This is a genomic window from Bacillus sp. AC266 (assembly GCF_979253805.1).
Genome location: NZ_CEEDEC010000006.1, coordinates 180257 through 397165, shown reverse-complemented (window position 1 = coordinate 397165; position 216909 = coordinate 180257). Strand labels below are relative to the sequence as shown.

Genomic DNA, 216909 nt, shown 5'->3' with positions numbered 1-216909 from the left:
TTACTTATTTCAGCATCTGATAACTTTCTATGAATGATTTTGCTGATTTCATTTAAGCTAAACCCTGCTTGTTTTAACAAATTTATTCGTTTAGCAGTTAGTAACTGATTCTTATCATAATATCTATAATCATTATTCGGATGAATAAACACAGGTTTCAAAATATTATGCTCATCATACAGATACAAAGCTTTTCGTGATAAGCCAGTTAACTTACTAAAGTCTTTTATCAGAAGTAAATTATTATTCACTTTTGAATCACCTACTATCAATTTTATTTAAATTTATAATATACATTATAAGATTTAAGTCCAATTTATTAAAACGTGAATCTTCCACTTGAAGAGACGTTCTGAATAAATACAATACGAAAAATAAAACCCATTCATATACAAATAGGTTTCAGTTCACCCTTTTTAAAATTGTTTTAAATCTGTATTTAGAAAGAACAACGTTTTTCTTTGGGGTAGTTGATATTCTTAAGTTGACGGGCATGAGGTACCCCATAAACAATAAAAAACGAACAAATGCCAAACCATTAATCCATAGGGGTTTGGCATTTTTAGTAACTTCATATAGTTTTCGATTTGTTTACTTGCTGAATAAGTAATTTTTAATAATTGTCTTTGAAATTATAAGTGGGAACCATTAGGTGAAATTTAGGTTTAATTATGATCACAATGAATTTGTTGATCTTTATCTATGCCTTTTATACTTGCATACTTATTACCCCATTCACACATTGTGTTTAATACTGGTACAAATGATCTTCCTAGATCAGTTAAGCTGTATTCTACTTTTGGTGGTACTTCTTTAAATATTTCTCTTCGTACAAGTCCATCTCTTTCTAACTGTTTCAATTGATCTGTTAAGACTTTTTGTGTAATTCCAGGTATTAATTCGTAAAATTCTTTTGTCCTTACTGATTTTTGACTCAAGAAAAAGAGTATTAAACATTTCCATTTTCCACCTGCAATGTTCATAAAAATGTTGATTCCAGTATTATAGTTAACCATGTGCTTTCTCTCCTAAATAGGCACTTAAAAGTGGCTATACCACATTTTTGTGCGTTATTTTCTTATTTATTATTGCTTACTATAATTAAAAGTGCAATAAATAAAAATTTCGGAGTGGATATAATGAGTGTAAAAAATATTTTGGAAAAAAGACGTTCAGTTAGACATTATGATTCAAGTTATAAAATAAGTTCAGAAATTCTAACCTCATTAGTTGAAAGTGCAAGTAAGTCACCTAATGGAAATAATATTCAAGCTACTCGATACTTAATTATTGAGGATTCGGACTTAAGAAATTTATTATTGCCTATAACTTTTAATCAACAACAAGTGATAGAAGCTTCAACTTTAATTGTTATGTTGGGTGATTATCAGGCATTTGACAAAGGTAATATTATTAAGATACATGAAGAAGGCTTTCAAGCAGGTTATTTTGATGAATCGCTAAGAGATTATCTAGCGAATGCTGCAATAAATTATTATGAAAATAAATCGAATGAAGATCTAAAGCTAGAATTAACTAGAGATGTAAGTCTTGCTTCAATGTCATTAATTTTATTAGCAAATGAAGCAGGTTTTGAAACAATTACTATGTCAGGCTATGATTCTAAGAAATTAAAAGCAATCTTAAATATTTCTGAAAGGTATTTAGATGTTATGCTTATAGCTATTGGTAAAGGTACTAAAGCTGGTCATAATACAGTAAGGCATAATGTAAATAAGGTAATGTATAGAAACTTAATAATTTAGTGTTCTTAAAATTGCTATTATATTAACTAGATTTGTATAAAGCTTGCATACTCCTTTAATCTGATATTAGGACATAAAATCAAGATAAAACTCGATAAGTCTTCCTCTAAGTTGTTGTTTATGAAGAGATAATCAATATCTATTTTTAAAGAGAAGAGGATGATGAATGACTTAAAAATAGGTGATCTATTAGTGAATAAGAATTTGCTCCTGATAAAAAAAATTGGCCAGTTAACCGGCTTATCACGGAAAGTTTTATATTTATATGAGCAAAATAATATTTTGAACCCGGCATTTATTCATCCGGATAAGGGGCTTGTGAAGAGTTCTTTGATGATCCACGATAGACATGCAAATTTGAAATATAATCATGGAAATCTTACATTTGGACAAAAGGATATTATGTAAGTACGGTAGGCATAAATGAAAAAACTATCGCCAAATATATTCGAGAGCAAGAAATGGAGGATCGTCTACGAGACAACATGAGTAAACGAGAATACGTGGATCCATTCAAAGACAAATAGAGAGTAAACGGTTGGCGGTCACTTAAGGGGCCAATTTAGTGGCAGTGTTGGTTTTTAGGGCGAAATTAAAACCGCCGGTTCTACCGGCGGATACTTACTTTATAGTTCATTCTTATTAATTTTTTGAATAAAGGAGGATAAAACCTTATTAGTTGTTAAATCCTTGCGTCTAACAAGATGTGTTTCCATAAGTCGGTAATCTTCTGGCAGAGGGGTTGAGTTGTATTCTATTTCTTGGGTTTTATTAATTACTGATAAAGGAAGAACTGCTGAAGCCAACCCTAACTTCACACAATTTAACAAAGTGTCTAAGGTATTAACTTCTATAAAGTTAGTTGGTTTTTCCCCGTTACTGTCTAACCATTCAACTAAAACCTTTCTAAATGGGCATCCTTCAGGAAATACTGCCCAAGTCTTTGATGTCTGTTCAGCTTTAACTCCTCTTTTAGTGATTAGACTAACTACATCTTGAATCGTATATTCGACTTCGATTAAATTAGATTTTGTTTGGCCAGTTATAAATGCAGCATCAAGCTTGTATTTCTGAATCATCTCTAATAATTTAGGTGATGTTCCTGTTATTAACGAAATCGATACATTAGGATGCTGTTTTTGGAAATCAGAAAGTATATTCATAAATTTATTTGAGGCAAGAGTCTCAACAACTCCAATAGCCAACTTCCCCCCAAAGTTTTCTGCTTCTCGAACAGCAGAAATTGCTTCTTCAGCCCGTTTATTTATGGAAGCTGCATGTTCATAAAAAATCAAGCCTCTTTCAGTTAAACTAACTCCTTTAGGGTGTCTATTAAATAGAGTAACCTCTAGTTCAGATTCCAGTTTTTTAATTCGATTGGTGATATTAGACTGTACATAGCCTAGTTTGTCTGCTCCCTTAGAAAAATTCCCCTCATCAGCTACAGTTAGGAAAACTTTTAAATCAGTTAACTCCATAATATCCTCCTCATCACTTTTATTGATGGATATATCATTTTTAATCATTTTACTAAATACCAACCCCAATGTAAACTTTTAATTGCAAGCAAATAAAAAAACAGGAGTGTTTAGATTATGTCAAAGTATCCTAATTTATTTTCCGAATTTAAGATTGGTTCATTGGAGCTATCAAATAGATTGGTAGTATCTCCAATGACTAGAACAAGTGCTCAACCGAACGGGTTAGCTAATGAAAGAATGGCCCAATATTATTCGCGTTTTGCAAGAGGTGGATTTTCTTTAATAATTACAGAAGGTACTTATCCTGATTTGACACATGGGCAAGCGTATGAAAATCAACCTGGAATAGCAACTGAAGAACAAGCTGCTGCTTGGAAACCCGTGGTAGATGCTGTTCATAAAGAAGGAGGAAAAATATTTTTACAAATTCAACACGCAGGAGCACTTGTTCAATACAATCGCTATACGGACTTTTCATTAGCACCATCTGCTGTAAGGCCAAAAGGAGAAAAACTTAAAGGCCATGGGGGAAGTGGCGAATATTCACTGCCAAAAGAAATAAGTAAAAAAGAAATAGAGGCGGTTATTGAGAGTTTTGCCAATGCTGCATTAAGAGCTAAAAATGTTGGGTTTGATGGTATTGAAGTACATGGAGCCAATGGATATTTATTAGATCAATTTCATACGGACTATACAAATCTTCGTGAAGACGAATTTGGTGGGACACCCGAAAATCGTGTTCGGTTAAGTGTTTTAGTGTTAAAAGCTATTCGAAATAAAGTGGGCAACAATTTTGTTGTGGGTATCCGTGTCTCTCAAGGTAAAGTAAATGATTTCTATCATAAATGGAAAGGAAAAGAGGATGAAGCAAAAATAATCTTTGAGAATCTAGCCTCAGCTAGCCCAGATTATATACACACAACAGAGTTTCAAGCAGATAAACCAGCGTTTGGAAAGAATAGTCATACACTTGCTAGCCTTGCAAAAAAATACGGGAATATACCTGTAATTGCAAACGGGCAGTTAGGAGAACCCGAAACAGCAGAAAAAATGATAGGTAACAGAGAAACTGATTTTGTTGCATTAGGGACTAGTGCTCTAGCCAACCCTGATTGGCCAAAAAAAGTAAGAGATAATCAAACATTATCTAAGTTTGATCATCGTGTATTTGATCCTATTGCGGTAATAAGAGATGAAGAAACTTATTAATAGGCTAATGTAATATTCAAACTTAATTAAGGATACTCCAATAGGGGTATCCTTCTATTTAAAACAAGAGGTGGATAAAAATGAGTTGGATATTTTTAATTATTGTAGCAATCCTAGAAGTTGTTTGGATAGCTGGCCTAAAAATGTCAAAGGGTTTTACAATTTTTACTCCTAGTATTATAACGATTACTCTGATTATAATTACATTTTATTTCTTTTCAAAATCGGTTATTAGATTACCAATTGGAACAGCATATGCAATTTTTGCTGGGATAGGGGCAGTAGGTTCAGCCTTATTAGGATTTTTTATGTTCGGTGAAATTTTTAATTTACTTAAACTGCTTTTCTTATCCCTTTTAATTTTGGGCATAATCGGATTAAAAATGTCTGTTACTAATGAAGAAGGGTAGGAGGGAGTATATGACTTGGCTTTATTTGATAGTTGCTGGCTTAGGAGAAATCGGACTTGTTAGTTTTATGAAATTGTCTGATGGATTTATAAATAGAACATACAGTTTATTAACTGGTATCTCAGGTATAATTAGTTTTTCTTTTTTGGCAAAAGCAGTTGAATTACTCCCTATCTGGGCAGCTTATGGAATATGGACGGGTATTGGTTCAATAGGTAGTGTAATTATTGGTATGTATTTTTTTAATGAAAATAAAAGTGTATCAAAGGTGGTTTATATATCCTTCATAATTATAGGTGTAACGGGACTTGAAACTATTTCATAACAAATTAAGTCTAGAAACCATTAATATCCTTCATTAAGAAAATAGTAAATTCAGACGAGTATTCAGGAGTGGCAGATTTTTTCATGGAAGGCTTTTAATCTATAGTTTAGTATTTGCTGTGAAAATTGGGTATGAAGAGGTGTTACTACATAACCCACAGGTTAAGATTCTACAACAACTTCAAACTTCACAGACTGAGCTAGATATTTCAGTTGATAATTATAAGCACTCTAAATTAAAGTTGAAGTATTTAAAAACAATAAAACACGACTTTGAAAATGTTATTTATGGACAATCTAATGTTAAAAACGAACTTTTACAGCATTATATAGTTTAACAAACAAAAGGGTACACAAGCCAACAGTAATTATGCTTTTCGGTCCTACCAGTGTAGGGAAAACAAAGACAGCTAAATTTGTAAATAAGGTAGTTAATTCAAAGAAAAAGTTGTTTCGAAAACAGCTATTAATGTTTCATGATGAAAACTTTATGAATTATATATTTGGCGATAAGAGCAAGGGATTATTTGACGCTTACTTATAAAATGATCAAGTTTTTTTATAAAAACTAAAATGTTTTTGAACCATAACCGACGCATTTTGATCAATCTTTTCTCAAAATACATGGGTTTCTTCTATTATAATAGCAACATTCATGACATAATTTTGCTCAAACTTTATTCTAAATCGCAAGACATTTCCCGGGTATTCGGAATATCAGAGTGGATGCAATTTTATGTTGCCAGATAGCCAGATTAAGAAGCTATTAAATAACAATGTAACAGACTTTATAAATGAATTTCATGGAGAGAAGGGGAAATTCACAGTTGCAATTCGATTAAAGTCGGACCTTAGCATTTGTTTTGAATTTCCAACCACAGATGATCGTACGGTAGGTAAATGTCCCTTATGCCAGGGCAGAGTTATAATAGGTAAAACTAACTATTTGTGTGAGCAATACAAGAGGGGTTGTGATTTTATCGTTTCAGGAATGATACTTGAAAAAAGAATCACAACAAGCCAAATCAAAAAGTTATTAGATAAGAATATGACGGATACAATCCAAGGATTTGTGTCGAGGAAAACGGGAAAACCGTTTGGCGCGAAATTAACCTATGACTCAGTACAGAAAAGGATCGCTTTTGTGTATGAGAAAAAGAAATAATATTATAAAATCTTAAATTCCGTATATAAAATTAATAAGAATTATGATATGATGAAATAAAGTTAATATTTCTAAATCTATCTTGCAAGAGGACACACCTACGCATACATATGCCATAGGTGTGTCCTTTTTCGTTGTCTATAAATTCCTAAAATAAAGAGAGGGGGAAGGTATATTGTGTACGAGCGAAATACCAACTGCAAATGTATCTTTTGAGAATGTGGAGAGTCAGAAGCGGAATAAGGGGAATGTAATATCAGCATGCCCCAAATGTAAAAAGCAATCATTCAGGGCTACGTTTAACGAACATCCAAAGTGGATTCGATTTTGCTTGTGTTGTGATTATAGAGAAGTTAATTCAGCATATAATCCATTTGTATATTAAGTAGAGCGATACTAATAGGAAAGGATACTACGGTATGAAACCATGGATTAAGATTACTTGTATAACAACATTAGTCTTTCAAATTACAGCATGTAGCAGTTCAACACAAACAAATGATTCGAGACCAGTACAAACCACCCAAAAAGTAATTGAGCGGAATTCAGAATTCAAGAGCACTATTGATATTCCGGAAACGTATGAGGGCAAATTAAAAGGTTTAGAGACGGTCAAAGGGAAAGTAATACATGTAAAAGACGGAGATACAGTAGATGTGAAAGTAAACGGGAAGAAGCAGACGGTAAGGTTACTTTTATTAGACACCCCTGAATCTGTTTCTCGAAAGATTCCGCCACAGAAGATGGGTAAAGAAGCATCTTCTTTTCTAAAGAAACAAATAGAAGGAAAAGATGTAACCCTGGTATATGATCATGGACAAAAAGAAGACAAATACGGTAGGAAATTAGCCTATATATTTTGCGAGGGAATACATGTAAATGAATTAATGGTCCAATTAGGATACGGGATTGTAGCGTATATCACTAAACCAAACACTACGCTGCTTCCGCAAATGATAGATGCAGAAAAAGAAGCTAAATCATCTATAAGTGGAGTGTGGAGTATAAAAGGTTTTGTAGATGAAAAGAAACGTCATTATAACCGAAATGATGCCGCTTAATGCATATTACTCAAGCATAGTAAGAATACTAATACCTTGAAATTAAAATACGGAGGTTTTAGGTGTGAAAGAGAATAAAAGGAACATGATCTTATCGTTTGTTATTTCGATTGTCTTTATATTTTCGAGCGTGATGCCTTTTAGTAGTAACGAGTACATCTATGTGATTTCAAAAATCGGGGCTGCAGCTGGTGTGTTAAATATTGTATTGATGAGTATTTTTTTGTATTTTCAAAGCAAAAAAATGAGATATTCATTGAACTAAACTGTAAAAGAGAAAGTTTTCCTTACTCACACAAAAAAGAGAGTGGTAAGGAAAACTGCGAAGGAGATGGAATAGATGAGTCAGGTAGCGGGATTCTTGAAATTCGTTTTAGCGAAAGAAAAACGATACGTATATTTGGCTGTATCAGAAAAGAGAAACAAACGTGTAAACACGCACATTTTATATAAATTCGGTCCAATGGAAAAAGCATTGGAAAGTATGTACGAAATGCGGGATGATTTCGAGAATAAGTTCCCGATAGAACTAAAAGAAAAAAGATATGACTGGGAAGATATCAATGATTGGATACTTTCCATTGAGACAGGATTCTCAAAGCATGGAAATAAGCTAATAACATACGGACGCTAAGTAGAGCAGACAATTAAGTGAGGTGAATGAAGAATGGCATTAATTAGAAAGTATCATATTGCAATTGCTTGGATGATAGCTACAAGCGCAATGCTTATAAGCTTAGTTTTTAGTGAATGGATGAAACTTCCCCCATGTGATTTGTGCTGGTATCAAAGGATGGCCATGTATCCCTTAGTGTTGATATTAGGTGTTGGTATGTATAGAAAAGACCCACTGGTAAGTACATATGCATTCCCATTTGCACTTTGTGGTTTATTGCTAGCTGTTTATCAAATAACGATTCAAACCTTTCCTGCAGGCGAGATGAAGATATGTTCTGTAGGAGTTTCTTGTACGGAAGATTACTTGAATTTATTTGGTTTTATCACGATTCCTATGCTATCTTTTGTTGGATTTTTAGCTATTATTATACTTTTATATAAATAGACATGAACATGTATAACGGCAGTTAATTCGAAAAAAATAAGAATGGAATATAGAAATGGAGAAATTAAAAATGACAACATTACAAAACCAAAAAGAAATGAACCAAATTTCAGAGGCAGACGTAGAATTATTAAAAATCATGGCTCATCCAGTTAGACTACAAATTGTGAAGGAATTGAATCACCGTAAAATCTGTAATGTAACGCAATTAACAGATCTACTAAAGATACCACAATCTACTGTTTCTCAGCATCTATCAAAAATGAGAGGAAAGATCCTACGTTCGGAAAGAAGAGGATTAGAGATGTACTATCATATTGAGAATTTCAAAGCTTGCCAGATTGTTAGTGTACTAGGTTTATAAATAACTTAAACTAAATAGCAGATTACGAGAATAAACATGAAATAAGGGCAGCTATGCCAGGCTGCCCTTATTTCATTTGTGATTTTGCATATATTTGTGCGCATTTAGTATAGCAAACATTTTTCTTCCATATCAAATAAAAAAAGCCTGTATGCACAGGCAAAAAATTAGGTAGATAAATATAGAAACAAAAATAGTATCGAGTACATTATATAAAAATACAATTGTTATAACGAAAATAATCTATCCATAGTAAAGTAAAAGAATCCCCCACATGATAAAGGATTCTTTTAATAGGTATTCGTTGGCAAATGACTTCACCGTAGGAATTGAGTATGGCTCACTCAATTCTCTTTTATATGTTATAAAAGGTGAGTTCATTTGTCAAAAGGCATCTGCTATAGAATAACAAACGCCTTTTCAGAACTTACATAGAACACTTTCAGAACATATTTCAGTTGTTGGACCTTTACCTCTTAGCAAAATGGAACCCTAAGATAATTATAGTACTATAAAATAATAGGTTTGTTTCTTATAAAATCTATTGGTATTATATAGGAGTGCCGCCACATGCCCATCAAGCTAAGATTTTGAAATATCCCCAAAATGAAAGTTCGCTCTATGTTAGGATTCAAGTCTTTTTGCACAGCTACATTCATTCTTGCAGGAGTGGAAGCTATGCATATTATTAAAAAAGAACGGTTTGATTTACGGCATCAGTCTGTTCAAAATCAGAAAGAATTCATCCATCAATTGTTAGGGCTTACAGCATAAAAAAAGAACTCCGCTAGAAATATATAAGCTATATTCTCTTTTATTTTATCTTTGCACCAGAATCGGAATTTATAAACAAATTTTAAAAACGAAATAGGCCTCGCGGCAACTGGTAATACATTAGTACTTACAGTTCGATAGTGTATAGTCATCTATCTTTCGGAAAATAGGCACAATAAAAGTAAGATTTTAGACAGATAGCTATTAAAATACAACTGTAAACAAAAGTTGAAAGGTTGAAGAAAAATAAACGTAAATATTAAAAAAGTTGAAACAACGAAACCATTAAATAAAAAGAAATATATTATTGGGGCATTAACAGTAGTTGGAATTGCTAGGTCAGTAATAGAGCCAAAGACAAAAGAGTCTTGAATATGGAAAACGGAAGCCCGGTGGATATGCCGATTTATGAAAAGTACGGTTTTAAAACAAAATCACGAGATAAGATTTAGACAACATGGAAATGGCTGAAAAAAAAGCAAAGAAAAATAATGTTAGTTTTCAATACTATAAAGAACACGAAGCCGAATTCATAAAAGCAGAAAAGGAAGCAAAATTAAAAGTGGAGCAAGAGAACCAAGCTGAAAGAGAGCGACAAGAAGCACCAAAACAAGAAAAAGTTAAAATAGATTCTTAGAAAGACAAAGTAAAAGAGTTATCGTTAAGTGATAAAAGTAAAAGTGAAAATTTTAATGAAATTGATAGATTTGCACATGATTATAAAACAACGGAAGACGAAACCGCGCAATTTTTCATTAACATCTATAACGAATATAAAAACAAAAACTATCTTAAAGACTTATCAAATGATCAGTATATGATTACAAATATCTTTAAGTCAGAATTTGTTGAAAAAAATTCAACTTGGAAAGAAAGAAAAGATTTCGCTTTCGATTTTTGGCAAAACTCAAAGTATAACTATCGCGGTGTAGATACACCAAGCAGTCAAGGAACAAAAGCAAATGAAGACCAAATGAATAAAGTATTAAGCAAAATTGGAATGTAAAAAACAACTTGGAGGGAATACATATGTCAACATTTTTAGATTTAATTGCTTTAATATCATTAATTGCTTCAATCGTATTTTTCGTGAAAGGGTTCAAGAATAAACCGAAATTTAAGAAAGCCGCTTTATTCTTTTGTGCAACATGGGTTTTATGGTTCGTATCAGCTATGATTTCCCCGGAACCAACAAGGGTAAATGGTAAACAGGAAGCAAAGGAAAAAACAGAAACTAAAAAAGAAGAAAAAGCGAAACAAGAAGAGGCTAAGAAAAAGCAAGAAGCAGAAGAAAAAGCGAAACAAGAAGAGGCTAAGAAAAAGCAAGAAGCAGAAGAAAAAGCGAAACAAGAAGAGGCTAAGAAAAAGCAAGAAGCAGAAGAAAAAGCGAAACAGGAAGAGGCTAAGAAAAAGCAAGAAGCAGAAGAAAAGGTGAAACAGGAAGAGGCTAAGAAAAAGCAAGAAGCAGAAGAAAAAGCAAAACAAGAAGCAGAACAAACGAAAGATAGCGGGTTAAATGAAGCGCAAGCACAAGAAAAAGCGGAACAAATGAAGACGGCGCAAGGTCAGGGCGCGCGTAATAAAGATGTCAAGTTATCACAATTAGGTATCCAAACAATAAAAGATGGAATCAAATATACAACACCAGCGCAAGATATTCACATTGAAGCAGAAGACAGTTTAACAAGAATTGTTGCTATTATGCCAGTGGGAACAACGAAAGAACAAGCAAAAGAAGTAGGAGATTCATTGGCACGACAAGTAGCAAGTTTTGGAACGATGGGATTATATGTTGATTTAAACTCACCTAGCAAAGACTATTTAGGGGAATATTGGGAGAATTTTAGCGGTGATATTGGTATCTTTGACAGTAACCAAAAACAGTTAGCGCGTGGATACATTAACAAATTGAATCCAGCTAAAATAAAGTGGTAACTTTGACAGAAAACGGCTTATTTTTTGTTAGGGGAGTATTTGCTTTTCTTAGTTTGATGGTGATACCCTTATATATAATATTTTGAATGTAAAAAGTAAGCTTCCGGCTATAATTAAGCGGTACTTTCTTTCTAATTAGCATTAATCTATTATATGTATGAATGTAAATAACTCATCACGTTTCTTTTAATGGGTAGATTATTTCCGTATGAAAAAGAGATCGGATATCCCGATCTCTTTTTCATACAAGGGTTAAAGATTAGTTGCCAATCCAACTCATATTTAATAATGAGAAAATTGAATCCTGCTATTAATTTCTCAACACGTTCCTTGTGTCTTTAACGTATAGTATACTTAATTCTTTTTATTTATGTATATTTCCTGGGGTGAATCCTTAGTATGGGCAAAAACACCCATACTAAGGATTCCTTTTTTATTTTTCACCACTTCATAAATTAAATTTTAAACTGGTATATATTTATAAAGAAACTGTTGAAATAGCCTGTTTATAAATAAATTGTTGATTTCCATTACTGGATACTAGAATTGAAAATTTATCAACAGCGATAATGATTCCAGGTACTCTTACTCCGTTTATTAAAAATATCGTTACTAATCTTTGTTCCTCTATTAATTTTTTATAAAAATCTTCTTGTGTATGCATTAATTGTTTCTTCCTCTCTTTAAATGTTCTAATCTTTTTAAATCATTCTTATGGGTGTAAAAGGAATGGTGTAACTATAGCACTTTTATAATATAGTTTGATTTTAATATTCTTTTATCTTTTAATTTTCACAAGGGAGACCCTTATATAAAAATAAAAGCCCTCACAATAAAGTGAAGACTTTTGTTTATTTATCAACCACCAGTGTGACCGTGAGCATACTGTACAACTTTATCCTCACTAAGCGCTTTCTGCGTATCATTTACATTTCCAGAGTTAAACATAAATGTGAATGCAGCTGTAATTCCAATTAAGCTGAAAATTAACTTCTTCATTTTAAAGCCTCCTTCTCAAAGTTTTGTTCTTCTGCTTGATGGCTGAGATAAAAATAATTACTTGCTTTTGAACGATTATTTTCTTGATGGAATAAAACCGCTAATTTCTTAGCATACTCTTGTACATATTCGTGTAAGTCTTCTCTATCAAAATACGAGATTCCTGTTTCAATCGTTTTTTCTAATTCGTCGGCAGTTACTTTTTGGTTTAATTTTTCTAAAATTAGAAAGTGATGTTCATACTCTTCATTTTTTAGTTCTCTACAAATTTCCAATCCTCTATCTATAAGGTTAGAAGTTTCTTCGTATTCACCAATTTTCATATGCTCCCTAGCTTTGATAAAGATCGCTTTATAATCTTTAGGGAGTTCTTGTGTCACTTCAGAGAGATAGCGTATTGCTAATTCCGATAAATTTTGGCCAGAATACATTAAACCTAAGTTGTGACGTACAAACGTAATGTATTTTTCTTCGCCAGATTTTTTAAATGTATTAATCGCTGTAATAAAGTGTTCTTCAGCTTCCTCAAATTGTTTTAAATGCGTACAAGCCAATCCAATTAAATTATCACATAATCCAATAGTAGTCTCATATCCTGCATGCTTTTTGAAAATCTCCTTTGCTTTGGTAGCTTCTTTAATTGCTGAAAGAGGCTTATAGATATGGTAATGGAAAGTTGATAGTTTGAAATAAAATTCAGCGTGTTCAATTTCATCCGGAATATGGTTTAATAGTACTTCGGCCTTGTTATAATGTTCCCTTGCACTTGTGAAATTACCTGTAATATTCGAATGAATAGCTTTAAAGAAATAGTAGTAGTATTGTAAAAACTGATCTGCAGGTACATCCAATGAATCCACTTTGTCAAAGCTGTCTTTCCCGATACTTAAACTATCAATCATATATTGATGACGAAAATCTAGTAGAGAATAGTATAAAAGTAGATTTTGGTCTTCCTCAATGCTATGTATTTTTTGATCAATCTCAAGTTTTAATTTATGCGCCTCTCCTATGTGTCTGGCACGAATCTCTATATACCAGTCATTTAACATTTTGGTAACTTGCTCATTCCCCTTTACTGAAACAATCATTATATATTCCCCCATCCTATAGAAGTATCTTAATGCTATTTAATACCATCATAGCAAACTAGCAACATTATTTGAGTGATTTCGATTTATTTTTCAACAAAATTCAGAAAAAACAGTTAACTTATATCAATTTTCTTTATATTAATACTTTAATCTGTACCAATTCACGCAAACGTGATAAGATTAATTTAATTAATTCACGTTTGCGTGAAAGGAGAGTGCTTAGAAATGAAAGCAGAACGAATTTTTGAGGGTACTAGTGAAGATGGTGTATGGAATAAGGCAATATTCAAGACGAAAGAAGGTATCTATTATTATGTGTCAGAGAATAGTACGATTGAGATAACTGGCCATGAGTATATAGATCTAGACATATTAGAAGAAGTACACCAGGGAGATGATCATAATTTATTTGCTGTAAAAGGGGATGAAAGAGACATTTTACAGCAGTTAGAGATGGATGGTTTTGATTATGAAGATGTTGATTGGGATGCCCTTAATCTGCTGGATAATGAAATTCTTAGTAGTACGGATGCAATAGAAGAATGGGGAATTGACGCATCAACTTTACGTAAAAGAATAAATGATTTTCCAAAAGGTTCAATCCGTAAAATTGGCACCACGTATGCTGTGACTCGATTTGGAATGCGCTGCGTCTTCGGAACAAATGAGAAATAAGTAAAAATACGCTAAGGGAGTGGAGGTCAATGAAGAATCACATCAGGAGTTCTAATGGGCAATTACTACAAACCAATAAGAAATGGTCTCACCTAAAGCAAAAACAGCGTGAAACCATATCAAATTGGCTGAGAGAGGCTTATATAGAGAAGATTAAGGTTCATAACCGTAGATTGAAACCGAGAGAACATGAGGATGTTTTAGAGAAGGTAATGAGTAAAATCTATGGTCTTGAAATTTGGATTCCAGATTACGAAGTAGAAAAATACTACAAAGGGAAAATAAATAAATGGTATAACAAACACATTTCATTGGAAGAAAAAAATGATAAGGAGGAGAAAATATGAAACATAGTATCGGAAATGTCAGTACTTCATATATAATCCGTCTAATTTTAAATACATATTAAAGTTAATTATTTTTTGTTTATAATAATATTAGTGAATAAAAGATAGTAATGTCTCAAGTGCACAATTATGGTAGAGAGCCTTTCAGAACCATACGAACACTCATTACGGGATGGAGAAATGTATATGAAAACACCGGATTACACACAAACCAGGCTAATTAGTAACATTGCCACTGATCTATTAAGTCATAATACAACATTTTTTATTGGTGCCGGCTTCTCAAGAGACCTTGGATATCCAAGTTGGGGTGGTCTACTTAAAGAAATTATCGAAAAGTACGACTTAATGGACAACATAAAGACTTCGAATCTATTTTATTTTCTATCTGAGAACGAAGACTCTATCAATAAAAAGATTAATGAAAAAATCGTAGAAAACTTAATAGGTGTTGATTTTTTACGGCTTGCTGGTTACGTAGACCTATTGTTAAAAGAGGAAAAAAATAGAGATATTAGAATCGAAATCAACAATATAATTCAAACCTATGAGGACGATAGAAAATACAAAAAGGAAGAATTCGATAAGTATCGTGTTGTTTTTTCATTTATTAGCGACTATATAACTGAATTAATAACTACAAATTACGACACAAACCTTGAATACTGTATCGATAAACATATTGTTATTCATAGAAATCTTTCAAGCGTTAACAAATCACCTCGCACAGTAAGTAAAGACAACATTAAAATATATAAGATTCACGGCTGCATTAAAGATAATGACAACGGTATTATTATTACAGAGAAAGATTATCAAGATTTTTCTAGCAGCAATAAATACATTTTTCATAAAATCTATTCAACATTTATGGAAAAAAATATAGTTTTTATTGGATATAGCTTATATGACCCTAATATCCGTGGATTACTAAGCGAAGTAATTGAGGAAATAAAACAGAATGAAGATGTAAAAAAGAAAATCTATTGGATTAACAGAGATACTATTAACGAAATTGATAAAAGATTTTACGAAAATATGTATTCAATACAAATTATAGATCAAATAGAAATCTTAGATTTCTTTAAAATCCTTATGGAACTTACTACAGCAAAGTGGAATGACGTTAAATTAATCGAAGAACAATGGATGGAATCTACAAAGGAACTGTTAATGTTACCTGAAATATCTCAAATTCATTTTAACAACATCATCAGTCATACTATCGATGCGAAGAAATATTCAGAAGTACTAAATCAAATATATCAAGCCTTTATTACAAATAGTTATGTACGAGCTACAGCTTGTAAAGCATTCTTCACTATTTTATCAAAAATGCCAGTTTCGGAAGTGGAAGCATTTGAGAGTAGAATAACCGATATCCTACAAACTGAAGATGAACATCTATTTCGCATTGTAGCTCTCATTTTAGAAGATTCTGAAGTGAAAAATATATTCATAGTAAAAGGTTATGAAAAAATATTATTAGATACACTGATTTCAACAGCACGAACAAATACCGCCTTTTATCAATATGAATATAATGCAAAAGGTTTGCTGGATTACTACGGAGCATTCAATGGTTTACTAGGTGATTTGGAAGACTCTTTCATAGATGCATTTTATTATAACTATAGTTACTTAACTTATTCTAGAACAATTGGTTATGCTTTTGAGAGTTTAAGATCTGTCCATGCGGGGTTAAGAAACCTTGATGAGGACATAGTAGTAAAAATACTACAACGATATCCAAATACTAGAAAATCAGATATTCAAGTCGAACAGATTGAAGAACTTATTTCAACCATTCCGGATCCTGAAAGACAAAACGAAATAAGATTCGAATATATTCATAAGAAACCTATTTTCGAATCTCTCCATCGTACAATATTAATGAGATTAACTAGAATACTGACTAAGGATAAGGGCTTTGAACCACGATTTGATGATGATTTCAAATTAAATGGTAGTTATGTATCCTCAACCAATAAAGGGGATGTTACAGTTAATGAGAACAATGAAGGATTTCTCATTTCGTATAACAGTGATAATTTAACTATTAAAGTTTCACCTAATTTTAAAACTGGAGAAACGCATTTAGTAATTAACAATACTGTTTTTAATGAAACTGATCCGTTAGAGATACGAGAACTTATCATTCCAATCATTAAAGAAACATTTGTAAATTGGGGATTACTATCAGAAGAAACAGTACAATAGTGATCTATCAAATGAGCTGTCCATATGGACGGCTCATTGTATTTTTTTTCTTAGCGTGAGGTTTTTCTAATTATCTTAACTAGTCATACGTTTTTTTATTTCTTTAAAGATTATTTAACCATACTAATCTTTTATAGTATGTGGGGTACCGCCACATGCCCATCAAGCTAAGCTTATATAAGTTTAATTTCATGTGAGATTTTTTCTTTTTTCTAAAGAGCAAGTGTAGGTGATCGAAAGATTTGCATACGAAATAAACCCTAACGGGTTTCACTTTTTTGAATTAAGCGGCTTGATTATCAGACATGGTACAATTGTAAACGACACCTAATATATCAAAGACCGTTTTTTTCTCATATCGATGAGATTTCCGCCCGTTTTGCTGTAGGAGATTGAACAGGCGAAGTAACACCTTTGATAGCTCTTGGGTGTTTTTTTGTATAGTTTGGAATAGAAGAAGAAAATAGTCTTTAATCATATATATGGCTTTATACTCACTAAGCTCTCGTTTTTTCTTCATGAGGAGCAATTGGCGCATTTGAAACATGATAGAAGAACAGAGGAGAATGGCAATCAATTGACCATATAAATGGCACTCCAATCGTTCTGGTTTTATCTTTTTACAATGATGGATTTGAAAGAATGACTTCCACGTTTTAAATAAAATTTCGATTTGCCAACGCAAAGAATACCAGTCATGTACCTGTCCCATCGGGACAATATCTGTAGGGGTGTTTGTCATATATACATTGATACCACTGAGCCGTTTACTACGAGGAGAATACTTCATTCCTTTCTTTTTTTCTCTTACAGCTTGATCTTGTAATCGTTTTTGTTGCTGTTGTTTTGTTAATCGGTGAACAATTACACGAGCTGGCACTTTATCAATCATTCCTACATAAGCATCAGCTATTTCACATGTTTGTCCTGGTTGAAGGGAGCCCATTAACGTCTCCATATCTATCTGTATATACTCTGTACCTTTCTTAATTCTTCCGTTTTGAAAATAATCAGGGTTAGGATTTTTTTGATACATACGTGTATTCGACTTGATACGAGAGATATAGTAGGCCTCTTTATCTTGTATATATTGAAGGTCTTTTAAATGAAAATAACCTAAATCTCGGATACATAAATCATTCGCTGTCACAGTTGGGGCACACAGAGAGCCGTAAGTGCGATCATGTTGTTTACCTGGACCTGTATGAATATGTAGGAACTGCCCACTTAACAAATCATACTCAAGTTGAATTTTTATCCCAGCCGTATGGCTGCATCCTCCTGCACCTGGATAAACCGATGAAAATACATCCGGGAGTTGAAATGCAGTTGAATCTAAAATACGAATACGCTTGAAGACAGAAGTGTATGGAGAAGAAATCGGCATAGATGCAGCCAATTTTTTCCTTAGTAGTTCGGCAAGTAGGTGTTGTAAAAGTTGGACGGCCGCCTTATTAAACCGTTGATTCAGTCCCTCAGGACTGATGAGTACTTCTGTTGATGCTTCTAAACAGCTAGATAACTGAGTTAAAGAAGTCATAGCTACATTTTGGCTCAACCATACACATAAAGCTACTAAATCTTTTGCTTGGTACTTACTGGTTCGTTGTACAAAGCCAACATCTCTAGCAAGATCCCGTAAGGTATTTGGAGATAAAAAGCTTTGAATCTCTTGAGCAAATAGTTGTAATTCGTCATACACAGAAACAGACATAAAAAACGCCATCCTTTCCTATGATTCTACAGAAAGAATAGCGTATTTTTTCATTTGAGGGGGAGAACTTTGTTTTATTAGTTTGATAGCGATTGAGTAGCACCAAAGCGTTTAAGAATAAAACTGTACAACAGTTATTTGTTAGGTATTCTATATTTCAGTTAAAAAGAATTTTTAAAAATCAGTACGTTTATAAATTCTCACCGTTAAGAAGTAAGAACCGATAAATATAAGCATGGTAACGATTGAAGCAAGTGTAATTAGTTGATTAATAGTAAATTGTGTAGTAACGCTATATACAAGGTCGGTAATATTTACATATGCCTCAATTGGTCTCCATAAAACAACACATACAGGGAAAATAATGCTGACAGCAGCCATCAAATATTTATTGGTGAAGCGATAGAAAAATGGTAAGTAGATAGACGTAAACAACATGACAGTAAGAACACTAACCACAATTGTCTGTGGAGTTTCAATTTCAACTCCATAAGTCGGGGATGCAACTTGAATTACTGCTTGTATCAATAATGAGAATAGAACTACTAGAATTGTAAACAACACTGTACCAATATATTTTGACATAATAATTTTATTTCTACTATAAGGCAGGCTATTAATAAATTTGTGACTATTATTCTTTTCGTCGTAATAATGTAGATTTATCATATAAGAACCAGCCACCAAAACGACTATGAACCCAAAACTTCCAAACGTCCCTATAAAAAAGCATATACCAAGTAGATAGAGTAAGATCAATAATTTTTGCAATCTAAAATCCTTTAATATTAAATTATACATATTGAACATTCCCCTTTTTTGTATAGTACATAATATCTTCTAATGTCGCTTCTTCAATTAATACATCATTCCCTAATTGCGTACGTGAACGGCTGGCGTTATTTGTGAGTGCTTCAAACCCCATGTTTGTTTCACGAATCCCGATTAATTGTTCTCTAATTTTAGGCGTAAGCAAGGATTTATCCCCTTTTACAGTTGCATATTCTTCAGAAATACTATGTATATCTTTTTCAAACACAATCTCACCATTATGAATAAATACAATATAATCAGCAATACGATCTAAATCAGTGGTAATATGTGTGGAGAAAAAAATTGTTTTATCTTGATCGACCATTAAATCATAAAGGATGTCTAAAAGTTCTCTTCGAAATACAGGATCGAGTCCAGATGTCGGTTCATCCATAAGTATAAATTCGGCATGGTGTGAAAGTGCAAACGCTAGGGAAGTCTTCATTTTCATCCCTGTAGACATCTCTTTCATTTTTATGTTAGTCGGTAACTCAAAGCGCTGTAAGTAGGATTGGAACTGATTTTCATCCCATTTTTTATACGCTGGAGCAATGAATTTTTTCAGTTGATGAATTGTCATATCTTCATAATAGATATTGTCATCGTATACGAATCCTATACGCTCTTTAATAGAAACTTGGTCCTTTTGATGATCTTTACCGAAAACTGTGATATCTCCGCTATCCTTGCTAATAAGATCCATAATAAGTTTAATTGTCGTACTTTTCCCAGCACCATTTGCGCCAATAAATCCCGTTACAAACCCCTTTTTGATGTTGAACGATGCATTTTTTAAAGAAAATCCCTTATATGTTTTTGAAACATTTTTCACTTCTACAATGTTCTCCATTTTTATTCCTCCTCATAAATATGATTAATAATTTGTATTAACTCATCCCTTAATAAATGATTAGCCTTACTTTCTCGAACGATTGTACTGAACTTTTCACGTATTGGATCACTTGGTTCATCCGCTCGTTGTTTCTTTGTTTGTTTTGCAACAAACGAGCCTTTCCCTACTATAGAGTAGATGTAACCCGCCTTTTCAAGTTCTTCGTACGCTCTTTTTGAAGTAATAACACTTACCTTCAAGTCTCTTGCTAATGAACGCATAGAAGGTAACGAATCATCTACTTTCAATGTTTCATTTGATATTTGTAATATAATCTGATCAATGATTTGTTGATAAATAGGAGACTTAGACTTATTAGATAGTAAGATTTTCATGATTCAACTCCTTGCCTTTTAAATGCTTATGAACACATTATATACAATGTGCACAATATATACAATATATACATTTGGAACGATGTTAATTTTTCATATAGGATACCGTCATATTGATATAAAGGCGTTATCCTTTCCTATGATTTCTCAGAAAGAATAACGCCTTTTTCATTTTAGGGGGTATTTTGTCTTGTTAGCTTGATAGCGATGGGGTCCCGCCACATTGCCATCAAGTTAAGAAATTCATTGTTCCCCAAAACGAAAAAATGAGCTTTTTTGTTACAAGTTAGCAGAAAATCCCGTTCTGGGGGCGCTATAAAATTTCAACTTTTTAGCAATGGGGTCTCACCAATATTACACGATTACCATAACTTCGATGTGAGAACTATTGGAGTATCGATGTTTCTCACATCATTTTCATATACTCAATGTAAATTCTATTAAATCATTTTTGATAAAAAATTTGATTACTTTTACTATTCTTATTGTATTAAAGCACTCCATAAGTATAACAACTAAACTTAATGCTATTTCTCTTTTGTAAAAAAGAACCCTGTTCCTTCTTCTTGTGGTACAAATCCTTCTTTAACTGACATATTTTCTACCATTTTTTGTTCCTCTTTTGTTATAACTGTAACTTGGTCCTTTTCATTTAACATAATTTCTCTGTGTTCTTGTTCCTCTTTTGTTACAACTCTTGAATAGTTCCTTTCATTAGTATTTACCATTTCTGTGTTTTGTTCTTTCTGCTGTTCATTTGATCCATCTGCACGTGCATTTAGTAAGGATAGAGATGAAACAGCAAGAATCGCAACAACTCCAATGGCAGACCAACGATAAGAGGCCTTTTTAAACTTTTTAATCATAAGAATTCTCCTTTTCAATGTTCTTTTATTTCTACTTAAGTTTGCTAAAGCTGGCACTTGATAATAACTTGAGTGGTGTTCTAAAAGGCTGATAATTGTATGACCATATGCAAGTTGTTCCTCTGAGTCTATATATGTAAGGGCGAACGCATCGCATGCCAGTTCCTGATCTTCCCTCATGCATGAGTAGGCATACCAAAGAATCGGGTTAAACCAATTTAGAATGAGTAAGCCATGCATAAGCCAATTCACACCAACATCTCTTCGTTTGATGTGAGCCAATTCATGATGAAAAATATATCGTAATTGTTGTTCATCTAATACTTTCATATGTACACTTGACAATAACACCCTTGGTCGAAAGAAGCCGAAAACAGTTGGGCTTGAAATTTTTCCAGCTAGGAGTAGTGAAATATCCTGTTGAACAGACATAGATTTCTTACAACTTTCGAAGATCTTGACAATCCTTCCATCTGTAATAACAGGTTGTTTTTTTATGTAGAGAAGTAAACGCCTATTCATAATTACGGTTGCAAGACTTAGGATGATAACCCCGGCAAGCCAAATATATAAAACGATTGTATAAAATGAAGACGTATCATCCTGTGGCTTTTTATTACTGTGCGTTTGTTTCTTACTTTCGGCTGGTTGTGTTAAATCAGATGCATAGTTATCTTCTTTTGTGACTATCTTTGTATCGCTTATATTAGTCCGCTCTTTTGAAGAAGAAACCACTACAGACTCTTGGTAAAAGGTATCAGAAGTTCCATTACTGTACGAAAGAATAGAATAGATACTGTAGGAACTATCTGGTGACCATGGTAATAGAAGTCTTACAATTAATATCATCCATAATAGATATTGCCATCGCGGGGGTAACTTGTTTCTAAGCAAGATTTTGACACATAAGATTAAACCAACTAATATACTTGCCATAATGGATGTTTCTATCACCCAATCAAAAAATCGAGGTAGATAGACGTTTACAAACATATCTATCATCATTATCTATCCTTCCGCTGATTTTCCTCAGTCTTCTCATCCAGAATACGTTTGAGTTCATTAATATCTTCTGAAGAAAGTTTTTCTTCTTTTAAAAAATTCACAAGTAAAGGTTTAAATGCTACACCACAGAAACGTTTGAGGAGCGATTTTGTTTCTACTTGTAGATAACTATCTTGCGATACTAAAGGATAATATGCATACATACGCCCTTTATCCTTATGGTAAGAAACAGCCTCTTTTTGGACTAATCGATTAATAAGCGTTCGAATCGTTTTCGGTTTCCAATCCATCGTTACCTCTAGTGCTTCAATCACTTCATTTGCTGTTTGAGGCGATTTTGACCAAAGAACTTTCATAATTTCTAATTCAGCTTCCGAAATTTTAGGTAATTCTTTCATTTTATAAAATTCCACCCCTTGTATTACGTTTGTAATCTGTAAACTAATATTACGAATGTAATCTTTAATTGTCAACCATATTTTGGGTTTGTAAATATATTCTCATAAAAATTAGGAAATTAATCCCAAAAACAATGAAAATACGCTATTCTTTCTGTAGAATCATAGGAAAGGATGGCGTTTTTTATGTCTGTTTCTGTGTCTGACGAATTACAACTATTTGCTCAAGAGATTCAAAGTGCCCTATCTCCAAATGCCTTACAGGATCTTGCTAGAGATGTTGGTTTTGTTCAGCGACTGAGTAAGTACCAAGCAAAGGATTTAATCGCTTTATGTGTGTGGATGAGCCAAAAGGTTGCTACGACTTCTTTAACTCAGCTATCTAGCTGTTTAGAAGCATCAACTAAAGTGCTTATCAGTCCTGAGGGACTGAATCAACGATTTAATCAGGAAGCTGTTCACTTTTTACAACAGATATTAGCCAAACTACTAAACAAAAAATTAGCTTCATCTGTATCGTTTTTTTCTCCCTATACTTCTGCTTTCAAACGTATTCGTATTCTAGATTCAACTGCATTTCAACTACCTAATTCTTTTTCAAGCGTTTATCCAGGTGCTGGAGGATGCAGCCATACAGCGGGATTAAAAATTCAATTGGAGTATGATCTATTAAGTGGACAGTTTTTACATATTCATACAGGTCCAGGAAAACAACATGATCGAACCTATGGTTCTCTGTGTGTTCCAACCTTGAAAGAAAATGATTTGTGTATTCGGGATTTAGGCTATTTTCATCTGAAAGATCTTCAACATATACAAGATAAAAAGGCTTACTATATCTCTCGTATTAAATCAAATACACGTATTTATCAAAAAAATCCTAATCCTGATTATTATCAAAATGGAAAACTAAAGAAGAAAACAGAATATAAACAGATAGATATAGAGGCATTAATGATTTCTCTTCAACCAGGGCAAACATACGAAATATCTGATGCTTATGTAGGAATGATTGATAAAGTGCCAGCTCGTGTAATTGTTCATCGACTTACAGAAGAACAGCAACAAAAACGATTACAAGATCAGGCTGTAAGAGAAAAAAAGAAGGGAACAAAGTATTCTGCTCGTAGTAAACGACTAAGCGGTATCAATATATATATGACAAATACCCCTACAAATATTGTCCCGATGGGACAAGTACATGATTGGTATTCTTTACGTTGGCAAATTGGTGTGTCCAGATAAGGACACATTATCTAGTTGGTGAAAGTCCAATCGGGAGAATAGACTCCACTCCCGTAGCCTGAGAGGCGCCATGAAGTGAAAACGACATGGCGAAGCCCTCTGACATCACATGCAAAAGGCATGTGGGCAAATCTCCAGGTTGTAACGTACAGTGAACGTAGACGTAGCCTCGTTACACGCAATTCCGGTGGCTGAGACGGTCGATAACGTGCGAAAGCAGCAAGAACTGACCGAAACGAGTCTGGAACGGCAGTTCTCACCGGCGGGGTATCAGCGGCGACATGGAGAGAAAGATAATGTGGAAACTGGAGAAGCCCTCGACACCCGATGAAGAAACCTCATCGAGGAGACCGTCTCTATAACCGCGATCGGGAAGTGAGAATGGTAGGTGTCAGGGTGGCGGAACGGATCGTAGTACCAGAGATCTGCGTGCAGCAAAACGCGCGGGGAGGGAAGGGTCCGAACCTGTAAATATTTCGTACGACCAAAGGAGGCAAGGGTGCCATGACAAAAACACCTATTACTTTGCAGGAACTAAGGCGACGAATCTATCAAAAGGCGAAGTCTGAACCTACGCATCGGTTTTGGGGACTATTTTCCCACATTACCAAACTAACAACCCTCCATGAAGCATATCAGCATGCGAGGAAACCCCAGGTATCGACCGTCAAAGTTTCGCTGATATAGAACTAGAGGGAGTTATACCGTTTTTAAAGAACATCCAAGCAGAACTGCAGGCTGGAACATATCAACCACAAGCTAATCGTAAAGTAGAAATCCCAAAAGCAAACGGCAAAATGCGGACACTGCAAATCCCGTGTATACGGGACCGTGTGGTCCAAGGAGCGCTAAAACTCATATTGGAAGCTATCTTTGAGGCTGATTTCTGCCAAAATTCCTACGGATTCCGACCAAAACGCTCCCCGCATCAAGCGCTGGCAGAAGTACGACGTAGTGTGCTGCGTCGTATGACCACAGTCATTGATGTTGATTTGTCACGTTACTTTGATACAATCCGGCATAACATCCTACTGAGGAAAATCGCAAATCGTGTCCAAGACCACCAAGTTATGCACCTAGTAAAACAGGTGGTAAAAGCCGCAGGAAAGATTGGAGTCCCGCAAGGGGGACCGTTCTCACCACTCGCGGCAAACATCTACTTGAATGAGATAGATTGGACATTTGATGCCATTCGGCGTAAAACGACCAATGGCAACTATGAAGCTGTGAACTATCACCGATTTGCCGATGATATGGTTATCACCGTAAGTGGGCACTCCAGTAAACGGGGGTGGGCTGAACTGGCACTGCGACGACTGCAGGAACAATTGGAGCCTTTGGGGGTTGAACTGAATCTTGAGAAAACTCGGATGGTCGATGTCTTACAGGGAGAGTCTTTTGCCTTTCTCGGATTTGATTTCAGGCGAATACTGAACCGAAATAAGACCCGATACTTCATATGCATGACCCCAAAGAAGAAAGCCCGTACGGCAGTGAAAGCAAGAATCCGCGAACTCATTCAAAACGCAGGAGCTAAACCCGCACAAGATTTAGTAAAGCAAATCAATGCCGTACTAAGAGGATGGGTAAACTACTTTCGGGTTGGAAATTCCAGCGGAGCATTTAGCGAAGTGCGTGACTATACGGAGATGAAAATCCGTACACTGCTGACGAGAAGGAAACGGCGACGAAAGCGTAGCATCGGATGGCAGAGATGGAGTAATGAATATCTCTATGGTGTACTGGGGCTCTACTGGGACTGGAAAGTCCATTCCCTCAAAAGTGCAGAGGGATACCGATGAAAGTGCCTGCCATTTGATAGGTCTCATAACCCTTTTGATGAAGTTTATGGGGTGAGCTGCTTGAGGGAAAACCTCACGAGCAGTTCTTATGGGGAGGGGCTGGAAACGGGTCATAACTGATACCGCGCCAGTTCTTTACCCGACAGATTCTATTTAAAACGTGGAAATCATTCTTTCATATTCATCATTGTAAGAAGATAAAACGGGAACGGTTGGAATGCCATTTGTATGGACAATTGATTGCCATTCTACTCTGTTCTTCTACCATGTTTCAAATGCGGCAATTGCTTCTTATAAAAAAGAAGCGAGAACTGAGTGAATATAAGGCCATATATATGATTAAAGATTACTTTTTTCTTTTTTTCCAAGCTATACAGAAAGACACCCAAGAGCTATCAAAGATTCTAATTCGCCTGTTCAACCTCCTACAGCGAAATGGGCGAAAATCTCATCGATATGAGAAGAAAACAGCCTTTGATATATTACGTGTCGTTTATAGTTGTACCATGTCTGATAATCAAGCGGCTTAATTCAAAAAAAATAAACCCAATAGGGTTTATTTCGTATGCAAATCTTTAAATTCCCTACACGTAGCCTTTAGAAAAAAGAAGCAACCCCTACTATGATTGACGTTGTATGAGCTTAGCTTGATAGCGATGTGACACTACCCCTTTAATAAAGAAAAGACACCATAAGGTGCCTTCCTCTGACTTGAACCACTTTAATTTTAATAACATCATTTTACAATCACGAATATATCTTTAATCTTTCATATGATATTTTATCATATTTTTCAGTTAATGGCATCTAACTAGTAAAAATAGGTTACCACTTGTAAATTCCTTTTCTCCATACCCATTCAATAGGACCATAACGGAAGTGTTTACTCCAAATCCTGCTAAATATAATTTGTACGAAGATAATTAAAAAGCCGAAGATACATAGTTGCCAGTAATATACGTGTGAGATGTCTTTAAAGTACAACGAAAGAAAGACAAGAGTTAGTATACTTTGGGTAATGTAATTCGTTAAAGCATACTTGCCTACTTTCATAAAAGGGTGCAGCGACTCTATGTATTTTTTATTCTCACAAGCTCTAAGTAGAGTACAAATATAGAATATAGCGAGCGTCTTCCCTCCAAACAGAATCCATAATTGTACATTTTGAGAGTAATAGACATCTGTTTTTATAAAATAGCAGATAATAGGACAGGAGAGAAGAAATGAAATGCATAACGAACTCCACTGTAAAAATCTAATTTCCTTTATTAATTCCGGTACCCTTTTAAAAATATCTTTCTTACCCGCCCATAATCCAATTAAAAATAAGCCTATATACTCCGGAATTCCTATTAGTAGTTGCTGGAATTCCTGGGTCATTAGAAAGAACAGACGAGCTTTGACTTGATGTGAATAATGTGTAAATAGATTCACCGTGTGATTAGTAGTATTGCCTGTAAACATATATTGATAGTAATTTGGTACTGCAGGAATAGAAGAACTTGCTTGTATAAATAAAATAGCATGTAGTGTATAACTAACAAGCAGAGAGATGCAGCCGACTATAAAAATCAGCTTTGTAGATCGCTTATAAAAGAACAATAGGATAAAACCAGCTATGGCATACGCATGTAGAATATCTCCATACCATAGAAAGAGGAAGTGGAGTAAACCGAAGAGTAGTAAGATACACAGTCTGCGGCTAAATAGCCTATACATAGGATACCCTTTTGCTTCTGTATTTTTCATAAAGATGTAAAATCCTACTCCAAATAAGAATGCAAAAATAGTATAGAACTTGGATTGAATAAACAAATCTACTAAAAGGCGAATCACTTTATCTGTACCGGAGTAACCTGCTTGATTAAAGGGATCTAGTCCCGTCATAGTAGGTAGATTAGCAAATAGGATACATAGTATGGCTATACCTCTTATTATGTCTAAAGAATGAATACGAGCGTTTTGTTGCATGTAAATTCCCCTTTCTTACAAAGAAAAACGAGCACTATATTAACTAGCGCTCGAATTACGTCTCGCAAAGAATCCGTCATATGTAGCAGCTGACACTGCCCCTTCTAGGCGTTCAATTTCTTCGCCTCTATTATAAGCTACAACAACTGGAGTACCAGGAATGTCGAACTCTTGAAAGGCACTTTGATTTTCTGGCGTAGAGATATCAATACGATAGATGGTTCTATCATGCTTTTTTGACATACTATCGATATCTGGTGCAGCCTTTTTACAATAATGACAGGTTGGTTGATAGTAATACGCAATAAACTCTTCCTGGGATTGTATTTTTTGCTTTAATTCTTCTTTTGAAATATCTTTAATATTTTTGAGTGATCCTTTTGTGTCTGCAGCTGACACCATTGTTTTGTTTGGTGTTACAGTCTCTGGGTTAACAGATTCATTTTTAGTTAAAGTAAAGATAACGATACAAGCAACGCATAATGTAGTAACAATTGCCCCAATTTTGTAGACTTTTTTCATAGTAAATTCCTCCTTAAAGTAAAAAAAAGGACAAACCTCGCCCGAGTTAACTGGGCGTAAGGTTTGTCCTTCACGCTACGTACAATAGAGTATAAACAATGGTAACAAATTTTCTATCTATATAATAACATAAGATTTATATAGAATGCTATAAGAATTTTAAAAGCAAAGAAAAGAAACAACCTAGTTTATATAATTTCATGTACCAGATTAAAATTAAAACATTCACAACCCTATTAACAAGGGATTCTATGCAGTGCTATATCTGTTTAATCTAACTTACAGGGGCAATATACTTCGCTATTAAACGTGAAATTATTCAACACACAATGCTTCAAAAAGTCCATTTATTTATGAAGTATGGCTTAAGTACATTTTGATACCTTTTGAAGTGGTTTACGCCACAATAAATATACTGTATCTAAAGGTGTACCTTTTGGTATTGTTAAACTACTTCATCTTTTATATAAAGTTAAAATTGTAGTATATAAAGTTTTTTGATAATTATATATATAGATTTATAAGATGAAGTGTTTTGGGATGCTAGAGATACAGCTTATCGAAGTTAATTAATGGCGATGTGTACTTTACGTGGTCCTTTGAAGCTTTTGTACTATACAGAGAATTAATAAAAGTAGGTCTATTTAAAAAGGAAACTAGAAAAATGAAGAAAGAATTATACGAAGGACTAAAAAAGGCTGGGGAACAAGCTACAGATTATGCAGATACAATGACCTTATTCTGGGGATATGAAGAAAGCTCTGGAGATAGTGATTTAAGAGAATTTAAAAACAAAACAATTCAAATTAATAGCGCATTGCTGGCAAAAAAAGAATCTAAAGGTTTTAATAAGTTAATTGAAAATCTGAATACGAACTTCCAGCAATTCGTAATAGATTTAAACGGTGCATATTATTTTTCACCTGTATTTTCTCATTGTAATATAGATGAGCTATACTCTAAGATAATTGAACTTTCGAATCGGAATATTGGAATTATGATTGATATATTTAAAAAGAGGTATAACGATTTAGATAACAATCCAGAGTGTAGATTGGATTTAGATAATCTGAAAATCTTAGAGTTTAAATTTAATGAATATATAAATTTAAAGGGAACAACACCGAAAACGGTCCTCTTAACGGAATTTTCAAATGTAATAAAAGATATAAAATAATATATGTAAGTGATGGAAGATTTTTGTTCATATTTGATTAGAAGAAAAAAGAGCCTGTAGGCTTCCTACAAGTTCTTTTATTTCAGGTGAATCTACAGGAGTAATGCTTTGACAGATATATTATATAATATATCTTGATATGTGAAATTATAACATTTGAATATTATGCAAATCCAGGGAGGCGAACAATTGTCTTGAATCCATAAAAACCCCAATTAAACATTTAGGAATAGATGAACTTGACTGGGCCGTTACTGTTGAATAAAACTTAGATTTTCAAACGACTTTATTGTTATATTTTTTAGTGTGTAAAGTATTTTACATCAAAAATTAACTAACTTTATTAGCATTTTACAATTTAACTTTATTCCAAACCAACACTTAGATATACGGCGAATTTCATTATTTTCATAGGTAATTAAACTTGTACTCTTTCATAATAAAATACACAATTCCATTGTTCATCTGAGATTTTTTTTAAATCTGGAATTGACCAAGCTGCAATTCCTAAGGCTGTTAATATTCCTAGTGTTACTGTCCAAGGAGTGGGAGTTTCTATAGCTGCAAGTGCCATAGCTGCAGTTTCCCCACCAACTTTACCTATATAAGACATTTCAGCCTGATCTAAACTAATTATGCTACTACGAAAGCCAGTGAGGTCTTTACTATTTTTATCATTCTCTTTTACATTTTTCGCATTTCGTTCTGGAATTTGAATAACCCAAATGTTATTTGTATAAAAATAATATGCATATCCACCAAAAGTATTTGATTTAGATGAAATCAATTTTAAAGGTTGCATATATTGAACATCTGATTTTAATTTCCTTGATATTTTTTGACTCTCTAAATCAATCGTTTGATGTGATGTTGTATTTTCTTTAATGTTTTTAACAGTAACATCAACTTGATTAGTTTTTTTGTCAAATCTAGCAGTGGAAATTAAATTTTCATCTGAGGATTGTATTATACGTTCCTCTTCATTATTGTTGATAGTCTTCAATAAAATATTCTCTGTAGCTTTTGTGTTATTAACTATACTAGTAGTTTCACTTGGTGAATCAGTCTTAGCAGCGAAAGATAATGTCGGCATCATTGTTGCTAAAAGACTTAACGATGCAATTGAAGTAATTACTTTTTTATTAAATTTATTCATTTATATTCCCCTCATCTGTTTTATCTGACTATTTTAAAGTAACAGAAAAATATAGCGTACACAACAATAATTTAAATTATTTTCCAAAAAAGTATATTTAAGTTAATGTAATCCTATTTTAAAATTGTTCTTATATAAATTTTTAACTTCGTTCTTTTCTTAAAGTATTGTGCTATAAAGCTATATTTATCTAAAGTATGCTAATTTAAATTAATTTAAATATTAGGTATAGGCTTGGGAAGTGTTTTATTATCCCACATTTGAGCCCCTTTCATGATCCAAACCCTATCTTTAACTTCATCAAAATAACCTTTTGCCCAATCCTTTATGTGTGGTGGATTCCATATTTTGTTCATTTCCTCAAAGTTTAATAATTGTGCGGTTGAAAAACCAGCAGCCCTCCCTATATATCCAAAATGCATATCCCCTAAGTCTTCACCTGTCATAGCACGATTATCAAAAATATACATGTTTTTACTACCATAAATAAATTTGTAATCCCATTTTCCTCCATTCTGTAATTGATTCCCAAAGAAATTATTACTACCTTGCGGATATTGATTCTCCTGAGCTCTTTCAACTTCATATGCCATAAGTAAAGCATTCCTTTTCATAGTATAGGAAAAGGTTGTTGTAATATCATTCGGTGGTATTGATCCAGTATTGATTGCAAATGTAGGACTACAAAAGACAAAACTCATAATTATGGTAAAAACAGATAGATAGAAAGACCTTTTTTTCATAGTTTCCACTCCTTTTTTGTAAATGTTAAAACATGAAAAGTGTACACCTTTTAGCGCTAAAAATAAACAAAAAATTCTTAAAAATGTATAATTTTATAAATAAAAGGAATTTTTTGTTTATTATCTTGTGAAAATGTTATATTATTTTTATGAATCCCGATATTTTAATTTAAAGGAGGATATATATGTTTAGTTTTTTTCGAGGAAAATCTTTTATTTTATTATTTTTTTTGTTTATGTTAGTTTCTACAAATGTAGAAGCAGAATCTCAAAATTCTAATTTGATTTCTTTTGAGAAAGCATCGATACAGGCTCAAACCTATTTTAATAATGTAACCCAAAATTCTGATTCTGGCTGGAATAATGGAAAATTACAGTTTGATAGAAAATTATACGACTATAACGGAAATGTAACTGCATATTTATTTGTAGTGCATAAGGGCAATATAGAGACAGGATTTTTGATAGTAAGTGGGAATGAAAACATACCTGGAGTGTTAGAATCTGCTAGGGAAGGGAATTCCCCTTATTATAAAGTGGACAAAGAGAACAGTGTTTACCTAGGGCCACTATCTCATTATAAAAAAGTATCAAATAATGATTTTATAGATATTCATTCTAACAAAAAGGTAGAAAAACCAAAGTTAGTGCCTTCTAATATATTTGAAAATAAGAAGATAATTGAGGGATTCAAAAAAAGAGATGATTCAAAAAAAATCCGCAGTTTTACTAATTCAGGGGAAGGAGAAATGCCACAATATACTTATAAATTCATCGAAGGTGTTCCAGATTTAACATGGACTTATGGCTGTACCCCAACAGCAGTGGCTAATATTGTAATGTATTGGTCAGAAAATGGATATCCACGCCTTAAAAGCAATCAGATGATTTATGATTTAGCAAAGGCTATGGAAACTACTGCTGATGGTTGGACAATTACTGATAAGGGATTAACAGGGTTGAAAAATTATTTTAATAAAAAAGGTGAGTATTCTGTAAATATAACTAATCATAGTGTATATAATGGTGCTCGACAAGATACTTTTTTTGATACATATAAAGAAGAAATTAATGCTCAAAGACCAGTATGGTTAAGTACTGGTAACCATCCTACTTTTGGTAATCATTCCATGGCAGGAATAGGTTATGAAGAATTTTTTGATTCTACAGAAAAACAATGGTACCGTTCAGCAATTGTACACGATACCTGGGAGAGCACGATAAGGGATTACTACATCGTTTGGGTGCCAGAGATTGATGAGGTCATCTCTATAAAACCAGGCTCCGATATTAATTCAGAAAATAATAAAATTTATAGTGAAAAAGGATCTGCTATTCATTATAATTGGGGAACAGGATCTCCCGCTGGGCAACCGAATGATAATTTCCAAGCCAAATTTGACCAATCTCAACATCTAAATCATGGAGATTATTTTGTACAAACATTAGCGGATGACCGTGTTCGTGTAACATTTGATAATAAGAAAATAATAGATCGGTGGACCGATTCAGCGGGACAAATTGATAGGGCGTTACTTACTGGAGTAAACTATGGCAACCATGCTATGACCACTGATTTTTATGAGAATTCTGGAAATGCGGTGATTTTTTCTGACATTGTCCCTTTTAATTCATGGTTAGCTTATTATTATCCAAATAAAAATTTAGAAGGACTTCCTGTTGATGCTAAGGTGCTTCCTCCAACGGGAATAAATTATATACTTTCAGAAAATCACGGTGCAGGTTCTCCAACATCAAAGGTTCCGGCTGATGGTTTTTCTGCTCGATACACAACTGTTAAACGTTTAAAGCAGGGGGATTATACAATAAGGGCTAGAGCTGATGATGGAATACGGGTATTGATTGATGGGAAAGTTGTTTTAGATCGATGGACTCCTAGTGGATTTAGAGAAGATGCACGGAAAATAACAATTAAAGATGGAACTGCGAGTTGGGCTGCTGGAAATTCAGACCAAAAAGATATACATCTCATTGAGGTACAGTATTTTGAGGACACTGGAGTAAGTCAAATGGAGTTTGAAATGGAAGAGTTTTGGATGACCTTTGATTCCAAAGTAAATCCTAATAAAAACTGGTTAGCAGTATTCTACAACAATAAAGATTTAAAAGGGGATGCAATTCTTAGGGGAGGTAATTCTTTAGATATAATTAATAAACTTGAATTTGATTGGGGAAGTGGTTCGCCAGATTCCAATATACAATCTGATAATTTTTCAGCGTTCTTTTCAAAGTGGGAAAGCTTTGAACCTGGTGAATATGAATTTGAAGTGAAAGCTGACGATGGAGTAATAGTATCTGTAGGAGAGCATAAAATTATTGACTCATGGGTATCTAGTGCAGGTGGGGTTCGAAAAGAGACAACTTATTTGTCGGGCCTAAATAGAATTGAAGTGAAGTACTTAGAGCTAACTGGAAATGCATATTTGCAGTTTAATTATAGGAAAATAAAGTGAATATAAATTTTGGTATTTATTAATTCATTATGGAGAATAAGTTATGAAGAAAAAATTTGTTGTTATTTTACTTTTATTTGGGATAGTAGTTTCTACTTCTAGAGCTTTTGCCGATGGAGAAATTATTATCCAAAATGAAGTTCATGGTTCATTTTATAGTGTACAAAAAGATAATGATAACTATGTATGGAAACTTGGTTATAAAAATTCTAATTCAATAATAATGGAAAATAATCAAAATGCATCGAGCTTAGAAGAGTTTCGAAATGTTATTGATAAAATAAGCCAAATTAATTTAGAGTTCTATGTTTCAATAGCCTATTTGATTATAGTATCTTTATTTCTTTTAGTATGTTTGATAATAAAGAGAAGGAGTATTCCAAAATGGTTTTTATTAATCATGATGATTTTATTAATAATATCCACAAATGCTGTTGTACACAAAGCAATTGATTTATCCGTTACACAAGAAAAGGCGAAATTTATATATTTTAAACTCTCTCGATAAATGGAACGGTTGTAGTATTCACTTGCTACAACCGTTTTTCTCTTTTTATTGTATTAATAATTTTACATACCATATTTAAAATGAATTGTAGTGATTTACACAATAATCTTCTAGAGTGTTTCGTTTTTAAAGGTAAAGTAATTAAAGGTTTATTGTGTGGATAATAAATAATGAGAAAAGATGCCATTAGAATGCTGGTAGAGAAAGAAAGCTCTTTTCTTTTAATCCTTAAAATTTAATGTGTAGATTATATAATTGAAAAAACTATACATCTATAGAGGAAAAAAGATAAAGAAAATTTATATAACAAATTATTATATTGTGTACTTTTTGGGACATTTTTATAAAACAACTATTCAATTATTTATCCAGGGTTAACATTTAAACCAATAGCAATTTTGAAACAATAAAAAAGCTATCTAATTTTTAGATAGCTTTTGATTTAATAACTATGTAGAATGCCTAGATGGTTATATAATATCCAGGATTAACTTACGTGATTTGAATAATTCCTCCTTAGGACGATGAATTACCGTATACACAATACAACTTTAAACTTTTTTATTCACTAAAGAATTGAGTACGAATGTTACCTTTTTCAAAGGTATCTAGGAGCTTTTGATTTGCCTCATGTTGTAATCTTCCTAGAATATTAGAATCCGTAGTATCTAGTTTATAATTTACCCCTGTATCAAAATCTATACGGGATAATCGATCACCAATTAAGTAACAAGCTGTATAAAATGCACCCTTGGATTGTGCTTGCATTGTAAAATCAACTAAGTGTGTTTTCCATGATAAAATACCGCCTCTTATGGCGTTTTTGTTATCAATCTCATATAAACTTGTCCCAGTTCCAATAGAGAGAACTTTAATTTGTTCCAATGAATAGCCCAATTTAACAGCTTCAGCGATAGCAACCAATATAGGATTATTTGCCCATAGACCGCCATCGATTTTACATTCATTATCATCTATAACTGCTGCAGGTAGATAAGTAGGTGCGGCAGATGTTGCTAAAGCTATTTTCCACATTTCAATATTACCATCTTTAATAAAATTTGGATGATGTGGTGTTTTATATACTTTTGGACTAGCCTTTTGATGTTCTATTGATGGCACACAAACCATTGTTTTAGCCTCTTTTAGCAGTGTGTTTCCAAAAGTTTCTTTTAACACTTGGATTAATCCATCATTTTTGTATTTTGAATGAAAGAAAGCTCGGGATTTAATTCTTTTTTTTCCAAATATATTTTTCCCATTATTAATATACAATTCTAATATGTTTTTAGCTGGAATGCCGTTTGCTAATCCTAATGCAATTATTCCTCCTGTAGAAGTTCCAGCAATCAGATCAAAGTATTCATGAATTGGTTTTGAAATTTGTTCTTCAACATCAGATAAATACTTTGCTGGGAATACACCCTTCATACCACCACCATCAATAGCAAGTATTTTAAATTCATTCTCTTTACGTGGTGTCCATTTATTATTTTTTACGCTTTCCCAGTCAATCAATCTATTAATTCCTCCTTAATTGTCATTTCTTATAAGAGTATGAGTGAGGTGCTTCTGGTCCCCACCAAATACCATCTTCTAACCATTTTTCATAATAATAAAGCCATTCCGCTGTCCAAGGAATTATCGTATCCGCGATAAATAGGGAATCGTTATAGCTATTATCATCGGGATAATAAAGGCAAAGTGATCCGTCGCCATAAAGGTGAGGGACTTCTCTATGAATACAAGGTTCTATAATAAAAACTTTTGGGCTAAATCTTTTATAAATAATCTTAACAGTATAAAAAGATGATGAAGAGGTAGGTCGTAACCTACCTATCCAATATCCTTCCTTAAAGTATTTAAAGGACGGAAAACACTGCTGGATTTTTAGACACTGTTTGGGAATAGATAAGTATCGCTTTCTAAATTTTTTCATGAGCCGCATTTACACCAAAGAAACGATGCTCTTTGATTACTGCTCCTTGGTTGTTTTGATTCAGTATACCATCACTATTAACAAACACAGAGCCTGCCGCTACTGCAGATGCCATTTTCGCAGCTTCTGGAAGTTCTGAAGGGAATTTTTTAGCACCGAAAATCTCTTGCCATTTTATAATACTAGCTTCCTTATTTGACTCTTCAAGGGCCTCAAGACTTTGTTGGTGTAATTTGTCTAATTTATTCTTAAAAATGCGACATTTATTAACAGTCCAATCCCTAGCCAGATTCTCGTCTTCTAAAGAAGGATTGCATATTTGAATTACTTCATCGTCTTCTTTATCTTCAATTAATGTATTTAACTTAATCACCATATTTTTCGTTGTTTCTACAAGTGTTTCAGCATAAGAGCTTTTTGCGATCATATAATGTCCAATTAATGTTGTAAGTAAAATGGATTTTGGTGCTGCACTACTACTGACATTTTGGTCACGCCAATACTTTAGTATTTTGACTGTAGAGCGGAATTTTTCATCATGTTTGATATGTTTTTTGTCACACCATTTTTTAAAGCCTGCTGGATTAGTTTTTACCCAGTCATCTTCTTTTTTAGAAGGAATTAGAATGGAATCACCATAAGTTGTTCGAGCGGGAACAATATCAACATGAAAATCTCCAGCATAATTAATTTGAATGCACCGATCTTTTGTTTTGATTTTGTCTTCATATGCTTTTTTAGTTTTTACACGTTCAACAACCCAGTTGAAAAATTCTTTTGAATCATCCTTTTTCACATCTAATAGAAGAATAACATCTACATCAAATTCACCATCATCAGATGGACGAATGGCTGTCTTGGTAGCATAGGAACCCTGTGAATAAAAATCTTTGAATTTTTCACTAAGTTCTTCATCTGTACTTAAAAGTTCTTCCCATGTTACTAAAGCGCTATTTATTCTTTCTTTTCGGCCTTTGTTTAAACTTAAATTACTAATAAATAGTTTGAAATATGATGTTAATTTCAAATGTTAGTCCTCCTTTTTTATATTATATTTCAGCAATATTTTGTTCTTTACGTAATACCAGTCCATCTTGATAAGGATTTAGACTTTTTAGTGTGCAAATTCATAAAATTTCATAATTGCGCTCTAAAAAGTCTAAAACACGTTCTGGTACATTGCCAAAATCTGTTGTATACGTAATAAGAATAAAGTCTTCATCTATTACTAGATCTTCATCAATTTGAACGGCCGGCATATTTAATTTGTGGATGAAACGCTTCACGTTTCCTGTCATAGAATCATATGCAACTAACATTTCCGACCCTACCTCTCCAATCTATACTCTATGTATGTCGTTCTCGATTTCTCTATATATTGTATTATGTTTCAAAATAAGGCACAAGATATATGTATGAATTCTTTCTTTTTTTAACTTTTACTTTTCGACATGATAGCCGTTTTTTTTCAATACAATGACTATGAAACAACATTCTAAAACTCATGTCAATAAAGTGCTTTTCAAAAAAGTTGTCATCGAATTTAACCTTATTTTAAAAAAAGTTAACAATATTTTTTGTCATAAAACGGTAAATACTGGAGGGATATATTTTTCCAGCATCACGCAAAAAAGAACAGACATGAAACGATAATCTGTTCTAACAAACGATTACATTTATCAATTTTACTTTATTAAATATTATACATATACTTTCGTTTCTCGTTACGTACTAAAAGATAACTATTATAGAAAAAGATTATTATTATGGAGTTTCAATTTATGTATGAAAAATTTATTCAGAGTACTCGATTCTTAAAGTTTCAAAATAAGACACAAGATATAAATAAAAAATTTTTCTTTTTTTCAGCTTTTACTTTTCGATATGATAACCGTTTTTTCAATACAATGACTATGAATCAAGCATTGTACATACAGGAGCTTCTTCATCAAAGTATACGATTATTCCTTCTACGTACTCATAAAACTCGGTAGTAAACGTAAAAGAACCGCCCCTAAAAATGCCTGCAAGCGAAAGGGCGGTTCTAAAAAAAGATAATTTAATTTTAGCAACCGACCACCTTGCGGTAGCAGTTACTTGGACAGGATGTTGATGCATCCTGTCTTTATTGGTGTATACACACTGTTAAAAAAAATACTAGCTACTATCAATTATTATAGCAACTAGTATAGAAATTGTTAAACTATTTGTTTGAAAATTAAGTATTAACGCTTGTTATTTTAATAGGTTGTATAGAAATTTGTTTTAAGAGCGTTATCAATCTATTTATTAAGTTATAGTTATCTCTAATGTAAATGCACTATTATAGCGTGAAAAGGCTGTTAGAACCGAATCTGAGAAGTGTTTTTTTAATTAACTTTATATCAAAATTTCGCGAAATTATAAATTGAAGTTAGACAACTTTGTGGTATGATAAATATAGTAACTTGAAACGTGGGTGGGCGGTTGCAGCCTTTCGTCATTTGATGATGAAGGGAGGTGTAACCGTATGGATATTTTACAACAATTATTACTAGCTGCTGTAGGACTATTTTTGAATACGATTGCAGTTGAGTCCGCAAAAGCATTAGTAGCAAGGCGTAATAATAAACGTAAAAGAACCACCCCGACGTCGACCAAACGTAAAAGAGGTGGTTCTAAGAAGAACAAATAACTTTTTCTTTGCAACCAGCCACCTTGCGGCGATAGTTACAAATTGGACGGGATGTTGACGCATCTCGTCTTTTATATTATGCACTTACCATAGTAAGTTAAAACCATTAATTTAATATATATCTTGTCCGATGTACAATTGTGTACTGACCTTAATGAAAAACAAGCTTGATTTAAACTAGTAAGCTGTCCCCATATAAGTGTGGCCGCCATCCACAATGTGCTCGACATCGTCCAGGCTGTACAGCTTGTCCATCTACATCCATTATACCGTTTACGTCTGAACTTGACAACTACAAACAATTCAATTATAAGAAGTTATGTTGCATAAAAATAGCCCCCAGGATCGTTTCATTCTAAATTAAATACCTCGTTTATGTGTTAAACTTATCAAAATTGTTATAATGAATAATACAGAAATAGTTTATTCAAGGGGGATTTTTAATGCCAATGGAACGAGTATCAGTAACCGGAAATACACTAGAAGAAGCAGAAGGTAAATTTGAGTGGGAAATGACAAAAAAAAATTTAATTTATGGTCCAAAGGAAAAAGAAGTCATAGACTGTACAGATGCTGATACAGATTATAATTGGATGATTGTATATAAACCGTATGGTTTCTAATACGTAAAATGTTAAAAATAACGCCCCTCTATACGTTGGGGCGTTTCGTTCGTTATTCTACTTTTTGTAGTAGGGGTACCGCCACATCACTATGTACTGGATTTTCTTCCTTATTATTTTAAGATTGCTATAATTATTTTATTTTATCGCAAGTGTAAAATTTATTATGAAACCATAGTGTACTTTCACCCGCCCATTGGAAGAAAGGATGGTCGGAAGAACTACCTATATACAAAGGTGTATCATGTAAATAAAGTTGTTCAACAGATGACCCCCTAACAAAACAATTATTTGTTAAATGCAATGCATCGAAATCCATACTAAGTTTTTCGAAATCTATATATGAAATATATTCTTTAAAATTTATGCGACCATAATTGGTTAATAAATGATTAATGTCGTTAGCATCGTTCACAACATATATATTAGCTTCCATGGGACTCAATGTATACCAATTAGCATCATACATCGGAATCTCTTTTAAAAATTTTGATCCGTGTTTTTTATTGGTGAAACTAGAAGTCCAGAATCCATAATTAGGTTTTGCTGCGTTTTTTACGTTTTTCACACTATGAATTGGGGATAATTGGTGTAATTTTAAAATTTCTTTACTTGCATGTAGTTGTAAGCCTAATGTCATGTTCTGTTTCATTTAAAGTTTCCTCTCTATTTTGATTTCCCTAAGACTAAAGAACTAAGCTCATTTATTATACATTAAGTTTTAGAAATTAATTTAAGTGGTTCAGCCGAGATAAGTATAGAACTAAGTCACATAAATACAAATATTACTAATTGTTATTTTTCATTATTTCTATAACCTTAGGTAAGCATGATAATATATTAATACGTACCAAATATAATAGCTTTAAGTTCTTTATAAATTTATGGGATAGGGGAACGAGAACAACTATGAAAAAATTCTCTCTAGAAAGAAATTCACAATGTCTTTGTGGTTCAGGAAGAAAATTTAAAAATTGTTGCGGGGATATTTTAGCTAACATTACTAAAGAAATGGATGTACAAAAGGAAATTAATGAGAAAAACTTTGATAAAGCTCTTAAACTCTCTCTAGCAGACTTAACTAGATATATGATTCATGTTAAAAGAGATACAGAACCAATGCTTTTAAACAATCCAACTTTAGGAGAAGATTTATTAAATCTAGATTTAATGGCACTAGAAGAAATTCTTGATAAAATACTTTTCGTTATAAAGACTGGAAATTTAGATATAGATTTCATAGCCATGCTTAATAATTTAAAGAAAGTTTTTTATAATTTATATTGGCATCAATTGCTAATCTATCATAAGGCTGTTTGGTACTATTTATATCAGAATGATATAAATAAAGCAGCAGTGATACTTTCTGAAGTTTCATATAAGGAGATTCATGACGTAAAATTCCTTCAACTATATTTAGATGTGAGGAACAAGTACCTTTCGTTTACAGATAAAATGGAAATAATTGACATATTAATAAAAAGAGCAAATAATTCAACGGGAAAAATACAATATATGGCGAGTAAAGGGGTTGAATTCCTCCATATTGAAGATATAGAGAAGAGTAAAGAGCTGTTTAATGAAGCGGTAATATTTGCTGAGAAAAATATAAATCATTTTAAAACCACATACGATTATTTTCATTTGGGAAATCTCTATAACCACGCTGGTAAAATGTTCGATAATAGAGGATACGTAGAAAATGCTGTTACTTACTATACTAAGATATTTGAAGATAAAAATGTGACTCAAAAAGGTATTTCAGATGCTTATGCAAGGTTAGGGGATGCATATTTACATTTAGATAATCATGAAGAAGCCCTTAAATGCTATGAGAAAAGTGTGGATATTGATGGAAATGTATTGGCGACAACTTTCATTGCACGTATGTTTATTGCTATTGAAGAGTTTGAAAAAGCTTCATCCATTTTAAATGGTATCAATATGGATGAATTAGAGGATGAGGGGAAAATTGAATTTGCATTTATCTATGCAGAGTTAATGCTACATACAAAAAAGAAGAATGGAATAGAATTTATATTAGTTAAGTTAAAGGGATTAGATATTTCTTCTAAATATTTTAATGACAAGAAAAATAAATTCATAATTGAACTTCAAGACTTGTTGCATTCTTGTAAGGATGATAATGAAAATTCTGGTATAAGGACAATTTTAGAAAAGATAAATGATTATTTAATTCTACAACCTAACATAGCGGGAGTAGGTATAAATTTTAATGAAATATTTAAAAGTATATTGAAAAGAAAGTCGAAATAAAATAATCATGTATATTTTATAAACGGTAGAAAAAAGCTGAAACAAATGTTTCAGCTTTTTTAGGTTACAATTTATTTAACGTACAAAATTTGCGTTTTGATGGTGCTACCCTGTTATTAACTTACAGGATTTTCTTTTTTATCTTTTTTCTTTTGCAACAATTCGATAGCACCTACTGATCCTAAGAAAATCATCATACTAATAAATGCAGCAATTGTAAATTCTTCTCGCCTCAATATAGTTGAAATAAAACCAACTAAAGTAAAAGCGACTGCAAATACTATTGTTTGATATTCTTTTCGTTTTTTTCTCATTGTTCCATTTACAATGCTGCCACCTATAATTCTTCCAGAAATATTAACTTGTTCGAATTCAGTTGATATAAGTTTTAAAGTAACATAGTCCTTTGGATTAAATAGTATTGGCTTTATTGATAATGTGCCTTCCAAATCAGTGTAATCAAATTCAACATCAAAATCTAAAGGACTAGACTTATATATTTCCACATCAAATATCTTAACTGGTACACCATCACTTTTTATGAAATTGATTTTTAAAGGCTTAATTTTCTCAAATTCATCTTCTTTGATCGGTTCATTTCCGATATTCCCCAGAGTGAGAATAGATAAACAGGCACCTTCTTTAATCTCCTGATTATCAAAATATATCTTCACTTTGCTATGTAATTGATTAAATAATGGCGTCTTATTAGAGATGACGTATTCTAACTTTTTTTGTTTTCTGTTTTTTAAAAAGTAAAACAACCCCAGACCAATTCCTGTTATACCTATAATTATAGAAAAAATAGTCCCATAATTCTTAAAAAAATCTAATGCTTCTTTCATATATATCCCCCTAACTTTATATATATTTTAATTTAAAAATGTTAAGTTAACCAGAACTCTTATCTTAAAGTCTATTCTTGGTTACTACTTCGTTAAAAAAGTTTATATAGGGGTACAGCCATATGCCCATCAACTTAAGAAAAGTAAACACCCCCAAAACAAAAAAATGAGCTGACTTCTCAAAATAACTAACTGTAGAGAAAGAAAACTTTCATTTAGGGGGTACTTCAAAACCTTAGCTTGATGGCGATGTGGCGGTACCCCATTTATAAATCCATTTTCTCCATAGCCATTCGATAGGTCCATATCGGAAATACTTACTCCATAGTGTACTGAATATACATTGTACGATACAAATAAGAATCCCAAAGATACATAGCTGCCAGTATGTTAATTGTGAAATATCCTGGAAGCACGCTGAGAGAATCATTAGCGTGAGTATACTTTGGCTAATATAGTTAGTTAAGGCAAAGTTACCAACAGACATAAAAGGTTGTAGCCACCCTACATATTTTTCATTCTCGCATATTAAAAGAAGAAAACATATGTAGAATATACCGAGGGATTTTCCTCCGAATAGAATCCATAACTGGATATGGCTAGAGTAATAGATATCTGTTTCTATAAAATAATAGATGATAGGGAGGGAGAGCAGACATGATAGGAATAGCGAACACCACTGTAAAATTTGAATTTTCCCTCTGAGTTCCGATACGCGTCTAAAAATATTCTTCTTTCCAGCCCATAAACCTATTAAAAATAACCCAATATATTCCGGGATCCCTATTAGAAGTTGCTGAAATTCTTGTGTCATAAGAAAGAACAAACGAGCTTTTACTTGATGTAAATAATTTAAAAATAGATTCACTGTGTGATTAGTAGTGTTGCCTGTAAACATATATTGATAGTATTTTGGTATCTCTTCAGGAATAGAAGGGCTTGCATGTAAAAATAAAATAACATGTAGAGTATAACTAACTAGTAAAAAACTAAAACCTGTTATAAAAATAAGCTTAGTAGACCGCTTATAAAAGAACAATAGAACAAAACCCGCTATAGCATATGCATGTAAAATATCTCCATACCACAGAAAGATAAAGTGGAGTAAACCGAAGAGTAGCAAGATACACAATCTGCGGCTAAACAGCTTATACATAGAATAGCCTCTTGCTTCCGTATTTTTTATAAAGATATAAAATCCTACTCCAAATAAGAACGCAAAAATAGTATAGAATTTTGCTTGTATAAACAAATCTATTAAAAAACGAATCACTTTATCTGTACCGGAGTAACCCGCTTGATTAAAGGGATCTAGTCCCGTCATAGCAGGTAGATTAGCAAATAGGATACATAGTATGGCCATACCTCTTATTATGTCTAAAGAATAAATACGGGCGTTTTGTTGCATGTAAATTCCCCTTTCTTACAAAGAAAAACGAGCACTATATTAACTAGCGCTCGAATTACGTCTCGCAAAGAATCCGTCATATGTAGCAGCTGACACTGCCCCTTCTAGGCGTTCAATTTCTTCGCCTCTATTATAAGCTACAACAACTGGAGTACCAGGAATGTCGAACTCTTGAAAGGCACTTTGATTTTCTGGCGTAGAGATATCAATACGATAGATGGTTCTATCATGCTTTTTTGACATACTATCGATATCTGGTGCAGCCTTTTTACAATAATGACAGGTTGGTTGATAGTAATACGCAATAAACTCTTCGTGGGATTGTATTTTTTGCTTTAATTCTTCTTTTGAAATATCTTTAATATTTTTGGGTGATCCTTTTGTGTCTGCAGCTGACACCATTGTTTTGTTTGGTGTTACAGTCTCTGGGTTAACAGATTCATTTTTAGTTAAAGTAAAGATAACGATACAAGCAACGCATAATGTAGTAACAATTGCTCCAATTTTGTAGACTTTTTTCATAGTAAATTCCTCCTTAAAGTAAAAAAAAGGACAAACCTCGCCCGAGTTAACTGGGCGTAAGGTTTGTCCTTCACGCTACGTACAATAGAGTATAAACAATGGTAACAAATTTTCTATCTACATAATAACATAAGATTTATATAGAATGCTATAATAATTTTTAAAAGAAAAACAAAGAAACTACTTAGTTTGTATAATTTCATGTACCAGATTATATATATAAAAATTAATAAAAACCACAATAAGGGGATTCTCTCTATTGCCTCCAACTGTTAGGGACAATATCACCTCTCCATTAAGCATAAAAATATGCAACAAACAACGTCTCAAAAGCCTAAATGATATAATAATATTACTAATTATCTTAGATGAATGGAGTAATTTAATGGAGCCAATTATTGTTAAACTTTCAACAGAATTTAATACCACGGCAAAAGATTTAAAAGATAAATTTAATGAGTATCAAGGAAATCATCAAACTGAAACTACTTTTCATAATTCAGAAGCTCCTCTAGTTTGGATTATTCGAGGGTGTATTGAATATTTCGACCAATTAGACAATAGGTTTTTAGGTATAGGAAATGAATCAGGCATTCCAGACATGCAAGCGGATCATTTTGTTAACAATCTGTATCGACTAAATAATGCAATGAAATATCTAAAAAGATTATGGGATCTAAAAGAATATAAAATTCTTGATGAATTTAATATTCTTTTAGATATCAGAACACTTATTGTTCATTCAGGAGAGCAGCTTACAAAAATTGAATCTCTAGAGTTAAAGGGTTATAAAGATAGTCAACTCTGGAGAATTTTTAGCAACAAAGAAAATGATTCATTTACTCGACTTAGTTATTTCAACAATGAAAGCTTAGCTGAAATGGATTATTGTTTGGAAATAGCGAGTGATAAACACGACAAATCTAAAAAGGATAATTTATCGACAGTTGATCATCACATACAAAATGAAAGCTATCGTGACCAAAGAATATATTTAAAAGCAGAACAAATCCGAAATATTGTGATGACACAAGTTGAGTATTTTATAAATAGTGCTGACCAAGTAACATCAGTTAAAAGCTCTCGTAAATTTCCTCCTATCGAAGTAATAATAGACAAAGAAAATAATAAAATTAACTTCGATAAGATAGCTGAGTTAGTATCTAAAGATTTAAGAGGTGGGTATATTATTGAGGGTGGAATTGAGCATTGGAATGGGTTTGGCTTAAAAAGATTAATGGAATATACAAAAAAAAGGTCAGATATCTCTTTAAAAGTACGAAATCTTATTTATAAACGCATAGTTAACGTTATGACAAACTATTGGGAGAACTATCTAGATGCAAATATCCCTGGTGAGGAGTTACCTGACTTGGACATAATGCAAATTTTTTCAGATTACACTCCAAATTTTGATAAAAAGCATTATCTAGAAGGCGAAAAATTATTCACTAATATCGCTCCATATTTTAATACAAAAGACAGGAATGATTCTACGGATATCGGCTATTTAGCAATGTTCATTGATGAAATCAGCAGAGCTTTAAATATGAAATTTAATTTAGAGCAAAGCGTGGATGGGTTTGTGTGCGATTATATTGTTCAATCTATTGAAAAAACAGTTTAGTAATCTTTTGCTTAGCGTGGGGGTTCAAAGTGTTGGCAGTACCCCATGTAGTCAATGTATTCATCTCGAAACGTAAAAAAGACACTATAGAAAGTGTCTTTTTTTACGTTGACATACTATGAAAGAAAATGTAGCGATTAATCATAATTTGTTGGATACTTCTTGATTAATCCTAGTATAACATTAATATAGGTATTTATAAATATGATTTTATATATATTCAGATTTAATTAAATTAGTGGATTCGTCTCAAATATTATTAGGAAAATCAAATTTTTCTATATTTAAAACTAAGCTAGTATAATTGTTAACAAAAAGACTACTATGTATACATAGTAGTCTTTTTTATAGTTATATATCGAAATTCAAATGATTGTAATAGATGAATTAATTGTAAAATATATACATTTATAGTTGATTATAATACTATTATTATAAATATTGGAAATAGAGGGTGGTATATGTAAATGATTTAGATAAAATTTGAAACTTTTTATAGTGAGTTTATAGTTTTGGGAGAAGCAGAAAAAATTAAATTTTGGGGGTTAATTCACTATGTTAAAGAAAATGATGTTTATGTTAATGGCTCTAACTCTAGTTTTTGTCCCAACTCTCGCTTCAGCTGCAACTATTGAAGATGGAAAACAAAAGGCTACACCTGAGGAGTTAGAAGCTCAAGTTAAAGAACTAGAATATATTTTTTCAGTACTTATGGTAAAAAATGATGAAACAGGTAAGTACGTTCTTAATAAAGAAGAACTAGCGAAATCTTCATATAATAATGAAGAAAAAGCAGCAATTATTGCTGGTGTTTATGTAATGAATGATGAAGAAATGCCATCTAATGTTTATTCAAGTAATGTTTGGGAAAGATGTTGGCAGGATGCATTAGGTATTGGCAAGTCATATTTTAATCAAATAAAATCGTATCTCAAAAAGGAAGATTACTGGGGAGCATTGGGAGTGCTTTCATTGCTTGGATTGTCCGTAAACCCAGTGGTACTATTTGGTTTTGCAGTAACTTGCGGACCAGCTCCGGCATCTATTTCACCTAATCCTCATGAATAATTAACCTGGTATCTTATAAGTAAATTTACTAAAATAAGAATCTCTTTTGTGAATCTATTCATGCAAAAGAGATTCTTTTATCTTTTTAACCAAGTATAGTTGTTAAATATGAAAATATTAAGTATATTTTGTTGAAAAAAAGTGGATTTGAAGTAAGTTAAACTTACATATGATATGCTTATTCTATACTAATTAATTTACAGTTGAGGAGTTGATCAGTTATTACTATTATAGAAAATATATATAATGCTTCTATATTATTAATGTTTTTATCTACTTTTAGTTTTTATCTGTATTTGCGAAAAATAAAAAGAGAAAGAAAGCTCACTGGTTTCGAACTTACAATGTTTATAATAACACAAGTTGGTTACATTCTTTGGGGAATCTATATTATTTATATAAATTTTGCATGATGTGTACTTAGAAATAATATGTTTAAAAATGAAGGGGTATCATCCGATATATATTTTGGATGATACTTTTTTGTTTTATGAACAAAAAGGCTATTGAAAAAGGGTCTGATATGAATATCAAACCCTTTTCACTATATGTAATTATTTCACTGCCTCTTTTAATTCTTTTCCAGCCTTAAAAGCAGGTGCTTTTGAAGCAGCGATTTGCATTTCTTCACCTGTTTGTGGGTTACGTCCTGTACGTGCAGATCTTTCACGTACTTCAAATGTACCAAATCCAAGAATCTGTACTTTCTCTTCATTTGCAAGCGCAGTTGTTATTGTATCTAATACAGCTTGTGTTGCTGCAGCTGCATCTTTTTGTGTAAGTTCTGCTTTTTCTGCTACTACTTTTGTTAATTCTGTCTTATTCATTTTCTACACCTCGTTATATGTAATCAGGTGACTATTATAACGTGCTTATACTTTTGATGCAATTAGTAACATACACATAAATTGTTTCCTAGCTGTCTAGCTAAAACAATGTTTTAGACTTATTAGGGGTCACACGACCGAAAAAAGAAAATTGTACGTTAAGGGATATTTCTTCTTTATTCTATTTTTTCGTAATGGACGTAAGTTTTCAAAATTCACTTTTTGATTTAAATTCCAAATATAATCACCGGGAGCGTAAAACAATATGAAAGTATACTTACCCGTTTTTATTTATGGCTATCAAAGAAAAGAGTTATTACTGATATATCGCCTCATGAAATTGTCAAAGTGCGAGGAACATATTGTACATATTATAAGTCCCCTTTTGAAGGCATACACTTTCCTTCTAACCACCCTGCTAAAACTGAATCTTAATTGGAAGAACAGGTATTATTTATAAAACATGGTATAAAAACTAATACAGGATTTTATATAACCGATGGCGAAAGGTTTTGAAGATAGGAAATCATACTCAAGTCATTGTTAAAATGCACAAAGCTTACAAATTTATTTTCTATCCATGTAACATCGTTTTGTAAATTGAAGTCTATAGAAAGTTTATTTCTATTAATACTTTGCTAATTCTAGTGTATGAAATATATATTTTATAGGAGGTATTTATGGAATATGTTTATCATATAGTACCAGATGAGTTAAAGGGAGAATATTTAATGCCCTTAAATGATTTAAAAATGATATACCCTAGTTTATATGATGATTATATACAGAAATATAAAGATCATCCTCAGAGAGAGAAATTATTAACACGTAAAATACCAAAACTAGAATGTTTATGGAACGATGTTTTGCATTTCTCATCATTGCATCCTCATCATATCTATCAAGTGATGAATGAAATCGGAGTAAAAATCAATACAAATAAACGGTTTTATCAGATTCCTATTAGCTCACTGAATAGTCAGCCCATAGCAATATACAAGTACTCGAAGGAAAATTGGGGTGGCCCAGGTAAAGAATTGAAAGACTGTGAAATAGTGCTCATTAACTTTAATGAATATAGAGAATTAAAACAATTAAACTTCTCTACAATAGAATATTATAAAGTTGAACACAAAAACGGCAGACGATTCGGGATATTCCATTTTATTCCCCATGTTCTTGTCAAAGGTAAAGTGGAGGTAAAAGATATTGAAATAATTAATTGGAGTAAACCTCCTGTTAATTACTAATTTTACAAACATAACCTTTAATACGATAAGACGTCATTTAATTAAAAAATATTAACGGTATGATATTATCAGGATATGAATTTGAAAACTTGTTAAATAAAAAGAAGTTCACTCAAAAAGTCGGTGAATCTCAAGAATTTAAAAATACCCTGGTATTTCCATATTGAATTAGGATTTTATTCATAATTTTATAAGTAAAAAATGTTTATGTAAAAAAGAGTCTGTCCCAAAGTATTACTTTGGGACAGACTCTTTTTTTATTTAACATAGTTACAATTAATAGTCTCTTTTGTTCATTCTTTTTAGGTTATATTTTTATGTTGTTGTGGTATTCAATGCATTTATTCTTATGAAAATCCATTTTATTCTAGTTATGAAGAACAACATACCGTATTTTTATTTTGTAATTATAGTATGTAGAGTATTTTTTAAAGTTTAGTATCTTAATCTCTATAACTACTAAATTATAGAGATTGTTATGGTTATAAATAACTTAAATAAATTTAAATAAAAAAAGTAATATTATGGAATCTGGTGGATTATATATTAATCGAGTAAGGGGTAGTTAAATTGAAGGTTCTGGTGCAAAAATTCCAAGACTCTTGCAAGTAATCTCCTAATCTTGGACATACTGATAGTATGACTCTAAAAAAGGTGTGTGATCAGTATGGAAAAGGAAAATTTGTTTAAATGGAAGCATTATCAGCCTGAACTAATCTTATTAACAGTAAGGTGGTACCTACGGTACAATTTGAGCTTCCGTAACCTGGTGGAAATGATGGAGGAAAGAGGATTATCAATTGCTCACACAACGATTATGCGCTGGGTTCATCAATATGGATCTCAATTAGAAGAGAAAGTACGACATCATCTTAAATCAACAAATGACTCATGGAGAGTCGATGAAACATATATCAAAGTAAAAGGTCAATGGATGTACTTATACCGTGCAGTCGATTCAGAAGGGTATACAATTGATTTTTATCTAAGTAAATCAAGAGATAAACAAGCAGCCAAGCGCTTTTTCAAAAAAGCCTTGGCTTTTTCGTATGTGTCTAAACCTCGCGTGATAACAGTAGATAAGAACCCTGCCTATCCTGTAGCGATTGAAGAGTTAAAAGAAGAGAAACATATGCCTGAAGGCATACAATTAAGGCAAGTTAAATATCTCAATAATATAGTGGAACAAGACCACCGGTTTATTAAAAGGCGAGTTCGTTCTATGTTAGGATTAAAGTCGTTTAAAACAGCAATCTCTATATTGAGTGGTGTTGAAGCCATGCATATGATGAAAAAAGGGCAACTTGTTTTACCGGATAAGTCTGTCCAAAACCAGAAACAATTTATTCATAAATTGTTTGGCTTAGCTTCATAAGATAGAAATGAAGAGGAAATTGCTACTCTATGTTTCTAACTAACATTTTCGCACCAGAACCGCCTGTGTTGTCGAAATCAAATCCTTAATTGGTTCGTCTTCAAAATCTGTTTGATAACCAATTAACATATTTACCGATACATTAAAATAAGACGCTAAAAGAATTAGTGTATTAATATCAGGCTCGTATCGATTGGTTTCCCAATTTTTAATCTGGCTTCGAGTTAAATTCAATTGTTCAGCTAGCTGTTCTTGCGTAAGATCTCTAGATTTTCTTAGTCTTTTTAATACTTCACCAAAATTTATCATAACTTTAGTATAAAATTTAAGAATTTCAACTACTACAAACAGTCGCTTTACTACCGTATAATACATAAGGTGTTATTTGCATTTGGTTAATTTCATTTGGTAAAGTGTTTTTTAATGAAATATGTATAATCGATAAGAATATCTAACGCTTCTTGTTGTTTTTCAGCAGGTAAATCTGCAAGTGCTACTTTAATGGATTCTAATTTACTTTCTAGAGGATTATTTCTTCCAAACAATTCATCAATGGAGATATTGTGCAGCTCTGCAATCCGCATTATCGAATCTGCATCAGGATCAGCTTTCCCATATTCCCAATTGGCATAAGTAGTGCGGGCAATATTTAGGCGATGTGATATATCGGATTGGGTGTATCCTTGTTTTTTTCGCAATTCAGCAAGTCGTTTGCTTAGATGAGACATATCATCACCTTTTCCTTTCTGATTTATAAGGTTAGTGTAAAACAGAAAAGGTAAAATGTACCCTTATGACTTATAATAAGTCATTTTTTTAATTTACTCGTAATAACTAGTCAAAATGTTATGATGAAAGAGAAAGATTTAGAGTTCTATGAACAAAAAAATAGGAAGAAATCGATACGTCAAATCGAGAATCTTCCTATTATATATGTTTACTAAAATAAAGAATTTCCTATATCTATTGTTGCCAAGTTTTGACGTCTTGTACGTTCCCTTAAATAACGTTCCGTCGTCATAATAGATTCATGTCCTAAATAGTCACGTATTTTCTTAAGCTCGACACCTTTTCCCATCAAATGATTTGCAAAGAAGTGCCTGCAGGTATGGGGAGTAATTCTATCTTTTCGATAACGTAGAAATGGTAAGTTTATTTCTACAATTTTTTCTGCTACATATTTTGATAAGTAGTCGGCCCTATAGTGAGAGCCATCCGCTTTAGGTAGAAAAGCAGATATGCTAGAGGCGTCCAATTCACTTGTTTGTTTACGCAATTGGCGAAGATGACAAATATCATCGAGTACATCCTCAAATATACGGACTTCTCTAGTTTTATTTCCTTTTCCAACTACACGTAGGAGATAGACATTTAAAGAAGGATGAAATGCAAGGTCAGCCCATTTTGAGTTTGCAACTTCCTCAATCCGGAGTCCAGTAGTCGTAAGGAGGAAAAACAAGGAATACATAAAGAAATTTGTTTTCTTCAGTGTATCTAGAATTTCATTCACTTCTTCCGGAAACAGGTCACGGTTGACTAGCTCTTCTTTTTTTACAGATACTTTTTTGAGACGACTACTAAAGTCGTCTGAGAGTCCATCGTTATCATAAACATATTTTAAAAACTGCTGAACCACTGTTTTCTTTCGACGTAATGTAGTGGCAGCATACTTCTTACTTAGCTCATAGAAATAGATTTCCATCTCATTATGGGATAACTCATGAATGGTTCCTATTTTTTCTTTTATGTACCGAAGCAAATGAGACAGATCATGCAGATATATCTTTTTTGTACGTTCACTTCTTTTTTTCGTTAAAGAAGGCTCATCATGTAAAAATAAGTAAACCAATGATTCTTCACTTAATTTGGAGTAATCAATGTTTCGAATACCCATACCCATAATTTTTTCAAAATGACTGCTATCAAAAAAATCTGATTTTGATTTAACAAGTTGGTCATTACTTTTGTAATTTATAATATTCAAATTTACACACAACCTTTAATAGAATGAAATAGTAAACATATATTTTTTATATAAATTTTATGATTCTAATTATACCACAATAAACAGGTTATTTATTGTGGTATAGATTGAAATGATAAAATATATACTTTTACCTTAATATTTAACGTTTCTGTTTAGATGATGTATAATGGAAATGTTTAATTCTTTTTTTTGTACATTTCAATCCAAATACGGTAGGAGGAGATTTTTTTGACTAGTCTTCGTCTGAAAATTTTACATGAAATCCATAATTTAGAAGATACCCATTGTTCAATTTGCCCTCTGAACAACCTATCAGTGAATTGTACAGATGAGCAAGAACAGGCAAAACAGAGAAACTACAAACATTGTAAAGGTTGTCCCATTTTCGATTCCATCCGAGAGAAAGGAGAGCAATTGAATTCTTTATCGAAAAAGAGTACATTTAATAAGGTACGAGAACGTTATATGGAGAATCCATTTAAGTATCTGCAGTATAAGGAGTACTCAATCACAGATGTAGTAAAAGAAACAGGTTTAACAAAGTATCAACTAAGAAAATTTAAACAACAGCTAGAATGAAAGTTTCGGATGAGGTGAGAAATGGATTATTTATCTTTAGAAGAGGTATGCGATAGGGTAGGTTTAACAAAAAATCAATTAGGCTATTTAATTAAGTATAAACAGATCGAACCTATCAATCTGTCTACCTGGAAAGCAGATGGCGGATATCGCTTTGAGCAAGAAGATGTAGAAAAGTTAGAGGAATTATACAAAGACTCTTTAACATTAAAAGAAGCAGCTGAATTTCTAAATAAGTCTAAGACTTACGTTCATAATGCAGCTAAAGACGGGATATTGCCCTTTAAAGAGATTGCTAAAGGGAAATCTACTGAACGATTGTACTTAAAAAAGGATTTGGAAATTTTCAAAGAAAGAATTGAAAACAGATCAAAAGAGGAATTGAAAGAAAAAAAGCAGCATTTAAGTCTCTATCTTGATGAAAAGGTAGTAGAAGCAATAAAGAAAAAGGCTGCAAAGAAAGGGTATAATGGCTACAAGAAGTTTGCTGAAGACATTTTATCTGCAGAAGTAAAAGAAGACATAGAAGAATAGAAATTCTAGAGAGAATAGATCCCCGAAAAAACAAAAAATGTTATAAGGGGTCTATTTTTGTTTTTAATAAACTTTGCATCTATCAAGTCTAATTGTATTACCCTAAGTGCTAATGTCGTTTACGAACGAATTTGAGAGGTCGATTTTCGGGTGCGCACCAAAAAAAATTCGCCGTAATTACAAAAAAAGGGTTGATATACAAAATACAGAAAATAGACGAAAGGATAACGAATAATTTTAAGGGCATTTTATTTAAGAGGAAAAAGTTTAAAGAAAGATATGAGAGGTAATGATACAAGGATTATAAATACAAAGACTTCATTTGGAACTTGGTAGACCTATGAGTATGCTAAAGAGTTTGGGTAATCATGCATCGCGTAATACATCAAAAAAAGTACAAACTTTATTTCAAATTTATATTATCAAAAAATAGAGCATAAAACTAAGGTTAATTATGAAGAAATCAAGAAATACAGTATACATATTTAAATTATAGTAAACTAAAATCTTATAAGACTCCTAAACTAAAAAATTATGGACAGACTGACATTGGACAAATTTTCTATTTTAGAGTGTAGAAGTATGGTAAAATAGAAGTATAACTGTATATCGTGTGAAGGTGGGCTTGTTATTATCCCTTCTTTCCATTCGGAAGGAAAGGGGGTGATATAACATGGAATTTTTGTTTGAACTTTTAAAAGAAATTGCAAGAGCAGTTGTGCGTGAGCTTTCAGCATACGCACTGAGAAAGCAATTCGAAAAAAAAGACAACAAAAAACCCGCGCTTCACCGACCAAAGTACAAGCGTGGGCCTAAAAGAAAAAGATAATGCATAATAACAACCACCTTGACAGTAGCAGTTATGAGACGGGATGTTGACAGCATCTCGTCTTTTTTAGTTTATGCAATTCAGTTAAGTACTATACTTAATATATATTGTATATGCATTCAATATATATCTAATCTACAGTAAACATACCATATTTTTATTTTTCGGTCAACAAATGAAGAAAATAGAACTGATAGAGGAATGAGAGGTTTCTATATTCTTTCATTAAGTGCATGTTATTTTTAAAAATTTATTGGGGGACTACGTGATGAGCGAATTAGTACAGTTCGTAATGATTAATCTAAAGAATTCAGGATCAGATTTTGATTTCGAAATTTATACGAAAAAACTTTTAGAAAACATCAAAAAAGATTTGAGGACAAATGATTTTAATTTTTATTCGGGCAATACTAAAACTAGAAAATGTGCAATTGTGATAGATAATATAAATGAATTTATTATCTCATTCACCTATATCAGATCAAATACAATTTCACAATTAAAGGTAGAAATATCTGGAGATTATTGGACTCATCTAGATCCGAATCTACATAATTTGAAAATCCAGTTAAAAGATTTAATGCTAGTTGAATGGGAAGAATGTCTGTGGCTACAAGATATACAAGCTGAAAGGTTTTCAGATATATTATACGGCGAGGTTCATAAAGTAGAAAACGCATTAAGAAGATTAATTAATACAATTCTATTCTATAATTTAGGTGGAAATTGGTGGGAAACATATATGCCTACCAAGCTAGTACAAGGATATAAAGAAAGAGATGAACAATTTAAAAGGCGTTCACATAGTTTCAAAAATATACATACAAGTTTAATGTCTATAGATACCGGAGATTTAATAAGTATTTTGACCTTTAAAACACATAAAGTAAAAGAAGTTAATTTATTCGCTTCTCCAAATACAGACAACCTGGACATTCGAAAATTCCAATATATTATGAGCGATTTATTAAATGGGCAAAAATTTGATATGCATAAAAAAAATTTAACAGGTATTTTAGAGGATACACTGGAAGTAGATAAGGACTTTGGTAAAGAATTCTTTGAACCATGGTTTCCTTGTGATTTAGATAGATTTATAGGCAAGTGGAAAGGGTTTTGTGAGAATAGAAATCACGTAGCTCATAACAAATTAATAGATATAAAGCTGTTTAAAAAATACAAAAAAATCATGGAAGAGTTATTAGAAATTATTACAGAAGCCGAAAAAAAATTCAATAACCATTTAGATTCGGAAATGGAACAATATCTTGAAAGACTAGAAGAACAAGAGGTTATGCAAATGATTAGCGATAATGAAGCAGAACTTCATTATCGTAGAATAATACGTGAAGAAGCAGCAGTAGAAATCCTAGAAGAAGATGAAATCCTAGAAAAGTTTAAAGTGATAGTCTCTGAAACGTTTGGCAATTTACAAGAAATGTTATATTACCGTAGTGATATCGAGGTAGAATGTAAAGAACAAAGTTTATTAAATAATGAAAAATCGTTCGAAATCACCAATAATTACTTTAATTGTACACTACACATGGCAACAGAAGTAGCAATTGATAGTTCTGAATGTGGTGTAAGTACAGTGAACTTTATATTATTTTATAACAACACTCCGCAAACCACCTTTAAAATCACGTTTACAAACGGGAGTTCATACTTTGATGATGATCAAGGAACATATATGCCAGACAATGAGGCAGAGCTTGATATTGACGACCTCGAAGAAATTGAAACTGAGATTTGCTATTTTATGGAGAATTATATGCCTGAAATAGAAGAAGACGACATAGCATCTTTTCCTTGTGAACAATGTAATAAATACAGCATCAATCTATCAGAAGATAACGGATTTGAAATAGGTACTTGCCTATATTGCGAGCATCCTAATCATGTAGGGAAATGTATGAAATGTGGAAAAACATTGAATTCCCCTACGGATAAAGTATGTGATGAGTGTTGGGAAGAGATCAAGGAAGATTAATATTTCAGATAAAAGTTGCAACTATTGTTGTAACTTTTATCTTTTCTAATGAAGTTACTCAAATAATTAATAGCCCTTATCCAAAAAAATATTTACACATTTACATAAATACAAGAGCTTTGCTACATTTTATTGTAGTAAGGCTCTTTAAAATTGTTTAATTTCTATTCATTAAACTCAAAGTTCAATAATATAGTTGTTTAATCTTGTTCAACTAAAGCACCTGTTTGTTAAACAAGTGGCGCTTTAATTATAGAGCCGTTGACTTTTTAAACAAAGTTATGTAACCTCCACTAGGTCCATATACAACTCCAATCTTTTTCTATCCGAATTTTTCGCAATATTCTTTAAGATCTGAAGTAAGATAAAGAAATTTGTATCCTCGACAACTTTATTGTTATTAAACAGGTTTTATGATGGGACATACTTTCACTTTTAGGAAGGGATATTTTTAAATGATAACCATTAATGAAATAATGATATGGTATAATTTTCATAATATATATGCAAAGAAGGGATGGAATGAGCACACAAATAAAGGTAACACCGGAACAATTAGAACAAGCTGCTAAAAACGTAAAAAATACGAGATCATCATTAGAATATATACATAAAGATTTATACTCTCAAACTGAATATATAGCTTCTCAGTGGAGCGGAGCAAGCAGTGATCGTTTCTATCAGATGTTTAATGAAGCAAAGCCAATGATGTTTAACATTTTGCAAGAATTAGAGAAAATTGCAGTAGAATTAGAACGTGCAGCTGTTAAGTTCAGAGAAGCCGATGAGTTATATGGTAAAAATCTAGTTGACTCTGATATTCAAGAAGGAGCCATGTGTGGAAAACTTCCTCCAAAATCAGAAGAGTCATTTTTGAATGCAAAGGATTTAAATGCTGCATGGACTGGTATTTCTACTGGTTTTATAGATGGTGTTGTAGATGCATGGGAAGGATTCGTAGCTTTAGGAGATAAAGAAACCTGGTTAAATATGCGAGATGCGATTGTAAACTATAGGGAGACTATTCCTGCTGCATGGAACACTGTATCAGATACATTTATGAATAATTTTTGGAATGGAGATCTAGAAAACAGAGAACATTATGCAGCTTACGCAGTCACTACGCTACTCACAGGCTTTGTTGGTAGCAAAGGTCTAGATAAAGTAGGACAAGCTGGAAAGGTAGCTGCTATTACAGGGTTTACTAAAGGGAAATCACTTGTGATTAATTCTCCGGCATACAGAAATGCATTACACATATTAAATAACTATGAATTTAAAGCTGGTAATCATCTTTCATATGCAGGTGTCGGTAGTACACAACAATATTTACAGAAAGCAGCTACGTATACTTATGAGGGTGCGAATGGACCAAAAACGATTCGTTTGCGGAAAGGAGACTTAGCAGGAGATAAGCACCCTATTACAGGTATTCCGTATGATGCTGAAGGATTTCCTATTTTTGAATCAAAAGGCGAGGTAATATTAAAAGAGGCAGATTTCAAAAAGTCTAGAACTACACAGTCTAGAAAGTGTAGTAAGGCATTATATGAACAAATAATGGAAAATCCTGAATTAGCTTTAAAATTTACGGATGAAGAAATTCAATTATTTAAAATAGGAAAAACTCCAGAGCATTATACATGGCATCATCATCAAGACACTGGAAGGATGCAACTTGTAGATTATCAGACTCATCATGATACTGGTCATACAGGTGGATATAAAATTTGGGGAAAAGATAGCGATAAATAGGGAGGTACTTAGCCATGAGTCACATTACATGGATTAATGTAAATGAAAAAAGAGTAACAGATGACCAAATTAAACAATTAGAACAATACTTAAATATTAAATTTCCTAATGATTTTATTGAGTGTGTACAAAAATATGATGGTGGATATCCAACGCCAGATACATTTAATATTCCAAATCAAGATGAAAATTCACTTAATAATCTTTTAACCTTAGATTCTGATAGAAAATATTCAATTCTAGAAACATATAATAATACGAAAGATAGATTACCTGACAAAATATATCCTTTTGCTAGAGATTCATTCGGCAATCTTCTATGCTTTGATTATCGAAACAACACTGATTCACCAAGAATCGTATTCTGGGATCATGAGGAAGAAGACATAGAGGAAGCGATATATCCTGTTTGCTCAACATTTACAGAATTGCTTGCTAGTCTACGTGATTTCGAAGAAGAAGATTGAGGGTACTAAAAAACGGCCTAGAATTCTAGACCGTTTTTTTATGATTTACTAATTTTCCAACCATCATCCGTTTTCTCTAGTTCAATTACGATTACTTTTTTAGGATTACCTTTATATACAGCATCAACAGTTACTGTAGCAATTTCATTTTTCTCTTCAACTTTTCTAATTTTATAACTTTTAAGATCTTTGCTAACTGATTTCATTAGTTCTGTATTTCCGCCCACAAAAGCAACGATTTTCTTTGCTTCAGGAGTGAATAACTCTCCAAAATCTTATACATTTCCTTCTTTTGCATCTTCAAAATATGCTGTAGCAACTTCTTTAGGATCACGATTATCTCCACATGTTGCGAGTGCTGTAACTGATAAAGCCATTACCACTATTAACATGATCATACGCGTAAATTTATTCTTCATTTAAACCACTCCTTATATAAAAAGTAATTTCAACTCTTAAAAAGGGCTAAATCACTTGTATAAGTATATGTTAATTAAAATATAAAACTATATATTTTTAGATATTATTTTTATGATATTAAAGGTATTAAAAGCGAAGGGGGAGCAGGGTAAATCTGCCTATTACCATAATATTGATTGCCGTTATATACGTTAGTATAATAATAAAGTCAGAGCATGCTCTGATCAGTCAATGTTATAGGGGTATAACAGACGACAGTCATTTTTAAAAACATAAAATCGTATTCACTTATATGCAAGATAAAAGTCCTCCTATTTATAGGGGGGCTTTTATTTTTAAACTTAAACAAATTCCCATACGAGTAATGAAGGAGACAGACAATCCTTTATTATTATATGACAGCGTAAAAGTAATATATCTTTTTAATTTTGTAATAATTTTACTTAAAGCTCTTAATAATAAGATATAATAGATAGAAATATCGTGATTTTTTAGGAGGATATATATGAGCGAATACAATAGACCTTTAAGTACACTCCTTATAAGGGACCTAATGCTTGAGGCACTAGCTTACGAAAAAACTGACCTGCCTGTAGAGAAAGACTTATTTTATAACTATAGATATAGTGGCAGCCAATCTGATTTATTTAGAATCACTGAACTTCTAGCAATTAAACACCAACTTATTGAAAGAAAAGTAAATGTACCTATGCAGGCGTGGGGAGCAACAGGGAGAAGATTACATACAAATAGTAATACAAACTTTTTACCAGATGAAATTGAAGCCCTTTATGAAACGTTTTGGCTCCTTTTAAATCAAAATATAATTTCACCAGGGGCATATGGAGAAAGCGAATCCCTACCTTATTTCCATATAACATCTCATGGTCTGGAATGTATAGCAGAAAAAGAAATATTACCTTATGATATAGATGGTTATTTAGAAGGGATTCGTAAAATTCCTAATATCGATTACTGGGTAAAATCATACATAACAGAGGCAGTAAGATGCTTTAATGCTAATTGTCATCATGCAGCAACAATTATGATAGGATTAACAGCTGAAAAATTAGTAATAGATTTAATAGATAGTTTTAAAACATATTTAAAGAATAAACTAGCAACTCTACAGCCTAACGGTACATTGTCAATCACAAGTTCCTTAGATATTGAGTTTAGTACAAAAGTAGACTCAGATTGGAAAATTTCACATAAATATACTACATTCCAAACATTCTACGATGGAATAAAAAATCATGATTCAGATGTAAAAAAATGTATGGAACAATCTTCAAGAAGAGTCTTTTATGATTACATACGCTTAATCCGTAATGAGGTAAGTCATCCAAATGACTTGAAAAAGGGACCTACAGAAACACTCTTGTTACTTGTAAGTTTTACAAAATATATAGAAATGATTACTATACTAACATACACACTTCGGACGGTATAGATTCTAAGAGTATTATAAGTAAAATTTATTTGTAGGATGTGTTAATAATGTATAATGAAGCAATTTATATTTCACCGAAGTATATATTAAGTGATTATCAAGAACTGTTTAAAAGGCTAAAACCAAACAGTAATTCCTCTGATTGGGAACAAGCTATTAAGATTTTTCAAGATAGAATTCATGGAAGGTTTCTAGATACAATAATGCAATTAAAACAAGAATGTGAAGGTGATAGTAGCTTAAGTAAAGCATTTAGTATTATGGCATTAAATTGTCTATTAATAGAAACTTTACAACAATTCTATGACGGATTGGATAATTTTGAAGGAGAAAGTCGGAAGAAGTTCAAAGAGTTTTTAGCAAATAGCCAATATTTTAATGGAAATGATAGTGGACAGTTCAGACAATCATTTAATAAAACTAAGGCAGGCACATTTTATAGCAATGTAAGATGTGGAATATTACATCAAGCACAAACTAAGGGGAATACTGTACTTACCTATTATAACAATTGCTTAATTGATGATGTAAGTACTCCTGGAGTAATAAAATATGATGTTAAACTGTTTACTGAAGCACTTATAGCAGAGTATGAGCAATATATTTTAGTTTTAGGTAGTAATAAGGACATAAGAGCTAGAGAGAACTTTTGTAAGAAGTGGGGATATATAATTGATAGAAATCTAAATAAGAACAATAGTGCTAAATAAGTATTGAACTTTTTATTTATCATTTCTATCTTTCCTAATTTAAATTAATTTAATAGCTATTTTCATCTCTTTCTGCAACATCTGATACTATTAACATAAGTTTCAACTGATACCACGATATTGTAATATAATTAGACAACTCAGCACCAATAATAATAAATTATTGGTGCTGACAGCTACATACTACTAATGTTATTCAATAATGGTAGGAAACACTATTTGTTTCCTACTATTTATTTTACATAAATTTCCTTTCCATTCAGCGAAAACAACAAATGGCTTTTGTTTATCACAATATATTTTGTCTCTTATCGATTTAAAAGTTTCTTCATCTTCAAAATACAAATCAAATTTTAGTTTTGGATTGAACTGCGGATTCACTACGATGAGTTTCTTTATGGTGTCATATCTATGAAATGTAACTTCCGCCATAACATTACTATAAAATCTATTATGTCCAGAAAAGAAATTTACAGATTTTGTCCGTCTGTCCGATAAAATTTTAAATAAGGGTACACCATCCAATCTATAATCAGGATTGTGCTGTTTCACAAAATAATACAATTGGCTTAAAGTCCTTATTGGTTTCTCTGAAGAGGAATTTTTATTATTTACTGAAGAGCTATTTGCTTTAGTATTAGATGACTTAACGTTTTCTTTCGCAAAAAGGGTATCCATAAATCTATCTAAATTAAAATTAGATTCATCGTAACGTGCATTAATACTATCTTTAGAGTTTCCATATAAACATCCAGGTATGTGAGGATTTTTAGTCCCGTTAGTTGTAAAGTAAGGGCGTCTAGATTCGCTATCAATAGCTGCTATTTTCATATCAGCTGAGCAGTCTGAATTTTTGCAAGTATAAATTTTGTTCTGATTTGGAAGTTTTGCAATTTCGTCCGCGTAAACAGTGTTTTCGCCATCAATTGCTACAAAAGCCATTCAACAACACCTCTTCATTTATTATTAACCTTGTTTATATAATTATACCAACTTAGACTACAAATATCATATAAAGCTGTAGAAAGACATAAAAGTCTAAACTAAAATCTCATGAACAATCGTTGATAAATAGCTATTATCATAAATTTTGTAGGTACTTTCTTGTCTTAATAACGGGACATGAAACTCTAAACTTTTTGAACATAGGACGTGAAACTCTAAACTACTTAGCCAGTAATCATACAATAAGATGATAGTTTACTTTCATCTTATTAGGTTTCCTGAGTATAATTGTTAGATTTTTTATTCGAAAATATGATAAATCTCTAAAATGTTGGTGATACCTCTAATGTAAAAATATTTATTTAAAAAGCCATAGGCTCTTTACCTTTATTTGTCCAAACTGTACCTCTACGTTCAAATTCAATCATTTTCTCGACAGCGTGTGCAATTTTTGGTCCTAGTTTTTGTTCAATTGTATAAATAGCAAGATCTATCCCTGAAGTAACACCACCGCTAGATACTAAATCTCCATCATCTACGATACGAGCATGCACTGGTGTAGCTCCCATTTTAGGTAAAGCACCCATCCCCATAAAATGTGTACTAGCATATCGAACATTTAGTAGTCCAATAATGCCTAAAAGGTTAGCACCTACACATACTGTATTTAAAGTAATATTAGGGTTGTGTGCTGCTTGGTGTAGCAAGGTTTTCAACTCCGTCTCAGAAGCTTTTTTTAACCTATTTACAACTGAATTTGGTCCATCATCGTAGGAATCGCCAGCACTACCTGGAATTAAAATTACACCTTCAGCGGTTGGATCGAGTATGCCTGTGGCTTCGATTCTTACGCCATTTACTCCACTTTTAACTAATCTTTTCCCTTCGACAGTTACTAACTCCACTGTTACTTCTTCTGGAGAAAGAGCTGCTGCAACGTGAAAGACATCATAAGGAGCCAGTGCATCCATTAAATCAAACCCATCAAATAAAACAACTTGAAATTTCATATTTTATACACATCCTATAATTATTTCAGACCGAACAGTTCGGTCTGATGAAAGTGCTATATACAGATTAATGAACAATCTTCCAGTTACAAGGAATATGATAATAGGTATGTATATATAAGAGTCAATAGTTGCTTATAACACCTGGATTTTAATATCATAAAAATTCTGTAATATATGGCGGAAAAGTAAATAAAAAGAGAGAGTTTGAAATCTGAAAATTTAAATTTATAGATGTAATTATTTTTCATGCTTCAAAGCCCCGTGTGATTACAGTAGACAAAAAACTATCCTATAGCGATTGAAGAGTTGAAGAAAGAGAAAAAGATGCCTGTAGGCATCCAAATAAGGCAGGTAAAATACCTGAATAACATTGTAGAGCAAGATCATCGTTTTATTAAAAAGAGAGTATGTTCAATGTTAGGATTGAAGTCTTTTCGTACAGCTACATCTATTCTTTCAGGAATAGAAGCGATGCATATCATTAAAAAAGGCCAACTTAAGTTACGGGACAAGTCTGTCCAAAATGAAATGAAGTTTATTCATCAACTATTCGGAATGGCTGCATAAGAATAGATTCCATTAGGAATCTATATACCTCTTTCAAATAAATGCAATCTTTGCACCAGAATCCTTTCTTGTATCGAAAACCTAGTAGTGAACTATGGGTTCCAGTTGTTCAAAAATAAAAATGATAGCATTTCATTTTATACTATCATCGGGTCGTAAAACTTATACAAATTAGAAAATGATTATAAAATTACAGAAGGGGTTTTATCTTTTTTAAAGCTATAAGCATAATCATAAAAATTAGAGTTAAGGCATTCTTTATATAGATTACTTTTGTGAAAACTTCCCAAAAAATTTACAGTAACTCCATACAGAACACATATATCGCATATATAATATATTTATAGATACTAACATTAAGAAAATACGTTAAATAGTACTTTTAGTGTACACTATTTATCCATTCACAATGCATTAGAGAAGAAGTAAAAATTAACTGGCCAAAGTAGAAGAGAGGATGATTAACAATGGGACAAGTCTTTATTGATGAAAAAGGACCACAAGAAACAATCAGAATTCCAAATACATACCGTGACGATAGAAGAATAAATCTCGGTGATGATTTAATGCGTTCTTATGTAGCTGATGTACTTTATATTCCGGAAGATTCCCTAGAAAATGTTAACAAAAAATATCTGGAACTAGTTGAAAACTATAGAAAAGGACAAAAGAATAAGGTTGAGAAAGAGCTAAAAGGAATTGATATTCTAAAAGGAAACTTCAATTTTGGTGTTGCAAGTATGAAAGAAGTAAATAGTAGTTTTTATCTAAATTTATTTAACATGCTGCTAGATGTGAATATCTCTAACTTACTATTTTCAGTAAATAAAATGTCAATGGTCATTGATGGTAGACTTACACAATGGATTCTCCAACTAGAAGCTAAAAGATTTATCGATTCTGCTATTTTGTTTAAATACAGTCTCACAAAATATTGTGAATTAGAAGCATCTGAAGAGGTTATTAGAAATCTTTTTGATCCAGAAAAAACAATCAATGAAATACTATACTCTATTCAAAAAGATTTGAAAGAGTTTGTGGCAAAACATAAAAATATCTCTAGAATGAGGAACCAAATAGCATATTACAAAAAAATGATAAAGGACATTGGGAATGGAAAAAAATTAGCTAATGATTTAGTATTTGAAAAAGTATCATTTGACTGGGAAAAGGTAAGCTCTGATGTTGATTTATGGTTAAGCGAGAATAAGTTAAACGGTATATGGCAACCTGAGCAATCCACACTAATTCTTGATCAGGGAATACCTTCTAAGCCATTTGAAAGTATTGGATTTGGCGATATAATGGTAGACCAGGATTCTAAGGAGTTTGTTGGATTACAATTAGCAGATATGCTAGTGGTGATAACAGGGAGCTACATTTCTAAACTTGCATCTGCATTTCGTTATGATAAATCGGAACCAGAAAAACCTAAGCACCTTGATGCAGAATGGTTTGAACTAAAGAGGCATCAGTTTGACCTAATATCGAAAATGACAGAGTTCCTTTTTGGAAATGATCATATTTACAGTGTCATAGGAGATACTTATTTTGATGAAACTCACTTGTTTGAAATATATTGTAGGTATATAAGTTCCTTTAGTAATTATGAAAATTATGATAAAAAGATTAGTGAATTACATGTTAAAGATATGTTTAGTTATCTTGCAGCTGCTACAACCGAAAAATGGGAATTAGGAGTACAAAACGAGCTTTTTGCAAGGAATATGTATGGAGATTATATGACTGGAATTAAAGAGGGAGTAATACGGAAATTGTAATTTGTACACTTCCTAAAATCGGTAATAAACTACTAGTAACTTGATGTTTACTATAACAAAAAATAAGAGCTTAGAACCCTTATAGATTATGGTTTCTAAGCTCTTTTTTATTGTTCCCATTCAACTAAAATTCATTAGTATCAAATCTTATTTATAAACTTCTTAATAAAATCTATAACTCTTAAACTTGTTGTAACAAACTACTTTTCCCTAATTACAAGAACGCTGGTGCTGATCCTATTGGTATTCAAATTGACAGTGGGTTGTACATTCAACTTATAATCATCATATATTAACTTTATTTCTATAACTTGCTTCAATCTAATCTCCAATATCGTACTTTAATGTCCAATCGTTTTTGAGGAGAGTTCTTTTCTCCAATTTCATCCTCAGTATAACAGTAGGTGTACAAAGACATAAAAGTCTAAACTTTTTGAACATAGGACAAGAAACCCAAAACTACATAGCCAGTAATAATAAATACAATAATTTATCAGATCGAAAAGGAAAGTGGAACACATGAAAAAAATTCAACGTTGGTAAATTGAAAGTTAATTTCGAGATTAGCAAAGGTATATTTAAAGTAATTGACGAGCTAATAATCAAAATGTTTTTATGATAGATAAGAGGGGATTAGTTTCCTTTCTTTATTCTTTAAATATCTTAATAGCTAATCGATAGGCCCTTTTATGTTAAAATAAAAATTAATTGTAACCATAAAATTTACCAGTATTCACCGAAAGGAGATTTCAGATGAAGTATAGATTTATAGCACCACTTTTCAATTTAAAATTAGATACCATATTTAATAGGGGTATAGAACTATTTCCAGGAGCAAGGATTTCTAATGGCCCAGAAGAGAGAAAAAAAATACTAGATACTAAGTTAATGTTGGATACTGCTGGGATTATTTCATTAATGGAATATGATAACAAAACATACTTATACATAGATAGAGAATTTGAACAAATCCGTACTAAAGATGAGATGGATGAAATTGGAGTGATGTACACATTTCATTATCTAAGACTCGCTCAAAGTTTTATTTATGATTTATGGAAAATAAAAGATAACAATATCTATGTAAGAGACGGTTTTTTACTTGCATATTATAATAATTACGAAGATGGCTTTGTTTATAAAGCCTCGTTGTCAGAGATGATGAGCTTTTCTACGTGTGAAAGAAAAGTATCTAATTTTTCGAAAGATGAAATCCTATCAGCAGCTCGTGATTTTACACCTTATTCTATCGATGAAAATGGAGAGAAGAGTTTTGGAGGAAAGCATCCTGATGCAGATATACTATTCAGAAATAAAGGATCAAAACGATTAGATAGAGCACATTATTTTACGCTTGGTGCAAGATTAAGTGCAATATTACCAATGAAAATTGCTTCTTATTGTAATGCTTTAGAATGCCTATTTACTACCGATAAATCTGAGGTTAGCCATAAAATTGCAGAACGTGTTGCATTGATGTTAGGTACTTCAGATGAATCAAAGAAAGCGTATTTCGATCTTATTAAAAAGGCTTATGGATGCCGTTCCACTGTGGTACATGGTCAACATGTTAAAGGAGAAGAAAGTGATTTTATTGAGATTTCAGAAAAATTGGATGGTATTCTAAGACTGCTACTTGTGGAAAAACATGAGATATTTTCAAAAAAGGATACAGAGATAGAGGCATTCTTTACTGATTTGCTTTTTACTACTAACTAATAAATCTATTTAATATACTCGAGATACCACCAAAATTTCAAATTTTCATGCTAGGTATATGGTGTTTACTATTACTAGGTATTACATACTAGGTTTACGTGAACATTTTAATATAAACTGTAATTGTCACAAATTCATGATCCACCTAAGGGTTCAGTACCAGCAACTTCTAAAGAAAATGTAAAATAAGATAATCAAGTTGAGAAATCTAACTCAAAAAGAACGGGGCAATTTATGCGCGGTTCTTTTTGTATATCCAGGAATTATAGTTAGCAATAACATGAAATTCATTTTCTCATAGTTAATTAACCCTAAATATAAATCTTTCTAAAAGAATCCTACATTCTTACACAAAATTAATTGGATTTCAATCTGTAAATCTATAAAATTTAAGTTTAGACTTTCTTGTCTAAATAGTTTGGAATTTCATGTCCTTGTACAGTTCTACAATAGGGGAAGAGGATAACTCTGATTTCCTCAAGTGTTCGTTAAATTCCCATTTAACGAACAGATAGATAGAAGGGGGATATAATACTAATATGATATACGTACACATGTTTACAAATTGGCAAGTGATTTGGATAGAGACTCCAAGACTTATGAAATCGCATTTATGCAATAATTATATATTATAATTATCAAACTTAATTTTATTGAAAATTGATATATTAAGCAATATTCCTATTGCTATTAAATTGACCATTAAAGAACTTCCACCAAAACTAACAAATGGAAATGGGGTACCAGTAAGAGGAAATAGTCCCGTAATACCACCTAAATTTACAATGGATTGCATACCAATCATACATCCTATACCAATTGCTATAAAACTTCCGAATGGATCTACACATAGTTGTGCAATTTTTAAGGAACGAAGAACGATAGTCAAAACCCCTGCCAATATAATAAATACACCAATAAACCCTAGTTCTTCAGAAACTATTGCCATTATAAAATCAGTATGTGGTTCTGGAAGATAACCGGTTTTTTGAATGCTATTTCCGAATCCACGTCCAGTAATTCCTCCAGAGCCAATGGCAATAAAAGAATTTACAAGCTGATATCCTTTTCCTTGCGCATCAACAAAGGGATTGAGAATTGTAGTAATACGTGTCTTTTGAACTTCTGACAAACTAAATTGAATTAAAAAGTATAAAAAAGGTAACCAAAAAATAGAACCGATTATAATTCTTTTAATTAATAGATTTACATTTATTCCAGAGCAAAGAAATATGCTAAAACCTAAACCTAATATTAAAAGTGCAGATCCTAAGTTTGGCTGTTTATAGATTAGGAAAAAAATTGCAGCTAAAAAAAATAAAAGTTTTCCGCTACCACTCCAAATATTTTTAGCTTGTTCTAGTCGTAATGCAAAAAAACGGGCTGTTACAAGTATTGTTCCTAATTTAAGAAATTCAGCTGGCTGTATTCCAAAGATCCATGATTGAGCATTATTTACCACTTTTCCTTTCCACAAAACCATAATTAATAAAAAAATTCCCCCAACCATAATACAGATAGAGACTATTCGTTTTTTCCATATTTCATATGGGAGAATAGCACAAACTATTAACCCTATTGTTCCTAAAAATAGCTTTGTTAATTGAGAATCAACAAAATGCCTACTGTTATAACCGTAATGTTGAACAGCAACAATGGAGCTCGCGCTATACATCATGATAATACCTAAAGTACATGTTATGAATAGAGGGAGGAGCAATAGATAATCGAGTTTTAATATTTTTTTCATTTTAATATCCTCCTGATTACATTTGCTAATGATTAGAATCTTGTTCTCATCAACTACTAAATAGTATTCTTGTTTTGAAAGATTCTATAGCTTACACCCTGTTTTCTTACGCAAAAATCCCCCCTAGTTACATACTAGGGGGGATTTAAATTGGCATGACTAAATAAAGCTTTCCTCCCCCTAGTAGAGCTTTGGCACTATACAACGTAAAGTAATGGAAATTGATTACTTAGCTATCTTAAGAAGGGCCTTAATCCGACAATTCCTGTTCTACCCATTGGCGTCTTTCGACATTTTTGGGCAATAGCCTGTGTTTGTATAGGAGCCTCACCTAACAGGTTTAGCAATATAAATTTTATGTATTTGTTTCGTGTAGCCAGCATAAATATTTTTTTTTTGCTTGTCAAGTAAGCATATTGCTAATTTTATATTCTTTATTGTTTTATGAATTTTGAGAAATAATGCAAGAAAATGTATTTAATCATCTCGTATAGATACTTATTTTCGGCCTGTAGTGGATAATTTGATTAAGTAGTTTAACCATATAAATTTGATAAACAGTAAAGAAGATTTTAATCATAAAATAAGATTTTTGAAGAATGTTCTTTTGAAGTACGGTATGACTAATAATTCAACTCCTGCTATAAAGTTACAAATTAATCATAAACAATAAGTTTCCTATACGAAATTTCATATATTTTATAACGTTTCTTCGAACTAATTGTATATAAATTTTATATCTTTTAAGTTGAATTTTAAATTTACAATAGAATCGAATTACATTTCTCTAAAAAAGAATTTATTATGAATCGAATTGAAAGTCAGTTGACAAATATTAAATTCTGGTTTAAATTTTGAAGTAATTCAATAATCTTTGTTAGGTGAGGCTCCTGTATAGAGAAACGCTGCTGCCCAAAAATGTCGAGAGACGCCAATGGGTCAACAGGAACGGTCGGATTAAGGCCCTTTTTAATGTAGCTGGTTATAAAAACCTATGCTATACAGTGCTAAAACTCAACGAGGGAGTGGTATACGATTTGATAGAAAGGCACCTCTGGGATTTTTGCAGAGCTGTCTTAATAATCATTTATTTGTATTGTAAAAAACCTTTACTCCTTTTTGAGTAAAGGTTTTTTGTTTAATGTTATTTATTTTTATCTTGTCTATATTCAAAAAGGAGGTAGTTCTAAATAATAAATTGATTGCAATGTAACTATTAATGCTCTAATGAAAATTTTAGACAGATAAAATAACACAAAACCACTCATGAAACTCTAGAGTCTCCCTTAGCAATATAAGGAGGAGTTAACATGAAGAAATTATTAAATGAATTACTTGTAACCCAAAATAATTTGGATGCAGAGAAAGTTTTACGTCATCCGTCGTATGATATTGCGCAAGAAGTAAAACGGTTTTCAATTGCAGATCAAGTCATATTACTAGATAAGATTCCTGTATTAAAAAGCTCAAAAATTCTTCAACATTTGAATACAGAAGAAAAATATAATATCTTAATTCAATTATCTGAAAACAAAGCTAAAAAGTTACTAGATTTACAACCGATTGATGAAACAGTAGATCTACTTCTAGCGGTTCATCCGGAAAAACAAGCTAAATTAATGGCGTATTTAAATAAAATTACAAAACATAATGTAAAAAAATTAATGGCTTTCAAACCTGAAACGGCAGGAAGTCTTGTCACAAGTGATTTTGTTGCAGTTAGAGGGAATTGGTCAGTAAAAATGACATTGAAGTACATTAGGGAGCATTCTGAAAATGTAGAATCAATATCTTATATCTATGTTCTTGATAGTCATGGTTATCTTAAGGGAATCGTTTCCATACATGAGTTATTACTAGCAGCAGATGAAGAGATATTATCTACTATCATGATTCAAGAGGTAATTTCAGTACACCCTGAAGTTGATCAGCAAGAAGTTGTAAAAAAGCTACTGAATTATAATTTAGCAGCATTACCCGTAACAACAGCAAATAATGAAATGATTGGTATTATAACATTTGATGACGTAATGAATGTTATGGAAGCAGAAGCTACAGAAGATATCCAAAAGTTAGGCGGAAGTGAACCGTTAAATCAATCTTACTTTGAATCTAGTATTTGGAGCATTTTCTTAAAACGTCTACCATGGTTATTGCTTCTTTTTGTTGCTGAAGCATATACAGGTACAGTACTAAAGTATTTTGAAGACGAAATTGAAACAGTAGTTGCCCTTGCTTTCTTTGTTCCATTATTAGTAGGTACTGGAGGGAATACAGGAACACAGGTTGTAGCAACAATTACTCGTGCAATTGGTATTGGAGAGGTGAAATTTAAAGACATTTTCCGTGTAATGAAAAAGGAGTTTGCAATTGGCATGCTTCTCGGACTTGCACTTGGGGTAGCTGGGCTCACTCGTGCTTATATGTTAGGGGTTGGAACAGAAGTTGCACAAGTTGTAGCAATCACTTTATTATTTATTGTTATTTGGGCTTCGCTTGTCGCAGCTGTTTTACCTTTGATTTTGAGAAAATTTAAATTAGATCCTGCAGTCGTTTCTGGTCCATTTATTACAACATTTGTTGACGGAACAGGATTAGTAATATATTTCTTGGTTGCAAAAACGTTATTAAATTTGTAAATATAAACTGAAATAAATAAGAAATATAGAATAAGTATTTTGCCTTGCTTGCTAAGACATAGTGGGGAACTCGGGAATGAGGAAAACAAACATTTTTGTCTTTAGGTAAATAATATTTTAAAGGATTCATTGAATGTAATTAATGCCGGAGGATAAAACTATGAAACATCTAAGAAAAATCTTCAAACGAATTTTGCTTCTTTTTTCTATTTTCATGCTTATTGGCATAGGAATATTATTTGGTACTAACTATGGCCGAGATCTTCGTGTAACAATCGCTGGGAGTATACTAACTTCTCAGCATCCACAATATGCGAAATATACATTCCTGTCCCAAAAAGAACTAGATAAACTGCAAGATAGAATTAATCATCCGAAATGGTCAAACAGTGATGAGGCTATTTATAAAAAAATAGCAGGAAAAAGATTAGATGAACTAAAAAATCAGCCATTAAAAATTGATGTAGAAACGATTAAAAGTAACAAAGATAGTCGTTTTCTTTTCGAAGGAAAATTAGTCACTATTAGTAACCCTTTCAATGTTAAACTTGTTAGCCATCAAGGGACACAGGGCGATAAAAGGGGAGAAAAAATTAGCGTAATGGCAAAACGTAATAATTCACTTGTTGCTGTGAATGCAAGTGGATTTGCTGATGAAACAGGAAGGGGTGGAGGAAATGTTGCAACTGGAATAGTAATAGAAAATGGGAAAGCAATTGATACAAATATAGATAAAAATACCCCTACAATTATTACGGGCTTAACAAATTTTGGACAAATGATAACAGGGAATTATTCTACCCAACAACTTTTGGATAAACAAGTCGTTTCCGCAGCAGGATTTATGCCACAGTTAATTGTAAATGGAGAAAAAATGATAACAGAAGGGGATGGTGGTTGGGGCTCTGCTCCACGAAGTATTATGGCCCAAAAAGAAGATGGTACACTAATGTTTCTAGTGATAGACGGTAGGCAAACACATAGCATAGGTGCCACGTTAAAAGAGTGTCAAGATATTCTATATGAAAAAGGAGCAATAAATGCAATGGCTATGGATGGAGGATCTTCTGCTACGCTATATTTAGGGGGAAAGGTTATAAATTCACCATCCACATTATCTCATGAAGATCGTTATTTACCGAATGCTTGGGTGGTAACAGCAAATTCGAAGCAAAAAATAAAGATGACAATAGATGGAGAAAAAGTAAATCCCAAAACATTAGATAAATTTGATACAAACTTTACTTCACAATAGGTATAAATAATGGAAAGCAAAAATAGGGGATATTGTTCAAAAAGAAAGCAAAAAAATACGCACCCGTGGCGGCGCGAGTAGGAATTATGATTGGCAGTATAATTATATTCAATAATTTTATAGATATTCCTCATGTTTTGTATCAGGGTCTGAACCAGATGTGAATGTTGTATTTAAAGTTGTGCAATTAGATGATGAAAAGTTCAAGAATTATATAGAAGGGGAACTTTACACTCGTATTGTAAATGCTTTTGAACCGATTATCTTTCTGATTAAGGCCGTGCCCTATCCGATAACATCTGTTGTAGCGTAATGCAGTGGACTTATTCATTATGATTGGTAGCCAGGATCGGTGATTCTCACAAATATCTTGCTCTGGACATGGTTATATAGTAGTTAAAATAATCCCATTATTTATGAGACTACTTGTTGAGATTAGTAGTCCAATAAATATAGGGCTTTTCTTTTGGGAAAATAGGCTTATATAACATAGTCATGTGCGGATACATAATCCTTGGGGTGATGATGATAACCAAGAAACTGATTCGAATCAAAACTTCCGTAATTCATCTTTTGATGGAAAACGTGGAAAACAAGGTGATACAGTTTATCGAGAGTTTATTCCTGCATTAGATCAGAATACTCTGTTTGATTTGGCGAATAAAATGAACAACGCCCTTAACGCTGTAAGAGGCACCTCTTATACCGTTCAACAGGCAGTAGGACTCTATCCGACATCAGCGACTTCAGATGATTATGCCTATAGTCGGCATATTGTCGATTCAAGTAAGAATAAAATTTATGCTTTTACAATAGAATTTGGGCAAGAGTTTGTCCCACCATATGAAGAAATGCGTCTTATAATAAAAGAGGTTAATGCAGCGATGACAGAGTTTTGTCACTGCATCCAAAATAATAAATAATTGAGGAATACTTGAAGGATCGTTATTCCTACCATATGTACCTGGAGATAGGCTGATTCAGAAGAAAATGCAATTGATTTTTATCTAAGTAAATCAAGAGTTAAACAAGCAACTTTACATTTCTTAATCGTTGCATATTCTATAGCAATCCAAGCGTTGTAAGAAGCAAAACATATTCCCTGAAGATATAGAACTGAGAGAAGTTAGATATCTTAATTATGTAGTGGAACAAAATCATTATTTTATTTAGAAACGTGTACGTATAATACATTGAGAGAACAAGGATTTTATAAGTGTTCAAGATTTTAGATATTTCAAGCGGCGTTTCCCTAATTTTGCAAGATTTCAAAGCCTTCGCCATGCTTCAAGTACAATGCAAAGAATTTAAACAATCCATGCTTTTTATAAGAAAAAACGCAGTTTGCAACCAAACTGCGTTTTTTCTATATTTTGAATTGTACGCTATATAACTTTTCCTTGTTTAGAAACTTTACACCAGAACCTAAAATAGAATAAGTATTATTTTATTACAACTTATACATTATTCACATACTTCCATGTCCGAACTAATGCTTCTACGATTGGATTGATTACATCTTTGTCTATAAAATATGCATTATGAGCTAATGGATTCCAGCCTGTAAATAAATTTCCTACATTAATTTCTTTGTCTTCATTAACAGCTTTTGCATAAGTTTCATCAATATCTCTTAATGGATACCCCAATATGTCATCCTTATCATAAAAATTAATCCATTCACCCTGTAAACCTGGATAAAAATCCTTAAGCTTTGCTGAAGGAATATTTATAGGGCGATTAAAATTATAATATCTTAAGCTCCAAAGTGGTAGTGTCGTTCCTAACGTATAAAATAATGTTAGGGTTTCCCCCTTCTCTAAAGGTGATAAATTATTAGTTTCTGCATCTCTATCATTTAATTTGAACTGTAAATCATAGAAGTAGTTGCTTGTAATAACAGAACCTAAACTATGCGAGATTACACAAAGTGGGGCACTTTCTCCGGCTATGTTAACAAGTTCATTTAGATTCTGTTTAATTTTCTCATGGACCCTTTCATAGTTCTGCTTGGCGGTCTCTACAGGTTGATATGCAATTACATCACCCAAATAATGAATAACAAAATTTCTTAAATCATTGAAATGTAAATTCTTATTCAACACAATTGTTTGAAATAGTTTATTTTCTCTTTCAGCAAAGAGTTCTGCCCAATGGATAGGTTTAAACACTAATTGTGACGTTGGATTATCAACTATATCATTAAGTTGACTCGCAAATAGTTTTTTAATTTCTTCAATCATTTTATCTGCAAATTCAGCTCTTTGTTCACCTATACCATGGATTATTGCAACAGCTATTTTTTGCAATATATTACCCTCCTTAGTTATTATAAACTAATAAATTTTCTAAAATCATGAATATTTTTTGCAACTATTTTTGCGTTTATGCATAAAACAAAAGTTGCTGGAAATACAGAGTTCTTTAGTGATATTATTCTAAAGTTTTTATTTCTGGTGTTGATATAAAGTTGGATGTCTAATGTGTAACTTTCTTTATCAATTACAAGAAAGAAATAACACCATTTTTCTATAGATTTCACATAAGTATCATCCGATTTTTAAGCCTATTGTACGTGTTTCTTTTTCCTTTTCAAAATTTAATAAATCAAACTATGATATCCATTAACCCAGTGTATAGTATTTGTTGGATGAACGGACACCCCATGTTCTTTCAATAGTTCATAGACTCCACGATAACTTTAAGAAAAATAACATATGCAGACAACAGATAAAAAATTTTTGAATAGATAATAGAGTTAAAGTCCAAATTAGTAGCAAAAGAATAAATAATTTGGGTGATGTGTACCTCAATTCATTCATAGCAGTGCAGCATTGTCTCTTAGCAAAGGGATTTAAGGGCATTTAGACGCTACAAATAATGAGTAGTTTTGGAAAGTAGGGATAATAAGTATTCATAAGAATAATGGAAGTATTGTACCTTGATATAGAAGAAACAGAAGCTTTTTGACTTACTAAGGAAAGCAAAAGAATTTCATGAAATAGGAGCTGGGACTATAGGTGCCATCATCCAATTTAATTCAAGCGGAAAATTTAAATAACTGCTTGTTTTATTTCAAACATGATATAGCAATTCTTGTTACCTTAAAAATTATAAATTATATTGAATTTTACGAATGCCAGAATCGAATATTTATACATTGAGTTGTTTTATATTCTGAATCTTTATTAAACCCATCCTAAAGGAGGGAGAGTTTATGGGGGAGAAGCTAGATAAATCAGATTTAAAGGATATTCAAGCAATTGTATTGAATGATCGTCCAAGCCCATATGTTGGAGCTTATATAATAATTAGAATTGAAGAAAAAAAAGATGCTATCAAAATGCTGAAAACTATAGCAACTGATATAACAGCCGCAGATTATGAAAAATCTACATCCAAGGATTTATGGGTTAATATTGCTTTTACTTATGAAGGATTAAAAAAAATCGGGATTTCAGAGGAATCTTTAAATAGTTTTTCGCCCGAGTTTAAAGAAGGTATGGCATCAAGAGCAAATATATTAAATGATGTAGCTAATAGCGCACCAAATACATGGGAAATTCCATTTGGGACAAAAGATATTCATATTGCATTAGTATTATTTGCTGCAAATAATACACTATTTCAAGAATTAATGAAAAAAACACGTGCAAAATATGAACACTTACCAGGTGTTTCATTATTATACGAACAAAAAGTGGAGTCACTGCCAAATGGCCGTACACATATGGGATTTGTAGATGGTATTAGCAATCCAACTATTGAGGGTCTTGCATCCGATTCTGAAAAACCTATAAAAGCTGGAGAGTTTCTTCTTGGGAAATTAGATGAAAAAGGACATATTAATCCTGGACCACAACTTGAATCTTTTCATAATAATGGTAGCTACCTAGTAATAAGAAAACTACATATGAATGTAGCTGCATTTAGAAAATATATAAAGACAAACTCTACCAATAAAATGCATAAAGAACTTTTAATAGCTAAGATGGTAGGTCGTTGGTCCAGTGGGGTACCATTGTCACTTTCGCCAGACAAAGATAATGTAAAATTAAATGGAAATGTTAAACTCCAAAATGCATTTTCATATGGGAATGATCCAAATGGATTAAAATGTCCACTTAGCGCACATATTCGCCGGGCGAATCCTCGAGACGGATTAAAAGATTCCACTGTTGATATTAATATCCATAGAATTTTGAGACGTTCTACTGTATATGGCCCCCCTCTGGAAGAAGAAGTACTTGAAGATGATGGACAAGATAGAGGAATTATTTTTACAGGTATTTGTGCTTCAATCTCCCGACAATATGAATTTATTAAGTCAAATTGGTTAAACACGGGGAACTTTATCGAGTTATCAACCGAGGAAGATCCTGTTGTTGGAAATAAAATAGGGATAGGACAATATACTATTCCTAATAAACCAATCAGAAAACGTTTATATAATTTACCTAATTTCACTATAACAAGAGGTGGTGAGTATTTCTTTATACCTAGTATTTCTGCACTTAATTGGCTTTTGCAATTAAATAAGTAATTAATTTATATAGTATCTTTTAAAAGGAGGATTATTATGAGCGAGGAAAATCTGAATCAATTTGAAGTTATAAGCGCAGGTCGTGCTGGTTTACGTCTGGGGCAAGTCTCAGAATTAACCATAATTATCCCTCTAAAGCCAGGTGGAGCAGATAATTTGAGAAAAAAATTAAGAGAAAACCCTAATCAAGCGGAGGTTATGGCACGTATAGGAACAGTGCATGATATGCGTTGGGTAATATTCGACGAGGATAAACGCCTACTTTTTGCCACCGCTTATGATGGTGACTGGGATGGGTATATAGATGATTTTGGAACTCAAATACCAAAAGTACTAGATTATTTTTTTATGGAGACTGAGGGTTATCCAGGTATTAATTCTCCAACAATAAAGGATTTTATAGCTAACCATCAGATAACTTCTTCTGGATGGTATTGCGCATATCCTGAAAATACGGTGAAAGATATATGGAAGGCAGGTCGTATTGTAAAAGCATTTAACAACTTGCTTGATGAGGCGCAAAAATAGACTTTTAGGTTCCCTTAAGATACTCCCATATTTTTTGTAATACATTAAAATAATAACAAATATTATTGTGTTAAATTATGTATTATTAAAAAAGAAATTCGTATATTATCTAATTTTTTGTGTCTATATACTGATATGAAAGTGGAGACTTCTTAGAATAAAACAACAGTTTGGATAAATTACAATAAAAATTGTAATTTATATTAATAAGCAATCAAAGAAATGTCAAATAATTAGAATTATTTATAGATAAATAGCGTAATGTTATGCTTCCAGTCTTAATAAAGACAAATTTAGATCTAAGATAGGTATGATAATGGCATCATATATTTGTTGATGGGATTACAATTATGTAGAAATCTAAAAAAGTCCTTTTATAATCTCTAAAGAGACGTTGCTCACACGAATAATCTGTAAATATAAGAATTTACTTTGTTATTTTAGAAATAGTCAAAGTTAACTCGAATTTTACAGGAGGAACATTATCATGGGCAAGCGCAACAACTTAAGAATCCTTACAGTAACGAATCTATCATAAGTCTTTACTTCACTGGGTCTCCTAGTCATGTGCATTTCATGTTATGGGCCAAACGACATTGAAGACCTTCTTCTAAGATCTACTAAGTATAAGTACCGATAACAGACATTCAAACGGATTATGAATATTCAAAGGCTAGAATTTTATATTTAACATAATTTAGAGAGGGTGGATTAATATTTCTATTCGAATTTCTGGGAAAGTTCAAGGGTATGATGGACAAGCTATTGAAGGAATCAAGGTTTCGGCATATCATGATACGGAACTTGTATCATCCGGCTATGCATATAAGGATAGTCAGGAGAGTGAAGAGAGCATATACAAGCTCGATATCTCCTTACCAGCTGGGACACCGGTTACTTTACGTTTCGATACAAATTGGTCGCTCACAACTGCTACAGAATGGCATCCATCTGTAGTTGCAAATATAGACACGAATCAAAACATAGTACTTAATCGATTCCTGATGCGAGTTGGCCATATCAATAATCAAATGGCTGCTATTGATGTACTCACCGCGTACCAGTTTTGTGCTCAATGGACTTCTACAGAATCCGATAAAGAACATGCTCAACAATATGCGAAGAATGCCTGGTCCCGATTATCAAGTACCAAATTTACTTTGCCCGTACTTCAAGAAATACAATATAAGCTAATAGAATTCTTCCGGAATTTTTCCTAATATGTTGTAACTTTGGATAATTTGGATTCATAATAAGAATATTGTTTAGATGACGTACCTTGTATAGGCTTGATGTCCTCTTCAAGATTATTACTTTTAATGTTGAAATTGTACCTAGTGGTATTAAGCTGTTCTTATTCACATCACCGACTAATGCTAGTATTGTACAAGTGGATTTAATCCCATTCTGATACAAATAACTGATGGTTAAAAAATTCTTTTATATATTAACTGTCATAGAATCATTCTCCTATTATCATTTTTGTTTAAGCATAGTCTGATTCCTTAAATCCATTCATTTTTCCTTCCAAATATCTAGAATAAATATAATTTAAATGAGCATCCTAATCGATGAATGTTAAAAAAGGAGGTATTTACAATGACTACTTATCGATTATCACCTTATACAATTGATTCAGCAGACGACATAGCAGAAAAAACACCACCAGGAGTGAATATGATTAAAGCTCCTGAAGTTTGGAATGATAGTGATCAAGGTAAAGGTGTCGTAGTTGCTATTTTAGACACAGGATGTGACAAAGATCATCCCGATTTAAAAGATCGTATTCTTTTTGGGAAAAACACTACAGAACACGGGGGGGAGTCTGTTTTTTCTGACATTGCAGGGCATGGTACCCATGTAGCAGGAACAATCGCAGCAAATGGTACAGGGATTTCTGGTGTAGCTCCTCAAGCAAGGCTTGCTATCTATAGAGTGTTCACTCCAACTGCAGATCCTAATCAACCGACAGCGTTTAATCAACATATAATAGCAGCTATAAAAGACTGCATTAAATGGAATCAAGAACATAATAAAAAAGATCATATTCGTATTATAAATATGTCATTTGGAAGTCCAGACAATGATATAAATCTTCATAAAGCTATACAAGAAGCGGTTAAGAATGAAATTTTAGTTATTTGTGCTGCTGGGAACGAAGGAGATGTCCTTGGTGGTGGAGATTCTAGCGCTGATAAAGATGAGTATAGTTATCCAGCTCAGTATCCGGAGGTTATATCTGTAGCTGCAATTAAATTAGATCGTACATTCGTGGATTTCTCAAACACAAACCTAGATAATGATTTGACAGCTCCTGGATTCGGTATTTTATCGACTGTTCCTAAAAATAAGGATAATGAAGATGGAATTAAAGATGGTTATGCCACATTTAACGGAACTTCTATGGCAGCGCCGCACGTATCAGGCGCTTCAGCGCTTATTATTAAACAGTGTGAAAATGATTTCGGACGTACTCTGACGGAAACAGAAATTTATGCTCAACTTATAAAACGTACAGTCTCATTAGGATTCGATCGTAGAATCGAAGGTAATGGATTGTTAGATTTAACAGAGGGTTATAAAACTTTCCCAAATAGAAATCAAGGATAAAGTTAAAATTTGGTGAAAAAGCAACTTCACAATAATGTCAAGTTGCTTTTTTGAACACATATATCTTTTTTATAGCATTCACTAGGTTAAAAATAAACTAGTATTCTCACAATCCCCCCCTATAATGTGTCTAAACATAATATATTTATTCTTAGTATAGTGGCCACCAATTACAAGAATTGTATGCTCTGAACAAAGAAAAATTATAACTCTAGTTCGCAGTAAGCTTTAGAGTATACCATCTGGTTAGCAGTATCGTAACATTATTACTTTTCCCCTGAATAACTAATGATGAAAAAATGATACAAATCATGACCCTATATCAATGTGTTCAAGGAATAACAACTCACCTTTGGGTACAACATTAGATTAAATGGGGTTAGATCTTTAACAATTAGTATTTAGTAGTGTATTGATAAGGGATGAAAACATATAGAAATAGAAGCGAATATTAGTAGCAAGTATTTTTATACTAGGTTGACTTTCTAAAGTTGATGTAAAAGTATAACATATTGAAAATCTAGACTTTGTTATAATTTATACCATTTCCAGGAGGTTGACTGAAATATTTTCAAACTACATTATTGTTATAGCTGTAAGTGAAAATATTGGTTGGAAATAGTTCTTTTTGAGGGACATAATACCTTATGTTAAATCTAATTTGGAGGTTGCGTAATGAAAAACATAGGTATTATGAAGAAAAATTTAGAAATAAATATACCTGGCATAAGTAATCTTAAGAAATGTAGGGTTCTTTTTTAACTTAACAGAAAATATTTCATTAACGTAATTAGCATTTTGGTTTAACAAGGGTCATTTTTCTATCAGTTCCTCAGAATATGCTTCAGAACCTTCAGGTCCTAAACCTCATTCAGAATATATCCGTACAATTGAAGCGCCAAACTATGGTGTAAAAGTAATTAGAGGTGTACAAATCTTTGCGGGAACTACAGCAAAACAAAGAGTAGAAATGCTTCCTATTAATCGAAAGGAGAGCTGCAATCAATTTAAATTATTGATGTACCTCAGCATAAATTAACTAAACCGCATTTAGAAAGACAATTTCAGCCATACTCTATGTATTCTTCGGATCTTCCGTCACTTGTGTATAATTTACAAATACCGCACATTGAAGTAGCCCCAAGATACAAAGTCGTTTTTAAAGAATATATAAAAAATGATAGCGCTTCAGAATTATACCCAAACTGGCTGAAAGAAGCTTTAAAGTCTAATATTGTTTGTATGACGTCGCTTGTATTGAATTGTATATATAAAGTATTATTTTGATAGAGGGTTTACAATCAGTAGCTTGTCACTATTGGATCAATCTTTAATTATGGCAGAAATACTTTTTTGAAATAGATGAGGTTATTGATGCGATATTTAATCAATACATTGCAAAACTGTATAGTGTTGAACCAGTGTTAATCGTATTTAGTAGTGGGATACGAAATTATTCAAATGAATACTTCTGTAGATGGGGAAGCATGTACCTTGTTGATCAAGGTATTGATTATCTAAGTATTTTAAAGAGCTATTATCCATTAGCTGGAGTTCGATTTAAAAATATAGATAAATAAAAACCGTAGAAATAATTAAGTACTATGTTTTTCTGTATATAATTATTAAAAAGTTTATGTTTAGTTTGTTTTTAAAACAAAAAAGCTCCCACCTTAAAAAGGAAAGGGAGCAAGTATTAAGATTTTTCAGCCGAGATTTATCCGGTATATAAAAAAATTTAAATAGAAATTAATGAAAAATCAATTTTATGAGTATAATTGGGAAAATCAATAAGGGGGTTTCTATTCCCTTGAGTGTCTTGAATACTTTGATTTCGATGCCTTTCATAAATACTTACTGGATATTGTTCATGCCATTTAAGTAATAATTCAATGTCTATGTTTTTTTCTTTGTCATTTGTAATTTTATCTGGATATCTTAGTAAAAAGTATAAAGTAGCTCGAGCTACTATACCTTTAGCGTATTCAGGTTCGAACAAACTTTCCTCTAATTTTCCACACTTTTGTCTAATTAATTTCAGCTCAATACCCCTTTCAAAATCTGGGAAATCATGATAAGGATAATTACTTCTCATCGAGTTACATTGTGGATCACATGCGAATAAATGATGTAAATCACCTCTCATTGGCTCCTGTTTATGAAACCACGATTGTGGTACTACATGTTCACAGTTCAATTTATTATTTTCTTCAATTCGCTTTTTTTGGGTTTCTAACTCATTTTCAGTTAATGATTGATTAGTAAGAAGTGAATCTAATTCATTTTTTCGTTTGGTGATTATTTCAAAGTCTTCAGCAATAACTTCTTCTGGGTTTCTTATGTTTCCAGAGTAGATACTTTTCAATTTTCCGTCTTCTTGTAAATCGACCCAATTATATAAATATTGTGCGGGATTATATTTGACGGGTTTATGTGTACTTTCTATTAAGGATTGCAGAGCCTTAAATAATTCATTTGGTTTTAATTGCTCGAAATTAATCGTTTTATAATAAGTTGCTAAAATGCTTTTCTCCGCATCTTCATCAAAGTATTTTTTTGTATCTTTTTCAATCATACCTCTATTTTTATTAAGTTTATTAAGAAGTCCAACTTGTTCATTTTCACTCATTAATAAGGTTGAAAATTCATTTTCTGGAATACTTGAATTATTTTTTGTCATAAGATTTTAGTCCTTTCTTTATAATTGGATGCTCATGCTTATATAACTTATTGATTAATTTTATTTCTTCTTCAAATTTAGATTGAAAATATTACTTTATATGTGTAATCCGACACATATAAAACATAAAATTTCATAGGACTACTTAAGAATATCCTTGGTTTCAGTGAAGGAACTGGAATAATAATATTTTTTTGTGTCCATCAGTACTAAAGTGAAGTTTACTTTTAATAGTAAGAACCTTGGTAACCAAAAGCTTTGGTGCTTATAACCGAGAAAATATAATATTAATTGTACATTCTTTTAATATATTGTTAATAATTTAATAATAAGATTTAGGTATTTGAACCATAAATAAATTGGATTCCTGCCAAATCATCCTGATGCAATTTGATGGATATGATTTCAATATTCATGAACCTGGATGCTATGTTACTTCTGAACAGCAGATGCATAACGATAAGCCTAATTATTTGGATTGTAGAAAAGAGAAAGTGTAAGTTTACACCACCTCTTAATTTTAAATAGGAATTTATTTATATAATATTTTTTTCATTATCCTCGAGATAAACATTTTTACTAACTTGAAATTTAAATCTGAATAATAATAGGATCTTTAACAAGATTTCTATTTATAAACTTTAATACTAACAATCGCTTTTGTAATTACAGTCTTCAACAGGTTTAATTGCATGGCCTGAGTCATCTGTACACCATGATTGTGACTGGAACGCTAAAAAGACAGCTTCCCATTTATCAGTATCTTTATAATGGAAAAGCACTCCACCATCTTGCCAAATGCCGTCATCTTTTCTGAAACTTCCTACATTTCCTTGGTTCATGTGGACATCATGAATTCCAGGAGGGATTTCTTCACCGTATGCATAAATATCAACTTTTGGATTATTTTCAGATGTTTTCATGTAATTTAAAAATTTATCTTGTAAATCGTTATCCTCTCCAGGTGCAGTTACTGGAAGTGGGACTAGTTTACAGCGGTCAAGTAAATTACCTCTAATATAATCAAGTGCAATTTCTCTATTATTACTAGTAATGTTTGTGAAGCCATAATTTAAGTTAGGTAGGTTTGTAATTTGCTCAGAATGAAAATTTTTGCCTGCATAATACAATAACTCAGATGGTCGTTTTTTTGATTTGACATTAATAATAATTTCGTATTCACGGTTATTATTATCTGAGATATTAACTGTAAAATGAGGTGTGCTATCCTGATTGTCAGGAGGGGTATACCCTACTACTTGACCTTTTAAAACTCCATAATTTTTTAACGGCATTACTATCAGCTCCTAAAAATTTATTTAAACAGAATATAGTATTATCTGTAATCTGTTTTTTATTCTAAAGTTATATACGTAAAAATGTGAGGAAAAATATTTTTTCTATTAAGAATTTATAATCAAAAAGTTTATGAATAATAGGTGGTAAACACATTATATTATTTTATATATATATTAATAAAAATGTATTACATCTATGAAAAGTGTTTATAACAGTGAAAAATAGCTTTTATTTAACAATATTAAATAATTTAAAGAGAATATTTAATTAATTATTTTTAATAAGATAATATTTTTTATTGATATAACTCGGTATCTATTTTAGAAATTTAATAAATTACTACGAGTGATGAGGTTTATCGGTGAGTTTTATATTTAGGTGCATACAGATTTTTTATCAAATAAAGTGACACAAAGTTAAATTATAAACTAAGAGAATGTCTTTTAAATGCTATCGCTTTGAAGGTTTTTAGGGCAATCTGTATATAAGTTGCATATTTAGTGAGATATATGTAGAGAATAGATTTTGATTGTTTAAAAACAATTAAAATTTATTACATGAGGTGAAGATATGAGTCAAAATAATTCAAATGATGTAAAGAAAAACGAGATAGGGTTAATTCCTTTTGAAGTGGTGGAAGTAGTTAATGAAGTTCGTGAAATACCTGAAGGTGTACAACTTATAAATGCTCCGGCAGCATGGGGAAAAAGTGAAAAAGGAAAAGATATTGTGGTTGCGGTCCTAGATACTGGATGCCAACTTGACCATGTAGATTTAAAAGATCGTATTATTGGAGGGAAAAATTTTACTACTGATAATAATAGTGATCCAAATAATTATTCTGATATGAATGGTCATGGAACACATGTGGCAGGAACGATTGCTGCTACAGAAAATAACCAAGGTGTTTTAGGAGTAGCGCCACAAGCTAAGCTACTTATCGTAAAAGTATTAGGTGGACCTAATGGATCGGGCGCCTATGAATGGATAATAAATGGGATTAATTACGCGGTAAACTGGAGAGGTCCTAATGGAGAAAAAGTAAGAGTTATTTCTATGTCTTTGTCAGGACCAGAAGATAATCCAGATTTACATCAAGCTGTAAGAAATGCAGTGAATAACGATGTATTAGTTGTTTGTGCAGCAGGTAATAGGGGGCATCATACTGATTTGCTTGGCTACCCTGGGGCGTATCAGGAGGTTGTAGAAGTTGGTGCTGTTGATTTAAATAAAAAAATAGCCACTTTTAGTGAATCAAACAAAAATGTAGATTTAGTTGGGCCTGGAGTAGGAATTTTATCAACTTACAAAGGTGGAGGCTATGCAACATTAAGTGGAACTTCAATGGCAACTCCGCATATTTCAGGTGGTGCAGCATTAATTATTAAACTTTGTGAAAGTAAAAAGGAATTCGATAGAACGTTATCTGAGGATGAAATTTATGCTCAATTGATTAAAAGAACAACAGCTCTTGCTGATTCCAAGCGTTTAGTAGGTAATGGATTGTTAGATTTGTCAAAAGAATAAAATAGAAGTTATAGGGTTACTAGTATTAACATCAGTATACTGTATTATTCCAGCAAAATTCCTAAAAGATAAGTTTGAAATTTTATTAAGTATTTGGTGTCATGTACATTTGAAGATATGGTGTATTACAAATACGATAAATATATGAAGGTTTATATCGGGACTAACAATCGTTACATCATAATGTTAAATTCGAATAATATAAAATAGAATAACTAGAGCAGTTCCTTTTAACCGAAAAATTCATAGAAACTCATGTGGATTTTTCGGCTGTTAATTATAAACAAATTCTAGAACTAGTTTCTTTTTAAGCTTAAAGTATTCGTTTAAAAGTAATACATTTATATCTTAAAATAATACAGATTTTTAAATAAAATCAACTATACAAAAATTTATTAAGTATTCTTTAGCTCATTACACTTTAATATCAACAGCTCATATCCCTGATACGGTTTAATAATACCTTTAATAAACATAATATAAGAAGGATGATATAATGTCAGAAGATTTAATTCAATTTAAGTATGAAGTTAAATTTTTTCTTCAAAGTAATCAAATTTTAAATGAAAAGTATGAATTACAAGAAAGTATAAAAAGTGAACTTAAAATTACAAAAGCTGAGCAACGGTATATTCAATTTATAGATACTGTAAATAAAGAAATGTATCAAGTGGGTTGGATTTTACGAAACCGAAAAGTTGAAGACGGTCAAGAATTAACATATAAAAAAAGATACCCGATTACCAATGATGATATAGACATAATTCTAGGACAAGCAAAAGAAGAAGGGTTTGATTTAAATAATACAAAATTTGAAGTGGAAATTGATTGGGGATTTACAAAAAGGACATTAAGCCTATCTTGTGATGTTATCGACACAACACCTGATTCTTCAAATCCAATGCCAATTCAAGAGTTACGTGAAAAATTCCTTCAAAATGCTCCCGAAGAATTTCGGAATTGGAAGCAGGATGATTGGACCGAAGATAAAATAATTAAAGCAATTGAATATGGCCCTGTATATGAAAGGAAATATACAGGAGAATGGCAAGGGCATAAAGTGAAAATAGAAGTATGGTCAAGAGATAAATGTTCAGAAGTAATTGTGGAAATATCTTTAAAAAAATTCAACGATAAGGATAGTGCAAGTCAACAACATCAACAATTAAAACAATATCTTAGCGAGAAAAAATGGTTATTAGAGCAAGACATACTAAAAACAGAATGGGTTTTGAATCCATGTAAATAATCATTATTCATACTAAATATTTATAAATGCGCTTAAACGGAAGGGTGTTTACACTAGTACTCAGTAAACAGATGATTTTTGTGCAAAATATAAATATACTTCTTATAGACGTTCGATTGATATAAAACGAATATAGTTGAAGCAACTTACTAAATAAGAAAGAAGGATGAGGAAAATGGATAATACAGAATTGAAAAACACAGAGACATTAGATTTTTCATTGTTAAAAGCCTTTAAAGCTGGCGGATATAATTTATACCTAAGGCATGGAGAAAAGGAAAGAGAACCAGGAGGAGTACTAGATCTAGAAGATTGCAAAACACAAAGCAACTTAACCGATAATGGAAAAAAACAATCAGAAAAACTAGGAGAGATCTTTAGAACACAAAAAGTACCCGTTCAATACCCCGTATTTACAAGCCCTTATTGTCGAACTAAAGACACAGGCAAACTGGCTTTTGGAGAACAAAATATAGAAGTGATGGATGAATTAGCTGAGATTAACAACTTGAATATTGAAAATCCAAATGAACAACAGAGACTAGTAAAAGAAAAACTAATTAGAATATTTGAAACAGAACCTAACTCGCAAGTAAATAGGATATTCATCGCTCATGATTATTCTTTTGATGAATCTATACGATCGCTTGATTTTTTAGATACAGTTATTTTAAAGCCAAAAGGCTCGGGATTAGGATATGAATTTGTTGGTTTAATAAGTTTAAATCAATTTATAAGCTGGGCAAGTGAACATCCATCTGATTAAAAGAGAAAGTTATTTGTTTAAAATCCACAAAAAGATTAGTGTTATTTTAAATACCGTTACACTTTCCAATTATTAAACAGATGTAAGTATAACAAAGAGATGGAGAGAACAACTTTGAGTGAGCATTTACAACGACATCCGCATTTTGGTAATACGTTAGCAGATTATTTTATGGATCATCATCGAAATCCACTTTCATTTCACGGTCCAATTGTCCATGTAAAAGCAACAATAAAATTAGTTGAAGAAGATGATTCTAATTCAGAAGGCGGAACACATCAGCATTTTTTAATTAATAATATTCAAGTTATTGATATAAAAGGTGTACCAAAATCTTTAGTAGAAGATGAAGCCTTCTGTGCAATTCGTTTTGGAGATAAATTAGGATTGAAAAATCCAATTCCAGACTTAAGAGAAGGAGCAGAAATCGAACTGCAAGGGGAATATGTTGATAAAACACATGTAAAAGTAGGAATAGGTAATCCAGGAGATCCAGTCATACATTTCACGCACCACCCAGTAGGTTTTGTAAATTATAATGGTGTACATTACGAATAAAAATTTGTAGAGAACTAGTAATATTTATTATTAGTGTAGTTATTTTCCTATCAATCAATCCATAGATATGTTTTTAATTCCATACGGATAAGAATATGGGAAAGAGATTAACAAATAATGAGTTCTTTTGGATATAAAATACCAATTATTATAGAAAAGGAAAGATTACTATGAGAAAAATTGAAAGTATTGTTCCAGAATACTTATTGGAAAAGTTTGCAGAAAAAGGGAGCGAAAAAGCCCAAAAAAGCTTAGAACATACTAGAAAAATTCATGAAAAAAGAAAGAGTATAACCAAAAATCAAGAAACAATGGAATCTTCACTAGAGAAAAATAGAGAACATAAAGCCACTAGGCATGTTTATGATTGTCAACATACGGAACAACCTCAGCATAAATTAGTTCGAGATGAGGGAGATTCACCTACTGAGGATGAGGACGTAAATCAAGCATATGATGCTGGAAAAATCATTTTAGAATATTATAAAAAGGTATTACATCGTAATTCTATTGATAATCTAGGGTTGGATCTTATTTTTAACGTTCACTATAGTAAGCAGTTTATGAATGCATTCTGGGATGGAGAACAAATGATCTTCGGGGATGGTGATGGTGAAATCTTCGTGGATTTTACAGCAGGAATTGATGTTATAGCCCATGAGATGAGTCATGGTGTAACACAGTATACATCTCAACTCGAATATCATGATCAACCTGGTTCCCTTAACGAAAGCTTTTCTGATTGTATTGGTAGTGCAGTAAAACAATATCATTTGGGTCAAAATGCTCAGAGTGCCGATTGGTTAATTGGTGACAAAATTATTGGTCCAAAATTTCCTGGAAAAGCCCTTCGCTCAATGAAAGAACCAGGAACCGCAAATGATCATGATTCTCAACCGAATCACATGGATAAATATGATGATGGTAGTAATCGTGTTTTTAAGAATGAGAAAAAAAGACAAAGTTATATTGTGCATACGAACAGTGGTATTCCAAACAAAGCATTCTTTCTAGTGTCTATGGAAATAGGAACAAATAATGCTGCTATCTTATGGTATAATGCATGGCCGCATCTTCGTCCAAATTCTAGTTTCCAGGATGCTTTTGAAGAAATTCTAAAAGCCGCGAAAATACTAATAACCGAAGGGGAAATGCCCCAAAACACAGAACAAGTTGTTAAAAAAGCATTTAGTAATGTTGGTATCACAAAATCTGAAATTATTTAAACTAAGATTGAAGAGACGTTTTTGCAAAAAGACACCTTACTTAGGTGCCTTTTTGCTTTGCACTTTTTGATAAGGACAAGCATACATTTACGAATCGAAGTTTAAAATGAAAAAAGACGATTTTTTTTCATTTTAAACTAACAAATGGCATGCAAAACTTTCATATGAAGCAAGGAAATGGAGATGAACCAGAATATTTCTCAAGAGAGAATGGAATATGTCATGGTGTACAGATAACCATGGTTATCCAATAGAAATTCGCAAACGTACACAAGCTAACGTATACTACTAATGTAATGAGCAGATTTATATATCTACATACAAATAGAGGATTGTTTTTCAAATGTATATTTCTATCAAATATTTTATTAATACTTTCATCATTCATATACCAATCAAAGTGAAAGATAAACTATATATTTTTTACATAATAAAATTAAAAATTACATCAAATAATAAAAGGTTCAGCAATACATATTTGCTGAACCTTTTATTATTTATTTTTCCCTAATCTGCCTAAACTATCCTTAATAGTTGTTTCCCCAAGTTGAGTGTATAACAATGCTGTATCTTGACTAGTATGCCCAAGTTGCTGCATGACTTGTAACGAGTCTTTTTCTTCCATATATAATTTATTTGCCAATGTATGTCTTAATTTATGAGGAGACATTCTTTTGCCATAGGCCTTAGTATATTTTTCTACTATATCTTGGATAGCCCTAACCGAAAGAGGCTGTGCAGTATGTTTATACTTTGATAAAAACACATTTTTTAATTCTTTTCCTGAGGCATATTTGTTATCTCTAATTTCCATATACTTTTCAAGGTCATTCAATGCAATTGGTGTAATCCATACAGAGTCTTCTTTGTTTCCTTTTCGAATTACATCAATTAATCTTTCTTTTAAGTTTATATCTTCCATACGAAGATCCGCTAATTCACTTACACGAATACCACTACCAAGAAAGAGGGAGAGAATAGCTACATCACGATCTTTATCTCTTAGGAAATAGAACAACTGATGTTTTGTTAAAGATTTTTCATGTTCGTACTTAATGTAATTCAAAAACTCTTGATCGTCATCATTATGAAATATTTTAGATCTCATACGTTTTGCACGGGCATTTAATGTTTCCTTATCTTTATGTATTTCAATTTTAGCCATTACATTTCTATAAAAATAACATTCTCCATCATCATTCTCTGATAGGGAGGTAAGGTACTTAAATAAAGACTTTAAGGCTGAAATTTTTCTGTTAACAGAGGAATTCTGCATATTTTGTTGTAGTTTTAAAAACCTCATAAAGTTCTCAACATCTTTTTTCTTTAAATTCTCCAAATCAGAGAAGGATATGTCTTTAATGGGCTTAAATTCAATAATTTGTTCAGATAATAGCCAATTAAAGAAAACTCTAAAATCATATACATAATTCAGTAGGGTGGAGGGAGAGGCATCATGCAATTCTTTGTACTCCACAAATTCTTCTATGTAAAAGGGCATTTCATTTAAATTCTCGTATAATTTCTTACGATGTACTAATTTTTGACGTTGCTTGCTGTAATCCATAAAAATCACCTCATATATACTATAACAGAAAAAATACACGAACACAAGTTCGCATTAAATTCAATTTTTACACGAACTTATTTACATAATTAAATTATGAAATACTAAAATATACTCAAAACTGAATGGTATAGTGTAGTTGGTCAAATGAAAATTACAGCTAGCTAAGTGATAAACTTGTATAACACCATAAAAACCAGTGCAAAAACTACATATAAATGTATGTAAAATAAAACAATTTTTATATATAAATTCATACAAAAATCAATATATAAAGACAGTTTAAAATTCGTTATCTAACATGACTTGGTTAATTTAATCATGATTATGAGGAGCAAATTAGATGAACATAAGAAAAAATCCTATATATTAAAAGGTAATTTACTATGAATATTTTCAATGAATAGTTCAGCATTTAATGATTCCTATATAAAATATGAATTATATATACACATGCCAATATACTGAGATTCATGCAATTGAGATCGAAATCCTTAAATACTGTATTAGATTTTTATTTATCTATATTATTGTTCGTAAAATTGGTATTTCGTGCGAAGTTATGCAGTGTATGCTTTTGCACCCCTCTTTCAATTCTTTTATGTTCAATCCAACAGAATGCATTGTTCACTTTTCATCAGTTAGTAATATTTTTTAGTCCCAGATCCATCTGCTTTTATATATCATTTTTGATTGTGCGGTTACTAATAGAGTCCGATCAGCATAAAAAACACATTAAGATAAATTTATGACAAAACAGCTAAGTTAATCCTTTAGGGCTAACTCGGCTGTATTATACTCAAAACTAAGCCGTTTGTAATATCAAAAGAGATTGTTTCTTTTAGTGCTTTTTACGTCAAAAGTGTTCTTTATTGCTCTTATTTTATGTAAAAGTTGAGCCTAATTTAATTCTAATACAGAATTGAAAATATAACTTTGAAATTCTCTTATATGTCTCAATAAGATAAGAATTCTTTTCATTTTGAGACGGAATCCCCTCTAATTTTTACAACTTCTGATAAGATTTCTTATGTAAACAAGGTTTTTGGGAAATATGCCGTCATATCAACGTTTTCGGCACTTTCGAATACTTCCATTTCCAATACCTTTTATACATCGTTGATTTTACGCTATTTCCACCATTAAACTCTCGTTATTTCCTGCATAAACTTCACTTTGTTAACTATCGATATTTTTGTGCGCTTTTTATGTGGAGACTGGTATTTCTTTTTGTATATAGCCCCGTAAGGGAAAAACAAAAAGGGCGATTGCTATATGCATTTTAAGTTTGAATTTAACATTTCACCAGAGTTCATTGTAGCTATTGAACAATTAATCGTATCTCTCCACCTAGCAGGGCTCATTTGAATCTTGCTTTTTTTCGTTCGTTGTGTTCGTTTGTTTTGTTAGCACATGGTAAATCTATCAATTCTATTAAATCCATCAATTTAACTATTACATATTATTATTTGATTCATATACTGTAGTAGATTACCAGAAAGGAGGCGTAGTCATGACAAGTTGCGTTCTATTCATAAATGGCCAACCTTTTTTAGTTGTCTCAGTTGCTGGGATTGAAATTGCTAGATTAGAGATTTCTCTTCAAGTAGCATTAACTTTAATAGCGTTAGGAATTCCGATTTGTGCGTAATTAATCGAGTTCGGTTCCAAAAGAGGGCTTCGGCTCTCTTTTTTATTTATCCTTATCTTCCCTTAACAACAAATAAGACGCTAAATCGATCACGGCAGCGCCTACGATAATTGCTATTGGTTTAATCACTATTCCACCAGCAATTCTAATCCACGTAGAATTCCTGAGAACGAATAACCATACGCAAAACCTGCAATACGAATTCCTGGAGCGTATCTATGCTCTAAATCTTCATTGTACGTTTTCTTATAATACGCTAGTTTAGAATCAATATTATATTTGTCGTTAATAATTACTTCATCGCTAGGAAATCCATCCATTTCAATCTGAACAGCTACATACTCTGCTCCTTCATTTACGGATTCATTAAAACACTTTTCTAATTCTTCTAATGTTATACCCATCATTAACCTCCATTTTATACAAAATAAAAGAGCACCCATAATCGATAGGTGCTCAAATATATGAAGTGGGGCTACCCCATACTCTAATATATGCTTGTCCTTTTCAAAAAGTGCAAGCGAAAAAGAGCAATTCCCAGTTCAAGTGCTCTCTCGTAAAATGTATAGGTTAACACATATTGGAAAGACCTTACTATGCCATTATATGATGTTCAATTCCAAATAATACCTAAGGACACCTTTAAAAATATTTATTGTGTAATCTCTATATAACAAAGAAAAAAGCACCCATTTTGGATGCTTTTTTTGTATTTAATCCTTCTTCTCTTTTACCACTAAAGAGAATACATTGTCCAAATTAACCATACGATCTCCAAATCTGAAGAATCTAGCTTCTCTTGCTTGTATAGAATTTTCTATAGCAGCAACTGTTACTGTCTTTTTATACTCAATTTCAAATTGGTGTTGTTTACCATCGACTGCTTCTATGCTTATTATAAATTTTTTCATTTACTTATTCCCCACCTCTCCCAATCTATCTATTCGACAGAAAAGAAGAATATCCTACAAAACAAAAAGCCACCACCGAAGTGACAGCTCCTGAAGGGGGAAGAGAGCGAACAAATGGCAATAAGTATCTCTTCAAGCCTCTGGTATTCTAGATACTCTCAGGCTTCTCCCAGTCACCGCATCAACTAATATGGCTACACGCCCTGTGTCGGTGACTGGGAGAAGACTAAGAATCTTCTCGTTTATACTCCGTAGAGTCGGTATTTTAGGTTAGGTACACGATGTACCTGACCTAAAACTCTCTTTCAACATACAGTTTCCTATATGCTCAAAGAGAGCTATGGGGTAACTCTCTCATTTACACAAAGGGTATCTTTTAATTTATAAGACGCATATATTTATTCCGGCGCCTTATTTGAACTAACGTATTTTCAAAGGGACGGATGGGAGAATCTGCTGCGTTAGCTCAAAAAAAGAGCGGAAGCTCTTTGCCCTCGTTTGGTCATTAATAAAGATCGTGAGTAATTACTAATGAGCAATTGAAGCAATGTAATGATAAAGATCTAATTTATTCGTATTTCTTTTTAGAAACGCGATGTTCATTCAATCATGAACAACCACACCATTTCCATTTTCAAGAACGACATTAACAAAGAATAGAAAGGCATTATATTCACTATCAACCCAGAGGACGCATTCCGAGTTGAATGATAAATATAATAGAAACAGTATGACGAATGCAAGTATATTACACCCGCCACACTGGAATATGTCATAGTTATACATTCATTGGTCTTTTCGTCCGTCAGAGTGCTCTTACCTCATCGCCCCACATTAGACATCCATCGTAACAGAGTGCACTGCATTAATGCCTACTTACATTTCAGCAATTAATACTTGCGGATATATCCTTGGGAGCATTCTTCCGCAGGATGCCAGCACCGGAAGGGATTGTGTTCCCCTTGTGATACTAACTTTACCGTTTATCCCAACCTCAAAAACCACTCAAAAAATACGCAAAAACCATGCATTTTTTCTGCCATTTTTAAATAATCCCAAGTGCTGTAGCAACCAGTTTAATTGCACTTTTCTTCTTCGTATAAAAATACGAGTTACTTATCATCAGTTCATTCTGTACAAACGAATCCTTTACAGATTTATTAGTTAAGAACTTCATTGAAATGATACTTCTTTCATCATCATCTAAAATATCATCTGGTACTTTCTCAATCTGTCTTACTTTAAATTGGCTCATAGTCTTCGAATTACGCAACTCCGGAAACAGACTGATTCCTTCCTGTTCCACTTCATTATTGAATCGCATCTTTAATGTACCGTATTCCTTTAATATGCTGACTACTTCCTTTTGCACTTTATTGTCATCGATTGCTGGTAATAAAGATAATTGTTCCATGAAGGAATTCCCCTATTTCGAATTTGTAATTTTAACATCACATAAGGTACGTGAAATTTTAATATCTCATTGTTGAATAAGGGAACGACGGTTAGTAAGTAGCCCCCACCATCTACTCGCCGTCGTTCCGCTATCCATTAAGCCTTTAATAACTTTCGTTTCTTGTTGTTCATCTTCTCTTTCGCTGCTTCAATGTTATTTGTAATCCTTGCATGGTCCTGATCTAACTGAATCATTCCCTCTAACACCCCTGGAATTAATCCTGTCTCATCGATGTATTGTAAGTAATCAACTGGTGCTCTTTCTGTTCGTTCCACTAAGTATCCATAAATATCAAAGTCTGCTCTTGATATAGACTTCTTACCATCCGGTTGATGAGACATCCTTACATAAGATTGAACAACTGATGCTGGTACCAAGAATACTGTTTGGTCCTTACTAAACTCTATAAGGAAGAAACACACTGCTCCCATCTTCTCTGCTTTCTCCAAGTAATCTAATTGGTGCTGTGCAATGTTACTTAAATCGAATCGCGTAAGACTCTGTGTTGATTTCGCTTCAAATGCTACAGCCTGTCCTTTATACACACCGTCATAGTTCACTGTACTTTTAGCTTCATAGAAACCATTTAATACACGGTCACCTGTGCTTTTTAACACCTTCACAGGAATCGGACGCTTGTTTATAAGCGCCACTCCCTCGCGTTGATACATTTCATTCGATAGATTGATAAATTACTCATTACTTATTTTATTCTTACTTTACACACACGAGGCTTAAACATTAGTTATAGAAGTAATTCGCAAAAATAGCTCTTACAATTTTAATTAAGACCAGATCCATCTATCATCATTATTTTCAACTGTATTTTTTACTACCTGAACTTTCTCAATATTATCAGTTGTATTCCAGTTAATAGATGTTCCTCCCCAACCAACATATTTCATATCAATTTTTACAGTATCATCTGTTTTAAATGTTTGTCCTTTTGTTAAGTAAACTTCAATGCTAGCTTTTTTTCCATTTACCGAAGGATATTGAACAATCACATAGTCTGTAGGATCTTCTATCTCATCTTCCATCTTTCCTACTTTAGATACTTCACCAATTACATAATCAGGTGAACCGTCTTCTTTCATGTGCATGCCTAACTTGAATGATGTATTTTCAACTGAATTTGCAATCATATATTCAGTGAAATTACGCATCATAGCTCCAGTAGCTTTTACTTCATTTCCTACTTTAACATTCGAAAGTGATTCTAGATAAATACTAATAGGTTCTTCAAATTGATTAGATTTCACAACAATCACACCACTATTAACATCTACTACACGCCCTTCAATCGTTGATAAATTCGATTCAACAGAAGCAGCACTCGCTTTTGTTGCTTCTAATCCTGGTAAATTCATTCCTGACAATGCTGCGATACCTAAAGCACCTGCTAAGATTATTTTTTTCATACCCATTTTATAACATCTCCATTCTTGATGAATTCATTTTATAGATTGAATGCAACCAACCTGTAACTATTATAGTTACAACTTAATTGCATATCAACTATATTTCTCATGCAATCTTGCATACTATATTTTTAACACTTTAATATCTATTCCATTCCTTATTCCAATGTCCCGCTACAATTAGCGATGAAAAGACAAAATTGTATTTATAAGTGGTTGGAAGCATATCTCCTTCTATGTATTAGTAGTAAAACGAGCACTCTTTCACTATGAATAAGAGTGCTCGTTTTTTCTTTTATGGATAATTCTCGAATCGATATAATCTCTCCTAGTAAGCGAAAATTAAATCAACTTCTTTGAAATGTCCATTTTATTCAATAAAAAGTAGGCTTACCCACTTAATATCAAACGATTAAATCCACCCCCAACGGTTAGATGTGCCCTAAAAATTAGAGGTGGATGTAGTTTATTTTATAAAACAGCTTTTAAAAATCTAATTCAAAGAGTTTACCGCAACTTGGAATTGTCCTGTAGATCCATCATCATTTGAAACGTAAATTTTATATGTTCCCACCGGTAATGGAGATAACGCATTCCGCACATTTGTAACATTAACTTTTTGTTCTCCCGGTTTTATATAACCACCAATGATTGGTTCTTTATTTGGACCTTTTACGCTATATCCCATTTTATTTTGACCATTATTTTTTATAAAAAAGCTTAAATCTGTACTCCCCGTATATACAAAAGAGGTTACAGCCTCTCCAGTATAATCCATTGTTTGAGTTAATAATAAGTCTGTAGGAACATGTTTAATGACATTGATTGCATCATTTGATTTCTGTACTTCTTCAGCATATGCACTATTCCCTAACATGCCAAATGTTAATGCTGAAATTACTCCACAACTAACTATTAATTTATTTAACTTCATTTTAAGTTCCCCCTTGATGTTTGTATTACACTACCATCATACATTCTTTTTAACTGGAGATTTTATGTAATGATTCATATCTTTTAAATTATATATATTAACGTTTTATTTTGGTCATTATTGAGAAGGATTATTAGGTTAGTACTTTCTTATAAATGATATAAACATTCTTATTTTGATAAAGGACATTCCTGTTTCTCATTCCATATAGATATGATTTATCAAGTTATTTTAGATAAACCATGTACTTAATAATCGTATGGATAGCAAATCGTACTTTCAAAAAGAAATATTTAACTGTTTTCGGCGCATCTTCTCGAAAATTTCTCAACTAATACATTCACATAGGTAAAAATCACAGGGGTATTTTTACAAAAATAAAAAGACCTTGTAAATCACAAAGTCTTTTTTCTTACACAAAATTTATAACTTGTATATTAGTATTACTTAAATTCCTTCACCAGGCTCTGTATTAGCAGGCGCTCCTCCATTATGTCTATGCTTCTTCTAGTTTTGGAGTAGGTGTGTCTTCTACGTTATAAAATAGTCCAAACATTCCATATTGTTACTACATATACTATAAAATGTTTGGACTATTTTATATAAATTAAAACTTACAGTTAGGAAGGTTTAATATGGCAGAATGTACAGGTTTAGCTTGTTTTTTATTCTCTTCGTGGCCATTAGGAACAGTTGTTACAATTACCACTAAATCAGGACAAATTATTGGACCGGCCACTTTTTCACTTTTCTTCCCGAATATTTGTGCGGTTGTATTAGTTGAAGAAGATGTGATAACCCCCTCTACTACCAATACTATATTCATAAGTTGTGAAGATATTGAAAGTGTTACTTTAACCACCCCTTAAGATGATTCGCATTCGATCCATAGTAAAGACATTCTAATGAATGTCTTTTTTCATGAAAAAATCTAATCAATATACCCCCAAAAGTATTATTCTATTGTATCTATCATTCCAATAACTGGCTTTAATTTACTTTTTATTTTCCTTCTAAAGGTTACTTGTCTACACAACATTCTACATACTTTCATATGATATAGTATATTGTTCAAAGGAGGGATAAATTTGTTCTTATGCAATTTATTTCGTTGTTCAGGTGGAGCATGTCATATTTTTAAACATTTACCACCTGGTGAAGTTGTTACTGTGACTGGTAAATCTGGAAATATAATTGGACCCGCTATTTTTACAAATTTTGATCCTAATAATTGTATAGTCACATTAGAAGAGGAAAATTCAGTTACTCCTCCTACTACAAGTATCACTAAAATCAGTTGTAAAGAAATAGAAAGTGTTACGTTTATCATATAAAATATTTTAAACCTAAAGCAGGGATTGAAATATGAAACTATTATACATTACTTCTGGTTACTCAAAAATTTACCATTATCTTGATCAAAGCATACAGAGTACACTTATCGATCAAAATTTTGAATGGTTAGCAGTACAGCCATGGGAATTGATAGAGAAATTGGATTTCATTACGGCAACGTTTCATCCTGATATTGTTTTCACCTTACTAGGTAATCATATACCACAAAAAGCAATTCAATATTTAAAAAATAGGAACATTAAATTAGCTGTATGGTTAACTGAGGACCCATTTTATATAGATACTTCTCTTCTTCAATTAAATAACTTTGATTTTATATTTACTATTGATAGCGAAGCACTTAAATATTATACAAGTTTAGGATATACCAATGTATATCACTTACCATTAGCAACTAATATAGATATATTTAAACCTGGTCTAAAAAATTCAACATATAAAAGCGAAGTATTGTTCATTGGATATCCTTATCCAACCCGAGTAAAATTGATACAGTTTCTATTGGAAAAAACCTCTTATCACTATACAATAATTGGTCAACATTGGAGAAATAAGTTATTTAAAAAATGGCGGAATCACCGAAGAATTAAGATTATAGAAGAATGGATTCCACCTCAAGAAGTTGCATTCTATTATAATAACGCTAGTCTTATATTAAATCCTCATCGTAGTTATCTATTTCCACAGAATAAAAATAAAAATAGAGTAAAAAGTAATACCATTAATAATCGTACGTTTGATATCGCAGCTTGCCAAGGCTTTCAAATTATTGAAGAAAAATCTGACCTTTCATCTTTCTTCAATAAAGATGAAATTATATCCTATAACAGCTTTGATGACTGTTTAAATAAAATATCTTTTCATTTAAATGATACGATTCTCAAGGGATTAATGGTCGAAAAAATTCATACAAAAGTAATTACACAGCATACTTTTCATGAGAGAATCAATTTTATAACGGCTATTTTACAATCACAACTTCATTAAGTTAGTGAACTACTCACCACTTAGCAGACGCTTGAAGTGGGAGCTTCTTGGGAAATAAGTGCTTTTTACTAGCCATTTATGTTTACCAAGCTAATAGGGTAGTCCCTCCCCTTAAAAATAGTATTTGTACGTTGGGCACATCTAGGCTACTTACTCTGCTTGATTTTCGCATATTTCAGTAGCGTAGGACGATAGAACGTTGAAGACTTTACGTTGTAGACGAATTTCCTACAACAACCTTATATCTTCAGTTCTAAAAGAGCAATCTGTACAAGTATATGATAGCAAATATGTTGCTTACGCCAACCGAAATGCATCTCCCGCCTGCCGTTGGGCTATCGCCTTGCACACGCTTGAGGAAGGAAAATTCTATCGGGAAGAGCGGTTAAATTAAAAATATCTTTTCTTCTATAATCATTCTGAATAAATTAAAATGCCTTTTCAATTTCTTGAATAGGCATTTTAATTTATTCAACGAATCCCTAGTAGTATCTAATTGTACTCTATCAAATAAGATCCCACGAAACAGGCGTTCCTTTTTCAATATCCTTATTCGCTTTCTTTCCGATAATTTTGGATAGGTGTTTTGGTAATAAGCCATTACCTGGTCTAATAGCTTTAATATTTTCAATCGTGAAAACTTCTCCCGCTTTTATGTTTTCTACAACATATAATGACCTTCTAAATTTCAAAGAATCTTTTTCTAAATCAGTAGGTCCATAATATACATTCCCTAAAGATTCCCATGCTTTTTCAGTTTCCCTTACTAATAATTTAAATTCAGCAGGTTCCATTGAAAATTCAGCGTCAACTCCTCCGTCAGACCTCGAAAGCGTTAAATGTTTCTCAATTACTGTTGCTCCCAAAGCAACACTTGCTACAGATACTCCTACCCCAAGTGTATGATCAGACAAACCTACTTCACATTTAAATAACTCCTTCATATGAGGTATGGTAGCTATATTTGTAGATTTTGGAGATGCAGGATACGTACTTGTACATTTTAATAGAATTAATTCTTTACATCCCTCTTCTCTCGCAGCTCTTACTGTTTCATCTAATTCAGCAATCGAGGCCATACCTGTCGAAATGATTATTGGTTTTCCTGTCGCTGCTACTTTACGTATGAGGGGAATATCAGTATTTTCAAAAGATGCGATTTTATAACAAGAAACATTCAATGATTCTAGAAAATCTACAGCAGTTTCATCAAATGGCGTACTAAATGGTATCATTCCTAATTCTGTACAGCGATCAAAAATTGGTTTATGCCACTCCCATGGTGTATATGCTTCTTTATATAAATGATAAAGTGATTTACCTTTCCATAAGCTTTTCGTATCCTGAATTAAAAAGTCACCAGTTTCTATATTTAAAGTCATTGTATCAGGTGTATATGTTTGAATTTTGAATCCTTGTGCTCTAGCCTCTGCAGCTGCCTCTACAATTTGTAGTGCTCTATCTAATGATTGATTATGATTGCCCGACATTTCTGCGATAATAAATGGCGGCGAGTTATGGCCAATCTCTCTATCGCTAATATATATATTACTCATATTTTTCACCTTCAAGTTCTTTTTTTATTGCTTCTTTCCTTTCCATCCATTGTTCATGCAACAGGGTCATTGTAATGACGTCGATATATTTATTATCCCTGAAAATATGGTTCACATATCTTCCATCTTCTTGGAAGCCGAGTTTCTGATGAAAGTTTAAACTAATACGATTTGATTCTAATATTTCTGCACATACCTTTTGTATGCCATTTGTTTCAAAAATAAAGTCTAATGCTACTATACCTAATACAGTTCCAGCACGCCTTACGCTTTGTTTGTCACCTATATAAAATCCCCAATAACAAGTTCGATTCATTTTATTTATCTTTGTAAAATTAATAAACCCAATAGGTTTTTCTTTATATATCAATATTCTTGCAATCTTTGTGTCATCAAACTTTAGTCTTTCAAACCAGTTAAAGTGTTCGTCTATTGTTATTTTATGATTTTCGTACATAATAGAACGAATTTCTTCTGTATTCCTCCACTTTAAAATAAGATTTAAATCTTTCTTTTCTATACATTCCAAATGGAAATCTTCAATATTTAACATACTATCCTCCTAAAATAATTTTTGCTATTTCATCCGAATTACTGGCACACTTTATGGCAAGAGCTTTATTAGACATTTCTCTCACTTTATCTGAATCTGTTAAAAGTTTGTTTAGACATTTCGTGATGGTTTCATCTGAAACACTTTCAGCTGTACCGATATTCCATGTAGCTCCAGCCTCTGCCACAGCTTTGGTTACTTCTATTTGATTTTGTGCAGTTGTAATTGTTATAGAAGGTAATCCAAGAAAACAGCGCTCCCATGTTGTTGTGCCCCCAGCTCCTATCCCTAAATCCGCTCGTATCATAAACTCTTCCATATTCTCTATTTGACAATAAAATGAAACGTTTGAAATGCTCCTGCAATAAGATTGAATATCTTTTTTATGAGGATTTTGGCTTCCTACAACCACATCTATTTTTAAAGTACCACTATTTATATTTTGTATAGCCCTTAACGTTTTTAATGTCTCATTTGTTACATCGTGTCCACCAAAAAATATAAAAATATGTTCAATCGTACCCGTTCTTTTTCGCAAAAATTTCTTAGCAGAATGGAACTCTGGCCGTAATATGGCATATTTAGGTCCTAATTTTACTAAAGAGTGCTCTGGTATTAATTCTTTATAGCGTTCATTAAGGCTTTCGTATAGATTTTGATCTAGTAACAATTCACAATCATGTACTCGATCTGCAAGATCATCAATTACCATAATCTTTTTTACAGTTTTTCTTAAAACAGTCTCCCACTTTTTATCTAAACCATAATGATCAATTATTAGCCAATCAAATTGGGGGAGTTGAGACAAAATGTCATTGGTTTGTTGTGCATCAACAAACCAATGACATTTTAGCCAATTCAAATAACTCCCATATACTGTACTTGAGAATTCAGTATTTTCATCATTTCTATCTAATAAAAATACGTGGAATCCCTTACTTAAAATATATTGCTGAAGATCACCTTGAAGCCTACGACAAATGAAATAAATTTGAGCACCTTTATTCTGTAACTCCTGAGCCAGTGTTAAACAACGCATAATATGGCCGGTACCTATTTCAATAGATGCATCCGCGCGAAAGACAATTTTTTTCTCAAGCAAGTTACTCCCTCCTCGTTAAAAGTACTACAATTTATTGATTGATTGATAATTTTGTTTCTCTATTTAGCTCATCTACTAATGATTGTTGATTTGCCCATTTTAATTTCACATGACTATTGATTTGAATGAGTTCAGGGTTTCGAAGGATGTAATCTTTTATTTGGTGAAAATATATAGGTTTGGTTTTTACATTAAGATTTTTATAAAGTTCATTGAACAAATCTAAATCTGGTTGTTCATCTAATGTTAACCTCCAAGAAGGATAACAAAATGGAGGGGGGAGTTTTACTATATTGACCCGGAATAAATGAGGATTATTTATAAAATAAAATGGAAGGTATTCTGTATAGGTTAAGGTTTTCGGGGTTTGTAGCAATCGTTCGATTGCTTCTAATGTGAAAATATCGCCTGCTGTTCCGACAGGTAACGTACTTAACTGTGCTTGTGTATAATCTGTTCCACTTTTCAAATGTTGATCCAGTAAATAACTATTGATTTCTGGTGATACAACAGGGCAATCTCCTGTAATCCGTATAACAATGTTTGCATTTTCTTGTTTTGCAGCTTTGAGTATGCGATCTGCGGTATTTTCCGGATCACCTCTGAAAATTTTAATCTTCCCATCTAAATCAAAATTATCTAAAGGATCATCTTGTGTTACATCTGAAGTAGCAAGTATGACTGGGTGTCCTCCTGGGATAGCTAATGCATTTATAAGACATCGTTCTATAGAGGGCACTCCATGTATTGGCAATATTGCTTTTAAAGGCAACCTTGTAGATTTTAATCGGCAAAGTACGATAATTGCTACTTTCGGAGGTTCAATACTCTCTTTTGTTAATGGAGTTCCTGCTTGCAAATTATATAACGCTACTTGAGGTAATAATTTCTCGGACTCAAGCAGGGTAAGTGCATTTTCAACGATACCTAGTTTCATATCTATTTTATCAGTTGTAAGGATTTCCCCTTTTCTAATATCCACTTTTGTTACTGCTCTTAGCAACTTTTTATTTGACAATTTTCATAACACCCCTTTCATTTAATATTTAGCTACTCTATAAAAAGAAAGAACTTTTCTCACTGCTTTTATTACATCCCATACATCAGCTTCAGTCATTTTAGGAAATAGAGGAAGCGTAATAATTTCCTCATATAAATCTTCTGCTTGTGGACAAAGGTTCTTTTCATAACCTAACTTTTGATAAAACGGTTGTAAATGTACCGGTATATAGTGCACATTCACACCAATATTTTCTTTTTGTAAAGCATCATAAATTTCTTTCCGATCACACTTCAATAATTTAGTATTTAACCGAATAATATAAAGGTGCCAACTTGAGAGAGTATGAGGTAATTGCTTTGGTATGATGATTTCAGATAGACTACTAAATTCTTTATTATATATGTCTACATATTTCTTTCGAATTTTAATGAATGAATCTAATTTACTTAACTGTGATAAGCCAAGAGCAGCCTGTATATCAGTCATCCTGTAGTTGTAACCCAAAAATTGCATTTCATAATACCAAGGCCCATGATTATCAAGAAGTTTTTGAGGATTCCTTTCAATTCCATGTGTACGAAATTGAACAAGCTTTTCATAAAGCAAAGTATTATTTGTAGTAATTATTCCACCCTCTCCTGTTGTAATATGTTTCACAGGATGAAAGCTAAACATTGTCATATCACCAATTGAACCAATCTTTTGGTTTTTATAAGTGGCTCCTAATGCATGCGCTGCATCTTCAATGATAATCAAGTTATTTTCATTTGCTATTTTTTTTATTGTATCTAATTCTACAGGCTGCCCAGTAAAGTGTACGGGAATAATAGCCTTTGTTTTGTTTGTAATCTTTTCCTCTATAGACTTAGTACTGATATTGTATGTTTCATAGTCTATATCAGCGAAAACTGGCTTTCCACCCTGGTATAAAATACAATTTGCACTTGCTACAAATGTCATTGAAGTTGTAATTACCTCGTCTCCCTCTGTGATGCCAGCTGCATAGCAGGCAGCATGCAAAGCCGCTGTACCATTTGAAAAAGAAACTGCGTATTTTGCCCCAACGTATTTCGCTATAGCCTTCTCAAACTGTTGAATCGTTGGTCCTGTCGTTAAAAAATCTCCTTTTAATACATCTACGACTGCCTGAATATCATGTTCATCAATTTGTTGTTGACCATATGGCAAATATATTTCTCTTACAGGCTTTCCCCCATGTATACCGAGAATTTCCCTGACCATCATTCTTTCTCCTTAGGGTTAATTTTTAAAGATTTAATCCACTCTTCCGTTTTAATAATTCCTTCTTCTAAAGAAACTTTCGGTTCCCAATTTAATATTGTTTTTGCTTTTTTATAGTTACATAATAATTTTTGAATTTCACTTTGTGGATGAATATGAGTTACATGTTTAATACTTAATTTATTTCCCGAAATCAATTCTGCTAATTTATTAATTGATATATCTTGTCCTGTTCCTGCGTTAATAATATGACCATTTGCTTTTGAAGAATAGCCTGCTATCACAACGAAATCTGCACAATCTTCAACGTATAAAAGGTCTCTCGTTTGTTTCCCATCTCCATAAATATTTAGTGGTACATTATCTAACTTATTATTTATAAAAATGGCAACAACCCCACCTTCACCTCCGGTTTTCTGGAATGGTCCGTACGTATTAAACGGACGAATAACCACAACTGGTAGTTTATAAGCATAATAGTAAGATAAAACCATGTTTTCAGCAGCAATTTTTGATCCAGCATATGGAGACGCTGGTTTAATCGGGTCCAATTCTGATATTCCTTGTATTTTAGTAGCTTTATCATAGACCATACAAGTACTCATAAAGACCATTTTTGCATTATGCTTATGACATTGTTCTAACAAATTAAAAGTACCTATTGTATCGTTTTCAAAAGTCGTTCTAGCATCATCTATACTATCTTGAACATTAATACTTGCTGCTAAGTGATAACAAAGATCAAATGAATGATTTTTAAATAATTGGTCAACCAATTTTTTATCTTTAATATCTCCTTGTATACATTGCTTCAAGTTTAAATCATGAACGAACTCGATAATATTTGCTGTAGTTGAATTCGCTAAATTGTCTAATATCCATACTTCATGCTTATCTTGCAATAATCGATTTACAACCCACCTACCAATAAATCCTGCACCACCAGTTACTAATATTTTCATAGTTTCTCCCCTCCTGTTAGTAATTGCTGTTTTATAATTAAATTTCTCAGCTCTTCTTTTGAAATCGCATCTTGATAATCTGAGCGGTAAAATCCTGGCTTCGCTCTTTTAGCATTTTCATATTGAGCACCCTTTTTTAATGGACTTGGAATAATAAACATATCTGGTAATTCAAAAGCCTGTAACGATTCATCATGTGTCATAAGTTCTTCATACATTTTTTCACCAGGTTTTAATCCAATCTCTTCAACCGTAATGCTATCCTTGGACAAACTATACAACTTTGTAACTTCTTCTATCATCACTTCACTTAAATCCTTTAATGAGATAACTGGCATTTTTAATATAAAGGTTTCACCGCCCTTTGCTATTTTCATTGCTTCAATTGTTAACATTGTTGCCTGTTTCAGTGTCATCATAAATCTGCTCATACTTAGATCTGTTACAGTTATTTTTTTATTTTCTTTGATTTGATTTTGAAATAAAGGAATGACAGAACCTCTGGATCCCATAACATTTCCGAAACGGACACTTGCAAATATTGTTTCACTAGATCCTTTTGAATATTCCGCTGATGTTATCAATCTTTCAGCTGTTAGTTTTGTTGCACCGTAATTATTTGTTGGTGAAATTGCTTTATCAGAGCTTGTGAAAATTACCTTTTTTACTTTCTGGGCAATTGCTGCTTTTATTACATTTTGAGTTCCAAAAATGTTGGTCAATACCGCTTCAAACGGATTATATTCACAAAATGAAACATGCTTCATCGCCGCAACATGGAACACATAATCAATATTTTCCATTGCACTATATAGTCGATCATAATTTCGAATATCCCCAATTAAATAGCGAATATTTTTATTTTCACTCCTGAACTCTTCTTGTAATAAAAATTGATTATATTCACTTCTACTAAAAACTCTTATAACTTTTGGCTGTCCCTCTAAAACATTAGAAAGAATGCTTTTTCCAATTGTTCCTGTTCCACCAATAATTAAAACGGCTTTATTTTTAAAAAACATAGATATAAATACCTCCTTTTTTAAAATACTGTTTATCCTTGTGCGCTTTGAATTAAGCCTTGCAACCTTTTGGTGCTTACTTCTTGTGGATAATTTTCACTAATAAATTGTTGTCTTAATTCTTTTGCTAGACTTGACTGCAAAGAATCGTTTAAGACTTTTTCAATCGTGCACACCATATCTTCAATAGAGTGATTTACAAGCCAATCTAATTTATCATAATATTTATAATCTCTATCCTCTAATAACGATTTATAAACAACTACAGGTATATCTAATAACATTGCCTCTAACCCTACTGTTGAATTAGAAATAACCACAAGATTCGCATGTAAAATAACATCATACATGTTCACTTCATTTGTTATATATTTAACATTAGGATATACGTTACTTAACCGAACATATTCTCCCACTAGGTTACGCCCTTTTTCCCAAGGATGAGGCTTTATAATAACTGTGATATTTTTGTCTTTCACTAATTTTTCTGTCAATTCGATATAGAATGAAGTTTTAAATGGCTGTGTTGCAATAAAAACCACTTTTGTAGAGGGGTCTATTTTTAATTGTTTACAAAGATTCTTTTTATCCATATATGCCCTATCGAAGATGTCATCATATCTGGGATGTCCTATAATCTCAATTTGAGATTCACTGACCCCTTTTTGAAGGTACCAACCTCGTTCATATCTTCCATATACGACCTGTTTTGTAGCGAAAACTGGAAAGTATGCTTCTTCACCCATTATCGCACCATGCTGAAGACAATAACTCGGTATCCCTTCGCTTTTAGAGAGAAAAGTAAGAGCTCTGCTTGCTATATCCTCCGTTGTACCAACAATCACATCAGAAATAACTTGTTCTTTAAAAATGAAATATGCCATATTAAGTTTCTCTATCATAATAGGGAGGTCACTGAGTAATTTTTTTTGAAAAAACATGTTTGAAAATAGTGGATGTTTATTAAACTGTGAATAGATTTTTTTAGCCTTTTCGATGAAAACATGTGCAGTATTAGGGGCTTTATTTATATAATCTGGTGCACAAATTGTAGGAAGACCATAAAGTTCTGTCTTTTTTGATCTAGTTAATATCTTTGTATGATTTGGATTAAAGTGAGTAAAATTACTTAATGAAAAACGGAGATAATCTGAATTCAGGAGAATCGCTCCATTTTGATTTATTCTTTTTATCTTCGATTGAAATGAAGACATTCTTTTTTCAAACTCTAACTGCAACTTTGTTTCCTCTATAGGTTCAATTGACAGTTGTTTATAAAAATCTTTTTCTTTCATTTTATTTTTTACATCTTCCTCTAAATATTGATAGAAATTACTCAGTAATGGTAAAGGAACATTATAATGCTTTAATTCAGAAAAAATATCTATATATTCTAGATTTAATAACCAATAATTTTTCAAATAGATGTCACTCAACATTTCACCCTCTTTTTTTTCTTAAGTCTTCTCTTAATTCTTTACACGTTCTTTGTGGTGGTAATAATTGTACAAATTCATTTTTTTCTTCCGCAAATAACTGCGCATGTATTGAAAGTGAAGTAATATAATTGATATCTAAAATTTCATCTAAAGGATAAAAATCCCAATAATGATTTAATCTCCAAAAAAAGCGTGCATCTCCTATACGATAAAACTGAGGATCTTCATCCCAGTAAGAACTCCACCTTTTTTCAAGAATCGGCAAAACAGAGGCTCTATGCATAATAGAACAATGATCAATTGTACATGGAGCATTATTAGTAACTTTTTTGGCAGGTCTTTTAACAGTTTTAATAGGTAAATCTGCCTCATCTAGATGAATCGTTTTTGATGCAGAATAAGTAATTTGAACATCTTTATTCTCATCAAGATAACTAGACATCTTTCTAAGTCGCTCTTTTTCGTATTGATTATCATCTGTAATATAAGTAATATACTCCCCTTTTGCATGTTTAAGTGCCTCATTAATTAAAGCAGCATATCTGACTTTTTTTGTTCGTTCAGAAATATGGGCTACATTACTTTTATAAAAGTGTACATTTTTCTTGTTTATGAATGGTTGAATCACTTTCTGAGTCATTTCGTTAGAATCATCATCCATAATAAAAAGTTCAAAATCTTGGAAAGTTTGGTTTAATACACTTAATATCGATTTTTCTACAAATGTGGGCTTATTATAACTTGTCATAATAACTGTAATTTTAGGCAAATATTACTCTCCTCCTTATCATTAAATACAAAACAGTTACGTTATTATATAAGCAGAAAGGACGAACCGTTCCTATAATTTTAAAAAAGATTTATATATATATGAAAAGATAAAGTAGTAATCTTATTTGCCCTTGCATCTTTCGTATAATCCGCTATAGTCCATACCATATCTATGAAAAGGTAATAAACTATTCAAGCGCAAAAATGGAAGGTATCAATGAAAGATTATAATCATTTATTAGGTTTCACTTCAAAAAGCGCATTAACTTTTTATAAATAAGAACAGCTAACTCAAAAGATTCGATTAATAAAAGCATTTATTACAATCCAGCCATTGTATTTTATTAAATTCAATAGCTATTCAATGATAATTAATAAATGATTCAGATTATTAGGAAGAGGTGACGACTTTGAAACCCCTAATTTCAATTATCCTTACTAGCTATAATAAGCCTTCTTTAATTAATCAAGTTATTGAAAGTGTTCAAATGCAAACTTTGAATGAATGGGAACTTTTTATTATGGATGATAACTCATGTCCAGATACTATAAATATCATAAAAAAGTATTTAGATGACCCTAGAATTTATTATAAGAATAGTTTTATTCAAGATAATGAGAGATACAAAACCACAAGATATGCAACGCTCATCAATGAGGCACTTCCATTAACACGCGGAGATTATATTTGCTATTTAACTGACGATACTTTGTACGTTCCAAATAGATTAGCTGAAATGTTATCTTTCTTACAAAATAGTCCTGAAATAGATGTGGTGTATTCTTCTCAGCACGTAAAATGTGTTGATTATAATCTACAACCTACTCATGAATATGTAAGGAAGGCCTCGGAAATTTTATATACAGCTGCAAATGTTGTGGATCACTGTTCAGTTATGCATACAAGAAGAATTTTATTAAAGGTTTATCAAAAATACAGTAATTATTGGGAGACCGATCCTCTATATTGGTTTAATGGAGATGCAATGTTTTGGAAACGTCTAAATACATTCCAACCTTTCTATCCTATTAACAAAGTGCTCGATATTACCTTCAAAACACCTTTTTCCTTCCAAAATCTATATGCCAACCTCCCATCTAAAGATTTAAATGGTATATTGCTTAGAAATTCACAAGGTGACGTATTTTTAGTTGATAATTATAAACGTAGGCCCCTATCAAAAGAAATGCTTTCTTACTTCAAATATAATCAAAATCAAATTGTCCCAATTCCTGAACCATTTATTTACAAATATACAGAAGGACCACCTATAACTCTTACAGAACCCATACCAAATTTACGTGTTGTAAAAAATGAAAAAGGAGAATTATTCTATATAGAAAATAATCAAAAACGTCCATTTATTAACACGATAGCATTTCGCAAATTTAAATTTTCAGTTCAAGAAATTATTAAAGTTTCGCAACGTATTTTAGCTGAATTTTCAGACGGACCACCTATTTATCCGAATTTATCTAATTACACGATTCTACCTGAAGGGAAAGTATTTATCTATCATCACAATTATTTCATTATGACAGATCGCATGCTTCACCCAATAGATAAAGACATGTTACAAAAACTATATCTATTAAAGAACTGTATACCGATTTCAAAAACCAGCTTATCCTACTTTAAAATTGGTCCTCCTATTTCATCATATCCATCTCACTTAGCTGAAGAGTACCAAAAAGACTGACAAACGAGAATTGTGCCAAGAAGAACTATCCTACAAAAAAACAAAAGACAATAAATCATCCTATCAAATAATTAACCAAAATAAAAAAGAAAACTTCACCCCCTGGTGAAGTCCACCTAAAATAAAGCTAGGTACCTAAGTTATTTGGAATGTCATCATAATCTGTTATTGAGAGTTCGTGAAAATTCCTATAGCTCTATTCAATTATTATATTCAACATAAATTGAAGATCTTTGAGAATCGAACTTTCTTGTAATTATGCTTACTATTTCTTCTATATTTTCATGTAGAAAGAAATGCTGACCTTCAAAGGAATGGAATGTACACATTTTATTTGTGTATTGCTCCCATTTTTTCACCTCTTCATATATAGTAAATTCATCGTCTTTTCCATTTAAAATCAGAAAATCAACATCACATGCTTTCATGTTGTAGTCATGTATATATGTCTCCACGATTTTAAAATCAGCTCTTAGAATAGGGAGAAAAATCCCCAATAATTCTTCTGATTGAAACACCTTTGACGATGTACCACCCATAACAATAACTTCATTTTTGAATTGTTCATCGGGTAGGTTATGTCGAATATTTTTCATCTTACTATTAGGATGATTTCTACCGGACAAAACAAGAAATTCAGGCAATACATTATTAGAATCCTGTATTTTTCTAGCTAATTCATAGGCGATCAAACTTCCCATGCTATGCCCATATAAAATATAGGGCGAATTATCTAGTTGCTTAACTATACTATTGTAGACATCATTTACAGCCTCTTCCATACTCTGGTACAGGCTTTCTTCAATTCTATATCCTCTACCAGCTAACTCTATTGGGATTACTTCAATATGTGGATTAAAGTGATTTTTCCATTTCGAGTAACTAAACGCAGAGCCCCCAGCATGTGGAAAGCAAAAAAGTTTAATCTTTTTCATAGATTTTCTCCTTATTTTAAAATTTGTTTATATTTTGGCCAATTGTATAAATGTCTTTAATTATTATCCCATTCGGTAATTCATCACGTGTTGCACAAGCAGATATCTTATAATTTGGCTCAATATTATATTGTCTAAAGTAAAAGTTTTGGGTTATATTCTTGTATGAAATTAAGGTTCGTGACTCTTTTTTTACAGTGAATGAATTTAACGGGATATAAAGTCCTTTACCAATCGTTTTTATATAGCTTTCTTTTAATGTCCATAAATCAAAAAAATAATTGATTTGTTCATCAGAATTCATATTAGATAAATCATAAAATTCTTCCTCTGAAAAAAATTCATTTGCTAATTTAAGAGCCTCTATGTCTGAAACTCTTTCAATATCAATACCTACATTAGAATTAGCAGTGGCACAGACCACCCATTCTCCTGAATGCGAAATATTAAAGTGAAAGTCAGAAAAATTTTGAACAAAAGGTTTTCCGTACTCATTATATATAAATTTAATTTCTTCATTATTAATTTTATATTTTTGGCAAATTAGGGAACGGATTAATAAATCTCCTATCAAAGTCCTATTAATATCACATAAATTTAATAAACGCTTCATTCGTTCTCTCTTCTCATTTGAAATCAAGTTACTAAATTGATTAAACAAATGATTTTCAATATTCTTTGGTATTTTCACAGCATGAATTTGTATGATAAATCACTTCCTTTTTAAAAGGATGGCTTCCTATGTATACGTTATAGAAATTCAATTTCATTTTCTAACTTGCATTTATTCAAGTGCAAATATAATAGAAAAGGTGCATATTTACATATCAATGAAAATATACACCTTTTCTCAGCAATATCATCAAAGCATTCGCTTCTGGTACAAAAACTTCAGAGAATTTACAGCATACTATGAACAACTCATATATGTTTCTATGTCCCTATCAAGCAATTTTTCATTAGCCCCTTAAAAAGTAATGCTCTTGATATATACATAATCTCCTACACTTGATGTGCAGTTATTGGACTGCTCTCTTCATTTACACTACTACTCACAAATAACAACTTTACTAATAACAATGTTCGTTTATAAAGTTGCCTATTTTGTGCTCTCTACTTTTCCATTAGTGAAAGGGACGTCTCTTTTATTCTTTCTAATTCATTTAGTAGATACTTAGCTAACTTTTCAACTGCGGGGGAAGCTACTATTTCTTCGTGTGATCCAGGGACCGAATACATATTCACTCTTCCTTTTAATAAAGGCTTCCAATCCGTAAACAATTCTTTACCTTCCTCAGCACTAAAGTAAATGACTTCCCCAAAATATGGTGTTAAATCATGCTCTGCCATTAAATTCAGACATTTCCTGTGAGCATTGATAATTTGCTTCAAATTCGTAAGATTTGCATCAGGCGGGAGCACTCCTTCCACAATTAATTGCTCAACAAGCATGTCCTGTTGATGAACAAGCTCTTCTTCCTGCTCCACTAACTCTATATTGATGAAATGCTCCAATATATAAGATAGCATTTCATCCTCTGTCTTGTAATCCCGTTCTGAAGGCACCTTGGTATCCAATAGTACCAACACCTCAACTTCTTCTCCCTGGTTCCGTAGCATAGTTGCGATTTCATAGGCGATGGCACCGCCCAGAGACCATCCTCCCAGACGATACGGCCCCTCTGGCTGAGCCCGCTTCATTTCCTCGATGTAGAGTTGAACTACTTCCGATAAAATCAACCCGTTCATTCCTTCTTTCTCTACGAGAGGATTCTGTAGACCATAAAATGAGCAGTGATCCTTGAGTAACCTTGCTAGCTGAATGTAACAGAGTACATTACCCATAAACGGGTGAACACAGAAGAAAGGTCTTTTCTCTGATTCTTGTAATGGAACCAGAACCGATAATGATTCTTCCATACGATGATTCTCACGGATGAGACAAGCGATTCCTTCCACTGTCGGGTTCTTAATTAGTGCGGGCACCTTAATCTCTTTTCCAAATTTCTCTCTGACCTTTGAAATCAATTTGATTACAAGGAGAGAGTGACCTCCTATATTGAAGAAATCATCGTTTACATGGATATCTTCTAACTGTAGCAAATCCTGCCAGATTGTAATCAGCTGATACTCGATTTCATCCCGTGGGATGATTGGTGTAGAAAAGGTACTTTCTCTTTGAATCGTTAAGCTGTTCAGTGCCTTTCGATCAACCTTCCCATTTGTTGTAAGCGGAATCGCATCCACCTCAATAAAGTGTGCAGGAATCATATAATTCGGTACTTGCCTCTTGAGATGCTCACGCCATTCATGCATACTTCCTTCACCCACCACATAGGCAACCAATCTCTGATCTCCTGGTTGGTCCTCTCTTATCAAGACTACCGCCTCTTTCACCGATGGATGACTTTCTAAATTCGCTTCAATCTCTCCAAGCTCAATCCGGAATCCTCGAATTTTCACTTGATTATCGATTCTTCCCAAATAATCCAAATGGCCATCAGCTAAATAGCGGACTAGATCTCCCGTCCGGTATAACCGTTCCCCTTCATTAAATGGATGAGGAATAAAACGTTCTGACGTTAACTCTGGACGATTCAAGTATCCTCTCGCTAGGCCTGCTCCACCGATATAAAGTTCACCCGTTACACCAACTGGAACAGGTAACAAATTCTCATCCAATACATAGGCTTGAACGTTTGGCAACGGACGCCCAATGGTTACTCTCTTACTATCTTTTTTGATACGATAGCATGTCGCATCAACCGTACATTCCGTAGGACCATATACATTATAAAAATGGATATGGTCATTTTCTACTAGTTGTTCCCACAGTGATGGCATAATCGCTTCTCCACCGACCAGTACCTTGCTTGGAACATGAACACTATCGTTTGTTTCTAACAACCCCTCATCTATGAGTAATTGGAGTAGTGAAGGTGTTATATCGAACATTTCCAACTTATTCTCCCGAATATAAGATACAAACTGTTGAGGATCACTGCGAACTTCTTTTGAAATAATATATAAACTAGAACCATACAAAAGCATTTGTAATTGTTTAACGGATGAATCAAAGGCGATTGAGGCATTTAGACCAACGCGCATGTTAACATGTGTCCGATGTGAAAAAACCTCTTTCTGTAAACCATAGGATAGATTTAATACCGAATGGTGCTGCACCATAACCCCTTTTGGATTCCCGGTCGAACCTGAAGTGTAGATAACATACGCCAAGTTTTCTCCTGTCACTTTACATATTGGTGAAAGGGTGTTTTCTTGCGAAATCATTGCTTGATCTCGGTCCAAACAAACTGTTTCAACTTCTTCAGGTATCCAACCTTGTGATACTTCGTTCGTAACCAATATTTGAATTCCTGTGTCCTCCAGAATATATCGTAGGTGACTTTCTGGATACGATGGATCCAACGGAACGTAGGCTGATCCAGCTTTCAAGATCCCCATGAGACCGACAATCATCTCAACTGAACGTTGGAAACAAAGCCCGACCAATGACTCCGTCCCAATCCCACATTTCTGAAGATAATGGGCCAATTGGTTCGCTTTCTCATTCAGCTCTCGATACGTCAACTGCTGATTTTCATCCACCACTGCCACCGCATCAGGTGTACGATCCACTTGATCTTCAAACAGTTTGTGGATTACACTCTCACGTGGATACGCTGCTGCATTATCATTCCATTCTTCCAGTAGTTGTTTCTGTTCTATTTCCGTAACATACACCAGCTCCGACAGAGTTTGATCAACGTTCTCGATCATTTGCTTTAACACCTGGCTTAAATGCCCCAGCATCCGTTCAATAGTGAGACCATTAAACTTGCTACGATCATACTTCAACTTTAACAACAACTGGCTTTCTGGAACAACTGTCAATCCTAATGGATAATGAGTTTGCTCTACTCCTTCCAACTCACCAATTTCTAGATTTCCTGAGGAATCCTCTTTCACTGGGTAGTTTTCAAACACATACAAGCTATGGAACAGCGGGGTTCCTCTAGGAACTTCACTCCATCCTTGAATCTCTGTCAAAGAAGCATATTCATATTGTCTTCTTTCTATCTCTTCCTCTTGTATCTTCTGCAACCAATCCATTACTTTTATATCATCTATTAACTGAATTCGCGTCGGTGATGTGGTAATAAAAGGACCTACAATGTTTTCAACATCAATAATCTCCGTAGGGCGTCCTGAGCTAGTTACACCATAGACAATGTCACCTTCTCCACTATACCGGCTCATGAGATACGCCCACGCACCTTGAATTACCGTATTCAAAGTGAGCCTATTTCGCTTCGCCCAGTTTTGTAACGCATGGGTTTGCTCTTTTGATAAATAAGTTACCTTCTCTGTGTAACCTTGTTCTTTCTCTTTACTTTCTAAGCCCAACGGGGTTGGAGCTGTAAAACCTTTAAGTTTCTCTCTCCAGAATTGCTCCGCCTGCTCCTGATTCTGCTCTCTTAGCCATTGAATATATTTCTTGTATGGCGATGACTTAGGTAAATGCACGGCTTCTCCATTCATTCTCTTCTGGTACACTGTAAGCAATTCGTTAAAGACCAGTGGTAGGCTCCATCCATCCAACAGAATATGGTGATGTGTCCAAACAATCCGATATTCTTCCTCACCTTCTTGAATGACAGTCACCCGCATCAATGGCGCTTCATCAAAAAGAAAGGCTTGTTTTCGATCCAATGCCAAAAAGGCTTTTCTTTTCTCCTCTTTTTCTTCAGCAGTCAGCGTACGCCAATCTTCTACATTCACTTTAAATGGAATACTCTCATACACCACTTGTAAAGGCTCTTCAACTTCATCCCAAACGAAAGCTGAGCGGAAAATTTCATGCCGCTGAATTACGGATTTCCACGCCTGCTCGAAAGTAGGAATATCCATTTTCCCTTTAATCATAAAACTTAATTGCACTATATACGGCGCTACATGTTCATCCCCTTGGTCATGCAATGTATGGAAAATCATACCTTCTTGCAAAGGCGATAATGGATATAAATCAGTAATTGGATAGTTCTTTCCACGATTCATCTTGGTTAGTACTTTTGTCAAACCTACTTGGTTAAGATTAGCCATCGCAAAATCCGAAACGGTCAGTGCAGATTCTCCATCTGATGAAGATTGAATCAATCTACTCAGTTGATGGAGCATATTCTCTGCAATACTTTGAATCGTTGATTTCGCGAATTGTCCCACATTGTATACCCAAGTGAACTGAAGTTTCCCATCCGTTACCATTCCAATTATATCGATTAAATGCGATCGCTTGGAACCAGAAGCATGATCTAAGCGCTTAAATCCGTTCTCCGGAATAAGCATTGCATCGTCAGAAAACATTTGGTCAAATTGTCCAAGATAGTTAAAACTAATAGACGGTGTATGTTGAGACCCCCATTGCTCACACATTGCTGCGTTCAGGTACCGCAAAATCCCATAGTCAACACCCTTATTAGGAATTTTACGTACTTGTTCTTTAACTGCTTTTAATGCTGCAATTGGCGTGTCGGCACCGGTAATATTTAAGTGAACAGGATAAATACTTGTAAACCACCCCACGGTTCTCGATAGGTCAACGTCTTCGATAATCTCTTCCCGACCATGCCCCTCCAAATCCACGGTCAGCGCCGGATGACCTGTCCATGCTGCCATAGCCTGTACCAATGCTGTCAATAGTACTTCATTGATTTGGACACGATGAGTGCTTGAAATCTCTTGCAATACAGCATGGGTCTCTTTCTCATCCAGCACCACCGTAATCTCCTCGGTTCCTGTATTTGCTGGAACTTCGAAGGTGGTATCCACTGGTAGCATAGCCACTTCTTGTTCGGATTGCTGCTCCCAGTAATCACGCACTTCTTGCACAATCCCAGCTTCAGCGTAATGATGCAATTTCTCCGACCACACTTTAAAGGATGTACTCTTTGTAGGTAATTGGATCATCTGATCCTGGCTCGCTTGATTATACGCCGTTTGCAGATCCTCCAGTAAAATCCGCCACGAAACACCATCCACTGCTAAGTGATGAATCACCCAGAATAATCGGCCGGCTCTTTTCTCACCTTCATCAAAATACACCATTCTCATTAGCGGTCCTGCGTGTAAGTGCAAGCTTGCTTGTGCAGTGTCAATCTCCGTTTGAATCACTTGATGCCATTCTGCTTGCGGCACTTCGTCTAATGAAATAACGATCAGCGTCGATTGTTCTTCGATCCCTTCGTTCCGCTGTTTCCAAGCTCCATCCGGTAAACGTTCATATCTTAAACGCAAGGCATCATGATGGATTAGAAGGGTACGCACAGCTTTCTCCAGTAATACTATATCCAATCGCTCTTTTGTTCTAAAAAACATGGATTGATTCCAATGGTGTGGGTTAGGATGATCTTGTGCTAAAAACCATTGCTGGATTGGTGTAAGGATCAGTTCTCCAGTTACAACACCCTGATCTGCTTGTACACCCCGTTCTTCTTTGACTACTTGCGGCCAACTCGGCAATCGTTTGGTGTTCAAACATTTGCTTTGGTGTCAATTGCAAACCTGCTTGCTTCGCACGAGAGACAATCTGAATGCTGAGAATCGAGTCTCCACCAATTTCAAAGAAGTTATCATGGATTCCCACCTTTTTAATCCCTAATACTTGCTTCCAAATGGTAGCCAGTGTTTCTTCGTTACCATTCCGCGTGGCAACACATTCACTTTCGATTTTCCTCTCCTCTGGTACAGGTAAGGCCTCACGATCAACTTTACCATTAGCAGTTAGTGGAATGGCTTCCATCATCACAAATCCTGAAGGAACCATATGGCTTGGTAGTTCCGCCTTGAGATAATCTCTCCACTCACCTACATTCCCATCACCCACGACATATGCCACCAACCGTTTATCACCCGGCTGATCTTCTCGAACAATTACGACAGCCTCTTTTATGGATGCATATGCGTTTAAAGCAGATTCAATTTCTCCGAGCTCAATTCGGAAACCACGGATTTTCACCTGGTGATCAATCCGCCCAAGATAATCCAGATTTCCATCCGGTAAGTATCTCGCTAAGTCTCCTGTCCGATATAATCGCGATCCTGGGTCACTACTGAATGGATGAGGAATGAAACGTTCTGCAGTCAATTCGGGTCTGTTTAAATACCCACGTGCGAGTCCTGCTCCACCAATATATAGTTCGCCAGCTACACCAATAGGCACAGGTTGTTGACAAGCGTCTAGTACATACGCTTCTAAATCTGGAATCCGTTTTCCGATATTACTTCTTGAAGCATACTGCACATCATCTTGAGTAATTGGATAATAAGTAACATGAACGGTAGTTTCTGTAATTCCATACATATTAATTAACTGTGGGTCCTGCTCTCCATACCTTTGAAACCATGGTAACAAGCTGGTAGGATCGAGTGCTTCCCCACCAAATATGACATAGCGCAGATACAAGTCTTTCATCTCATCTTCTTGTTCACACACTTGTATCAATTGTCGAAATGCGGATGGTGTCTGATTAAGAACCGTAACCTTCTCCTTTACTAACAGTTGATAGAAATCCTTGGGCGATCGACTAATCCAGTAAGGAACAACAATCAATCTTCCGCCATGGAGTAATGCCCCCCAAATCTCCCATACCGAGAAGTCAAACGCATAAGAATGGAAAAGCGTCCAAGTATCTTTTTCATCAAACTGATACCAACATTCCGTTGATTTAAATAAACGAATCACATTGTGATGCTCTACCATAACTCCCTTCGGATTCCCTGTTGATCCCGAAGTATAGATTACATACGCCAAGTTTTCTCCTGTCACTTCACATATTGGTGAAAGGGTGCTTTCTCGCGAGACCATCGCTTTATCCCGATCCAAACAAACTGCTTTGATTTCTTCAGGTATCCAACCTTTTAATGCTTCGTTCGTGACCAATACTTGAATCTCTGTGTCCTCCAGAATATATCGTAGGCGACTTTCTGGATACGATGGATCCAATGGGACATAGGCTGCCCCAGCTTTCAAGATCCCCATGAGACCGACAATCATCTCAACTGAACGCTGGAAGCAGAGACCAACCAATGACTCGTTCCCAATCCCACATTTCTGGAGATAGTGGGCCAATTGGTTTGCTTTCTCATTCAGCTCTCGATACGTCAACTGCTGATTTTCATCCACCACCGCTACCGTGTCAGGTGTACGACCCACTTGATCTTCAAAAAGTGTATGGATCGCACTCTCACGTGGATACGCTACAGCATTATTATTCCACTCTTCCAGCAATTGCTTCTCCAATTCCGATAGCATCTTCAACTTCATCAATGATTTATCAGGATGTTCCACGATTTCATTCAACCAGTTTTCAAAATGCTCAGCCATACGTCTGATCGTTACAATGTCAAATAAATCAGTCTTATAGTCAAAACAAAGGAATAAACCCTCTTCCACCTCTGCGGCGCTTAAACTCAAATCAAACTTGGCGATCGAAGCATGACTTTCCATCGGTTCTAAACTTCTTCCATGAAGTTCTGGAAGCTCTCGTTTCGCGTTTTGTAAGGTAAACATGGTTTGGAAGATCGGAGAATGACTTGTAATTCGCTCGGGTTGTATGACTTCTACAATCTTTTCAAACGGAACATCTTGGTATTCATACGCCTTCAATGCTTTTGTCCGTACCTGAGACAACAACTCTTGGAATGTCGGTGCGCCACTTAAATCAGCCCGATAGACTAACGTATTGACAAAGAAACCAATCAATCCTTCAATCTCTCGATAATTTCGATTCGCAATTGGGCTTCCAACAAGAATATCTGATTGTCCTGTATAACGGGCAAGGAAACTTTGATAAGATGCCAATAAGGTCATGAAAAGCGTTGCCCCTTCTTGACGACTAAGTTCGTTTAATTTATCCAGTAATGAGCGTGACAACAACACATTATGAGTTAATCCATGGTGGGTTTGCACCGGAGGACGGGGACGATCCATCGGCAACATTAAGACTGGTAACTCACCAGACAGTTCTTCCTTCCAATATGCAAGCTGTTGATTTAGTACTTCCTCTTTTAACCAATCCCTTTGCCATTGAGCAAAATCGGCATATTGAACTGGTAATGGTGCGAGCTCTGCTGGTTTTTCGCCAATCGCCTCCTCATAAAATACCATCCATTCTTGGAGCAAGATTTCCATCGACCATCCATCCGAGATAATATGATGCATATTACACAGAAGAACCCATTCTTCTTCTGAAATTTTCACGATTTGTCCACGAAACAATGGCCCTTGCTCTAAGTCAAATGGGGATTCGACTTCTGTTTGAATCCATTGCTCCACTTCTCTTTCTCTCTCTTCTGGAGAAATCTTAGTTAAATCAATTTGTGGAAGGGAACGGAAAGTATACGGTTGAATCTTCTGCACAGGATGACCGTCCACTTCATGAAATACTGTCCGCAATGATTCATGACGCTCTATCAACTGATTCCATCCCAACTCCAATGCTTCTAGTAACCAATTTCCTGTAAGACGGCATACCATCGGCATATTATAAAGTGCACTATTAGGTGTAAATTGATCGATAAACCATAAGCGCTGTTGAGCATAAGAAAGTGGAATCGCATTTCCTCGTTCCATCGGCATCAATGGCGGAATTTCTCGTTTTTTGCCTCCCTTACGTAACTGATCTAATCGCTTCGCCAGTGCCTCCACCGTTGAATACTCGAACAGTTCACGCACCGGTAGTTTTATTTGAAAGACTTCTTGTAAGCGTGAAACCACTTGAGTAGCAAGTAGAGAATGACCACCAAGTTCGAAGAAAGAATCCTGAACACCAATATTTCCTATCTCTAGTACTTGACTCCATATTGAAGCGATAAGCTCTTCCAGCGGAGTTCGTGGGTATATAGTATTTTCAGTAGATGGTTCACCAGGTATAGGCAATGCCTTCAAATCAAGTTTCCCATTCGGTGTAAGTGGTAAAAATGCCACCTCAACAAAGTTTGTTGGAACCATGTAATTTGGTAAATGTGTTTGTAGATGCTCTCGCCATTCATGAACGTTTCCTTCACCAACTATATAAGCCACTAATCGCTTGTCACCTGGATTATCCTCTCGTACCAATACAACAGCTTCTTTCACAGAAGAATGCGCCTGCAAAATTGCTTCAATTTCTCCCAATTCAATCCGGAAACCACGAATTTTTACTTGGTCATCTACTCGACCATGGAACTGAAGAGCACCATCAGAAAGATAACTTGCTTTGTCTCCGGTGTAATAGAGACGTTCTCCTGACTTGAATGGATGCGAAATAAATTTTTCCTTTGTGAGATCCCGACGATTAGCATATCCACGAGCAAGACTCTTTCCTCCAATATAAAGATCTCCAATCACACCAATTGGTACTAGCTGAAGATGAGAATCTAACACATAAACTTCTGTATTCGCAATCGGTCGACCAATAGATGGCGTACCTGTTGTCACTCCTACAGGTACATAACAATCCGTGGTAACAACGGTATTTTCCGATGGACCATACTGATTGATTACCGTAAAAGGAATATCGTTAGATGGATACTGCGTTAATTGATCCCCGCCCGTAATGATAAAACGAAGATCCGTCTTCTCTGGCCAAGATAATTTCAAGAGTCTTTCCAGAATAGGCGTAGGTGCAAAACTAGCTGTTATTCGCGAATCAATGAGCCAGTCTCTTAGTGCTCCTGAATTAATTCTCAGTTCCTCTGTTGACAAGTAGAGTGCTGCACCAGCAGTTAGATACGGCCAAATCTCCTGAACAGCCGAATCAAAAGCAATCCCCGCAATCTGAGTCGCACGATCCTGTGCTGTGATACGATAAACTTCTTGATGCCAAGTGACCATATTCATTAATGAGCGATATTCAACCATGACACCCTTTGGTTTTCCTGTAGAACCAGAAGTATAGACGATATAAGCTAAGTTATCTGGATTTATCTGCCGTGTAGGTGCAATTATACTTTCCTCCGTTAATTCTTCTAACTTCACTATTTCGACGTGTTCAAAACGATTTTCTTGTCCTTCAGCTGTCACTACAAATTGAATTCCTGCATCTTCAATCATGTATTCTAACCTTGATTTTGGATACAACGGATCTAAAACAACATAAGCTCCACCAGCTTTTAAAATGCCTAGTAAACTTGCCATGAGCTCAGCTGATCTCGGAAGATAAACTCCCACGACTGACTCTGGAGCGACTCCTTTTCGCTTTAAAACATTTGCCAACTGATTTGCTTGTGCATCCAGTTCACCATAAGTCCATTTTTTTGTTTGATCAACTACCGCAATTGCATCAGGACACCTTGCTACCTGTTCCTCAAATCGGTCGCAAATAAGACCTTGCAGGGACATTTCCATTACAGTGTCATTCCATGTTTCTAATAACAAAGTACACTCAGATTCCGATAGCATGCTCAGACTATGCAACGGATTTTGCGGGTGATGTGAAACTTCGTGTAGCCATTTCTCAAAGTGCCCTGCCATCCGTTCAATAGTTGTAGCATTGAATAAATCCTTATTGTATTCAAAAGTAAAAAGTAATCCCTCTTCCGTCTCAGCTGCCATTACACTTAAATCAAACTTTGCGATTGGACTATGGCTTTCTATCATTTCAATACTTCTACCAGATAACACCGGGAACTCTTGTTTCATATTTTGCAAAATGAACATAGTCTGGAAGATTGGCGAATGACTTGTACTCCGCTCTGGTTGTACAACTTCTACAATTTTTTCAAAAGGGATATCTTGATATTCATAGGCCTTCAATGCCTTTTGACGAACCTGAGACAGAACATCCTGAAATGTCGGTCTACCACTCAGATTAGCTCGATAAACCAGCGTATTGACGAAGAAACCAATTAGTCCTTCAATTTCTCTGTAATTTCGATTAGCAATTGGACTTCCGACCAGAATATCTTCTTGTCCCGTATAACGTGATAGAAAACTTTGATATGCAGCTAACAGGGTCATGAAGAGTGTGGCCCCTTCTTGACGACTAAATTCGTTCAATTTGTCGTGTAGCGTGCTTGGCAGAACCAGAGTATATGTCGACCCATGATGAGTTTGTATTGCGGGACGCGGGCAATCCATAGGAAGTTGGAGTACAGGAAGCTCCCCAGACAATTCTTCCCTCCAATATTGGAGTTGTTGATCAAGCACTTCCTCCTTCAACCATCCTTTTTGCCACTGAGCAAAGTCGGCATATTGAACCGGTAATGGTTCAAGTTCTGCTACCTTTCCATCTGTGGCTTTCTCATAGAATGCCATCCACTCTTCAAGTAGGACTCCCATTGACCATCCATCTGAAATGATATGATGGAGAGTACAAAGGAGAATCCATTCTTCTTCTCCCACTTGCAAAATACTTGTCCTGATTAGTGGACCCTCTGTTAAATCAAATGGCACTTCTGTTTCGTGTTTAATTAAACGTTTAACTTCTTCTTCTCGGTCTTCTGGAGAAAACATAGTTAAATCCGTTTTCTGAATTGATCGAAAAGCATACGGTTCAATTTGCTGCACGGGTTGGCCGTTAACTTCATGAAAGACCGTCCGCAATGATTCATGACGCTCTATTAACTGATTCCATCCCGTTTCCAATGCCTCAGGTAGCCAATTCCCTGTAAGGCGGCATACCATTGGCATATTGTAAAGAGCACTATTAGGTGTAAATTGATCAATAAACCATAAGCGCTGTTGGGCGTAAGATAGCGGGATAGTTTCCCCTCGTTTCATCGGCATTAGTGGAGGAATCTCTCGTTTTCTATCTCCTTTACGTAATTGCTCTAATCGCTTTGCCAGTGACTCCACTGTTGCATACTCAAATAGTTCACGTACCGGTAATTCGATTTGAAAGATTTCTTGTAAGCGTGAAACTACTTGGGTAGCTAGCAGCGAGTGACCACCGATTTCAAAAAAAGAATCTTGGACACTAATATTTCTTATACCTAACACTTGACTCCATACGGAAACGATGAGCTCCTCTACTGGTGTTCGTGATGAACTAATATCTTCACTTATGAACTGTGCTTCCAATTCCAGTAAGGCTTTCCGATTAACCTTACCATTTGGAGTGAGTGGCATCGCTTCAACTTGGAAAAAGTATGCCGGAACCATATAATGCGGCAGTTGCTTCTTGAGATATTCACGCCACTCTCCAGTATCCCCTTCACCCACTACATAAGCTACTAACTGCTTATCTCCTGGACGACCTTCCTTCACCAACACGACAGCCTCTTTTACAGATGGGTAATCATGTAAAGATGCTTCGATCTCTCCCAGTTCAATTCGGAATCCTCTGATTTTTACTTGGTTATCTATTCTTCCAATATACTCCAAGTTACGATCACTCATATATCTCACCAGGTCACCCGTTCGATATAATCGTTCCCCTTCCTTAAAAGGATGCGGAATAAAACGTTCAGTAGTTAACTCTGGTCGATTGAAGTAGCCACGTGCCAAGCCTACTCCACCAAGGTAAAGTTCCCCCGCCACACCAATCGGTACCACCTGTTGATGTTGATCCAACACATACAACTCTGTATTATCAATTGGACGCCCAATTGGAATAGTCATTGGTTCTTTTTCTAAATCACAATCATAATAAGTCACATCCACAGTCGCTTCGGTAGGGCCATACAAGTTAATTAACTTTGTTTGCTGAACATCGTAAAATACCCCCTTAAACCTGCGAACTTGTTCAGTGTTTAATGCTTCTCCACTAGTAAAAACCTGACTTAAAGACGAAACATTCCTTTTCGAGTTATATTGTTCCATGTAATCTAAGAAAGTAGATAACATCGACGGAACAAAGTGCATGGTGGTCACACGATATCGTTCGATATACTCCTCAATCACCCCAGGATCTTTCTCACCTCCGGGTAGAAGTAAACAAACACGTGCTCCTACAAATGACCACCAAAATAATTCCCAGACAGAAACATCAAACGAAAACGGTGTCTTTTGTAGGATTGTATCCTCCTCAGATAATGGATATTTTTTCTGCATCCACTGTAGGCGGTTGATAACCGAATGATGTTCAATCATTACTCCCTTCGGATTTCCCGTCGAACCCGAAGTGTATATGATATACGCTAAGTTATTTGCTGTTACTCCACTCACCGGAGCCGAATTACTCTCTTTAGAAATCATTACTTGATCCCGATCTAAACAAATTGCTTGAATATCTTTAGGTAACCAGTCCTGTAGTGCCTCTTTTGTTAACAGCACTTGAATTTGTGAATTCTCTAAAATGTATCTCAGGCGGTTTTCGGGATAACTTGGGTCCAGTGGGACATAAGCCCCACCTGCTTTCAAAATCCCAAAGAGACCAATAATCATTTCAGGAGAACGTTCAACACATATACCGACCAATGATTCAGGTCCTATACCTCGTTTTTGTAGATAATGTGCCAATTGGTTCGATTTTTCATTGAGTTCTTGATACGTTAGCTTTCCACCCTCATAAACTACCGCCACTGCATCAGGTGTACGTGCAACTTGCTGCTCAAATAGCTCATGAATCATACACTCATGACCATAGACCACGTCAGTATCATTCCATTCTTCTAGGAGTTGTTTCTGCTCTGTGTCCGATAACATTGACAGCTTTGTATATGATTCATCTGGATGATACGCGATTTCATTTAACCAGTTCTCAAAATGTCCTGCCATACGTACAACGGTACTACTATCAAATAAATCCGTGTTGTATTCAAAAGAGACAAATAGACCTTCTTCCACTTCGTAGGCAGTTAAACTCAGATCAAATTTTGCTATAGACATATTACTTTCTACCATTTCGATACTTCTACCAGGCAGTTCTAGTCGTTCTTGTTTTATATTCTGTAGTGTAAACATGGTCTGAAAGATAGGAGAATGACTCATACTTCGTTCAGGTTGCACAGCTTCTACCACTTTTTCAAACGGTATATCTTGGTATTCGTAAGCTTTTAACGCCTTTTTCTTTGTTTGAAGCAAAATCTCCCGAAAAGTAGGGGTTCCACTCAAATCTGATCGGTAAACCAGCGTATTAACAAAGAAACCAATTAATCCTTCTACTCCCTTATGGTTCCGATTTGCGATCGGACTTCCAACGAGAATATCTTTTTGCCCCGTATAACGAGCAAGAAAGCTCTGGTATGCAGCCATTAAAGTCATAAATAAGGTAGATCCTTCTTGTCGACTTATATCCTTCAATTGACTGAGTAATTTATAAGGAAAAATCACGTGATGCGTATCCCCAGCATAAGTTTGCGTAACCGGTCGAGCTCGATCCACTGGCAGTTGTAATATAGGAAGATCCCCAGACAATTCTTCCTGCCAATACGTAAGTTGACGATTTAGCACATCACCTTGCAACCACTCCTTTTGCCACTTCGCAAAGTCTGCATATTGAATGGATAGTGAACTTAATTTAGCAGGATTCCCGCCAGTTTCCTCTTCATAGAAAGCAATTAATTCATTCATGAATATACCGATGGACCAAGCATCAGATATAATATGATGCATCGTACACAGTAATAACCATTCATCCTTTCCTAATTGAACAAGCTGATAACGAATTAAAGGGCCATTCATTAAATCAAATGCTTCTTGCGCTTCTCTCGCAATTAAACTATCTACCTCTTTTCCTTTTGCTTCTAGAGGAAGTTGAGAGTAATCCCTTACAGGTAATGTTCTAGGAAGGAATTCGACAATATGTTGTACAGGTTGCTCTCCTACTTCTTTAAAAACGGTACGTAATGATTCATGACGTTCAATGAGTCGATTGAATCCCTTTTCTAATGCTTTAGGAATCCAATTTCCTTTTAGACGCCATACTGTTGGAATATTATATAATGAACTGTTTGGGTTAAATCTATCCATAAACCACAAACGTTGTTGTGCATAAGACAACGGAAGTGCTTCTTTATTCTCCTTTTTTTGCATTTGCTCCTGAAGCCAAGCTCTCTTCTCAGGAGAAAGTGAACTCAGTTTTGCAAGTAAATCACTTCTCATTTTTTTACCCCTTCCTCAACCAAATTACTCTTGAATATCCCTTGTGCTTCTTCCTCTGATAACTCTTCCAATTGCTTAAGAAGTTCAAGTAATTCTTCATCATTACTCACTTCTGCTTCTTTTTGAATATAGTCTTGAAGACTTACATTCTCCTTACTATCATTCTGCATTTCTTTATTTTCGCTATAGAGCAATTGATTAATTCGTTCTGCCAATTCCTGCACCGTATGAAACGTAAATAAATCATGCAATGGTAACTCAATTCCAAAAGCCTCTTTAAGATCGGAGACAGCTTGTGTAGCAAGTAATGAATGGCCACCTATTTCAAAAAACGAATCTTGGATTCCAATATTTTCTACACCTAAAACTTGATGCCATATTGAAACGATTGTTTTTTCCGTAGGTGTACGAGGAGAAATATAACCACTCGCTCTCTCCTGTCTCTCTGGTGATGGTAAGGCCTTCCTATCAATTTTCCCATTTGGGGTGAGTGGAAATGCGTTCAATCCGACAAAATAGGCTGGAACCATGTAATTTGGCAACTGGACCTTGAGATAATCACGCCACTTATGAGCATCCCCATCTCCCACAACATAGGCAACCAAACGTGGATTACCAGGATAATCTTCCCGCACCATCACAATGACTTCGTTAACTAATGTATGCTTTTGTAATGTCGCTTCAATTTCTCCTAGTTCAATCCGGAACCCACGAATTTTTACCTGATGATCGATTCGGCCAAGATACTCCAAATTCCCATCCGGCAGATATCTTACTAGATCTCCAGTCCGGTATACTCGCTCTCCTTCTTTAAACGGATGCGGTATAAAACGCTCTTTTGTTAAGTCAGGGCGATTTAAGTATCCACGTGCTAATCCTGATCCACTAATGTAAAGCTCACCAACTACACCAATTGGAACCATTTTTTGTTCCGCGCTCAGTACATATACTTCTGTATTGAAGACTGGTTTACCAATTGGTGGTACCCTATACATGGCACCCTTTTCTAATTCCATATATGTGGAATACGTAGTATCTTCGGACGGTCCATATAGGTTGTACACCTTCTCAATCGTACTTCTCTCGTATAAGTCTTGAACAAGTGAATATGACAATGGTTCTCCAGCCAAATTCATCACCTTTACCGAAGAAGGGATGGTTTTTGCTCGAACCAGTTCCTTCGCTGCCGATGGCACAGTATTGACCAAAGTCACACCCTTGGTAGACAACTTGTCTAGATGTAGAGCATTTTCAGCGACAATCACCTTACCACCCATCGTCAAGGGAACAAACAATTCAAAAACGGATAAATCAAAGGATAGCGAAGTTGAAGCCAACACTCCTGCTAAATCCTTTCGGGAATATGTGTGATGCGCCCAATGAATCATTGTTACTGTATTCCTGTGCTCAATCATTACTCCCTTTGGATTTCCTGTGGAACCTGAAGTATAGATGATATAGGCTAAGTTATTGCTCGTCACTTCACTCGTACACACCGTAGTTACTTCTTCTTCTATTTCTGCTCGATCACAATCAATAGAAATCACGTCAACGGATTTAGGTAAAACCATTTTTTGCTGTAACTTTTCCTGTGTCACCAGTACCTTTATATGAGCATCCTCTAAAATATATTGCAGTCGACTTTCCGGATACGCTGGATCAATTGGGACATACGCTCCTCCTGCCTTCATGATTCCTAAGAGGCCGACAATCATCTCGGATGAACGTGTAACGCAAATCCCAACCATTGATTCGCATCCTACACCATGCTTCTGTAGATAATGTGCCAGTTGATTCGAGCGTTCGTCCAACTCTCGATATGTTAGTTCTTCATCTTCGCACACTACTGCAATTGCTTCTGGTGTTTTTTCCACTTGTTCTTCAAATAATGTATGAATTGTGCTTTCTCGTATATCTACAACACCTGTTTCATTCCATTCCTCTAGTAGTTGCTTATATTCCACTTTCGATAACATATTCATTTCCGATAATAAATCTTTTGGATGAGATACTATTTGATATAACCAATGTTCAAAATGACTTGCCATACGTTCAATGGTTGTATCATTAAACAAATCAGTATTATATTCAAAGGTTAGCGATAATCCTTCTTCCGTCTCAGAAGCAAATAAACTCAAATCAAATTTCGCCACAGAAGTATGACTTTCCATGAGTTCCATGTGTCTTTCAGATAGCTGAGGAAACTCTTGTTTCGTATTCTGTAAAGTAAACATGGTTTGAAATATCGGTGAATGACTTGTATTCCGTTCCGGTTTTACGGATTCTACCACTTTCTCAAATGGAATGTCCTGATACTCGTATGCTTTTAGTGCTTTTTTTCGTATCTGCGACAAAAGTTCTTGGAACGTCGGATTTCCACTGAAATCAGCTCGATAAACCAACGTATTTGCAAAGAAACCTATTAATCCTTCAATCTCTTTAACATTTCGATTTGCAATTGGGCTCCCAACCAAGATGTCGTCTTGTCCTGAATAACGAGAAAGGAAGCTTTGATACGCTGCCATCAATGTCATAAATAAAGTGGATCCTTCTTGCAGACTTAAACCTTTGAGCTTTTCCTGTAGGGAATTCGTCACCATTAAGGACTGACTCGCACCACGGTGGGTTTGAACCGCGGGTCGAGGACGATCCATCGGTAATTGTAAAACCGGTAGCTCTCCAGACAATTCTTCCTTCCAATATTGGAGGTGCTGATCCAAATTCTCTTCTTTTTGCCATTCCTTCTGCCACATGACAAAGTCTGCATATTGAATGGATAACTCCTTTAATTCCGCCGTTTTTCCGCTTAGTGCTCCTTCATAAAAAGCCATCCATTCTTCAAGTAAAATTCCCATTGACCACCCATCTGAAATAATATGATGCATCGTACAAAGGAGAACCCATTCTTCCCTGTCCACTTTCAATATTCGTGTTCGAATCAGAGGACCTTGCCCAAAATGAAATGTTTCCTCCGCTTCGTTTTGAATGAGCCGTTTCATTTCCCTTTTCCTATCTTCCAAAGAAAGGTCTGTTAGATCTGTTTGAGGGATATGTCTGAATACATGAGATTGAACCTGTTGAAAAGGTTCACCCTCTTGTTCTAGAATTATCGTCCGTAATGATTCATGACGTTCCAACAACTGATTCCATCCGGCCTCCAATGCTTCAATTGACCACTTTCCTGTTAAGCGACACGCTGCATGAATATTGTACATCGCACTATTTGGCATTAATTGATCAATAAACCATAGGCGTTTCTGTGCATAGGAAAGTGGAATAGATCCTTCCCGCTTCATAGGTACAAGGGGTGGAACTTCTCGTTTTTTATCTTCTTTGCGCAACTGATCTACTCGTTTCGCTAATGCTTCCACTGTATCGTGCTTGAAAAGTTCACGTAGCGGGATTTTAACCTGGAACAACTCTTGTAATCGAGAGACGATTTGAGTAGCGAGTAGTGAGTGTCCACCCCGTTCAAAGAAGGAATCCTGAATACCGATATTTTCTGTTCCTAACACTTGACTCCAAACTGAGGCAATAAGCTCTTCCGATGGCGTCCGAGGTAGAACATTTAATTCTCCAATAAGTTGCTCATCAGGTGCTGGCAAGGCCTTTCGGTCGATTTTCCCATTCGGAGTAAGCGGGAACTGTTCTAACTCTACAAGGTGCGCTGGAATCATGTGATTCGGCAATTGGTTTTGTAAATACTCTCTCCACTTTCGGGTATTTCCATCGCTTATTACATATGCAACCAATCGCTGATCACCCGGGCGATCTTCTCTAACTAATACGACAGCCTCTTTAATAAACGAACATTTTTCTAAAGTCGCTTCAATTTCTCCAAGTTCAATCCGAAAACCACGCATTTTCACTTGATGGTCCATTCTCCCTATAAATTCTAAATTTCCATCAGTTAGATATCTTACTGAATCTCCTGTTCGATATAGTCGTTCTCCCAATCGAAATGGATGCGAAACGAATTTTTCGGCAGTGAGATTCGGACGATTTAAGTATCCACGAGCTAAACCGGCACCACCAATATATAACTCACCCTCTATCCCTATTGATTGCAAGCGTTGATTTTGGTCTAATACATATAATTGCGTGTTCTGTATCGGCTGCCCAATAGAAACAAATTCTTGATTAGGTTGAATGTCAAATGCATTTACGTAAATAGTTGCTTCAGTTGGTCCATAAAAGTTGGTTAATTTTACTTGCCCGCTCTGATTCCATTGCTGTTGAAACCGTCTAACCAATCCTGAACTTAGCTCTTCCCCACCAGAAAACACATGACGCACGGACGCACATTTTATTTTCAACTCAATATGAGTGAAATGATCTAAGAAAACAGATAACATCGAAGGAACAAATTGAGTAATAGTAACCTGATGTTTTTCTATCACTTCAGCTATAATGGTAGGATCTTTCTCTCCACCTGGAGGTAAGAAAGATACACAAGCGCCTACGCTAATACCCCAAAATAACTCCCAAACAGATACATCAAATGAAAATGGTGTTTTCTGCAAGATAACATCCTTTTCAGAAAGTGGATATTGATGTTGCATCCATTCAAGATAATTAATCACTGAATGATGCTCAATCATCACTCCCTTTGGATTCCCTGTAGATCCTGAAGTATACATAACATACGCTAAACCTCTTCCTGTTACACCACTTATACATGGGGTTGATTCTTCTTCTTCAATTGCAGTATAATCTTGATTCATATAAATCGTTTCAATCTGTTCAGATATATATAAATTTTTAGAATTCCCCCCCGTCACTAGTACTTCAATTCCAGCATCCTCTAATATATAACGAAGCCGACTCTCTGGATAAGTAGGGTCAAGTGAAACATACGCTCCTCCTGATTTTAGAATCCCTAATAACGCTATCATCATTTGTAATGAGCGTTCCATATATACCCCGACTAGAGACTCTGGACCTACACCACGCTTTTGTAAATAATGAGCTAGCTGATTAGCGCGTTCATCCAACTCTTTATAGGTAATTTGTTCATTTTCGTAAATAGCCGCGATTGCTTCTGGCGTTTTCTTAACTTGCTCCTCAAATATCGTATGAATCATGCCTTCAGCTGAATATTTTACTTTAGTATTATTCCATTCCTCTAGTAACTGTGTCTGCTCTTCCATTTTTAAATGAGTAATTTCGGAGAGCTTTGAATCTAGGCTCTTCGTCATCTGAATTAATGTTTGCAATAAGTGACCCTGAATACGATTTATTGTTTCTTCATTGAAATAGCTTCGGTCATACATCAACTTTAAAGTAATTTCCTTACCAGGCATTACAATGAGTGTTAAAGGATAATTTGTTTGTTCTACGCTTTGAACCTCTAGTAATCTTAAATCATCATTTCTCTCACCTTGAATTGGATAATTTTCAAATACATACAAGGTATGAAATAGGGAACTATTCCGCGGAACCTCACTCCACCCTTGAATATCAACCAACGAATTATACTCATATTGTCTTCGTTCCATTTCTTTCATCTGTATTTTACGAAGCCAATCTACTACTGATGTATCATCCGTTAATCGAATTCTAGTAGGTAATGTGTTAATAAATAGACCCACCATATTCTCTGCTCCTATCAAATCAGTAGGACGTCCAGAGCTAGTTATGCCAAACACGATGTCACTTTCACCGCTATACCTACTCATCAAGTAAGCCCATGCGCCTTGTACTAATGTATTCAATGTTAATCGACTATTTCGTACCCACTCTTGTAAATTCTTAGTAAGTTCCTCAGATATTTGATAAGTACACTCTCCATAGCCCTTATCCTCTCCTTGATCCTTTCTTTCCATTTCTAATGGTGTAGGTGCATAAAATCCCTTTAATTCTTCTTTCCAAAATTCCTCTGCTTTACTTTGATCTTGCTTATTTATCCACTGGATATATTTTTTGTAAGGAAGAGGTTTAGGAAGATTAAACAATTCTCCCTTTATCATCTTGAGATAAACTTCCATTACCTCACTAAAGACTAGGGAAACACTCCATCCATCCAACAAAATATGATGATGTGTCCAAATGATTCTCATTTTCTCTTCTGCTTCTTTAATCGCAGTGATTCTCATCAACGGTGCTTCGTCCAATAAAAATCCTTTTCTACGATCTGCAGTCAAAAACTGGTGTAATTTCTGCTCCCTCTCCTCATGTGGCTGGGCGCTCCAATCTTCTTGATGAATAGTAAAAGGAAGACGTTGGTAAACTGCTTGCAGAGGTTTTTCTACTTCCTCCCACACAAATACTGAACGTAGAACTTCATGTTGATGAATAACATATTCCCAAGCCTTTTCAAAAGTAGCAACATCCAATCGGCCACCGAGCAAGAAGCCTACTTGTACAATGTAGGAAAAAGAATGATCATCATCTTGATCGTATAAAGTATGAAACAGTATTCCTTTTTGCAAAGGTGATAATCCATATATATCAATAACGTCCCCCATCTTTACACCCTCTTCTTTTTTAATTTAAGTAATACTTTACTCAAGCTTTCTTCCGTAAGGTCCTCTGCATCAGCAAAATCTGATACTGTAAAAGCAGACTCAGTTGTTGGTTTATTTATAAGTTGACGAAGATGCCTCAACATACCATCTGCTATCACTTGAATTGTTAATCTAGAAAACTGTTCTCTACTATACATCCAAACAAAATGTAACTTCTCATCTTTTACCATACCGATAACATCAATTAGATGAGATGGTTTGGAATCTGGAGCATGATCTAAAAATGTAAACCCTGTCTCTTGCATAAACAAAGATTCTTTGGAAAACACTTGATCAAATTGGCCCAAATAGTTAAAGCTTATTGAAGGTTTTTGCTGATAAAACGGAAGTAATTCTCTATTCAAGTAACGTAAAATACCATAATCAACGCCACGATTCGGAATTCGACGCAATTGATCTTTTACAGCCTTTAATCCTTCAATAGGTGTTGTAGATCCTTGAAAATTAAGATGAACAGGATAAATACTCGTGAACCAGCCAACTGTCCGTGATAGATCCATACCTTCAATCATCTCTTCTCTCCCGTGTCCTTCTAGATGGATAGAAACCGTTTGCTGATTTGTACGATCGACGATAGCTTGTCCTAACGCCGTCAATAGTACCTCGTTAATCCTTGTCTTATGAGTCACCGGAACTTCTTGTAAAAGCGCATGGGTTTCTTCTACTCCTAAAGTCCTTGTCACTTTATTAATGGATTCTTCTGTTGTTTCTTGTATTGGGTAGTCCATCGGAATCTTCATCACTTCTTCTTCCTGTTTATTCCAATAATCTTTTGCTTCTTTTAAAATACCAGAATCACTGTATGTCTGTAGTCGTTCCGACCACTCTTTAAAAGATGTACTTTTCGCAGGTAAACGAACTCTCTGACCTTGTTTCAACTGGTTGTATACAGCCTGTAAATCTTCCAATAGAATTCTCCATGATACTCCATCTACTACTAAATGATGAATCACCCAGAATAATCGATCGTTCCCATTCAACATATCCTCGAAATAAACTACTCTCATTAACGGACCTGTAACTAAATTGAAACTAGATTGTGCGATATTCATCTCTTCTTGTATCACTTGATTCCACGCTTGTTCATTAGCATTGTGCCGTTTTACCACACGAATTACAGACTGCTCATCAATCCCCTCATTTCTCTGCCTCCATGTTCCATTTGGTAACTGTTCGTACCGGAAACGTAAAGCATCATGGTGTTTGAGTAAGTTTAATATAGCTCCCTCTAGTAACTCCATGTCCAATCTCTCTCTTACTCTTAAAAGCATCGATTGATTCCAATACTCCGGACGTGGGTGTTCTTGCTCGCAGAACCAGTACTGAATTGGAGTAAGAGGTACATCTCCTGTCACAACTCCCTGCTCCGCTTGTACGCCCTGATTTTCTGTGACCACTTGTGCCAACTCAGCAATAGTTGGGCATTCAAACATTTGCTTTGGAGTAAGTTTTAATCCCGATTGACTCGTTTGTGATATGATCTGAATGCTGAGAATCGAGTCGCCACCAATTTCAAAGAAATTATCATAGATTCCTACCTTTTTAACACCTAATACTTGCTTCCAGATGGTAGCCAGTATCTTTTCGTTACTATTCCGAGGAGCAACAGCTTCACTGTTAGTCTGCTCTTCCTCCGGCATAGGTAAGACCTCACGATCAACTTTACCGTTAGCTGTTAGTGGAATGGCTTCCATCGTCACAAATCTCGAAGGGACCATATAGCTCGGTAGTTTTGCTTTAAGATACTCTCGCCACGCACCTACATTTCCATCTCCTACAACATATGCTACTAATCGTTTGTCACCCGGTTGATCTTCTCTAACAATTACAACAGCCTCTTTTATAGATGCATATGCATTTAAAGTAGACTCAATCTCCCCAATCTCAATTCGGAAACCACGTATTTTGACCTGATGATCAATTCTTCCACGATAATCCAGATTCCCATCTGGCAAATACCTTGCTAAGTCTCCTGTCCGATATAATCTTGCTTTCGGATCACTACTAAATGGATGAGGTATAAAGCGCTCTGCAGTTAATTCAGGTCGATTTAAATACCCACGTGCAAGCCCTGCCCCGCCAATATAAAGCTCACCATCTACACCTATAGGTACAGGTTGTTGATAAGTGTCTAGTATATACACTTCTAAATCTGGAATCCGCTTTCCGATATTACTTCTTGAAGCATGCTGCACATCATCTTGAGTAATTGGATAATATGTAACATGAACGGTAGTTTCTGTAATTCCATACATATTAATTAGCTGCGGTTTTTTCTCCCCATACCTTTGAAACCACGGTAACAAGCTAATAGGTTCTAATACTTCTCCACCAAATATCACATAACGCAGCTGCAAGTTTTTATTCTCATCTTCTTGTTCACACACCTGTATTAACTGTCGAAATGCGGAAGGTGTTTGATTTAGAACTGTGACTTCTTCATCTACCAACAATTGATAAAAATCTTTGGGCGATCGACTAATCCAGTACGGAACAACAACTAATTTCCCACCATATAATAACGCTCCCCAAATTTCCCATACTGAGAAATCAAATGCATAAGAATGAAAAAGCGTCCAAGTATCATTGTCATTAAACTGATACCAACAATCCGTCGATTTAAATAAACGAATGACATTGTGATGCTCTATCATAACGCCCTTTGGATTCCCTGTTGATCCCGAAGTATAGATTACGTAAGCTAGATTTTGAGCATTTACATCAGAAACCGGCAATGTCTTACTTTCTTGCTCGATCTCATCTCGTTCACGATCCAGGCAAATTGATTTAATATTTTCTGGTAACCATTTCAATTCTTTTAAACTTTCTTGTGTTATGAATAACTGAATGCTAGCATCCTCTAAAATATATTGAAGTCGCTGCTCTGGATATGTTGGATCAAGTGGAACATAAGCTCCACCAGCCTTCAAAATCCCTAAAATACCTACAATCATTTCGAGAGAACGTTCAACGCACAGTCCAACTAAAGTATCAGGTCCTACTCCTTTTTTCTGCAGATAATGAGCTAACTGATTTGCACGTTCATTAAGCCCCCTATAAGTAACTTTTTCTTTTTCATACGTAACTGCAATAGCGTTTGGATAAATCATCGCTTGCTGTTCGAACAATGTATGAATAGTTACTTGAGGTGGAAAATCAAGATTAGGATTGTTGAATTCTACTAAACTTCTTCTTTTATCCTCATCAGAAATGATTTCGATTTCAGCTACCTTCTGCTTTGGGTTTTCAAAAGTGTTTTCTATTATCGCTAACATAACGTTAAAAAAACGTTTTATCTCTTCTCTAGAAAATAGCTCCTCACGATAATCAATATGTACATGTAAAGAGTCTATATCAATTAAATTTTCAATATGCACTGCAAAATCTTGTACCTCTTCATGGTTTGGAATCCATAGTGAGTCACCACTTTCATCACGATCTCTATAATCAATCGTAGTTCCGAAAAGTCTCACATTGTTGTTATTCTCTTTATTAATTTGCTTTAATAACAAATCAAATGGAAATTTCTGATGTCGTAATGATTTACTTTGTTTTCTGGACACTCGACCAATAAATGAAAGTACTTCTTCTTCAGGGTCGATATCCATTCTTAGAGGAACTGTACTCACCATCATTCCAATTAATTCCCGCTCCATTTTTGTCATACGATTGCCATAAGCCATTCCTAATGCAATATCAAGCGACGAGGTCCACCGATAAATCGACAACGAAAACGCAGCTACAAAAAGAGTATATACACTAATTTTAAAATTTTCAGAAAATTTCTCTATCTTTCTCTTCAAATACTCTGATAATATAAACGTCTCGCGTGATGCTCTCGTACTAACTTGGTACGCATTATAGGACTTCAACCCCGTCACAGATGGCAGTGTTTTGAATTCTTCTAACCAGAATTTTCGATCTTTTTGAAAGCGACTACCATTCAAGTATGTTTGTTCATTGATCAGAAATTTAACATATGAATTTCTAAGTACGGCTTCGTCAGTCTCGCTATGAATCTCATAATAATATTTAGCAATCTGACTAGTAAAAATTTGGATTGATAAACCATCCATGATAATGTGATGAACATTCCCAAAGACTGCACACTCATTATCGTTTAATTTTATTAAAGCAAAATAGTATAAATCAGAATTAAATAATGTAAACGTTTCTTGTGTTTTCTGCTCAATCCATTTCTCCAGCAAATCTGGATCTTCCACGGAACTAAAATCGAAAAACTCAAATTCTTGTTCTTCATGTTTAACAAAATATTGTTCAGGTTCCTGATGCCCATTTTCTTTTAGTCTGATGCAAAGACCATCATTTTCACTAATAACACGATTCACAACTCGGTTTAATTTTGAATAATCCATTTTTCTATGAAGTTTAAACAAAAATCTTAAATTACATATCCCTTTACCGGAATGAATAACTTCTGTATACCATATTCTCCTTTGTGGATGACTTAACGGATAACATTCCTCAATGGCCATAAAAAATCTTCCCTTCAAAAATTATTTACTCTTATAGGTTCTTGTTTATGTGTAACCCATAAATATTTCTGTAGTGAAACCCCAATTACTCCAATGATGATGAGCCCAATACCCACATAAAAATAGAGTTCAATTACTCCGAAAAAGTGAACCAGTGGACCGCTCATAGCAGGAGAAATAATGAGGACTGCATTTGCTAAACTGCTTTGAATCCCAAATACTCTTCCGACCTGTTCTTGATGAGATTCTATTTGTAGAATGACTTGATTGGATACAAACATAAGTCCACTTCCAATACCAGCTATAAAACTGATCAGATAGGCAAAAATGAGGGATCCATCAGGACTTATCAGAGTTATCAGACTAATTCCCCCGAAGCCAATTCCCATTAAAGCAATACCTCCACATATTACCCAACCATATTGAAAATGTTTTAATTTCTGAGTTAAGAATGCGCCAATTATTCCCCCAAGACCAATAATAGAAATGATGTATCCCATTTTACTCTTATCATTTGGGAACAAGCTCTTAAATAAAGTAGGGAACTGTGAGTCTACTAATTGTAATACTGCCATAGCTATTGTAAAGAAAATCATGGTTGATAATATCATCCGATTGGATAATACATAACCCCAACCTTGTAACCAAGCAGTCCAAGTACTTTGCTTTTTCTTTTCTATACGTTCTCTTGACAGAGATTCCTGTAACCTTATTGTGGGCAACAGAACCAGAGCAGCTAGTAAACAGCATATTGCCCTTATAATCAGACAAAACTCTGGCTGAAACCAGCTCAGTAACATTCCCCCTATAAGTGGCCCCAGTATCTTGGTTCCTTGCTCAACTATCCCATTGATACTTACCGCTTTGGTAAGTAGATTAGGAGAAACAATCTGTCGTGTTAGTGTTTGCTGTGCAGGATAATAAAAAACGGTGAAAATGGACCGAACCATTAATGCTAACAAAAGCCAATGAATATTTTGGACAAATAAAAGAACAATTGTTAATAAACCAACCATTAGGTTACAAAACATCATAATTGGAATTTTTCTATAGCGATCAGCAATCACGCCTGCCCATGAACTAAATATAATTCCAGGAAGTGCATACGCAACGGGAATTAATCCAATCATGGTGGGGTCTACTTCCCATTCAAAACTAACAATGGTCATAATGGCTAACATGTCAATAAATACTCCGAGCATAAGCAGTGAATATGCAGAGAAAACTTGTAAATAAATTGTATTTCTCCATAGACTTTTTGATTCGGTAGTTTTCATAAAAACGAGCTCCTTAAGTTTACTAAATAGGGACGATAGAAGCTAATTGAGTGGGATACGAGACTTCTCCCGCCTCTTCAATCCTATTCTTTTTTTGCAGTTCGTTTGTGATGGTAATGAAATCAATGGCTTGCTTAGACTCTCTCAAAGACACTAACGTTCTAAAAATGAGATATTGACTAACAATTAAATCATAACACTCCTATTAATGGGATTATTTTCTAAAAATAATATAGAAAACAATGAATATTCCGATTATTATTTCTGAAAACCGGAAATATCTCTGTAAAACAACTAAATTAAGATTGAATCGTATCGCAGATTTTAATTAATATTAATAAATAGAATCTACTTTGAGCGTAAGGAATTTGTAAGGAATGGATAAGGAAAAAGAGAGTTTCATTGTATAGGATAAAAATATAACGAGGCGTGAAAGGTGGAACAGATATGGGTTCTGGTGCAAAAACTTAAGGACAATTGTAATGAATCTATAAATCTTGGACATACTGTTACTATTACTTTAGAAAGGGTGCGTGATTGGTATGGAAAAGGAAAATGTATTCAAATGGAAGCATTATCAGCCTGATATTATTTTGTTAACGGTAAGATGGTACCTACGGTACAACCTCAGTTTTCGTGATTTGGTGAAAATGCTAGAAGAACGGGGTTTATCCATTTCTCATACAACGATTATGCGTTGGGTTCATCAGTATGGTCCTGAATTGGACAAACGAATCCGTCGTCACCTCAAACAAACAAATGACTCTTGGAGAGTCGATGAAACATATATCAAAGTAAAAGGTCAATGGATGTATTTGTATCGTGCTGTTGATTCGAAAGGAAACACAATTGATTTTTTCCTAAACAAAACAAGAGACCAGAAGGCTGCAAAGCGCTTTTTCAAGAAAGCTTTGCGGTCTTTTCATGTTTCAAAGCCACGTGTTATAACAGTCGATAAGAACCCAGCTTATCCTATAGCAATTGAACAGTTGAAAATAGAAAAAAGCATACCTGATGGTATGCAACTTAGACAACAAAAGTACTTGAATAACATAGTAGAACAAGATCATCGCTTTATAAAGAAGCGAATCCGTTCTATGCTAGGGTTCAAATGTTTTGACACAGCTACATCCATTCTTTCTGGAGTAGAAGCCATGCATATGATTAAAAAAGAACAGCTTGATTTACGGGACCAGTCTGTCCAAAATCAGAAAGAATTCATCCATCAATTGTTTGGACTTGCAGCATAAGATACGATTCCATTAGGAATATATGCGCTTTATTCTCTTTTATTTTTGCACCAGAACCCTCCACATTGTCTCGTCCACCATTCATCCTCCTATCCAAATATCCATTTTGTTCAATAAAAAAAGAACACTATAAAGTGCCCTAAGCTTCTGAGTATTAAATATACGACAATGCCCTGACCGTTCTAATGGCGCAACATAAAAGAGCTTTATAGCGGAATATATATAGCTCTCGGAAAAGGAATAAGTTGGTTGGCATTGACTCGATATTGTATGTTTTGGAATTCCTTATGTGCAATAAAAAAAGAGCCCTATAAGGTGCTCGTCCCATACGATTATAAAGAATGAATACGTCGTGTTCAGTTATTAGTATATGCTTGTCTCATTCAAAGTTTTACTGGTTTAATGTGTAATTTCTATATAACAAAGAAAAAAGCACCCGTTATGGATGCTTAATCTAATTACCTATATAACTCGTCAAGTCCTTCATCAAATGCCTTATCCAGAGCTTCAGCTTCTTCAACGGGCATTCCTTCTTCTACAACCATAGCCAAAACCTCTGTCATGTTAACTACACAATCTCCGAAAGCTTTAAAGTCACCAGGATATGAAGTCACTTCATTAATAACTTCTTCTTTGTTTCCGTTCATAGTTGCATGAACGCTACGACCATTTTTCATTTCAAATGTAATTTCTAGTACTCTCATTTATCTCACCACCCCTCTCTATTATTATATCAAATAAAAAGCCATCACCGAAGTGACAGCTCAAGGGGATGGGAGAAACATTCACGAAAGGGGAATTTCGCAATCACTCCAAGGCTGAGTGTTCTCAACCTTCTCCAAGCCACCGCATCATATAATTTTCTAGCTCTTATTAGCTACGCGCTTTACGTTCGGTGACTGGGAGAAGACTAAGAATCTTCTCTTTTATACTCCGTGGAGTCGGCTCAATACTTCGGCTACTTAATGTCATTTTCACCTTTGCAGACCAATATCGAATTATAAAGGTTTATATCAAGACGCGTACGTTTCTTCCTGCATCTTGTTTGAACCAATACACAAGACTGAGGGGAAGATTCAGCTGTATTGGCTCAAACAAAGAGCGGAAGCTCTCTGCTCGTTTAGACCTATATTTTTTAGAACGCTACAGTTCATCTAATCGAACGAACCATCACCACATTTGTAAAACAATCCATCTCGAAATCAAGACCTTGAAAGTAGTTTCCGCTACCTCTCAGTAATAATAGTGTATCACCTAAATATCAAGAACAGTGTGTCATCGTTGTGGCATGATTGTGGCTTCTTTTCATTCTGCTGCTCACTCTTCTAATATGGCCATAGCTGTACCCTAGTTCACTAGCAACCTGTTTTAAATTGAATCCCATCACATCACGTAAATAAATAATTTGTTGTTCTAGGCGTTTCTTTTTGCTCATAACAAACTGCGCTTCCCCCATTAATACTTTCTTATCAGCAATACGTTGTTTTAATCGTTCTGACTTCTCCATAATACGATCATGACGACCTGCGATTTCATCTAACGCTAATGGAATTTGTCCACCTGTTACACGATCCTTGCTGTAGTCTGTTACTCCATTAAACTTAGGAGCGTTCATATGCATGTTTTTTATCAGGTATTTATGTTCTAACTTCAAGTCCTTTAGTTCAATTTCCATTAATTCAATTTCTTCTCCTAAATTCTGATAAATGTTTGTCATGGTAAATCCCCCTATTTCGAATTTGTCATTTTAACATCACATAAGGTACGTGAAATTTTACTATCTCATTGTTGAATAAGGGAACATCGCGCATTAACATAGCCCCCACCACACTATTGCGCGTTGTTCCGTTATCCATTAAGCCTTTAATAACTTTCGTTTCTTGGTACTCATCTTCTCTTTCGCTGCTTCTATATTATTAGCAATCCTTACATGATCCTGATCTAACTGAATCATTCCATCTAACACCCCTGGAATCAATCCTGATTCATCGATGTATTGTAAGTAATCAACTGGTGCTCGTTCTGTTTGTTCCACTAAGTATCCATAAATATCAAAGTCTGCTCTTGGTATCGACTTCTTACCTTTTGGTTGATGAGACATTCTTACATAAGTCGGACGCTTGTTTATAAGCGCCACTCCCTCACGTTGATACATTTCAATAGATTGATTGATAAGTTTCTCAAAATGCATTCCTCTGTTCCCTAAACCCATTGTTATTTCCTCACTTTCTTCTAAAAGGATTATTTTGTTATGTTTTCTAACAAACTTCATTTCAAAATTTTCAGATCCAGATGAACCTCTAGACGCATACACCATATACTAATTTAAATACTCCCTAAAAAAGTAGGTGAAAACAATGCCGTCTGTTGTTGGAAATCTGGTTGTACAAAATAGTAACGGTTCTTTCAATTTAGGTGATTTTTATAACGTTTCTCCAAAGGAAAATACAAAAGCTTATAATGGTTCAGGATCATCCACTGTTGCTTTTGTTGCCAATACTTTTAGCGGTGTTAGTGCAACAAACACATACGATTCTGATATTGCAGATCAAAACCAAGTTGGAACAGTCTAAAAGTATTTATTTCCCTCTACCCCCCTGAATAAAACTCAAAATTCTGTCAATAATATGGATAGGCTGTTAAACAGCCAGAAATCTCTTATGTGTAACCGTGCTAATCGAGACTTCCTTCAAGACTGAGCAGTTAGCTTTTGCTAGCTGCTCTTTTTGAGTTTGTCCGAATAAAATTCTAAATTCTGTCCAATACTATAAATGGGCTGATACAGCTTGAATTCACAGTGACCTCTGTAATTTTCTTTTTCCCTTTCTCTGAGGGCTAAGCAGTTAGCTTTTGCTAGCTGTTCTTTTGTTTTCACCATTTAAGCAGGGTTAGAATATATTAAATTCTACCTTTCTTTATAACGTGAGCTGGCCACTTACGCTATTTTTACAAAGGGCACTAATTGATAGTGCTCTTTTTAGTTTTTTTTACAAAATGAAATTTTTATTAAGTTCACTTCCGTATAACTTTTCCAATATTGTTTACACTACAACTGTAACTTAAAGTTACACATCATTACTTGTAGGGCCTAATTTCTTTTGTACAACAAGTAGTTAGTTAATTGAGCTAGCTGCTTTGTTGTGCTAAATCTAGTTTTTATTAGGTATTTGCACCTCAATGAATAACTCACATATATTATCATGTGTGCCACACTACTCTCTGAGGGCCCAACTTACTGAGAGCACTACTTGAAGGTGCTCTTTTTAGTTTCTTCTGAATAAATCCCCAATTTCTGTACATACTTTGAATACGCCAATCTGTAACAATTGATTTTCCTCCAAAATGGGGCAGTTAGCTTTTGCTGACTGTTCTTTTGTTTGAAATTAAAATAGCGTTTTTGTTTAAAACCATCCTTATTTTTAGCTATAGTCTTACTAACACTTTTGTGTTAAAATCCTCTAGAATATTAATCTTTATATTATTTTTTGGAGGATTTATGAATAATCAAAACAACAATGAAACAAACAACATCAGTAGACTATTGGCAATTTTTCTAATAGTATCACCACTGTTAATACCTATTGTGCTCCCTACAGCTATAATTGTAGGAATGAAACAATGGATGCCTGATGACGTTGAATATCCAAGTATAATATCACTATTGACATTATGTATTGGATTTTTCATAGTAGGAATCATCTTCTCTTTAGTATTACGAGTATTCAAATTATCTGAGGAAAAGCTAAAAGAATTAGGTTTCTTAGGGTTTACAATTTCAATTGTTAGTACCTTCCTGACGATGTATGTCGGATATTTTTGGCTAGCTAATCTTAATTTTACAACTGTGAAATTAACACCTCATGCTGTATTGATTTTTGCTATTTTATCTACGGTTCTTCTAGAGGCTATCTTTAAATTAATCGATAAATTTGATACCTCCGATGAAAGAGAATCAATAAATTAAAATTCAGCACCCCTTATCCAAGAGCACATACTCAAATGTGCTCTCTTTTATTTACTTATTAAAATAGCGTTTTTGTTCAAAATGACACCCCATTCATTTGGACACATTTACCAGTATTTTTACCAAAAAATTCATGATATCGTTAATTAGTCGAGTACGTCATTACTTGACGATTACCCTTAGGAGCCCCGCAGACAATCGGGGTTTCTTTTATTTAAATAAGGATTTTGTTTAGTTTTTCTTATGCCTAAGAATCTCTTTGACATGACATACTAACTGCTCACGATCCATCTTTGTATAACCTTTTATTTTGTTATGTCTACAAACTGATTTGAGTTGTTTCATTGGCCATTATTCTACTGGTGAAATACTAACGATTACAGTTTGGTCATTCATATCCATTCCCCTTTCTTAATCCAGATCCATGATCTCCGCTAACGTCCTTGTACTTACAACCGTTTTAATAATTTGAATTCTCCCATGTCTTGCTATGGCATCATTCTTTGCATCTTCTTCATTTTCCGCTTCAAACCAATCTATTTTTTGCTTTTCATCTTGGTCAAAGAAGTGAACTTCAAATGTAGGCGTTATAGCGTTATGGCTATTACTACGCAGAAATTGTTCGGAAGTACTGGTTGCTGTATAGTCAAAGCTTCCTATAACATCCTCAAAAGAGAGTTGACCGCTTCTCATGCCACAACGCCTTGTTTCTCTTCCTGCTGCATACGATGAATTTCCATTAACCTCGCTATAACGGCATGACGCTTTCTATCGACTTCTTCAGGTGTTTGATTCCCTGCCGCGCAAATACATGGTGCGATTTGATAACAGCCATTCCCCATATCGTTTCTAATTACTCCCGTTCCTTCACATGCACACATTAAGAAGCACCTCCGAATTTTTGTAGTCGCTGTTTAGCAATCTCTCTTCTATAACTCGTTGCTTTGTTTTCAACTGTTAAACTTGTTTCTACCATCCGATCATAGGAACGTTTTCCTACCTGTTCTTGAAGTTCCTTCGGTTTCAAGTTACCTGTATAAAGTGTCGGTAGTTCTTTTCTATATCGACCATCTATAATATCGAAAATCTTTTCTTCTACCCATTCCGTCGCTTTCTCCGCTCCGATATCATCTAGAATGAGTAAGTCGCATTCCAGAAGCGCTCGCATGATTTGTGATTCACTTTCCTTGTTATCGTTATTGAACGTGCTACGAATACGTTGTAATAGCTCTGGTACGCTTTGGAATACAGTGATAAACCCTTTGTTTGTTAACTCATTCGCAATAGCTGCTGCTAAGTGAGTCTTGCCATTACCAGGATCTCCCCAAATCATTAGTGATTCGCCATTCCATTCTTCAAATGTCTTTACATAGTGAGTAGCAATCTTATGAGCCGTTTCGGATCCATTTCTTTCTAAAAATGATTCAAATGTACTCTTAGCAAAGCGATCACCTAAATTATTAATACTGAACAACTTTTCGATTTCTCTTTTCTTAGCGAAGTTTTGATATTCTCGTACTTTCGCTTCTTCTCGCTCGACCACACATTCACAAGTAGGAAGGACCTTGTTTTTTGATTCGTAACGTTGGTACCTCAACTACAATTGCTTTAATGAAGGTATTGCAGTGTTTACATGTATACCCTTCTGTTTCCTCATCACAAGCCGATGTATTCAAAATCTGAGTCATCACTCTTCCTACTGCTTCCATTTGGCTTCGCCCCTTTTTTACGTTGGTATTCTGATTCTAAAGCTTCTACCTCACTTAAAGTCTTCACATTGCTGTTAGTCCATTGTTTTAAAATCCCCTCAGCATAGTTCCATTTCTTCTGCTGTTTTAATGCTCGTTCCATAGCTGCTTTCACAACTTCTTCACTAGTATCGCTTGACCATTGGGTAATGCTATCTGCTACAAATGGATTTAGAATCCCAAAGTTATTTTCATAGAATGAGAAGACGTTACTACTACTTTATTTATCAGTATTTAGTTTATTAGTACTTAGTTCTTTAGTACTTAGTAGCGTTGGATTTTCCATAAATGGATTTCCCACTTGTGGAATTTCCATATGTGGTTTTTCCATAAGTGGATTTTCCGTTTGTGGTACTTCATATATGATTGTTTCCCAATTAGTTATCTTTCCTTTTTCGTTTTTTACAGGAAACCGTTTAACATACCCATGTTCTTTTAATTCTTTCATTCCAGCTCTTAAACTATCAATTCCGTCCTTAGCGTGATTCGCGACTTCCTCCATATAGAAAACCCAGTCATCTGGCAAAGAAAGTATGTAGGCTAAAATTCCTTTTGCTTTCCAAGTTAAACGTTCATCTTTAAGTCCTGTGTTATTAATTGTTGTGTAGTTTTTATCTTTGCTTACTCTAAAAGTTGCCAATTAGTTCACCTTCTTCATTTCCGTTTCATAGAAGCAATCTGTTTCATCGATTTCACCAGTTTTATAAATGCTATCTGTATTGACGACTCTGCGTACTGGATAAACACACTCGTATCCGTCTTTCGCCATTTTGTATACTCTTATTCCAATTGTCGTTTTATCTGGATCGCATAAATACTTGTTTTTATTTTTCTTGCTTGGAATTAAAAACTTATATCGTTTTGGTCTGTATACCGTTTCCATTTACATCTCCCTTTCGCATATCGCAATATCGCCTTTAACACTTAATATTCTGTAACCTAGATAGCGATCAGGAGTGATGTACTCAATCGCCTTTACTTTCGCTTCTTTTTCATTTCGCGCGCCCTTCCATACCCATGAAGGAAGGACGACTTTTGATTGATTTTTATCTAACATAGGCTTTCACTCCTTAATTTGTTTGCTCTACCTCTTCAACCGTTTCCTTTGCTTTGGCTTCAGCTACTTCTTTTTCAGCTTGTTTAACCCACTTTGTTGATTTCTTAAGTATTTCCTCGGCTTGCTTCAACGTTAATTCAGCAACTTCGTTGATGCTTAAGTGTCCTTTAATCGCGTCTTCGTCCACTTTCCGAAGAGTAGCTAATTTTTTTATGTTTAATTTGATTGCACCGACCTGTTGAGCGGTAATCATTGGCTCTTGAACCTCTGGTAAGTCTTCGCCTGCATAGATATATAATCCCAATCCGTGAAGCGCTATAGCCTTTACTAAGCAACGTTGAATACTCGTGTTGATATCGAAACTATTTGGTTCTGCGATCGGTTTATTTTGATTGTTAAGTATTGGGTGAATCTGACTTAGTGGTAATCCCTGTAAAGTTACTTCAACTTCTACAAAGTAACCGCAATCCGTTTTAAGGTAAGGTACTCCATCGAATCGCTTTACTTCCCACGTTGCTGTTAGATCTACTTCACGAAGCTTTTTAACTGCCCACGCCCATGATAAGTAGTTAAAGCGCCCTTTCTTTTCAACATGTTCCGTGCAATCTATCTGAGCTAATTTAGAAAAGTAATTTTCAGTTGTCATATGAATCTCCCTCTCTTTTAAAATGGTGATATTTCCGTTTGTTTACTAGCTTCATGCACTTCCGTAAGCGCCTGTAATCCATATTCATAAGCTACAACCATCGATGCAGCGTTAGGTTCATTACTTTGCTTGTATCGTTCAACCAAGCTCTTCATAATTTGAATTTCAGCTTCAATTTTGTTTTGTAGGCCCATATCATTCACCTGCCACTTTCGCTATCGAGCTTTCTTTTACGAATTGTTTAATACAATCAGCTTCTGCATGGATTGGATCTCCATTGCAATCAAGATAACTCTCACCGTAATAAATCTCTCCGCCACAGCCTTGGCAATAATCCATACAATCATTTGTTGCTGAATTATGAGCGTTTCCAATCAACATTCCGTTTTCTAACATTTCTCATTCCTCCTTGTTTTTAGGAGAAAACATTTGATATAATGTAAGTGAGTCATTACAAATGTGTTTTCTCCAAACCGTCCTAGGCATAGGGCGGTTTTTTATTTTCTCAATGGAAATTAATGAATAATTCTGTTAATATTTAATTACCGATATGTGTAACAACCTGCCTGTACTTCTGTACGGGCTTTTTATTATGCTAGTTTTTAACTAGCGGATACATTTTTCCCACCCTTTCTCGATGCTTTCACGCATCGGAATATCCAGGAACCTATTTACTAGGTGGGGAATACCATTATACCCCTGAATATTCTGACAAACGAAAGCTTGTCCATTGTTCATAATTCCGTAACACATATACACGAGTTCCTGTGTTAGACTAAGGTCATTCGAAGAAGTCATTCGTTATTAATAGAATCAACAATTCTTAATACCCCATCCCCTGCCCTAGCTCCCCTGCTAGGGCTTTTTGTTTTCTCTCGACTCTTTTTGGATTTCTAAAAGAGCATGGAACGTATTTCTTTTAATCGTTTCCAACAATCGAAAAGCTTCATGAGCTGTATAACCTTCTTCTTCAACTAATCTTGTAAGACCAGTGATTATTAGTTGTTGACCGAAACTATCTAGATTTAATTCATCTTTACTCATTTTTCACTCCCCTTTGTTCATAATTTCGTAACATCTATATATAAAGTTTTTATAAATTATGTGTTACACTTTGTACATTCCAAGAAGTCCTTATGGAATCGACAACTCAATACCCTTAGTTATTACCCTGCATCCCCTGTAGGGTTTTTTCTTATTTAGCTAGAGTGATATACTTGTATGTTTCCTCAACCTTATCTGCGCTGTTATGTACTCCTCTAGCTCTTAAATCCTTTATGATCCACAAGATTTTCTTTCGTTCGTATTCATCACGCTGCTGTTTATTCATCATCTTCCATCCATCCTGCTTTCTTTGCTGCAGCATCTATTCGATGCACTAAGTATGCCGATAAACATATAGCTATCGCGACAATTATCAAAGATAGTGAGCTTTCCATCCTAAACCGCCTCCTGTTCCAGTTCTTTCTTCAGTCGGTCTATGATGTAAGCTTGTCCTTTTGGCGTTACGTATGTTGTTGTCCATGTGAAAAAAGGATTTATGAGCTTATTAATAGCTACTACGTGTCTTATATTTACTGGTTGTTCAGCAGATATGAAAGTTGTAGAAGAAGATGCTACGGAGAAATTACAAGATAGCAAGTTGTCGCCGTATATTGAAGAGACTATTTACAAGGCCGGTAATAGGAATAAAGATGAAACCTCAGTAAACATTAAAATAAATGTAGATGAAGGATTCTCTGACTTAGAAAAAGTAGAGAAATACGAGGTAATGAGTGACGCTATTGCGAAATTGGTGGGGTCCTCTAATCTAATCAAATGTGGAGATGACAACTATTGTATTTACGACAATATACAGATTTCTTATGATAATAACAACTACAAAATGAGTGTTATTGATAAAGAATTAGTTATTAATGATAACGAAAGGTACACAAAGTCAGATTACAAGTCTGATATGGATCAAGTAAACAAAATAGATCCGTCTGAAAAATATAAGGGGAATTACAACTCAGTTCCTTCTTCTTCAACAGGGCAAGGACAATCATCCACAAATGCCCCTAAAAAGGACTCAGCTAACTATGATGCTAATGGTAATTATAAACCCGTTGACCAGATGAAACCTGAGGAAATCAAAAAAGAGTTAGAAGGAATGCTGGAGGAATCTTTAAAAAGGTAGTTTGAACAAAATATAGATTTGAATCATATTTCTCAATGAATACAATAACTTAACGTGGTAAAATATTATTGGGATGGAAGTCCAATACATATTATTAAAATTGAAGTGGTTCAAGTCGGAGGAAGGCACCTTAGGGTGTCTTTTTTGTGTTTATGGATTTTTTAGAAAATATTTGAAATATAATACAATCAATTATATTATTATATTTGTATGACTTCTGTTTTTGGATAATTATGAAAATTAATAGAGGGAAACAATAATGAAATTAGGAAAATTAGCATTAATTGGGGCGTTAACATTTAGCGGGTTTACTGCAATAGAAATGATTAAGCCTACCTCACAAGTTGCTGCAGCTTACTCAGATCCATTTAATGATGATTGGGGATTTAAAACCATTGTGGATCTGGAAAGTTCCGTGGAAAGTACATATCAACCTGATTGGAAGATTGGGGATTTAATAACTGGTGATACATTTTACTTAACGCAGCACTTTGGTAGAGAACATTTTGGTGCGCAAATGAAAATTTTTAAAGTCCACACAAATGGTACCCTAGAACGATTCCAAACAATAGAACCAGAATTTCTTCCTGGAACAGAAATTTGGCAAACTTCTATCACAGATAGCTATACAAGTGGTACTTATGTAGCTGCAATTAAATATCGTGGTGAATTCACGTATTCAAATCAATTTACAATCAATTAAGGATGTAATAAATTAGAAATAGGCACTCAAAAGAGTGCTTTTACTATTTCTCAATACTCGAAATTATTTAACGTGGTAAAATAATAATTGGATTGGCATCCAATACCATATTACGATGGTTCAAATCGCAGGAAGGCACCTTAGGGTGTCTTTTCTTTATGTTATTTTTTTATTTATAAAGTGTTTGAATTCAAAAAATACATAGATTAGAACTTAATATAATAATCCTAATAAATCGATAATCTCAATAATTTTCTTATCTTCTACTCTACAATAAAGCCTTGTACCCTTGCGCTCACTAATTACCATATTACCTTTAGTTAGTTTGCGTACATGTTGTAAAGTCATAGGTTCCGAAATATGCGTCGCAGCACTCAACTGAGAAACTGTCAAAGTCCCACTTACAATCAATTCACGTACAATTAATAAACGACTTAAACTGCCTAATAACTCTAAGATTTCAGCACCACTTTCATAATTACTAGGATCCATATTGAAATCGCCCGACATACTATTCATCTCCCTAATATCAATACAAATATTAAATAGGGTTCTGGTGCAAAAATAAAATAAAAGAGAATAAAGCGCATATATTCCTAACGGAATCGTATCTTATACTGCAAGTCCAAACAATTGATGGATGAATTCTTTCTGATTTTGGACAGATTGGTCCCGTAAATCAAGCTGTTCTTTTTTAATCATATGCATGGCTTCTACTCCAGAAAGAATGGATGTAGCTGTTTCAAAACATTTGAACCCTAGCATAGAACGGATTCGCTTCTTTATAAAGCGATGATCTTGTTCTACTATGTTATTCAAGTACTTTTGTTGTCTAAGTTGCATACCATCAGGTATGCTTTTTTCTTTTTTTAACTGTTCAATTGCTATAGGATAAGCCGGGTTCTTATCGACTGTTATAACACGTGGCTTTGAAACATGAAAAGACCGCAAAGCTTTCTTGAAAAAGCGCTTTGCAGCCTTTTGGTCTCTTGTTTTGTTTAGGAAAAAATCAATTGTGTTTCCTTTCGAATCAACAGCACGATACAGATACATCCATTGACCTTTTACTTTGATATATGTTTCATCGACTCTCCAAGAGTCATTTGTTTGTTTGAGGTGACGGCGGATTCGTTTTTCCAATTCAGGACCATACTGATGAACCCAACGCATAATCGTTGTATGAGAAATGGATAAACCCCGTTCTTCTAGCATTTCCACCAAATCACGAAAACTGAGGTTGTACCGTAGGTACCATCTTACCGTTAACAAAATAATATCAGGCTGATAATGCTTCCATTTGAATACATTTTCCTTTTCCATACCAATCACGCACCCTTTTTAAAGTAATAGTAACAGTATGTCCAAGATTTATAGATTCATTGCAATTGTCCTTAAGTTTTTGCACCAAAACCTCCAATCCTTTAATTAAGGAAGCATTACTTATAAACTTGGTTTTATTTTGTTTTATTTTCAATAATCCTGTATTCATTGTTTTTTTTTCATTATTTTCCATAGTAGATAATTTAATAATTATTCCTCGCTTCTTTAATTGGTATAAATAAACAATAATCCTAAAATGAGGATAATTCAATATTTTCTTTGTAAAGTAATGTGTTATGTATAATAGTGTTCTATACATAACATTAGGGTTTCAAGCGCAAAATTCTTAAAGTAACTGTAGGGTACAGGGGGTATCGCCAGCATTTTTGAAAAACCCCCACGCTAAGAATGGTTCTGTTGCAAGGTTTTTAAAATTGAGCTTAAATTTTGCAACAAAACCTACAAGTTCCCCCCTCAGCCTCCCGAAAAAAGGGAGGAAATGATTTGTAAAATACGGATTCATGATGTACCATACTAGATATTTGGTAGGTGACGTGCCTCTTCTGTCTATATTCTCGTCACCAATCTTCTATATTGCTTGTTGGCATCGTATTATAAAAGATCCTTAATCCTTTGAACTGTACCCATGAATCATGGACACTTAAAAAAAGCCCCATGATTCGGGGGTTTTGTGTATTTTTATCAAAAAACCCTCGTTATAATGGAACCAACGATTGAAATGAGGTACGGAGAATGAGTAAAATTATTTTTAATGAAATTCAATGGAGAAGTCATTATGGGAGCGAATATGATATTTGTAATTGTCTTCCAAGTTGTACAGGTGCATATTATAACTAACCTCAAAAGAGGATTGTATATCATAATACAATCCTCTTTTAGTCCACACCCACATCTTAGTTAAATCCGGAATGTATCTAGTACATTATCTTTTTCTTCTTTATTAATACCGATGTATCGTAGTGTAATTTGTGGTGTACTATGATTCAATATTTCTTGTAACATAGCAATATCCTTTGTTTGCTTGTAAAACCAATATCCAAACGTTTTACGCATGGTATGGGTACCTAAAGATTCGACTCCGGCAAAATCCCCGGCTTTTTGTAACTGTCGATAGGCTTGAATTTTACTAATGGCTTTATCCCCTTTTCGAGAAGGAAATAACCAGGTACTTTTTAGATCTTCAGCGTATGGAAGTACTTCCTCAAAAATGGATGTAATATTTATGATACGCTCCTTTTTTGTCTTTCCTTCTTTCACTTTAAATTCTTTCCGTTTTTTTCGCTTCAGTTTTAAAATTTCACTCGTTTCCATTTTAAGTAAATCACTTACACGTAACCCCGTATTAATACCAATTAAAAATAAAATGTAATCACGATCTGAACAATGACGTTTAAGAGACCATTTCATGTCTTCGAGCTGTTCTTTGCTTCGAATTGGCTGTACATCAATTAAATGTTGCTTTTTATCCATCTGTTTTTCAATCCCTTTGTTTTCAGTGATTTGAATGTATACTTTTTTTGTTTTTATAATATCAATGAAATCAGATGGAAGTCAATGTTTAAGGGGAAATGAAAGTAAACTTTTGGTTTTCAAAACATTTATAGCTAATTTTGTAATAAATTTCTCAATATTGATATAGATATTAAATATGGGTTTTATATCTAAAATTAACAAAAAATATAATATCATAAAAATTAAGATAGTTTGTGTCACTTGTTTTTCCCTTATCTTTTTTTATTTGTAAATTTTTGATATAAAAAAGGAATCCTTATAAGAGGTATCTCCAGCATTTTGGAAAAACCCCACGCTAAGTGTTGGTTTGTAATAAAGTTTGATCAAAAGCATGCTACAAAAATTGATTTTTCAACAGAAGAAACCCAAACATTTTGAAAAAAGTTTAATCAAAATGCTTGGGTTATTTGTTGCTAGTGAATAATTTTTTATAAAAAGTTTAATCATTTTTCTACCTGTGTTTACTCCACAATCGCGCCCGATTCTGGAAGATTTTAAAAACGTTTATTTTTCTTTTAACATTGAATACTTTCGATAAGTTTTATAGAAATTGATACCCAAAAAAACAAACAGAAGTGTGGAAGACAATTTCAAAAGGACAAATGGAGTTTCAAATAAAAATGCCTTCCAAAATAATGAACCTTTCATACTCCAAAGACCTTCATGATATAATCCCGAATCCTTGTAAAACATATAAGAATAAGCTAAACACAGCATAACCAACCAAAATGAATAATTCATTAATTTTTTATAATGATTATCCTTTGATTGGCGATCCGAGAAGATTTCATTTTGATCATCATCTTCTTTTTGCCAATACCGTATTCCACTAAGCCAGGGCCCTTTTATATAGTTCCAACCGAAATCCTCATATATCCCTTTGTATTCAACCAACTTTTTCTTAGGTAAATAATCTTGATAATCAAGTCGTATAACATATCTCTTGTCAGTTTTTTCGAAAGTGTATATTCCTAATCCACTAATATTTGTACAACGATAGCCTTTTTGTAATTGCTCGTTCAGCCATTGCTCCTCTTTTTCAATATCAAAAAACATCTTACTAAATTTCTTCATTCGATTCACTTCCTTCGTACAGGGATAAAATATGCAATAACCTGTTTTGTTCCATTTTCAAAATGTCGCTTCCTTCTGCAGTTATCATATAAACTTTTCTTCGACCTAACTCTCCAACAGGTTCAATCCAACCATGCTTATTCAAGTTTTCAATCGCACCGTATAATGTACCAGCTGCTAAAATAACAGTACCGTTACTTATCTTTTCTATCTTCTGCATTACGGCATAGCCATGGAGTGGCTCACGCATAGCTAGTAAAATATAATGCATGGTTTCAGACAACGGTAATAATTTATGTTTCATATCCTCATCCTTTACTCAGTTCGACTATATAGTTCAACTTAATAACAATTTAATACAGTTCAACTGAATAGTCAACAACTTTTTCAAAATTAGTCAAATGAACTTAAAGTAAATAGCTTGATAACAAGGAGAAAATCAATCTAAAAAGTTACTTTCCTTACGTAAGGTAAAGTGACTTTTTTGTAGTCTTATTCAATTAAATGGCCTTTTAGTGGAGTAACTTTATTGCCGCCCAACAGTTCCTTAATCCGCCTTTCAGTTCAGATTTTCTTTTCACTATAAAAACATCCCTTTAGATAAACAGATCCAAAGGGACAAAACATCGCGTCTTTTTTATAAACACCGTGACTTTATTTAAAAGCGACACTAAGCAAAAAATACAATAAGCTGTCCATATGGACAGCTTATTTACATAATTACCGAAAGTGGAAGTTTAAAAGTTTTTAGTTTCTTTCTCAATTAAAGCGTCCGTTAGTTAAAGATTATGGATAATTAATTTGAAGGTGTTTTTATTTAAATACACCTTTTCTTTTGGAAAGCCAATCTTCTAAGGCATCTTCGTGTAGTTTTGTGAATAATTTCGGTATTTGGTCTATTGGGAAGTATTTTAAATCTAAAGTTTCAATACCATCTACAGTAAGTTCCCCATCAATTGGTTTGCATTGAAAACAATGAACGATAGTCTGAGCTTTATCTCCGTTCGGAAACTCACCAAAATATTTAGAGTAGACACCTATAAGATGTTCAACTTCAAGGGGTACGGAAACGATTCGAGGTATGAGGGGCCACTCTGGAAAAGTATTTAATAATAAAAATCGTAGGAAATGATAATTCCTACGATTTTTTGATTAGAATTCTCTAATATTAATTGCAAAATGTGGTTTGAATCTCACTTCAATTGCTTTTTTCTCTTCATAGCACTGAATATGGAGTATTTCATTGCGAGTATAGACTCTTTCTACAACTTCCATATTAACGTCAAATACACATCCTTCATTATAAGAAAGACTTAATTTAATTGTATTTTCATAAACTGACATAATCATTATTAATTTAAATCCTAAGTGATCCATTTTACGATACAGATATACACCTGCACCTTCAATTAAAAAGTCTTCTGGTTCACTCTCAAATAGCTCTAATAACTCATACTTATCATATTTTATGTTCAATTTTTAACCTACTTTCTGCAATTAATGGTACTAATCTCCATATTTTCATGTCCCATTTTTTATAGAATGTGAATATGTATGGTGTTTTAAATTTTAAACATAAAATAAAAAGGATCAAGAAAATGACCCTTTTTATTATTTTAAAATTTAGTTTGTAATGAAAAATTTGGTTTAAAAGAAATTTGTAATAGTTGTTTTTCGCTTTCATCGTAAACTTTCAAAGTATTTTCCGAAGTTTTTATTCTATTTACATTAACCACTACAATATCGTAAATAAGTGATTTTAAGTTCTCATGCGTCAATTCAAGGCTTACATAGTTTTCATAAACAGATATAAATAATTCCAAGGTATATCCTGACGTATCTGTTGAGTTGTAACTATATATACTTGCATCAGCATCTATCACCGTATGTTCATTACAGAAAATCTCTAATAATTCCAATTCATCATAAATAATTCCCATTGCGATGGCTCCTTTTATCCTTAATAAGGGACAACGGTTACTACATCACCTTTACCATTAGTAATGACTCTAGCGTCGCGTCCAGTATGTTCCCATGAATCAGGTTTATTTCCAGGTTTTTTTGTCCCATTTTTAATTATATCCTCTACTACAGAAGGTGTAATACCTCTAGGATCCACAAATTCTTTAAATTTCTGTGTACCAGGTACAAGCCCTCTAATTCAGCGCGTACTTGTATTGTATCGGGAGCCATTCTTTCTAAAGCATGCTCAGAATATTTACAATCATTGATTTTAAGTTTTTAAAACTCATTTATTGTAACTGTAAAATATGGTTTGAATTTTACTTTGATTTTTTTCTTTTCTTCTGTACCTAGAATGTATAGTGAATCATTACGAGTATATATCTCTTTCACCGATTCCATCTTGGTTTCTATGATACGTTTGTCTTCGTATAGCATTATCAATTCAACTGTTGCATCATAATAGAACATATTCATAACCAGTTCAAATCCTAGTTTATCGATTTTACTATATCTATACGCACCCGCACCTGGAATATAATAATCTTCTGGTTCACTCTCGAAAATTTCTAATAACTCGTACTTATCATGTTTAATATCCAATATTCCTCAACCCTTTTTATCATAGATTATTTACTATACTATTCATTCTATTCTTTTGTATTTGCGGGAACAGCTGTGATAACATCACCTTTATCATTTATAACTACGTAGCCATCTTCTCTAACATATTTCCAAGTACCAGGATTTTCTCCTGGTTTACGAGTACCAGTTTTTATAATATCTTCAACTACATTTGGAGTCATTCCCCGAGGATCAACTTTTTTTAATTCCTCCATGTATTTATCTGATCCGAATGTATACCCTTTTCTTTCAGCTCTCTCACGTGCACGTTTTGTAAGTTCCGCTCGAACTTGAACTGTGTCAGGTGCCATTCTTTCAAGCGCATGTTCAGTATACTTACGCCCATTAATGACTCCGCCGCCTCTTGGCATGCTCCAACCAATCTCTTCCGTTACCTTTGATACTTTTCCTAATTCCTTCGCTTTTTGTTCTAACTCACCATATTTACCGAATACACGTCCAATAACTTTAGGAGCCCCACCAAAAACAGTAGAAACGGTTCCCCATACATAGTCATTTTTGTCATACTCTCTATCAGTGAAATATTCTTTGCCGTTAATGAGTTGTAGCCCTTGTTTGATTTGCCCAATAACTGGCATGAAATCAAGTGACATCGATCCAAGTTCATTTGTACGCTTCTGTTCTGCCAAAAACTCTTCCATTTTTTCAGGTGGTACACCAAAATCTTTGAGGCGAGTAGATAAACCATCCATGTTTCCAACATTTTTAGCTATATTAGACGTATCTATTTTATAGCCTGAAATCTTATTAGCAGAGTCCATAATGTTATTGGCAGCATCTAATCCAGACATCATATCTGTATGTAGTGTTGGAAATGCTTGTTGGGCTTCTGCAACATGCGTTGAGACACTATTAATTAGTCCATCAGCCATTACTGCTTGTTTATGAAGTGATGCCCCAGCTTTTTGTACAGAATCTCCAAACTTATGGAAACTTTGATTTACTACGCGTAAATCACTGGCCATTTGTTTATATTCAGGTAGTCTGTTTTTGAATCCTTCCTGCATGGCAGTAAGTTGCTGTCCATAGTCGCGAACACCGTCTGCAAATTTTTCTATTTCACCTTTTGGTAATGTGCCAACCCATTTTTCTGCTGGTTCGATAAACACCTTATTAATTGAGAGCGAGTAAGCTGTTGTCATGTCCATAAACATTATCATGGCATCTGTTCCTGCATCTACAGTATCTACAAACCAATCCAACATTTGCTTTTTATAGGCTGTCATACTATTTTTATAATCCGTTAAACCATTCACATAGTTTTGAAGGTTAGCTTTATCCTGCTGTACTAAATATTTACCTTCTTGAATTTGTTGAATAATATTACCTGAATCCTGATTCGCTTTATCGATAATCATAACACTATCTTTTAGTAGCATTAATTTATGGATTTTCCCAAAATCCTCATTCATCATCTCTAAAGTTGCGATAGTAGAATTGTATTTTTCTCTTACAGCTGGATCAGCTTCTTTTTCATAAATCTTATCTACAGTATTCTTCAATTCAGATTTTTTTAGTGTCGTTAGTAATTGAGAGACACTTTGTGCGAATTCACTTGATTCAACTAAAGCCGCATCATAATTTTTAGTTTCTTTTGCTTTTTTATAGCGTTCGGAATATTTTTTTACTAACTCAGTACTCGTTTTTAAATCATCAATATCTTGACGAATCGTATCTATTTTATTAGACAAGGATTGATCAAACACGACTGCAAATAATTTTTGCACAACGTATGTTTGACCATTGTAGTTCACCTTAAACCATAGAGGACCGTCTTCCCCTACTACTTCAAGAATTTCATCGTTTCTAACTTTTATTGGGTCAAATCCCCTTACAACTGTTCTGGATTTGTAGATATTTTGATCGAGGGATTGGATTGTTATCCACCCTTTTACCATTTTACCTGTTCTATCAAATTGGAATTGTTTTCCTTTGTAGGTTACATCGCCTTTTTGAATAACACCGTTATCGTCTGCATAATACCAATGGGTAGTTTGAGAGAACCATCCTTTTTGTGCAGCTCCACTTACCTTATCAAAATAGTAGTCTTTTCCGTCTACAGTATTCCATCCCGAAGCTAGATTACCATTTTTATCGAAGAGATATGTATCATCCCCTGAACGCAACAATCCAGTATGTTTCACGCCTGGTTTGTCATAATAGTATTTCTTTTCTCCATCTACAACCCAGCCAACCGCGTCATTATTTTTTATACCTGATGTTGCCATAATTGTCCTATATAAGAACATAGAAAATTGCTCTCTTGTGACAATTCCATTTGGATTAAAATTGCCGTCCCCAGTGCCATTTGTTATTTTGTTCCCAGCTAATATTTTGACATATTCGTTGGCCCAGTGACCTTTCATATCCGTAAATTCAAAATTCCCTTGCGGTTTTAAATCGAATGTTCTGACGAGCACAGTAGCCATTTCAGCACGCGTCATATTATTTTTCGGATTGAATTGTTTCTCTACATTTACGCTAAATATGCCTCGTGCAGTAAGTGCCAAAATTTCTCTTTTAAAATTACTGTCACCAATATCAACGAATGGATTATTTGTACTATCTTGCGGTTTTAAATATCGATACAGAAAAGCAGCAAGATGTTCGCGAGTAATAGGATCCGTAGCACCGAAATATCCATTTCCGTATCCTGTTATAATCTTATTCTCAGCCATATACATCATTTCTTTATATGCCCAGTGGGTTTTAGGAACGTCAATAAAAGATGATGAATTCGCTTGACCATTTTGTTCTGCATACGCTGTTCCTACTGTACTGAATAATAAAATACATACCACAGAACTTAAAAATAATTTCTTAATTGTATTCATAATAGATCTCCTATTCAATTTTATAAAAATATAATTGCAAAATCAGCACTTATTTTATCCTTCATTTACGGCGTTTTATATAATTATCAAATTTCTATTCATACTGATATTTCGCATAAGGACAACCTAAGTCATTCTGTCTAAACAATAATTAATTTATAAGATGTTTCATTTTTTAAATGTAGTAGCCCGTTTATGGAACCTTCTTAATATACAGTAAAACCAAGTTTTTTAATTTGAAAATCCCTTAGTGTAAAATTCGCATTATGTTGACGAGATCCATAATAATACCAATCTCCTTTCTCTTTGACGCGGCCTATTTGATTTAAAACTTCGACTTCCTCTGTAAACATTGGTGCATAGGTAGAAAATAATTAAAATAATGATAATATAAGTCCTATGATTTTCTTCATACTCGCATCTCCTTATCAATTCGTAAAAAACTTTTTAATTATATATTAGATTTCATTACTATTAAAATAAAAAAATATAAATATGCACAATTGCATATTTACCTTCTCGATAGAGTGTACCCTATTGAGAAGAAATCCTTTCCTTGATATTATTAGTTGTCACTTTAGGAGGTAAATTGCGCTTATTTTAAGTGTTATTTTGCACTATAAGTAAATATAAAAAACCCCAATTTTTCGCATTAAAATTGAGATAATTGGGATTTTATTATTACTCCGGAAAAGCGCCCTATTCCTGAATAAGCTACAATCCCTATACAGAATTGTGCCCAATTATAGAATAACAACCTACAATGTTTTCGAATTGCTCATTAGTATTCCATTAGTTGTTAATGCCACTCAAACATAATTAAAAACTAAAAAGAGCCAGCACAATAATTAACAAAGATCCTATTATAAGAAACTTTCCCAAACCATTTTTTCCTTTCATTTTATATTCTTCAATTCCCATAATTGCAAAGAGAATTCCAAGCAATAAAGATGATATTGGACCATATGAAAAATCCTTTGTCATTAATCCGTACATTGAAATCGCTACTATAATTAAAGCAAGCATTACTTTAATAATTTTCAACTTAGTTCTCCCTCAATTGAAGACAGACTTTAGTTTATTATTTCATAATTTTTTATATTTTAATATTAATCCCTAATTATAATGTGTATTGTTATACCACAATCTGGCCTATAAAAAAAAAGACACCCATTTTCTACATGAGTGTCTTAATTGAAATTAAAGTTTAATTTCAAAAGTATTATGCAGTACCTAAAATCCTTTTAACGATTCCTTCGTTATCTATCTTTCCTTATTTTGTAATATTTCTATTGTTTTTTTGCAATATTGGAATTTTTAGCCCTTCTTCAGATAAAGCGACCAATATTCCAAGCCTTCTTAATCGTGTTTCTTCTTTCTTGGCGCTCATTACCCACCAGATAGAATCTCTTTTATAGGATGGTGATAAATTAGTGAAGAATAGCCAGGCTGTTTGATTTGCCTTGATTTGTTCTTCATATTCTTTGGCAAGTTCCACGTTTCTTTGTTCAGAGGAATAGCCTTGTGCATCGGTTCTGTTGTTAAAGACGTGCATTCCTTCTGGTCTCATCTTTCCAAGCTGTATTAGTGCTTGTACCTTCTTTACGTTCACAGCACTCCATACACTATTTACTTTGCGCGGAGTAAAGAGAATCTTATAGCTTTGTTTATCCATGGTTTTTCGTATACCGTCAATCCACCCAAAACAAAGAGCGGCATCTACTGATGAAGACCAAGTAAGGCTTGCACGCCCTGTACTTATCCCGAAAAAGCCCACCCAAATTTCACTAGCTTCAGCATGGTGTTCTTCTAACCAATCGTTAAACTCTTCTTGGTTGTTGAAAAAAATTACATCTCCCATTGTTCCAGCCATTTTAAAATCGCTTGGTTTGTTTCTTCCGGCTTTTCTTCCTGGATCCAATGACCGCAATCCAGATTGACCACTTCCACATTGGGCACGAACTCCGTTAGTTTTTCAAACTTCGGGATCACATCCCGGTCGCCATAGATCATAAGTGCAGGCTGTTTGATGATTGGGTTCACGTCCGCCAATAAGCGCCAGTTGCGGTCAAGGTTCCTGTACCAATTTATACTTGCCGTGAAGCCTGATGATTTGAAGGCGGAGACGAAAACGGCCAGTTCGCTGTCGCTCATTATGGGTTCACCGAGTGGTGTTTCTGCTCTGGCAAGATTAATCATCGCCATACCTGGCTGAGGCGCTCTGGGTGGCTCGTTCTTCCGGTAAATGTTACGAAGGAACTGGAAGGTATTTTCTTCTAATACGGCGTCTGCGATACCCGGCTGTCGATTGAAGTGGACAAAATAGTAGTCGCCGCCAAGTATTTCTTCCATGAACTCGATCCAGGGTCTTCCTCCGCGCTCTTGGTAAGGCATGCTCAGATTTATCACTTTATTTACACGGTTTGGATGCAATAAGGTCAGCCACCAAACGACCATTGCACCCCAATCATGACCGACAAAGGTGGCATCTTCGTATTCGTAGTGATCAAGAAGTGCGATGAGATCACCCGACAAGTGTTCAATGTCATAGTCTGTTACTTCGCTCGGACGGGATGAGTTGCCATAACCCCGTTGGTTTGGGACGATGACATGGTAGCCCGCTGCGACAAGGGCGGGCACCTGATGGCGCCAAGAAAAGGCATGCTCTGGCCAGCCATGACAGAGTACAATAGGTTTCCCTAAATTTTGTCGGCCTGCTTCAAAGACTTCGAGTTCCACACCGTTGACTGAAATAAGGGTAGGATTGGGAAAATCAGTTTTATTAATCATCATATTACCTCCTATTACTAACTGTACTAAAAGACTGTTACAGTTAGCATAGTAGCATCGTGGTGTGACACTAGCATGTCAGGTTTGAAAAAAAAATTTTATTGATATTTTTCATGCATCGATTTTATTCTAGATGCAACAGCTTGGCGTACCCTTTCAGGACCTAACACTTCGACGTGTTCGCCAAAACTGAATATCAATGCGAAATACAATTCCTTCTCTGGAAATTGTGCAGTCACAATCAGTTCACCTGTGTTCAGAATTTCAATATTTTCTTTGTCAAAAATATCTTCAACTCGGGACCTCACCTGAGGTACGAATTTTAATGTAATGCTGGTTAAAGAGACCTGCTTCTTTGATGCCTCTTCAATTTCTTGATATGACTTTTCCCTACGCTTGAATAGTACATCTTCAATCTGCAAGTCAATAATGCGTGAAATCCTGAATACCCTGAAATTTGTTTTTAAGTGACAATAGCCAAACAGGTACCATGTATAACCTTTGAAGATTAATGACATCGGTTCTATCTGCCTTGTACTTGTTTCGTTTGCATAGTTTCTATATATAATTGTAATCAATTGTGATTGAGTGATAGCATTCCGGATGTTTTTGACCAGCTCTTTTTGTTTTGAGGTGTATGCCCAGGGCTGCATACCAATTATGATTTGCTCCATATGCAGGTCAAGATGATGAGTTTTATCCTGTGGAATAATATTTCGCAGTTTTTCTATGGATGATTCAAGCTCAACATCCTCAAATGTTGAGTTAACACCTTCAAGTGCTGAAAGTATGGAACACAAATTGTTTAGTGTCAGCAACTGATGGTTTAATTTATAATTCTCCCTAATACCAAAACCGCCATTATTCCCAGGGTATGATATAACTGGAATACCAGTCATATTAATAGCTTCAATGTCTCTGTAAATCGTTCGAACTGAAACTTCAAACTTTTCCGCAAGTTCTTTTGCCGATATTCGACTTCTATTAAGTAATATAACAATGATTGTCAGCATACGTTCTATTTTCATATTCATCTCCTTAATATATGTTTGGCATATTCTAGAGTATAATGTATATTTATCAAAGCACTTTTTAACATATCATGCTTATGATCGCTGAATGTCTTGATGTCACGGTAATATTTATAGTTTATTTATTATATTGCTACTATCTTTTTTATCCATTACATCCAAATAAAATTTAGCTAGTTCCATCTAAAATAGCATCTAAATAATGAATGTCAAGAAGAGTTTAGAAGAAATTTATTTGAACAATAAATTATACACTACAGTTTACTGTAGTGTTAGATAGAGTAAAAATATTATAACTAATCTTCCGCAATCTGGCCCGATTGCTGAACAAAGTTAAAAGAGCGCACATATTATTATTTGTTCCAAAACTCGTAGAGAAGATGGATATGATGATCAGTTTAGTTACTACTTACATGGCTATTGAATCAGAATCTATGAAAGAATTAAAAGAGCTTCAGGAAGAAATTATTCATGCGCAAGCATATATTCAAAAACGAAAATTTGAAGAAACACAGAGATAAAACCCTGTGTTTTTATTTGGTCGTCTATGACGCTAATCTGTTATAAATCTAATTAGATGTAATTTGATTATTGTTTTGGCATAATCCATACAATTTGTTGAATGCGTACAATATACGGTACCGTATCTTCAATGAGTAAATGATCGGGTTTCACATCCTTTAACTTTCCTCTTACATTACCTCTTACAGTTTCAATAACCACATGTTTACCAATTACCGATTGTAATGTCTCATATACGTAGGGATTAGGTACACTTACCATATTTTGTTCACTAAAGTCATTTCCCTCCAAATAACTCATTCTATAAGACTCCTTTCTAACTTACATTCTTTCTCTTAATATATGATATAAATCTTATAAATATGCTAGAAGGATAAATCATTATGTGAACGAAAATAACATTTTAATAAGGTACGTTTTCTATTTCTAAATTGCTAAAAAATTATTTATATAAGGTCACTTTTACTAGTTAATAGGTGATGATATCGGGATACTTTGCATGTACATCCAGGTTGTTCCTTTCAAGATATGTATCATTTTAAATACGCCCTTTATTAGAATACTGCTCATACTTTTTTTGAGATTCTTTAGTAATACGTGCGTTAAGTAAAATTGCTAACAACAAAAACACTCCATATGTTCCCCCTGTAGCTCCTATGATAATTACACTACTACAAACAAGTACAATTAATAGGAGAAACGAAACTAAATAAATACGTTCATAGTTCTTTGACATCTTCTCGTATTTTATGCGTTCTTTCCTTGCATCCATCTAAATTCCTCCTTTACACTATCCATTTCACTATCAAATAAATCTCGCCCTTAAAAAGGAAACAATATCTCGTTTTAAATAATTAGTTTGTTTTTTTATCAACTAATTCATATAACGTAAAAAGAAATCCTACCAATATTAAGCTTTCCACCATGATAATCCCGCCCCTCTCCTTTCTTTTAACCCCAACACATCAGATAAAAATTATGTATATCCCATATTAGCTGCAGCAAACAAAAAGGATCCTCCCTTCTTTTAAAGGCTGATCCTTTTCTTCGTGCATTCAACTATTCTTGATTAATTAGAATAACAGCTGGTCCCTCTACACGAATTCCACCAACTTCGATTTTTTCATAAGGCTCAACTGTAATAGAAATGACCCCTTCCCGCTTCTTTAATTCATTACTTAATTCTTTTGTTAACGTTTTTTTCATGTGTGCACTCCTTCTTACTGCTTAATTTATTATTGTTATGTAAATGAAATTTAAAATGGTTTCCTGGTCCGGAAACCATTTTTTGTAGTTGACCATATGGTGTTACCAGTTTGCTTATCAATTTTACGTAAAGAAGATAAACAATTACTATTCACTGTCTCAGTAGATGTAAGAAATTCTTAAAGATAGCGGTGAGATTGATTGTTTTTTCTTCTAGAAATAATGACTTAGATAGTATATTACCTAAAACAATGAAAGCCCTACCTCTCTTTCATCCTTACGGCTCCTTGTCCGTGCCAGTGTGAATCAGGATTGCAAAAATCAAGTTACTATTTAATCGAGTTATTTGATGAAACTTCGAACGTTCGTAAAAGAAATTTAAAAATAAAAATGGATTAGATTGAAGTAATAACAAAAGAGGTTCCTACTCTAAAAGTGAGTTAAAGAAGTTGAATGTCTTTGAAATGATTTACTTTTAATAATCATCATATTCCCGAAAAATTCAGGATATTTTCGGGGGATGTAATACATTATCTATAATGAATCTTAACAGAAACTTTTTATTTGATTTTCAGTGATTCCTTTAATTAATCCTAGTTCACTAATCAAAAATTCATGTGCGTTATCCAACATTTTTTTTTCGCTTGTATTAAGTGCCTTTTCTTTCTTCATACGCATTAAATCACGTACAACTTCAGCACCTTCTTGTATTTCACCCGTTTTTATTTTGTCCGTGTTCACTTTATACCTTTGTTTCCACGGCAATAATTTATCTGATTCTCCATGCTGAAAAATTTGTATAATGTGTTTTAATGCAAGTATATCAGTAACTGGGCGTATACTCGAACTTAATATTTTCCCCATAGGAATCATGACTTGCATATTACTGATCGACATTTTTATAACATAATACTGTTGTTTTTTTCCTGAGAATTCTTTTTCTTCTATGGCTTCAATTATACCTGCTCCGTGCATTGGATAAACAATGTTATCGCCAATTTGAAACATATAATCCACCTCCATATATGGTAACCTTCTCAACTTTAACATATATGTTATTTTTTATCAAATATTTTATAATATCATAAAATTGTTTTTATCGTCAACTACTTTTTTGACAAAAATTAAATTAAGTAAAAAACACCCCAAAAACAATAGGGAGTGTGTCAGATTCCCCCGCTTATATTCAGAAATCTCTACTCATTAACGTAGATCAGTTTTCCCTTGAAAACGACCAAATCGATCCCGTATTTTTTTCAATCTTGTGTGGTATTCCAAAATCTCAATTCTTGCTTTTTCAGCTAAAGGTGCAATTGGTCGTAAGTCTTTTAACCCCCAATAATCAACCACTACATCAAGTACTTGATCAAAATATTGTAGTGGTCCATAATTCGCTTCTTTTGCAATCACAGCCATTCTATTTTCAAAATCAGACATGACGGCACCTGGCATTTTAAAATTCTTAATCACATTGGCAATATGATAGCAATAATTAGGTTCCAATTCCAAATGTGTTCGAATGACGTCTCGATAAAACGCATAATGAAGAGTTTCATCTTTTGCAAGACGGCGTAATAATGTAGCAAGATCTGGATCGTGCTTACTTGCAACCTTAGCTACATTATTGTAAAACACCATCGTTGCAAGTTCTTGTAGCGTCGTATACGTCATTGCTTCGATTGGTGTATGAAAATCAGGCTCAAATCCACCCTCAACGACTGACTTTCTTAATTCATGTATTCGTTTAGGGTTCACACTTCGTGTGAGTAGTAAATATGTCTCCAATAAATTCGAATGTTGATCCTCTTCTGAGGTCCAAGTATGAATAAAGTCTGTAATAACAGAAAGGGATCCTTTAAAAGTCGCAGATAAATACGTTGTAAACCATGGTAAATTCACTTCTGTTAATAAAGCTGTTTCGATGGCCGTAATTACACCAGAAGGAAGAGTAACTTGACTTTCATCCCAAGGAACTCTTTTAAAGTCCATTCCCTTATCCCACGGTAAAAACTCATGATAACCCCAGTCTATCTTCTGCGCTCTTATTTTATGTTGTTCATACAGTTCTTTTAAACGTGGTTCTAATCGGAAATCTAAATCATTTGTTAGCATCTATAAGTGCCCCCTTTTCTTATCATATAAATAGTCATTCTATTTTTACTCTTAAAATTTTCTACAAATAAATAGTACGTTCCTTTTTTAAAGTCAAACATAATAAATTTGTAACAAAATTCTTTAAGAGCGCTGTGTTTTTATATGATTTTTTCATATAAAAAGGGATACTGAGGATAACATTCATGGATGAAGATACTCGTCATGTTGTAAATCTTGGTGAGTGTAAAAAGGTGCATGCCTATAAAGAATCGTTTTATAATAAAGATTGATAGTGTTTTATACACACTAACAACTTATTTAGACGTAAGATCCAATATATTAGATTAAGCGCTTGAAAAACAAATACAGTTGATGAGATAGCCTTAAACGACAATTCCCAACAAGAACAATGTACATTGGCTATGATGAGTTAGACCGATTTTGTGAAACAGTATACAACACAAAGGGAAGAGGCGATAAACATGCAGTCAACGGAAGCGCATATGAAGGAAAAACAACGTAGAGAAAAAATAGAAATAATATTCAGTCACACGGTAAAAGGAGAGAGTTATTTTCACGGTTCTTCTTATAAATGGAAAAACATTGTATATCAAAATTATAATAGAATACAACAAAAAGAGTTGAAAATTGAACAAATCATTTCGGAAATGGAAAAAGAAGGGGTTCGTTTTGCGCAGCATCGTTCCCTCATACACTATCCCGTCATTGATTTTGTAAAATATATAGCTAAGATATCTAAAGAAACCCTCGAAATAAAATAATCATATTTAAAGGAAACCTTTATAAAATGTTTATTTTCGAAGCTTTGTTAACTAAAAGCCCAAAACTCATTCTATTATTCTTTTTATTCACAATACTATTCGTTTTGGTTATAATAACAACCATAACGTATTCTAGTCGTTTGTATATCTTCAGATTTTGTGAATTTTATTACACAAAAAGACAACCCTTAATTGGAGTTGTCTTTTATTTTTTCTTGATATACATAATACTGTTCTGATGCAAAAACTCCAAGAGTCTTACAACCAGAGAAAAAGTAGGATTTCTCATAGGAGAGATGCTACTTTTTTCTCTCATAGTCCTTCATTATTTTATAAAACGTATTTTTCTGTAGCTCTAACATTTTCGTAAATATAATAGCTGTTATTTCCCCCCTTTTCCATTTAGAATAAGTTTCTTCTATATTAATTATGATAATAGGTGGTTTTAATGCTACTGTTGGTTCAACCTTACTTATTTTGCGGTCTATGACAACTACCCTGTCACTATCCCATTTAGTAAGAAAGAAGATTTAGAGAAAGCTAAGAAGTACTATGATGAGCTAGGAAAATCAGCTCCAATACTATTCTTTCATGTATACGCTAAAGGTGATTTCCTTTCACAGATAAATGGTGATATAAAAAATAAAGAGTTTAATAAAAATAAAGAAGTTATGGATAAAACAATTAATCAGGTTAATGAATCTGCTTTTATTTTTTGGAAAATATGATGAAATTGTATTTGAATAGAAGTCCAATACATATTATTAAAAGTAAAGTGGTTCAAGTCGGAGGAAGGCACCTTAGGGTGTCTTTTCTTTATAAAAAAATCCCCACACAAGGTGCAGGGATTTTTATGCTACAAATATATAAAACTGACTATTTAATATATAGCGAAGTACGCCACGTATCTCTTGGATAATTTATTGAAGTCTTTTGATATTCAAAAGTCCCTTCTTGATGCTGGGATGCATCCCATTTATATTCCCAACCTACAATAGGATTACCACCAATTATTTGTGAACCAATACTTTTCACATCAAATCCATTCATTTTCGCAAAAGGAAACTGGCCATACCCTATTTCTTTTGTGTAAACATATAAGTAACTTCCCCCATGATCTTTAGTTGTACTAAAACTATTAGGGTTAATGTATTCAACCCCACCCAATTGTGACTCTACTTTCACTACACTTCAAAGTATAGACTTGTAACAAGCATCTCCTTTGAAATTTATGAAGAATTTGGATTTGAGCCTTATGATTTTAGTTCTAAACAAGCTACTCTACAAAGGGCAATTGATATGGCAAGTGCAATTGCAAAGAAATATTGTGAAAATCCAGTTAATCAATAATAAGTAAAGACCGGATATTAATATCCGGTCTTTTTTTGTATTTGCTGTATGTTAAGGTGACTTTTTATGTTAAATTATTACAATTATTAATACGTATTTTAAATTTGAGGTTAAGGACTCAAATTTAAAAGAAAAAGAGAACCCAAATGGATTCTCTTTTCTTGGCATTCTTAGTTCTTTAGCAATCGCATCATAACTCCGTCCAACATTTTTATACAAATGTACAGCTTTCAATTTAAATGTCTCTGCATATTTTTGAAATGTTGTTCTTTTTTTGCAATTAAAATATCCCTTCAAGTATAGTGTAACATTCCACATTAAGAATGTAGTCTTTTTACAATGTCTACTTAAAAGGGATAATACCAACTAATATTACCTTACTTGCATCAGCTTTAAGCAATAAATTTCTCGCGGTTTCAAATGATAACTTTTAGTATGTACATTAGAATTATTTTTTATGAAAACCTTGTGTAATTCGATCTAATATAATTGCAATTACTACAATAGCAAGGCCTGCTTCAAAGCCCATACCTATATTAACTTGTGTAACCGACCGATAAACGTCTACGCCAAGACCTGGTGCACCGACAAGAGATGCAGTGACAACCATTGATAGAGAAAGCATAATACTCTGATTTACACCAGCCATGATTGTTCCAGTTGCAAGTGGAAGCTGTACTTTGAATAGTTTCTGTGACGATGTTGAACCAAAGGCATTAGCTGCTTCAATTAAATCTTCTGGTACTTGCCTAATCCCTAACTCAGTAAAGCGAATAGTAGGTGGCATTGCAAAAATAACAGATGCAATAATACCTGGTACTACTCCAACACCAAAGAATGTAATTGCCGGAATAAGATAAACGAATGCAGGCATTGTTTGCATAAAATCAAGAGTTGGTTTTAAAAATTTGGAAAACCTTCCGTTCTGAGATGCCAAAATCCCAATTGGTATACCGATAATGATAGAGATAATAACAGACGTCAAGACAAGCGCTAGTGTTTGCATGGTCTGTTCCCAATAGTTAATGTTAAGGATAAACAGAAATCCAATTAAAGAAAATACCATAAGTGAAACTTTACGGGAGGTGTACCAAACTAATAAGCATGTGATTGCAATAAAAATAATGGCTGGGATAAATATTAATAGATTTGTTAATAAATCAACAAATCCCCCGATAATAAAAGAAAATCCTTTGAAAAACCCTTCGAAATGCTGATACAAACTTGTAACAAGTGTGTCAACCCATTCTCCTAAAGGAATACGTGGAATACTATTCATTATCATTCACCTCTTCCTCTACATTTCCTGCTAAAGCTTGAATAATACTTTCACGCTTTATTATCCCTCGTAATCTATGTTTATCATCTATAACAGGAAGAGGTAACTTTGTCTTAACCATTTTTATATACATTTCTTCTAATAGAGTATCTAAATAAACAGGAGGAATGTCTGTTACTAATAAATCCGCTATCGGAACCTGTCTTTTAATAGCTTTACTAGCATCATCAGCAGTTAAGACACCTAAAAACTCATGTTTCTTATTCACTACATATACGCTAGAAACACTAGCATTTTTCATGATTTGGAGTGCAACACGTGGACCGCGATCAATTAATAAGGTTTCCGGTCTTTTCATAATGGATTCAGAGGTTAAAACTTTTCCTAAATTTACATCAGCAACAAATTGCTCTACAAATTCATTTGCAGGGCTCACCATAATTTCTTCTGGTGTTCCAATTTGAACAATTTCTCCGTCTTTCATTAAAGCAATACGATCACCAATTCGGAGTGCTTCATCTAGATCGTGTGTAATAAAAATAATCGTTTTTTTCATTTTATCTTGCAGTTCTAATAATTCATTTTGCATTTCTTTTCGAATAATCGGATCTAACGCACTAAATGATTCATCCATCAGTAGGACATCTGGATTATTTGTTAGTGCTCTTGCGATACCAACACGCTGCTGCATACCACCGCTAAGTTGTTCCGGATAACTGTCTTTATTGTTTTCTAGACCTACTAATTTTAGAGATTCTAACGCTTTTGTTTCTCGTTCTTCTTTTGATACTTTTTGTATTTCTAAACCATATGCAACATTTTGTAAAACCGTTCGATGAGGGAATAAGGCGAATTTTTGAAATACCATACTCATTTTGTTTCTTCTTACTTTTCGAAGAGATTCTTTTCCCATTGTTGCAATATCTTCACCATCAATATATATATGGCCAGAAGTCGGTTTGATTAACTGATTTAACATACGAACAAGTGTAGATTTCCCACTACCGGATAATCCCATAATCACAAATATTTCACCAGCATAAACATCAAATTTTGCCTGGTTCACGCCAATATTCATACCAGTTTCCTTTAATATAGCAGCTTTGCTTTTTCCTTCTTCTAGTAAAGCGATTCCTTTAGAAGGATTTTTTCCAAATACTTTTGTAACGTTTTCAACACGTAATTTCGTTTCTTTCATTCTTTCACTCCTTTTCTTTGATTCTATACAAATACTGTAACGATTTCTAAACCAAATAGTACATTCCAATAGTTCATCAAAGACTTTTTTTTGTTTTTTTGTTAAGCTATTAATAGTTAGTTTATATTATTCATAGTTATAATTATAAAATATTTATTTATAAAAATAAAATATTTAGCTTTACTGAAATGATTTTCCGCGTTAGTTAAAGAAGAAATATCTAATCATAGAGACTAGGAGGAGCTTGATGAAGAAAAAAATATGGCTTCTGTGCATACTATTATTAATTAGTATAATTACTACTTCTTGTAGTGGTTTGAACAGTAATGCAAAGGGCAAAATCAAAATTGGTGTAACGAGTTGGAAAGAAAACATAGCTACCGCAAATATGTGGAAAGTATTACTTGAGCAAAAGGGTTATAAAGTTGAATTGTTATATTTAGAAAAGGCAGCCGTTTGGACCGGAGTAGCACGAGGAGATGTGGATGCCAACTTAGAGGTCTGGTTACCAATTACTGATAAGCCATTATATGAAAAATATAAGGATGATGTTGAAATAAAATCAGCGTGGTATAAAGGCACTGGTCTTGGTTTAGTTGTTCCTTCATACATGACAGATATCAATAGTATTGAGGATTTGAATATAAATAAGGATAAATTCAACAATAAAATCATTGGTATTGAACCTGGCAGCAGTTTAATGGGCTTAACAGATAAAGCGATAAACAAATATGGGATAGAGCTAAATCTTGTTCAATCTTCAGAAGCCGCTATGATGAGTGAATTAAAAAAAGCATATAATCAAAAGAAACCCATTGCAGTAACATTATGGAATCCACATTGGGCTTTTTCAGAGTTTGATCTTAAATATTTAAAAGATCCTAAAAAGGTGTATGGAGAAAAAGATAATATTTATTACTCTGTTCGTAAAGGATTTGAAAAAGATTATCCAGAGCTTATAAAGTATTTTGATAACTGGAACATGACCGATGAGCAACTAGGAACGTTGATGACCATGATTAATGAATCAAATGACCCTGAACAGGCCGCTGAAAAATGGATAAAAAAGAATGAAAAATTAGTAGATGCATGGATGAAAAAGTAATCATTTATGGGGTACGGCAACATCGCCATCAAGCTAAGAAAAACATAATACAGAAATATATAAAATTTTCTTTGTAAAACTTCAAGAAAAAGGGATATATAGAAAAAATGGCACGCTAAATAACCCTTACGGGCTAAGTTTTTTTAAACTATTTCATTTTTATTTTGATAGATGTTGTACGTATGCAATACCTAAGAGAGGTGTCACCTTACATGCCCATCAACTTAAGAGTGAAAGGAACCTGAGCTTTTGTCTCATTGGATCAAACCATACCTAAAATAGAAGCATACTCTTAAAAATATGTATTCCAAATAAACTCTTACGGGTTTCATTTTTTAAATTATGCAACTTTCTTTTGTTTTTTCAATCCATTATACTCATAGACAGCACCCATGATATCAAAGACAGTCTTCTTCTCATATCTGTGAGATTTGCGCCCATTCTTCTCTAGAAGGTGGAACAGGCGGATTAAGATCTTTGTTATTTCGTGGGTGTTTCTCTGTATGGGGTTCAGCTTTTTTAAAAATTATTATGTAAATTAAAGAGGCTATATACATAATAACGATAAAAATCGCTTTGTTTTTGTTGTTATGTATATAAAGGAAAAATAAAAGAAAACAAAATACAGTAAATTCAAGAAAGACAAGAATGGCTAATTTGTTTTGAAGTATGATTACAAATTTATTAATAATAGCTGTAATTACTGTGATGACTGCAAATATTTTACTCCATAACTGCAACTTTTTTTCATTAAACATATGCTGTCCTCCTCTATACACTTTCTGTTTTCCTTATTGTAACTTGTATGAATAGCTTTTCATTATAAAACAAACAAAATATTCAGAATAATAATAGTATCCGATTTAATATTTGTTAATGAGAAAAATGAATTGTTTTAGGGTATTTTTGCCCATCACCCTTTTCGGGGGATGGGCAAAAATATCCATCTCGGATTCAGAAACACGTCAAAATGCCTCCAGAATCTTTTTTGTTCTTTTAATACAAATATATTAGAAAGATACTTAAAAATGAAAAAACGCCCAGTTGGGAGACAAGGCGTTTCTCGAAAAGTCGAAAGATTATGAGCTGTTATTATATCATATCAACTTTTACTAGTAAAGGGAGGAATGTGGAAATGAAAGGCAGCGTAGTTCTAATGTATTGCAAGGATGGAGTGCTATATCCAGTAGCATTAACAAATGAACAAAACGAGATGCTACAAATGTCATCAATGTTATTTCAAGCATTAAAAGTGGTTTTTGATAAACCGCAAGGACAAGCTATCAACTTAATGGAGGGACGCAAAAATAATGGTTCTGGTGCAAAAATGATTACTTAGATAATCCAACATGAATGTTATATTCTCATGAGAATGAGTTGTTCGGAAATCAGTATAAAAATCCGTATTTTTATACTTTGTAAAGATTGAATGTTCGTAATTACTCTCGTATTTTTGTGTATATTTTGACAGCATTCGAGGTTTTCACCAGAACCTGAAAAAACAGGGAAGGTAATTTGGGAATTAAATACAAAGGGGAAAATAGTTGCAATAACATTTGATGATGGGCCTCATCCTGTCTTCACCCCTCAAATACTTGATATTTTAGCTAAATACAATGCGAAAGCAACCTTTTTCGTAGCGGGTAATAAAGTTAAAAGATTTCCTGCGATTTAAAAAAGGCAAGTAAAAGAAGGACACGAAATTGCTAATCATACTTATAATCATATTTATGATAAAAATATTACCGCCGCTAAATTAACTGCAGAATTAGATCAAGCGGATGAAATTATCAAATAAATTACTGGCTATAAACCCACTCTCTATCGTCCAGTCGGAGGCCTTTACAATGATTTAATTATTAATACAGCTATAAAAAATGGGAAGCTTATTATTCTATGGTCATGGCATCAGGATCCTCAAGATTGGAGAAATCCAGCAGCTAGCAAAATTTCTAGATATATAACCAAAGGTGTTAAACCTGGTAATATCATTCTACTCCATGATTGGAATGGTAGTGAATTTTCTCAGACAGTTAAAGCATTAGAAAGGATTATGAGATATTTATACAGAAGCGATTACGAATGTGTAACAGTATCTGAAATGCTCTATCTTTCCAAAAAAATAATCCCCTCCCCTTTTGATACTTTTTATCAGTGAATCTAGGCTTATTTACTATCTGTTTTTTTAAGTCTATCTTACTAACGGAAATTTATGAGAATTATCTAGAGGATAATATTTTTTAGTAACTCTATATACTAAAGATCATAATGTAAAAAGGAGCTTGCCCTTATAGATAAAAACTGAATGAAGAATTGAAAAGTAATTTATTCCTTAATAAATTACAATTTTAAAAAAGGAGAGACGATGTGTCTCTCCTTTTTATCCATGCATATTTAAAGTTAACGATTAACTCCACCGCCAAGTTGTTGTTCAGCCATTGCTACTAGACGTTTTGTGATTTCACCACCAACAGAACCGTTTGCACGAGCTGTTGCGTCTGCACCAAGTTGTACACCAAATTCTTGAGCAATTTCATATTTCATTTGATCAAGAGCTTGTTCAGCGCCATGTACTAATAATTGATTGCTGCTTCCACTATTATTGTTTGACATGTTATGTCACCTCCTTTACTTTTTAATATGTTTAAAAGTAATCGAAAATATATAATCCATTTTTTGTATTTCATTTTTTCAGTTTTTTAAAGTATAAATTATACATATATTTCACAAAATAGTAATGTGTAGGAGAGCGAAATAAAAAATGCTTGCCATAGAGTATCATGTATTAAACAGACCTCCAGAACACGATGAAACGGGTTGTGCTTTATGAAGGCACAGCCCGTTTTTATTGAAGGGGTTTCTCTTACATACCGATTAAAGAATTGGAGGAATACATATGAAACATATTGTTGCCTTATTAATTAAATATACCGCTATTAGCGCTGTATTATTGATGATACTAGGTATTTTTCAGGGTATTTCGATTCCAAGAATATTGTTTATTTCATTAATAATTACTGCAGTCGCCTATTTAATAGGAGATTTATTTATTTTGCCTAAGTATGGAAACATGGCGGCTACCATTGCTGATTTGGGCGTGAGCTTTGTAGGAGTTTGGGCATTAACGTATCTTTTAGCAGATATAGACTTGACTCGTAATATTGGAGCATCTGCTTTTTTTGCAACTTTGCTTATTAGTGTGGCAGAAATATTCTTTCATATCTATATGAAGAAAGTTGTTTTACACGAGGATGAAGATTCACGAGAATCCACTACTATTGGTCATGATAAATATGCTATGGAGATTTTTGACGAGTATGTAAATTATTCCAAAATAAAAAGAGTTCATCCATCTAAAAAAGTGAAAGATAGGACTGATAAATTGAAATAAAAAAGTGGCCGAGAGCCACTTTTTTATTTTTATCGTCAAGCTTGTTCAGAATTTCGAACATGTAATGGTGGAGGGACTACCCAGCCCTTCTTCTTACTTAAACGTAATAAAGTTACTCCAGCTTGCGCTTTTTTCATGTGAAATTGTCCAAAGAGCATGCCTACATCTTCTCGAAGGCATTTCCCCATAACTTGACTACAAGTTACTAATCCTGCTGCAAGACTTGCTGCAACGGCTGCTGCAATTTCAGCATCATTGATGCGTGCGCCAGGGGGAATATCTTCAATAGAGGCAACCGGTCTTTCTGGAGGTGCTGGTGGTAAAGCAACTCCATTCACCTTTAAAAGAACTTTTAACTCTTCTATTTCAGAAGTCATATCATTCTCAATTAAGTTTTGTAAAAACTTCTTTAAATCTTCATCACCTGTGTGATTCATAAATACTTGATGTCCAGCAACAGCTCCTTGTGCCGCAAGAAGATAACTCCAAATATCAAATACTTCTCCGTAATGTAAAGGCTCATTTTGAGGATTTCCACTTAATACACCCATTTTAAAATTCCTCCCTTTCGAAAATATCATAATAAGTATAGTTTTCAATATTGAAAAGATATTTTTAAGTATGTTTTTTCCTACAAAAGACTTTCTATCATGCATTGGAAACACCTTCCCAACAATGTATGTTTGTAGTCTAGTAAAGAAATTTGCAAACAAAATACTGAAAGATTATCAATAATCTTTCAGTGAAAAATCGTTTGCTATAAGGGTTTATTTTTAAATTAATTAAACAACAGAAATTGGTTTGAATATCTGCTACGACCTATACCAATTAACTCTTATTTATAGTTAAAATTAGCGGTTAATTCCACCGCCAAGCTGTTGTTCAGCCATTGCAACTAAACGTTTTGTGATTTCGCCACCAACAGAACCGTTTGCACGAGCTGTTGTGTCTGCACCAAGTTGTACACCAAACTCTTGTGCAATCTCATACTTCATTTGATCAATTGCATTCTCAGCGCCTCGAACTAATAATTCATTACGACTTCCACTATTATTGTTTGCCATATTGTATCACCTCCTATGTTTTTAACATGCTACGAATCACGGAAAAATATTAATTCCTTTTTATGGAAAATGAATCCCTTTAATTATGGGGTAGTACTAGCGTTCTTATAACTAGGGGCAAAGTAGCATTTCTATAGGAGAGATGCTATTTTTGCACCAGAACCGCAATTAGTGCTGTTGGCTATTTAATTAAAGAATTTCAAAAAACTAGGAAAAGAACACTTGGAATTTCAATAGAATTTTTGGTTCTTTTCTGGTCAATATGGAGTATATCGACTATCATAATCTAATTTGTAAAATATAATGTCTCTTGGATAAAACTTAATATTCCGTCAATACTACGGATAGGCTGTTAAACAGCCGGAAATCTCTTGTGTGTAACCTTACTAATCGAGACTTCCTTCAAGACTGAGCAGTTAGCTTTTGCTAGCTGTTTTTCATTTGAAATCAAATAGTGTTTTTGTTCAAAATGATGCCCCATTCATTTGGACACATTTACCAGTGTTTTTACCAAAAAATTCATGATATGGTTAATTAGTCGAGTACGTCATTACTTGACGATTACCCTTAGAATCCCCGCAGACAAACGGGGTTTCTTTTATTTAAATAGCTTTTTGGTTAAAAGCCTTTCACACTTAAACTAGACAAGCATATGTTATTGTATGGAGACCTTCCAAGCATAGCAATCTACCTTTCAAGGAGCATACTTATTAGTGTGCTCTTTTCATTTGCTACTAAATAACGATTTTGTTAAATTTTTTCGCCTTTTAACTGGACAAGCATATGTTATTGTATGGAGACTTTCCACTCATAGAAATCTACCTTTCTTGTCAAAGAGCATACTTATATGTGTGCTCTTTTTCGCTTGTTATGAAATAAAGATTTTGTTCATTTTTTTGATACATTTATGAAACATTCATGTGTTATCTTCAGTAAGTCCTTTTAAAAACAGAAAGATTTATTATGTAAAAGACCCTAGTCCCCTCTAGGGCTTTTTACGTTCAAATAAGGATTTCATTAAAAAACTGCACATACATTAATCATGGTAGGCTTTTCGATATGAGTCTTGGTCATAGGGCGCCTTAAAAAGCGCTCTTTATTTTTATAGTGACAGGCTCAATAACTCCAAGTAACAAATACAATATAAAAAATTCACTCATGAAAATCTGATTACGATTTTTTGAATTTTTTATATCTCATGAGACATTCACCTATCTTACTAAGAGTGCATATAAAAATGTGCTCTTTTTATTTGTTGTTAAATAAGAATTTTGTTTAATTTCCATTAACCGTTTTATCCACTTTACATATAGTAATATCACATGGAATTTCATAGGTTTCTCTGGACCAGTTACCTTGTATTCCTTGTGAATCTTGTGGAAAGAATCCGTTTATGACTAACGGGTTCTTTTATTTATTTTTCATACAACGATTATGCGTTGGGTTCATCAGTATGGTCCTGAATTGGACAAACGAATCCGTCGTCACCTCAAACAAACAAATGACTCTTGGAGAGTCGATGAAACCTATATCAAAGTAAAAGGTCAATGGATAACTTATTCCTTACAATGGTAAAAGTGCTATAGGAATCTCGCTAATCCAAAAGTTATATGAATCATATTTTGAAGTTTTACGATATGAAATAAATGTCCTTGGATGGAAAGCAACCGAATTAAGACATCTTATAGGTCGTCTAGGTGAATTCTTTTGTGTTCTTTATACGAATGACGAGCTATCCAAAGTGACTAATCAGCATGGATATGATGTCATCAAAGATGGGAGAAGAATAAGTGTTAAAACAACTGCCCAAGGAAAAGGTTTTATCACGATCAATCAAAATACATTCTACCAATTCGATGATTTCTTCGTAGTTCAGTACAAAGATGATGATTTGAAACTATTATTTTACGGGCCAAAGGAAGAAATTCCATCGCTTAGACCATATGGGAATAATTATGAGGTCAATATAAGTTCTTTAAAGAGAGTAGAAAAGACACTCCTTTAAGAGTGTCTTTTCCTATATTTTTTTAGCAGAAGCAACTGCATCCGATAATGATTAATAGTATAAAGAGTACAACGAGTAAAGCAAATCCGCCACCAAAACCGCAGCCTTCGCCGCAACTACCACCATAGCCCATAACAATAGTTCCTCCTTTAGATAAGAGAGTGAAACTAGGATTCATTCCATGTATTTTAACGGGTTCACTTTACCTTATGTTTTTATGCCTGAATTGAGCAGGTCCTAAAAAAAAGACGCCATAAGGCGTCCCCCACAATTGGGTAGATAAGGTTTAGTTTTCTAATTTAAAGAAATTATGTATCACACCTTGAGAGTATATCATAATATCTATTAAATTTAATATTCTATGCATTATTACATAAAAGAAAAGAGACCCTAATGTGCCTTTCTACTCTGTAACAAATTTAAATACATAGTACATAAAAAATAAACAAGATAGATATGCTAGTCTGCCAGCAATCAATTCTTTCATAAATTTCATAAGTATCACTTTGACAAGCAATGCTAAAAATAACGGTATAAACAGTACCATAGCAAGTTTGATCGCTATGTCATTTATAGTTGGGTTAAACGGTTCAAAATTAATTATGATATTCACTTACCTTTCTCTTAATCCTTTTATTTTTATAATACAATTTATATTGTTTTGTCCACTAAAAAATGACACTTTAAGTTGCCTTCCTCTCACTTAAACCACCCAAACTTGAAATTTCTACATTTTAATAGGAAATATTAGGAGGTTAATTTTCACTTTCATGTTAAAATATTCAATATTCGTATTGATATTAGGGAGATGAATAGTATGTCTGGTGATTTCAACATGGATTCTAATTATTATGTAAGTGGTGCTGAAATCTTAGAGTTATTAGGTAGTTTAAGTCGTTTATTAATCGTACGTGAATTGGTTGTAAGTGGGACTTTAACAGTTTCTCAGTTGAGTGCTGCGACGCATATTTCGGAACCTATGATTTTACAACACTTACGCAAACTAACTATAGGTAATATTGTAATTAGCGAGCGCAAGGGTACAAGGCTTTATTGTAGAATAGAAGATAAGAAAGTTATTGATATTATCGATTTATTAGGATTATTATATTAAGTTTTATTTGATGTCTTTTTTGAATTTAAGCACTTTATAATTGAAACAATAACAAATAAAAAAGACACCCTAAGGTGCCTTCCTGCGACTTGAACCATCGTATTGTAATATGGTATCGGATGCCAATCCAATTATTATTTTACCACGTTAAATAATTTCGGTTATTGAGAAATAATAAAAGCCCTCTTTTGAGTGCCTGTTTCTAATTTATTACATCCTTAATTGATTGTAAATTGATTTGAATACGTGAATTCACCACGATATTTAATTGCAGCTACATAAGTACCACTTGTATAGCTATCTGTGATAGGAGTTTGCCAAATTTCTGTTCCAGGAAGAAATTCTGGTTCTATTGTTTGGAATCGTTCTAGGGTACCATTTGTGTGGACTTTAAAAATTTTCATTTGCGCACCAAAATGTTCTCTACCAAAGTGCTGTGTTAAGTAAAATGTATCACCAGTTATTAAATCCCCAATTTTCCAATCAGGTTGATATGTACTTTCCACGGAACTTTCCAGATCCACAATGGTTTTAAATCCCCAATCATCATTAAATGAATCTGAGTAAGCTGCAGTAACTTGTGAGGTAGGCTTAATCATTTCTATTGCAGTAAACCCGCTAAATGTTAACGCCCCAATTAATACTAATTTTCCTAATTTCATTATTGTTTCCCCCTATTAATTTTCAGAAATATTAAAAATCAAAAGTCATACACACATAATAATATAATTGATTGTATTATATTTCAAATATTTTCTAAAAAAATCCATAAACACAAAAAAGACACCCTAAGGTGCCTTCCTCCGACTTGAACCATCTGAATTTTAATAATATGTATTGTACCCCATGCCCATCAAGCTAAGATTTTTAATTCTCCCCATAACAAAAATTTTATGCATCGTTGACTGCTGATAATGAGACATTATGTTAACTAGACGTGTATGAGATATACAATCAAACAAAATTTTTTCCATTTTTATTCTTATTTTAAAATAGATGCACAATCAAAATTCCACCAACAAATAAGATTGAAAATCCTACGACTATATATAATCCGTTTTTTGGTATTCCTAATATAATTGCAAGATAACTAAAAGAAAAAGCCCATTATGCTAAAACTATGATTTCTAACATCTTCTTTTTCATTAAAAGTTAAGCACCCCAAATCCCCTTAAAAAAGTTGTATTCGTAATATTGTGAAAAAATAAAAAAAGACCCTACAAGAGGGTCTTTCATCAGCTAATATTAAGCTTTTTGAACATTAGTAGCTTGTAGGCCACGTTGTCCTTTTTCTACTTCAAATGTTACACTTTGTCCTTCGTCTAAAGATTTGAAACCGTCGATTTGGATAGCTGAGAAATGTACGAATACGTCTTCTCCACCTTCACGCTCGATGAATCCAAAACCTTTTTCTGCATTAAACCATTTTACTTTACCTTGTTCCATAATTGTTGCCTCCTAGTGTGGATACCCACACATATGTTACTACCCTTGCTCAAATACCTTAGACAAAAAACAAAATTTATTCTTAATCTCAAACCGAACAAAAATAGGTCTTTCTTAAATTAACATACTTTCTGAAAAATAGCAAATTTCAAAAATAAGTCCTTATGGTAATTAGCTACTAATAGTTGTTGCTGGAGAAAAAGTCACTATGATAGTCATCACAGCAAGAAATTGCCAAAGGATCTCAACAATATCATTGGTTTGATTTTTTTCAGACATTCAACAACTGATAAAATTAGCTATTTTCGAGTTAAATTTTACTTCTGATAACGGTAATTATGTAAATGAGCTGTCCATTTGGACAGCTTATTGTATTTTTGCTTAGCGTGGTTTTTTTGATGCATGTTGATCGTTTTTATCGTTTTGGAGTAACTCGTCCTTGTTAGCTTGATGGATATGTGGTGCGACCCCAATAAAGTCGCTTTAAAAATAATAAAGTTGTTTAAAAATCTAAGTTTTATTCAACAATCGGGCCATTTTGTGGAAGATCAGCAGAAACTTTTGAGATCTTAATCAAAATAGTAATTAATCTATCGAAGTTGTAAAATAAGGGTAAGAATAGTTCTGGGGGGATTTATATCAATTATAATGCTATTAATCTAAGCGAGAAACTGTCCAAATTCAGTGAACACTGGTCGCCCAAAGTCATTGGTGAAATGAATGACTATCAGTTTAAGTTAGTGAAGATTCTGGGGGATTTTGTATGGCACGATCATAAAGACACCGATGAGGTATTCATCGTGATAGACGGCGAGATGTCCATCACATTCCGCGATGGACAGGTCAAACTTTCCAAAGGAGAAATGTATGTGATACCAAAAGGTGTGGAGCATAAGCCTTATGCTGAAAAGGAATGCCATATAATGCTGGTAGAGCCTAAAGGTGTAGTCAACACTGGTGAAACTAATTCCAAACTAACTGCTGAAAATAATATATGGATTTAAATCAATAATTCAGTTACTTTCTTTGGATCAACATATAAAAGGAAGTTACATATTTTCCACAATCGGGCGCTATTGTTGAATAAAACTTAGATTTTTAAACAACAGGTATTCCTTGGGATTCTGTTTATGACAAAAGAACAAAAAATGTCAACTCGGAGAAGTTTTATCAAGAAGCATTAAAGCTTGCCGGGGATTCAACATCTGACGATGTTGAATTAATTGAAACAGAGGAAGAATAAGAGTGTCAGTTTATTTCTTATTAAGAGGGTGATTATTATGACTTGCGTACACGAATTTGGGATACTTGATGATTTTGACATTCAAAAAAAATACAATGATTATATCCCTCAGAAATACAATTGTATTTCTGTTGATGATGATATTATCAATAGTTTAATTGATAATTTATCTATAATGAAAACATACTTTCATTCATTTAATCGCCCTGAATATGGATTAGCCTATTACGGAATAACAATTATCCTACCCGAATCATTATCATTGTTTTATGATGTAGTCACATCATCAGGGTATTTTAAAAATTCTACCGAACTTAGTGAGCTGGCTTCAAAAATTATACAAGCAACAGAAGAAAAGAAATATATGATACATTATGGGGTTTGAACCTAACTAAGTTCGTTTTTTAGGTTGTGCCATAAAGATTTAACAGCTCCTATTTTTTAACAGCATTATTATTTAAACAGTAAGTGTTTTAAAAGATAAAAAAACAGCTGTTTTCAGCACAAAAATAGTACTATTTCCAAGAGGGATTTTTCACTTCTCCTTAGGATAGCACTACACTACATTAAATAACTTTATTATCATTTTACAACTGTAACTTCATTCACCTTTATTAATATTATTATATATACATTCATTAATTAATATATCGATGTCTTGACTTAAATACAAAACTTGCTTATGGGTAAACCCATACTTCTCTACAAGTTTAATTAGTTCTTGTTTCTTTGATTCAATTAGTTTTTGTAAATCTCTCATCTCCATATCTTTAAAAGCTCCTTTAATACTATTTAGCAGTTAAATTATAGTATAAATATAAAAATAAGGGAACTGGTAATTTTGGCAATTGAGATTTAAGGTAGAATTATATATGCAGGAATCTATATATACAGAATTGCATTTAAAATCTTCTATATTGATGTTATACTAAGATTAATCGAGAAGCATCTAATTAATCACTACATTTTCTTAAATAGCATGTCAACGTATAAAAAGACACTTTAAGTAGTGTCTTTTTATACGTTTTGACCCCTAATACTAGGGTAGAACTAACACATAGTTATAAACTGTATAGAATCCCCTATTGTATGTTGTTTGCTTTTTTTATTATTATTCTGGTACGTGAAATTATAGTAATTTTGTTTGTTCTTTGTGTCACTTGTTAAAATTAATATAGCATTCTATATGGATTATGTGGTAATATATAAGTAGAAAATTTGTTATCCATTGTTTATACTCTATTGTACGTAGCGTGAAGGACAAACCTTACGCCCTGTTAACTCGGGCGAGGTTTGTCCTTTTTTTATTTAAAGGAGGAATTTACTATGAAAAAAATCTACAAAATCGGAGCACTTGTAACCACCCTATTCGTTGTTTGTATCACGATCTTCACTTTAACAAAATAATGAATCCGTCAAAACAGAAACTGTAACACCAGAAAAAGCAATTGTATCTGCTGTAGATGCAGAAAGAGCAACAAAAAATATAAAAGATATTTCAAAAGAAGAATTAAAGCAAAAAATAGAGTCTCAAGACGAGTTCATTGCCTATTACTATCAACCAGCGTGTCAATATTGTAAAAAAGCTGCCCCAGATATCAATAGCATGTCGCAGAAACATGATAGGACCATTTACCGTATTGATATCTCTACACCAGAAAATCAAAGTGCCTTTCAAGAGTTCGACATTCCTGGTACTCCAGTTGTTGTAGCTTATAACAGAGGCGAAGAAATTGAACGCCTTGAAGGAGCAGTGTCAGCTGCGACATACGATGGATTCTTTGCAAGACGTAATTCGAGCGCTAGCTAATATAGTGCTCGTTTTTCTTTTTTGAGAAAGGAGAATTTAGATGCAACAAAACGTTCGTATTCATTCGTTAGACATGATAAGAGGTATAGCCATACTATGTATCCTATTTGCTAATCTACCTACTATGACAGGACTAGATTCCTTTAATCAAGCAGGTTACTCCGGTATAGATAAAGTAGTTCGTTTTCTGGTAGATTTACTGATATCATCAAAGTTTTATACCATTTTTGCATTCTTATTCGGCATGGGATTTTATATCTTTATGAGAAATACAGAAAAAAAGGGGTATCCCATATATAAGCTATTTAGTCGTAGGTTATGTATTCTATTACTATTTGGTGTAATTCACTTTATCTTTCTTTGGTATGGAGATATTTTACATGCATATGCTATAGCAGGTTTTGTTCTATTGTTCTTTTATAAGCGGTCTACTAAGCTTATTTTTATAACAGGTTGTAGTTTTTTACTTGCTAGTTATACTCTACATGTTATTTTATTTTTATATGCAAGCCCTTCTATTCCTGAAGAGATACCAAAATACTATCAATATATGTTTACAGGCAACACTACTAATCACACAGTGAATCTATTTTCGAATTATTTACATCAAGTAAAAGCTCGTTTGTTCTTTCTTATGACACAGGAATTTCAGCAACTTCTAATAGGGATCCCGGAATATATTGGGTTATTTTTAATAGGTTTATGGGCTGGAAAGAAGAATATTTTTAGACGCGTATCGGAACTCAGAGGGAAATTTCAAATTTTACAGTGGAGTTCGCTATTCCTATCATGTCTGCTCTCCCTCCCTATCATCTATTATTTTATAGAAACAGATGTCTATTACTCTATCCATATCCAGTTATGGATTCTATTCGGAGGAAAATCCCTCGCTATATTCTACATATGTTTTCTCCTTTTAATATGCGAGAATGAAAAATATGTAGGGTGGTTACAACCTTTTATGGCTATTGGTAAATTTGCCTTAACTAACTATATTAGCCAAAGTATACTCACGCTAGTGATTCTCTCAGCGTGCTTCCAGGACATTTCACAAGTAACATACTGGCAACTATGTATCTTTGGGATTCTTATTTGTATCGTACAATGTATATTCAGTACACTATGGAGTAAGTATTTCCGATATGGACCTATCGAATGGCTATGGAGAAAATGGACTTATAAATAAAAAGACGTGCTGTTTTATCAAGCATGTCTTTTTATTTACTCATATTTAGATTATTTGTAACATCAGTACAATGAAGTTCATCGCTGCATGAACAATATAAGAAACTAATAATTGATTTGAACGTTTATATACGAAGGCTAATACAACCCCAATACAGAAATACCCAAAGATAAATGGAAAATCAAAATGCATAATTGCAAAGAACAATGCACTGATTACGATACTCCCTGTTTCTTTAAACTTCTTCATTAAAATATTCATGGTTGCATATCGAAATACCAGTTCCTCTACTAATGGGGCAAGAATTACAATGGATACAATCGCAATTGGTGATATCACTGCAGCTGCGACTGTACTAGATGTATTTTCTGATTGCGTAGATAACTGGAATAAACTTTTATCTAAAAAGCTACCAATCATCTGTGCAAAAAAAACGAATACGATTCCTGCAAGAATCCACCCCCATGTGGCTTTCGATAATTTGATTGATAGCCTAGGTTCTTTAATCCATTCTTTCTTATATAAAAGAAATATGATTCCTAGTGTAAGCAGAAACCCTATTAACTCCCAATGTACAAGGATCTCTTGAATCGCTTGTTGCTGATTCCTCTGAATACCATACCAACCTGTCTTAGCCAGTAATTGTACTCCTATAATTCCGACAAATTGAGTCATAACAAAATAAATAAGAATGACATAACCTGATTTGTATATATTACTATTATTCATATTCTTGGATTCATCCTTTACCTTTTTCTCTAGTTGCGATAGGTAAAACTTTGAAGTTATCTCCATCTTTTCCCCCGCTTAGCACTGTACGTGCGACTTTCATCGCATACAGCGCCCCATCTTATTCTTCTATACTAAAGCAACCAGATTACAAATAATGTTGTACTCACCAACGTATTAATTCCCCTTTCTTACGAAAGGTCACATCATCTTACTCGATCCTGTGAGTTACATCTAATTGATTTAGTTTTCAAAGAATAAGACTAAGGACTATCCCTCCACATTTATTACATGCTTCGTCGGTACTATGTCCCCACCTTCACAAGAATGAAGCAATTTTGGTTCATTAGAACCTTATATGCATCTGTCCGCTAGTAGGCGTTGGTGACAGTTTCTTGCTTACCACGTTCCGATTGACTTAGCTATACATATATCCTTAGGCGCTTGCTTTAAGCCTGTTATCTTTACACCCTCATCGTTGGATGTTCCGAATTTCATACTATTTACTCTTACTTTTCGGTAGATAACGTCGTCGTTGACGACATACACATTTCTGATGTATTAAACGTTTAGACCCGTACATTCACAAGTTCGCCAGTCCTTTGTCGGACATTCTCACCATAGATATTTTGTAGCATCCCGACTTATCCATCACCATATGATTTCTCACTTAGGTTTTGTTCAGCCGACTTCACCTAGCTTCATACAATTTGTGACTACTATCATGCCTTGCATGTAGGAGTATCAGATAAGTAGTTTCAGCTCAACCTGACGGCTTTCATTTCTACTTTCAGTCAATCAGTTGTTGTTATCGAATTGATAACCCTCCTATTTCGTGTTTGCACACTTATAAGGAAACGTGTCGCGCAAATAGCGTTTTTGTTAGAAACTCATCTTTTTCGTTTCCTTACATTTAAACTCTTATATATGGTAAAATATAGTAGATATATATTTTAAGGAGGTTTTAATATGCCACACGCAGTTTGGCTGCCTATTCTCCTAGCAATATTCGTCGTATTTTTCCTTGATAAAGAGGAAAAACACAAACAATAGCTTTATTTCTTTTTCCCAGCTTAGATATTGCGTACATATATTTAAGCTGGGATTTTTTTAAATAATGATTTTGTTAAAAACTTCTCACATTTAAACCGGACAAGCATATGTTATTGTATGGAAGCTTTCCATTCATAACATTCTACCTTTCTTATTTGAGAGCACACTTATATGTGTGCTCTATTTTTTTTAAGATAAAATAACGATTTTGTATTAAATCCGCACACCCCTGAGAACCTTACATACGATAGCATGTGGTATTCTTTTTCAATTTTAGTTTTAATCAGAGAGTGCCTTGGAAAGCACTCTTTAGTTTTCAAGTAAAAATTCTGGTCAAATGATTCACATTCTTAGAAAAAGTCACATATATTATCCTGTACTCTTTTACAGTAAGAGTCTTGGTCCTAAGAGCACTGTCAAAAGTGCTCTTTTAATTTATTGCAATGGATCACGTTTTACATACAATGCAATGAGCAGACAAGACATAGTTTCTATATAATCGTGTACATTTTTTGTACGCGATTTTTTTATTAAATAAGGATTTTGTTTAATTTCCATTAACCTTTTTGATCCCTTTGAATACATTATTATTGCAAGGAATTCCACAGAGTACTCTCGTCCAGTCACCTCGAATTTCTTGCATACCTTGTGTAAATAACCCGTTATAACTAGCGGGTTATTTTATTTTTGATTACAAGATAACTATTTTGTTTAGTTTCCTTGGTATTCAAGTTTGCTAGCATCGATTGATTCAATGTTTTCAATTGAACCAAATCCAGGATACTCATTTATCCCTTTTAGCCATTCTGTTGTTACTTTATTTATTTGTTCTTGAAGCTTTTCTCCCTCATCTGCTGGTATACCTGAAAGCCAAGATTCTGCAACCTCTCCACATTCATCGGTTGCTCGTTCATATAATTCATCTAACAATACATCCGCATTTATCCATGGTACATACTGTTTGAATTGTCCAATTTGGAATTCATTATCAACTGACGCTCTATCTGCAACCATTCTATCTGTCCAATCCTTTAAAGCCGCTTGAATAGCTTCTTCTTTAGTTTCGTATTTATCGCTTGTCCAAATATCGCTATTACTATTAAGGTTGTACATCCATTTCATATCTCTCATTCCCCTTTACGAATAATCATTTTTGTTTTGTGCATACTACATCTGAGCCGACTTCCCACCGGCTGTACTCTTTCAAAACGGAGCTCTCTCCTCCGTGTCGCTTAAGAACAGGCGGGTAACTTAATTAGTTGCCTGCCGTTTTTACGTATAATCGTAAAATTTCTTGTCCATACTATTTAGAGAAAACATCTTATGCCATTTGGAGCGACCTCCAGCACATGATATTTGTACGGCCGTTCCTATAAAAGGAACGGTCTTATTTTATCTTCACGTTCCCCTTTTCGATTAAAATAACGCTTTTATATGAAAAACGTGCACAGTTTTGACACATCAACCATCACAATTACTTGAAAATTCGTGATAATATTAATTTGTTGAATTCGCCAAATTTCGACATTGTACGACAACAATATCTCTCCTAAAAAGTCCCTGTCCCCGCAGGGATTTTCTCTTTTATTTATTACTTTTGGTTATACTGAATCCCCATCCCGAATGAAATTTAAATTGTATATTATTAAAATCTTTCGAATTATTATCTTTATATAAAAATTATATGATTTATAATCCAAAATATTCTTTTCCTACTAATCTCACGCTGCCTGCAGGTGTTTTAAACCTATTTCTAACGCACCCGTTCCACCAAACCCTTGATTAAATAAAAGCGGAACATCATACTTCTTCGCGTATTCCTTTGCTACATCAATAGATACATGGCCACATGCACCTTTCTGCACAACAATGACATCACATTTTTTAATGACACTACGAAAAGTCTTCTTTACGCCACCATGATTCTTTCCGTCATGAAAAATTACCTGACAATCTCTTTTTTTCGCTAGTTTTTCTAACGTCCTACCATTTGATCCACCTAATACTAGAATTGTATTCATTCCCACTCACTCTCCTTATTTTTCTTTTTTGTGTATGTACTTGGCGATGTTAGCAGTACAAGGTTACAAACTACAATATTCATTAACACTACGGCTACTACTATTAATATGGCAAAGACCGGCAACAAAAGCATAAAGATAAAAGCACTTACGACCAAGCATACAAAGATGAACCCGTTGCTCATGTCTTCATAACCGTCTAATCCTCGCACTATATTTAGACTATGCATCCAAACCGTGATAGCATCCCAATGTTCTACTAATAGATATCCTCCACCCAAAAACAAAGCCCATCCGAATAATGTCCCTAAAAATCCTGATCCCCTTCCAGAAGAATATCCCGCAAAAAAGTTTGCTGCTGTTCCAAATAACATTCTCATTTTTTCTTTCCTCCATATCTATTTCAAATCAGTTATATATATAGATTTCATTTAGCTATGGTTTTATTATATCAGAAAATTATGAATATTCAATAAATGTTTTTAGGGTACTCTTTATTTTTTTTAGAAAGGGTTGTGTTTTTTCTTCCACAACCCTCATTTTCCACTTAATCCACTGGTACTTCTTCTTGCCCGTGCGGAATTTGTTCAATTGGTGTTACAATTTGTGCATATTGATTGACTTGCACTTTAAATTGACGTGGTTCAAGGAAATTCACTTGTTGAATTTGAACTTCAATGTGGTACGTATCTACTTTTTTTCCGCGTTCTATTTTTGTAATACGAGCATTATAGAATTTATCTCCATGCAGGAAATATCGTTGTACAGCTTCTGTTGCAAGCATGCGCTCATTACTTGTCATTTTCATTGGCTCAATACCAAATCCAGCCTTTGTAAACAAATATGGCACATCATAACTGCTGGAAGATATTTTTCGTAGTAAGTCTTCTACTGTTTTTGTTTTCGCGATATATTCCTCTTCTTTTGTATCAAATCCCTTTGGCTTATCTCCAAGCATTTCTATTTCATCTTGATTTACTTGTTCTTCCTCTTGTACTTGTGATTTCATCATGTAACGATGAATGGTATTATAGGTAGCTACACCTAGCACTAAAACTATGACCCCCAATACCACCAAGTACTTACGAGGCATATTGGACAAAATATTGATTACTTTCTTCATCTTCTCTCATCCCTTATCAGTCTATAACATTACGGATTTGAGTCATATGTTGTCCTCTTGCCGTATAGTTTAGACCTGTAATTTGTACACCCTTATCATCACCAATATGAATCATTTTCTGATTCCCCATATAAATTGCAACGTGTCCTGGGTTTTCATAGAAGATGAGGTCTCCTGGTTGTGCATGATTGATGTCTGGTACTTGTTTACCTTGTCCAACTTGAGCACCTGTCCACTCTCCAAGTTGTACACCTATACTTGTTCTAAAGACATACTGCGTAAATCCTGAGCAATCTGAAGTGCCACCTGGTGGATTACGATCCCCTAATACATATCTAACTTTTCCTTGCCCAAGCCATTTTTTCGCTTCTGCTAGTACCTTTTGTCTTTTGTCATTCGTCATAACAGGAGAACCGCCTGATGATAATCCCGGATCATCATTTTTCTTAAAGAATTTCATTGGATCTGTTGGTTGGTCGTTAATACGAATCTGGAAGTCTAAATGGACAGCGTATCCATTCATATTAAGTAAACCAGTATCTTTATTATAGTTAGAACCGCCCATCTCCCCAATGATTTGTCCTTTTGTTACCATGGTTCCTGGTGCAACTGATATTTTACTCAAGTGTAAGTAGCGAGATACAATGCCATTTCCATGGTCTACATAAACACCTAAACCACCACCATTTACATTTCCTGTTTGGTTCGTTACAATACCAACTTCCATCGACCACACAGGGTCTCCAGCTTTTCCGGCGGTCATGGCCCCAATATCTACAGCGTTATGTTGTTTTCCACCACGAACCGCATCAAACGTATCTGTAATACGCCCTGATTTCGTTGGCCATTTCCAACCTTTATCAGACACCCATTCTCCATCTCCAGACGCTACGCAACCTAAATCTTTGTAAAATTCCAAAACTTTGGTAACGTACGTATAATCCCCATAACACGCTCCAACTTTGGTTCGGAAGTTATTAGGGTCAGAACAACCACCCGGATTTAAATGTGCCTTACTTCTTGAGAATTCAATGGCTGTTTCCTCTGAATAACCACCTTTTGCTAATGCATAGCTAATAAAACCACTCCCAAAATTATATGACTGTAAGGCGAGAGCGACGTCACCATTCGCTTGTCCTAGCACATCTTTAAATTCCTGTACTCCTGCTTCAATAGAAATATTCGGATCTGTAATACACCCCATTCGAGCATTTCCTTTTACACCTATACAAGATGGACTCAAGTCTCCATAATGTCCCTCTGATGCTTGCATCGGGTCATTTCCTGCTCCAGCTGATTCCTGCATCATTTGAGCTGCCAGAATACCAACATATTGAGCAACACCATGTTTTTCTGCCATCTCTTTAATTTTGGGAAGATAGCCTGTTACTTTTTCATTGATATTAACAGGCTCTCCACCAGGACTAACAGAACCTACGCACATGCCCCCGATAAATCCACCAGTTGGGGCTAGATGTCCATACATTCCCTCTAACATCCCTGCAGCTAATATCTCACGCGCACGATCTTTTTGACTCTCACTAAATTTTGCAAGTTCCATCGCTTTCTCTAGCCCATGAGAAGAGGTTGTCACCTTTTTACTACCACTAGCATTAATCTCATCTATTTTTTTCTTAAAATCTGTATCTCCTAAAATCTTTTTTACATCTGGTCCGGAGTAACTCTCAGATTTTGTTTTTTGCATCTCCTTTTTCTTTTTTTCACAAGGACCGTTTGGTCCTGCCTCACATACCTCTTTTTCCGTATATTCTTCATATTGGATATCCAAAAAATATGAAATCGCATCATGTGGATCTTTACCGGTGAGATCATTATCATACCGTGCCATGTCAAAAGCAACAATCTCTTTCCAATCCACATTTAGAGCCATTGAAACTTCCATATACTTTTTTACTTGTTCTTCTGTTTTACTTTCATCTTTTGTAAACGGTACAAATGATGCTAAAATGACACACACCACAATAATCAGCGACATAATGATAGCTGCAGGTAATCCAACCGCGGCTAATATTGACCCTACAATTTTAAGCGTTGCCTTTTTTAGCAGTTTGGCAGCAGCTTTCGCTGCCGCCCTTCCTGCTTTTCCTGCCAATTTTGCCATTTTCCCGCCAGCTTGCATCCCTTTTTTCTTGATAAAGTGAGACGCTACATCTTTTAAGGGATTGCTTTTTTTCTGTTCATTTGGATCGTTTGGATTCTGACTCATAGACTTGTCACACCATACTTTCCATGCTCATCATTTCGTCTTTTTCGCTGTGCTAAACGCGGGTTTGGTGCAAATGGAATCAGATTTTGCGGGTCATGTTCTGATAAATTCAGTTGTGTCTCTGCACGTACTACTTCGTCCTGTGTATGTGTAACCAAAATTTCTTCTTTTGGTTTAATACTGCTATCTTTTACTTCACAGATTCTTTCAATTCTTTGGTTTGTTTGTAAACGTGTATCTCCTTTTCCGAATGGTGAGATACGTGAAACTGTACCTTCTGTTGTGGTAGCTACCATATAACTACGGTCTCTTTCTACGACCATTTGTACATTCTTATATCCACCCTGGTCTAAATCGGACATGTAGAAATTCCCATTGTCTACTTTATGATTCACAGTGATTGGCGGTTCGCTCATTACTGGTTTTTGTTGTATTGGTCTTGGATTTTGATTTCCTACCAATTGATTTGGATTTGCATTAATCGAGCGATTTATACTAATTTTCCCACCACTTGAATCTTGTATATATGCTGGGGATGCTTTCATACCATTTCGGTACTGTGTCAACTGCCCGTCTGCAATATTTAAATCTTGATATACCATTTGTCCGGAACGAATGCTACTATCTCCACTACCATAACGAGATACAACTTGTGTCATCCCACTGGAATCTTTTGCTTCAATCCATGACTTGTTATTCGTCGTAACTAAACGTACAGCCCCTTTGGCAACAGATTGTGTTCCTGTATGGTCTGTTGTTGTTGGTACCATTCTCTGAATCTCTTGAATTTCTTTTGCTTCAGTTTGAACTGCTTTATTGTACGGGTTATATTTACTTACCGTACGTGCAGCTGCTTGGTAAGCACCTGCGCCACCAATCACACCAGCAGCATAGCTTAATCCTTTTGTAACATTGTAATGGCGTTCTGCCGCGTTACCTCCTAATGAAGTATGAACAGCGGCTGCACTTCCACTTATCGCTTTTTGTACTGCATTCCCTCCTGCCTGCTGAACAGCACTTGACGCATTAAAGTATGCTTTTGAAACATTCTCTAGTGCATTTGTAGGCATAAAATGTTTGACACCTTCCATCACACTCATGCCAATCTTCGTACTTTGCTGTGTCATACGTCCCACAGCTGAAGTGGGGATAGACATTTTACCAGCACTTTGTGCAATACTTGCTACACCTGCAGACGCATCTGCATACGAACGTTGAATTTCAGAAACGGAAAGATTTCCTGCACGCGCCATACTTGCTTGCGTTTGTGTAGCTGCATACACAGCTTTATTAATTGCACCACCTGCAGCAACACCGTGTGATCTAACTCCTTGAATAGAACTTGTAATCCCAGAGCTTACTTGTTGGCTCACTGTCCCAAGGGTTGCATGACTCTGTAAGCCTTTCGTTAATTGCGAAGCAAAAGCATCTTTATTGATATACGACTGGGCATGTAGACTCTTACCACTCGTATCTTTTGCTTGTACTGGCATCGCTCCAGTTTGTACTGCTGCTTGCTGAGCTACTGCTTTAAATTCATTTCCTTTTTGGTTTAAATGTGTCTGCCAAGCCTGCTCTTTTTGCGGTTGAGACATGGTTGGGGACAAGTTTTTCATAAAGGTTGCTTGTTGTTCTGCCGCATATCCCTGTTTAAAGGATTCCGTAGAAGCTTGGACCAGGTTCCCAACATTACTTACTTGTTTGGCATTCTGGCTTCCATATCCACTTGTCAAACCATGTGTTTTCACGCCATTGACTGCCTTTTGAATGCCTGCAGTACTGGATACACCCATTGCATTTAAGTTTGGATTATTTTGTAACTGTTGTGATAAATGAGAAGCGAAAGCTTTCTTATTCGCATAGCTTGTTCCATCTTTTTGCTGAACAATATCTGCTTGCTCCGCAGCTTTTTGGGCATGATTTTCGAAACCTTGTACTTTGTGGCCTACATGCTTGTTCCATGCCGCTTCTTTTTCTTGTTGTGGTAAATCCGCAGGCAATTGCTTCATAAATCCAGCCTTATGATCTGCAGTATATGCTTTCTTAAACGCAGCGGTTGAAGCTCCTACAAGAGCACCAACCTGTCCCATGTTTTGATGGCCACTCTCTAACGTTTCTCCTTTTACATCCTCCACTGCTTTTCCGACTTTTCCTAATGCAAGTTGAGAAGCAAAAGCATCTTTATTCACATAGGACTTATCAAACAAGTTATTTCCTTGCTTATCTTTTGCATCAACTGGCATTGCTCCAGCTTTTGTTGCCGCCTGTTCTGCATGATTTCTAAATCCTTGTACTTTTGAGTCTAAATGGTCACTCCATTTTTGCTCTTTCTCTTCAGCTGGCATACCTTCTGGCAGTTGACTCATAAACGTATCTTTATGGTCTGCCTCATATCCTTTTTGGAATGCATTTGTTGCTGCATTTACTAAATCTTTAGCGTTTCCATATGGTGTAGCGTTTTTCTTCATATTCTGAAAATCTTGTTTACGCTGATTTTTAAAGTGAGACATTTGATCACTATTGCTTTTCGCTACTTTCTTAGCAATTTCTGCATCGGATGCACCAGGAAATGCTTGTTTTAATCGACTCGTAACTGCTGAATCAGGATTATCCGCTTTCCAAGATTCAAAATCTTTTGTAGCTAAATCCTGTGCAATATCTTCATCGGTTAATTCTGGATAGGATTCTCCATTTAAATTTGAATACGTGTCCGCACCCTTCTTCACACTTGAACCAATATGTTTCCCTAACGCTACAGCTCCTTCGCCGACTGTAGCAGCAGTTCTACCAGCCACTGCACCAGTAATTCCACCCACTTTACTACCAACCATTGTCCCTATTGCCATTCCTTCTGGTCCAAGCCCAGCTCCTGCGGCCATACCCGCAAGTCCCGTTGCCGCTTTACCAATTGAACTTCCAATTTGCCCTGCTTTTAACATACGAGCTGCACGAGATGTTGTACCAATATCTGTTCCTAAATTCGCTCCTAATGCATTTTTGGGATTATCAGCATCTTCTTTTGTCTCTTCTTTATTCCCTTTATCATTAGGTTTCGCTTTCGAATTACGGTAGTCATCACGAACACCTTTAACCAGCCCAGCCACACTTGCTAAGGCCCCCATACCCATCATCGTACCCGCTTTATGAATACCACCTGATGCATTGGTGCTAAGACCAATAAAACTTTTCACAATCTCACCTATTGGGATAAACATAGCAAGTAACATTAATTTGAGTAACGGACTATTTGCTGCTCCAATTAAAGAAATAATGAGCCATAAGGTAATCGCATGAATCGCTTGTATGAACACTGCCCCCATAAATTCACGTATCCAATATAATGTCTGTTGTTTCTTTTGTGGGAATAGCCACATACCTACCATTAAAGGACCCATTAACATTAAGACATATAGTGACACCGCACGCATTAAATAGTAAAAGTTTGCCCAGACGATGAGACCAGCTTCTATAAACAAACCAAATATAATAAACATATAGTCATTTTCATGACCTTTCAGACTCAGCTCAGTAATTGTAAGTCCAGCCCCACCAAATCCAGGCTGTAGAAATTTAGTACCCTTATCCGGGTCAAAATTCCCTCCACTTACTCCATTGATAGCGTCTCTGAACTCTACTATTACCCACGAATTGATATCAAATATAAGAGTATAGAAGTAATCCAAATGCCAAAGACAAATCGAGATAATCATTAAATCTTTCGCATACTCTATTAATGCCGTTCGATTATTCGGATTAATAGCTGTCGCTGAATATTTTGCTGCCGTAATCACTACACTGATGAGGACACAAAAAGCAACAAACTTAAACATGACAGGCATACCTGTGTCTAATACTTTGGTTAGAGAATCTCCCGAAAATAAGAAATCTAAATTTGTCCCTTTTCCTTCTGTCCCATTCCCCCCAAACACTAAGACTGGAAGAGGATCTAAAGTCGCATAAACCGGACCAAGAAAAGCCTTCACTAAAACAATAATTAGGCCTCCGACCCACTCTACTATTTTCTCTAGCATAATTTCACCTTCCTTTTCAAAGGTACGCTATTACCCTGCGTACCCTTGTACTTGCTTCATATTATTTAAAAGCTCTTGTAGTACTGCTTCATTCGATTCAATGAACATCATTTCTTTGTCTGATGGATCTGTTTGAATCCAAACCGAACTATCTCCTACACGGAAAATTCCTTCTCCTTTTCCTGGGTTGTTGAGAATAATATCAAGCTCCCCAGCAGTTAAGTTAAAGTTTTCTTGGATCTTTTTCTTATCGATCTTATTTTGTTCTAAGAAGAAATAAGAGAAAGTAGATTGCAAGATACCACGTGCTTTTACATTTTCTAAAATACGAACAAAGTCCTGACTTGCCCAACACATACCTGCATTTCTCTTACGAGAGCGGCGTGCTACTTTTTCTAAGAAGTTAACTGTTTGTTCATAGTCGATAAACTGCCACATTTCATCCACATATAACACTTTTCGTTTGATAGCGTGTTCTGGGCTCTTAATCCAATGCTCCCAGATATAGTTCAGGATAACGTGGAAGGCGATTGGTTTTAAGAATCCTTCTTCTAAATGACTAATATTAAAGTTAACAACACGTGATTCATTTAACTGTGTTTCCACACCACGGCCAAAATGACTTTGTCCATCAAATAATGGTTTTGAACCATCACGTAAGAACGGACGAATCGCGGCAATTAACTCTTCTGCTTTCACATCGTCCCCATGATGTTCTACTATTACATCGTAGATTTCTTTTAACTCTGGCTCAGGCTTTCTCACTTGAGACTGAATTAATTGTCCATCCATTTTTTTCACTTCATCTGTATATAAAGATGAAGGGTGGGAAGTAATGCCATGTTTATCAAACACTTCGCGAATCGCATCTTCCAGCATCGTACGTTGGAATACATTTAATCCTGGTTGATCAAAATCTTGTCCGCGAATAATAATGTCAAAGAATCCTAGTATTTCATTAATTTTCTCTAAAATTGGTACGAATCTTACATACTTCACGCCATCACGTTCTATGAGTTCTTTCTTATCATATTGTTCAAGTGCTTCTAATTCTTCATCTTTATCTGTAATCTGAAGTTCTGTTACCGCGATTGCACAAGGGTTAATAATGATATTACTTTCTGGTGAAATATTTAAGTTAATACCGCCTAGACGTTTTGTAATCTTTACGAATTCTCCCTCTGGGTCGATAATCATTGCATGTGTATCTGCAAGTGACGTTTCACGAGCTAATTTCATTTTTAAAAGTAAACTTTTTCCCGAACCCGAAATCCCGGTCACACCAATGTTATAATTTGGTGGGCGATAATCTGCATTCCCGAACGAATTTAAAAATTCTATTTGCCCAGTAATTTTGTTCTTTCCTATTGGTATACCACCATTAAATCTTCCGGATCCTGACACAAACGGTGCAAATGTACATAAGGCTCGTCTATCGATATTTCGATATGTATCTTGCAAAGTGTTTGGTGCACCTAGTGGCATAACCGCTTTCAAACCACTTTTCACACGATTCCAAGTACTTGCTATCTTAAAGTGTGATGCTTGCATTTCATCCTCAAGATACTCACATAAAACGTCTAATTCTTTCTTTGATTCTGCATACGCAACAGCCATCGTACTCACCATATAGGAGTCATTCTCATTAAACTGAATTTCATCCATTAAATTGTTTGTATCTTGAATTTTTGCATCTAAGTCTTTTTCTTGGTCAATGTTTCCTCTTGTGCGTTGGAAAGAAAGGTTTGAACGTAACATCGTTAGCTGCATATCTAACGATCGCATCGCTTTCGCTTTTGGCTCTTTATGAATATCAATCATGACATCGACTTCCCCAGCTGAAGTTAACATGTTCAACCAATTGGTTTGCATCATACGAGGGTATCCATCACGTGGAATATAAAACGGACGGAAGAAGGTATTACTTCCTAAAGACTGCTTAATCACCCCATAGTCTTCTGCATCAATTTTCATGCCTTCTGGGGCAATGACATCAAACACGGTTGTTTGATTATCTAATTGAGTGGGTACCTCTTCTTGCTCCTGCTCTTCCTCCTCTAGTTCCAATTCATCCTTCTCTTCTGCTTCTAATTTCTTTTTTTCTTTTTTCTTCTTTCCAAACAACTTCATATTCACGCCACCCCATTATTTGATTTTTCAGCTTTTTCTTCTGCTAGAACTTTCTTTATTAACTCTAGTTTTCTCTCATTTGTTTCACCTGTTGAATACAGAGAGAAGTTTTCATTTTCAATTAAATCTTGGAAACGCGCTTTCACAGCTTTACGGCGATTAAACGATACGTATAAGAGTTCTATCAATTTATCTTTCGTTAACATTTCTACATTAATTTTTGCTTTTGATAATAAATTTCGCGAAGCATTATAACGACGATATAATTCGTTAAACGCTTTATCTACAATCTTTTCTTCCAATTCTTCCTCTGTATCAGCTGTAATCGTACTAATATCCACCTTGTATGGGTAAATTAAATAACGTTTTTGCTCATATCGGGGCTGTGAACATTGCCAGTACTCTAAGTTATCGATAACTTCTTGACCATATAGTATTGTCTCTGGTGTAAGGTCCTTCGCACCTTTCATCGTTTCTGTCATTTTTCGTACAGGATCTGTTAAATCTACAAATTTACTTTGGATATATACTTTTGTATTAAACTCTAATGTTGTTAACCATGATTCAATTTTGATATCAATTGCTTCTTGTTCCATGTTGGAAAGTAAGTAATAGTTTACTGGATGTGCTTCCGCGATTAGGACAAATGTGTCATCATGATATCGAATCATATGATTGTCAATTTCCTTAATGTCCTCTACAAAATTGCTAAAGAAGTCTACATTGTCCTCATCAATTGTCGATTCGGCAGGCGCATTCTTTTTGTTTTTCTTTCCACCTTTATCAGCAGTATGCTGCTCTACTCCCCCCTGTTTCTTTCCCTTTTTCTTAAATCCAAACAGCGGCTTCCCGTTCATTTTTCGATAAAAGAAAAATCCCACAATGGCTATCGCCGCAAAATATATCATCTCTAACATCTATAGATTCTCCTTTACCCATATAATTGGCTCGTACCCTTTTCTCCACTTCCCTTTTTCGGAACGGCTACGCATTTTAATAAGTAAATACTTATCTAGATACATGTGTTGTTTTTCTTTATAAATAAACGCAAATGCTATCACACCTACTACCGTCGGTAGTGCTAAAATTAAGCAAATAAAAAATGCTACCACCACATCAATAGGTGCAAATAGCCGCCATAAGAACGGTACATATAAATATAGGGACGCCCCGCCACCTAATAGATAAATTAATTGACGTTTACTCAGCACACCTAACAGTGTTTTTTGTTCCGAAGTCATATCAACAGGAACAGTTACTTTTCTCATTCTGTTTTCTCCTTTGTATAAGAGAAGCTCTCCCCAAATAGAGGAGAGCTTGTATAAACTCTTATGTTAGATTGTTGTAACCCAAGAAGCGATGTCGTACGCTTTGATCATGATAAAGCCTCCAATTGCCGCACAAGCCAAACCAAGCATAGCTTGTGTACGATTTTCTGGGTTTTTCCCTTGTGCACCTGATAGTTTAATACTTGCGAATACAACACAAGCAACTACCCAAATACCACCAAAACCAATTAATGTTTTTACAAGGGTATTCATACTATTTTGAACGGTTTGCGCACTCGTACCACTACTTTTTCCAAGACCACTCGTAAAACTACTTTTTGCCAGTAAGAAATCTCCTACTGATGTTGTCATAAGTTTTGCAGACAACCAATTCAACATAATTCCTGCACCTCCGGGTGTTTTTGCTCGCAAAACGCAAAAAGACCCCAATATACGCACACGTCCCCTAAGGACATGGCGCATATTGAGGTCTTCTCTTATATGCGAACTGATTAATTTTTTATTTTATTGTTAAATCCTATTACATTTATATTATAGCAATACGATTTTTAAAACACAAGACTTTCTTTACATATTTAACAAAAATAAAAGCAAGATAGACATTTCTTCTGCCATCTTGCTTTTATTTTTGCTTATTTTCTTTGTTTGGATCGTATAAGATCATTTGAATTTGGAAAATGTCACTGTCCGTAATACCTAAAACATTCTTTTCTTCTTTAAATGAACGCCATGTTTCTATTTTTATGGATTTTGTAGTTTTGTCTCTAAGTGTATACACATTTACATAATAAGCTTCTTTTTTCTTTTGCATAATACGTTACCTCTATAGTCTTTATAATGTAATAATACAACACTTAAATATGTAAAAATTACACAATTAAGTGTTGTATTTTAAAGGGAATACTATAATTAGTATATATATATCATATCTTCTTTATCATTGTAATTAAATTGAATATAGCTCAATATATTATTGTATACTTAATTTAAGAGATTTATTATGAATTGAAGGTAAAAAACCAATACAATTATGTTTTTAGTGAATGGAGGTAATTTTTTGAAAAGAGAAAATTTGAAGATATTTACTAAAATTTCATTCTTAATAGCATTAGCTACAATTTCAATTATACCAATATCCTTATGCATTTCAGCACTAACTTCCAATGCGAATGTAGAATCAATATTAAAAGTCTTTATATCAGTTACATTTTTTGCTTCATTATTTGCAGTTCCTTTAAGCTTCATTTCAATGTTCAGCAAAGAAAAATTAGTCATAAGAATTTTCGCTTTATTTGTAAACTCATTGCCAATTGGGCTTTTCACTTATGCTTTCATTCTAGAATTTATAGACGAATTCTTCCAAACTGCACCTTAAAAGAATAAAAAAAGAGTATTAACTATTACATATTAGGAGAATGAAATAGAAAAGCTTTACCTGGAATATCAAAAGTTATTGGCTTATCTATTAGATTCAAGATGTATTAACAGCATGGATATTAAATTACTCTAAATCCTATTATGCTATATAAATAAAATATGGTATGAAACGACAATTTCATACCATATTAAAAAACTTATATATACTAATAACTACCTTCCTAATCTACTAAGCACGTTATATTTTTCAAAGCCTTTATAAATCTCGGAATTTCTTAATCCGTATTCATAAGCCTCATCTCCCGTTCCGTTATAACGTGACAATGTTTCTTGTATTTCTTTAACATTATATTCAAGCATATTAACACTAAATCCAAGGAGATGAATAGCACCCCATTTTAAGACCCAAGCCGCAGTCTCGATATTATAATCTGGACTTGTATGTAATGCTTCCCAAATAACCCTTAAATGAGTAGGATTACTAGGATCAAGAATTTCTTCTTCTAAATATCCATTGTATACGGCCCACCCTCTTGCTTTAATTGCCGTGGCTGCGAATATTTGAAAAGGACCTGTACTAGAGTCCTTTTCAAGATGCAGTAAAACTAGATAACGGAAATTATTCTTTAAAAAATAGCCAATTTAATGAAAAAAGAAAATGGGAAGAAAAAGAAGTGCAAAAAGTTATACATGAAATGTCTCACCAAAAGATTGGCGCTGAAGAAAAATTTGGATTTCTTTTAATTACACAAGAACGTATAAAAAGTCTACACAATATAGTAAACAATCATAAATTCATTTCAGAAGTTGCATATAAGGAAATTTTAAGAAGTTGGGAAAAAGGAGACTATAGTGATGCCGTTTCACAACATAATAAAGTTTGGAGCTTACAATATGGACAGATTGGTGAGGCACTTACAATTTTGTCATCGGAAGAAGAAGTAGCTTATATTAATAGTACATTAACAAGGAATCTTACTTATTCAGGAAATTCTATTGTAGGGTGGAGTAAAAAACAGAATCCGGAGATAAATTAATGCTTCCATTAATAATAGCTAAAATACAATAGTTGTTTATTAACAAAAAACATAAAAAAACAGGTAATTGTTTGTAATCACAATTACCTGTTTTATATCATTTATATTTACTCTTTATTTTTTAGAATTTCATTAACCTCTTCCACACTTAATTCAGTGGCTTCCGCTACTTTCTCAATAGGTACACCGACATTAATTAAATTGTGAATCATCTCTATCTTAGTTGCTATTCTAGCTTCTTTTGCTGCTTTTTCCGCGGCTTTTTCTTCTGCCGTCTCTATTTCTGATATTCTATCTTTGATTGCCTTCTCTCTCGCCTCATATAAGCGTAAAAAGTCCTTATCACTACTTAAACGCTCCCAATCCTCTATTGCCTTTTTCAAAACTGGATCTTTTTCCATCGCGATTCCCTCCAGGATTGTAGTTAATTTCTCATCTTCATATGCAGGAAATAATAATAGCCAACGTGCTAATATATCCTCCCATGGATCCATTCGTTCTTCTTGCCATTCTCGAATTACTTTTGGAATCTCTAGAAAGTGCAATTGCATATTCTCAGAAATTATGTGCTCTGATTTTTTGTTCATGACTACACCGACATTATGAAAGTCTTCTTCTTCTGGAAACAGAATGAAGTCCACTATATTAATACAAATAGTTGGTCTTAATTCTGTATACTTCATCCCCTGAGTCATTTGGGAATAATACATGCCAGCCCAGTAGAACAAAGATCGCTCGATCATGTCTTTTTTGTCGCGAACCTGTATCTCTATATTTAATTTTATACCACTATTAAGGGTAGCTCGCAAATCTAAAATAGATAATTTATCATCCTTTTGCTCCCTTGGAAGATGCGGATCATCTAAATGCAAAGAAATAATTTCCTCATCTAAAGAGGATTGTAATACTGCATTAAGAAAACCAATAAGTATAACCTCGTTTCCCTCTACTCCAAACAAGCGCTTGAAAGCAAAATCAACTCGTAAATTTACTAGATTTTTTTTCATAGATGTATTCATATTCTCTTCTACCTTTCTTTTAGTTAATTTAAACTCTCTATAGTAATTGGGTATAAGAAAAAGATAGAATTACAAACTCTATCTTTTTCAACCTACCTATTTATGAAAATATCAACCTAATTTTTTACTTTTATAGTCTCTGAAATACAGGTTTAAATCCCGCTTGCATCGTATCATCCAGACCCTTACCTTGCGTTGGATTCCAGGCAGCTATGATAACGTTATAGCCCTCTTGCTTTAACTTTGTCGCAAAGTCTATAAGAGCTTTTCTTACTTTTTTATTCTCTACTAAATCGGCATCAAACGCTAGATAGACATTTTCTACTCCCATATCCTTTAATACAGGTATAGCAATTCGCCAAGCATTTACACCAGGAATCGCAAGAACCGTTGTCCCTACTTCAGAAAGTTCCGCTTTATTAAATCTCTCTGGCAGCAAATCAGCAATCAGATCTGCTTTCATAGGTCCCTCTGTGATCATTACTGATTTCGTTTGATGTAAAGTACCAGAATTCCAATGCTTCAAGTGAGAGCTTGGTACCGCTACGTGTACAGGAAGTGGATTTTCACTACCTCCTCCGGCACCAGTTCCTTGATTTTTGTTTGCTGATGAGAGCCATAGGTATTTTTGTCCTTTATGAATCTTTACAACAATTCTTTCCTCTCGGAATGGAATTTCTACTTTTTTGCTCACTTCTAGTTCGCCTTCAAAGATACAATCACCATTCTTAGTTATCTTTACAACATTAGGTTGTTCAATTAATTCTGCTTGAACTCCAGTGGGGGCAGATTTCACATGAACTGAGTTTTTCACTTCATCCACACGAACCTGCCATCCAACAATTTGATTATACTGGTTTCGAAAAGGGATCAATATACCAGAAGAGCCTGACATCAAACGAAGAGAAAGTTGACCTTTCTTCATCTCATAAAATCCCGGAATACCCTGCCAGCAATTTTTTCTCCCAATTTGTTCAAATAGTTTCTCCCAAACTGTCGAGTACGTATTATCCTCTACTAACACAATTTGTTGTTTTAAGAACGAACGATATTGACGTACTTGTATTTGTTCCTCGTTCATTTTCCTATCTCTTAATAAATGTGCATGATGATGCTCTTGTAAGGGTATAAAATCCATTAACTTACGATTAAACACATCTAATTCCTCATTACTTTTCTTATCATGAATCTGAACTTCATCCGCCTCAGGCAATTGATACTTATCTTTTCCATTTATGTAGTGAATGTAGCTTGGGTTACCCGTGTTTTTTCCGTAAATCCATTTACTTTCTACACGTGTACATGCTACCTTCTCTTGCGAAACATGCAGCATGCAATTACCTGTATCATGACAAATCGGACACGTAACACGGTAAAATTCCCACCAGCTCCCTCTTGGATAAGCACTCGTTAAACGAAATTGACCTTTTTGAATGTTATAATTCATTATTCCCCACTCCTTGTATACTGTTTATTATATATGGAACAGCTATTTCCATTAAACTCTTTATACTTCTATTTAGATGTTTTCTTTGTTCTCCTAACGGATATACGAAAGAATATGTATCACAAACTAAATAATCGTTTCTATGTTTTTGATTTAGTAAAGCTGATTCTACATACGCTTCAAATGCTCTAGCAAACATTTCATGATTCGTAGACCAATACTTTTTGGTTCTCTTCTTATCTAACTTAATGGCTGTATCAAAGTATACAGACCCTTTCGCTTGATAAGATATTTCATTAAGTTTTTCGCCTGTTTTTTTATAGTGATAAGCAGCCAACATTTGTGCGGTTTTCTCAAATTCTTTTTCAATCTTACGTTCCATACGCGTCTTAGATGCCCCTGATAAGGTATCCAGATTTCTGTACGAACTTAAGTGATATGATTCTAGAATACCTGACACATTTCCCTTACATACATCATAACTATTAATGACATTACCATAGAAATACCACTTTCTATCATAGGCAGTTTCCACATTAATTACTCTGGCCACTTTTCCTTGTTTACAGGCATCTAGCACAGCTTGCATCTTATCTTTGATAATAGCAGGCAAGATATTCCCGACACTCTTCCCACTTGATAGGAAAGCAAAGCTACCGTTTTGAAAATCATGACTACAATCATACAAGAAATGATCCAATGCATGGCCCCATTCATGACACAATGCTCCAACTCCATTATCACGAGTTAAATTAATTATTTTGGTAGAAGGTTCATAATGTGCTAATGCATTGCCGCTTCCTCTCGCACCAATCGCAAGTCCTAAGCGTCCTCCTAGTCCTATATATTCAGGTGGAATCCCCAATATACGAGCTAAATCATGTAACGCTTCAGATACATGCCCAATATGCTCTTTTGCATATTGTTCGGTGCAATAATGCCCAAATTGCATTCCTTTTAAACCAAACATAGCAACTACGTCTTCAGGTTTGGTAGCAAGTTCTAATCCTGGTCCTTTTCTTTGCAGGGTATCTGGCAGTTTCCTACTCCAAGCAGCTGCGGATTTCTTACGAGTCGTAACCTTTTTCGTAAGTAAATCATTCCATGTTAGTTCATGTGATACACGATGATACGTAGAATTAATACTTTTAGAATTTGTACAAAGTGATATGAATTTCTTTCCTAGTATTAATAACTCCATACCATCTGCATCAACAAACTCATCAAAATATTCTTCCACCATTCTTTTAAATGTGTATGTGACACTCTTATTTTTTCTAAATGCAGACCAACCGTTGCTCATTTCCATACCATAAGAAACAACAAGATCTACCCATTGTTCTAAGGTATATACTGACTGTATATCATTCCATATTCTTCTACATGCTTGAACATACAACTTCCTTGCAGTCGGTGTGTCTACAATTGGCTTCTTATTTATTCTACCTACCAGTAGTTGCTTTAACTTTGCAACATGTGGCGGGATATCATTTTCTTTTTCTTGTTCAAAAGAAAATGGAATCAATGTGTTTCGATCCAATGCATTTAGCGCCTCTACTGCAGATTCTTTTTCAATTTCCGCTAAAATTTCTAAAGAAAATGATACTAAAAATGATTCTTTTAAAGCTCGTATCTCTTTCTTTGCTCCCACTAATTTCTCACCTACATCATAACTGTATCGATTGCGAACTTGTTTATCTGTTCTCACATCTTGTACCATTACGTTTTCTCCTACCTCTAAATCAAACATTTCAAATAAATTCATACTCTAATCCTCCTCAATAAAATAAAAAGACAGAAATTCATAGTAATTTTTCACTACGGATTTCTGTCATTCCCTCTGTCTGCATACTTCCATATGGTTTTGTAAATCATTCATTACGATACACTTACACCTGTTAAAGAGAATAAATCCTCTTTTGTTGGATTAAGTGATTGTAACCAGCTATCTACCTTTAGAAAGTTTACTTTTTTTAATTGTTCGCCTTTCTCCGCACGCTTAACCACTTCTAAACATCCATGATGATGAACAAGCATTGTAAGATCATCTTTCTTAAAAATACAATCTACATCTGAAGACTTTACATGATGGCTATGCAGAATCGGTTTCCATTGCTTGAGCAAATATCCCTCTACCTCTAAAAATCCACGGATGGCTGTAAAACGAAAACTCGTCCCACTAAAGCACTTTTCCAATAAAAAAAGGAAATCTCGTATACATCCATTAAAATAGACATGATACAAATAGATTTCCCCTGCTTGTTTTGCCTCTTGTTGCGACAAATTTGATGGTTTAATAGAAAACTGATAACAATCTCGTTCCCAAAACGCTCCTTCTTTTGTAACTCTCATTCGTAATGCACGCAAACTCGGTATAAAGTCATTTGGATGTGCAGAACAAAATATGGATACTTCATAACTCATTTTCACAATAAAATCCCCCATAAATAATAATTTTTGCCCGATATGATAATGGCTCATATAAATTCAACAGACTTGAAAACAACACAAAAAGGGCTTCTTCAAGTCGATTAATAATGTGCATAGCAAAATAAGCTATATATACACTAATCGGCTCAAAGAAGCCCTTTCACAATTGAAACAAGACGCAACTTGCTTCTACAACTCAACCACAACACATAAGGTGTGGGAATAAACGGAATCAATTAAACAATAACTATAATTTTATATTAATGAATTCATACCAGAATTTCAACAATTTTATGTTTCATCAAGATATTCCGCTCATTTCTTTTGCATTTTTTTCAAATGCTGTGTAATAAAAGTATCCTACACGAGATATTGAGTCGTATCTCATTCGTCATTTTAAAAAAGAGGGACAATAAAATGACCCTCTTTTTTGTTTCTTTCTCATAAAAATTTATTTATTTTTTTGGTTTTGAAATCACTAAATATAAAACTGTATATAGTATCGTTCCCACTATTACTATTAATAGGGAAATAAAAACATCTGAAATCAGGTTGAACCACTCTTTATTTTGAACATATTTGATAATATCTTTGTAAAATATTAGGTTCATAAAGAAAAACATTGGTATACCCCAAAATAAAAAATTTATTTTATATTCTTTTTTAAAGTTTGATAGATTCACTTTTAAACCTCCTTTCAATTTAAATATTATTATATTAAATTAAAACACTGTTTAATAGTTTATTTACCATAACAAGAAAAAGAGACCTAAGTCTCTTACATTATTTTAATGCTAACCATTCATAACTAGACCAATCTTTCGGCTGTTTGTCATACTTGATACGACCAGTTGTACAAAAGGAGGCAATAACCCATTGAATAAGGTTCATCTTTGCATAAGGATCAATACAATCTTCTAACTTTTTCAGCTGATAGCCTGTACTGTTTTTCTGCCAAATCACATACAAGCGAAAATGTGTAGTAGTAACTAGCCTAGCTTTTGTTGTAACTTGCCATTTTGCAATTTTCGTTAAATCCTCTTTGACTTTTCTCTCATACTCTTGTTTTATGACTTTATAGCTCTTATCTTTATTAATTAATCCATTAGAAAATGCAAAAGGCATTTGATGCACCTCATAGACAGTTCCTTCTTCATCTCCTAATATGTTTGATTCTACTAGAAATATATTTTTTAGTTTTAACTGTTCCGTTAATTCTTTTCCGCTCCAATAAAACGGCTTTTTTATCTTCTGAAGCAGGACAACCTGTACAATTAATCCTATAAGTAACGGATACGCTATTATAAAGACCATATTAATAAACATGTTTACAAGAAGTACTCCTACTAGTGCGAATATCGTGAAATAAATATACGTTTCTCTTTGATGAATGATTCTACTATTCAAGCCCAGATACCTCCGTTTTGATATATAGTGAAAGCAACATACACAATAGCTCCTAATAAAATAGAACAAGCCCCTGGAAAGCTCTGAATGAGCTGTATTTCTTTCTTTGGTAGTTTCGCACCAAATATAGAGGCAGCATGCTCTAATTGGTCTTTAATAGCTCCCACAAACCCTAAAATCTTAATTAACCGATACACACTAGCAATCCAAAAGAATAGTAAATGGAAAGCTGTTAATGTAATAGCGGTAAGCATAGAAGATTCTTCTACTACATTGCTAACATATAAAGCTACCACCACAAGCATTTTCGTATCACCGGGTGAAGAAAATTTAAACATCTCTAATAATAAACCACATGCTAAGGCCATGACTAGTACAATCACAATCTCTTTCCCTGTTCTTACTCCATCAAAATACGTGATTGCTATACCTACAATTAAGAATAGTAGATGCCACATATTTTTCGTTTTTCTATATTTCAAATCAGTAAATACATTCAGGATCATATACCCTATTAGTATTCCTATTACATACATGCCCATGTTTTCTCTCTCCTTATTTCATTCATGTTTAGATGGCTTATTAAGGTCCACTTACTAAAGACCAAGTGACCGTTGAAGTATAAGCAGCTTGCCTATTCTTACCTACATAGGTTGTCCCTGGGTCTAACTGAAGTTGGAATGCATGTTGGCCAAAATCTATTTGATATTCTCCAATCGCTACATCTTTTGGAGCCTGGATAATGGTATGTGCTGCCCCATTATCAATAGGCGTATTCGGAACCTGTACAGTAGGTTTCCCTGTCTCTGGCCCCTTTGTTTTTGTTACACTCACTTGATTTTTCAAGTATAGAGAACCCTTTGGCAATTGTTTTGATATGTTTGTCTCTGTAAATGGTGATATAGTAACATTCAATCTCCAACCATCCGCTTGATTTCGACTATCATGTATCATGATTTTCCCTAACGTACCAAATGAATTTTGTTTTTCTCCATTTAATTGGATCGGACTGAATTCCACACTTTTTGGTACAGTGAGCATGTCTACATGCCCTTTTTGTGTGGTAGAAACATGCTTTGTTTCACTTTTATTTCCAGCTTTATCTACTGTTCGGATATGTACATATTGCGGCTTAGAATAATCCGTCGGAAACTGAATGTTAGTCTGATTTGTAAACTGAATACCACTTACATTATCAAGTGATATATCCGGTTTATCATTTACTACATATTCATATCCCTTTACTCCGCTTGTTACAGTTGTAGGAACCTCCTTAGAAAAGTCTGAAGCGCCATTCCTACCAACTCCACGAATTTTATAATGATAGATACTCCCTTCATCTTTCGCGGAATCAAATGTTACTTTTGTTTCCTTTAGCTCTCTATTTTCTATTTGAAAACCTTCAGGTGTTGTTGGTGCTGCCTGATCCCTTACTTCTTTATCTACATAGTCAGAAAGTCTACCTTTATATATTTGCTGATTCCCTCGGTATACTTCTGCTTCTGATGCATATCCCACTTTTAATTCATCCACATATGTAATCCCTTCTGAATACGCAAGCATATAAAACGTTACGCCTCGTTGCTCGGTAATATAAAAAGGATTATTTGCAACTTGGGTATTCATACTAAATGTAGACCATCCATTTATGTCTTTATTAGAATCATCCTTTGTGACCGTACGATTATTTGGTAATTGGATAGGTGCTGCCCATTTTCTTGTTTTTAAGCGGTCACCTTGTTTCATTGGAGTCATAATAGGACTATTTAATATTAACTTCCCCTGTCCAGAACCATCCTGATAAGGAATTACTTTATCTACCATCGGAGAATCTTGATACACATCTTTGTTTACATCCGAAGTTATATGTTTTCTATCCCTTGGTATGTTGGTGCCTAGTTCTCTTTCTGGAAACAAGGAGATATTACTAATTTCTAATTCTTTCGAACCGCTCGGCACATCTTTTAAAACAGTAGCGTTGTAGTAATCAAACTCTCTCCCCGTTTCCCAACTTCCATCCCCATAAAAGCTAATCTTTCCTACTCCTTGTGACTTTGCTTTAAAGGTAGCGGAAATATAAGCATTATTAGGCACGTTTAATCGCTTAAAAACAGCAATGGAACTTTCTCTTACTGTATAAGGATATAAGACTCGATTCCCTCCTAATTTTGTATCAAATACTTTGTATCCGCTGGTATCTGCACCATTTGGATAATAGACTTCTGATTGTAAACTTTGATTCCCATTCCCATAAAATTCTCCCCAACCATTCATAAAATTGACATCTTTAGGGTTATTAAAATCAATTTTCCATAGTACATCTTGATCTAAGATATCAATTGCCCATTCCAATTTAACCTCATTCTCTTTCCCACTTGCAGTGAGGGTTGGAATACCATTCTGCTGTTTTTCTACTTGATCCGCTAATATAGAATTATCTTTTGAATCAAGAAATAGGCATGAAGCACTTAAAAGCATGATTGAAGTGAAAACCTTCCCCCATTTCACCGTTGTCCCCTCCTTTCGTTTTTTATGCTCTCTAAAAGGCTTTCTTTTCATCTTTCTGTTTGGAATGCTTCTTTCTCCACCATACAAATATTGAAATGATTACTATAACAACACCAGCCACTATCATATATGTTTGATTAGAATACGTCGGCAATACCTTTACTGCACCAGTTTGTTCCGCGTACTCTGTCACATTAGAAGCAGTTATCTGGAATTCTTCTGTATATGTTTTGGGTACACCATTCTCTTTTATTGTGACTTTTAGCATATACTTTCCATCTTTGTATTCTTTCGCTTTCCATGGAATAGCCAATCCTACCTTGGATTTCGGAGCAACATTAAATGCTGGAATATTCCCATGAAATAGAACGTTATCCTTAGATAAAACTTCATAGTAAACTGCCACATCCCTCACAATATTTGCATTTGTATTTTGAATAAGTGCATGTACTTGCGGTTGTGTTGGATATGATTCAATCGCTGTGCCATTTAACTTCAGAGATGCGTTATCAACAGAATTTTCAGTCTCATCTACATTCAATTGTATCGCTACCGCATATTCGATACGGTTATGTACAGAGAAGTTCAGTCCATCTTTTTCAAGATCCTGTGATTTTGTATCTTGTACTAATTCAAACAATAATCCGCCCAAAAATACTCCATCTTGATTAGGTGTCGTTAGTTGTACCTCTATGGTCTTCGTTTGATTACCCTCTAAAGTAACAGCGGAAGGAGCTTGCACATACTGATCCATATAAAAATCTGTATCCATTAACTTACTTTGTGAAACTTCACGGTTTGGCACATACATAATACCTCCGTTTGTAGAGGTGAGAGCATTGGCCACTTTTACATTCACTTTGATTGAAGTATTAGCTTTATTGTGTACATCCATTTTCACTGTTTGGTTCTGTTTCTTTTTCACCTGTAAAGTAAAATAGTTTTTGATATCGCCTATCTGATTATCTGGAACATGAATGTTTACATCAAATGGTAGACTATCTTGTTTTTCTTCTGCATAAACAAGATGAAAAGGTTTTAGGCATAAGCTCAAAGTAAACACAATACCTACTAATATACTAATAGAAATTTTATAAGCAAAACTCTTCATATTGCACCTTCTTTCTATATACAGAAGAGAAGCATATCTATAATATGTATCTCTTCTGCACTATAATTTCTAATCAGGGGCCTGTTACAATGGAATAGGTAAGTTTCGACTCATATGAGGTAGCACCAGCCTTATTCTCTACATATGTACTATGTGGATTTAAGGTTAACGCCATAGACTTATCATTAAAACTCACGTTATACTTTCCCATATCCTCATCTTTTTTCGCACTTAAAATTGTAACCTGATTATCTGTATCTATTATAAAGTTAGCTGTTTTAAACTCCGGATTAGGTGAACTTGTCCCGCCTATTTTCGTAATAGCAGCACCGCCACTATTTAAGACTAAAGAGCCTTTTGGAAGTGTTCGATTTGATTTTGTATCTCCACTGACCTTAAATTGATCTGCTTTCACATTAATTCTCCAGCCATTTCCTGAACCAGTTGCATCTGTGACTGTTAGCACACCAGGATTTGCATTTGTCACTTGTGTTTCTCCACTTAGTGTTACAGCGTTAAAATTACTGACTGGAGTAACAGCAACATTATGTTCGCCACCAGTTATACTTTGAGTTAGCTTTGTCTCCGCTGTTGTCGCCGCACTTGCAGGTGTACCCAATAGTGACATGCCAAGAGCTACTGTTACTAAAGTAGGAATCATTACTTTACCAAATTTCATCATAATACCTCCTAATTTTATTTTATTTTATAGAAGGAGCCACATGATACGTGACTCCCCTTATATACACCCTTAAAGCTTATTTTTTATTCCATGAATCTACATCTGCATTGCTTGATGCTTTTGTGAATCGAGCTAGAATTGTGTCATATCCACCTTGGATTGCTTTCCATACAAACGGTCCAATGACTAGTACAATAATTACCGCTAAAGCGATTAACATACCGTTTTCTGATGATAACTGTGAATCTTCGTTTTTTAACCAATTTTTCATTTTTGCTAACATGTTATTTTTTCTCCTTTATATATCGATTTTAAGAAACTACTAGAATAAGAATTTACCTAATTAAAATTTTATTACTTGTTCCAAGAATCCACATTTGCATTGCTTGATGCTTTTGTGAATCGAGCTAGAATTGTGTCATATCCACCTTGGATTGCCTTCCATACAAATGGTCCAATAACAAGTACAATAATTACCGCTAAAGCGATTAACATACCGTTTTCTGATGATAACTGTGAATCTTCGTTTTTTAACCAATT

Annotated in this window: 187 protein-coding genes, 26 pseudogenes and 2 riboswitches; of the genes and pseudogenes, 80 read left to right on the top strand and 133 right to left on the bottom strand. The window is 33.9% G+C overall.

Annotated elements, in window-relative coordinates:
- Both AC0IXC_RS24025 and AC0IXC_RS24020 read right to left on the bottom strand, forming a co-directional pair.
- The coding region (locus AC0IXC_RS24025) for a MerR family transcriptional regulator (protein ID WP_471653477.1) at positions 1–251 on the bottom strand (251 nt) is incomplete at its 3' end.
- 414 nt (positions 252–665) lie between these two features.
- On the bottom strand, positions 666–1016 hold the full coding sequence (locus tag AC0IXC_RS24020; RefSeq protein ID WP_471653476.1) for a winged helix-turn-helix transcriptional regulator: 351 nt from the start codon (positions 1014–1016) through the stop codon (positions 666–668).
- 123 nt (positions 1017–1139) lie between these two features.
- Between AC0IXC_RS24020 and AC0IXC_RS24015 the strand changes: the two genes are divergently transcribed.
- Positions 1140–1766 carry a nitroreductase family protein gene (locus tag AC0IXC_RS24015; protein WP_471653475.1) on the top strand — a complete coding sequence of 209 codons (627 nt, stop codon included), beginning with the start codon at positions 1140–1142 and terminating at the stop codon, positions 1764–1766.
- 321 nt (positions 1767–2087) lie between these two features.
- Positions 2088–2293: pseudogene (locus AC0IXC_RS24010) on the top strand (transposase); the annotation flags it as partial.
- Positions 2294–2392: 99 nt separating this feature from the next.
- On the opposite strand, the gene AC0IXC_RS24005 reads toward AC0IXC_RS24010, so the two are convergent.
- Positions 2393–3244, bottom strand: a complete 852-nt coding sequence (locus AC0IXC_RS24005; RefSeq protein WP_471653474.1) for a LysR family transcriptional regulator — start codon at positions 3242–3244, stop codon at positions 2393–2395.
- Between the two features lie 117 nt (positions 3245–3361).
- Here AC0IXC_RS24005 and AC0IXC_RS24000 point away from each other — a divergent pair, with 117 nt between their 5' ends.
- The 13 genes and pseudogenes from AC0IXC_RS24000 (at position 3362) to AC0IXC_RS23940 (ending at position 11552) form a co-directional block, all read left to right on the top strand.
- A complete protein-coding gene (locus AC0IXC_RS24000; RefSeq protein ID WP_471653473.1) occupies positions 3362–4456 on the top strand; it encodes an oxidoreductase in 1095 nt (364 codons plus the stop codon).
- Between the two features lie 80 nt (positions 4457–4536).
- Complete coding sequence (locus AC0IXC_RS23995; RefSeq protein WP_471653472.1) at positions 4537–4866, top strand: DMT family transporter; 330 nt, start codon at positions 4537–4539, stop codon at positions 4864–4866.
- Between the two features lie 10 nt (positions 4867–4876).
- Positions 4877–5191, top strand: coding sequence for a DMT family transporter (locus AC0IXC_RS23990; RefSeq protein WP_471653471.1), 315 nt, complete (start codon positions 4877–4879; stop codon positions 5189–5191).
- A 678-nt stretch (positions 5192–5869) separates the two neighbouring features.
- Positions 5870–6355 (top strand): annotated as a pseudogene (locus AC0IXC_RS23985) (topoisomerase C-terminal repeat-containing protein); the annotation flags it as partial.
- Positions 6356–6774: 419 nt separating this feature from the next.
- Positions 6775–7416 carry a thermonuclease family protein gene (locus tag AC0IXC_RS23980; protein ID WP_471653470.1) on the top strand — a complete coding sequence of 214 codons (642 nt, stop codon included), beginning with the start codon at positions 6775–6777 and terminating at the stop codon, positions 7414–7416.
- 64 nt (positions 7417–7480) lie between these two features.
- Entirely contained in the window at positions 7481–7681 is a 201-nt protein-coding gene (locus AC0IXC_RS23975; protein WP_471653469.1) for a hypothetical protein, read from the top strand.
- 75 nt (positions 7682–7756) lie between these two features.
- A complete protein-coding gene (locus AC0IXC_RS23970) occupies positions 7757–8050 on the top strand; it encodes a hypothetical protein (RefSeq protein WP_471653468.1) in 294 nt (97 codons plus the stop codon).
- 33 nt (positions 8051–8083) lie between these two features.
- Positions 8084–8479, top strand: a complete 396-nt coding sequence (locus AC0IXC_RS23965; RefSeq protein WP_471653467.1) for a disulfide bond formation protein B — start codon at positions 8084–8086, stop codon at positions 8477–8479.
- A gap of 70 nt (positions 8480–8549) precedes the next feature.
- A complete protein-coding gene (locus AC0IXC_RS23960) occupies positions 8550–8843 on the top strand; it encodes an ArsR/SmtB family transcription factor (RefSeq protein ID WP_002139811.1) in 294 nt (97 codons plus the stop codon).
- A gap of 603 nt (positions 8844–9446) precedes the next feature.
- Positions 9447–9617: pseudogene (locus AC0IXC_RS23955) on the top strand (IS6 family transposase); the annotation flags it as partial.
- A 457-nt stretch (positions 9618–10074) separates the two neighbouring features.
- Positions 10075–10254 (top strand): hypothetical protein, encoded by a 180-nt coding sequence (locus AC0IXC_RS23950; protein WP_471653466.1) that lies wholly within the window; start codon positions 10075–10077, stop codon positions 10252–10254.
- Between the two features lie 180 nt (positions 10255–10434).
- On the top strand, positions 10435–10623 hold the full coding sequence (locus AC0IXC_RS23945) for a hypothetical protein (RefSeq protein WP_471653465.1): 189 nt from the start codon (positions 10435–10437) through the stop codon (positions 10621–10623).
- Positions 10624–10646: 23 nt separating this feature from the next.
- Positions 10647–11552: a multimodular transpeptidase-transglycosylase / penicillin-binding protein 1A/1B gene (locus AC0IXC_RS23940; RefSeq protein WP_471653464.1), complete on the top strand. Its 906-nt coding sequence runs from the start codon at positions 10647–10649 to the stop codon at positions 11550–11552.
- 478 nt (positions 11553–12030) lie between these two features.
- Here the strand turns inward: AC0IXC_RS23940 and hfq are convergent, their stop codons facing one another.
- The 3 genes from hfq to AC0IXC_RS23925 form a co-directional block, all read right to left on the bottom strand.
- A complete protein-coding gene (gene hfq, locus AC0IXC_RS23935) occupies positions 12031–12216 on the bottom strand; it encodes an RNA chaperone Hfq (RefSeq protein ID WP_471653463.1) in 186 nt (61 codons plus the stop codon).
- Between the two features lie 194 nt (positions 12217–12410).
- Positions 12411–12551: a hypothetical protein gene (locus tag AC0IXC_RS23930; protein ID WP_193654115.1), complete on the bottom strand. Its 141-nt coding sequence runs from the start codon at positions 12549–12551 to the stop codon at positions 12411–12413.
- Complete coding sequence (locus AC0IXC_RS23925) at positions 12548–13642, bottom strand: response regulator aspartate phosphatase (protein ID WP_471653462.1); 1095 nt, start codon at positions 13640–13642, stop codon at positions 12548–12550. Before AC0IXC_RS23925 ends, AC0IXC_RS23930 begins: the two co-directional genes overlap by 4 nt.
- Positions 13643–13870: 228 nt before the next feature.
- Here AC0IXC_RS23925 and AC0IXC_RS23920 point away from each other — a divergent pair, with 228 nt between their 5' ends.
- The 3 genes from AC0IXC_RS23920 (at position 13871) to AC0IXC_RS23910 (ending at position 16887) form a co-directional block, all read left to right on the top strand.
- Positions 13871–14320: a helix-turn-helix domain-containing protein gene (locus AC0IXC_RS23920; RefSeq protein ID WP_471653461.1), complete on the top strand. Its 450-nt coding sequence runs from the start codon at positions 13871–13873 to the stop codon at positions 14318–14320.
- A 29-nt stretch (positions 14321–14349) separates the two neighbouring features.
- Positions 14350–14667: a transposase gene (locus tag AC0IXC_RS23915; RefSeq protein WP_471653460.1), complete on the top strand. Its 318-nt coding sequence runs from the start codon at positions 14350–14352 to the stop codon at positions 14665–14667.
- 186 nt (positions 14668–14853) lie between these two features.
- Positions 14854–16887, top strand: a complete 2034-nt coding sequence (locus AC0IXC_RS23910; RefSeq protein WP_471653459.1) for an SIR2 family protein — start codon at positions 14854–14856, stop codon at positions 16885–16887.
- Between the two features lie 283 nt (positions 16888–17170).
- Here AC0IXC_RS23910 and AC0IXC_RS23905 read toward each other — a convergent pair whose 3' ends face one another.
- The 6 genes and pseudogenes from AC0IXC_RS23905 to AC0IXC_RS23880 all read right to left on the bottom strand — a co-directional run bounded on the left by AC0IXC_RS23905 (position 17171) and on the right by AC0IXC_RS23880 (position 22910).
- Entirely contained in the window at positions 17171–18601 is a 1431-nt protein-coding gene (locus AC0IXC_RS23905) for an IS4 family transposase (protein WP_471653458.1), read from the bottom strand.
- 174 nt (positions 18602–18775) lie between these two features.
- Positions 18776–19402, bottom strand: coding sequence for an ABC-2 transporter permease (locus tag AC0IXC_RS23900; protein ID WP_452094049.1), 627 nt, complete (start codon positions 19400–19402; stop codon positions 18776–18778).
- Positions 19395–20264, bottom strand: a complete 870-nt coding sequence (locus tag AC0IXC_RS23895; RefSeq protein WP_471653457.1) for an ABC transporter ATP-binding protein — start codon at positions 20262–20264, stop codon at positions 19395–19397. The genes AC0IXC_RS23900 and AC0IXC_RS23895 overlap by 8 nt, the downstream gene beginning before the upstream one ends.
- Before the next feature lie 2 nt (positions 20265–20266).
- On the bottom strand, positions 20267–20641 hold the full coding sequence (locus AC0IXC_RS23890) for a GntR family transcriptional regulator (RefSeq protein WP_016128586.1): 375 nt from the start codon (positions 20639–20641) through the stop codon (positions 20267–20269).
- A gap of 764 nt (positions 20642–21405) precedes the next feature.
- Positions 21406–22509: pseudogene (locus AC0IXC_RS23885) on the bottom strand (M56 family metallopeptidase); the annotation flags it as partial.
- Positions 22510–22511: 2 nt separating this feature from the next.
- A complete protein-coding gene (locus AC0IXC_RS23880; RefSeq protein WP_471653456.1) occupies positions 22512–22910 on the bottom strand; it encodes a BlaI/MecI/CopY family transcriptional regulator in 399 nt (132 codons plus the stop codon).
- Positions 22911–23096: 186 nt separating this feature from the next.
- On the opposite strand from AC0IXC_RS23880, the pseudogene AC0IXC_RS23875 reads away from it, so the two are divergent.
- The 3 pseudogenes from AC0IXC_RS23875 to AC0IXC_RS23865 all read left to right on the top strand — a co-directional run.
- Positions 23097–24146 (top strand): annotated as a pseudogene (locus AC0IXC_RS23875) (IS4 family transposase); the annotation flags it as partial.
- A 513-nt stretch (positions 24147–24659) separates the two neighbouring features.
- A pseudogene (gene ltrA / locus AC0IXC_RS23870) lies at positions 24660–25957 on the top strand (group II intron reverse transcriptase/maturase).
- Positions 25958–26100: 143 nt separating this feature from the next.
- Positions 26101–26487: pseudogene (locus AC0IXC_RS23865) on the top strand (IS4 family transposase); the annotation flags it as partial.
- Between the two features lie 295 nt (positions 26488–26782).
- Here the strand turns inward: AC0IXC_RS23865 and AC0IXC_RS23860 are convergent.
- Both AC0IXC_RS23860 and AC0IXC_RS23855 read right to left on the bottom strand, forming a co-directional pair.
- On the bottom strand, positions 26783–27928 hold the full coding sequence (locus AC0IXC_RS23860) for a DUF418 domain-containing protein (protein WP_471653455.1): 1146 nt from the start codon (positions 27926–27928) through the stop codon (positions 26783–26785).
- A 39-nt stretch (positions 27929–27967) separates the two neighbouring features.
- Complete coding sequence (locus AC0IXC_RS23855) at positions 27968–28450, bottom strand: thioredoxin family protein (protein ID WP_471653454.1); 483 nt, start codon at positions 28448–28450, stop codon at positions 27968–27970.
- Between the two features lie 664 nt (positions 28451–29114).
- Between AC0IXC_RS23855 and AC0IXC_RS23850 the strand changes: the two genes are divergently transcribed.
- Entirely contained in the window at positions 29115–29627 is a 513-nt protein-coding gene (locus AC0IXC_RS23850; protein WP_471653453.1) for a hypothetical protein, read from the top strand.
- 418 nt (positions 29628–30045) lie between these two features.
- On the opposite strand, the gene AC0IXC_RS23845 is transcribed toward AC0IXC_RS23850, so the two are convergent.
- Positions 30046–30783 (bottom strand): geobacillin-26 family protein, encoded by a 738-nt coding sequence (locus AC0IXC_RS23845; protein ID WP_471653452.1) that lies wholly within the window; start codon positions 30781–30783, stop codon positions 30046–30048.
- 215 nt (positions 30784–30998) lie between these two features.
- Positions 30999–31526 carry a polymorphic toxin type 44 domain-containing protein gene (locus tag AC0IXC_RS23840; RefSeq protein ID WP_471653451.1) on the bottom strand — a complete coding sequence of 176 codons (528 nt, stop codon included), beginning with the start codon at positions 31524–31526 and terminating at the stop codon, positions 30999–31001.
- Positions 31527–31711: 185 nt separating this feature from the next.
- Here AC0IXC_RS23840 and AC0IXC_RS23835 point away from each other — a divergent pair, with 185 nt between their 5' ends.
- Both AC0IXC_RS23835 and AC0IXC_RS23830 read left to right on the top strand, forming a co-directional pair.
- Positions 31712–34000, top strand: coding sequence for a PA14 domain-containing protein (locus AC0IXC_RS23835; RefSeq protein WP_471653450.1), 2289 nt, complete (start codon positions 31712–31714; stop codon positions 33998–34000).
- A 43-nt stretch (positions 34001–34043) separates the two neighbouring features.
- On the top strand, positions 34044–34508 hold the full coding sequence (locus AC0IXC_RS23830) for a hypothetical protein (RefSeq protein ID WP_471653449.1): 465 nt from the start codon (positions 34044–34046) through the stop codon (positions 34506–34508).
- Positions 34509–35069: 561 nt separating this feature from the next.
- On the opposite strand, the gene AC0IXC_RS23825 is transcribed toward AC0IXC_RS23830, so the two are convergent.
- The 4 genes and pseudogenes from AC0IXC_RS23825 to AC0IXC_RS23810 all read right to left on the bottom strand — a co-directional run.
- Positions 35070–36026: a CBASS cGAMP-activated phospholipase gene (locus AC0IXC_RS23825; RefSeq protein ID WP_471653448.1), complete on the bottom strand. Its 957-nt coding sequence runs from the start codon at positions 36024–36026 to the stop codon at positions 35070–35072.
- 22 nt (positions 36027–36048) lie between these two features.
- The gene (locus AC0IXC_RS23820; RefSeq protein ID WP_471653447.1) at positions 36049–36447 is read right to left on the bottom strand and encodes a type II CBASS E2 protein; all 399 of its coding nucleotides are present in this window, start codon (positions 36445–36447) and stop codon (positions 36049–36051) included.
- Positions 36434–37474: an SMODS domain-containing nucleotidyltransferase gene (locus tag AC0IXC_RS23815; RefSeq protein WP_471653446.1), complete on the bottom strand. Its 1041-nt coding sequence runs from the start codon at positions 37472–37474 to the stop codon at positions 36434–36436. Before AC0IXC_RS23815 ends, AC0IXC_RS23820 begins: the two co-directional genes overlap by 14 nt.
- A 115-nt stretch (positions 37475–37589) precedes the next feature.
- Positions 37590–37766 (bottom strand): annotated as a pseudogene (locus AC0IXC_RS23810) (class Ib ribonucleoside-diphosphate reductase assembly flavoprotein NrdI); the annotation flags it as partial.
- 1190 nt (positions 37767–38956) lie between these two features.
- Between AC0IXC_RS23810 and AC0IXC_RS23805 the strand changes: the two are divergent.
- Positions 38957–39121, top strand: coding sequence for a hypothetical protein (locus AC0IXC_RS23805; protein WP_179864171.1), 165 nt, complete (start codon positions 38957–38959; stop codon positions 39119–39121).
- Between the two features lie 443 nt (positions 39122–39564).
- Positions 39565–39744 carry a hypothetical protein gene (locus AC0IXC_RS23800; RefSeq protein WP_098134605.1) on the top strand — a complete coding sequence of 60 codons (180 nt, stop codon included), beginning with the start codon at positions 39565–39567 and terminating at the stop codon, positions 39742–39744.
- Positions 39745–39877: 133 nt separating this feature from the next.
- Here the strand turns inward: AC0IXC_RS23800 and AC0IXC_RS23795 are convergent, their stop codons facing one another.
- The gene (locus AC0IXC_RS23795; protein WP_471653445.1) at positions 39878–40396 is read right to left on the bottom strand and encodes a hypothetical protein; all 519 of its coding nucleotides are present in this window, start codon (positions 40394–40396) and stop codon (positions 39878–39880) included.
- 257 nt (positions 40397–40653) lie between these two features.
- Between AC0IXC_RS23795 and AC0IXC_RS23790 the strand changes: the two genes are divergently transcribed.
- Positions 40654–42021 (top strand): tetratricopeptide repeat protein, encoded by a 1368-nt coding sequence (locus tag AC0IXC_RS23790; RefSeq protein WP_471653444.1) that lies wholly within the window; start codon positions 40654–40656, stop codon positions 42019–42021.
- Between the two features lie 116 nt (positions 42022–42137).
- On the opposite strand, the gene AC0IXC_RS23785 is transcribed toward AC0IXC_RS23790, so the two are convergent.
- The 3 genes from AC0IXC_RS23785 to AC0IXC_RS23775 all read right to left on the bottom strand — a co-directional run bounded on the left by AC0IXC_RS23785 (position 42138) and on the right by AC0IXC_RS23775 (position 44796).
- Complete coding sequence (locus AC0IXC_RS23785) at positions 42138–42866, bottom strand: hypothetical protein (protein WP_471653443.1); 729 nt, start codon at positions 42864–42866, stop codon at positions 42138–42140.
- A gap of 235 nt (positions 42867–43101) precedes the next feature.
- Positions 43102–44274 carry a DUF418 domain-containing protein gene (locus AC0IXC_RS23780; protein WP_471653442.1) on the bottom strand — a complete coding sequence of 391 codons (1173 nt, stop codon included), beginning with the start codon at positions 44272–44274 and terminating at the stop codon, positions 43102–43104.
- A gap of 39 nt (positions 44275–44313) precedes the next feature.
- Positions 44314–44796 (bottom strand): thioredoxin family protein, encoded by a 483-nt coding sequence (locus AC0IXC_RS23775; protein WP_471653441.1) that lies wholly within the window; start codon positions 44794–44796, stop codon positions 44314–44316.
- A 259-nt stretch (positions 44797–45055) separates the two neighbouring features.
- Between AC0IXC_RS23775 and AC0IXC_RS23770 the strand changes: the two genes are divergently transcribed.
- Both AC0IXC_RS23770 and AC0IXC_RS23765 read left to right on the top strand, forming a co-directional pair.
- Positions 45056–46423, top strand: a complete 1368-nt coding sequence (locus AC0IXC_RS23770) for a hypothetical protein (RefSeq protein ID WP_471653440.1) — start codon at positions 45056–45058, stop codon at positions 46421–46423.
- 555 nt (positions 46424–46978) lie between these two features.
- Positions 46979–47491 (top strand): hypothetical protein, encoded by a 513-nt coding sequence (locus AC0IXC_RS23765; RefSeq protein ID WP_471653439.1) that lies wholly within the window; start codon positions 46979–46981, stop codon positions 47489–47491.
- Between the two features lie 554 nt (positions 47492–48045).
- On the opposite strand, the gene AC0IXC_RS23760 is transcribed toward AC0IXC_RS23765, so the two are convergent.
- Positions 48046–48318: an HU family DNA-binding protein gene (locus tag AC0IXC_RS23760; RefSeq protein WP_016097171.1), complete on the bottom strand. Its 273-nt coding sequence runs from the start codon at positions 48316–48318 to the stop codon at positions 48046–48048.
- Between the two features lie 680 nt (positions 48319–48998).
- Here AC0IXC_RS23760 and AC0IXC_RS23755 point away from each other — a divergent pair.
- Complete coding sequence (locus AC0IXC_RS23755; protein WP_471653438.1) at positions 48999–49568, top strand: group-specific protein; 570 nt, start codon at positions 48999–49001, stop codon at positions 49566–49568.
- 667 nt (positions 49569–50235) lie between these two features.
- Entirely contained in the window at positions 50236–50943 is a 708-nt protein-coding gene (locus AC0IXC_RS23750) for an IS6 family transposase (protein ID WP_113769875.1), read from the top strand.
- Positions 50944–51006: 63 nt separating this feature from the next.
- On the opposite strand, the pseudogene AC0IXC_RS23745 reads toward AC0IXC_RS23750, so the two are convergent.
- The 3 genes and pseudogenes from AC0IXC_RS23745 to AC0IXC_RS23735 all read right to left on the bottom strand — a co-directional run.
- Positions 51007–51252: pseudogene (locus AC0IXC_RS23745) on the bottom strand (helix-turn-helix domain-containing protein); the annotation flags it as partial.
- A 92-nt stretch (positions 51253–51344) separates the two neighbouring features.
- The gene (locus tag AC0IXC_RS23740) at positions 51345–51671 is read right to left on the bottom strand and encodes a helix-turn-helix domain-containing protein (RefSeq protein ID WP_258127236.1); all 327 of its coding nucleotides are present in this window, start codon (positions 51669–51671) and stop codon (positions 51345–51347) included.
- A gap of 212 nt (positions 51672–51883) precedes the next feature.
- Positions 51884–52927, bottom strand: coding sequence for a tyrosine-type recombinase/integrase (locus tag AC0IXC_RS23735; protein ID WP_471653437.1), 1044 nt, complete (start codon positions 52925–52927; stop codon positions 51884–51886).
- 231 nt (positions 52928–53158) lie between these two features.
- On the opposite strand from AC0IXC_RS23735, the gene AC0IXC_RS23730 reads away from it, so the two are divergent.
- The 4 genes from AC0IXC_RS23730 (at position 53159) to AC0IXC_RS23715 (ending at position 56865) form a co-directional block, all read left to right on the top strand.
- Positions 53159–53509, top strand: coding sequence for a zinc-finger domain-containing protein (locus AC0IXC_RS23730; protein ID WP_002169831.1), 351 nt, complete (start codon positions 53159–53161; stop codon positions 53507–53509).
- A gap of 21 nt (positions 53510–53530) precedes the next feature.
- The gene (locus AC0IXC_RS23725; protein ID WP_471653436.1) at positions 53531–54043 is read left to right on the top strand and encodes a helix-turn-helix domain-containing protein; all 513 of its coding nucleotides are present in this window, start codon (positions 53531–53533) and stop codon (positions 54041–54043) included.
- 673 nt (positions 54044–54716) lie between these two features.
- Positions 54717–54872 (top strand): hypothetical protein, encoded by a 156-nt coding sequence (locus AC0IXC_RS23720; protein ID WP_471653435.1) that lies wholly within the window; start codon positions 54717–54719, stop codon positions 54870–54872.
- Positions 54873–55140: 268 nt separating this feature from the next.
- Positions 55141–56865, top strand: coding sequence for a hypothetical protein (locus AC0IXC_RS23715; RefSeq protein ID WP_471653434.1), 1725 nt, complete (start codon positions 55141–55143; stop codon positions 56863–56865).
- A 250-nt stretch (positions 56866–57115) separates the two neighbouring features.
- Here AC0IXC_RS23715 and AC0IXC_RS23710 read toward each other — a convergent pair.
- Positions 57116–57256 (bottom strand): annotated as a pseudogene (locus AC0IXC_RS23710) (GNAT family N-acetyltransferase); the annotation flags it as partial.
- 131 nt (positions 57257–57387) lie between these two features.
- Between AC0IXC_RS23710 and AC0IXC_RS23705 the strand changes: the two are divergent.
- The gene (locus tag AC0IXC_RS23705; RefSeq protein ID WP_471653433.1) at positions 57388–58620 is read left to right on the top strand and encodes a WXG100 family type VII secretion target; all 1233 of its coding nucleotides are present in this window, start codon (positions 57388–57390) and stop codon (positions 58618–58620) included.
- Positions 58621–58634: 14 nt separating this feature from the next.
- Positions 58635–59087: an SMI1/KNR4 family protein gene (locus AC0IXC_RS23700; protein ID WP_471653432.1), complete on the top strand. Its 453-nt coding sequence runs from the start codon at positions 58635–58637 to the stop codon at positions 59085–59087.
- 38 nt (positions 59088–59125) lie between these two features.
- Here the strand turns inward: AC0IXC_RS23700 and AC0IXC_RS23695 are convergent.
- Positions 59126–59506 (bottom strand): annotated as a pseudogene (locus AC0IXC_RS23695) (DUF4878 domain-containing protein).
- Between the two features lie 506 nt (positions 59507–60012).
- On the opposite strand from AC0IXC_RS23695, the gene AC0IXC_RS23690 reads away from it, so the two are divergent.
- Both AC0IXC_RS23690 and AC0IXC_RS23685 read left to right on the top strand, forming a co-directional pair.
- Positions 60013–60960, top strand: a complete 948-nt coding sequence (locus tag AC0IXC_RS23690; protein WP_471653431.1) for a hypothetical protein — start codon at positions 60013–60015, stop codon at positions 60958–60960.
- Positions 60961–61007: 47 nt separating this feature from the next.
- Positions 61008–61670 carry a hypothetical protein gene (locus tag AC0IXC_RS23685; RefSeq protein WP_471653430.1) on the top strand — a complete coding sequence of 221 codons (663 nt, stop codon included), beginning with the start codon at positions 61008–61010 and terminating at the stop codon, positions 61668–61670.
- Between the two features lie 192 nt (positions 61671–61862).
- Here AC0IXC_RS23685 and AC0IXC_RS23680 read toward each other — a convergent pair whose 3' ends face one another.
- Positions 61863–62612 carry a hypothetical protein gene (locus AC0IXC_RS23680; protein ID WP_471653429.1) on the bottom strand — a complete coding sequence of 250 codons (750 nt, stop codon included), beginning with the start codon at positions 62610–62612 and terminating at the stop codon, positions 61863–61865.
- 365 nt (positions 62613–62977) lie between these two features.
- Entirely contained in the window at positions 62978–63625 is a 648-nt protein-coding gene (locus tag AC0IXC_RS23675; RefSeq protein WP_471653428.1) for a DJ-1/PfpI family protein, read from the bottom strand.
- A 245-nt stretch (positions 63626–63870) separates the two neighbouring features.
- Here AC0IXC_RS23675 and AC0IXC_RS23670 point away from each other — a divergent pair.
- The 3 genes and pseudogenes from AC0IXC_RS23670 to AC0IXC_RS23660 all read left to right on the top strand — a co-directional run.
- Positions 63871–64195 (top strand): annotated as a pseudogene (locus AC0IXC_RS23670) (DDE-type integrase/transposase/recombinase); the annotation flags it as partial.
- A 467-nt stretch (positions 64196–64662) separates the two neighbouring features.
- The gene (locus AC0IXC_RS23665; RefSeq protein WP_471653427.1) at positions 64663–65976 is read left to right on the top strand and encodes a hypothetical protein; all 1314 of its coding nucleotides are present in this window, start codon (positions 64663–64665) and stop codon (positions 65974–65976) included.
- A 753-nt stretch (positions 65977–66729) separates the two neighbouring features.
- Positions 66730–67695, top strand: a complete 966-nt coding sequence (locus AC0IXC_RS23660) for a hypothetical protein (RefSeq protein ID WP_471653426.1) — start codon at positions 66730–66732, stop codon at positions 67693–67695.
- Positions 67696–68317: 622 nt separating this feature from the next.
- Here AC0IXC_RS23660 and AC0IXC_RS23655 read toward each other — a convergent pair.
- Complete coding sequence (locus AC0IXC_RS23655) at positions 68318–69445, bottom strand: FtsW/RodA/SpoVE family cell cycle protein (protein ID WP_326997568.1); 1128 nt, start codon at positions 69443–69445, stop codon at positions 68318–68320.
- A gap of 169 nt (positions 69446–69614) precedes the next feature.
- Positions 69615–69791: riboswitch (M-box (ykoK) riboswitch) on the bottom strand.
- A gap of 520 nt (positions 69792–70311) precedes the next feature.
- Positions 70312–70479, top strand: a riboswitch (M-box (ykoK) riboswitch).
- 276 nt (positions 70480–70755) lie between these two features.
- Here AC0IXC_RS23655 and mgtE point away from each other — a divergent pair.
- The 5 genes and pseudogenes from mgtE to AC0IXC_RS23630 form a co-directional block, all read left to right on the top strand.
- The gene (mgtE, locus tag AC0IXC_RS23650; RefSeq protein ID WP_471653425.1) at positions 70756–72084 is read left to right on the top strand and encodes a magnesium transporter; all 1329 of its coding nucleotides are present in this window, start codon (positions 70756–70758) and stop codon (positions 72082–72084) included.
- 160 nt (positions 72085–72244) lie between these two features.
- Positions 72245–73339 carry a phosphodiester glycosidase family protein gene (locus tag AC0IXC_RS23645; protein WP_471653424.1) on the top strand — a complete coding sequence of 365 codons (1095 nt, stop codon included), beginning with the start codon at positions 72245–72247 and terminating at the stop codon, positions 73337–73339.
- Positions 73340–73836: 497 nt separating this feature from the next.
- A complete protein-coding gene (locus AC0IXC_RS23640) occupies positions 73837–74262 on the top strand; it encodes a M14 family zinc carboxypeptidase (RefSeq protein WP_471653423.1) in 426 nt (141 codons plus the stop codon).
- A gap of 54 nt (positions 74263–74316) precedes the next feature.
- Positions 74317–74509 (top strand): annotated as a pseudogene (locus AC0IXC_RS23635) (IS6 family transposase); the annotation flags it as partial.
- Positions 74510–74517: 8 nt separating this feature from the next.
- Positions 74518–74716: pseudogene (locus AC0IXC_RS23630) on the top strand (IS6 family transposase); the annotation flags it as partial.
- 80 nt (positions 74717–74796) lie between these two features.
- On the opposite strand, the gene AC0IXC_RS23625 reads toward AC0IXC_RS23630, so the two are convergent.
- Entirely contained in the window at positions 74797–75648 is an 852-nt protein-coding gene (locus tag AC0IXC_RS23625) for a chemotaxis protein (RefSeq protein WP_471653422.1), read from the bottom strand.
- Positions 75649–76556: 908 nt separating this feature from the next.
- Here AC0IXC_RS23625 and AC0IXC_RS23620 point away from each other — a divergent pair.
- The 3 genes from AC0IXC_RS23620 (at position 76557) to AC0IXC_RS23610 (ending at position 81020) form a co-directional block, all read left to right on the top strand.
- Positions 76557–77882, top strand: a complete 1326-nt coding sequence (locus AC0IXC_RS23620; protein WP_471653421.1) for a Dyp-type peroxidase — start codon at positions 76557–76559, stop codon at positions 77880–77882.
- 36 nt (positions 77883–77918) lie between these two features.
- Positions 77919–78410, top strand: a complete 492-nt coding sequence (locus tag AC0IXC_RS23615; RefSeq protein WP_471653420.1) for a hypothetical protein — start codon at positions 77919–77921, stop codon at positions 78408–78410.
- 1599 nt (positions 78411–80009) lie between these two features.
- The gene (locus AC0IXC_RS23610; protein WP_375866828.1) at positions 80010–81020 is read left to right on the top strand and encodes a S8 family peptidase; all 1011 of its coding nucleotides are present in this window, start codon (positions 80010–80012) and stop codon (positions 81018–81020) included.
- A 1738-nt stretch (positions 81021–82758) separates the two neighbouring features.
- Here the strand turns inward: AC0IXC_RS23610 and AC0IXC_RS23605 are convergent.
- Positions 82759–83700 (bottom strand): endonuclease I family protein, encoded by a 942-nt coding sequence (locus AC0IXC_RS23605; RefSeq protein ID WP_471653419.1) that lies wholly within the window; start codon positions 83698–83700, stop codon positions 82759–82761.
- Between the two features lie 647 nt (positions 83701–84347).
- Complete coding sequence (locus tag AC0IXC_RS23600; RefSeq protein ID WP_375866830.1) at positions 84348–84995, bottom strand: YukJ family protein; 648 nt, start codon at positions 84993–84995, stop codon at positions 84348–84350.
- A gap of 574 nt (positions 84996–85569) precedes the next feature.
- Here AC0IXC_RS23600 and AC0IXC_RS23595 point away from each other — a divergent pair.
- The 5 genes from AC0IXC_RS23595 (at position 85570) to AC0IXC_RS23575 (ending at position 90325) form a co-directional block, all read left to right on the top strand.
- Complete coding sequence (locus tag AC0IXC_RS23595; protein WP_471653418.1) at positions 85570–86526, top strand: S8 family peptidase; 957 nt, start codon at positions 85570–85572, stop codon at positions 86524–86526.
- A gap of 496 nt (positions 86527–87022) precedes the next feature.
- Positions 87023–87775, top strand: a complete 753-nt coding sequence (locus tag AC0IXC_RS23590; RefSeq protein WP_471653417.1) for a hypothetical protein — start codon at positions 87023–87025, stop codon at positions 87773–87775.
- A gap of 175 nt (positions 87776–87950) precedes the next feature.
- The gene (locus AC0IXC_RS23585) at positions 87951–88541 is read left to right on the top strand and encodes a histidine phosphatase family protein (RefSeq protein WP_471653416.1); all 591 of its coding nucleotides are present in this window, start codon (positions 87951–87953) and stop codon (positions 88539–88541) included.
- 114 nt (positions 88542–88655) lie between these two features.
- Positions 88656–89099, top strand: coding sequence for a hypothetical protein (locus tag AC0IXC_RS23580; protein WP_064474067.1), 444 nt, complete (start codon positions 88656–88658; stop codon positions 89097–89099).
- 170 nt (positions 89100–89269) lie between these two features.
- Positions 89270–90325, top strand: coding sequence for a M4 family metallopeptidase (locus AC0IXC_RS23575; RefSeq protein ID WP_471653415.1), 1056 nt, complete (start codon positions 89270–89272; stop codon positions 90323–90325).
- Between the two features lie 493 nt (positions 90326–90818).
- On the opposite strand, the gene xerS is transcribed toward AC0IXC_RS23575, so the two are convergent.
- Positions 90819–91892 (bottom strand): tyrosine recombinase XerS, encoded by a 1074-nt coding sequence (gene xerS / locus AC0IXC_RS23570; RefSeq protein WP_471653414.1) that lies wholly within the window; start codon positions 91890–91892, stop codon positions 90819–90821.
- 1513 nt (positions 91893–93405) lie between these two features.
- Between xerS and AC0IXC_RS23565 the strand changes: the two genes are divergently transcribed.
- Complete coding sequence (locus AC0IXC_RS23565; protein WP_113769897.1) at positions 93406–93543, top strand: DUF3956 domain-containing protein; 138 nt, start codon at positions 93406–93408, stop codon at positions 93541–93543.
- A gap of 128 nt (positions 93544–93671) precedes the next feature.
- Here the strand turns inward: AC0IXC_RS23565 and AC0IXC_RS23560 are convergent, their stop codons facing one another.
- The 6 genes from AC0IXC_RS23560 to AC0IXC_RS23535 form a co-directional block, all read right to left on the bottom strand.
- Positions 93672–93947, bottom strand: a complete 276-nt coding sequence (locus tag AC0IXC_RS23560; RefSeq protein WP_471653413.1) for a hypothetical protein — start codon at positions 93945–93947, stop codon at positions 93672–93674.
- A gap of 309 nt (positions 93948–94256) precedes the next feature.
- A complete protein-coding gene (locus AC0IXC_RS23555) occupies positions 94257–94454 on the bottom strand; it encodes a hypothetical protein (RefSeq protein WP_113769899.1) in 198 nt (65 codons plus the stop codon).
- Positions 94455–95499: 1045 nt separating this feature from the next.
- Positions 95500–95868 (bottom strand): ArpU family phage packaging/lysis transcriptional regulator, encoded by a 369-nt coding sequence (locus AC0IXC_RS23550; RefSeq protein WP_326996925.1) that lies wholly within the window; start codon positions 95866–95868, stop codon positions 95500–95502.
- 137 nt (positions 95869–96005) lie between these two features.
- Positions 96006–96599, bottom strand: a complete 594-nt coding sequence (locus AC0IXC_RS23545) for a Holliday junction resolvase RecU (RefSeq protein WP_471653484.1) — start codon at positions 96597–96599, stop codon at positions 96006–96008.
- A gap of 96 nt (positions 96600–96695) precedes the next feature.
- Positions 96696–97337, bottom strand: coding sequence for a hypothetical protein (locus AC0IXC_RS23540; RefSeq protein ID WP_471653412.1), 642 nt, complete (start codon positions 97335–97337; stop codon positions 96696–96698).
- 487 nt (positions 97338–97824) lie between these two features.
- Positions 97825–98265, bottom strand: a complete 441-nt coding sequence (locus AC0IXC_RS23535; protein ID WP_113769903.1) for a hypothetical protein — start codon at positions 98263–98265, stop codon at positions 97825–97827.
- A gap of 635 nt (positions 98266–98900) precedes the next feature.
- On the opposite strand from AC0IXC_RS23535, the gene AC0IXC_RS23530 reads away from it, so the two are divergent.
- The 3 genes from AC0IXC_RS23530 (at position 98901) to AC0IXC_RS23520 (ending at position 100608) form a co-directional block, all read left to right on the top strand.
- Entirely contained in the window at positions 98901–99134 is a 234-nt protein-coding gene (locus AC0IXC_RS23530; protein ID WP_326996924.1) for a CGEA protein, read from the top strand.
- 219 nt (positions 99135–99353) lie between these two features.
- Positions 99354–99599, top strand: coding sequence for a CGEA protein (locus tag AC0IXC_RS23525; RefSeq protein WP_113769905.1), 246 nt, complete (start codon positions 99354–99356; stop codon positions 99597–99599).
- Between the two features lie 31 nt (positions 99600–99630).
- Positions 99631–100608, top strand: coding sequence for a CgeB family protein (locus tag AC0IXC_RS23520; RefSeq protein WP_326996923.1), 978 nt, complete (start codon positions 99631–99633; stop codon positions 100606–100608).
- A gap of 506 nt (positions 100609–101114) precedes the next feature.
- Here AC0IXC_RS23520 and pseI read toward each other — a convergent pair.
- The 9 genes from pseI to AC0IXC_RS23475 are packed head-to-tail and all read right to left on the bottom strand — an operon-like array spanning position 101115 to position 110256.
- A complete protein-coding gene (gene pseI, locus AC0IXC_RS23515) occupies positions 101115–102164 on the bottom strand; it encodes a pseudaminic acid synthase (protein ID WP_471653411.1) in 1050 nt (349 codons plus the stop codon).
- Positions 102157–102717 carry a UDP-4-amino-4,6-dideoxy-N-acetyl-beta-L-altrosamine N-acetyltransferase gene (pseH, locus tag AC0IXC_RS23510; RefSeq protein ID WP_326996921.1) on the bottom strand — a complete coding sequence of 187 codons (561 nt, stop codon included), beginning with the start codon at positions 102715–102717 and terminating at the stop codon, positions 102157–102159. The genes pseI and pseH overlap by 8 nt, the downstream gene beginning before the upstream one ends.
- A 1-nt stretch (position 102718) precedes the next feature.
- Positions 102719–103819 (bottom strand): UDP-2,4-diacetamido-2,4,6-trideoxy-beta-L-altropyranose hydrolase, encoded by a 1101-nt coding sequence (pseG, locus tag AC0IXC_RS23505; protein ID WP_326996920.1) that lies wholly within the window; start codon positions 103817–103819, stop codon positions 102719–102721.
- 31 nt (positions 103820–103850) lie between these two features.
- Complete coding sequence (locus tag AC0IXC_RS23500; RefSeq protein ID WP_471653410.1) at positions 103851–104837, bottom strand: cytidylyltransferase domain-containing protein; 987 nt, start codon at positions 104835–104837, stop codon at positions 103851–103853.
- 21 nt (positions 104838–104858) lie between these two features.
- On the bottom strand, positions 104859–106064 hold the full coding sequence (gene pseC, locus AC0IXC_RS23495) for a UDP-4-amino-4,6-dideoxy-N-acetyl-beta-L-altrosamine transaminase (RefSeq protein ID WP_326996918.1): 1206 nt from the start codon (positions 106062–106064) through the stop codon (positions 104859–104861).
- Positions 106064–107026, bottom strand: coding sequence for a dTDP-glucose 4,6-dehydratase (locus tag AC0IXC_RS23490; protein WP_326996917.1), 963 nt, complete (start codon positions 107024–107026; stop codon positions 106064–106066). The genes pseC and AC0IXC_RS23490 overlap by 1 nt, the downstream gene beginning before the upstream one ends.
- The gene (locus AC0IXC_RS23485; protein ID WP_326996916.1) at positions 107023–108048 is read right to left on the bottom strand and encodes an SDR family NAD(P)-dependent oxidoreductase; all 1026 of its coding nucleotides are present in this window, start codon (positions 108046–108048) and stop codon (positions 107023–107025) included. The genes AC0IXC_RS23490 and AC0IXC_RS23485 overlap by 4 nt, the downstream gene beginning before the upstream one ends.
- A 32-nt stretch (positions 108049–108080) precedes the next feature.
- Positions 108081–109484 carry a CDP-glycerol glycerophosphotransferase family protein gene (locus AC0IXC_RS23480; protein WP_471653483.1) on the bottom strand — a complete coding sequence of 468 codons (1404 nt, stop codon included), beginning with the start codon at positions 109482–109484 and terminating at the stop codon, positions 108081–108083.
- Between the two features lie 4 nt (positions 109485–109488).
- Positions 109489–110256, bottom strand: coding sequence for a glycosyltransferase family 2 protein (locus AC0IXC_RS23475; RefSeq protein WP_326996915.1), 768 nt, complete (start codon positions 110254–110256; stop codon positions 109489–109491).
- A gap of 412 nt (positions 110257–110668) precedes the next feature.
- On the opposite strand from AC0IXC_RS23475, the gene AC0IXC_RS23470 reads away from it, so the two are divergent.
- Positions 110669–111958: a glycosyltransferase family 2 protein gene (locus AC0IXC_RS23470; protein WP_326996914.1), complete on the top strand. Its 1290-nt coding sequence runs from the start codon at positions 110669–110671 to the stop codon at positions 111956–111958.
- A gap of 200 nt (positions 111959–112158) precedes the next feature.
- On the opposite strand, the gene AC0IXC_RS23465 is transcribed toward AC0IXC_RS23470, so the two are convergent.
- From AC0IXC_RS23465 to AC0IXC_RS23430, 8 genes are all read right to left on the bottom strand, one after another.
- A complete protein-coding gene (locus tag AC0IXC_RS23465; RefSeq protein WP_326996913.1) occupies positions 112159–112893 on the bottom strand; it encodes a thioesterase II family protein in 735 nt (244 codons plus the stop codon).
- 16 nt (positions 112894–112909) lie between these two features.
- Positions 112910–113584, bottom strand: coding sequence for a 4'-phosphopantetheinyl transferase family protein (locus tag AC0IXC_RS23460; RefSeq protein WP_412097844.1), 675 nt, complete (start codon positions 113582–113584; stop codon positions 112910–112912).
- 422 nt (positions 113585–114006) lie between these two features.
- Positions 114007–119325: an amino acid adenylation domain-containing protein gene (locus AC0IXC_RS23455; protein ID WP_471653482.1), complete on the bottom strand. Its 5319-nt coding sequence runs from the start codon at positions 119323–119325 to the stop codon at positions 114007–114009.
- Complete coding sequence (locus AC0IXC_RS23450; protein WP_471653409.1) at positions 119291–128917, bottom strand: non-ribosomal peptide synthetase; 9627 nt, start codon at positions 128915–128917, stop codon at positions 119291–119293. The genes AC0IXC_RS23455 and AC0IXC_RS23450 overlap by 35 nt, the downstream gene beginning before the upstream one ends.
- Positions 128914–135384, bottom strand: a complete 6471-nt coding sequence (locus AC0IXC_RS23445; protein ID WP_471653408.1) for an amino acid adenylation domain-containing protein — start codon at positions 135382–135384, stop codon at positions 128914–128916. Before AC0IXC_RS23445 ends, AC0IXC_RS23450 begins: the two co-directional genes overlap by 4 nt.
- Before the next feature lie 2 nt (positions 135385–135386).
- Positions 135387–139940, bottom strand: coding sequence for an amino acid adenylation domain-containing protein (locus tag AC0IXC_RS23440; RefSeq protein WP_341087707.1), 4554 nt, complete (start codon positions 139938–139940; stop codon positions 135387–135389).
- 14 nt (positions 139941–139954) lie between these two features.
- The gene (locus tag AC0IXC_RS23435; RefSeq protein WP_044438583.1) at positions 139955–141217 is read right to left on the bottom strand and encodes an MFS transporter; all 1263 of its coding nucleotides are present in this window, start codon (positions 141215–141217) and stop codon (positions 139955–139957) included.
- A 22-nt stretch (positions 141218–141239) separates the two neighbouring features.
- On the bottom strand, positions 141240–141386 hold the full coding sequence (locus AC0IXC_RS23430; RefSeq protein WP_080784409.1) for a DnaB-like helicase N-terminal domain-containing protein: 147 nt from the start codon (positions 141384–141386) through the stop codon (positions 141240–141242).
- A 373-nt stretch (positions 141387–141759) separates the two neighbouring features.
- Here AC0IXC_RS23430 and AC0IXC_RS23425 point away from each other — a divergent pair, with 373 nt between their 5' ends.
- A complete protein-coding gene (locus AC0IXC_RS23425) occupies positions 141760–142467 on the top strand; it encodes an IS6 family transposase (protein WP_341088166.1) in 708 nt (235 codons plus the stop codon).
- Between the two features lie 458 nt (positions 142468–142925).
- Here the strand turns inward: AC0IXC_RS23425 and AC0IXC_RS23420 are convergent, their stop codons facing one another.
- From AC0IXC_RS23420 to AC0IXC_RS23410, 3 genes are all read right to left on the bottom strand, one after another.
- Positions 142926–143171 (bottom strand): hypothetical protein, encoded by a 246-nt coding sequence (locus AC0IXC_RS23420; protein ID WP_326996904.1) that lies wholly within the window; start codon positions 143169–143171, stop codon positions 142926–142928.
- 557 nt (positions 143172–143728) lie between these two features.
- Positions 143729–144184, bottom strand: coding sequence for a sigma factor-like helix-turn-helix DNA-binding protein (locus AC0IXC_RS23415; protein ID WP_341088144.1), 456 nt, complete (start codon positions 144182–144184; stop codon positions 143729–143731).
- Positions 144185–144322: 138 nt separating this feature from the next.
- A complete protein-coding gene (locus tag AC0IXC_RS23410; RefSeq protein ID WP_341088143.1) occupies positions 144323–144679 on the bottom strand; it encodes a Holliday junction resolvase RecU in 357 nt (118 codons plus the stop codon).
- A gap of 145 nt (positions 144680–144824) precedes the next feature.
- Between AC0IXC_RS23410 and AC0IXC_RS23405 the strand changes: the two genes are divergently transcribed.
- The gene (locus AC0IXC_RS23405) at positions 144825–145040 is read left to right on the top strand and encodes a spore germination protein (RefSeq protein WP_002084597.1); all 216 of its coding nucleotides are present in this window, start codon (positions 144825–144827) and stop codon (positions 145038–145040) included.
- Positions 145041–145963: 923 nt separating this feature from the next.
- A complete protein-coding gene (locus tag AC0IXC_RS23400; protein WP_002088123.1) occupies positions 145964–146431 on the top strand; it encodes a hypothetical protein in 468 nt (155 codons plus the stop codon).
- A 411-nt stretch (positions 146432–146842) separates the two neighbouring features.
- On the opposite strand, the gene AC0IXC_RS23395 is transcribed toward AC0IXC_RS23400, so the two are convergent.
- The 12 genes and pseudogenes from AC0IXC_RS23395 to AC0IXC_RS23340 all read right to left on the bottom strand — a co-directional run.
- On the bottom strand, positions 146843–147124 hold the full coding sequence (locus AC0IXC_RS23395) for a hypothetical protein (RefSeq protein WP_326996901.1): 282 nt from the start codon (positions 147122–147124) through the stop codon (positions 146843–146845).
- Positions 147121–147312, bottom strand: coding sequence for a hypothetical protein (locus AC0IXC_RS23390; RefSeq protein ID WP_326996900.1), 192 nt, complete (start codon positions 147310–147312; stop codon positions 147121–147123). Before AC0IXC_RS23390 ends, AC0IXC_RS23395 begins: the two co-directional genes overlap by 4 nt.
- A pseudogene (locus AC0IXC_RS23385) lies at positions 147312–148119 on the bottom strand (ATP-binding protein). The gene AC0IXC_RS23390 and the pseudogene AC0IXC_RS23385 overlap by 1 nt, the downstream one beginning before the upstream one ends.
- A pseudogene (locus tag AC0IXC_RS23380) lies at positions 148088–148819 on the bottom strand (DnaD domain protein). Before AC0IXC_RS23380 ends, AC0IXC_RS23385 begins: the two co-directional pseudogenes overlap by 32 nt.
- Positions 148820–149062, bottom strand: a complete 243-nt coding sequence (locus AC0IXC_RS23375; RefSeq protein WP_341088142.1) for a hypothetical protein — start codon at positions 149060–149062, stop codon at positions 148820–148822.
- On the bottom strand, positions 149063–149236 hold the full coding sequence (locus tag AC0IXC_RS23370) for a hypothetical protein (protein WP_341088141.1): 174 nt from the start codon (positions 149234–149236) through the stop codon (positions 149063–149065).
- 13 nt (positions 149237–149249) lie between these two features.
- Positions 149250–149882: a Sak single strand annealing protein gene (locus AC0IXC_RS23365; protein WP_326996896.1), complete on the bottom strand. Its 633-nt coding sequence runs from the start codon at positions 149880–149882 to the stop codon at positions 149250–149252.
- Positions 149883–149899: 17 nt separating this feature from the next.
- Positions 149900–150076, bottom strand: coding sequence for a hypothetical protein (locus tag AC0IXC_RS23360; RefSeq protein ID WP_326996895.1), 177 nt, complete (start codon positions 150074–150076; stop codon positions 149900–149902).
- A gap of 1 nt (position 150077) precedes the next feature.
- A complete protein-coding gene (locus AC0IXC_RS23355; protein ID WP_341088138.1) occupies positions 150078–150278 on the bottom strand; it encodes a hypothetical protein in 201 nt (66 codons plus the stop codon).
- Between the two features lie 459 nt (positions 150279–150737).
- Positions 150738–150926 (bottom strand): hypothetical protein, encoded by a 189-nt coding sequence (locus tag AC0IXC_RS23350; RefSeq protein ID WP_078205591.1) that lies wholly within the window; start codon positions 150924–150926, stop codon positions 150738–150740.
- A gap of 151 nt (positions 150927–151077) precedes the next feature.
- Complete coding sequence (locus AC0IXC_RS23345; protein WP_193653584.1) at positions 151078–151215, bottom strand: hypothetical protein; 138 nt, start codon at positions 151213–151215, stop codon at positions 151078–151080.
- A 107-nt stretch (positions 151216–151322) separates the two neighbouring features.
- Positions 151323–151412: pseudogene (locus tag AC0IXC_RS23340) on the bottom strand (phage antirepressor Ant); the annotation flags it as partial.
- Between the two features lie 64 nt (positions 151413–151476).
- Between AC0IXC_RS23340 and AC0IXC_RS23335 the strand changes: the two are divergent.
- Positions 151477–152061 carry a hypothetical protein gene (locus AC0IXC_RS23335; RefSeq protein WP_471653407.1) on the top strand — a complete coding sequence of 195 codons (585 nt, stop codon included), beginning with the start codon at positions 151477–151479 and terminating at the stop codon, positions 152059–152061.
- Positions 152062–152320: 259 nt separating this feature from the next.
- Positions 152321–152764 carry a DUF5065 family protein gene (locus AC0IXC_RS23330; RefSeq protein ID WP_326996892.1) on the top strand — a complete coding sequence of 148 codons (444 nt, stop codon included), beginning with the start codon at positions 152321–152323 and terminating at the stop codon, positions 152762–152764.
- 213 nt (positions 152765–152977) lie between these two features.
- On the opposite strand, the gene AC0IXC_RS23325 is transcribed toward AC0IXC_RS23330, so the two are convergent.
- From AC0IXC_RS23325 to AC0IXC_RS23250, 16 genes and pseudogenes are all read right to left on the bottom strand, one after another.
- Positions 152978–153274 (bottom strand): ArsR/SmtB family transcription factor, encoded by a 297-nt coding sequence (locus AC0IXC_RS23325; RefSeq protein WP_193653545.1) that lies wholly within the window; start codon positions 153272–153274, stop codon positions 152978–152980.
- A gap of 102 nt (positions 153275–153376) precedes the next feature.
- Positions 153377–154084: an IS6 family transposase gene (locus AC0IXC_RS23320; protein WP_471653406.1), complete on the bottom strand. Its 708-nt coding sequence runs from the start codon at positions 154082–154084 to the stop codon at positions 153377–153379.
- Positions 154041–154253 carry a hypothetical protein gene (locus tag AC0IXC_RS23315; RefSeq protein ID WP_471653405.1) on the bottom strand — a complete coding sequence of 71 codons (213 nt, stop codon included), beginning with the start codon at positions 154251–154253 and terminating at the stop codon, positions 154041–154043. The genes AC0IXC_RS23320 and AC0IXC_RS23315 overlap by 44 nt, the downstream gene beginning before the upstream one ends.
- A 749-nt stretch (positions 154254–155002) precedes the next feature.
- Entirely contained in the window at positions 155003–155575 is a 573-nt protein-coding gene (locus AC0IXC_RS23310) for a tyrosine-type recombinase/integrase (RefSeq protein WP_471653404.1), read from the bottom strand.
- Between the two features lie 546 nt (positions 155576–156121).
- Entirely contained in the window at positions 156122–156691 is a 570-nt protein-coding gene (locus tag AC0IXC_RS23305) for a DUF2812 domain-containing protein (RefSeq protein WP_061530225.1), read from the bottom strand.
- The gene (locus tag AC0IXC_RS23300) at positions 156678–156995 is read right to left on the bottom strand and encodes a PadR family transcriptional regulator (protein ID WP_000681019.1); all 318 of its coding nucleotides are present in this window, start codon (positions 156993–156995) and stop codon (positions 156678–156680) included. Before AC0IXC_RS23300 ends, AC0IXC_RS23305 begins: the two co-directional genes overlap by 14 nt.
- A 509-nt stretch (positions 156996–157504) precedes the next feature.
- A pseudogene (locus AC0IXC_RS23295) lies at positions 157505–157750 on the bottom strand (NUDIX hydrolase); the annotation flags it as partial.
- A gap of 93 nt (positions 157751–157843) precedes the next feature.
- Positions 157844–158167, bottom strand: coding sequence for a hypothetical protein (locus AC0IXC_RS23290; protein ID WP_341088117.1), 324 nt, complete (start codon positions 158165–158167; stop codon positions 157844–157846).
- A gap of 140 nt (positions 158168–158307) precedes the next feature.
- Entirely contained in the window at positions 158308–158631 is a 324-nt protein-coding gene (locus tag AC0IXC_RS23285; RefSeq protein WP_063218035.1) for a hypothetical protein, read from the bottom strand.
- 20 nt (positions 158632–158651) lie between these two features.
- Positions 158652–158923, bottom strand: a pseudogene (locus AC0IXC_RS23280) (hypothetical protein); the annotation flags it as partial.
- A gap of 9 nt (positions 158924–158932) precedes the next feature.
- Positions 158933–159256, bottom strand: coding sequence for a hypothetical protein (locus AC0IXC_RS23275; RefSeq protein WP_341088112.1), 324 nt, complete (start codon positions 159254–159256; stop codon positions 158933–158935).
- A gap of 47 nt (positions 159257–159303) precedes the next feature.
- The gene (locus AC0IXC_RS23270; protein ID WP_471653403.1) at positions 159304–162132 is read right to left on the bottom strand and encodes an S-layer homology domain-containing protein; all 2829 of its coding nucleotides are present in this window, start codon (positions 162130–162132) and stop codon (positions 159304–159306) included.
- Between the two features lie 819 nt (positions 162133–162951).
- The gene (locus tag AC0IXC_RS23265; RefSeq protein ID WP_471653402.1) at positions 162952–163176 is read right to left on the bottom strand and encodes a hypothetical protein; all 225 of its coding nucleotides are present in this window, start codon (positions 163174–163176) and stop codon (positions 162952–162954) included.
- Positions 163177–163405: 229 nt separating this feature from the next.
- Complete coding sequence (locus AC0IXC_RS23260; protein ID WP_341088106.1) at positions 163406–164005, bottom strand: YdeI/OmpD-associated family protein; 600 nt, start codon at positions 164003–164005, stop codon at positions 163406–163408.
- Positions 163981–164922 (bottom strand): alpha/beta fold hydrolase, encoded by a 942-nt coding sequence (locus AC0IXC_RS23255; protein ID WP_327804700.1) that lies wholly within the window; start codon positions 164920–164922, stop codon positions 163981–163983. The genes AC0IXC_RS23260 and AC0IXC_RS23255 overlap by 25 nt, the downstream gene beginning before the upstream one ends.
- 98 nt (positions 164923–165020) lie before the next feature.
- Entirely contained in the window at positions 165021–165950 is a 930-nt protein-coding gene (locus AC0IXC_RS23250; protein WP_262720332.1) for a helix-turn-helix transcriptional regulator, read from the bottom strand.
- A gap of 314 nt (positions 165951–166264) precedes the next feature.
- On the opposite strand from AC0IXC_RS23250, the gene AC0IXC_RS23245 reads away from it, so the two are divergent.
- Positions 166265–166474: a hypothetical protein gene (locus AC0IXC_RS23245; protein ID WP_341088165.1), complete on the top strand. Its 210-nt coding sequence runs from the start codon at positions 166265–166267 to the stop codon at positions 166472–166474.
- Between the two features lie 67 nt (positions 166475–166541).
- On the opposite strand, the gene AC0IXC_RS23240 is transcribed toward AC0IXC_RS23245, so the two are convergent.
- The 5 genes from AC0IXC_RS23240 to AC0IXC_RS23220 all read right to left on the bottom strand — a co-directional run bounded on the left by AC0IXC_RS23240 (position 166542) and on the right by AC0IXC_RS23220 (position 169793).
- Positions 166542–166775 carry a YuzF family protein gene (locus AC0IXC_RS23240; RefSeq protein ID WP_471653401.1) on the bottom strand — a complete coding sequence of 78 codons (234 nt, stop codon included), beginning with the start codon at positions 166773–166775 and terminating at the stop codon, positions 166542–166544.
- A 238-nt stretch (positions 166776–167013) separates the two neighbouring features.
- A complete protein-coding gene (locus tag AC0IXC_RS23235) occupies positions 167014–167247 on the bottom strand; it encodes a hypothetical protein (RefSeq protein ID WP_085309725.1) in 234 nt (77 codons plus the stop codon).
- Between the two features lie 287 nt (positions 167248–167534).
- Positions 167535–167681, bottom strand: coding sequence for a BC1881 family protein (locus tag AC0IXC_RS23230; RefSeq protein ID WP_471653400.1), 147 nt, complete (start codon positions 167679–167681; stop codon positions 167535–167537).
- A gap of 546 nt (positions 167682–168227) precedes the next feature.
- Positions 168228–168689: a CarD family transcriptional regulator gene (locus AC0IXC_RS23225; protein WP_002166152.1), complete on the bottom strand. Its 462-nt coding sequence runs from the start codon at positions 168687–168689 to the stop codon at positions 168228–168230.
- A gap of 195 nt (positions 168690–168884) precedes the next feature.
- Positions 168885–169793 carry an acyl-ACP desaturase gene (locus AC0IXC_RS23220; RefSeq protein ID WP_471653399.1) on the bottom strand — a complete coding sequence of 303 codons (909 nt, stop codon included), beginning with the start codon at positions 169791–169793 and terminating at the stop codon, positions 168885–168887.
- A gap of 464 nt (positions 169794–170257) precedes the next feature.
- Here AC0IXC_RS23220 and AC0IXC_RS23215 point away from each other — a divergent pair, with 464 nt between their 5' ends.
- Together AC0IXC_RS23215 and AC0IXC_RS23210 are read left to right on the top strand one after the other, a co-directional pair.
- Entirely contained in the window at positions 170258–170557 is a 300-nt protein-coding gene (locus AC0IXC_RS23215; protein WP_471653398.1) for a hypothetical protein, read from the top strand.
- Positions 170558–171069: 512 nt separating this feature from the next.
- A pseudogene (locus AC0IXC_RS23210) lies at positions 171070–171285 on the top strand (hypothetical protein); the annotation flags it as partial.
- A 148-nt stretch (positions 171286–171433) separates the two neighbouring features.
- On the opposite strand, the pseudogene AC0IXC_RS23205 reads toward AC0IXC_RS23210, so the two are convergent.
- The 3 genes and pseudogenes from AC0IXC_RS23205 to AC0IXC_RS23195 form a co-directional block, all read right to left on the bottom strand.
- Positions 171434–171748 (bottom strand): annotated as a pseudogene (locus AC0IXC_RS23205) (DUF4879 domain-containing protein); the annotation flags it as partial.
- Positions 171749–172355: 607 nt separating this feature from the next.
- Positions 172356–173186, bottom strand: coding sequence for an ABC transporter permease (locus AC0IXC_RS23200; protein WP_113735406.1), 831 nt, complete (start codon positions 173184–173186; stop codon positions 172356–172358).
- Positions 173179–174384, bottom strand: coding sequence for a quaternary amine ABC transporter ATP-binding protein (locus AC0IXC_RS23195; RefSeq protein ID WP_061674714.1), 1206 nt, complete (start codon positions 174382–174384; stop codon positions 173179–173181). Before AC0IXC_RS23195 ends, AC0IXC_RS23200 begins: the two co-directional genes overlap by 8 nt.
- Before the next feature lie 247 nt (positions 174385–174631).
- On the opposite strand from AC0IXC_RS23195, the gene AC0IXC_RS23190 reads away from it, so the two are divergent.
- Positions 174632–175489, top strand: a complete 858-nt coding sequence (locus AC0IXC_RS23190) for a glycine betaine ABC transporter substrate-binding protein (RefSeq protein ID WP_341088093.1) — start codon at positions 174632–174634, stop codon at positions 175487–175489.
- A gap of 340 nt (positions 175490–175829) precedes the next feature.
- On the opposite strand, the pseudogene AC0IXC_RS23185 reads toward AC0IXC_RS23190, so the two are convergent.
- A pseudogene (locus AC0IXC_RS23185) lies at positions 175830–175994 on the bottom strand (IS4 family transposase); the annotation flags it as partial.
- A gap of 630 nt (positions 175995–176624) precedes the next feature.
- Here AC0IXC_RS23185 and AC0IXC_RS23180 point away from each other — a divergent pair.
- Both AC0IXC_RS23180 and AC0IXC_RS23175 read left to right on the top strand, forming a co-directional pair.
- Positions 176625–176828 (top strand): hypothetical protein, encoded by a 204-nt coding sequence (locus AC0IXC_RS23180; RefSeq protein WP_341088089.1) that lies wholly within the window; start codon positions 176625–176627, stop codon positions 176826–176828.
- Positions 176829–177002: 174 nt separating this feature from the next.
- Positions 177003–177647, top strand: a pseudogene (locus tag AC0IXC_RS23175) (polysaccharide deacetylase family protein).
- A 242-nt stretch (positions 177648–177889) separates the two neighbouring features.
- On the opposite strand, the gene AC0IXC_RS23170 reads toward AC0IXC_RS23175, so the two are convergent.
- Entirely contained in the window at positions 177890–178102 is a 213-nt protein-coding gene (locus AC0IXC_RS23170) for an alpha/beta-type small acid-soluble spore protein (RefSeq protein WP_002140088.1), read from the bottom strand.
- Between the two features lie 283 nt (positions 178103–178385).
- Between AC0IXC_RS23170 and AC0IXC_RS23165 the strand changes: the two genes are divergently transcribed.
- A complete protein-coding gene (locus AC0IXC_RS23165) occupies positions 178386–178880 on the top strand; it encodes a YndM family protein (protein ID WP_471653397.1) in 495 nt (164 codons plus the stop codon).
- A 35-nt stretch (positions 178881–178915) separates the two neighbouring features.
- Here the strand turns inward: AC0IXC_RS23165 and AC0IXC_RS23160 are convergent, their stop codons facing one another.
- Together AC0IXC_RS23160 and AC0IXC_RS23155 are read right to left on the bottom strand one after the other, a co-directional pair.
- Entirely contained in the window at positions 178916–179431 is a 516-nt protein-coding gene (locus tag AC0IXC_RS23160) for a DUF3231 family protein (RefSeq protein WP_341088085.1), read from the bottom strand.
- A gap of 300 nt (positions 179432–179731) precedes the next feature.
- Positions 179732–179944 (bottom strand): alpha/beta-type small acid-soluble spore protein, encoded by a 213-nt coding sequence (locus AC0IXC_RS23155; RefSeq protein WP_098916876.1) that lies wholly within the window; start codon positions 179942–179944, stop codon positions 179732–179734.
- A 1410-nt stretch (positions 179945–181354) separates the two neighbouring features.
- Here AC0IXC_RS23155 and AC0IXC_RS23150 point away from each other — a divergent pair.
- Together AC0IXC_RS23150 and AC0IXC_RS23145 are read left to right on the top strand one after the other, a co-directional pair.
- A pseudogene (locus tag AC0IXC_RS23150) lies at positions 181355–181498 on the top strand (IS6 family transposase); the annotation flags it as partial.
- 19 nt (positions 181499–181517) lie between these two features.
- Positions 181518–181949: pseudogene (locus AC0IXC_RS23145) on the top strand (DUF6998 domain-containing protein); the annotation flags it as partial.
- A 22-nt stretch (positions 181950–181971) separates the two neighbouring features.
- On the opposite strand, the gene AC0IXC_RS23140 reads toward AC0IXC_RS23145, so the two are convergent.
- Positions 181972–182082, bottom strand: coding sequence for a YjcZ family sporulation protein (locus AC0IXC_RS23140; RefSeq protein WP_078401698.1), 111 nt, complete (start codon positions 182080–182082; stop codon positions 181972–181974).
- Between the two features lie 270 nt (positions 182083–182352).
- On the bottom strand, positions 182353–182562 hold the full coding sequence (locus tag AC0IXC_RS23135; RefSeq protein WP_341088079.1) for a hypothetical protein: 210 nt from the start codon (positions 182560–182562) through the stop codon (positions 182353–182355).
- A 204-nt stretch (positions 182563–182766) separates the two neighbouring features.
- On the opposite strand from AC0IXC_RS23135, the gene AC0IXC_RS23130 reads away from it, so the two are divergent.
- Positions 182767–183063 (top strand): ArsR/SmtB family transcription factor, encoded by a 297-nt coding sequence (locus AC0IXC_RS23130; RefSeq protein ID WP_341088077.1) that lies wholly within the window; start codon positions 182767–182769, stop codon positions 183061–183063.
- Positions 183064–183281: 218 nt separating this feature from the next.
- Here AC0IXC_RS23130 and AC0IXC_RS23125 read toward each other — a convergent pair whose 3' ends face one another.
- Positions 183282–183725, bottom strand: coding sequence for a DUF5065 family protein (locus AC0IXC_RS23125; RefSeq protein WP_341088074.1), 444 nt, complete (start codon positions 183723–183725; stop codon positions 183282–183284).
- A gap of 583 nt (positions 183726–184308) precedes the next feature.
- Complete coding sequence (locus AC0IXC_RS23120; RefSeq protein ID WP_060750964.1) at positions 184309–184509, bottom strand: cold-shock protein; 201 nt, start codon at positions 184507–184509, stop codon at positions 184309–184311.
- A 638-nt stretch (positions 184510–185147) separates the two neighbouring features.
- Here AC0IXC_RS23120 and AC0IXC_RS23115 point away from each other — a divergent pair.
- Both AC0IXC_RS23115 and AC0IXC_RS23110 read left to right on the top strand, forming a co-directional pair.
- Positions 185148–185513 (top strand): cupin domain-containing protein, encoded by a 366-nt coding sequence (locus tag AC0IXC_RS23115; RefSeq protein WP_050001571.1) that lies wholly within the window; start codon positions 185148–185150, stop codon positions 185511–185513.
- A gap of 276 nt (positions 185514–185789) precedes the next feature.
- Positions 185790–186137: a short-chain dehydrogenase gene (locus AC0IXC_RS23110; protein WP_471653396.1), complete on the top strand. Its 348-nt coding sequence runs from the start codon at positions 185790–185792 to the stop codon at positions 186135–186137.
- 216 nt (positions 186138–186353) lie between these two features.
- Here the strand turns inward: AC0IXC_RS23110 and AC0IXC_RS23105 are convergent, their stop codons facing one another.
- Positions 186354–186518 carry an aspartyl-phosphate phosphatase Spo0E family protein gene (locus AC0IXC_RS23105; RefSeq protein ID WP_002166777.1) on the bottom strand — a complete coding sequence of 55 codons (165 nt, stop codon included), beginning with the start codon at positions 186516–186518 and terminating at the stop codon, positions 186354–186356.
- A 560-nt stretch (positions 186519–187078) separates the two neighbouring features.
- Here AC0IXC_RS23105 and AC0IXC_RS23100 point away from each other — a divergent pair.
- Positions 187079–187562, top strand: a pseudogene (locus AC0IXC_RS23100) (thioredoxin family protein).
- A 40-nt stretch (positions 187563–187602) separates the two neighbouring features.
- Positions 187603–188748: a DUF418 domain-containing protein gene (locus AC0IXC_RS23095; RefSeq protein ID WP_341088070.1), complete on the top strand. Its 1146-nt coding sequence runs from the start codon at positions 187603–187605 to the stop codon at positions 188746–188748.
- Between the two features lie 45 nt (positions 188749–188793).
- On the opposite strand, the gene AC0IXC_RS23090 is transcribed toward AC0IXC_RS23095, so the two are convergent.
- From AC0IXC_RS23090 to AC0IXC_RS23030, 13 genes are all read right to left on the bottom strand, one after another.
- Entirely contained in the window at positions 188794–189477 is a 684-nt protein-coding gene (locus AC0IXC_RS23090; protein WP_341088069.1) for a CPBP family intramembrane glutamic endopeptidase, read from the bottom strand.
- Positions 189478–191241: 1764 nt separating this feature from the next.
- Complete coding sequence (locus AC0IXC_RS23085) at positions 191242–191652, bottom strand: hypothetical protein (protein ID WP_341088068.1); 411 nt, start codon at positions 191650–191652, stop codon at positions 191242–191244.
- Positions 191653–192251: 599 nt separating this feature from the next.
- The gene (locus AC0IXC_RS23080) at positions 192252–192551 is read right to left on the bottom strand and encodes a DUF2325 domain-containing protein (RefSeq protein ID WP_002169762.1); all 300 of its coding nucleotides are present in this window, start codon (positions 192549–192551) and stop codon (positions 192252–192254) included.
- Complete coding sequence (locus AC0IXC_RS23075; protein WP_341088066.1) at positions 192548–192931, bottom strand: hypothetical protein; 384 nt, start codon at positions 192929–192931, stop codon at positions 192548–192550. The genes AC0IXC_RS23080 and AC0IXC_RS23075 overlap by 4 nt, the downstream gene beginning before the upstream one ends.
- Positions 192932–193098: 167 nt before the next feature.
- Positions 193099–193674, bottom strand: coding sequence for a hypothetical protein (locus AC0IXC_RS23070; RefSeq protein ID WP_002166785.1), 576 nt, complete (start codon positions 193672–193674; stop codon positions 193099–193101).
- 16 nt (positions 193675–193690) lie between these two features.
- Entirely contained in the window at positions 193691–195901 is a 2211-nt protein-coding gene (locus AC0IXC_RS23065) for a lysozyme family protein (RefSeq protein WP_471653395.1), read from the bottom strand.
- Positions 195898–199932, bottom strand: a complete 4035-nt coding sequence (locus AC0IXC_RS23060) for a hypothetical protein (RefSeq protein ID WP_471653394.1) — start codon at positions 199930–199932, stop codon at positions 195898–195900. Before AC0IXC_RS23060 ends, AC0IXC_RS23065 begins: the two co-directional genes overlap by 4 nt.
- 30 nt (positions 199933–199962) lie before the next feature.
- The gene (locus AC0IXC_RS23055) at positions 199963–202062 is read right to left on the bottom strand and encodes a VirB4 family type IV secretion system protein (protein WP_471653393.1); all 2100 of its coding nucleotides are present in this window, start codon (positions 202060–202062) and stop codon (positions 199963–199965) included.
- 2 nt (positions 202063–202064) lie between these two features.
- On the bottom strand, positions 202065–202979 hold the full coding sequence (locus tag AC0IXC_RS23050) for a hypothetical protein (protein ID WP_326996351.1): 915 nt from the start codon (positions 202977–202979) through the stop codon (positions 202065–202067).
- Positions 202980–203330, bottom strand: coding sequence for a PrgI family protein (locus AC0IXC_RS23045; protein WP_471653392.1), 351 nt, complete (start codon positions 203328–203330; stop codon positions 202980–202982). It abuts the gene before it with no gap.
- 66 nt (positions 203331–203396) lie between these two features.
- Positions 203397–203813 carry a hypothetical protein gene (locus AC0IXC_RS23040; RefSeq protein ID WP_326996350.1) on the bottom strand — a complete coding sequence of 139 codons (417 nt, stop codon included), beginning with the start codon at positions 203811–203813 and terminating at the stop codon, positions 203397–203399.
- Positions 203814–203973: 160 nt separating this feature from the next.
- A complete protein-coding gene (locus tag AC0IXC_RS23035; RefSeq protein ID WP_326996349.1) occupies positions 203974–204162 on the bottom strand; it encodes a hypothetical protein in 189 nt (62 codons plus the stop codon).
- A gap of 170 nt (positions 204163–204332) precedes the next feature.
- A complete protein-coding gene (locus AC0IXC_RS23030) occupies positions 204333–204674 on the bottom strand; it encodes a hypothetical protein (protein ID WP_046956582.1) in 342 nt (113 codons plus the stop codon).
- A gap of 728 nt (positions 204675–205402) precedes the next feature.
- Here AC0IXC_RS23030 and AC0IXC_RS23025 point away from each other — a divergent pair.
- Positions 205403–205765: a DUF6241 domain-containing protein gene (locus AC0IXC_RS23025; RefSeq protein WP_326996348.1), complete on the top strand. Its 363-nt coding sequence runs from the start codon at positions 205403–205405 to the stop codon at positions 205763–205765.
- Positions 205766–205872: 107 nt separating this feature from the next.
- Here the strand turns inward: AC0IXC_RS23025 and AC0IXC_RS23020 are convergent, their stop codons facing one another.
- From AC0IXC_RS23020 to AC0IXC_RS22965, 12 genes are all read right to left on the bottom strand, one after another.
- A complete protein-coding gene (locus AC0IXC_RS23020; RefSeq protein WP_201063543.1) occupies positions 205873–206784 on the bottom strand; it encodes an Rpn family recombination-promoting nuclease/putative transposase in 912 nt (303 codons plus the stop codon).
- 130 nt (positions 206785–206914) lie between these two features.
- Positions 206915–208231, bottom strand: coding sequence for a DUF3854 domain-containing protein (locus AC0IXC_RS23015; RefSeq protein WP_326996347.1), 1317 nt, complete (start codon positions 208229–208231; stop codon positions 206915–206917).
- Positions 208221–209996, bottom strand: coding sequence for an LPD1 domain-containing protein (locus AC0IXC_RS23010; protein WP_326996346.1), 1776 nt, complete (start codon positions 209994–209996; stop codon positions 208221–208223). Before AC0IXC_RS23010 ends, AC0IXC_RS23015 begins: the two co-directional genes overlap by 11 nt.
- Positions 209997–210109: 113 nt before the next feature.
- Entirely contained in the window at positions 210110–210661 is a 552-nt protein-coding gene (locus AC0IXC_RS23005) for a hypothetical protein (protein WP_002139706.1), read from the bottom strand.
- Positions 210662–211116: 455 nt separating this feature from the next.
- The gene (locus AC0IXC_RS23000; protein ID WP_002139707.1) at positions 211117–211344 is read right to left on the bottom strand and encodes a hypothetical protein; all 228 of its coding nucleotides are present in this window, start codon (positions 211342–211344) and stop codon (positions 211117–211119) included.
- Positions 211345–211444: 100 nt separating this feature from the next.
- A complete protein-coding gene (locus AC0IXC_RS22995; RefSeq protein ID WP_326996345.1) occupies positions 211445–212068 on the bottom strand; it encodes a hypothetical protein in 624 nt (207 codons plus the stop codon).
- Positions 212065–212610: a hypothetical protein gene (locus tag AC0IXC_RS22990; protein WP_471653391.1), complete on the bottom strand. Its 546-nt coding sequence runs from the start codon at positions 212608–212610 to the stop codon at positions 212065–212067. The genes AC0IXC_RS22995 and AC0IXC_RS22990 overlap by 4 nt, the downstream gene beginning before the upstream one ends.
- 40 nt (positions 212611–212650) lie before the next feature.
- The gene (locus AC0IXC_RS22985) at positions 212651–214576 is read right to left on the bottom strand and encodes a WxL domain-containing protein (protein WP_471653390.1); all 1926 of its coding nucleotides are present in this window, start codon (positions 214574–214576) and stop codon (positions 212651–212653) included.
- Positions 214577–214607: 31 nt separating this feature from the next.
- Positions 214608–215687: a WxLIP family cell surface protein gene (locus AC0IXC_RS22980; RefSeq protein WP_326996342.1), complete on the bottom strand. Its 1080-nt coding sequence runs from the start codon at positions 215685–215687 to the stop codon at positions 214608–214610.
- A 73-nt stretch (positions 215688–215760) separates the two neighbouring features.
- Positions 215761–216366 (bottom strand): WxL domain-containing protein, encoded by a 606-nt coding sequence (locus AC0IXC_RS22975; RefSeq protein ID WP_471653389.1) that lies wholly within the window; start codon positions 216364–216366, stop codon positions 215761–215763.
- A gap of 79 nt (positions 216367–216445) precedes the next feature.
- Positions 216446–216652 (bottom strand): hypothetical protein, encoded by a 207-nt coding sequence (locus AC0IXC_RS22970; protein ID WP_000879954.1) that lies wholly within the window; start codon positions 216650–216652, stop codon positions 216446–216448.
- Positions 216653–216723: 71 nt separating this feature from the next.
- Positions 216724–216909: hypothetical protein (locus AC0IXC_RS22965; protein WP_471653388.1), on the bottom strand; the 186-nt coding region annotated here is incomplete at its 5' end.

What these genes read in the sequence shown, in the direction of transcription:
- AC0IXC_RS23690 (WP_471653431.1), top strand. Translation starts at nt 60,013, where the DNA reads ATGAGCGAATACAATAGACCTTTAAGTACACTCCTTATAAGGGACCTA.
- AC0IXC_RS23820 (WP_471653447.1), bottom strand. Translation starts at nt 36,447, where the DNA reads ATGAAAAAATTTAGAAAGCGATACTTATCTATTCCCAAACAGTGTCTA.
- AC0IXC_RS23995 (WP_471653472.1), top strand. Translation starts at nt 4,537, where the DNA reads ATGAGTTGGATATTTTTAATTATTGTAGCAATCCTAGAAGTTGTTTGG.
- AC0IXC_RS23215 (WP_471653398.1), top strand. Translation starts at nt 170,258, where the DNA reads ATGCAGTCAACGGAAGCGCATATGAAGGAAAAACAACGTAGAGAAAAA.
- AC0IXC_RS23860 (WP_471653455.1), bottom strand. Translation starts at nt 27,928, where the DNA reads ATGCAACAAAACGCTCGTATTCATTCTTTAGACATAATAAGAGGTATA.
- AC0IXC_RS23490 (WP_326996917.1), bottom strand. Translation starts at nt 107,026, where the DNA reads ATGAAAATATTAGTAACTGGTGGTGCAGGATTTATTGGTAGGTGGGTT.
- AC0IXC_RS23360 (WP_326996895.1), bottom strand. Translation starts at nt 150,076, where the DNA reads ATGGGCCTACAAAACAAAATTGAAGCTGAAATTCAAATTATGAAGAGC.
- AC0IXC_RS23305 (WP_061530225.1), bottom strand. Translation starts at nt 156,691, where the DNA reads ATGAAGAAATTTAGTAAGATGTTTTTTGATATTGAAAAAGAGGAGCAA.
- AC0IXC_RS23755 (WP_471653438.1), top strand. Translation starts at nt 48,999, where the DNA reads ATGGAATATGTTTATCATATAGTACCAGATGAGTTAAAGGGAGAATAT.
- AC0IXC_RS23170 (WP_002140088.1), bottom strand. Translation starts at nt 178,102, where the DNA reads ATGTCAAACAATAATAGTGGAAGCAGCAATCAATTATTAGTACATGGC.
- AC0IXC_RS23725 (WP_471653436.1), top strand. Translation starts at nt 53,531, where the DNA reads ATGGATTATTTATCTTTAGAAGAGGTATGCGATAGGGTAGGTTTAACA.
- AC0IXC_RS23015 (WP_326996347.1), bottom strand. Translation starts at nt 208,231, where the DNA reads ATGAATTATAACATTCAAAAAGGTCAATTTCGTTTAACGAGTGCTTAT.
- AC0IXC_RS23445 (WP_471653408.1), bottom strand. Translation starts at nt 135,384, where the DNA reads ATGGGGGACGTTATTGATATATATGGATTATCACCTTTGCAAAAAGGA.
- AC0IXC_RS23920 (WP_471653461.1), top strand. Translation starts at nt 13,871, where the DNA reads ATGAAAGCAGAACGAATTTTTGAGGGTACTAGTGAAGATGGTGTATGG.
- AC0IXC_RS23300 (WP_000681019.1), bottom strand. Translation starts at nt 156,995, where the DNA reads ATGAAACATAAATTATTACCGTTGTCTGAAACCATGCATTATATTTTA.
- pseC (WP_326996918.1), bottom strand. Translation starts at nt 106,064, where the DNA reads ATGGTCAGGGAAATTCTCGGTATACATGGGGGAAAGCCTGTAAGAGAA.
- AC0IXC_RS23240 (WP_471653401.1), bottom strand. Translation starts at nt 166,775, where the DNA reads ATGAGTTATTTGGAGGGAAATGACTTTAGTGAACAAAATATGGTAAGT.
- AC0IXC_RS23310 (WP_471653404.1), bottom strand. Translation starts at nt 155,575, where the DNA reads ATGGATAAAAAGCAACATTTAATTGATGTACAGCCAATTCGAAGCAAA.
- AC0IXC_RS23080 (WP_002169762.1), bottom strand. Translation starts at nt 192,551, where the DNA reads ATGAATACAATTCTAGTATTAGGTGGATCAAATGGTAGGACGTTAGAA.
- AC0IXC_RS23945 (WP_471653465.1), top strand. Translation starts at nt 10,435, where the DNA reads ATGATTACAAATATCTTTAAGTCAGAATTTGTTGAAAAAAATTCAACT.
- AC0IXC_RS23555 (WP_113769899.1), bottom strand. Translation starts at nt 94,454, where the DNA reads ATGAAAAAATTTATAATAAGCATAGAAGCAGTCGATGGTAAACAACAC.
- AC0IXC_RS23535 (WP_113769903.1), bottom strand. Translation starts at nt 98,265, where the DNA reads ATGAAGTTAAATAAATTAATAGTTAGTTGTGGAGTAATTTCAGCATTA.
- AC0IXC_RS23270 (WP_471653403.1), bottom strand. Translation starts at nt 162,132, where the DNA reads ATGAATACAATTAAGAAATTATTTTTAAGTTCTGTGGTATGTATTTTA.
- AC0IXC_RS23835 (WP_471653450.1), top strand. Translation starts at nt 31,712, where the DNA reads ATGTTTAGTTTTTTTCGAGGAAAATCTTTTATTTTATTATTTTTTTTG.
- AC0IXC_RS24005 (WP_471653474.1), bottom strand. Translation starts at nt 3,244, where the DNA reads ATGGAGTTAACTGATTTAAAAGTTTTCCTAACTGTAGCTGATGAGGGG.
- AC0IXC_RS23435 (WP_044438583.1), bottom strand. Translation starts at nt 141,217, where the DNA reads ATGAAAACTACCGAATCAAAAAGTCTATGGAGAAATACAATTTATTTA.
- AC0IXC_RS23715 (WP_471653434.1), top strand. Translation starts at nt 55,141, where the DNA reads ATGAGCGAATTAGTACAGTTCGTAATGATTAATCTAAAGAATTCAGGA.
- AC0IXC_RS23880 (WP_471653456.1), bottom strand. Translation starts at nt 22,910, where the DNA reads ATGAAAGAATTACCTAAAATTTCGGAAGCTGAATTAGAAATTATGAAA.
- AC0IXC_RS23040 (WP_326996350.1), bottom strand. Translation starts at nt 203,813, where the DNA reads ATGCGCCATGTCCTTAGGGGACGTGTGCGTATATTGGGGTCTTTTTGC.
- AC0IXC_RS23235 (WP_085309725.1), bottom strand. Translation starts at nt 167,247, where the DNA reads ATGGATGCAAGGAAAGAACGCATAAAATACGAGAAGATGTCAAAGAAC.
- AC0IXC_RS23910 (WP_471653459.1), top strand. Translation starts at nt 14,854, where the DNA reads ATGAAAACACCGGATTACACACAAACCAGGCTAATTAGTAACATTGCC.
- AC0IXC_RS23155 (WP_098916876.1), bottom strand. Translation starts at nt 179,944, where the DNA reads ATGGCAAACAATAATAGTGGAAGTCGTAATGAATTATTAGTTCGAGGC.
- AC0IXC_RS23900 (WP_452094049.1), bottom strand. Translation starts at nt 19,402, where the DNA reads ATGTATAATTTAATATTAAAGGATTTTAGATTGCAAAAATTATTGATC.
- AC0IXC_RS23685 (WP_471653430.1), top strand. Translation starts at nt 61,008, where the DNA reads ATGTATAATGAAGCAATTTATATTTCACCGAAGTATATATTAAGTGAT.
- AC0IXC_RS23225 (WP_002166152.1), bottom strand. Translation starts at nt 168,689, where the DNA reads ATGTTTCAAATTGGCGATAACATTGTTTATCCAATGCACGGAGCAGGT.
- AC0IXC_RS23540 (WP_471653412.1), bottom strand. Translation starts at nt 97,337, where the DNA reads ATGGGTATGAAAAAAATAATCTTAGCAGGTGCTTTAGGTATCGCAGCA.
- AC0IXC_RS23370 (WP_341088141.1), bottom strand. Translation starts at nt 149,236, where the DNA reads ATGTTAGATAAAAATCAATCAAAAGTCGTCCTTCCTTCATGGGTATGG.
- AC0IXC_RS23350 (WP_078205591.1), bottom strand. Translation starts at nt 150,926, where the DNA reads ATGAGTAAAGATGAATTAAATCTAGATAGTTTCGGTCAACAACTAATA.
- AC0IXC_RS23035 (WP_326996349.1), bottom strand. Translation starts at nt 204,162, where the DNA reads ATGCAAAAGAAAAAAGAAGCTTATTATGTAAATGTGTATACACTTAGA.
- AC0IXC_RS24000 (WP_471653473.1), top strand. Translation starts at nt 3,362, where the DNA reads ATGTCAAAGTATCCTAATTTATTTTCCGAATTTAAGATTGGTTCATTG.
- AC0IXC_RS23365 (WP_326996896.1), bottom strand. Translation starts at nt 149,882, where the DNA reads ATGACAACTGAAAATTACTTTTCTAAATTAGCTCAGATAGATTGCACG.
- AC0IXC_RS23055 (WP_471653393.1), bottom strand. Translation starts at nt 202,062, where the DNA reads ATGAAGTTGTTTGGAAAGAAGAAAAAAGAAAAAAAGAAATTAGAAGCA.
- AC0IXC_RS23320 (WP_471653406.1), bottom strand. Translation starts at nt 154,084, where the DNA reads ATGGAAAAGGAAAATGTATTCAAATGGAAGCATTATCAGCCTGATATT.
- AC0IXC_RS23130 (WP_341088077.1), top strand. Translation starts at nt 182,767, where the DNA reads ATGTCTGGTGATTTCAACATGGATTCTAATTATTATGTAAGTGGTGCT.
- AC0IXC_RS23890 (WP_016128586.1), bottom strand. Translation starts at nt 20,641, where the DNA reads ATGAAAATCTTACTATCTAATAAGTCTAAGTCTCCTATTTATCAACAA.
- AC0IXC_RS23390 (WP_326996900.1), bottom strand. Translation starts at nt 147,312, where the DNA reads ATGTGTGCATGTGAAGGAACGGGAGTAATTAGAAACGATATGGGGAAT.
- AC0IXC_RS23605 (WP_471653419.1), bottom strand. Translation starts at nt 83,700, where the DNA reads ATGACAAAAAATAATTCAAGTATTCCAGAAAATGAATTTTCAACCTTA.
- AC0IXC_RS23795 (WP_471653445.1), bottom strand. Translation starts at nt 40,396, where the DNA reads ATGAAACAGAACATGACATTAGGCTTACAACTACATGCAAGTAAAGAA.
- AC0IXC_RS23410 (WP_341088143.1), bottom strand. Translation starts at nt 144,679, where the DNA reads ATGGGTTTAGGGAACAGAGGAATGCATTTTGAGAAACTTATCAATCAA.
- AC0IXC_RS23675 (WP_471653428.1), bottom strand. Translation starts at nt 63,625, where the DNA reads ATGAAATTTCAAGTTGTTTTATTTGATGGGTTTGATTTAATGGATGCA.
- AC0IXC_RS23125 (WP_341088074.1), bottom strand. Translation starts at nt 183,725, where the DNA reads ATGAAATTAGGAAAATTAGTATTAATTGGGGCGTTAACATTTAGCGGG.
- AC0IXC_RS23140 (WP_078401698.1), bottom strand. Translation starts at nt 182,082, where the DNA reads ATGGGCTATGGTGGTAGTTGCGGCGAAGGCTGCGGTTTTGGTGGCGGA.
- AC0IXC_RS23775 (WP_471653441.1), bottom strand. Translation starts at nt 44,796, where the DNA reads ATGAAAAAAGTCTACAAAATTGGAGCAATTGTTACTACATTATGCGTT.
- AC0IXC_RS23190 (WP_341088093.1), top strand. Translation starts at nt 174,632, where the DNA reads ATGAAGAAAAAAATATGGCTTCTGTGCATACTATTATTAATTAGTATA.
- AC0IXC_RS23840 (WP_471653451.1), bottom strand. Translation starts at nt 31,526, where the DNA reads ATGAAAAAAAGGTCTTTCTATCTATCTGTTTTTACCATAATTATGAGT.
- AC0IXC_RS23230 (WP_471653400.1), bottom strand. Translation starts at nt 167,681, where the DNA reads ATGAAAAAAACGTTAACAAAAGAATTAAGTAATGAATTAAAGAAGCGG.
- AC0IXC_RS23750 (WP_113769875.1), top strand. Translation starts at nt 50,236, where the DNA reads ATGGAAAAGGAAAATTTGTTTAAATGGAAGCATTATCAGCCTGAACTA.
- AC0IXC_RS23345 (WP_193653584.1), bottom strand. Translation starts at nt 151,215, where the DNA reads ATGATGAATAAACAGCAGCGTGATGAATACGAACGAAAGAAAATCTTG.
- AC0IXC_RS23700 (WP_471653432.1), top strand. Translation starts at nt 58,635, where the DNA reads ATGAGTCACATTACATGGATTAATGTAAATGAAAAAAGAGTAACAGAT.
- AC0IXC_RS23090 (WP_341088069.1), bottom strand. Translation starts at nt 189,477, where the DNA reads ATGAATAATAGTAATATATACAAATCAGGTTATGTCATTCTTATTTAT.
- AC0IXC_RS23855 (WP_471653454.1), bottom strand. Translation starts at nt 28,450, where the DNA reads ATGAAAAAAGTCTACAAAATTGGGGCAATTGTTACTACATTATGCGTT.
- AC0IXC_RS23590 (WP_471653417.1), top strand. Translation starts at nt 87,023, where the DNA reads ATGTCAGAAGATTTAATTCAATTTAAGTATGAAGTTAAATTTTTTCTT.
- AC0IXC_RS23060 (WP_471653394.1), bottom strand. Translation starts at nt 199,932, where the DNA reads ATGCTAGAGAAAATAGTAGAGTGGGTCGGAGGCCTAATTATTGTTTTA.
- AC0IXC_RS23335 (WP_471653407.1), top strand. Translation starts at nt 151,477, where the DNA reads ATGAAAGTTGTAGAAGAAGATGCTACGGAGAAATTACAAGATAGCAAG.
- AC0IXC_RS22975 (WP_471653389.1), bottom strand. Translation starts at nt 216,366, where the DNA reads ATGAAATTTGGTAAAGTAATGATTCCTACTTTAGTAACAGTAGCTCTT.
- AC0IXC_RS23850 (WP_471653453.1), top strand. Translation starts at nt 29,115, where the DNA reads ATGAAGAAAGAATTATACGAAGGACTAAAAAAGGCTGGGGAACAAGCT.
- AC0IXC_RS23315 (WP_471653405.1), bottom strand. Translation starts at nt 154,253, where the DNA reads ATGAATACAGGATTATTGAAAATAAAACAAAATAAAACCAAGTTTATA.
- AC0IXC_RS23780 (WP_471653442.1), bottom strand. Translation starts at nt 44,274, where the DNA reads ATGCAACAAAACGCCCGTATTTATTCTTTAGACATAATAAGAGGTATG.
- AC0IXC_RS23960 (WP_002139811.1), top strand. Translation starts at nt 8,550, where the DNA reads ATGACAACATTACAAAACCAAAAAGAAATGAACCAAATTTCAGAGGCA.
- AC0IXC_RS23915 (WP_471653460.1), top strand. Translation starts at nt 14,350, where the DNA reads ATGAAGAATCACATCAGGAGTTCTAATGGGCAATTACTACAAACCAAT.
- AC0IXC_RS23405 (WP_002084597.1), top strand. Translation starts at nt 144,825, where the DNA reads ATGCCGTCTGTTGTTGGAAATCTGGTTGTACAAAATAGTAACGGTTCT.
- AC0IXC_RS23925 (WP_471653462.1), bottom strand. Translation starts at nt 13,642, where the DNA reads ATGATTGTTTCAGTAAAGGGGAATGAGCAAGTTACCAAAATGTTAAAT.
- AC0IXC_RS23895 (WP_471653457.1), bottom strand. Translation starts at nt 20,264, where the DNA reads ATGGAGAACATTGTAGAAGTGAAAAATGTTTCAAAAACATATAAGGGA.
- AC0IXC_RS23520 (WP_326996923.1), top strand. Translation starts at nt 99,631, where the DNA reads ATGAAACTATTATACATTACTTCTGGTTACTCAAAAATTTACCATTAT.
- AC0IXC_RS23565 (WP_113769897.1), top strand. Translation starts at nt 93,406, where the DNA reads ATGACAAGTTGCGTTCTATTCATAAATGGCCAACCTTTTTTAGTTGTC.
- AC0IXC_RS23195 (WP_061674714.1), bottom strand. Translation starts at nt 174,384, where the DNA reads ATGAAAGAAACGAAATTACGTGTTGAAAACGTTACAAAAGTATTTGGA.
- AC0IXC_RS24015 (WP_471653475.1), top strand. Translation starts at nt 1,140, where the DNA reads ATGAGTGTAAAAAATATTTTGGAAAAAAGACGTTCAGTTAGACATTAT.
- AC0IXC_RS23905 (WP_471653458.1), bottom strand. Translation starts at nt 18,601, where the DNA reads ATGTCTGTTTCTGTGTATGACGAATTACAACTATTTGCTCAAGAGATT.
- AC0IXC_RS23105 (WP_002166777.1), bottom strand. Translation starts at nt 186,518, where the DNA reads ATGGAGATGAGAGATTTACAAAAACTAATTGAATCAAAGAAACAAGAA.
- AC0IXC_RS23200 (WP_113735406.1), bottom strand. Translation starts at nt 173,186, where the DNA reads ATGAATAGTATTCCACGTATTCCTTTAGGAGAATGGGTTGACACACTT.
- AC0IXC_RS23120 (WP_060750964.1), bottom strand. Translation starts at nt 184,509, where the DNA reads ATGGAACAAGGTAAAGTAAAATGGTTTAATGCAGAAAAAGGTTTTGGA.
- AC0IXC_RS23180 (WP_341088089.1), top strand. Translation starts at nt 176,625, where the DNA reads ATGAAAGGCAGCGTAGTTCTAATGTATTGCAAGGATGGAGTGCTATAT.
- AC0IXC_RS23720 (WP_471653435.1), top strand. Translation starts at nt 54,717, where the DNA reads ATGGAATTTTTGTTTGAACTTTTAAAAGAAATTGCAAGAGCAGTTGTG.
- AC0IXC_RS23440 (WP_341087707.1), bottom strand. Translation starts at nt 139,940, where the DNA reads ATGGCCATTGAGGAATGTTATCCGTTAAGTCATCCACAAAGGAGAATA.
- AC0IXC_RS24020 (WP_471653476.1), bottom strand. Translation starts at nt 1,016, where the DNA reads ATGGTTAACTATAATACTGGAATCAACATTTTTATGAACATTGCAGGT.
- AC0IXC_RS23805 (WP_179864171.1), top strand. Translation starts at nt 38,957, where the DNA reads ATGGATATTTTACAACAATTATTACTAGCTGCTGTAGGACTATTTTTG.
- AC0IXC_RS23020 (WP_201063543.1), bottom strand. Translation starts at nt 206,784, where the DNA reads ATGAATACATCTATGAAAAAAAATCTAGTAAATTTACGAGTTGATTTT.
- AC0IXC_RS23765 (WP_471653439.1), top strand. Translation starts at nt 46,979, where the DNA reads ATGTTAAAGAAAATGATGTTTATGTTAATGGCTCTAACTCTAGTTTTT.
- AC0IXC_RS23110 (WP_471653396.1), top strand. Translation starts at nt 185,790, where the DNA reads ATGACTTGCGTACACGAATTTGGGATACTTGATGATTTTGACATTCAA.
- AC0IXC_RS23950 (WP_471653466.1), top strand. Translation starts at nt 10,075, where the DNA reads ATGGAAATGGCTGAAAAAAAAGCAAAGAAAAATAATGTTAGTTTTCAA.
- AC0IXC_RS23095 (WP_341088070.1), top strand. Translation starts at nt 187,603, where the DNA reads ATGCAACAAAACGTTCGTATTCATTCGTTAGACATGATAAGAGGTATA.
- AC0IXC_RS23645 (WP_471653424.1), top strand. Translation starts at nt 72,245, where the DNA reads ATGAAACATCTAAGAAAAATCTTCAAACGAATTTTGCTTCTTTTTTCT.
- AC0IXC_RS23285 (WP_063218035.1), bottom strand. Translation starts at nt 158,631, where the DNA reads ATGGGAATTATTTATGATGAATTGGAATTATTAGAGATTTTCTGTAAT.
- AC0IXC_RS23620 (WP_471653421.1), top strand. Translation starts at nt 76,557, where the DNA reads ATGGGGGAGAAGCTAGATAAATCAGATTTAAAGGATATTCAAGCAATT.
- AC0IXC_RS23830 (WP_471653449.1), top strand. Translation starts at nt 34,044, where the DNA reads ATGAAGAAAAAATTTGTTGTTATTTTACTTTTATTTGGGATAGTAGTT.
- AC0IXC_RS23165 (WP_471653397.1), top strand. Translation starts at nt 178,386, where the DNA reads ATGAAACATATTGTTGCCTTATTAATTAAATATACCGCTATTAGCGCT.
- AC0IXC_RS23395 (WP_326996901.1), bottom strand. Translation starts at nt 147,124, where the DNA reads ATGAGAAGCGGTCAACTCTCTTTTGAGGATGTTATAGGAAGCTTTGAC.
- AC0IXC_RS22970 (WP_000879954.1), bottom strand. Translation starts at nt 216,652, where the DNA reads ATGTTAGCAAAAATGAAAAATTGGTTAAAAAACGAAGATTCACAGTTA.
- AC0IXC_RS23790 (WP_471653444.1), top strand. Translation starts at nt 40,654, where the DNA reads ATGAAAAAATTCTCTCTAGAAAGAAATTCACAATGTCTTTGTGGTTCA.
- AC0IXC_RS23085 (WP_341088068.1), bottom strand. Translation starts at nt 191,652, where the DNA reads ATGAAATGGATGTACAACCTTAATAGTAATAGCGATATTTGGACAAGC.
- AC0IXC_RS23550 (WP_326996925.1), bottom strand. Translation starts at nt 95,868, where the DNA reads ATGGAACAATTATCTTTATTACCAGCAATCGATGACAATAAAGTGCAA.
- AC0IXC_RS23705 (WP_471653433.1), top strand. Translation starts at nt 57,388, where the DNA reads ATGAGCACACAAATAAAGGTAACACCGGAACAATTAGAACAAGCTGCT.
- AC0IXC_RS23045 (WP_471653392.1), bottom strand. Translation starts at nt 203,330, where the DNA reads ATGAGAAAAGTAACTGTTCCTGTTGATATGACTTCGGAACAAAAAACA.
- AC0IXC_RS23415 (WP_341088144.1), bottom strand. Translation starts at nt 144,184, where the DNA reads ATGACAAACATTTATCAGAATTTAGGAGAAGAAATTGAATTAATGGAA.
- AC0IXC_RS23595 (WP_471653418.1), top strand. Translation starts at nt 85,570, where the DNA reads ATGAGTCAAAATAATTCAAATGATGTAAAGAAAAACGAGATAGGGTTA.
- AC0IXC_RS23560 (WP_471653413.1), bottom strand. Translation starts at nt 93,947, where the DNA reads ATGGGTATAACATTAGAAGAATTAGAAAAGTGTTTTAATGAATCCGTA.
- AC0IXC_RS23665 (WP_471653427.1), top strand. Translation starts at nt 64,663, where the DNA reads ATGGGACAAGTCTTTATTGATGAAAAAGGACCACAAGAAACAATCAGA.
- AC0IXC_RS23530 (WP_326996924.1), top strand. Translation starts at nt 98,901, where the DNA reads ATGGCAGAATGTACAGGTTTAGCTTGTTTTTTATTCTCTTCGTGGCCA.
- pseH (WP_326996921.1), bottom strand. Translation starts at nt 102,717, where the DNA reads ATGTTAAATATTGAAGATTTCCATTTGGAATGTATAGAAAAGAAAGAT.
- AC0IXC_RS23610 (WP_375866828.1), top strand. Translation starts at nt 80,010, where the DNA reads ATGACTACTTATCGATTATCACCTTATACAATTGATTCAGCAGACGAC.
- AC0IXC_RS23330 (WP_326996892.1), top strand. Translation starts at nt 152,321, where the DNA reads ATGAAATTAGGAAAATTAGCATTAATTGGGGCGTTAACATTTAGCGGG.
- AC0IXC_RS23940 (WP_471653464.1), top strand. Translation starts at nt 10,647, where the DNA reads ATGTCAACATTTTTAGATTTAATTGCTTTAATATCATTAATTGCTTCA.
- AC0IXC_RS23075 (WP_341088066.1), bottom strand. Translation starts at nt 192,931, where the DNA reads ATGAGAATGTTATTTGGAACAGCAGCAAACTTTTTTGCGGGATATTCT.
- AC0IXC_RS22980 (WP_326996342.1), bottom strand. Translation starts at nt 215,687, where the DNA reads ATGAAGAGTTTTGCTTATAAAATTTCTATTAGTATATTAGTAGGTATT.
- AC0IXC_RS23050 (WP_326996351.1), bottom strand. Translation starts at nt 202,979, where the DNA reads ATGTTAGAGATGATATATTTTGCGGCGATAGCCATTGTGGGATTTTTC.
- AC0IXC_RS23600 (WP_375866830.1), bottom strand. Translation starts at nt 84,995, where the DNA reads ATGCCGTTAAAAAATTATGGAGTTTTAAAAGGTCAAGTAGTAGGGTAT.
- AC0IXC_RS23065 (WP_471653395.1), bottom strand. Translation starts at nt 195,901, where the DNA reads ATGAGTCAGAATCCAAACGATCCAAATGAACAGAAAAAAAGCAATCCC.
- AC0IXC_RS23655 (WP_326997568.1), bottom strand. Translation starts at nt 69,445, where the DNA reads ATGAAAAAAATATTAAAACTCGATTATCTATTGCTCCTCCCTCTATTC.
- hfq (WP_471653463.1), bottom strand. Translation starts at nt 12,216, where the DNA reads ATGCATACACAAGAAGATTTTTATAAAAAATTAATAGAGGAACAAAGA.
- AC0IXC_RS22990 (WP_471653391.1), bottom strand. Translation starts at nt 212,610, where the DNA reads ATGGGCATGTATGTAATAGGAATACTAATAGGGTATATGATCCTGAAT.
- AC0IXC_RS23585 (WP_471653416.1), top strand. Translation starts at nt 87,951, where the DNA reads ATGGATAATACAGAATTGAAAAACACAGAGACATTAGATTTTTCATTG.
- AC0IXC_RS23800 (WP_098134605.1), top strand. Translation starts at nt 39,565, where the DNA reads ATGCCAATGGAACGAGTATCAGTAACCGGAAATACACTAGAAGAAGCA.
- AC0IXC_RS23375 (WP_341088142.1), bottom strand. Translation starts at nt 149,062, where the DNA reads ATGGAAACGGTATACAGACCAAAACGATATAAGTTTTTAATTCCAAGC.
- AC0IXC_RS23220 (WP_471653399.1), bottom strand. Translation starts at nt 169,793, where the DNA reads ATGCTAACAAATGATTTAGATTTCCGATTAGAACCACGTTTAAAAGAA.
- AC0IXC_RS23450 (WP_471653409.1), bottom strand. Translation starts at nt 128,917, where the DNA reads ATGAGAAGTGATTTACTTGCAAAACTGAGTTCACTTTCTCCTGAGAAG.
- AC0IXC_RS23660 (WP_471653426.1), top strand. Translation starts at nt 66,730, where the DNA reads ATGAAGTATAGATTTATAGCACCACTTTTCAATTTAAAATTAGATACC.
- AC0IXC_RS23250 (WP_262720332.1), bottom strand. Translation starts at nt 165,950, where the DNA reads ATGAAAATAGAACGTATGCTGACAATCATTGTTATATTACTTAATAGA.
- AC0IXC_RS23970 (WP_471653468.1), top strand. Translation starts at nt 7,757, where the DNA reads ATGAGTCAGGTAGCGGGATTCTTGAAATTCGTTTTAGCGAAAGAAAAA.
- AC0IXC_RS23845 (WP_471653452.1), bottom strand. Translation starts at nt 30,783, where the DNA reads ATGAATAAATTTAATAAAAAAGTAATTACTTCAATTGCATCGTTAAGT.
- AC0IXC_RS23980 (WP_471653470.1), top strand. Translation starts at nt 6,775, where the DNA reads ATGAAACCATGGATTAAGATTACTTGTATAACAACATTAGTCTTTCAA.
- AC0IXC_RS23930 (WP_193654115.1), bottom strand. Translation starts at nt 12,551, where the DNA reads ATGAAGAAGTTAATTTTCAGCTTAATTGGAATTACAGCTGCATTCACA.
- AC0IXC_RS23680 (WP_471653429.1), bottom strand. Translation starts at nt 62,612, where the DNA reads ATGGCTTTTGTAGCAATTGATGGCGAAAACACTGTTTACGCGGACGAA.
- AC0IXC_RS23990 (WP_471653471.1), top strand. Translation starts at nt 4,877, where the DNA reads ATGACTTGGCTTTATTTGATAGTTGCTGGCTTAGGAGAAATCGGACTT.
- AC0IXC_RS23575 (WP_471653415.1), top strand. Translation starts at nt 89,270, where the DNA reads ATGAGAAAAATTGAAAGTATTGTTCCAGAATACTTATTGGAAAAGTTT.
- AC0IXC_RS23070 (WP_002166785.1), bottom strand. Translation starts at nt 193,674, where the DNA reads ATGAAGAAAGTAATCAATATTTTGTCCAATATGCCTCGTAAGTACTTG.
- AC0IXC_RS23355 (WP_341088138.1), bottom strand. Translation starts at nt 150,278, where the DNA reads ATGTTAGAAAACGGAATGTTGATTGGAAACGCTCATAATTCAGCAACA.
- AC0IXC_RS23010 (WP_326996346.1), bottom strand. Translation starts at nt 209,996, where the DNA reads ATGAATTTATTTGAAATGTTTGATTTAGAGGTAGGAGAAAACGTAATG.
- AC0IXC_RS23760 (WP_016097171.1), bottom strand. Translation starts at nt 48,318, where the DNA reads ATGAATAAGACAGAATTAACAAAAGTAGTAGCAGAAAAAGCAGAACTT.
- AC0IXC_RS23785 (WP_471653443.1), bottom strand. Translation starts at nt 42,866, where the DNA reads ATGAAAGAAGCATTAGATTTTTTTAAGAATTATGGGACTATTTTTTCT.
- AC0IXC_RS23160 (WP_341088085.1), bottom strand. Translation starts at nt 179,431, where the DNA reads ATGGGTGTATTAAGTGGAAATCCTCAAAATGAGCCTTTACATTACGGA.
- AC0IXC_RS23325 (WP_193653545.1), bottom strand. Translation starts at nt 153,274, where the DNA reads ATGTCGGGCGATTTCAATATGGATCCTAGTAATTATGAAAGTGGTGCT.
- AC0IXC_RS23255 (WP_327804700.1), bottom strand. Translation starts at nt 164,922, where the DNA reads ATGATTAATAAAACTGATTTTCCCAATCCTACCCTTATTTCAGTCAAC.
- AC0IXC_RS23425 (WP_341088166.1), top strand. Translation starts at nt 141,760, where the DNA reads ATGGAAAAGGAAAATGTATTCAAATGGAAGCATTATCAGCCTGATATT.
- xerS (WP_471653414.1), bottom strand. Translation starts at nt 91,892, where the DNA reads ATGGATTACAGCAAGCAACGTCAAAAATTAGTACATCGTAAGAAATTA.
- AC0IXC_RS23485 (WP_326996916.1), bottom strand. Translation starts at nt 108,048, where the DNA reads ATGTTTTTTAAAAATAAAGCCGTTTTAATTATTGGTGGAACAGGAACA.
- AC0IXC_RS23400 (WP_002088123.1), top strand. Translation starts at nt 145,964, where the DNA reads ATGAATAATCAAAACAACAATGAAACAAACAACATCAGTAGACTATTG.
- AC0IXC_RS23465 (WP_326996913.1), bottom strand. Translation starts at nt 112,893, where the DNA reads ATGAAAAAGATTAAACTTTTTTGCTTTCCACATGCTGGGGGCTCTGCG.
- AC0IXC_RS23615 (WP_471653420.1), top strand. Translation starts at nt 77,919, where the DNA reads ATGAGCGAGGAAAATCTGAATCAATTTGAAGTTATAAGCGCAGGTCGT.
- mgtE (WP_471653425.1), top strand. Translation starts at nt 70,756, where the DNA reads ATGAAGAAATTATTAAATGAATTACTTGTAACCCAAAATAATTTGGAT.
- AC0IXC_RS23420 (WP_326996904.1), bottom strand. Translation starts at nt 143,171, where the DNA reads ATGAGAGTACTAGAAATTACATTTGAAATGAAAAATGGTCGTAGCGTT.
- AC0IXC_RS23965 (WP_471653467.1), top strand. Translation starts at nt 8,084, where the DNA reads ATGGCATTAATTAGAAAGTATCATATTGCAATTGCTTGGATGATAGCT.
- pseI (WP_471653411.1), bottom strand. Translation starts at nt 102,164, where the DNA reads ATGAGTAATATATATATTAGCGATAGAGAGATTGGCCATAACTCGCCG.
- AC0IXC_RS23260 (WP_341088106.1), bottom strand. Translation starts at nt 164,005, where the DNA reads ATGGCTGGAACAATGGGAGATGTAATTTTTTTCAACAACCAAGAAGAG.
- AC0IXC_RS23740 (WP_258127236.1), bottom strand. Translation starts at nt 51,671, where the DNA reads ATGTCTCATCTAAGCAAACGACTTGCTGAATTGCGAAAAAAACAAGGA.